193 protein-coding genes, 7 tRNA genes, 2 other RNA genes, 1 pseudogene, 1 CRISPR repeat array and 1 riboswitch (1 of these 205 cut by a window edge) are annotated in these 230,686 nt (G+C 35.6%); of the genes and pseudogenes, 92 read left to right on the top strand and 111 right to left on the bottom strand.

All coding sequences use genetic code 11. The features are described 5' to 3' along the window. Positions 1-3,185, bottom strand: partial view of an efflux RND transporter permease subunit gene (locus J3U59_RS03420; protein WP_267333425.1) — the 5' portion only. It extends 34 nt beyond the left edge of the window; only the first 3,185 of its 3,219 coding nucleotides appear in the window; its start codon is at positions 3,183-3,185; the stop codon falls past the left edge of the window. Positions 3,186-3,204: 19 nt separating this feature from the next. Then, positions 3,205-4,401, bottom strand: coding sequence for an efflux RND transporter periplasmic adaptor subunit (locus tag J3U59_RS03415; protein WP_267333424.1), 1,197 nt, complete (start codon positions 4,399-4,401; stop codon positions 3,205-3,207). Between the two features lie 418 nt (positions 4,402-4,819). Here J3U59_RS03415 and zipA point away from each other — a divergent pair, with 418 nt between their 5' ends. The 4 genes from zipA to J3U59_RS03395 all read left to right on the top strand — a co-directional run bounded on the left by zipA (position 4,820) and on the right by J3U59_RS03395 (position 8,796). Further along, complete coding sequence (gene zipA, locus J3U59_RS03410; protein WP_416379577.1) at positions 4,820-5,743, top strand: cell division protein ZipA; 924 nt, start codon at positions 4,820-4,822, stop codon at positions 5,741-5,743. A 188-nt stretch (positions 5,744-5,931) separates the two neighbouring features. Further along, positions 5,932-8,010 (top strand): NAD-dependent DNA ligase LigA, encoded by a 2,079-nt coding sequence (gene ligA, locus J3U59_RS03405; protein WP_267333422.1) that lies wholly within the window; start codon positions 5,932-5,934, stop codon positions 8,008-8,010. A 72-nt stretch (positions 8,011-8,082) separates the two neighbouring features. Continuing rightward, the gene (gene luxS, locus J3U59_RS03400) at positions 8,083-8,598 is read left to right on the top strand and encodes an S-ribosylhomocysteine lyase (RefSeq protein WP_267333421.1); all 516 of its coding nucleotides are present in this window, start codon (positions 8,083-8,085) and stop codon (positions 8,596-8,598) included. Positions 8,599-8,607: 9 nt separating this feature from the next. Further along, entirely contained in the window at positions 8,608-8,796 is a 189-nt protein-coding gene (locus J3U59_RS03395; protein WP_065634899.1) for a 2-hydroxymuconate tautomerase, read from the top strand. Between the two features lie 169 nt (positions 8,797-8,965). Here J3U59_RS03395 and ribA read toward each other — a convergent pair whose 3' ends face one another. Continuing rightward, positions 8,966-9,568: a GTP cyclohydrolase II gene (gene ribA, locus J3U59_RS03390; protein WP_267333465.1), complete on the bottom strand. Its 603-nt coding sequence runs from the start codon at positions 9,566-9,568 to the stop codon at positions 8,966-8,968. A gap of 346 nt (positions 9,569-9,914) precedes the next feature. Here ribA and J3U59_RS03385 point away from each other — a divergent pair, with 346 nt between their 5' ends. The 6 genes from J3U59_RS03385 to J3U59_RS03360 all read left to right on the top strand — a co-directional run bounded on the left by J3U59_RS03385 (position 9,915) and on the right by J3U59_RS03360 (position 15,394). Further along, positions 9,915-10,385, top strand: coding sequence for a phosphatase PAP2 family protein (locus tag J3U59_RS03385; RefSeq protein ID WP_267333420.1), 471 nt, complete (start codon positions 9,915-9,917; stop codon positions 10,383-10,385). 83 nt (positions 10,386-10,468) lie between these two features. Further along, complete coding sequence (locus J3U59_RS03380) at positions 10,469-10,780, top strand: LapA family protein (protein WP_267333419.1); 312 nt, start codon at positions 10,469-10,471, stop codon at positions 10,778-10,780. A 6-nt stretch (positions 10,781-10,786) separates the two neighbouring features. Then, positions 10,787-11,965 carry a lipopolysaccharide assembly protein LapB gene (gene lapB, locus J3U59_RS03375; protein ID WP_267333418.1) on the top strand — a complete coding sequence of 393 codons (1,179 nt, stop codon included), beginning with the start codon at positions 10,787-10,789 and terminating at the stop codon, positions 11,963-11,965. A gap of 10 nt (positions 11,966-11,975) precedes the next feature. Next, entirely contained in the window at positions 11,976-12,761 is a 786-nt protein-coding gene (locus tag J3U59_RS03370) for a YchF/TatD family DNA exonuclease (RefSeq protein ID WP_267333417.1), read from the top strand. Then, positions 12,751-13,863: a cupin domain-containing protein gene (locus tag J3U59_RS03365; protein ID WP_267333416.1), complete on the top strand. Its 1,113-nt coding sequence runs from the start codon at positions 12,751-12,753 to the stop codon at positions 13,861-13,863. The genes J3U59_RS03370 and J3U59_RS03365 overlap by 11 nt, the downstream gene beginning before the upstream one ends. A 289-nt stretch (positions 13,864-14,152) precedes the next feature. Continuing rightward, positions 14,153-15,394 (top strand): MFS transporter, encoded by a 1,242-nt coding sequence (locus J3U59_RS03360; protein WP_267333415.1) that lies wholly within the window; start codon positions 14,153-14,155, stop codon positions 15,392-15,394. Between the two features lie 59 nt (positions 15,395-15,453). Here the strand turns inward: J3U59_RS03360 and J3U59_RS03355 are convergent, their stop codons facing one another. The 4 genes from J3U59_RS03355 to J3U59_RS03340 form a co-directional block, all read right to left on the bottom strand. Continuing rightward, positions 15,454-15,876, bottom strand: a complete 423-nt coding sequence (locus tag J3U59_RS03355; protein WP_267333414.1) for a hypothetical protein — start codon at positions 15,874-15,876, stop codon at positions 15,454-15,456. 401 nt (positions 15,877-16,277) lie between these two features. Next, positions 16,278-16,805 (bottom strand): hypothetical protein, encoded by a 528-nt coding sequence (locus J3U59_RS03350; protein ID WP_267333413.1) that lies wholly within the window; start codon positions 16,803-16,805, stop codon positions 16,278-16,280. 151 nt (positions 16,806-16,956) lie between these two features. Continuing rightward, complete coding sequence (locus J3U59_RS03345) at positions 16,957-17,844, bottom strand: SDR family oxidoreductase (RefSeq protein ID WP_267333412.1); 888 nt, start codon at positions 17,842-17,844, stop codon at positions 16,957-16,959. A gap of 424 nt (positions 17,845-18,268) precedes the next feature. After that, positions 18,269-18,718, bottom strand: a complete 450-nt coding sequence (locus J3U59_RS03340; RefSeq protein ID WP_267333411.1) for a hypothetical protein — start codon at positions 18,716-18,718, stop codon at positions 18,269-18,271. A 715-nt stretch (positions 18,719-19,433) separates the two neighbouring features. On the opposite strand from J3U59_RS03340, the gene ilvG reads away from it, so the two are divergent. The 8 genes from ilvG (at position 19,434) to J3U59_RS03300 (ending at position 30,494) form a co-directional block, all read left to right on the top strand. Next, positions 19,434-21,113, top strand: coding sequence for an acetolactate synthase 2 catalytic subunit (gene ilvG, locus J3U59_RS03335; RefSeq protein ID WP_267333410.1), 1,680 nt, complete (start codon positions 19,434-19,436; stop codon positions 21,111-21,113). Continuing rightward, a complete protein-coding gene (ilvM, locus tag J3U59_RS03330) occupies positions 21,110-21,346 on the top strand; it encodes an acetolactate synthase 2 small subunit (protein WP_267333409.1) in 237 nt (78 codons plus the stop codon). The genes ilvG and ilvM overlap by 4 nt, the downstream gene beginning before the upstream one ends. Before the next feature lie 160 nt (positions 21,347-21,506). Next, entirely contained in the window at positions 21,507-22,436 is a 930-nt protein-coding gene (locus J3U59_RS03325) for a branched-chain amino acid transaminase (protein WP_267333408.1), read from the top strand. 114 nt (positions 22,437-22,550) lie between these two features. Beyond that, complete coding sequence (ilvD, locus tag J3U59_RS03320) at positions 22,551-24,401, top strand: dihydroxy-acid dehydratase (protein ID WP_267333407.1); 1,851 nt, start codon at positions 22,551-22,553, stop codon at positions 24,399-24,401. 1 nt (position 24,402) lies between these two features. Beyond that, a complete protein-coding gene (gene ilvA / locus J3U59_RS03315) occupies positions 24,403-25,944 on the top strand; it encodes a threonine ammonia-lyase, biosynthetic (RefSeq protein WP_267333406.1) in 1,542 nt (513 codons plus the stop codon). A 389-nt stretch (positions 25,945-26,333) separates the two neighbouring features. Beyond that, a complete protein-coding gene (locus J3U59_RS03310) occupies positions 26,334-28,703 on the top strand; it encodes a membrane-bound PQQ-dependent dehydrogenase, glucose/quinate/shikimate family (protein WP_267333405.1) in 2,370 nt (789 codons plus the stop codon). 415 nt (positions 28,704-29,118) lie between these two features. Further along, the gene (locus tag J3U59_RS03305; RefSeq protein WP_267333404.1) at positions 29,119-29,991 is read left to right on the top strand and encodes a hypothetical protein; all 873 of its coding nucleotides are present in this window, start codon (positions 29,119-29,121) and stop codon (positions 29,989-29,991) included. A 2-nt stretch (positions 29,992-29,993) separates the two neighbouring features. Beyond that, entirely contained in the window at positions 29,994-30,494 is a 501-nt protein-coding gene (locus tag J3U59_RS03300; protein ID WP_267333403.1) for a CbrC family protein, read from the top strand. Between the two features lie 170 nt (positions 30,495-30,664). Here J3U59_RS03300 and J3U59_RS03295 read toward each other — a convergent pair whose 3' ends face one another. Further along, entirely contained in the window at positions 30,665-31,585 is a 921-nt protein-coding gene (locus J3U59_RS03295) for an L-lactate dehydrogenase (RefSeq protein ID WP_267333402.1), read from the bottom strand. A 190-nt stretch (positions 31,586-31,775) separates the two neighbouring features. Between J3U59_RS03295 and J3U59_RS03290 the strand changes: the two genes are divergently transcribed. The 6 genes from J3U59_RS03290 (at position 31,776) to J3U59_RS03265 (ending at position 40,285) form a co-directional block, all read left to right on the top strand. After that, on the top strand, positions 31,776-33,851 hold the full coding sequence (locus J3U59_RS03290) for an autotransporter outer membrane beta-barrel domain-containing protein (RefSeq protein WP_267333401.1): 2,076 nt from the start codon (positions 31,776-31,778) through the stop codon (positions 33,849-33,851). Between the two features lie 345 nt (positions 33,852-34,196). Continuing rightward, a complete protein-coding gene (locus tag J3U59_RS03285; protein ID WP_267333400.1) occupies positions 34,197-36,386 on the top strand; it encodes an autotransporter outer membrane beta-barrel domain-containing protein in 2,190 nt (729 codons plus the stop codon). Positions 36,387-36,765: 379 nt separating this feature from the next. Further along, on the top strand, positions 36,766-37,689 hold the full coding sequence (locus J3U59_RS03280) for a metal ABC transporter substrate-binding protein (RefSeq protein ID WP_267333399.1): 924 nt from the start codon (positions 36,766-36,768) through the stop codon (positions 37,687-37,689). Further along, a complete protein-coding gene (locus tag J3U59_RS03275; RefSeq protein ID WP_267333398.1) occupies positions 37,689-38,585 on the top strand; it encodes a manganese/iron ABC transporter ATP-binding protein in 897 nt (298 codons plus the stop codon). The genes J3U59_RS03280 and J3U59_RS03275 overlap by 1 nt, the downstream gene beginning before the upstream one ends. Continuing rightward, complete coding sequence (locus tag J3U59_RS03270) at positions 38,586-39,452, top strand: metal ABC transporter permease (protein WP_267333397.1); 867 nt, start codon at positions 38,586-38,588, stop codon at positions 39,450-39,452. Then, entirely contained in the window at positions 39,449-40,285 is an 837-nt protein-coding gene (locus tag J3U59_RS03265; RefSeq protein ID WP_267333396.1) for a metal ABC transporter permease, read from the top strand. The genes J3U59_RS03270 and J3U59_RS03265 overlap by 4 nt, the downstream gene beginning before the upstream one ends. A 63-nt stretch (positions 40,286-40,348) precedes the next feature. Here J3U59_RS03265 and dnaB read toward each other — a convergent pair whose 3' ends face one another. From dnaB to J3U59_RS03215, 10 genes are all read right to left on the bottom strand, one after another. Then, on the bottom strand, positions 40,349-41,773 hold the full coding sequence (dnaB, locus tag J3U59_RS03260; RefSeq protein WP_267333395.1) for a replicative DNA helicase: 1,425 nt from the start codon (positions 41,771-41,773) through the stop codon (positions 40,349-40,351). 47 nt (positions 41,774-41,820) lie between these two features. After that, a complete protein-coding gene (gene truA / locus J3U59_RS03255; RefSeq protein ID WP_267333394.1) occupies positions 41,821-42,612 on the bottom strand; it encodes a tRNA pseudouridine(38-40) synthase TruA in 792 nt (263 codons plus the stop codon). Next, complete coding sequence (locus J3U59_RS03250; RefSeq protein ID WP_267333393.1) at positions 42,599-43,621, bottom strand: aspartate-semialdehyde dehydrogenase; 1,023 nt, start codon at positions 43,619-43,621, stop codon at positions 42,599-42,601. The genes truA and J3U59_RS03250 overlap by 14 nt, the downstream gene beginning before the upstream one ends. Positions 43,622-44,050: 429 nt before the next feature. Further along, positions 44,051-44,641: a putative type VI secretion system effector gene (locus J3U59_RS03245; protein WP_323849492.1), complete on the bottom strand. Its 591-nt coding sequence runs from the start codon at positions 44,639-44,641 to the stop codon at positions 44,051-44,053. After that, the gene (locus J3U59_RS03240) at positions 44,599-45,012 is read right to left on the bottom strand and encodes a hypothetical protein (RefSeq protein ID WP_267333391.1); all 414 of its coding nucleotides are present in this window, start codon (positions 45,010-45,012) and stop codon (positions 44,599-44,601) included. Before J3U59_RS03240 ends, J3U59_RS03245 begins: the two co-directional genes overlap by 43 nt. 63 nt (positions 45,013-45,075) lie before the next feature. Beyond that, the gene (locus tag J3U59_RS03235) at positions 45,076-46,038 is read right to left on the bottom strand and encodes a putative type VI secretion system effector (protein ID WP_267333390.1); all 963 of its coding nucleotides are present in this window, start codon (positions 46,036-46,038) and stop codon (positions 45,076-45,078) included. Between the two features lie 63 nt (positions 46,039-46,101). Then, positions 46,102-47,064 (bottom strand): putative type VI secretion system effector, encoded by a 963-nt coding sequence (locus J3U59_RS03230; RefSeq protein ID WP_267333389.1) that lies wholly within the window; start codon positions 47,062-47,064, stop codon positions 46,102-46,104. Between the two features lie 63 nt (positions 47,065-47,127). Then, a complete protein-coding gene (locus J3U59_RS03225; RefSeq protein ID WP_267333388.1) occupies positions 47,128-48,090 on the bottom strand; it encodes a putative type VI secretion system effector in 963 nt (320 codons plus the stop codon). Positions 48,091-48,153: 63 nt separating this feature from the next. Next, positions 48,154-49,116, bottom strand: coding sequence for a putative type VI secretion system effector (locus tag J3U59_RS03220; protein WP_267333387.1), 963 nt, complete (start codon positions 49,114-49,116; stop codon positions 48,154-48,156). A 63-nt stretch (positions 49,117-49,179) separates the two neighbouring features. Continuing rightward, positions 49,180-50,142 carry a putative type VI secretion system effector gene (locus tag J3U59_RS03215; protein WP_267333386.1) on the bottom strand — a complete coding sequence of 321 codons (963 nt, stop codon included), beginning with the start codon at positions 50,140-50,142 and terminating at the stop codon, positions 49,180-49,182. A gap of 302 nt (positions 50,143-50,444) precedes the next feature. Here J3U59_RS03215 and J3U59_RS03210 point away from each other — a divergent pair, with 302 nt between their 5' ends. After that, positions 50,445-51,491 (top strand): LacI family DNA-binding transcriptional regulator, encoded by a 1,047-nt coding sequence (locus J3U59_RS03210; RefSeq protein WP_267333385.1) that lies wholly within the window; start codon positions 50,445-50,447, stop codon positions 51,489-51,491. Between the two features lie 79 nt (positions 51,492-51,570). On the opposite strand, the gene truB is transcribed toward J3U59_RS03210, so the two are convergent. The 12 genes from truB to J3U59_RS03150 all read right to left on the bottom strand — a co-directional run bounded on the left by truB (position 51,571) and on the right by J3U59_RS03150 (position 67,482). After that, the gene (truB, locus tag J3U59_RS03205; RefSeq protein WP_416379568.1) at positions 51,571-52,470 is read right to left on the bottom strand and encodes a tRNA pseudouridine(55) synthase TruB; all 900 of its coding nucleotides are present in this window, start codon (positions 52,468-52,470) and stop codon (positions 51,571-51,573) included. Between the two features lie 68 nt (positions 52,471-52,538). Further along, a complete protein-coding gene (rbfA, locus tag J3U59_RS03200) occupies positions 52,539-52,916 on the bottom strand; it encodes a 30S ribosome-binding factor RbfA (RefSeq protein ID WP_065798776.1) in 378 nt (125 codons plus the stop codon). A gap of 65 nt (positions 52,917-52,981) precedes the next feature. Beyond that, the gene (infB, locus tag J3U59_RS03195; protein ID WP_267333383.1) at positions 52,982-55,663 is read right to left on the bottom strand and encodes a translation initiation factor IF-2; all 2,682 of its coding nucleotides are present in this window, start codon (positions 55,661-55,663) and stop codon (positions 52,982-52,984) included. A 17-nt stretch (positions 55,664-55,680) separates the two neighbouring features. Then, a complete protein-coding gene (gene nusA / locus J3U59_RS03190; RefSeq protein WP_065798778.1) occupies positions 55,681-57,156 on the bottom strand; it encodes a transcription termination factor NusA in 1,476 nt (491 codons plus the stop codon). 16 nt (positions 57,157-57,172) lie between these two features. After that, positions 57,173-57,634, bottom strand: coding sequence for a ribosome maturation factor RimP (rimP, locus tag J3U59_RS03185; protein WP_065633366.1), 462 nt, complete (start codon positions 57,632-57,634; stop codon positions 57,173-57,175). A 191-nt stretch (positions 57,635-57,825) separates the two neighbouring features. Next, positions 57,826-57,902, bottom strand: a tRNA-Met gene (locus tag J3U59_RS03180). A gap of 207 nt (positions 57,903-58,109) precedes the next feature. After that, on the bottom strand, positions 58,110-58,916 hold the full coding sequence (gene trpA, locus J3U59_RS03175; protein WP_267333382.1) for a tryptophan synthase subunit alpha: 807 nt from the start codon (positions 58,914-58,916) through the stop codon (positions 58,110-58,112). Beyond that, positions 58,913-60,106, bottom strand: coding sequence for a tryptophan synthase subunit beta (trpB, locus tag J3U59_RS03170; protein ID WP_065633364.1), 1,194 nt, complete (start codon positions 60,104-60,106; stop codon positions 58,913-58,915). Before trpB ends, trpA begins: the two co-directional genes overlap by 4 nt. 21 nt (positions 60,107-60,127) lie before the next feature. After that, positions 60,128-61,510 carry a bifunctional indole-3-glycerol-phosphate synthase TrpC/phosphoribosylanthranilate isomerase TrpF gene (trpCF, locus tag J3U59_RS03165; protein WP_323849489.1) on the bottom strand — a complete coding sequence of 461 codons (1,383 nt, stop codon included), beginning with the start codon at positions 61,508-61,510 and terminating at the stop codon, positions 60,128-60,130. Between the two features lie 14 nt (positions 61,511-61,524). Continuing rightward, positions 61,525-63,156, bottom strand: coding sequence for a bifunctional anthranilate synthase glutamate amidotransferase component TrpG/anthranilate phosphoribosyltransferase TrpD (gene trpD / locus J3U59_RS03160; protein WP_267333381.1), 1,632 nt, complete (start codon positions 63,154-63,156; stop codon positions 61,525-61,527). Then, a complete protein-coding gene (locus tag J3U59_RS03155) occupies positions 63,156-64,718 on the bottom strand; it encodes an anthranilate synthase component 1 (protein WP_267333380.1) in 1,563 nt (520 codons plus the stop codon). The genes trpD and J3U59_RS03155 overlap by 1 nt, the downstream gene beginning before the upstream one ends. 343 nt (positions 64,719-65,061) lie before the next feature. Beyond that, complete coding sequence (locus tag J3U59_RS03150) at positions 65,062-67,482, bottom strand: tetratricopeptide repeat protein (RefSeq protein ID WP_267346676.1); 2,421 nt, start codon at positions 67,480-67,482, stop codon at positions 65,062-65,064. A 321-nt stretch (positions 67,483-67,803) separates the two neighbouring features. On the opposite strand from J3U59_RS03150, the gene J3U59_RS03145 reads away from it, so the two are divergent. Together J3U59_RS03145 and J3U59_RS03140 are read left to right on the top strand one after the other, a co-directional pair. Next, positions 67,804-68,712 carry an SPFH domain-containing protein gene (locus tag J3U59_RS03145; protein WP_267333377.1) on the top strand — a complete coding sequence of 303 codons (909 nt, stop codon included), beginning with the start codon at positions 67,804-67,806 and terminating at the stop codon, positions 68,710-68,712. Between the two features lie 120 nt (positions 68,713-68,832). Then, positions 68,833-69,297 (top strand): NfeD family protein, encoded by a 465-nt coding sequence (locus tag J3U59_RS03140; RefSeq protein WP_267333376.1) that lies wholly within the window; start codon positions 68,833-68,835, stop codon positions 69,295-69,297. Positions 69,298-69,347: 50 nt separating this feature from the next. Here the strand turns inward: J3U59_RS03140 and yqfB are convergent, their stop codons facing one another. The 8 genes from yqfB to dapD form a co-directional block, all read right to left on the bottom strand. Beyond that, positions 69,348-69,662 carry a N(4)-acetylcytidine aminohydrolase gene (gene yqfB / locus J3U59_RS03135; protein WP_323849488.1) on the bottom strand — a complete coding sequence of 105 codons (315 nt, stop codon included), beginning with the start codon at positions 69,660-69,662 and terminating at the stop codon, positions 69,348-69,350. Between the two features lie 29 nt (positions 69,663-69,691). Continuing rightward, a complete protein-coding gene (locus tag J3U59_RS03130; RefSeq protein ID WP_267333374.1) occupies positions 69,692-71,359 on the bottom strand; it encodes a bifunctional metallophosphatase/5'-nucleotidase in 1,668 nt (555 codons plus the stop codon). A 222-nt stretch (positions 71,360-71,581) separates the two neighbouring features. Further along, on the bottom strand, positions 71,582-73,729 hold the full coding sequence (locus tag J3U59_RS03125; RefSeq protein WP_065633355.1) for a carbon starvation CstA family protein: 2,148 nt from the start codon (positions 73,727-73,729) through the stop codon (positions 71,582-71,584). A 292-nt stretch (positions 73,730-74,021) separates the two neighbouring features. Beyond that, entirely contained in the window at positions 74,022-74,741 is a 720-nt protein-coding gene (gene btsR / locus J3U59_RS03120; RefSeq protein ID WP_267333373.1) for a two-component system response regulator BtsR, read from the bottom strand. Continuing rightward, a complete protein-coding gene (locus J3U59_RS03115) occupies positions 74,735-76,435 on the bottom strand; it encodes a sensor histidine kinase (protein ID WP_267333372.1) in 1,701 nt (566 codons plus the stop codon). The genes btsR and J3U59_RS03115 overlap by 7 nt, the downstream gene beginning before the upstream one ends. Before the next feature lie 55 nt (positions 76,436-76,490). Further along, positions 76,491-78,764, bottom strand: a complete 2,274-nt coding sequence (bglX, locus tag J3U59_RS03110; RefSeq protein ID WP_267346677.1) for a beta-glucosidase BglX — start codon at positions 78,762-78,764, stop codon at positions 76,491-76,493. A gap of 233 nt (positions 78,765-78,997) precedes the next feature. Continuing rightward, positions 78,998-79,489 carry a YajQ family cyclic di-GMP-binding protein gene (locus J3U59_RS03105; RefSeq protein ID WP_267333370.1) on the bottom strand — a complete coding sequence of 164 codons (492 nt, stop codon included), beginning with the start codon at positions 79,487-79,489 and terminating at the stop codon, positions 78,998-79,000. A 119-nt stretch (positions 79,490-79,608) separates the two neighbouring features. Continuing rightward, positions 79,609-80,433, bottom strand: a complete 825-nt coding sequence (dapD, locus tag J3U59_RS03100) for a 2,3,4,5-tetrahydropyridine-2,6-dicarboxylate N-succinyltransferase (RefSeq protein WP_065563367.1) — start codon at positions 80,431-80,433, stop codon at positions 79,609-79,611. Between the two features lie 223 nt (positions 80,434-80,656). Here dapD and J3U59_RS03095 point away from each other — a divergent pair, with 223 nt between their 5' ends. From J3U59_RS03095 to J3U59_RS03080, 4 genes are read left to right on the top strand one after another with little or no spacing between them, the layout of a single operon-like run. After that, entirely contained in the window at positions 80,657-81,133 is a 477-nt protein-coding gene (locus tag J3U59_RS03095) for a prepilin-type N-terminal cleavage/methylation domain-containing protein (RefSeq protein WP_267333369.1), read from the top strand. After that, positions 81,127-81,705, top strand: coding sequence for a prepilin peptidase-dependent protein (locus J3U59_RS03090; RefSeq protein ID WP_267333368.1), 579 nt, complete (start codon positions 81,127-81,129; stop codon positions 81,703-81,705). The genes J3U59_RS03095 and J3U59_RS03090 overlap by 7 nt, the downstream gene beginning before the upstream one ends. Further along, entirely contained in the window at positions 81,674-82,108 is a 435-nt protein-coding gene (locus J3U59_RS03085) for a DUF2509 family protein (RefSeq protein ID WP_267333367.1), read from the top strand. Before J3U59_RS03090 ends, J3U59_RS03085 begins: the two co-directional genes overlap by 32 nt. Further along, the gene (locus J3U59_RS03080; protein WP_267333366.1) at positions 82,101-82,436 is read left to right on the top strand and encodes a type IV pilus modification PilV family protein; all 336 of its coding nucleotides are present in this window, start codon (positions 82,101-82,103) and stop codon (positions 82,434-82,436) included. Before J3U59_RS03085 ends, J3U59_RS03080 begins: the two co-directional genes overlap by 8 nt. Before the next feature lie 25 nt (positions 82,437-82,461). Here J3U59_RS03080 and J3U59_RS03075 read toward each other — a convergent pair whose 3' ends face one another. Next, positions 82,462-83,205 carry an alpha/beta fold hydrolase gene (locus tag J3U59_RS03075; RefSeq protein ID WP_267333365.1) on the bottom strand — a complete coding sequence of 248 codons (744 nt, stop codon included), beginning with the start codon at positions 83,203-83,205 and terminating at the stop codon, positions 82,462-82,464. Positions 83,206-83,341: 136 nt separating this feature from the next. Between J3U59_RS03075 and J3U59_RS03070 the strand changes: the two genes are divergently transcribed. From J3U59_RS03070 to J3U59_RS03005, 14 genes are all read left to right on the top strand, one after another. Next, positions 83,342-85,282 (top strand): exoribonuclease II, encoded by a 1,941-nt coding sequence (locus tag J3U59_RS03070; RefSeq protein ID WP_267333364.1) that lies wholly within the window; start codon positions 83,342-83,344, stop codon positions 85,280-85,282. Positions 85,283-85,472: 190 nt separating this feature from the next. Further along, positions 85,473-85,709, top strand: coding sequence for a YecH family metal-binding protein (locus tag J3U59_RS03065; RefSeq protein ID WP_267333363.1), 237 nt, complete (start codon positions 85,473-85,475; stop codon positions 85,707-85,709). A gap of 149 nt (positions 85,710-85,858) precedes the next feature. Further along, complete coding sequence (locus J3U59_RS03060) at positions 85,859-86,524, top strand: hypothetical protein (protein WP_267333362.1); 666 nt, start codon at positions 85,859-85,861, stop codon at positions 86,522-86,524. A gap of 69 nt (positions 86,525-86,593) precedes the next feature. Then, a complete protein-coding gene (locus tag J3U59_RS03055) occupies positions 86,594-88,105 on the top strand; it encodes a glucan biosynthesis protein G (RefSeq protein ID WP_416379576.1) in 1,512 nt (503 codons plus the stop codon). A 23-nt stretch (positions 88,106-88,128) separates the two neighbouring features. Continuing rightward, a complete protein-coding gene (gene mdoH / locus J3U59_RS03050; protein ID WP_267333360.1) occupies positions 88,129-90,486 on the top strand; it encodes a glucans biosynthesis glucosyltransferase MdoH in 2,358 nt (785 codons plus the stop codon). 67 nt (positions 90,487-90,553) lie between these two features. Continuing rightward, complete coding sequence (gene epmA / locus J3U59_RS03045; protein WP_267333359.1) at positions 90,554-91,528, top strand: elongation factor P--(R)-beta-lysine ligase; 975 nt, start codon at positions 90,554-90,556, stop codon at positions 91,526-91,528. Positions 91,529-91,573: 45 nt separating this feature from the next. Next, positions 91,574-92,881, top strand: a complete 1,308-nt coding sequence (rmuC, locus tag J3U59_RS03040; RefSeq protein ID WP_416379575.1) for a DNA recombination protein RmuC — start codon at positions 91,574-91,576, stop codon at positions 92,879-92,881. Between the two features lie 151 nt (positions 92,882-93,032). After that, a complete protein-coding gene (gene xseB / locus J3U59_RS03035) occupies positions 93,033-93,278 on the top strand; it encodes an exodeoxyribonuclease VII small subunit (protein ID WP_267333357.1) in 246 nt (81 codons plus the stop codon). Further along, positions 93,268-94,140, top strand: a complete 873-nt coding sequence (gene ispA, locus J3U59_RS03030) for a (2E,6E)-farnesyl diphosphate synthase (RefSeq protein ID WP_267333356.1) — start codon at positions 93,268-93,270, stop codon at positions 94,138-94,140. The genes xseB and ispA overlap by 11 nt, the downstream gene beginning before the upstream one ends. Positions 94,141-94,154: 14 nt before the next feature. Continuing rightward, positions 94,155-96,017, top strand: a complete 1,863-nt coding sequence (gene dxs, locus J3U59_RS03025; protein ID WP_416379574.1) for a 1-deoxy-D-xylulose-5-phosphate synthase — start codon at positions 94,155-94,157, stop codon at positions 96,015-96,017. 7 nt (positions 96,018-96,024) lie between these two features. Continuing rightward, complete coding sequence (gene zapA, locus J3U59_RS03020) at positions 96,025-96,309, top strand: cell division protein ZapA (RefSeq protein ID WP_267333354.1); 285 nt, start codon at positions 96,025-96,027, stop codon at positions 96,307-96,309. A 65-nt stretch (positions 96,310-96,374) separates the two neighbouring features. Then, a non-coding RNA gene (ssrS, locus tag J3U59_RS03015) (6S RNA) lies at positions 96,375-96,555 on the top strand. 31 nt (positions 96,556-96,586) lie between these two features. After that, entirely contained in the window at positions 96,587-97,132 is a 546-nt protein-coding gene (locus J3U59_RS03010; protein WP_267333353.1) for a 5-formyltetrahydrofolate cyclo-ligase, read from the top strand. 234 nt (positions 97,133-97,366) lie between these two features. Then, positions 97,367-98,827, top strand: a complete 1,461-nt coding sequence (locus J3U59_RS03005; protein WP_267333352.1) for a catalase — start codon at positions 97,367-97,369, stop codon at positions 98,825-98,827. A gap of 124 nt (positions 98,828-98,951) precedes the next feature. On the opposite strand, the gene J3U59_RS03000 is transcribed toward J3U59_RS03005, so the two are convergent. The 5 genes from J3U59_RS03000 to purH form a co-directional block, all read right to left on the bottom strand. After that, the gene (locus J3U59_RS03000) at positions 98,952-99,575 is read right to left on the bottom strand and encodes a hypothetical protein (RefSeq protein ID WP_267333351.1); all 624 of its coding nucleotides are present in this window, start codon (positions 99,573-99,575) and stop codon (positions 98,952-98,954) included. 4 nt (positions 99,576-99,579) lie between these two features. Next, positions 99,580-100,335 carry a 23S rRNA (guanosine(2251)-2'-O)-methyltransferase RlmB gene (gene rlmB / locus J3U59_RS02995; protein WP_267333350.1) on the bottom strand — a complete coding sequence of 252 codons (756 nt, stop codon included), beginning with the start codon at positions 100,333-100,335 and terminating at the stop codon, positions 99,580-99,582. Next, complete coding sequence (gene rnr, locus J3U59_RS02990; protein WP_267333349.1) at positions 100,336-102,726, bottom strand: ribonuclease R; 2,391 nt, start codon at positions 102,724-102,726, stop codon at positions 100,336-100,338. It lies immediately after the preceding gene. A 242-nt stretch (positions 102,727-102,968) separates the two neighbouring features. Then, on the bottom strand, positions 102,969-104,261 hold the full coding sequence (gene purD / locus J3U59_RS02985; RefSeq protein WP_267333348.1) for a phosphoribosylamine--glycine ligase: 1,293 nt from the start codon (positions 104,259-104,261) through the stop codon (positions 102,969-102,971). 112 nt (positions 104,262-104,373) lie between these two features. Beyond that, positions 104,374-105,966, bottom strand: coding sequence for a bifunctional phosphoribosylaminoimidazolecarboxamide formyltransferase/IMP cyclohydrolase (gene purH / locus J3U59_RS02980; protein WP_267333347.1), 1,593 nt, complete (start codon positions 105,964-105,966; stop codon positions 104,374-104,376). Between the two features lie 249 nt (positions 105,967-106,215). On the opposite strand from purH, the gene idnO reads away from it, so the two are divergent. From idnO to idnR, 3 genes are all read left to right on the top strand, one after another. Then, positions 106,216-106,980: a gluconate 5-dehydrogenase gene (idnO, locus tag J3U59_RS02975; RefSeq protein ID WP_267333346.1), complete on the top strand. Its 765-nt coding sequence runs from the start codon at positions 106,216-106,218 to the stop codon at positions 106,978-106,980. Positions 106,981-107,100: 120 nt separating this feature from the next. Continuing rightward, positions 107,101-108,351 (top strand): MFS transporter, encoded by a 1,251-nt coding sequence (locus J3U59_RS02970; protein ID WP_267333345.1) that lies wholly within the window; start codon positions 107,101-107,103, stop codon positions 108,349-108,351. Between the two features lie 144 nt (positions 108,352-108,495). Next, positions 108,496-109,488, top strand: a complete 993-nt coding sequence (gene idnR, locus J3U59_RS02965; RefSeq protein ID WP_267333344.1) for a DNA-binding transcriptional regulator IdnR — start codon at positions 108,496-108,498, stop codon at positions 109,486-109,488. Between the two features lie 70 nt (positions 109,489-109,558). Here the strand turns inward: idnR and era are convergent, their stop codons facing one another. The 8 genes from era to J3U59_RS02925 form a co-directional block, all read right to left on the bottom strand. After that, positions 109,559-110,464 (bottom strand): GTPase Era, encoded by a 906-nt coding sequence (gene era / locus J3U59_RS02960; RefSeq protein ID WP_065633327.1) that lies wholly within the window; start codon positions 110,462-110,464, stop codon positions 109,559-109,561. Further along, complete coding sequence (gene rnc, locus J3U59_RS02955) at positions 110,461-111,138, bottom strand: ribonuclease III (protein ID WP_416379573.1); 678 nt, start codon at positions 111,136-111,138, stop codon at positions 110,461-110,463. Before rnc ends, era begins: the two co-directional genes overlap by 4 nt. Positions 111,139-111,146: 8 nt before the next feature. Then, entirely contained in the window at positions 111,147-112,148 is a 1,002-nt protein-coding gene (gene lepB / locus J3U59_RS02950) for a signal peptidase I (protein WP_267333342.1), read from the bottom strand. Between the two features lie 20 nt (positions 112,149-112,168). Then, positions 112,169-113,965: a translation elongation factor 4 gene (gene lepA / locus J3U59_RS02945; RefSeq protein ID WP_065633325.1), complete on the bottom strand. Its 1,797-nt coding sequence runs from the start codon at positions 113,963-113,965 to the stop codon at positions 112,169-112,171. Between the two features lie 156 nt (positions 113,966-114,121). Next, positions 114,122-115,057 carry a MucB/RseB C-terminal domain-containing protein gene (locus J3U59_RS02940; protein WP_267333341.1) on the bottom strand — a complete coding sequence of 312 codons (936 nt, stop codon included), beginning with the start codon at positions 115,055-115,057 and terminating at the stop codon, positions 114,122-114,124. A gap of 54 nt (positions 115,058-115,111) precedes the next feature. Beyond that, the gene (locus tag J3U59_RS02935; protein WP_267333340.1) at positions 115,112-115,672 is read right to left on the bottom strand and encodes an RseA family anti-sigma factor; all 561 of its coding nucleotides are present in this window, start codon (positions 115,670-115,672) and stop codon (positions 115,112-115,114) included. 42 nt (positions 115,673-115,714) lie between these two features. Further along, positions 115,715-116,290: an RNA polymerase sigma factor RpoE gene (gene rpoE, locus J3U59_RS02930; protein ID WP_267333339.1), complete on the bottom strand. Its 576-nt coding sequence runs from the start codon at positions 116,288-116,290 to the stop codon at positions 115,715-115,717. A 208-nt stretch (positions 116,291-116,498) separates the two neighbouring features. Further along, a complete protein-coding gene (locus tag J3U59_RS02925; protein WP_267333338.1) occupies positions 116,499-118,991 on the bottom strand; it encodes a class I adenylate cyclase in 2,493 nt (830 codons plus the stop codon). Between the two features lie 146 nt (positions 118,992-119,137). On the opposite strand from J3U59_RS02925, the gene J3U59_RS02920 reads away from it, so the two are divergent. The 4 genes from J3U59_RS02920 (at position 119,138) to J3U59_RS02905 (ending at position 122,613) form a co-directional block, all read left to right on the top strand. Next, positions 119,138-119,698, top strand: a complete 561-nt coding sequence (locus J3U59_RS02920) for an NUDIX hydrolase (RefSeq protein WP_267333337.1) — start codon at positions 119,138-119,140, stop codon at positions 119,696-119,698. 352 nt (positions 119,699-120,050) lie between these two features. Further along, positions 120,051-120,851: a YdgH/BhsA/McbA-like domain containing protein gene (locus J3U59_RS02915; protein WP_267333336.1), complete on the top strand. Its 801-nt coding sequence runs from the start codon at positions 120,051-120,053 to the stop codon at positions 120,849-120,851. A gap of 1,308 nt (positions 120,852-122,159) precedes the next feature. Continuing rightward, positions 122,160-122,429, top strand: coding sequence for a hypothetical protein (locus J3U59_RS02910; RefSeq protein WP_267333335.1), 270 nt, complete (start codon positions 122,160-122,162; stop codon positions 122,427-122,429). Continuing rightward, complete coding sequence (locus J3U59_RS02905; protein ID WP_267333334.1) at positions 122,422-122,613, top strand: hypothetical protein; 192 nt, start codon at positions 122,422-122,424, stop codon at positions 122,611-122,613. The genes J3U59_RS02910 and J3U59_RS02905 overlap by 8 nt, the downstream gene beginning before the upstream one ends. Before the next feature lie 430 nt (positions 122,614-123,043). Here the strand turns inward: J3U59_RS02905 and J3U59_RS02900 are convergent. The 7 genes from J3U59_RS02900 to J3U59_RS02870 form a co-directional block, all read right to left on the bottom strand. Continuing rightward, positions 123,044-123,118 (bottom strand) — tRNA-Gln (locus tag J3U59_RS02900). A gap of 21 nt (positions 123,119-123,139) precedes the next feature. Then, positions 123,140-123,224: transfer RNA gene (locus tag J3U59_RS02895), tRNA-Leu, on the bottom strand. A 77-nt stretch (positions 123,225-123,301) separates the two neighbouring features. Beyond that, a tRNA-Gln gene (locus tag J3U59_RS02890) sits at positions 123,302-123,376 on the bottom strand. Positions 123,377-123,402: 26 nt separating this feature from the next. Then, positions 123,403-123,487: transfer RNA gene (locus tag J3U59_RS02885), tRNA-Leu, on the bottom strand. A 37-nt stretch (positions 123,488-123,524) separates the two neighbouring features. Then, positions 123,525-123,601, bottom strand: a tRNA-Met gene (locus J3U59_RS02880). 117 nt (positions 123,602-123,718) lie between these two features. Further along, positions 123,719-124,816, bottom strand: coding sequence for a multifunctional CCA tRNA nucleotidyl transferase/2'3'-cyclic phosphodiesterase/2'nucleotidase/phosphatase (locus J3U59_RS02875; RefSeq protein WP_267333333.1), 1,098 nt, complete (start codon positions 124,814-124,816; stop codon positions 123,719-123,721). Next, on the bottom strand, positions 124,817-125,428 hold the full coding sequence (locus J3U59_RS02870) for a TIGR04211 family SH3 domain-containing protein (protein ID WP_267333332.1): 612 nt from the start codon (positions 125,426-125,428) through the stop codon (positions 124,817-124,819). A 228-nt stretch (positions 125,429-125,656) separates the two neighbouring features. Between J3U59_RS02870 and J3U59_RS02865 the strand changes: the two genes are divergently transcribed. Next, positions 125,657-127,774 carry an alpha-galactosidase gene (locus tag J3U59_RS02865; protein ID WP_267333331.1) on the top strand — a complete coding sequence of 706 codons (2,118 nt, stop codon included), beginning with the start codon at positions 125,657-125,659 and terminating at the stop codon, positions 127,772-127,774. A gap of 331 nt (positions 127,775-128,105) precedes the next feature. After that, positions 128,106-129,110: a substrate-binding domain-containing protein gene (locus tag J3U59_RS02860; RefSeq protein ID WP_267333330.1), complete on the top strand. Its 1,005-nt coding sequence runs from the start codon at positions 128,106-128,108 to the stop codon at positions 129,108-129,110. 154 nt (positions 129,111-129,264) lie between these two features. Here the strand turns inward: J3U59_RS02860 and J3U59_RS02855 are convergent, their stop codons facing one another. Beyond that, positions 129,265-131,004, bottom strand: a complete 1,740-nt coding sequence (locus tag J3U59_RS02855; RefSeq protein ID WP_267333329.1) for a carbohydrate porin — start codon at positions 131,002-131,004, stop codon at positions 129,265-129,267. Positions 131,005-131,440: 436 nt separating this feature from the next. On the opposite strand from J3U59_RS02855, the gene J3U59_RS02850 reads away from it, so the two are divergent. After that, on the top strand, positions 131,441-134,530 hold the full coding sequence (locus J3U59_RS02850; RefSeq protein ID WP_267333328.1) for a beta-galactosidase: 3,090 nt from the start codon (positions 131,441-131,443) through the stop codon (positions 134,528-134,530). Positions 134,531-134,679: 149 nt separating this feature from the next. On the opposite strand, the gene recB is transcribed toward J3U59_RS02850, so the two are convergent. The 3 genes from recB to J3U59_RS02835 are packed head-to-tail and all read right to left on the bottom strand — an operon-like array spanning position 134,680 to position 138,893. Next, the gene (recB, locus tag J3U59_RS02845; RefSeq protein WP_267333327.1) at positions 134,680-138,150 is read right to left on the bottom strand and encodes an exodeoxyribonuclease V subunit beta; all 3,471 of its coding nucleotides are present in this window, start codon (positions 138,148-138,150) and stop codon (positions 134,680-134,682) included. Further along, the gene (gene sixA / locus J3U59_RS02840; RefSeq protein WP_267333326.1) at positions 138,129-138,572 is read right to left on the bottom strand and encodes a phosphohistidine phosphatase SixA; all 444 of its coding nucleotides are present in this window, start codon (positions 138,570-138,572) and stop codon (positions 138,129-138,131) included. The genes recB and sixA overlap by 22 nt, the downstream gene beginning before the upstream one ends. A gap of 24 nt (positions 138,573-138,596) precedes the next feature. After that, a complete protein-coding gene (locus J3U59_RS02835; protein WP_267333325.1) occupies positions 138,597-138,893 on the bottom strand; it encodes a YfcZ/YiiS family protein in 297 nt (98 codons plus the stop codon). 247 nt (positions 138,894-139,140) lie between these two features. On the opposite strand from J3U59_RS02835, the gene J3U59_RS02830 reads away from it, so the two are divergent. Continuing rightward, positions 139,141-140,535: an MFS transporter gene (locus J3U59_RS02830; RefSeq protein ID WP_267333324.1), complete on the top strand. Its 1,395-nt coding sequence runs from the start codon at positions 139,141-139,143 to the stop codon at positions 140,533-140,535. 39 nt (positions 140,536-140,574) lie between these two features. On the opposite strand, the gene J3U59_RS02825 is transcribed toward J3U59_RS02830, so the two are convergent. From J3U59_RS02825 to J3U59_RS02765, 14 genes are all read right to left on the bottom strand, one after another. Continuing rightward, complete coding sequence (locus J3U59_RS02825) at positions 140,575-142,344, bottom strand: DEAD/DEAH family ATP-dependent RNA helicase (protein ID WP_267333323.1); 1,770 nt, start codon at positions 142,342-142,344, stop codon at positions 140,575-140,577. A 344-nt stretch (positions 142,345-142,688) separates the two neighbouring features. Next, positions 142,689-143,546: a lipoprotein NlpI gene (nlpI, locus tag J3U59_RS02820; protein WP_267333322.1), complete on the bottom strand. Its 858-nt coding sequence runs from the start codon at positions 143,544-143,546 to the stop codon at positions 142,689-142,691. A gap of 23 nt (positions 143,547-143,569) precedes the next feature. Continuing rightward, positions 143,570-145,684 carry a polyribonucleotide nucleotidyltransferase gene (gene pnp / locus J3U59_RS02815; protein ID WP_416379567.1) on the bottom strand — a complete coding sequence of 705 codons (2,115 nt, stop codon included), beginning with the start codon at positions 145,682-145,684 and terminating at the stop codon, positions 143,570-143,572. A 275-nt stretch (positions 145,685-145,959) separates the two neighbouring features. Next, entirely contained in the window at positions 145,960-146,229 is a 270-nt protein-coding gene (gene rpsO, locus J3U59_RS02810) for a 30S ribosomal protein S15 (protein WP_065634359.1), read from the bottom strand. A 149-nt stretch (positions 146,230-146,378) separates the two neighbouring features. Beyond that, a complete protein-coding gene (locus J3U59_RS02805; protein WP_267333321.1) occupies positions 146,379-147,302 on the bottom strand; it encodes a LysR family transcriptional regulator in 924 nt (307 codons plus the stop codon). A 326-nt stretch (positions 147,303-147,628) separates the two neighbouring features. Then, the gene (locus tag J3U59_RS02800) at positions 147,629-148,366 is read right to left on the bottom strand and encodes an MBL fold metallo-hydrolase (RefSeq protein WP_267333320.1); all 738 of its coding nucleotides are present in this window, start codon (positions 148,364-148,366) and stop codon (positions 147,629-147,631) included. A 607-nt stretch (positions 148,367-148,973) separates the two neighbouring features. Further along, positions 148,974-149,301: direct repeats of the CRISPR family, unit length 28 nt; unit sequence TTTCTAAACTACCTACACGGTATTGAGC. 614 nt (positions 149,302-149,915) lie between these two features. Continuing rightward, positions 149,916-150,668 carry a TSUP family transporter gene (locus J3U59_RS02795; protein ID WP_267333319.1) on the bottom strand — a complete coding sequence of 251 codons (753 nt, stop codon included), beginning with the start codon at positions 150,666-150,668 and terminating at the stop codon, positions 149,916-149,918. Next, positions 150,665-151,738 carry a chorismate synthase gene (gene aroC / locus J3U59_RS02790; RefSeq protein ID WP_267333318.1) on the bottom strand — a complete coding sequence of 358 codons (1,074 nt, stop codon included), beginning with the start codon at positions 151,736-151,738 and terminating at the stop codon, positions 150,665-150,667. The genes J3U59_RS02795 and aroC overlap by 4 nt, the downstream gene beginning before the upstream one ends. 29 nt (positions 151,739-151,767) lie before the next feature. Beyond that, entirely contained in the window at positions 151,768-152,661 is an 894-nt protein-coding gene (gene prmB / locus J3U59_RS02785) for a 50S ribosomal protein L3 N(5)-glutamine methyltransferase (protein WP_267333317.1), read from the bottom strand. A 154-nt stretch (positions 152,662-152,815) separates the two neighbouring features. Beyond that, a tRNA-Ser gene (locus J3U59_RS02780) sits at positions 152,816-152,903 on the bottom strand. A 70-nt stretch (positions 152,904-152,973) separates the two neighbouring features. Continuing rightward, positions 152,974-153,063 (bottom strand): YnhF family membrane protein, encoded by a 90-nt coding sequence (locus J3U59_RS12020; RefSeq protein WP_416379566.1) that lies wholly within the window; start codon positions 153,061-153,063, stop codon positions 152,974-152,976. Between the two features lie 34 nt (positions 153,064-153,097). Beyond that, positions 153,098-155,170 (bottom strand): carboxy terminal-processing peptidase, encoded by a 2,073-nt coding sequence (gene prc / locus J3U59_RS02775; RefSeq protein WP_267333316.1) that lies wholly within the window; start codon positions 155,168-155,170, stop codon positions 153,098-153,100. 9 nt (positions 155,171-155,179) lie between these two features. Beyond that, positions 155,180-155,716: an RNA chaperone ProQ gene (proQ, locus tag J3U59_RS02770; protein WP_267333315.1), complete on the bottom strand. Its 537-nt coding sequence runs from the start codon at positions 155,714-155,716 to the stop codon at positions 155,180-155,182. Positions 155,717-155,785: 69 nt separating this feature from the next. Then, entirely contained in the window at positions 155,786-156,142 is a 357-nt protein-coding gene (locus tag J3U59_RS02765; RefSeq protein ID WP_065634351.1) for a DNA-binding protein, read from the bottom strand. A gap of 177 nt (positions 156,143-156,319) precedes the next feature. On the opposite strand from J3U59_RS02765, the gene J3U59_RS02760 reads away from it, so the two are divergent. The 3 genes from J3U59_RS02760 to rnpB all read left to right on the top strand — a co-directional run bounded on the left by J3U59_RS02760 (position 156,320) and on the right by rnpB (position 157,755). After that, a complete protein-coding gene (locus J3U59_RS02760) occupies positions 156,320-156,583 on the top strand; it encodes a helix-turn-helix domain-containing protein (RefSeq protein ID WP_065634350.1) in 264 nt (87 codons plus the stop codon). A gap of 215 nt (positions 156,584-156,798) precedes the next feature. Beyond that, the gene (bamE, locus tag J3U59_RS02755) at positions 156,799-157,161 is read left to right on the top strand and encodes an outer membrane protein assembly factor BamE domain-containing protein (RefSeq protein ID WP_267333314.1); all 363 of its coding nucleotides are present in this window, start codon (positions 156,799-156,801) and stop codon (positions 157,159-157,161) included. 206 nt (positions 157,162-157,367) lie between these two features. Further along, positions 157,368-157,755, top strand: an RNA gene (rnpB, locus tag J3U59_RS02750) — RNase P RNA component class A. 2 nt (positions 157,756-157,757) lie between these two features. Here rnpB and J3U59_RS02745 read toward each other — a convergent pair. The 6 genes from J3U59_RS02745 to J3U59_RS02720 form a co-directional block, all read right to left on the bottom strand. After that, positions 157,758-158,444 carry a DedA family protein gene (locus tag J3U59_RS02745; RefSeq protein ID WP_267333313.1) on the bottom strand — a complete coding sequence of 229 codons (687 nt, stop codon included), beginning with the start codon at positions 158,442-158,444 and terminating at the stop codon, positions 157,758-157,760. 31 nt (positions 158,445-158,475) lie between these two features. Continuing rightward, positions 158,476-159,930 carry a metalloprotease TldD gene (tldD, locus tag J3U59_RS02740; protein WP_267333312.1) on the bottom strand — a complete coding sequence of 485 codons (1,455 nt, stop codon included), beginning with the start codon at positions 159,928-159,930 and terminating at the stop codon, positions 158,476-158,478. Positions 159,931-160,078: 148 nt separating this feature from the next. Continuing rightward, a complete protein-coding gene (rng, locus tag J3U59_RS02735; RefSeq protein WP_267333311.1) occupies positions 160,079-161,554 on the bottom strand; it encodes a ribonuclease G in 1,476 nt (491 codons plus the stop codon). A gap of 14 nt (positions 161,555-161,568) precedes the next feature. Then, complete coding sequence (gene mreD / locus J3U59_RS02730) at positions 161,569-162,054, bottom strand: rod shape-determining protein MreD (RefSeq protein ID WP_065634345.1); 486 nt, start codon at positions 162,052-162,054, stop codon at positions 161,569-161,571. Next, a complete protein-coding gene (gene mreC, locus J3U59_RS02725) occupies positions 162,041-162,883 on the bottom strand; it encodes a rod shape-determining protein MreC (protein WP_267333310.1) in 843 nt (280 codons plus the stop codon). Before mreC ends, mreD begins: the two co-directional genes overlap by 14 nt. Before the next feature lie 138 nt (positions 162,884-163,021). Beyond that, complete coding sequence (locus J3U59_RS02720) at positions 163,022-164,068, bottom strand: rod shape-determining protein (RefSeq protein WP_065634343.1); 1,047 nt, start codon at positions 164,066-164,068, stop codon at positions 163,022-163,024. Positions 164,069-164,436: 368 nt separating this feature from the next. Between J3U59_RS02720 and accB the strand changes: the two genes are divergently transcribed. From accB to J3U59_RS02705, 3 genes are all read left to right on the top strand, one after another. Then, positions 164,437-164,901, top strand: a complete 465-nt coding sequence (gene accB / locus J3U59_RS02715) for an acetyl-CoA carboxylase biotin carboxyl carrier protein (protein ID WP_267333309.1) — start codon at positions 164,437-164,439, stop codon at positions 164,899-164,901. Positions 164,902-164,930: 29 nt separating this feature from the next. After that, the gene (gene accC / locus J3U59_RS02710; protein WP_267333308.1) at positions 164,931-166,277 is read left to right on the top strand and encodes an acetyl-CoA carboxylase biotin carboxylase subunit; all 1,347 of its coding nucleotides are present in this window, start codon (positions 164,931-164,933) and stop codon (positions 166,275-166,277) included. Between the two features lie 69 nt (positions 166,278-166,346). Next, positions 166,347-166,985, top strand: a complete 639-nt coding sequence (locus J3U59_RS02705) for a bifunctional 4-hydroxy-2-oxoglutarate aldolase/2-dehydro-3-deoxy-phosphogluconate aldolase (RefSeq protein ID WP_267333307.1) — start codon at positions 166,347-166,349, stop codon at positions 166,983-166,985. 51 nt (positions 166,986-167,036) lie between these two features. Here the strand turns inward: J3U59_RS02705 and J3U59_RS02700 are convergent, their stop codons facing one another. Beyond that, positions 167,037-167,807: an ABC transporter permease gene (locus tag J3U59_RS02700; RefSeq protein WP_267333306.1), complete on the bottom strand. Its 771-nt coding sequence runs from the start codon at positions 167,805-167,807 to the stop codon at positions 167,037-167,039. 11 nt (positions 167,808-167,818) lie between these two features. Next, positions 167,819-168,745 (bottom strand): ABC transporter ATP-binding protein, encoded by a 927-nt coding sequence (locus tag J3U59_RS02695; RefSeq protein ID WP_267333305.1) that lies wholly within the window; start codon positions 168,743-168,745, stop codon positions 167,819-167,821. 206 nt (positions 168,746-168,951) lie between these two features. On the opposite strand from J3U59_RS02695, the gene mog reads away from it, so the two are divergent. The 5 genes from mog to cysS all read left to right on the top strand — a co-directional run bounded on the left by mog (position 168,952) and on the right by cysS (position 174,133). Next, the gene (mog, locus tag J3U59_RS02690; protein WP_267333304.1) at positions 168,952-169,530 is read left to right on the top strand and encodes a molybdopterin adenylyltransferase; all 579 of its coding nucleotides are present in this window, start codon (positions 168,952-168,954) and stop codon (positions 169,528-169,530) included. Between the two features lie 201 nt (positions 169,531-169,731). Beyond that, positions 169,732-170,190, top strand: a complete 459-nt coding sequence (argR, locus tag J3U59_RS02685; RefSeq protein ID WP_065634336.1) for a transcriptional regulator ArgR — start codon at positions 169,732-169,734, stop codon at positions 170,188-170,190. Between the two features lie 103 nt (positions 170,191-170,293). Then, positions 170,294-170,468: riboswitch (Lysine riboswitch) on the top strand. An 81-nt stretch (positions 170,469-170,549) separates the two neighbouring features. Next, positions 170,550-171,911, top strand: coding sequence for a lysine-sensitive aspartokinase 3 (gene lysC / locus J3U59_RS02680; RefSeq protein WP_267333303.1), 1,362 nt, complete (start codon positions 170,550-170,552; stop codon positions 171,909-171,911). A 350-nt stretch (positions 171,912-172,261) separates the two neighbouring features. Continuing rightward, complete coding sequence (locus J3U59_RS02675) at positions 172,262-172,504, top strand: GlsB/YeaQ/YmgE family stress response membrane protein (RefSeq protein WP_065634334.1); 243 nt, start codon at positions 172,262-172,264, stop codon at positions 172,502-172,504. A 234-nt stretch (positions 172,505-172,738) separates the two neighbouring features. After that, complete coding sequence (gene cysS, locus J3U59_RS02670; RefSeq protein ID WP_267333302.1) at positions 172,739-174,133, top strand: cysteine--tRNA ligase; 1,395 nt, start codon at positions 172,739-172,741, stop codon at positions 174,131-174,133. Positions 174,134-174,188: 55 nt separating this feature from the next. On the opposite strand, the gene trmJ is transcribed toward cysS, so the two are convergent. Continuing rightward, positions 174,189-174,914 carry a tRNA (cytosine(32)/uridine(32)-2'-O)-methyltransferase TrmJ gene (gene trmJ / locus J3U59_RS02665; RefSeq protein ID WP_416379572.1) on the bottom strand — a complete coding sequence of 242 codons (726 nt, stop codon included), beginning with the start codon at positions 174,912-174,914 and terminating at the stop codon, positions 174,189-174,191. Positions 174,915-175,169: 255 nt separating this feature from the next. On the opposite strand from trmJ, the gene raiA reads away from it, so the two are divergent. From raiA to J3U59_RS02640, 5 genes are all read left to right on the top strand, one after another. Next, positions 175,170-175,499 carry a ribosome-associated translation inhibitor RaiA gene (gene raiA / locus J3U59_RS02660; RefSeq protein WP_267333300.1) on the top strand — a complete coding sequence of 110 codons (330 nt, stop codon included), beginning with the start codon at positions 175,170-175,172 and terminating at the stop codon, positions 175,497-175,499. A gap of 102 nt (positions 175,500-175,601) precedes the next feature. Then, entirely contained in the window at positions 175,602-176,753 is a 1,152-nt protein-coding gene (gene pheA, locus J3U59_RS02655) for a bifunctional chorismate mutase/prephenate dehydratase (protein WP_267333299.1), read from the top strand. A gap of 3 nt (positions 176,754-176,756) precedes the next feature. Further along, complete coding sequence (mutY, locus tag J3U59_RS02650) at positions 176,757-177,800, top strand: A/G-specific adenine glycosylase (protein ID WP_267333298.1); 1,044 nt, start codon at positions 176,757-176,759, stop codon at positions 177,798-177,800. Positions 177,801-177,869: 69 nt separating this feature from the next. Further along, positions 177,870-179,045 (top strand): MFS transporter, encoded by a 1,176-nt coding sequence (locus J3U59_RS02645; protein WP_267333297.1) that lies wholly within the window; start codon positions 177,870-177,872, stop codon positions 179,043-179,045. 538 nt (positions 179,046-179,583) lie between these two features. After that, positions 179,584-180,624 carry an NADH:flavin oxidoreductase/NADH oxidase gene (locus J3U59_RS02640; protein ID WP_267333296.1) on the top strand — a complete coding sequence of 347 codons (1,041 nt, stop codon included), beginning with the start codon at positions 179,584-179,586 and terminating at the stop codon, positions 180,622-180,624. 63 nt (positions 180,625-180,687) lie between these two features. Here J3U59_RS02640 and J3U59_RS02635 read toward each other — a convergent pair whose 3' ends face one another. Both J3U59_RS02635 and J3U59_RS02630 read right to left on the bottom strand, forming a co-directional pair. Next, the gene (locus tag J3U59_RS02635; protein ID WP_267333295.1) at positions 180,688-181,872 is read right to left on the bottom strand and encodes an FAD-dependent oxidoreductase; all 1,185 of its coding nucleotides are present in this window, start codon (positions 181,870-181,872) and stop codon (positions 180,688-180,690) included. 14 nt (positions 181,873-181,886) lie between these two features. Beyond that, positions 181,887-182,063 carry a Sec-independent protein translocase subunit TatA gene (locus tag J3U59_RS02630; protein WP_065634325.1) on the bottom strand — a complete coding sequence of 59 codons (177 nt, stop codon included), beginning with the start codon at positions 182,061-182,063 and terminating at the stop codon, positions 181,887-181,889. Positions 182,064-182,708: 645 nt separating this feature from the next. On the opposite strand from J3U59_RS02630, the gene J3U59_RS02625 reads away from it, so the two are divergent. Together J3U59_RS02625 and J3U59_RS02620 are read left to right on the top strand one after the other, a co-directional pair. Next, the gene (locus J3U59_RS02625; protein WP_065634324.1) at positions 182,709-183,395 is read left to right on the top strand and encodes a LexA family transcriptional regulator; all 687 of its coding nucleotides are present in this window, start codon (positions 182,709-182,711) and stop codon (positions 183,393-183,395) included. Between the two features lie 254 nt (positions 183,396-183,649). Beyond that, on the top strand, positions 183,650-185,485 hold the full coding sequence (locus tag J3U59_RS02620; RefSeq protein ID WP_267333294.1) for an ABC transporter ATP-binding protein: 1,836 nt from the start codon (positions 183,650-183,652) through the stop codon (positions 185,483-185,485). 60 nt (positions 185,486-185,545) lie between these two features. Here the strand turns inward: J3U59_RS02620 and dacB are convergent, their stop codons facing one another. Continuing rightward, a complete protein-coding gene (dacB, locus tag J3U59_RS02615; protein WP_267333293.1) occupies positions 185,546-186,979 on the bottom strand; it encodes a serine-type D-Ala-D-Ala carboxypeptidase in 1,434 nt (477 codons plus the stop codon). Between the two features lie 175 nt (positions 186,980-187,154). On the opposite strand from dacB, the gene J3U59_RS02610 reads away from it, so the two are divergent. Further along, positions 187,155-188,189 (top strand): TerC/Alx family metal homeostasis membrane protein, encoded by a 1,035-nt coding sequence (locus tag J3U59_RS02610; protein WP_267333292.1) that lies wholly within the window; start codon positions 187,155-187,157, stop codon positions 188,187-188,189. Between the two features lie 38 nt (positions 188,190-188,227). Here J3U59_RS02610 and cycA read toward each other — a convergent pair whose 3' ends face one another. Continuing rightward, positions 188,228-189,601, bottom strand: coding sequence for a D-serine/D-alanine/glycine transporter (gene cycA / locus J3U59_RS02605; protein WP_267333291.1), 1,374 nt, complete (start codon positions 189,599-189,601; stop codon positions 188,228-188,230). 199 nt (positions 189,602-189,800) lie between these two features. On the opposite strand from cycA, the gene mltA reads away from it, so the two are divergent. The 3 genes from mltA to asmA all read left to right on the top strand — a co-directional run bounded on the left by mltA (position 189,801) and on the right by asmA (position 193,467). Then, a complete protein-coding gene (gene mltA, locus J3U59_RS02600) occupies positions 189,801-190,889 on the top strand; it encodes a murein transglycosylase A (RefSeq protein WP_267333290.1) in 1,089 nt (362 codons plus the stop codon). 70 nt (positions 190,890-190,959) lie between these two features. After that, positions 190,960-191,541: a dCTP deaminase gene (gene dcd / locus J3U59_RS02595; RefSeq protein WP_065634318.1), complete on the top strand. Its 582-nt coding sequence runs from the start codon at positions 190,960-190,962 to the stop codon at positions 191,539-191,541. Positions 191,542-191,577: 36 nt separating this feature from the next. Beyond that, complete coding sequence (gene asmA, locus J3U59_RS02590) at positions 191,578-193,467, top strand: outer membrane assembly protein AsmA (RefSeq protein WP_267333289.1); 1,890 nt, start codon at positions 191,578-191,580, stop codon at positions 193,465-193,467. A gap of 72 nt (positions 193,468-193,539) precedes the next feature. Here asmA and hslU read toward each other — a convergent pair whose 3' ends face one another. The 11 genes from hslU to sucC all read right to left on the bottom strand — a co-directional run bounded on the left by hslU (position 193,540) and on the right by sucC (position 203,525). Beyond that, positions 193,540-194,868, bottom strand: coding sequence for an HslU--HslV peptidase ATPase subunit (gene hslU, locus J3U59_RS02585; RefSeq protein WP_267333288.1), 1,329 nt, complete (start codon positions 194,866-194,868; stop codon positions 193,540-193,542). Positions 194,869-194,894: 26 nt separating this feature from the next. After that, entirely contained in the window at positions 194,895-195,422 is a 528-nt protein-coding gene (gene hslV, locus J3U59_RS02580; protein WP_065556332.1) for an ATP-dependent protease subunit HslV, read from the bottom strand. Positions 195,423-195,561: 139 nt separating this feature from the next. After that, positions 195,562-196,791, bottom strand: a complete 1,230-nt coding sequence (tolA, locus tag J3U59_RS02575) for a cell envelope integrity protein TolA (RefSeq protein WP_267333287.1) — start codon at positions 196,789-196,791, stop codon at positions 195,562-195,564. A gap of 32 nt (positions 196,792-196,823) precedes the next feature. Then, positions 196,824-197,243, bottom strand: a complete 420-nt coding sequence (tolR, locus tag J3U59_RS02570) for a colicin uptake protein TolR (RefSeq protein ID WP_065634314.1) — start codon at positions 197,241-197,243, stop codon at positions 196,824-196,826. Positions 197,244-197,249: 6 nt separating this feature from the next. Next, positions 197,250-197,930: a protein TolQ gene (gene tolQ / locus J3U59_RS02565; RefSeq protein WP_267333286.1), complete on the bottom strand. Its 681-nt coding sequence runs from the start codon at positions 197,928-197,930 to the stop codon at positions 197,250-197,252. Further along, the gene (gene ybgC, locus J3U59_RS02560) at positions 197,931-198,326 is read right to left on the bottom strand and encodes a tol-pal system-associated acyl-CoA thioesterase (protein ID WP_267333285.1); all 396 of its coding nucleotides are present in this window, start codon (positions 198,324-198,326) and stop codon (positions 197,931-197,933) included. 184 nt (positions 198,327-198,510) lie between these two features. Beyond that, positions 198,511-198,621: a cytochrome bd oxidase small subunit, CydX/CbdX family gene (locus J3U59_RS02555; RefSeq protein ID WP_267333284.1), complete on the bottom strand. Its 111-nt coding sequence runs from the start codon at positions 198,619-198,621 to the stop codon at positions 198,511-198,513. Between the two features lie 9 nt (positions 198,622-198,630). Beyond that, entirely contained in the window at positions 198,631-199,767 is a 1,137-nt protein-coding gene (gene cydB / locus J3U59_RS02550; protein ID WP_267333283.1) for a cytochrome d ubiquinol oxidase subunit II, read from the bottom strand. Positions 199,768-199,786: 19 nt separating this feature from the next. After that, the gene (locus tag J3U59_RS02545; protein WP_065634310.1) at positions 199,787-201,358 is read right to left on the bottom strand and encodes a cytochrome ubiquinol oxidase subunit I; all 1,572 of its coding nucleotides are present in this window, start codon (positions 201,356-201,358) and stop codon (positions 199,787-199,789) included. A gap of 99 nt (positions 201,359-201,457) precedes the next feature. Further along, a complete protein-coding gene (gene sucD, locus J3U59_RS02540; RefSeq protein WP_267333282.1) occupies positions 201,458-202,330 on the bottom strand; it encodes a succinate--CoA ligase subunit alpha in 873 nt (290 codons plus the stop codon). A 25-nt stretch (positions 202,331-202,355) separates the two neighbouring features. Then, positions 202,356-203,525 (bottom strand): ADP-forming succinate--CoA ligase subunit beta, encoded by a 1,170-nt coding sequence (gene sucC / locus J3U59_RS02535; protein ID WP_267333281.1) that lies wholly within the window; start codon positions 203,523-203,525, stop codon positions 202,356-202,358. Between the two features lie 178 nt (positions 203,526-203,703). Between sucC and fldA the strand changes: the two genes are divergently transcribed. The 5 genes from fldA (at position 203,704) to cls (ending at position 207,320) form a co-directional block, all read left to right on the top strand. Then, a complete protein-coding gene (fldA, locus tag J3U59_RS02530; protein ID WP_267333280.1) occupies positions 203,704-204,216 on the top strand; it encodes a flavodoxin FldA in 513 nt (170 codons plus the stop codon). A 78-nt stretch (positions 204,217-204,294) separates the two neighbouring features. Then, positions 204,295-204,753: a ferric iron uptake transcriptional regulator gene (fur, locus tag J3U59_RS02525; protein WP_267333279.1), complete on the top strand. Its 459-nt coding sequence runs from the start codon at positions 204,295-204,297 to the stop codon at positions 204,751-204,753. Between the two features lie 72 nt (positions 204,754-204,825). Then, entirely contained in the window at positions 204,826-205,368 is a 543-nt protein-coding gene (locus J3U59_RS02520; protein WP_267333278.1) for an inner membrane-spanning protein YciB, read from the top strand. Positions 205,369-205,392: 24 nt separating this feature from the next. After that, positions 205,393-205,851, top strand: a complete 459-nt coding sequence (gene yciA, locus J3U59_RS02515; protein ID WP_065634304.1) for an acyl-CoA thioester hydrolase YciA — start codon at positions 205,393-205,395, stop codon at positions 205,849-205,851. 5 nt (positions 205,852-205,856) lie between these two features. Beyond that, a complete protein-coding gene (cls, locus tag J3U59_RS02510; protein ID WP_267333277.1) occupies positions 205,857-207,320 on the top strand; it encodes a cardiolipin synthase in 1,464 nt (487 codons plus the stop codon). A gap of 23 nt (positions 207,321-207,343) precedes the next feature. Here the strand turns inward: cls and cpdA are convergent, their stop codons facing one another. Together cpdA and nudF are read right to left on the bottom strand one after the other, a co-directional pair. Continuing rightward, positions 207,344-208,174: a 3',5'-cyclic-AMP phosphodiesterase gene (gene cpdA, locus J3U59_RS02505; RefSeq protein ID WP_267333276.1), complete on the bottom strand. Its 831-nt coding sequence runs from the start codon at positions 208,172-208,174 to the stop codon at positions 207,344-207,346. A 168-nt stretch (positions 208,175-208,342) separates the two neighbouring features. After that, positions 208,343-208,972, bottom strand: a complete 630-nt coding sequence (nudF, locus tag J3U59_RS02500) for an ADP-ribose diphosphatase (protein ID WP_267333275.1) — start codon at positions 208,970-208,972, stop codon at positions 208,343-208,345. Positions 208,973-209,111: 139 nt separating this feature from the next. Here nudF and tolC point away from each other — a divergent pair, with 139 nt between their 5' ends. Continuing rightward, entirely contained in the window at positions 209,112-210,467 is a 1,356-nt protein-coding gene (gene tolC, locus J3U59_RS02495) for an outer membrane channel protein TolC (protein ID WP_267333274.1), read from the top strand. Between the two features lie 147 nt (positions 210,468-210,614). On the opposite strand, the gene J3U59_RS02490 is transcribed toward tolC, so the two are convergent. Next, a complete protein-coding gene (locus tag J3U59_RS02490; RefSeq protein WP_267333273.1) occupies positions 210,615-211,505 on the bottom strand; it encodes a LysR family transcriptional regulator in 891 nt (296 codons plus the stop codon). A 103-nt stretch (positions 211,506-211,608) separates the two neighbouring features. Here J3U59_RS02490 and J3U59_RS02485 point away from each other — a divergent pair, with 103 nt between their 5' ends. Together J3U59_RS02485 and J3U59_RS02480 are read left to right on the top strand one after the other, a co-directional pair. Beyond that, positions 211,609-212,271 (top strand): NADPH-dependent F420 reductase, encoded by a 663-nt coding sequence (locus J3U59_RS02485; RefSeq protein ID WP_267333272.1) that lies wholly within the window; start codon positions 211,609-211,611, stop codon positions 212,269-212,271. Positions 212,272-212,394: 123 nt separating this feature from the next. Then, positions 212,395-213,174, top strand: coding sequence for an SDR family NAD(P)-dependent oxidoreductase (locus tag J3U59_RS02480; protein WP_416379571.1), 780 nt, complete (start codon positions 212,395-212,397; stop codon positions 213,172-213,174). A gap of 140 nt (positions 213,175-213,314) precedes the next feature. On the opposite strand, the gene J3U59_RS02475 is transcribed toward J3U59_RS02480, so the two are convergent. Beyond that, positions 213,315-213,617, bottom strand: coding sequence for a MerR family transcriptional regulator (locus J3U59_RS02475; protein WP_267333270.1), 303 nt, complete (start codon positions 213,615-213,617; stop codon positions 213,315-213,317). A 147-nt stretch (positions 213,618-213,764) separates the two neighbouring features. Here J3U59_RS02475 and J3U59_RS02470 point away from each other — a divergent pair, with 147 nt between their 5' ends. Together J3U59_RS02470 and J3U59_RS02465 are read left to right on the top strand one after the other, a co-directional pair. After that, positions 213,765-214,928 (top strand): MFS transporter, encoded by a 1,164-nt coding sequence (locus tag J3U59_RS02470; protein ID WP_267333269.1) that lies wholly within the window; start codon positions 213,765-213,767, stop codon positions 214,926-214,928. 3 nt (positions 214,929-214,931) lie between these two features. After that, positions 214,932-215,600, top strand: coding sequence for a YcdB/YcdC domain-containing protein (locus J3U59_RS02465; RefSeq protein ID WP_267333268.1), 669 nt, complete (start codon positions 214,932-214,934; stop codon positions 215,598-215,600). A gap of 106 nt (positions 215,601-215,706) precedes the next feature. Here J3U59_RS02465 and metG read toward each other — a convergent pair whose 3' ends face one another. Continuing rightward, positions 215,707-217,734: a methionine--tRNA ligase gene (metG, locus tag J3U59_RS02460; RefSeq protein ID WP_267333267.1), complete on the bottom strand. Its 2,028-nt coding sequence runs from the start codon at positions 217,732-217,734 to the stop codon at positions 215,707-215,709. A gap of 257 nt (positions 217,735-217,991) precedes the next feature. Between metG and apbC the strand changes: the two genes are divergently transcribed. Continuing rightward, positions 217,992-219,059: an iron-sulfur cluster carrier protein ApbC gene (gene apbC / locus J3U59_RS02455; protein ID WP_267333266.1), complete on the top strand. Its 1,068-nt coding sequence runs from the start codon at positions 217,992-217,994 to the stop codon at positions 219,057-219,059. An 88-nt stretch (positions 219,060-219,147) separates the two neighbouring features. Here apbC and J3U59_RS02450 read toward each other — a convergent pair whose 3' ends face one another. Further along, the gene (locus tag J3U59_RS02450) at positions 219,148-219,894 is read right to left on the bottom strand and encodes an acid phosphatase (protein ID WP_267333265.1); all 747 of its coding nucleotides are present in this window, start codon (positions 219,892-219,894) and stop codon (positions 219,148-219,150) included. Between the two features lie 233 nt (positions 219,895-220,127). Next, the gene (locus J3U59_RS02445) at positions 220,128-220,481 is read right to left on the bottom strand and encodes a DMT family protein (protein WP_267333264.1); all 354 of its coding nucleotides are present in this window, start codon (positions 220,479-220,481) and stop codon (positions 220,128-220,130) included. Positions 220,482-220,745: 264 nt separating this feature from the next. On the opposite strand from J3U59_RS02445, the gene tpx reads away from it, so the two are divergent. Both tpx and J3U59_RS02435 read left to right on the top strand, forming a co-directional pair. Further along, positions 220,746-221,261 (top strand): thiol peroxidase, encoded by a 516-nt coding sequence (tpx, locus tag J3U59_RS02440; protein WP_267333263.1) that lies wholly within the window; start codon positions 220,746-220,748, stop codon positions 221,259-221,261. A gap of 143 nt (positions 221,262-221,404) precedes the next feature. Beyond that, positions 221,405-222,580, top strand: a complete 1,176-nt coding sequence (locus J3U59_RS02435; protein WP_267333262.1) for a sugar transporter — start codon at positions 221,405-221,407, stop codon at positions 222,578-222,580. A 15-nt stretch (positions 222,581-222,595) separates the two neighbouring features. Here J3U59_RS02435 and J3U59_RS02430 read toward each other — a convergent pair whose 3' ends face one another. Then, positions 222,596-224,521: an ABC transporter ATP-binding protein gene (locus tag J3U59_RS02430; RefSeq protein ID WP_267333261.1), complete on the bottom strand. Its 1,926-nt coding sequence runs from the start codon at positions 224,519-224,521 to the stop codon at positions 222,596-222,598. 195 nt (positions 224,522-224,716) lie between these two features. Between J3U59_RS02430 and J3U59_RS02425 the strand changes: the two genes are divergently transcribed. Beyond that, positions 224,717-226,888, top strand: coding sequence for a phage holin family protein (locus J3U59_RS02425; RefSeq protein ID WP_267333260.1), 2,172 nt, complete (start codon positions 224,717-224,719; stop codon positions 226,886-226,888). A gap of 69 nt (positions 226,889-226,957) precedes the next feature. Here J3U59_RS02425 and glyA read toward each other — a convergent pair whose 3' ends face one another. Continuing rightward, a complete protein-coding gene (glyA, locus tag J3U59_RS02420; protein WP_267333259.1) occupies positions 226,958-228,214 on the bottom strand; it encodes a serine hydroxymethyltransferase in 1,257 nt (418 codons plus the stop codon). Between the two features lie 1,051 nt (positions 228,215-229,265). Continuing rightward, a pseudogene (locus J3U59_RS02415) lies at positions 229,266-230,686 on the bottom strand (hypothetical protein); the annotation flags it as partial.

Here is a 230,686-nt window from a genome sequence, read left to right as displayed (position 1 = left end):
AATAAAACAGGTTTATTCTTATGTTTTGTAAACAATTTTGTCACAAACAAGAAGAATAACGGCACATAAAATATGGCTAAAAATGTTGCGGTTAACATACCACCAATTACCCCTGTACCTACTGCATTTTGGCTTGCAGAACCGGCACCACTATTGAGCGCTAGTGGTAAAACACCTAAAATGAACGCAAATGATGTCATTAAAATCGGACGTAAACGTAATCGACATGCTTCAAGTGTTGCATCAATTAATGATTTACCTTCTTTTTCAAGTGCATCTTTGGCAAATTCTACGATCAAAATAGCATTCTTAGCTGATAAGCCCATTGTGGTTAATAAACCAACGATAAAGTAAATATCGTTATCAAGCCCCCTAAACATAGTTGCATAAACTGTACCTAATATACCAAGCGGTATAACAAATAGGATGGATATTGGCACTGTCCAGCTTTCATATAGTGCAGCCAATGATAAGAACACAACAATTATTGAGATAATATAAAGTGTAGTTGTTTGTGAACCAGTTTGGCGTTCTTGATAAGAAATATCTGTCCAGTCAAAAGTATAACCATTAGGTAATATCTCGTTAGATATTTGCTCCATAATAGCCATTGCTTGACCAGAACTTAAACCTGGCGCCGCAGAACCACTGATCCCCATTGCTGCAACTCCATCGTATCGAACAAGCGATGGCGAACCATAACTTTTTGAAGTGGTGGCAAAAGCATCGTAAGGTACCATTTCACCTTTTTGATTTTTCACATGCCAATAACTAAAGTCATCAGGTAGCATTCGATATGGTGCATCAGATTGCAAATACACTTTTTTAACTCGGTTATTGTAGACAAAGTCATCAATATAAGCCGAACCTAGAGCCGTTGATAATACGGTATTTACACTACTGACTGATACCCCTAAAGCTTGAGCTGTTTCAAAATCAACATTAATTTTGTATTGTGGTACATCTAACATACTACCAGGTCGAACTTGTTGCAAACTAGGGTTGTGGCTAGCAGCACCTAACACTTTGAAGAATGTTGCCATTAATGCTTCATGTCCTAGACCAGCTGAATCTTTAAGCATATAAGAGAAACCATTTGCCATACCGAGTGAAGGTACCGCTGGTAAATTTGTAATAATAACTCGACCATCAGTAACGGTAGATGCAAATCCATAACCACTTGCAACAAGTGCATCGACTTTTTGATCGGAACGTTTACGTTCGTCCCAATCTTTTAATCGAATAAAACCAAGCCCCATATTTTGACCACGACCGATCATACTAAAGCCGGCAACGGTAAATACCTCTTTAACAGAGTCTGCTTTTTTTGTCGTATAAAATTTAGTCGTTTTATCTAATACTGCCATGGTTTGCTCTAATGTCGCACCGGGTGGCAATTCTACCATAACAATAAGCACACCTTGGTCTTCGTTAGGCAAGAACCCTGTTGGTAAGCGCTGGAAACCAAAAATAAGGCCAATAACAATCAGAATGTAACAAACAAAGCTGATTAAAGGGTAACGAATAAATTTAATTACGCCTTTTTCGTATAGATGTAAACTTTTATTATAAAAGTTGTTAAACCAACCAAAAAAGCGTTGAGTGAATTCGCTTAACCAAGTAAATGGAGGAATAGTGGCTAATTTTGCCGCGATTGTTTGTTTGACTACAACACCGTCTTTGGCTGGCGCTTTTAAAATTTGAGCACAAAGAGCAGGTGTTAATACGATCGCCATTAAAACCGAGAGTGACATCGCCGTAACAATAGTGATGGAGAACTGACGATAAATACCACCCGCAGCACCACCATAGAATGCCATTGGCACAAATACTGCCGAAAGTACTACGGCAATCCCCACTAATGCTGAGGTTATTTGTTCCATCGACTTGACTGTTGCTTGATAAGGCGACAACCCTTCGTCATGCATAATACGCTCAACATTTTCAATAACCACAATAGCATCGTCGACCAATAGACCGATTGCCAATACCATCGCGAACATTGATAAAGTATTGATAGTAAAGCCACATATATATAACACCGCAAAGGTACCCAATAATACAACCGGTACGGTGATTGTCGGAATTAGAGTTGAACGAAGGTTTTGCAAAAACACATACATTACGATAACAACTAAGATAATTGCTTCAATTAATGTATGAACCACATTACTAATCGACAATTTAACAAATGGTGTTGTATCGTAAGGATAAGCAAATTTAATATCTTCGGGAAAAATTTTAGATAATTCCTGAATTTTTTTATCAACTTGTTCTGAAGTATTTAATTGGTTAGCACCCGTTGCTAAATAGATCCCCAGACCTGCTGATGCATTACCATTGTAACGAGAAATAAAATTATAATCGGCCGCACCGATTTCAACATTGGCAATATCTTTTAATAAGACATTTGAACCATCGGTATTTACGCGAACCAAGATATTCTGAAATTGCTCAGGCGTTTTTAAACGAGATTGTGCTGTAATTGTAGCGTTAAGTTCTTGGCCTTCAGTCGAAGGTAAAGCACCTAATTGACCTGCGGTAACCTGAGCATTTTGTGCTTGAATTGCGGCAGTAACTTCTTCAATTGATAAATTAAAATAATTTAATTTATTTGGATCTAGCCAAATACGCATAGCATATTCAGAACCAAATAGCTGTGTATCCCCTACCCCTTGAACACGACGAATAGGATCTTGTACGGTAGAATAAACAAAGTCAGCAATATCTGCTTGTGTTTTCTGTGGGTTTGTCGAATAAAAGCCAATAACCTTTAAAAAGTTAGTGTTATTTTTAGCAACTGACACCCCATTTTTTTGCACACTGTCAGGTAAGCGTGATTTAATACTTTCTACTTTGTTTAATACTTGTACTTGCGCAAAATCAGGATTTGTTCCAGGTGCAAAGGTTAATGTAGTTTGAACCACACCTTGTGCACTACTGGTTGATTTCATATAAATCAAGTTATCTAAACCTGTTAAATTTTGTTCAATCAACTGCGTTACTGTATTTTCAATTGTTTGCGCATCAGCACCTGGATAAGTTGCCGTTACGGTAACAGCAGGCGGGGCAATATCCGGATATTGTTCGACAGCTAGCAACTTTATACATAAAGCACCGCCTAACATCATCATGATAGCAATAACCCATGCAAAAACAGGTCTATCAATAAAAAACTTAGCCATAATTAAATCTACCCCTGTTTTATTTCACACTGTTTTTGATGATATTGTCTAACTGATCTTGTGATAAAGTAGCTGGGTCACCCACGATTTGTCCTTTCATTGGTTGTCCCATTTCAACAGCGGTTAAGTTAAGTAAGCCTGTTGTAATAACTTGTTCTCCAACATTAATGCCTTTAGTTACCACCCAATAACCACTTACACCCGTGTAAATTTGGATACCTTGACGATACTCAATTGAATTATCGGGTTTTAAAATTTTAGCGGTATATTCACCTTTAACATTACTGGTAATACCTTGTTGTGGAACAAGTACAGCATTTTTAATATAACCAAGAGTCAATTGCGGTTTAACAAACATACCAGGTAAAATTTTGCCTTCAGTATTGGCAAATTGAGATCGCAATGTAACCGTTCCAGTCGTTTCATTAACAGTCATATCAGAAAACTTGATATTGCCAGGTAACGCATATTTAGACCCATCATTAAAGTATAATTCTACATTATCCCCTTTTGCTGGTTCATAAATAACGTTTTCTTCTTGAAGATATTTATTATATCGGGTTGCAGCTTCGGTCATATCAACATAAATCGGATCAAGCTGTTGAACTAATGCTAGCGGGTTTGCTTGTCCAGCTGACACTAACGCGCCTTCGGTTACACTTGATTTACCAATGTAACCATCAATAGGCGAATACACTTTCGTATAATCTAAATTAACTTTGGCTGTATGTTCTGCTGCTTGAGCAACTAATACACTTGCTTCCGCCTGTTTTGCATCAGCGGCAGCCTTATCATAATCTTGTTGGCTGATCGATTTGGTTGTCAATAATCCTGCATAACGTTTTAAAGTCAGTTGCGCAATATTGGCATTCGCTTTGGCACTGGCAACACTAGCAACGGCACTATCATAATTAGCCTGATAAATTGCTGGATCAATTTGATAAAGTGATTGGCCTGCTTTGACATTCGAACTTTCTTCAAATTCGCGTTTTAGCACAATACCGCCAACCTGAGGTCTAATTTCAGCAATTTGAGACGCAACCACGCGACCAGGTAAACTGATTTTTAAGGTGAAGTCCAAAGGTTCAACTTTAAAAACGGTTACTTTTGGTATTTGATTATTACCGCCCTGTGATTTGCTATTATCACAACTAGTTAATAAAAGTAGACTGCTTAATGCTACTGGTACGGTTAATAATAGTTTGTTAAATCTCATATCAAAATGACCTCAGTAAACTTAATAATTATTTTTTTTAATAACATTGAATGTAATTCAAAAGTAACCGAGGATTTTACAAAAAATATGCATAAATTGTAAGTATCTTTACAGCTTAATAGCACAGAGTTCTAAAAAATGCCAAACTAAGTGATGATAGTAAAAAAATGATATTGGTTATTATGCTTTTTTAAAGAAATAAAGTACTATGTGTTAATTGATTTTTTGTGCTATAAAATAGTTTAGATAAAATGTTATACTAATAAGTAAAACGGTAAACCTAGCTTTTCAAGTGATATTAATTTGTATTTACTAAGAATAACTAAAAAATTTACAGGTGTTATACTCCGTAATCATTTTTATTCAAAAATAGTTTTGAATAATTTGAGTCTATATTTAATTTAATTCTGAGATGGTTATTATGGATAATTTACGTATTGTTCTAATTGTTGTTGCGTCCTTGGTCATTATTGCATTATTGATTCATGGATTTTGGATCAATAAAAAGGAACGCTCTTCTTTATTTAATTCTGATAAAAGGAAGAAAAACCAGCAAAATGCTCAACAGTATGAAAATAGCTATATCGATGATATAGAAGAAGATGATGTGATATTAATCACACCTAAAAACAAAAAAAATAGTGAAAGTGTAGATAAAAACACACCGGATGAACTCGTTCAAGAAACCATGCCTAAGCAAGAGGATCTATTTGTTAACAATCATCATCAAGAACCAACAACACAAGATCCAGCTCCAAAAGAGCCAAACATAAGCATGAACCATGATCTATTTGACGATGAACCCTTAAAAACTGAAACTAATGTATCGATAGAAAAAGCTGATGCTAAACGTGACGATAAAATTCAACCGGCTACCCAAAAAACAAAACCAGAAAAACTTAACATCAATAAAAATGATGAAGATAAAACCGAAATTATTATCTTAAACATTAAAGGCATCAACGGTAAGTTATTACAAGGCGATGTATTATTAGGCAGTATTATGCAATCAGGGTTTCAATTTGGTGATATGCGAATTTTCCATCGGCATGTTGACCCTGCCGGTAATGGCCCAATACTTTTTAGTTTGGCAAATATGGTTAATCCTGGCTATCTCGATCCTGAAACCATGCACGAATTTACAACGCCGGGCGTTTCAATTTTTATGGTTGCACCGACTCAAGGTAACAATCAACAAAACTTTAAACTGATGTTACAAACTGCCCAACGTATTGCTGATGATGTTAATGGTGTTGTGTTAGATGATGAACATCATATGCTGACACCACAAAAAATTGATAGTTACAAAGAACGCATCAAAAAAGCGTGTAACGAAATTTAACCCCAACGTCTTTTCAGTAATCATTCTTCACTACCACCGTCAATGTAATTTGATGGTGGTAATTAAAACTTCGAACAGCTTATAAAATTGGCTGTTTGGAAATAATAATTATCTTGTCTGACAAAATCAGAGTACTAGGAATGTGATAATCTTTTAACGCTCATGTATTAATTTAAGAGTCGAACACTATGCCATTATCAAATAAACCCGAAAATACTGCACACCAAACTATACCGAATGAAGACATCAAACAACAAATAGTATCATTACGTGCTTTAATTAGACATCACGAATACTGCTACTATGTTCTTGATACTCCTGAAGTCCCTGATGTGGAGTATGATAAATTATTCAAACAACTTCAGTCATTGGAACAGCAATATCCTTCGCTGATTACGCCTGACTCGCCTACCCAGCGAGTAGGCGGTAGTCCGTTAGCACAATTCTCAACAATTAGGCATCAAATACCAATGTTATCATTAGATAATGTATTTGATGAATCGAGTTTTCTTGCCTTCAATAAACGAATTAAAGATCGATTGAATTTACCAGAAAACCAGTCTGTTGAATATTGCTGTGAATTAAAACTTGATGGATTAGCAGTAAGTTTACTCTATGAAAAGGGTAAATTTGTACAAGCGGCAACACGCGGTGATGGTACTACAGGAGAAGATATCACAGCTAATGTTAAAACAATTAAAACGATTCCTTTAGTGTTAATTGGTGACAATATCCCTGAACGTTTAGAAGTTCGAGGTGAAGTGTTTATGACACATAAAGGATTTGAAAAACTCAATGCAGATTCGCAAAAACAGAATGAAAAACTATTTGCAAATCCTCGTAATGCCGCAGCTGGATCACTGCGACAATTAGATCCTAAAATTACCGCTAAAAGACCTTTAACCTTTTTTTGTTATGGAGTTGGTATTGTTGAAGGCGCGAGTTTACCCGATACCCATTATCAACGTTTGATGCAATTTAAGGCATGGGGATTACCGGTTAGTAATAAAGTTAAAATTCGCCAAGGTGCACAAGCCGCGCTAAATTATTTTAATCAAGTTGGTCAAGAAAGAATGTCACTTGGGTTTGACATCGATGGCGTTGTGATTAAGGTTAATAGTATTTCATTACAAAATGAGCTTGGCTTTGTAGCTAGAGCACCGCGTTGGGCAACAGCATTTAAGTTTCCGGCACAAGAAGAAGTGACGCAATTAAAAAAAGTTGACTTCCAAGTTGGAAGAACTGGTGCGATAACGCCAGTTGCAAGACTTGAACCAGTCTCGGTTGCCGGCGTTATTGTCAGTAATGCTACCCTTCACAACAACGATGAAATAATCAGATTAGACATTCGTGAAGGCGATTATGTTACAGTACGTAGAGCCGGAGATGTTATTCCCAAAATTGTCTCGGTAATACTAGATCGTAGACCAGCTGATAGTAAAGCAATTACCTTTCCAACCCATTGCCCAATTTGTGGCTCGTTAATTGTTCGAGATGAAGGACAAGCGATATCACGCTGTGCGGGTGGATTAATTTGTCCAGCTCAACGAAAAGAAGCGCTTAAACATTTTGTTTCACGCCGAGCGATGAACGTTGATGGTATGGGCGATCGACTCATTGAACAGCTTGTCGATAAAGATTATGTTAAAACACCTGTTGATCTCTATAAATTAACACTGCCAATGTTATGCTCTTTAGATAAAGTAGGCGAAAAATTGGCTAATAACTTATTAAATGCATTAGCCACATCTAAAAATACGACATTAAACCGTTTTATTTTTGCATTGGGCATTCCTAATGTGGGTGAAGTAACAGCTGAAAATTTAGTTAATCAATTAGGTGATTTAAAAGCGATTGAAAGTGCTTCACTCGAACAATTACAAACCGTCAATGATATTGGTGCAGTGATTGCCGAAAGTATTATTGATTTCTTTCAAGAACCGCATAATCGTGATGTAATAACGCAATTAACGAGCGATGAAATCGATATTCATTGGCCTGCGGTTTCCCCACAATCTCCAATTAGTAACATCAATTCACCGTTTTTAGGTAAAACTGTGGTGCTAACAGGTACATTATCGAGTTTAACCCGTGATGAAGCAAAAGATAGATTAAAACAATTAGGCGCTAAAGTGGCAGGTAGCGTCTCTAAAAATACCGATATGGTTGTTGCTGGTGAATCTGCCGGTTCAAAATTAGACAAAGCCCAACAGCTGGGTATAACAATCATTGATGAGCAAGAGTTTATCCATTTACTTAATGAATAAATAACAAATATACTGGCATCTATTTCACTATTTATTGAAAATAGTGAAATAGCGAAAACTAAGGAGAATGTCATGCCATTATTAGATAGTTTTAAAGTCGATCATACTAAAATGAACGCACCTTTTGTCCGTATTGCTAAAACAATGAAAACCCCTAAAGGTGATGATATTAGTGTATTTGATCTTCGTTTTACTGTTCCCAATAAAGAGTTATTGCCAGAAAAAGGCATTCATACATTAGAACATCTATTTGCAGGATTTATGCGCGATCATCTTAATAGTGATAAAGTCGAAATTATTGATATCTCGCCAATGGGATGTCGAACCGGATTTTACATGAGCCTGATAGGTAAACCTGAAGAATCACGAGTGGTAGATGCATGGCTACAATCTATGCAAGATGTATTAAATGTTGAATCACAAAAACAGATTCCCGAATTGAATGAATATCAGTGTGGGACTTACAAAATGCACTCACTAGATGAAGCAAAAGCAATTGCACGTAAAATTATTCAGTCAGGAATTGGAATTTGCAATAATCATGATATTGCATTAACTGAAGAACAACTCGTAACAATCAATCAATAAGGAAATAATATGCCAAACGTTGTTATTGACTTTTTAGAAGGTCGCACTATAGAACAAAAAAGAGAAATGGCAAAACGTGTAACCAATGCTATCGCCGAAACACTAAATTGTAAGCCTGAAGCAGTACAAATTATTATGCACGAAATTTCAAAAGACCAAATTGCGAATGGTGGTGTTTTGCGGTGTGATAAAGATTAATTAAACTCAAGACTCAATTTATACTCAATCAAAAAATAAAAAGCGTTTGTCATAATTTATGGCATATCATGCACATTTCATTTAAAACCTTAAAAATCATTCTGTTTTTAAGGTTTATCTATTTTAAATCTTGGGCAACGTTTGTAATATTGAACATGATATAAAATACTTAGTGATTGCAATGAAGGTGAAGTAAATGCCCCATTTTACTGACTTTGGTTGCCAAATAGTGCTCATTATTAGGATTTTCACCCACTTCTAACGGCACCCTTTCAGTAATTTTTATGCCTGCTTGTTCAAGCACTCTTATTTTTTCTGGATTATTGGTTAATAGTCTAATATCAGATACACCAAGTAATGTTAGCATGTCTGCGCAGAGCGTAAAGTCACGTTCGTCAGCAGCAAACCCCAGCTGCTCATTCGCTTCTACTGTATCTAGTCCTTGATCTTGCAGAGCGTAAGCGCGAATTTTATTAAGCAAACCAATATTGCGACCTTCTTGACGATGATAAAGTAAAATTCCCCGTCCTGCTTGTGCTATCTGTTTTAAAGCCGCCTCTAGCTGAAAACCACAATCACAACGTAAACTAAATAGCGCATCGCCAGTTAGGCACTCTGAATGAATTCTTGTTAATACCGGCTCTTTATTTGCAATATCACCCAAAACTAACGCCACATGATCCTTACCAGTTGCAATTTCTTCAAATCCCACAATAGTGAAACATTCCCATGGGGTTGGCAGTTTTGCTTGTGCAACAAGTTTTAATTGCATCATTATCTCCGTATTGAATAAAACTTAAATAGAATTTTTTAAAAAACTCTCTTCCATGCTAAAATATATAGCAATTTGTGCTTAATTGAGTTTTTAAATGGGGTTAATAATAAAAAAAACAATAGCCACGCTGGCTATTTTCTTAGTTATACCTTTAGTAATTATAGCTATAAATTGGCATTGGCAACCAGAATCATTAAATAATACATCCAAATTTTTTTTCGTCATAACAGAAACGGCAAGTTTTCCTTGGGCAATAATAACATCATTCGTTTTGTTTATCCTGTTTTGCTTATTATTAAACATTAAAACGACAAAAAAAATAGTATTAATAGGAATACTTCTTGTGGGTGCAATACTAACGGGGCAAATGATTAAAGCTGTTATCAAATCTCAAACGGCAGAATCTCGACCCTATGTATTATGGATGAATAAACAATATCAATTGAGTGATGATAAATTTTATTCGTTGACTAAATTAGAAAAAAAACAACTCATTGATCAGTTATTGACTAATTCCAACATGATCCCAACTTGGTTACGTGAACATTGGCAAAACGAAACAGGTTATTCATTTCCATCAGGACATACTTTATTTGCAGTAACATGGGCTTTTTTAGCAGTAACATTATTAGGCTTTAAACGCCATTATATTGTGGTCTATATGTTGATTATTTGGGCATTATTAATTGAAATTAGTCGATTATGTTTGGGTATGCACAGCCCAGTTGATCTGTTGTGTGGTGTTTTAGTTGCTTGGATCATTTCATTAATTTGCTATTTTTATGCACAAAAATATCATATAGTAGATAACTGATAATTAGCGTAAACCGTGTTGAAATAATATTTGAGAATAACGCTCATTTTAAATAACGTTAAAATAATAAAAAGGTTATTATTATGAAATTTATTATATCCATTCTATTGATAATTATTATTTTTGCCCTATCTATTTCGGTAGGCGCATTCAATGATGAAGTGGTAACATTTAACTATTTATTTGCTAAAACCGAATTAAGATTATCAGTTCTATTGGCGCTATTTTTTGGCTCTGGCTTTATTATTGGAATGATATTAACAGGAATTTTCTTTATTAAATTAAAACTACAACATTCTTCAACAAAACGTAAATTAAATAAATTACAAAAAAAATATGATGATAGTATAGCTGATCATCAAAAAGATAATTTAATTAAACCTCATCAAGAATAAAATATTATGTTTGAATTGTTATTTCTATTATTACCTATTGCTGCCGCTTACGGTTGGTATATGGGCGATAGAAATGCTAAACAAAAATATACAAATCAATCAAATCGACTATCTCGAGAATATGTAGATGGTCTTAACTTTCTTTTATCTAACCAAAAAGATAAAGCTGTCGATCTGTTCCTTGATATGCTTAAAGAAGATGAAGGCACGTTAGAAGCACATCTGACTTTAGGCAATTTATTTCGTTCTCGTGGCGAAGTAGATAGAGCGATACGAATCCATCAAGCATTAATGGAAAGTTCATCCCTCTCTTTTGAACAACGATTATTAGCCATTCAACAACTTGGACGTGATTATATGGTTGCAGGTCTTTATGACCGCGCTGAAGAGATGTTTTTACAACTCATTGATGAAGAAGATTTTCAACAACATGCGTTACAACAACTTATTTTTATTTATCAATCAACCAGTGAATGGATTAATGCAATTAATACTGCCACCAAGTTGGTTAAACTCGGCAATACAAAATACAAAACAGATATAGCTCAATTTTATTGTGAGTTAGCTTCGCTTGCTATCGCCAATGAAGACCTTGAAAAAGCGTATAGTTTATTACAAAAATCGGCAGCAGCCGATGCTAAGTGTGCTCGAACCTCACTGATGTTAGGACGCGTATTGATTGTGCAAAATAAAATTGAACAAGCAATTGAATCATTCAAACAGATACTTGAACAAGATAAAGCCTTTATCGGTGAAGCTTTACCTTTATTAAAAGAGTGTTATCTTAAATTAAATAAAGAAGACGAATTTCAGCAGTTTTTACAATTATGTGTTGATCAAGATTCAGGCAATGTCGCTGAACTCATGCTTGCCGATATCATTGAAAAAAAGAGAGGTCTTGATGCAGCCCAGAACTATATGTATCGAGAGTTATTAAAACACCCTAATTTAAAAGGGTTTTATCGTTTAATGGATTACCATGTTGCCGATGCCGAACAAGGTCGAGCAAAAGAGAGCCTATTATTGTTACGTAATATGGTAGGTGAACAAATAAAAATAGTACCAAATTACCGTTGTCAAAAATGTGGATTTACGGTTAATTCAATTTACTGGTTATGCCCTGGTTGTCGTTCATGGTCTACAATTAAACCTGTTCGTGATTTTGAACAGCATTCTGAAAAATAAAGAGTTTTTTATGTTTTTAATCGATTCGCACTGTCATTTAGATAGTTTAGACTTTAATACTAAGTCAATTGAGCAAGTACTACAAAAAGCAACTGAAAATGATGTTAAACACTGCTTAAGCGTAGCAACAACCTTATCTGGTTATGAATCAATGAAGCGCTTACTGACACCTTACACTAATCAATGTTCTTTTTCGTGTGGTATTCATCCCCTTAATCTTGATGACGAACCTTATGATGCTGACCGCTTCGAAAATTTGGCTAAAGAAGAGAATGTTGTCGCTTTAGGTGAAACAGGACTTGATTACTATTATCAGCAAGATAATCTAGAGCTTCAACAGCATAATTTTATTGAACATATACGTCTTGGAAGAAAGCTTAGCAAGCCAATCATCGTCCATACACGAAATGCCAGACAAGATACATTAACAATCTTAAAAGAACAGCACGTCCATTCAGGTGTGTTACATTGTTTCACCGAAGATATTGATACGGCAAAAAAACTATTAGACTTAGGTTTTTATATCTCTTTTTCAGGCATTATTACCTTCAAAAATGCCGAAGCGTTAAGAGAAGTGGCAAAATTTGTGCCATTAGATCGTATTTTAATCGAAACTGATTCACCCTATTTAGCTCCAGTACCTTATCGTGGTAAAGAAAACCAACCTGCTTATGTGCGGGAAGTTGCGCAATATTTATCGGTTCTCAAAGGTATTTCTTTAGCGCAACTAGCACAGCAAACCACTTATAATTTTTGTCAATTATTCAATCTTCGAGGAAAGTTAAATGAAGTATAAATTAGCTATTGATTGGGACCATTTTCTAGCAAATTATTGGCAAAAAAAACCCGTTATTTTACGAAAAGCCTTTGCGGAGTTTGTCGATCCAATCACACCCGATGAACTTGCAGGACTCGCGATGGAAGAAGAGCTTGATAGCCGAATTGTGACGAATAAAAATGGAAAATGGGATGCTAAATTTGGTCCTTTTACGCATTACGATGATCTGGGTGAGGATCACTGGAGTTTATTAGTGCAAGCGGTAGATCATTGGCATGAACAGGCAGCAACGTTAGTTGAACCGTTTAAGTGTATTCCTCATTGGCAATTTGAAGATCTTATGATTTCTTATGCAACAAAAGGGGCTGGTGTTGGACCGCATATTGACAACTATGATGTTTTTATCATTCAAGGTATGGGATGTCGACGTTGGCAAGTTGGCGATCGTAATCCTAATTACAAACAGTTTAGTGCTCACAAAGCGCTATTACATGTAGAAGCTTATCAGCCGATTATTGATGAAGAAATCACCGCCGGTGATATTTTATATATTCCAATTGGCTTTCCACATAATGGTGTATCAATTGGCGAATCACTAAGTTATTCAGTTGGCTTTAGAACGCAAACTTCACAAGAATTATTAAGTGGTTTTGCTGATTATGTGATTGATAACTTACCAAATGGGATTTTTTATCAAGATCCAGACTTAAAATTACCAAGCGATCCTTATCGTATCGAGCCCTATGAGCTAGAAAAACTACAAGGGCAAATGATCGACCTCATCAAAAACCCAGACTTATTCAATGACTGGTTTGGTAAACACATCACAATACCTATGCATGATCTTAACATCATCCCAGCAGATCCCGCCTATGAGCTAGATGAATTTGAAGAAATTCTAAAATCTGGTGCCGAACTACATCGTGTACCGAGTATACGTATTGTAAAAATAGAGGATACGGCTTATATAAATGGTGAAAAAATACCCTTACCGATGGAAACCATCGACCTATTATGTGAAACCGATGTACTTTACTACGAACAATTACAAGATGAACAAACCCTAAATGTCATGTTAAAATTGGTCAATCTTGGTTACTGGTATTTTGACGAAGAGTAAATTTTGTTCAAAAACTATTGGCTAAAAAAAGCTACCCGAAAAAACTGCAAAATGGCGAAATTATCGGCTAATTTGTCTAAAAAATTAGATAGTTATAAAATTTAACCAAATAATTTCGCCTCAATAAAAATAAACAAAATAAAACCGACTAATTTCGGCTTTTCATTTGGATTTTTATTACTTTTAAGTATATACTTGCCCCGCTTTAAAATACCCGCCTGTTTAATGATGAATTACATCATAAATGCTTTTTATTAGTGAACGATCTTTTTAACAACTAGAGGTACACATGAATAATGAAACAATCCTAGTCAAGCAAGCCGAAAGTGAAAACCAGAAAATTACCCCATATCAAAAAAAGACGCTTTTCGCATCTACAGTTGGTTATGCTCTAGATGGTCTAGACATGATGATTTTAGGTGTTTGTTTTAGTCTCATCGCTGCGACCTATAATCTGACAAAAGCAGATCTGGGTACTTTAACCTCGGTCACGCTTTTAGGTGCGGTAATCGGTGGTATTTTATTCGGTATACTTGCTGACAAATATGGTCGGGTAAGGGTTTTTTCTTGGACTATTTTAATTTTCTCTTTATTTACTGGACTTTGTGCGCTCTCCCCTAATTACGAATGCTTTTTAATTTTTCGATTTCTAAGTGGGCTCGGTTTAGGTGGCGAATTTGGCATTGGCATGACACTTGTTTCAGAAAGTTGGCCTAAAAGCAAGCGCTCAAGAGCAACTTCTATTGTCGCATTAGGCTTTCAATTAGGTATTATTTTAGCAGCACTAACAGTTAACTTTATTGGTGAAGTTTATGGTTGGCGCTGGGCTTTTGCGATGGGAGTATTGCCTGCTTTATTTGTTGCTTGGACACGTAAAGGACTAAAAGAACCCGAAATTTGGCAAAATTTAAAAGATCAAAATAAAAATAAAATCGCAATTAACAAGTTATTTAAAACACCAAAAACGACAGCCACTACTATTGGTTTAACCATAGCCTGCGCGGTACAGAATTTTGGCTTTTATGGACTGATGGTTTGGATGCCAAACATGATTGCAACTGAATTAAAATTACCGTTCAAAAACACTATGTTTTGGACCATCTCAACAACGATTGGGATGTCATTAGGGATTTTAATCTTTGGTTGGTTATGTGACAAATTTGGTCGGCGCCCTTCTTATATTGTTTTTTTACTGGTTTCTGCTATATCGATTTGGTTTTACTTTCACCAAACAGATATGGTGATTCTTATTATATTTGGTTCTGTAATTGGCTTTTTTGTCAATGGAATGATGGGCGGTTATGGCGCATTGCTTGCTGAACACTACCCAACAGATGCAAGATCAAGTGCCGAAAACATTATTTTCAATGTTGGACGGGGAATTGCTGGCATATCGCAAGTTTTGATTGCTTATTTAGCCACTGTTTATTCCATCAGTTATGCCTTAGCCTTACTTTCGACCGCTTATTTACTGTCTGCGGCTGCATTTATCTTTTTAATTCCCGAAACAAAAGGTAAGACATTAGAATAATACAAAAAAACAGGGCTACTGCCCTGTTTAAATAACTTAGCCGATTAATCAAAAAAATATTAATTAGTGTTACATGAAGCAGGGGTTAATGTTACGCTAAATATCTTTTCATCATTAATATAATAGCTATGAACGGCACCATTAGGAAATGCACCTCTAAACTCTTTAATTTGTTGATTATCCGAACAGTAAACCTTTTTCAAACTTTCAGTTGTCATTTTTTCGGTTTCAGGGATTTGCAATGAATCCTTAGATACATTAATGATATAGCGATAATTAATTACATCATTATCTTTAAAGATATCAACTAAGCTAGTTTTTGAATCAACTTTAGCTGGGAGTACTTTTTTTGCCTCGCTAATAATTAAATCTTGTAATTTAGTGAGATCAGCTTTATCAGGCGCCTTTACCTTATTACTATTATCACAACCGAACAAAACAACACACATTAAAGCTATTGAAGTGATTTTTAAGAATTTCATATAATATATTCCTTAGTTATTATTTCGTTGATTATAAATTAGATAGTTTTACAAACGTATATAGCGCATTTTTTATATTATTACCACATAAATTTATGTACAGACAATAAAGTTATAGAATATTCTTCGCCAACACATAAAACTTGTAACACATTAATTGAAAAAAGCGACAAAGAAGGCTAAAACGCTAACAAGCTTTTACTCGTGATAGTTACCCCATCGATTCATCCATAAAAAATATAACTAATTTTTTGCTCATAGCCATTTTTTTAAAAATTAAAGCGTATTTTGTGCTTTTAAGCGATTTCTTCAATTCACTATTTAAATAAAAAGGGCTTTAATTCGCCCTTTTAACATAAAATTACCCATAATTTTACAATGGTTGCACCCCATTGAAAGCATTATTTATTATCGCAATCGCTTGGTTTTAACGTTAACGTTAATGCTTTATCGTTATTGATGTAATAATTATGAGTCTCCCCTTGAGTAAAAGCAGTTCTTATTGCGCTAATGCCAATATCTTTACCGCAATAGAAAGTTTTTAATTTAGCTAACATTGCGTTTTGATTAGTCTGAGCTTGTAATGCATCTTTAGTGAGGTTGTTTACCGAATATTTATAACTAATCATATTATCGTCTTTCGCAACATCGACTAAAGTGACATTTTGATCAATACCTGAAGGTAATTTTTGTTTTACTGCTTTAATAATAAGATCTTGAGCAAGATTATAATTACCGTCCTTTATTTGATTGAGAATATTTTCTGTTTCTAACTTCGTTTTATCGTATAAATCTTGGGCTTTGTCACCTACGGCAGAACTTGTGTCTACCACTTGTTGTTTAATATCATCCATTTTAGATTTTGAATCATCACAATTGACTAAAAATAACCCCATTATTGATAGAACGATTACTTTGTATGTTTTCATTGTAAAACCCTTTTAAATGTGGAGAATTGTTGAATATTTCTAATGCCTGAAAATAGCGGCATCTAAATAATTTAATGTATATAAAACTCATTGATTAAACATCAATTTTTAATGGTTGATAAATCAATCTGCTTATCATGGCAGTTATGGATTAATTAGTGTGATAACCACCTGTTACGCCATAAGTTTCGGCTGTAGTATAACTGGACTCTTCACTTGCTAAATGTACATACACGCCACACAGTTCAACAGGTTGACCAGCGCGTTGTAAAGGTGTTTGTTTACCAAATTCTGGAATCGCTTCACTTGGCTGCCCACCACAAATTTGTAATGGTGTCCAAACAGGGCCTGGGGCTACACAATTCACACGAATGCCTTTACTTGCCAATTGTTTAGCTAGTCCACGAGAAAAGGCAATAATAGCAGACTTGGTTGAAGCATAATCAAGAAGATTTCCACTCGGTTGGAATGCTTGAACTGATGATGTAGTAATGATTGTTGAGCCTGGTTTTAAATAATTTAACGCCGCTTTAACTACCCAAAATAATGAAAATACATTTATTTCAAAGGTTTTTACAATTTGCTCAGTGGTCAATTTCGCAATATCTTCGACTGCAGTTTGTTTGCCAGCAACCAATGTTAAGTTATCTAATCCACCAAGCTTATCATGCGCTTGTTTAACCAGTTTTTTACAAAAAGATTCATCACTTAAATCACCTGGAATCAATACCGCTTTGCGGCCAACAGATTCAATTACTTTAGCAACATCCTCAGCATCCTTTTGTTCAAACGGAAGATAGTTTATTGCTACATCAGCGCCCTCTTTAGCATAAGCGATTGCCGCAGCACGACCTATGCCAGAATCCCCACCGGTTACTAACATTTTTCGACCAGCTAAACGTTGGTGCCCTTGGTAACTTTTTTCACCGCAATCAGGAATGGGTTTCATATCACATTGTAGCGCGGGCGCGGTTTGTTTTTGCTTTTGAAATTTTGTATGGTGATATTTTGTTGTTGGATTATAAATTTGTTCACTCATCGTTTTTTCTCCTAAGTTAAATACGTTTTTTACAAATCAAAATAACTTTAATAAAATCATTAAGATAAAACAAAATACTATTTCGAAAAATTATGCAGTAAATAAATTAAATATATGTGATGGTAAAACTTACTATTTGTTTTTATATCATCACCCTCATGTAGGAATGGAATATTGGGTGAATTGTTATAGATAGCTATCCTTGGCAGGTTAATAGGACCGTGAATAATATTAAACGTTGAATTATTTATTGGTGAAATATTATTCTTTTTTAGTCTAGCAAATAAATTGATATTAAGCCAGATATAACCAATTACATTAGCTTGTTATTATTTGAATTCGTCAGTTTGTTAAAACTAAAAATGTTGTCTATAAGCATAAATATACTATCTCTCTTTCTGTGTAGAAATTAGACGTGACCGATTTAATCTTCGTCACAGTCATCAGGTTGTAATTCAACGATGATTATTTCTTGATCATCAATATAATAATGATAATTTGCACCGTTTGGAAAAAAATGTTTTAGCTGTTTCACTTCGTCATTATCACTACAATAAGTTCTAAGCAATTTATCCCGAATCGTATCTTGAGTCGTTGGTAATAAGAGAGCATATTTAGACATATCTTTTACTTCGTATTTATAATTAATAACGTCATCTTCTTTGTAAATATCAACCAAAGTGGTAAGTGCATCAACAAATATGGGTAATTTTTTTTTAACAGGATTAATGACTAAATCATCAACCGTGTTATTTTCCTTTGGTGATGAACTAGCATTATTATTCTTATTTGAAGGTGAATTTTTTTTCTTGTTATCACAATTAATTAACAAAAAACACATTAATAGCAAAGGAATTATCTTAAAATTCGTCATAGTTGTCTTTCCCTTTAAATTACTGAATAACCGATACTTTTGTATATAAATTTTATGCAGTCTTCTTTGAAAAGATAATGAAGAACGTTAGAAAATATTGTTAATAAAACAGCAATGAAACATCGCTAAAATGGCGTATTAATATGATTAAAAAATAATTATTAGAATTACTTAGTTTTGATTCTGAAATAATGTTTAATTAAAAATAACGTTTAACACGCTATCGTTAATCGATAAAATCACTGCTTTATAATTTGTGACTAAGCTAAAAGTTAACTATAAACGACTATTATTGATGTGTGACAAAAAATTTTTTACTGTTTAAGCTAATCTTATATTAATCTATTTTTATTTCATTGAATAGAGACAATAATTCAATTAATTGATCGTACTAGCTGACGTTATTGTTACCACGTTTGAGCAGAATTTTTCATAAGCTATACGCATTGATTAAAAAAAAGTTGCACTTTTTTTAAAAACGAGTATTTTGTTAAAAATAACTTTTTGAAAATGACATAATTTTAATATATAAGCTTATGAACTTTTTACGTAAAAACGTCCTCATTAATATCCTAGTCAGCGTGGTCATTATTCCTGCGCGGGGGCGTTTTTCGATGTAAAAATATGTTCATACATAGAATTAAAACCCCCGCCCCCAAAAGCGGGGGTTTTTTTATGAATAATAAACGAGCAGAATAGAATAAGTGAGGAAGAAATGTTAGGAACACAGTGGATAGTAAAAACCTTAAAAGAAAAAGGCGTAACTACCGTTTTTGGATATCCTGGTGGACAAATTATGCCTCTTTATGACGCGCTTTATGATGGTGGTATTGAACATGTTTTATGCCGCCATGAACAAGGCGCTGCTATGGCAGCCATAGGCTATGCCAGGGCCACAGGTAAAATTGGCGTTTGTATTGCAACATCAGGACCAGGGGCAACCAATATCATTACTGGACTTGCTGATGCGTTGATTGATTCGGTACCGATTGTTGCGATAACAGGACAAGTTCCAAATAAACTAATAGGTACCGATGCATTTCAAGAAGTGGATGTTTTAGGATTATCATTAGCTTGTACTAAACACAGTTATTTAATTGATCAAGCAGAAAACTTACCCAATATTTTAGAAGAGGCTTTTTATTTAGCCAATTCAGGCAGGCCAGGACCAATACTTATTGATGTTCCTAAAGATATTCAGCTTGCAGATCTTAATTATCAAAAATATTTATCGCCAATCACAACTCATCCTAATCTTAATAATACTTCAAAATCCAATATCTCTCCTGCTGACATTGAACTCGCTAAAACCATGATATCCCAAGCTAAAAAACCTATGCTATATATTGGGGGTGGAGTTGGTTTATCTGGCGCGATTGACGAGCTTAGACAGTTTATGAATTTTACTCAAATACCGAGTGTATCAACACTTAAAGGTTTGGGCGCGGCTGATATCAATAATCCTTATTATTTAGGGTTAATTGGTATGCATGGTTCAAAAGCAGCTAATTTAGCTGTGCAAGAGTGTGATCTATTAATTGCTTTAGGCGTAAGATTTGATGACCGGGTCACGGGCAATTTAAATGAATTTGCTCGGCATGCCAAAGTGATTCATATTGATATTGATCAAGCTGAAATTAATAAATTAAAACAAACCCACTTAGGGTTACAAGGTGATATAAAAAGCGTTCTACCATCAATTCATCAAGCTGTTGCAATAGGTGACTGGCATAACAAAATCCAAGAATTGAAAAACCTATATCCCACTCGCTATGATCATCCAGGCGATCCAATTTATGCACCAGCATTATTAAAAACGCTATCTGAGCGAAAGTCGCCAACTACAATTGTAACAACTGATGTCGGTCAACACCAAATGTGGACAGCACAACATATGCAGTTTAATGATCCCAAAAATTTTATTACTTCAAGTGGACTCGGTACCATGGGATTTGGATTACCTGCGGCAATTGGCGCTCAACTCGCCAGACCTAATGACAGTGTAATATGTATTTCTGGTGATGGTTCTATCATGATGAATATTCAAGAACTCACTACAATTAAACGCAAAAAGTTACCGATAAAAATTGTTTTAATTGATAATCAACGTTTAGGTATGGTAAGGCAATGGCAAGAGTTATTTTTTAACCAACGCTATAGTGAGACTAATTTATCTGATAATCCCGATTTTTTAATGTTAGCCAAAGCATTTGATATAACTGGTGAAAAAATAACAAAAAAATCTGAAATTGAACCAGCAATAACTAACATGCTAAATTCGCCTAATGCTTATTTATTACATGTTTGCATTGATGAATTAGAAAACGTTTGGCCATTAGTACCACCTGGTGCATCTAATGAAAATATGTTAGATAAAAAGGGAAACAATAAATGATGAGTGAAAGAACGAAACAGCAGCTATGCATTAAAGCTTATGACAATTTAGGGGCACTAGAGCGTATTTTACGTGTCATACGTCATCGTGGTGCGCATATTGAAAACTTAACAATGCAAATTGAAGATCAACATATTTTTGCCTTAGTGTTGACATGCACCACCGAACGCAGCGTTGCAGCTTTATGCAATCAAATTAACAAATTAGTGGATGTTATTTCAGTTGAAATATGAATTTGTTTCATCGATAACTGTCGATGAAATAATAATTAAAAATAATATAGATATATTTAGAAAGTTAAACAAAGTTAATAGTATAATGCTTGACCTTTAAAAGAATAAAGATAAAGCAACATACTTGCTTAACAAAAAGTAAAATTGAGAGGAAAACAAAATGGGTACTACAGCGAAATCTGATTATATTTGGTTGAATGGTGAAATGGTTCCATGGGCTGATGCAAAAATACATGTCATGTCTCATGCTTTGCATTATGGTACCTCTGTTTTTGAAGGTGTGCGTTGCTATAACACACATAAAGGCCCAGTTATCTTTCGTCATAAAGAACATGCTCAACGATTATTAAATTCAGCCAAGATTTATCGTTTTCCTGTCCCTTATACGCTAGAAGAGATCATGGAAGCAACTCGCCAAGTCATCAAAAAAAATAATCTTGAAAGTGCATACATCCGCCCTTTAGTCTTTATTGGTGATGTTGGCATGGGCGTTATTCCACCAGCCGGCTACAAAACCGACGTGATGATCGCGGCGTTTCCATGGGGCGCTTATCTTGGTGAAGATGCCTTAGAACAAGGTATTGATGCAATGGTATCATCATGGAATCGTTTTGCACCAAATACCATCCCAGCAGCGGCTAAAGCGGGGGGTAACTACCTATCATCACTACTTATCGGATCAGAAGCTCGAGCTAATGGCTTCCAAGAAGGGATCGCGTTAGACGTAAACGGCCAGCTTTCTGAAGGCTCAGGCGAAAACTTATTTATCGTCAAAGACGGCATACTATTTACCCCATTACTATCATCATCCGCCCTACCAGGGATCACTCGTGATGCTATCATCAAACTTGCACATGATCTAGGAATTGAAGTACGTGAACAAACACTTTCACGTGAATCACTATACCTTGCTGACGAAGTATTTATGACAGGTACCGCGGCCGAAATCACACCAGTACGTAGTGTTGATCGAATCCAAGTTGGTATTGGTCGTTGTGGCCCAATCACAAAACAAATCCAACAAACTTTCTTTGGTTTATTTAACGGTAAAACCGAAGATAAATATGGTTGGTTAGATCCAGTTAAATAAACGTCATTTTCTAATCCACTAATTCATTTTAGTGGATTGGCTTTTTAAAGTTACGATACAAAATTATCAACCGATAGGAATCGGTCGCTTACATAAAAAAATTGGGAGCAAGAAATGCCTAAATATCGTTCAGCCACCTCTATAGAAGGTCGCAACATGGCGGGTGCCCGTGCCTTATGGCGTGCAACAGGCGTAAAAAATGAAGACTTTGGTAAACCTATTATTGCGGTGGTCAACTCATTCACACAATTTGTACCGGGGCATGTTCATTTAAAAGATATAGGTCAACTGGTAGCAAAAGAAATTGAAGCATGTGGTGGCATTGCTAAAGAATTTAACACAATTGCTGTCGATGACGGTATCGCCATGGGTCATGGTGGGATGCTTTACTCACTGCCATCACGAGAATTAATTGCTGACTCTGTAGAATACATGGTTAATGCCCATTGTGCTGACGCCATGATCTGTATTTCAAACTGTGACAAAATCACACCAGGCATGTTAATGGCATCACTTCGTTTAAATATTCCAACGGTGTTTGTGTCTGGTGGTCCAATGGAAGCAGGAAAAACTAAACTTTCAGATCAAATTATTAAGTTAGATTTAGTTGATGCCATGATTCAAAGCGCAAATCCAAATGTCAGTGATGCTGATAGTAAAGCCATTGAGGAGTCTGCCTGTCCAACTTGTGGTTCATGCTCGGGCATGTTCACCGCAAATTCTATGAACTGCTTAACTGAAGCTTTAGGACTTTCATTACCGGGTAATGGATCGTTAGTTGCAACGCATAAACAGCGCGAACAGCTATTTTTAAAAGCAGCTAAACGCATAGTTGAAATCACGAAACGTTATTATGAACATGATGATGAATCTTACCTTCCGCGTTCTATTGCAACCAAATCGGCTTATGAAAATGCCATGTCTCTTGATATCGCTATGGGGGGTTCAACCAACACGGTGTTACACTTACTTGCCACCGCGCAAGAAGGTGAAATCGACTTTACTATGTCGGATATTGATAGATTATCTCGTAAAGTCCCGCATTTATGTAAGGTTGCGCCAAGTACAGCGCTGTATCATATGGAAGATGTACATAGAGCCGGTGGTGTTGTCTCTATCTTGTCTGAACTTGATAAAGCTGGATTACTTAATCGTGATGTTCACAATGTATTAGGACTCTCTTTACACGAAACCTTTGCACAATATGATATCACCCAAACCAAAGACGAATCAGTGAAAAAAATGTATCGAAGCGGCCCTGCCGGTATTCGTACAACGAAAGCATTTTCACAAGATTGCTATTGGGATAGTTTAGATGATGACCGTGTAAATGGCTGTATTCGCGACAAAGAACACGCTTATAGCCAAGATGGAGGTCTTGCCACACTTTATGGTAACCTTGCAGAAGATGGCGCAATTGTTAAAACAGCTGGCGTTGCGGCTGAAAACTTAGTATTCCGCGGCCCTGCTAAAGTTTACGAAAGCCAAGAAGATGCGGTTGATGCAATCTTGGGAGGGCGAGTTGTTGAAGGTGATGTAGTTGTAATCATCTATGAAGGACCAAAAGGTGGACCTGGCATGCAAGAAATGCTTTATCCGACCAGCTATTTAAAATCAATGGGATTAGGCAAAAAATGTGCACTTATTACTGATGGTCGATTTTCTGGCGGTTCTTCTGGCCTATCCATTGGTCATATTTCACCTGAAGCGGCTAATGGTGGGTTAATAGGATTAGTACGTGATGGAGACATTATCGATATTGATATTCCAAACCGTAAATTAGTGTTAGATGTTCCTGTATCTGAACTTGAAAGACGCCGAGTGGCTGAAATGGAACGTGGCGATAAAGCCTTTACGCCTCATGATCGCGATCGCTATGTATCATTTGCCCTTAAAGCCTATGCGAGTTTAGCAACAAGTGCCGACAAAGGTGCGGTTCGTGATAAAAGTAAATTAGGTGGCTAATGTGAAAAAAGAAGAGAATAAGCTCACTGGTGCAGATTATCTAAAAGCGACACTTTGTTCAGCAGTCTATGATGTTGCACAAGTGACCCCGCTTGAAAAAATGGAAAAGATTTCTTTAAGGTTACATAACCAAATTTTTGTTAAACGGGAAGATCGCCAATTAGTCCACAGTTTCAAAATTCGTGGTGCTCAAGCTATGATAGCAAGCCTGACCGAAGAACAACGTAAACGAGGTGTAATTGCAGCATCTGCTGGTAATCATGCACAAGGCGTTGCGCTATCGGCCAGTAAATTAGGGATAAATTCCCTAATTGTGATGCCATTAACTACCGCTGACATTAAGGTAGAAGCGGTAAAAGGTTTTGGTGGTGAGGTATTACTTTATGGGGCCAATTTTGATGAAGCAAAAGCCAAAGCAATAGAACTGGTTGAAGAACAAAATCGCGTCTTTATCCCGCCTTTTGATCATCCCTTAGTGATTGCCGGACAAGGAAGTATTGCTATGGAGTTACTACAGCAAAATGCTAAACTCGATCGCATATTTGTCCCTGTTGGAGGCGGTGGACTTGCTGCGGGCATTGCAGTATTAATTAAGCAAATTATGCCTTCAATCAAAGTGATTGCGGTTGAACCAGAAGATGCCGCATGTTTAAAAGCGGCTCTTGATGCAGGTAAACCTGTTGATTTAAATCGAGTAGGCTTATTTGCTGAAGGGGTTGCCGTTAAACGAATAGGCGATGAAACATTTAGACTTTGTCAACAGTACATTGATGATATTATCACTGTCGATAGTGACGAAATTTGTGCAGCGGTAAAAGATTTATTTGACGATGTACGCGCCATTGCCGAACCGTCAGGTGCTGTGGCGCTAGCGGGATTGAAAAAGTATGTTGCCAAGCACAATATTTGTGGCGAAAACCTAGCTCATATTTTATCTGGAGCTAATTTGAACTTTCATAGTTTGCGTTATGTATCAGAGCGCTGTGAACTAGGTGAAAAACGTGAAGTCCTTCTCGCTGTGACGATTCCAGAAAAGAAAGGTAGTTTTTTGAAATTTTGCCAACTGTTAGGTGGACGTTCAGTCACTGAATTTAATTACCGTTATCATGATGAACAATCAGCATGCGTTTTTGTCGGTGTTAAAATTACCAAAAGTGACGAAAAAGATGAAATTATGCAGGAATTAATTTCTGCTGGTTATGCCGTAGTTGACTTAACCGATGATGAAATGGCTAAATTACATGTTCGATATATGATTGGCGGCAAACCATGTAAACATATTGAAGAACAAGTATACAGTTTCGAATTTCCTGAATCACAAGGCGCACTTCTTAAATTCTTGCAAACATTGGGCACAAATTGGAATATTTCAATGTTCCATTATCGCAGTCATGGCACCGATTATGGAAGAGTGCTTGCCGCTTTTGAAATCGATGAAAGTAGCTATAATCAGTTTAATCAACATTTAACCGAATTGGGTTACGATTTTCATAATGAAACGCACAACCCATCACTCAAACTTTTCCTCACAAATCAATCGTAATTTTTACTAAAAATAAGGATTACCCAAAAATTATTGGGTAATCCTATTAAGATAACATTAAAGTATATTTGCTTAAATATAACTTATTTTAACAGTAACAAATAAAAAATTTAGCCAAATTTTAATTGTCTATTTTAAAGTAAAAATATCATCTGTTGCCTATTGATTCCCCTAATTATTCAGTGCATATTAGTAGAATGTTTATACAACAATTTTTCAAGTCTAGTTGGAATGTGAATAGGGATATTTATCTTCTAATTCATTAATATTAATCAATAGGATATAACTCAATTTTGTTAATTATCATAGATGAAAATAGTTATTTTCATCTAATGTTTATGCAAAAAGATGAGTTAAAAAAGTAACACTTAACAACATAAGGATAATTCATGATAAAAATTGCAGGTGCCCGTAAATTTTATTTATGGCTAGTTGCCATTATTTTATTAGCGAGCGGTTTATTTTGTACAATTTATGGATTTAAATTGATCGCACTAGGCGGTAGCTGGTATTTTGCGATTATGGGATTAGTACAAATAATCACTTCGCTTTTATTATTTAGACAAAGTACCAAAGGGGCTTGGCTATATGGTTTAGCTTACGCATTAACCTTAATTTGGGCTTTATATGAGGTTGGCTTACAATTCTGGCCGCTTTTCTCGCGCTTAATGGTATTTACAGGTTTTGCAATGCTTATTGCATTTGCCTATCCAATGCTTGAGAAAAAAGAAACTGGCGATACGACTGCTGGTAATGGCGGTTATAAATTGGGGATATTTATTTTAGTCTTAATGGGCATTGCGCTTGGCTTTATGTTCAAAGAACACAATGTTATTACAAATCCCGTCCCTTTAGCCAATAATAAACTCGATCCGAGTGATGCGCCTATAGATTGGAAGCAATATGCTAATACGACTAAAGGCACGCGTTTTTCAGGTGCAGATCAAATCACTAAACAAAATGTTAAAGATCTCCAAGTTGCTTGGACTTATCACACAGGTTATATTCCTTCTAATAGTGGATCAGGTCCAGAAGACCAAGAGACACCTTTACAAATTGGCGATAATGTCTATTTATGTACACCAACAAATGTTGTTATCGCATTAGATGCTGATAGTGGCGAACAAAAATGGCGTTATGATCCTAAAGCGACTTCACCTAACTGGCAACGTTGCCGTGGATTAGCCTACTATGAAGACCAAAAAACGTTAGACGATGCCAGTAATAATACAAAAGCGTGTTCGGCACGTATTATCATGAACACAATTGATGCTAGGTTGATGGCGATTGATGCAAATACCGGTAAATTGTGTGAAGATTTTGGTGAACAAGGCGTTGTTGATCTGAAAAAAGATATGGGCGATATTCCTCCGGGTTATTATGAGCCAACAGCGGCCCCTTTAGTAGCGAAAGATGTGATTGTTGTTGGTGGCCGCGTTGCTGATAACTTCTCAGTTAATGAGCCAGGTGGCGTTGTTCGTGCTTTTGATGTCCATTCAGGCAAATTAGTTTGGGCATGGGATCCAGGCAATCCAAATATTACTGATGTTCCGCCAGCTAATGAAACCTATACACGCGGCACAGTAAACGTCTGGGCGACGACAGCTTATGATCCAGAACTTGATCTTGTTTATGCACCAACAGGGAATGCAACACCTGACTTCTTCGGTGGCTATAGAACAAAATACGATGATGAATATAACTCATCAATTGTTGCGCTAGACCGTAAAACGGGACAAATTCGCTGGAAATTTAGAACAGCACATCATGATTTATGGGACTATGACTTACCATCACAACCTTTACTCTACGATATTCCTGATGGAAAAGGTGGCGTTACAAAAGTTATTGTCCAAACAACAAAATCAGGTCAGATCTTCATGTTAGATCGTCAGACCGGTAAACCTGTTGCTGAAGTTCAAGAAAAACCTGTAGCAAAAGGTGATGTAGCAGGTGAATATTACTCCCCTACTCAGCCATTCTCAGTAGGTATGCCATCAATTGGTAACGAAACCTTGACTGAATTTGATATGTGGGGTGCGACACCTTATGATCAATTACTCTGCCGAATTGACTTTGCCGGTTCTGTCTATCATGGTTTATTTACACCACCGAATATGACCAAAACGCTGCAATATCCAGGATCTTTAGGTGGCATGAACTGGGGCAGTGTCGCGGTTGATCCACAAACCAACTTAATGTTTGTTAATGATATGCGAATTGGTTTAACTAACTGGATGATCCCTCAAGATAATATCCCTAAAAATGCTAGCGGTATTGAAATGGGTATTGTGCCACAAAAAGGAACGCCATTTGGTGCGATGCGTTTAAGATTTACCTCTGCCTTAGGTGTTCCATGCCAAAAACCACCTTACGGAACCATGACAGCCATCGATCTTAAATCTCGACAAATTGTATGGCAAAAACCTTTAGGTACAGTCATGGATACAGGTATTTTAGGCATCCCAATGCATTTACCTGCGCCAATTGGCATGCCAACCATCGGTGGACCAATGGCAACTAAATCGGGTCTATTATTCTTTGCTGCAACGCAAGACTTCTATCTTCGAGCATTTGATTCTGTGACCGGTGAAGAAATTTGGAAAGAACGTTTACCCGTCGGTAGCCAAGGTACACCAATGACCTATGTATCACCTAAAACAGGTAAACAATATATTGTCATCTCAGCAAGTGGAGCAAGACAATCACCAGTTCGTGGCGATTATGTTATTGCTTATGCTTTACCTGATAAAAAATAGTTGTTAGCTAAAATAGTTTTAGCCTCATAATAACTGCCATTATATCGTATAGTTTTATCGATATAATGGCAGATAAAATAAACTATCAGCGAATTTATTAAATCTAAACAGTTTAATTCAACTATGGTATTTAACTAAAACACAGACCTTTTTTAAACTGATTGGCGAAATAGCCGCTATCACAAAATCTATTTTCGATTATTTCTATAATTTTAAACAATTCTCCTATTGCTAACTACTTCAGTATTGATCAATAAAATAAATATGAATTTTTTTTTAAAAGTCATGTCCTAATTTGAATGAATAGTAATTCGAATAAATCATTGCAGAAATGATAAACTTATCACCTTATAATGACACAGTCTTTACTGCACAAATTGTGAATCTTTAGTGATAAAAATGGATTTTATAGGAAATGAAAAAAATAGTTTCAAGCTTATGTATAGCGGTATTTTGTTGTTTTACTCTGTGTAATACGCATATGGTGTTTGCCAATAATAACGCTTTAAATTATAACCAACGTGAGCATTTTGATTCCTTTGCTGACTTCTATCAAAGTTTACCGATATTATCCATGCCTATTGATAGCAAAAATATCAGCACCGGAAAATATGTTGATAGTAAATTTTTTCATTTCGATGATGATGATTATCGCTATTATGATAAACCAACTGTTCAAACCGACAATTATTTTACGCTAACAGATCTAAAAGCGATTGGTCGCTTTGAAATGGATGATATCAAATTTATACTCTATGATTTAACTTTTGATAGTATAGGCGAAGGTATCAACGAAGATATCAAATTAATTAATGCTTTTGACAAAAATGGAAAATTTCTAGATGAATTAATGATAGCGGGAAAAACTGGACATGAAGATCATTTGTTTTTCTTTTCATCTACGATTAAAGATCAACTATTTCATATTAAACTAGACGCAGTTTATGAACTTGGTTATGTAGCAGAAGTTAAAGACAATATCTACCAATATAAACAAACGATTAATTTAACTTATCAAGTTCATGACAATCAATTTTACTTACTAGCCCCTCCTGTTAACTGTCAAACTAAAAATTTAAAGCAATATTTGAATAAACTTACCAAACAACAGTTTGCCGATGTTGCTGATATCGTGGCTTTTAGCAACTATATTGATTGTTATCCGGTATCCGAAAATTTGCAAACATATAAACAAATAGCTAATTATATTAAAAATTCTATTCATTATTTTCTAAGTTCTGCTGAATTGAAAACATTACAAAAAAGAATTGGTATTATTGAGGATTAAGTATGTGTTTACCTACTTTTAAATATCATCCCAACGCTTATCAGCTAGATATTTTTAGTCAAAAAGATGGGATTTGCTCGGTTTGTCATAAAATTCGTTCAATAAAATATGACTTACCGCTTTACAGCCAAGAAGAACCTGAATATATCTGTCCATGGTGTATTGCTGACGGTTCTGCGGCAAAAAAATATCACGGTCAATTCAATGATGATAACAGTATAGATGAGCTGCCGCCTGAAAAGCTTGACGAGCTCATATTAAAAACACCCAGTTATTCATCATGGCAGCAAGAAGTATGGTTAACGCATTGTAATGAGCCTTGTGCATTTATCGGTTATGTCGGATTTGCAGAAATTATTCCCTATTTTGATGAGATTAAAGATGATATTGATTACCCAGAGGAGTTATTAAGAACGTCATTATCCAAAGATGGCTCACTGACTGGTTATCTATTTGAGTGTGTTCAATGTGGTAAGAAAAGATTGCATATTGATTGCAACTAAATAGCTATACACCATTTTCATGAAGTTAATTTACCCAATCATCAAAAATCAAATTGTACAAAACGATGAAGCCGATTTAACAATCGGCTTAAAATAGAATCAGACAACACGCTTATTGATATCGCTCTGTTGCTGATAAAGGTATGGCATAAAATAGAAACCTAATAAGATTAATTAATATGTCGAATATAACCTTTCACAATATTAATGCTTTTATCAAACAGCTGTTTCTCGGTTTCGTTAAAGTCAAGTTGAATCACTTTTTTAATCCCATGTTGATCCAAAATTGCCGGTACCCCTATAGCAACATCTTTATAGCCATACTCCCCATCTAAAACACAGCTAAGCGCTAAGGCTCGATGGCTATTAGTAAAAATATGCTGACAAATTTCAGTAATGGTACTAGCGATACCATATTCAGTACAATGCTTATATTTAACGATTTCAAAACCTTTATTTTTTGCTTTAGTCCCAATATCAACAAAATCAATTTTATTTTTTTCAAGTTGATTAAGATTGATACCATAAACCGAAGAATGCGACCAAACCGGAAACTGCGAATCACCATGCTCACCAACTATAAAGGCATCGATGCTTTGTGGTCCTATATCCATTTGCTCACCTAGTAAGCGACGTAATCGCACGGTATCAAGCCAAACTCCTGTACCAATAACTCGATGACGAGGTAAACCTGATAGTTTCCAGACTTGATAAGTAATTGCATCACAAGGATTGGTTGCTATCAAAAAAATACCCTTGAAGCCATTTTTCATCATATTCGGCACAATACTTTCCACAATTTTAGATGTGCCTGCAAGCTCCTCATCACGGCTTTTTTGTGCTAATCCTGAAGTTACTGTAATAATCGCAATATCAATATCAGCACAATCGGTCGATTCACGCAAACTCACTTTGATCATATTTTGCCGATAAGCTGCTGCATCCAAAAGATCTTGAGCATGACCATAGGCTAAATCTTTATTAAGATCGACCAGCGCTATCTCTTCACATATACCACGATTAACAAAAGTATAAGCGGTTGTTGAACCCACATTGCCAACACCAATAATCATCACTTTACGAAGTTTCATCTTTAACCTACCTAATTTTAGTTTAAAAATTTCACAATTAGATTTAGTTATACTCCTGTTTTTTTAAGATTCAAGATGTTAGAAGTAAGATTTAATGTTAGTTGATTGTAAAAATAAACGATGACTAATTCTTGAACAACTTTTTTTTCATTGCTAAAATCATCGACAATCTTAAAAGGAAGGAAAAACAATGAAAAAAAAAATCATTATAGGATTTGGTGTTAGTTTAGTTACACCTTTAACCGCAATGGCAATAAATTTATCAGGTAATCAAACTTTTACTGAAGAAGTCAATATACCATCAACTCATAATTATAATGAACTTGAAGGTGAACTTAATTCAGGCATTGATATATTGAAAAATAGTCAAACTATTTTTGAGAAAAACGTTAACATCAATTTACAACGGAATAATGATTCAAACTCAGATTCCAATATTTCCGGTATTTCAACCAGCTTTGATGGTAATTCCACAACAGTATTTAATGGTGATTTAAACATAGATGTAAAAGGTTTTAAATTTGATGCAATAAGTATATTCAATAATTCAGTTATTGAAGTTAATGGAAAAACAACATTAAATATAGATCACAAAGACAATTCAAATGCAATTTCAATGATTGATGGGATTTTAACACTAAATGGAGAATCAATAATAAATGGTGATCTTAACGTTCAAGAATCAGGAAAATTAATCATTAAAAATAAATCGCAAATAATTGGTCAAGTAGAGGCTTATGATGGTGGAATAGTCGAATTATATTTAGCTGATGGTTCTAAATTTTTAGGATCCGCATATAGTAACGCTGAGATTGATCCAATTGATGGCGTTGATTCTCTAGCTGGTAAGATTATCATTGATCTTGCTAAAAATGCAAATTGGGAAATTGATGAGGATGGTTCCTATATCACGCAATTATCAGGTGCGGGGTCGGTTACATTTGATCACAATACTCAAACTCGATCGCTTTCTTTCAAAAATTTAACTGTTGAAAATCTAAAAGGTGCATTAAATTTCACAATGAGTACCGATATCGCTGCTGAAAAAAGTGATAAACTCATTATCACAAACTCAGCTGAAGGCCATCACACTCTTAATTTGATTAATAATGGCGCAGCAAATACTAATGGTAAAGAAAAATTAACTTTAGTAGAAATAGCTGAAAATGCAATCAGTAATGCCGAATTTAAAACGACTCATGCCATTGAATTGGGTGGATATGTCTATAATATAAATAAAGATGGGAATAATTGGGTCTTAGCGAGTAATAGTAACACGGTTACTAATCCTAATCCTAACCCTAACCCTAACCCTAATCCAGATGATAATAAAAAACCGGATAATAACACAAGCTCAAAACCACAAATTACAACAACAGCAAATGCCAGTGCTGGATTCCTTAATGCCAACTATTTAATGAGTTATGTTGAAACACAAACATTACTGAAACGTTTAGGTGATATGCGGAATAGTGGTACGTTTGGCGATGTTTGGTTAAGGGGCTTTTCTGGAAAATTAGATTCATTTTCGAGCGGTAAATTAAGTAAATTTGACATGAATTATCATGGATTCCAGTTCGGTGCCGATAAACAGTTATCAGAAAACACGCCGTTTGTAATAGGTGCTTTTGTTGGTCAAACTTATGGTGATCCTGACTACCGTAAAGGCGATGGCTCTTTAAGATCATTTAATACAGGGCTTTATACAACGTATTTAGATGAAAGTGGTTTCTACCTAGATGGTGTAGCGAAATATGCACGTCAAAAAAATCATTTCAAAGTGAAAGATACTGCTGATAATCGCGTTCAGGGCACCGGTCATACCAATGGACTTGGCGTATCATTAGAGCTAGGTAAAAAATATCAAATCAACGATTTTTATATTGAACCACAAACGCAAATCGCTTATAGCCACCAAAATGGTACATCAATTAATGCAACCAACGGGCTTAACGTCAAATTAGGTAACTATAACTCATTAATTGGTCGTGCTTCTGCATTGTTTGGTTATCAAGTCAATACTGAAAATAGCAACATTAATCTTTATGCTAAAACAGGCATTGTTCGGGAATTTGATGGCGACACTTATTACAAACTAAATGGAAATAAAGAGAGCCATTCATTTGAAGGAAACTGGTGGAATAACAGCATAGGTGTAAGTGCTCAAGTTAATAAAGCACATACTATTTACCTTGATGTTGAAAGCTCTACGGGTAATCGATTTGATTTACTGCAAGTGAATGGTGGTTACCGTTATTCTTTTTAATCTAACCAGACCATAAAGCCACATTATAATATGAAAACTAAAAATCACATTCTAAATCATATGGGTGTGATTTTTTTTATTATTTTTCTAAATAATTATAAGTTGCTTAACATGGATAAACAGAAAATTGATGTTATAAAACATACTAAATCCTTTCATAGGATTTAGTATGCCTAATTATTGAAATCGATAAATCAGTTTTTATTCTTCATATTACCCCTATCTTTTGTAAAGAAAAGTAAAGCACAAAATGTTTTTATAAACTTGAATAATCGTGTATTATTTGACGCGTTTGAGTAAATTTTCACCACTTGATTCTGTATTATGATTATAAGGAATAGAACAATGAATTTAAGACAAAACATAAAAATAGCGTTAGGTTTAGGATTGTTTACGCCATTGACCACATGGGGTTTAGATGTAAATGGAAATCAAGTTATTACCGAAGAAATAAATGTTCCAAAAACTCACTCAGTAAGTAAACATGGAGCTGGCCTATACAGCGATTCGTTTTTTGGGATTGCAATTTCAGAAGGAAGCAATGTTACTTTTGACAACAAAGTAACGGTAAATCTTTCTGAAAAGGATATTAATAATGTAAATCACTCTGATTTCACTGGTATTAAAGTAGGGCTATCTGATACCAGAGAACCTCAACAACCTACGTTAACTATATTTAATAATGATGTTACTGTTAATTTAGAAAGTACACATTATGATGACGCTGTAGTTGCACTAAATTCTAGTACAGTTATATTCAATGGTACAACAAGATTAAGTATGACCAACAGCCAAGATCCAGATGATAGAGGTTCTGCTATTTTTAGTCATGGAGGATCAGTAATAGTTAATGGAGAATCTCATATTATTGGTGATCTTGAAGCCAATGGTTCAGGAACAATAACCATCAAAAATAGATCAATGATCAAAGGAGATATTGAATCTGATGAAAATAGTTTAATAGACCTTGATCTAATATCAGGTTCTAGAATTGAAGGTAATTTGAATGCATTTAGCAATGCAACCATCAATTTGAAATTAGCAGAAAATTCTCAATTTATTGGTACAGCAGACAGTAGTGATCAATTTTTAGACTCAGATACGGATGACGGAAAAGCCCATCCCGGATTTATCAATATTGATCTAAGTAAAGGTGCCCTTTGGAATATACTCGATAGAGATGATGAAGAAGAGGAAGACGAAGATTTTAATTCCTATATCACGCAATTATCAGGTGCCGGGTCGGTTACATTTGATCACAATACTCAAACTCGATCGCCTTCTTTCAAAAATTTAACTGTTGAAAACCTAAAAGGTGCATTAAATTTCACAATGAGTACCGATATCGCTGCTGAAAAAAGTGATAAACTCATTATCAAAAACTCAGCTGAAGGCCATCACACTCTTAATTTGATTAATAATGGCTCTTCAAAAACCACAGGACAAGAAAAATTAACATTGGTAGACATTGATGAAAATGCAACCAGCACCGCTGAATTTAAAACCGATCATCAAGTTGAGTTAGGTGGATACAAATACCATTTAACTAAAGATGGAAATAATTGGGTATTAGTGAGTAATGGCACTGTTACTAATACAGATAAAAATGATAATAACACAAGCTCAAAACCACAAATTACAACAACAGCAAATGCCAGTGCTGGATTCCTTAATGCCAACTATTTAATGAGTTATGTTGAAACACAAACATTACTGAAACGTTTAGGTGATATGCGGAATAGTGGTACGTTTGGCGATGTTTGGTTAAGGGGCTTTTCTGGAAAATTAGATTCATTTTCGAGCGGAAAATTAAGTAAGTTTGACATGAATTATCATGGATTCCAGTTCGGTGCCGATAAACAGTTATCAGAAAACACGCCGTTTGTAATAGGTGCTTTTGTTGGTCAAACTTATGGTGATCCTGACTACCGTAAAGGCGACGGCTCTTTAAGATCATTTAATACAGGGCTTTATACAACGTATTTAGATGAAAGTGGTTTTTACCTAGATGGTGTAGCAAAATATGCACGTCAAAAAAATCATTTCAAAGTGAAAGATACTGCTGATAATCGCGTTCAGGGTACCGGTCATACCAATGGACTTGGCGTATCATTAGAGCTAGGTAAAAAATATCAAATTAACGATTTTTATATTGAACCACAAACGCAAATCGCTTATAGCCACCAAAATGGTACATCAATTAATGCAACCAACGGGCTTAACGTCAAATTAGGTAACTATAACTCATTAATTGGTCGTGCTTCTGCATTGTTTGGTTATCAAGTCAATACCGAAAATAGCAACATTAACCTTTATGCTAAAACAGGCATTGTTCGGGAATTTGATGGCGATACTTACTACAAACTAAATGGAAATAAAGAGAGCCATTCATTTGAAGGAAACTGGTGGAATAACAGCATAGGTGTAAGTGCTCAAGTTAATAAAGCACATACTATTTACCTTGATGTCGAAAGCTCTACGGGTAATCGATTTGATTTACTACAAGTGAATGGTGGTTACCGTTATTCTTTTTAATCTAACCAGACCATAAAGCCGCATTATAATATGAAAACTAAAAATCACATTCTAAATCATATGAATGTGATTTTTATCTCAATAAATCAGCACGTTTCTTACCGTATCATCTATTGCTCAAATAGAGAACATAGTCTGCTATTTTACAACGTTTTTATTTAGAATGAATTCATATAGATAAATGGGGAAATATTTATTCCCGCTAAGTAAAAATAATTTGACATTTATTATTTAAATGATAATAATTCTCATTAACATTTAAATAATAATATTTATGTAAAAAAAGATAACTATTTCTAATGATTATATCAGATATAACAACTCACGACTTTGTTACTATTTAATTGATTTCTAGTATGTTATACAACAGGAGCTGATAATGGAATTTAATTTATTCAATAACAATAATAAAACAGTATTTAGGACGATACTGTCATCGTTAATTATAATTGCTGGACTATTTTGTTCAGCCCAAGCAGCCGAAAAAAAATTTAAAGTCGTGACAACTTTTACCGTGATCCAAGATATGGCCCAAAACGTCGCCGGTGATGCCGCTGATGTTGAATCGATCACTAAAGTGGGGGCCGAAATCCACGAATACGATCCGACACCACAAGATATTACTAAAGCCCTTTCTGCTGATTTAGTATTATGGAATGGTCTTAACTTAGAATTATGGTTTAAACGTTTTTTTGAAGATATTAAAGATGTGCCCTCTGTTGTAGTTACTGAAGGTATTGAACCGATGCCAATTCAAGAAGGTAGTTATAAAGGTAACCCAAATCCTCATGCTTGGATGTCTCCGACACTTGCTTTAACTTATATAGAAAATATTCGCGCAGCGTTTGTTAAATATGATCCTAAACATGCTGATATTTATAACCAAAATGCAGCTGACTATATTGCCAAGATAAAAGCGCTTGATGCCCCACTACGTGAACGTTTAACTAAAATTCCTGATGCTCAACGTTGGTTAGTAACCAGTGAAGGGGCTTTTAGCTATCTAGCTCGAGATTATAATTTAAAAGAAGCTTACTTATGGCCCATTAATGCAGAACAACAAGGAACACCAAAACAAGTTAAAAATCTTATCGACTTAGTCAAAGCAAAAAACATTCCTGTATTATTTAGCGAAAGTACCATTTCAGATAAACCAGCAAAACAAGTAAGCAAGGAAACCGGTGCCAAATATGGAGGCGTTTTATACGTCGATTCTTTATCAACAAAAGATGGGCCGGTACCTACATATATTGATTTATTAAAAGTTACTGTTGAAACAATAGCTAAAGGATTTGAAAAATAATGACTCAAATTTGCCTAAATGTTGATGATATTACCGTGACTTATAATAATGGTCATACCGCAATTCATGATGCCAGTTTTAAGCTCAATGGCGGCACTATATGTGCCCTTGTTGGCGTAAATGGAAGCGGTAAATCGACTTTGTTTAAAAGTATTATGGGAATGATCAAACCAACTCAAGGACACGTAACATTTAATAATATTCCAGTAAGGCAGGCATTAAAGCAAAATATCATTGCTTACGTTCCACAGACTGAAGAAGTTGATTGGGACTTCCCAGTTTTAGTTTCTGATGTTGTGATGATGGGACGATACGGGCATATGTCTTTTTTTCGTATTCCGAGTCAGGAAGATAAAAAACAAGTTGATATTGCACTTGAACGCGTCAATATGCTTGATTTTAAACATCGACAGATTGGTGAACTTTCAGGTGGGCAAAAAAAACGTGTTTTTTTAGCTCGAGCATTGGCTCAGCAAGGAAAAGTATTGCTATTAGATGAACCCTTTACCGGTGTTGATGTTAAAACAGAAAATGCAATCATTGATTTGCTTAAAGCGCTACGTAAAGAAGGGCATTTAATTTTAGTATCAACCCATAATTTAGGCAGTGTGCCTGAATTTTGTGATCAGGTGGTGTTGATTAATCAAACTGTTCTGGCATTTGGTCCAACTAAAACCACATTTACTCCTCAGAATTTAATGACAACCTTTGGTGGTGCATTACGTTATTTAAGTCTATCTGGTGCTCAATTACATGAAGACGAAGATCCGCGTAAAGTATCGATACTAACCGATGACGAACGTGCAGCGATTTTTTATGGTGAAGGTAAGGATGATTCACCTCATCAAAATTTACTTGTTGAACAGCAAGGTAATGAACCAAAAGGACAACAATAAATGGAATTCCTACTTGAACCTTTTACTTATAGCTTTATGTTTAAAGCCATTTGGGTAAGTAGCATTGTAGGGGCCGCCTGTGCGTTTTTATCGGCTTTTTTAATGCTAAAAGGCTGGTCACTAATGGGGGATGCACTTTCCCACTCAGTAGTACCAGGTGTTGCCGGTGCCTATGCGCTTGGGCTACCCTATTCTGTCGGCGCTTTTTTTACAGGATTACTTGCCGCACTGGCCATTATTATTGTGCGCACCATTACTCGATTAAAAGAAGATGCAATTATTGGTTTTATCTTTTCTACTTTTTTTGCTGTCGGCCTGTTAATTATTTCACTCAATCCAACTTCCGTTAATGTGCAAACTATCATTTTTGGTAATATTCTTGGCATTGACGATAGTGATATGTGGCAAGTACAAATTATTATTTTAGTGTCATTTATACTATTACTGTTGTTTTGGAAAGATTTGTTAGTTGTTTTCTTTGATGAAACTCATGCCAGATCAATTGGTTTAAAACCCTTACAATTAAAAATTCTTTTTTTCACTATTTTAAGTGCTTGCACAGTAGCCGCTTTGCAAACGGTGGGCGCAATTTTAGTTATCGCAATGGTCGTCACCCCTGGTGCAACGGCTTACCTATTAACGAATCGTTTTTCACATCTATTAATTATTTCGGTCGTGATTGGTGCATCAACCAGTGCAATAGGTGCTTGGATTAGCTATTTTCTCAATGGTGAAACCGGTGGTGTAATTGTTACACTACAAACCTTAGTTTTTATGACTGCATTTTTATTTGCACCTAGACAAGGCTTAATTTCTAATAAGCGAAAAATAAAACAATCAAAGTTAAAGAAAGGGGCAAATGTATGACAGAATTATGGGATTTTATCTATTATCCATTAACCTTGCCCTTTATCCAACGTGCTATTTTAGCCGCCATGGCAACAGGTATAGTTTGTGCACTACTTTCTTGCTTTTTGGTTTTAAAAGGTTGGTCATTAATGGGCGATGCCATCTCGCATGCTGTATTACCTGGGATTGTGTTAGCTTATTTAGCAGGCATTCCAATTATCATTGGTGCATTTGTTTCTGGCTTATGTTGCTCTGTGGCAACTGGCTACATTAAAGAACATAGCCGAATTAAAGAAGATACGGTAATGGGCATTGTCTTTTCAGGCATGTTTGCTTTTGGCTTAGTGCTTTTTTCAAAAGTCGACACATCACAACATCTAAATCATATTTTATTTGGCAGTGTGCTTGGGACAAGTTACGATGAATTAAAACAAATCATCTTAATTGCTGCCACAGTTTCAATTTTAATCATTATAAAACGTCGAGATCTTATGCTATATTGCTTTGATGCAATACAGGCTCAAGTGATCGGATTACCCGTTCGCTTATTACATTATGGTTTGCTCAGTGTTCTTGCTTTAACCATAGTCGGTTCACTCAAAGCTGCTGGGGTGATTTTAGTGATTGCCATGTTAATTTCCCCTGGCATTACTGCATTTTTACTCACTAAACGTTTTGATATGATGTTGATTATTGCTGTTATCGTTTCGGTATTTTCAACATTGACAGGCACATTGATTAGCTACTATTCAGACGCATCCACCAGTGCCTGCATTGTTATTTTACAAGCAATTATTTTTGTTATAGCACAGGTTTATCAATATGTCGTTTATAAAAGAACACAAAACTAACTGAACTTGCGCAAATGTTTAAAATCAACCATTTGCGCATCTATATCAGCAATATAAAAGTAATTACTCGTCATCCAAATATTTACTTGAATCGGCGTAATTATCAAAGCGCGAAAACTGGCCTTGGAACTTTAATCTGACTTTACCAATAGGACCATTACGTTGCTTACCTAAAATAATTTCGGCAATACCTTTATGTTCTGAAGTCTCATTATAAACTTCATCACGATAGATAAACATAATCACATCGGCATCTTGTTCAATGGAACCTGACTCACGTAAGTCCGAGTTAACCGGTCTTTTGTCTGCTCGCTGTTCCAAACTACGATTAAGTTGTGATAAAGCAACAACAGGAATCTGTAATTCTTTCGCTAATGCTTTTAAAGAACGTGAAATTTCAGCGATTTCTAAGGTTCGATTTTCAGACATATTAGGAACACGCATAAGCTGTAAATAGTCGACCATAATCATACTCAAACCTTTATGTTCACGATAAATACGTCTTGCTCTTGAGCGTAATTCCATAGGGGTAAGTCCCGATGAATCATCAATATAGATATTTTTTTTCTCTAAAAGCAATCCCATCGTACTCGATATTCTGGCCCAATCATCATCTTTCAGCTGACCTGTTCGAATACGTGTTTGATCAACCCGAGAGAGCGATGCCAACATACGCATCATAATCTGTTCTGAGGGCATTTCTAAACTGAAAATCAGCACAGGCTTTTCTTGCATCATTGCTGCATTTTCACACAAATTCATAGCAAAAGTCGTTTTACCCATCGATGGTCTTGCTGCAATAATAATAAGATCTGAACGTTGTAAACCAGCTGTTTTCTTATCTAAATCAATAAATCCGGTTGAAACACCTGTCACTCCGTCGTGTGGACGCTGAAAGAGTTCTTCAATTTTGGCAACCGTTGCCTCGAGTACATCGGTAATACTCTTCGGTCCTTCACCCTGTTTTGTTCGGCTTTCCGCTATTTGGAATATTTTACTTTCGGCTAAATCTAAAATTTCGCTACTATCTCGCCCTTCAGTTGCATAACAGTTATCAGCAATATCATTTGATGCGCTAATCAGTTCACGTAAAATCGCTTGCTGACGAATAATATCACTGTAAGCAACGACATTAATTGCACTTGGGGTATTTTTTGAAAGTTCAGCCAAATAGGCAAATCCGCCAACATCAGCAAGAATATCCTTACTTTCTAAACTTTCCGATAGTGTAATTAAATCAATTGGCGTACCTTTACCGACCAAAGTATGCATTTCTGAAAAAATTAATTGATGATGACGAGAATAAAAATCGCGCTCAGTAATCATTTCAGCCACAACATCCCATCGTTGATTATCAAGCATTAAACTGCCAAGCACGGCTTGTTCTGCTTCAATAGAGTGTGGTGGCAATTTGATATTATGCAGTTTTGATTTTTTTGTTTCTTTATTTTTATCATCTTTACTGGAATTGATATCATCAGTATTCATTGCATTCATCTTTTTAGTTAAATTGGATTAGTTATAAGCAATTATGCTTAATGTAAAAATAATGGACCTAAAAAAGAATTGGGGATCTGATATTTCGATGGATAGTCCACTTGAACCAAATACAACCCTTCCGGTTTTGCTGTTGCAGCAGCGAGTGTTCGATCTTTAGCTTTGAGCAAATCAAGAATCCATTGTGGCTGCTGATTGCCTGCACCGACCTCGATTAAACTGCCTACAATATTACGTACCATATGATGCACAAAAGCATTCGCTTTGATATCCACAATAATATATTCAGCTTGCCTTGTCACTTCAATATGATGAATATTACGCCAAGGGGTTAATGACTGACACTGAGCCGCTCTAAATGATGTAAAATCATTTTCACCTAATAAATATTGCGCAGCTTGATGCATTAATGTTTCATTCAATGGCAAATAATAATGAGAAACACCTTTAGCTAAAATTGCCGGTCGATAACGATGATTATAAATCACATAACGATACCGCCTTGCCGTTGCACTAAATCGCGCATGAAAACTATCATCGACTGAGTGTGACCACCGCACAGCAATATTAGTTGGTAAATGCGAATTCACCCCCATCGTCCAGGCACCGTGTGAACGTTGGGCTTGGGTTTCAAAATGAACCACCTGCCCTGTAGCATGCACACCGGCATCGGTTCTGCCCGCGCAAAAAACGGTAATGGGTTCATTAGCGACAATCGATAAGGCCGTTTCTAACCTTTCTTGAACAGAGTCGTGCGACTGCTGCTTTTGCCAACCAAAATAGTCACTACCATCGTACTCAATACCCAGTGCAATTTTACAGATAGTCATTAATGAGTATCTCGAGGGTCTCTATCAGCATCAAAGCGCCTAAATAACGAATATTATCTGCAACTGACCAATATTGAATTTGCTCATAATTACCATAGCTGTGCCTTAGATTAGCTAATTTTATGGTTAATTTATCTTCAGATTCAGTATTGACCTCGGTAACAGGGGTAGGTAAATCATCATGTCGCACTTCGACGTCATAGTCATTAAAACGTGTCATGTCTAATTCAATGGGTAAACTACTTGACACATTGACTGATTGCGCAAGCCCATAAAAAACTGGAACAATGATCGATTCAATTGATACCGGCAATTGATAATTATTCATTACTTTGCGAATTTGATTTACTTGTGATTTTTCGCTGAGTGTCAAATGCTCAGTTTGATGAGAAATCGGTAACAAATTAAAGGCTAATTGATTATCAAATATGGCATTTTCAACTGGCATACCATTTAACAACCGAGCACTCTGCCCCGCTAATTCATCAACCCCTGATTTACCATATAAAGAGGATGGAATAAAATTAGTAACATGCAAATTGGTAAGTAATTCAATATCTGTCAAAGGTGTAATACAACGCAATAATTGGCAGACTGTCGCACTAGCAACAGCAATGATATTTTCATTACGATACTCAGTTAATACATTATTATTTACCTTAGGAACGACTAAAGGTATATGATCTTCATCGACAAAATAACCACTTGCATCAATCACAATACAGCCCGATTGTGCTGCTATCTGCGCATACGTTTCACTGGTTTTAACACCCGCAACAAAAAAAGCAAAATGGCATTGTCCCCAATCCATTTGATTACTATCAACAACCGTTAAATTTTTACCCGAAAAACGTACAATTTCGCCTTCACTATTATCACTGCCAACTAAATAAAGATTTTCAATTTCGAATCGATTAGCTTGTGCTAAGTTATCTTGTTGTAACAATTCAACTAATGCAGAACCAACTTGCCCTGTCGCACCAACAATCGCAATATTCCATGCAGACATATCTTAAACCTAATTAAAAAAAGTATAGGCTATTATACCATTATCTTATCTAAGATAGCGCAAAAGATCATAACAAACATGATGTAGTATTTCTAACCCATTTATGTTTAACCAAATAGTCTATATAAACTATAGGGTAATGTAATTATCATTCGCCAACATTGATTAAAATTAATAGTTTTTAATTCTATAATAGAATTTTAGAATTGATTATTTTTTTTATTACTATTACCTTATTTTTATAAATTATTCGGAAAAACTCCTATTAGTAAACGTCATATATCTTTTTAAAAAAGTTAAAACTTTTTATGTTTTCAAAATTGATAGGAAATCATTAATTGTTACCCTATTTTTTGCATAGAGCATATTAGTCCTTCTTCCTTATTACTCTTTCAACACCCTAAAAACAACCGACTCATTTTTAAACCATTATTGACCATCTTCATGTTGTGTCTTTTTATTATCCTCGGATAAAGGGTTACCTTCTTCCTTACAAAGCACTTCAGGATCATAATAAAAAAAGAACCATCCACAGCCATCTTTAGATGGCCTAATACACCAATCAACATCGAAATTCCAATCAGTTAAATATTTTCCCTGAACAATTAATTTGGTTATATAGTTTTTACTTATTTTGTCTAAATTAATATTATTAACGTTCTTCCATTTCAGAAGAGTAAAAATTCTTTCTGCAAGCTTTATATGGGTAGCTATAGAGTTTTTTCTTACGATTAAACAAGCCGATCCAATTAGTAAACCAAGCGAACTAAAACCGATGAAAAGATTTTCCAAAGAAAAGTCTAAAACAAGATAATTCATTAATAATACACAAAAAATATAAAATATTAACGCAGGCCAAAAACAAACTTTTAAAGCTTGGTTACGCCCAGCATAGCATGGTGGGATAAGAGAAATAATTTGCTCACTGGGTTTCAACATGGCATAAACCTCGTAATAATCATCACGTTTTTCAGCAATTACTTCAACTTGATCACCCTTATTAAATTTATAAAAACCCAGCCAACCTTTAAGGGTAATATCATTATCAAGTTGGCAGTAATATATTGTGCTTTAACATAATTACTAAGATCACCGCCATTAGCATGACCCAAAGCCGCGAGCCCTGCTGCGGTATTACCGTTTAATGTAGCAAGTAAAGCGCCTCTTTGTAATTTAGCTTTTTGTTTTTCTCTTTGTTCTTCACTTAAATAAGCGCCATCAGCAAGTGGAGCATAACAAAAGAGCCCTTTAAAATCAGTTAGTGTACCTGTTAATTTTATTAAGTCTTTAGGTGGCAATGTTGGATCTTCTATTTTGAGTCCTGTTTTTTTTAACACCTGATCTTTATCTTTATAAGTGATATCTTTGCCGTCATATTTTGCATAGCACATATTCGGTCTTATTCCTTATTGCTATTTCAACACCCTAAAAACCACCGACTCATTTTTAAACCATTATTGACCATCTTCATGTTGTGTCTTTTTATTATCCTCTGATAAAGGGTTACCTTCTTCCTTACAAAGCACTTCAGGATCATAATAAAAAAAGTACCACCCATTACCACTTAGGGAAGGTTTTATATATGGATCTGTATCTTGCTGCCAATCAGTTAAAACTTTCCCTTGAGTAATTGATTTATCGATATATTGTTTACTTACAGTAATTAAATTAATATTTTTGACATTTTTCCATCCTAAAAGAGTGAAAATTCTTTCCGCAAGTTTTATATGAGTAGCAATTGAATTTCTCTTAACAATTACTGAAGCCGGTCCGATGAGTAAACCAAGCGAACTAAATCCGATTAAAAGATTTTCGAAAGAAAAGTCTAAAACAAAATAATTCATTAATAATACACAAATGATATAACATATAAATACTATCCAAAACCAAGCTTTAAAAGCTTGATTGCGACCAGCATAACAGAGGGGGATAATAGAAATAATTTGCTCGCTGGGTTTTAACATGGCATAGACTTCATAATAATCATCACGTTTCTCGGCTATCACTTCAACTTGATCACCCTCATTAAATTTATAATAACCCAGCCAACCTTTGAGGGTAATATTATTATTAAGTTGGGCAGTAATGTATTGTGCTCGAAAATAATTACTGCGGTCGCCACCATTAGCACGCCCCAATGCTGCAAGTCCCGCTGCGGTATTGCCATTTAACGTAGCAAGTAAAGCACCTTTTTGAAGTTTGGCTTTCTGTCTTTCTTTTTGTGCTTCACTTAAATAAGCGCCATCACCAAGTTGAGCATAACAAAAAAGTCCTTTAAAATCAGATAGTGTACCTGTTAATTTTATTAAGTCTTTAGGTGGCAACGTTGGATCTTCTATTTTAAGCCCTGTTTTTTTTAACACCTGTTCTTTATCTTTATAAGTGATATCTTTGCCATCATATTTTGCGTAGCACATATTCGGTCTTATTCCTTATTGCTATTTTAACACTCTAAAAACAACCGACTCATTTTTAAACCATTATTGATCATCTTCATGTTGTGTCTTTTTATTATCCTCTGCTAAAGATTTGCTTTCTTCCTTACAAAGGATTTCTGGATCGTAATAATAAAAACTCCAACCTGCGCCTGATTTAGGCGGTCTAATATATGGATCTGTATTATAATTATATGCACTTGAGTATTTACCTAGCATCGTTAATTTAACAACATATTGTTTACTTATTTTAGTTAAATTTATATTTGCAATATCTTTCCAACCTAATAATTTAAAAATTCTTTCGGCAAGTTTTATATGAGTGGCGATTGAGTTTTTGTTTACAAGTAAACAAGCCGATCCAAATAATAAACCAGTAACAGTAAAACCAATGAAAAGATTCTCAAAAGAAAAGCCTAAAATAAGGTAAGTCATCAATAAAGTTAACACAATGTAAAAAATAAACATTGGCCAAAAATACATTTTTAAAGCTTGATTGCGACCTGCAAAACATAATGGAATAAGTGAAATAATTTGCTCGCTGGGTTTTAACATGGCATAAACCTCGTAATAATCATCACGTTTTTCAGCAATTACTTCAACTTGATCACCCTCATTAAATTTATAAAAACCCAGCCAACCTTTAAGGGTAATTTCATTATTAAGTTTGGCAGTAATGTATTGTGCTCGAAAATAATTACTTCGGTCACCGCCATTAGCATGGCCCAATGCGGCTAAACCTAAAGCTGTATTGCCATTTAACGTAGCCAGTAATGCCCGCTTCTGTAATTTAATTTTTTGTTTTTCTTTTTGTTCTTCACTTAAATAAGCGCCATCACCAACTGGAGCATAACAAAAAAGTCCTTTAAAATCAGATAGTGTGCCTGTTAATTTTACTAAGTCTTTAGGTGGCAACGTTGGATCTTCTATTTTAAGCCCTGTTTTTTTTAACACATGATCTTTATCTTTATAAGTGATATCTTTGCCGTCATATTTTGCATAGCACATATTCGGTCCTATTCCTTATTACTATTTCAACAGCCTAAATACAACCGACTCATTTTTAAACCATTATTGACCATCTTCATGTTGTGTCTTTTTATTATTATCTGATAGAGGTTTACCTTCTTCCTTACAAAGCACTTCAGGATCGTAATAAAAAAAATAAAGTCCTTCACCAGATTTAGTTGGTTTAATGTATTGATCAATAAGATCGTTGTACACATATGAATATTTACCACTAGCTATTAATTTCTTAACATATTGTCTACTTATGGAGATTAAGTTTATATTAGCGACATTTTGCCACCCTAAAACTGTAAAAATTTGTTCTGAAAGTAAAGCAAAAGTTGATATTGATTTTTTGTATAATAAAAAGTAAGCAGGACCAAAAAGAATTCCGGAGCCGATGTATGCACTAACAATATCGTCTAAATTAAAACTACCGAAAAAATATAAAATAATTGCGGTAAAAATCACATAGAATAAAAAAAGAGGTAATTTAAAGTATTTAAACAATTGTTTTCGACCACCTAAACAAAGTGGAATTATTGAAATAATATGCTCACTGGGTTTTAACATAGCATACACTTCATAATAATCATCATGTTTTTCAGCGACTACTTCAACTTGATCACCCTCATTAAATTTATAAAAACCCAGCCAACCTTTAAGGGTAATATCATTATTAAGTTTGGCGGTAATATACTGCGCAGGAAACAAGTTACTACGATCACCACCTTCAGCATGTCCCAAAGCCGCGAGCCCTGCTGCAGTATTACCATTCAAAGTAGCAAGTAAAGCACCTTTTTGAAGTTTGGCTTTCTGTTTTTCTCTTTGTTCTTCACTTAAATAAGCGCCATCACCAAGTTGAGCAAAACAAAAAATCCCCTTAAAATCAGATAATGTACCTGTTAATTTTACTAAATTTTTAGGTGGCAACGTTGGATCTTCTATTTTGAGTCCTGTTTTTATTAACACCTGATCTTTATCTTTATAAGTGATATCTTTGCCGTCATATTTTGCATAGCACATATTCGGTCTTATTCCTTATTGCTATTTTAACACCCTAAAAAAAATCGACTCACTTTTAAATCATTATTGATCATCTTCATGTTGTGTCTTTTTATTATCCTCTGCTAAAGGTTTGCTTTCTTCCTTACAAAGGATTTCTGGATCGTAATAATAAAAACTCCAACCAACACCAGATTTAGGCGGTCTAAAATACGGATCTATTTTATTATTATAATCATTTGAATATTTACCTAAAGCCATCAATTTAACAATATATTGTTTACTTATTTTGGGTAAATTAATATTAATGACATCTTGCCAACCTAATAAATTAAAAATTTTTTCAGCAAGAGTAATATGGGTTGCAATGCAATTTTTACATACAATTAAGACAGCCAATCCAAACATTATACCTAAAGTCCCGAAACCTATGAAAATATTCTCCAAACTAAAATCTAAGAAAAAATAGTTCATCAATACTCCACAGAAAATATAAAATATAAGCGTTGGGAAAAAATAATGTTTTAAAGCCTGATTACGTCCGCCCACACAAGGAGGAATGATCGAAATAATTTGCTCACTAGGTTTTAACATGGCATAGACTTCATAATAATCCTCATGTTTTTCAGCAATTACTTCAACTTGATCACCATCATTAAATTTATAAAATCCCAGCCAACCTTTAAGGGTAATTTCATTATTAAGTTTGGCGGTAATATATTGCGCAGGAAACAAGTTACTACGATCACCCCCATTAGCATGTCCCAATGCGGCTAAACCTAAAGCTGTATTGCCATTTAACGTAGCCAGTAATGCCCGCTTCTGTAATTTAATTTTTTGTTTTTCTTTTTGTTCTTCACTTAAATAAGCGCCATCACCAACTTGAGCAAAACAAAAAATCCCCTTAAAATCAGATAATGTACCTGTTAATTTTACTAAATTTTTAGGTGGCAACGTTGGATCTTCTATTTTGAGTCCTGTTTTTATTAACACCTGATCTTTATCTTTATAAGTGATATCTTTGCCGTCATATTTTGCATAGCACATATTCGGTCTTATTCCTTATTACTATTTCAACACCCGAAAAACAACCGACTCATTTTTAAACCATTATTGACCATCTTCATGTTGTGTCTTTTTATTATCCTCTGATAAAGGGTTACCTTCTTCCTTACAAAGCACTTCAGGATCGTAATAAAAAAAATAAAATCCATCACCATTTTTTGTAGGTCTTGAATAAGCATCTGTATTTTTGCGAGGTTCTAAAGAATACTTATTTTGAGCAATCAATTTAGCAATGTATTGTCTGCTCACTTTTAATAAATTAATATTACTTACGTCTTTCCATCCCAAAAGGGTAAAAATTCTTTCTGCAAGTTTTATATGGGTAGCGATAGAGTTTTTATTTACGATTAAGCACCCCGATCCAAATAAAAAACCAGTAACAGTAAAACCAATGAAAAGATTCTCAAAAGAAAAGCCTAAAATAAGGTAAGTCATCAATAAAGTTAACACAATGTAAAAAATAAACATTGGCCAAAAATACATTTTTAAGGCTTGATTGCGACCTGCAAAACATAACGGAATAAGTGAAATAATTTGCTCGCTAGGTTTTAACATGGCATACACTTCATAATAATCATCATGTTTTTCAGCGACTACTTCAACTTGATCACCCTCATTAAATTTATAATAACCCAGCCAACCTTTAAGGGTAATATCATTATTAAGTTTTGCGGTAATATATTGCGCAGGAAACATGTTACTACGATCCCCCCCATTAGCATGACCCAATGCGGCTAAACCTAAAGCTGTATTGCCATTTAACGTAGCCAGTAATGCCCGCTTCTGTAATTTAATTTTTTGTTTTTCTTTTTGTGCTTCACTTATGTAAGCACCATCTGCAAGTGGGGTATAACAAAAAAGCCCTTTAAAATCAGATAGTGTACCTGTTAATTTTATTAAGTCTTTAGGTGGTAACGTTGGATCTTCTATTTTGAGTCCTGTTTTTTTTAACACCTGATCTTTATCTTTATAAGTGATATCTTTGCCGTCATATTTTGCGTAGCACATATTCGGTCTTATTCCTTATTGCTATAAATATTCATGCATCCACAGGAATATAACAATATGATAAAATTTATTTTTTAGCTAGCTGAATTGCTAAAAAAAGAACAGATCTTTTTACTACTTTAATCAAACTAGTTTTACCTAACCGAAAAACACATTATCTAAATAATATAAATTGAGTTAACAAAATTACTACATAGTCAAAATTATTTGGAAGGCAGATCGCTAAATTCGCTCAAAATCAATTACAGAACTTAGTAACTTGATTAATGTAATTATAATTTTAATAGGCTACTTTAATTATTATGAAAAAAACTACACTGTCTGTGATTGCCAAACAGGCAAATTTATCGATTGCGTCGGTATCTAGGGTGCTTAAAAAACCTCATTTAACCTCTGTTACAACGCAATCTAAAGTTTACCGAGCGATTGAAGAGTTAAAGATTGATATAAGTTGTAATTTAAAGCCTCATAGCCATTTTGATAAATCTAATCGCATTTTAGTTTTGGATAATCAATTTACACCATATACATTAATTAACTATGGACTGGAGCAGACGTTAAGACAAGCAGGTTTTACAGTATTTTATTTTCGCTTTCCATGCCAATCTAAAACTGATATTCATCATTTAATTCAATTTATTAACCAAAACACCTTTGCCGGAATTTTAGTGATTAATGATGCACCTTACTTAAGTGAGCTTGAACAATTTAAAAAAGCATTGCCACCAATTGTTTTAATAAATCATTTTTCGCGTAATTTTACCTGTGTTTATTTTGATCATTTGATGATCGGTTACCAAATAACGCAATATTTATTAGAAAACGCACATCAAAAAATCGCAATTTTGATGAATGATAACAATAAAATTTGTTCCACACTTTTTTTGCAAGGGTATCAACAAGCGTTACTCAGAGCAAATATAGAATTTAATCCTCACTATCTTGTTGAGCGTTGCATTAGTTATGAACATGGCAGAGCTGCCGTAAAAAAACTAATCAATAGCAATAATCCACCTTCAGCGATTATTTGTGGTGATAATAGTAGTTTGAGCTATCCAGAAAAGAATTATCATAATTTGCAATGTCATCTTTCCGATTATCATGTTGTTTTAGGTGCATTACATCAAGCTCATGAAAGTCAAGCTCAGCTAGTTCGTCCGCTTACTATAACCTATGTGGGCCATGCAAGTGCAAGGCAATATAACGAATTAGATAAATTAAGTCGAATAAATAAACCATTGTATAAAATGGGCCAAGATTCCGCTAATTTGCTTTGTCAACATATTGATAATGCTATAAAAAACGTTAAAAGCTATCACATTATAGAAGCAGAACCTCGTTTTTATTAATGATTAACATCAACTTTAACTTTACCCGATATTACGAGCAATAAATAGCATAAATTATCTAGGCAACGATGTTCTATAATCAAACTGATATCAGGCGTTTTGGTGATAGTTGATTAAATTTTTGTATACCAATACCGATAAACTGTTGTTCTTGATAAATTCGAACTAATGTTTCGCTCGATACTGATGTATCAAGTACAATATTTCGGCCTAACAATATGTCTTTTCCTTGAATATCAGTTAAAGTAATTTTTGGATAATCTTGCACAGGACTATCCACTGGCATAAGTAAAGCTTGTTTATCGGTAATGTGTTGTAATTCATCCAAGCTGATCATTTTATCAATCGGATAATTTGATACTTGCAAACGTCTTAAATAAATAACATGCGCGCCACAGCCAAGTAGTTCGCCCAAATCATCAATAATGGTTCGAATATAAGTGCCCTTCGAGCAATGTATTTCTAATGTTAATTGGTTATTATCTGGATTAAATTGAATAAATTGATTTTGGTAGACAGTAATAGGCCTTGCTTCACGTTCAATCACAATACCTTGACGTGCGTACTCATATAGGGGTTTACCTTGATATTTTAATGCTGAAAACATGGTCGGTACTTGTAAAATATCGCCACGAAAATGCGTTAATGCTTCATCAATTTGTGATTGAGAAATATTAACAACTTTAGAACAAATAATTTGACCATCTGCATCTGAAGTATCAGTTCGTTCGCCTAACTGGGCAACCACGCGATAGCGTTTGTCTGAATCTAACAGGTATTGCGAAAATTTGGTCGCCTCACCAAAACAAATTGGTAACATGCCTGTTGCTAAAGGATCAAGTGCACCTGTGTGCCCTGCTTTTTTTGCATTGAACAGCCTTTTTACTTTTTGAAGTGCATCATTAGAAGTCATACCTTGCGGTTTATCTAACAATAAAACGCCGTGAATGTCACGGCGAATTTTTTTTGTATTCATCATTGGTGCTTTATATTCAAGGTTTAAGTTTTTTTAATAATTATTTGCTAAGTATAATTTTAACTTTTTAGTTAATCTTTATGCCGTTCATTGTCTTGTCTAATCACATCAGACACTAAATTAGACATTTGCATTCCTTTAACCAGTGACTCATCATAAAAGAATTTGATTTCAGGAATAATGCGTAAACGCATCGCTTTACCAATTAAGGTTCGGATATATCCTTTTGCATCATTAAGCACAGTTAGTCCCTGCTCAATAACTTGTGGATCATCATCATTAAGAAAAGTTACAAATACTTTGGCATAGGAAAGATCGCGCGAAATATCTACGCCAGAAACAGTGACCATTCCTAATCGTGGATCTTTGATTTCTCGTTGTAAGATGATCGCAATCTCTTTTTGCAATTCATGCCCAACTCGTGATGAGCGGCTAAATGTTTTTGCCATATCTATTTTCCTTAAAATATGAATAAGCAAGGCTTAAACCTTGCTTATAACATGTTTGGTAATGATTAAATGGTACGCTTGATTTCGATAGTTTCGAACACTTCGATGCTGTCACCAACACGAACATCATTGTAGTTACGTACACCAATACCACATTCCATACCATTACGTACTTCATTAACATCATCTTTGAAGCGTCGTAGGGATTCAAGTTCACCTTCATAGATAACAACGTTATCACGAAGTACCCGAATTGGATTATGGCGTTTGACCACACCTTCTGTCACCATACAACCAGCAATCGCACCAAATTTTGGTGATTTAAATACATCACGCACTTCAGCAAGACCAATAATTTCTTGTTTGTATTCTGGTGCAAGCATACCGCTCATGGCTTGTTTAACTTCGTCAATTAAGTCATAAATAACAGAATAGTAACGAAGATCTAAGTTTTCAGACTCAATAACCTTACGTGCCGATGCATCAGCACGAACATTAAAGCCTAAAATTATCGCATTTGAAGCCGCTGCTAATGAAGCATCAGTTTCGGTAATTCCACCAACACCTGAACCAATAATTTTCACTTTCACTTCATCAGTTGAAAGTTTAAGCAATGAATCACAGATCGCCTCAACCGAACCTTGAACGTCAGCTTTTAACACGATGTTAAGTTCAGATACATCACCCTCAGTCATGTTGGTAAACATGTTTTCAAGTTTCGCTTTTTGTTGACGCGCAAGTTTCACATCACGGAATTTACCTTGTCGATAGAGCGCAACTTCACGCGCTTTCTTTTCATCACGAACAACAGTGGCTTCATCACCTGCTGACGGTACGCCAGAAAGACCTAAAATTTCAACCGGAATTGAAGGGCCCGCTTCGGTAACTTCTTTACCTAATTCGTTGCGCATTGCACGAATACGGCCATATTCAAAACCACACAGAACGATATCGCCTTTTCGTAAAGTACCTGATTGAACTAGCACTGTTGCAACTGAACCACGACCTTTATCTAAGAATGATTCAATTACCACTCCGCTCGCCATACCAGATTCATACGCAGTAAGCTCAAGGACTTCGGCTTGTAATAAGATTGCTTCAAGTAATTGGTCGATGCCGGTACCTGCTTTAGCCGAAACATGAACAAATTGAGTATCACCACCCCAATCTTCTGACATAACGCCATATTGGGCCAGTTCACCTTTTACGCGCTCAGGATCGGCTTCTGGTTTGTCGATTTTATTCACTGCAACAACGATTGGTACATTTGCCGCTTTCGCATGTTGAATAGCTTCAATAGTTTGTGGCATCACACCATCATCAGCCGCTACAACTAATACCACGATATCGGTTGCTTTAGCACCACGAGCACGCATTGACGTAAATGCAGCATGGCCTGGTGTATCTAAAAAGGTGATTTCGCCATTTGGTGTTTTTACATGGTAGGCACCGATGTGCTGCGTAATACCACCGGCTTCACCCGATGCCACTTTCGCTTTACGGATGTAGTCAAGTAATGAAGTTTTACCATGATCAACATGTCCCATGATAGTGACGACAGGCGCTCGAGCAACTTTTTCAGCACCGGTATCACGGTCGCTCATGAGCGATTCTTCAAGTTCGTTTTCACGACGAAGTACCACTTTGTGTCCCATTTCTTCGGCAACAAGTTGTGCCGTTTCCTGATCGATAACCTGATTAATGGTTGCCATCGCCCCCATCTTCATCATAGTTTTGATAACTTCAGAACCTTTAACAGCCATTTTATTAGCAAGTTCAGCAACAGTTATCGTTTCACCAATGACTACATCACGGTTAACGGCTTGAACAGGTTTAGTAAAGCTTTGTTGCAATGCACTTTTACCTTTCTTTTTGTGACCACTACGCGTAACGGCACGGGCTTCTTCTCGTTCAGCTTTACCTTCAGATAATTTACTAGCTTTTTTCTGTTTAGTTTGTTTACCGCCACGACCTCGGCCTCGACCACCTTCGACTTCTCGGTCGGTATCATCTTCAGCAGCGCGTGCATATTTAGATGTGGTGACATGATAATCATCATCTTCACTATTGTCGTTATCATCAGTATCACTATATTGCTCGGCTAGTTTGCGAGCTTCTTCGGCCATACGTTTAGCATCTTCTTCTAATTTTCGACGATTTTCTTCTTCAGCTTTACGTTTTATTTCGTTGGCCTCTGCTTCTAAACGCGCTTTTTCTTCTTGTGCTTTTTTTACTTTAGGATCCGTTGTCGGCTCTTGCACAGGTTTAGCGGCTTGCTGTTTAGCTTTCTCTTCTTGAGCACGTTTTTTAGCCTCTTCTTCACGTTTTTTAGCTTCTTGCTCTGCGGCTAACTTCGCTTTCTCTTCAGCTTCTTTACGCGCTTGTAATTCTGCTAATTCTGCTTCTTGTTTAGCTTTTTCAGCTTCTAGACGTGCTTTTTCTTGCTCGGCAGCAATTTCAGCCGGATCGCGTTTTACAAAAGTACGTTTTTTACGGACTTCGACTTTAATTTCTTTGCTTTTGCCACCCGCACTTGACACATTCAACGTTGAATGAGTTTTACGTTGTAGTGTTAATTTTGTTGGACCTTGCTGAGGATTTAAATGCGCAAGCAAAGCTTCTTTTTCCTTTTGTGTAACAGTGTCAGACGCGGTTTTTTTCATCCCAGCATCGGCAAACTGTTGCAAAAGTGTTTGCACTGGAGTATTTATCTCTTGAGCCAGTGTTTCGATTGATACTTTGGTCATGTATTACTTTCCCTCAATTATTCATTTGCAAACCAACAAATATTACGTGCAGCCATAATAAAATCGCCAGCTTGTTTACTTGTTAAACCTTCAATATCCACGAGATCATCGGTACCTTGTTCTGCTAAATCTTCCAAAGTAATAACGTCATGTTGGGCTAATTGGTAGGCTAATTCTTGTGTCATACCCGGTAAATCTAATAAATCTTGCGCCGGTCTTTTATCGCCACTATGAGCAAGCGCTAAGGTTGTTAAAGCATCTTTTGCGCGATTTCTTAATGCTTCAACCAGTTCTTCATCAAGTTCTTCAATTTCAAGTAATTCATCAACCGGTACATAAGCAAGTTCTTCTAGCGAAGTAAAACCTTCTTCAACTAATAGTTGTGCCAGATCTTCTTCAATGTCTAAATGCTTCATTAAGTTACTGATTGCAGCAAATGATTCGGCATGATGTTTTTCTTGTAAATCTTCGGTACTCATTACATTTAACGTCCAACCCGTAAGTTGTGATGCTAAACGGATATTTTGACCATTACGACCAATAGCCTGTGGTAAAGTATCAGCATTAACAGCCACATCCATTGTATGTTTATCTTCATCAACAACAATTGACACAACATCAGCAGGTGCCATAGCATTAATCACGTACTGTGCAGGGTTATCATCCCACAATACGATATCAATACGTTCACCACCAAATTCATTCGAAACAGCTTGGACTCGAGCGCCTCGCATACCAACACATGCACCAACTGGATCGATACGACGGTCGTTACTGCTAACAGCAATTTTAGCGCGAGAACCCGGATCACGAGCAACACCTTTAATGTCGATCATCTCTTCACCAATTTCAGGGACTTCAATACGGAATAGCTCTTCCATCATCTCTGGGTTAGACCGGCTAATGCATAACTGCGCTGGTTTATTATCTTGTTCAACCAAATATAAAATACCGCGTACACGATCGCCAATACGGAAGTTTTCGCGTGGCAGCATATCATGACGTGACATCATTGCATCGGCATTATTACCTAAATCTAAAATCACGCTATCGCGATTGGTTTTTTTGACGATACCCGTTACGATTTCACCAATTCGGTTTCTAAACATGTCAATGACCATTGCACGCTCAGCTTCGCGTACTTTTTGTACAATAACTTGTTTCGCCGTTTGTGTTGTAATTCGGTCAAAAGCAACAGATTCAATTTGTTCTTGAACATAGTCACCAATTTTTAATGTTGGATCTTCATATTGCGCTGCTTCTAGGGTTATTTCTTTAGTTGGTTGTGTAACTTCATTGACCACCAACCAACGGCGAAATGTATCATAATCGCCAGTTTTATGATCAATTTTTACCACAACATCAATATCAACATTATGTTTCTTTTTAGTGGCTGTTGCTAATGCGGTTTCTAACGCTTCAAAAATTTTGTCACGCGTTAGTGCTTTTTCATTTGATACTGCTTCAACAACAGCTAAAATTTCTTTATTCATCCTTTACACCCGTACTCTATTTAAGGTTAAAATTAGGTACTATATTTGCTTTTTGAATATTGCTAAAAGCAAACACTTCATCGTTATTATCCACCGTTAGTGTAATCATCTCATTATCAATGGATTTTATCTGTCCTTTCCATTTGCGACGATTAGCAACAGGAATACGCAGACTAATTGTGACCTCTTCACCAACAAAACGTTGATAGTGTTCTAACGTAAACAGTGGTCTGTCCATACCTGGTGATGAAACTTCAAGGTTATAAGCATCTTTGATAGGATCTTCCACATCAAGCACAGCGCTAATTTGTCGGCTAACATCAGCACAATCATCAACAGTTATACCGTTTTCACTATCTATATAAACTCGTAACACTGGGTAACGGCCACGAATGTATTCAACGCCAACTAACTCAAAACCAAGGGCATTCACAGGTTCTTGTATGATATCCGTCAATTGCTGTTCTATATTAGCCAAACAAACCTCCACTGCAAAAAATAAAAAAAGGGCATATAGCCCAACATTCCTTTTAAACTTACGCTTAAATCAAAACACGAAAAAAAACCTCGACATGCGAGGCTACATTTAAAACTAACTATAATGAAGCCACTTGATTCGAACTTTCACGCAATAAAAAGGGTAAATTGATTTATGAATGAAAATCTAAGTGGTTGCGGGGGCTGGATTTGAACCAACGACCTTCGGGTTATGAGCCCGACGAGCTACCAAGCTGCTCCACCCCGCGATAGATGGTTGAAGATTATACCTTATTTTAAATAAAGTGCAACGTGTAATAATGTTAATTTTAGCAAATATAGCTGAAGTAATTGATTAATCTAACAGAATAAATTTCAGTCTTTTTTACAAAACAAATGTAAAATAAGTAAGCAAAATGGCATAACCAAATCTATAAAAAAATAAAATATTCCGCTGAATTCTCAGCGGAAAAAAATTATTTAGACGTCGCTAATCTCATCTTTTTAACAAACTCGGTCATTTCATTGAGCATTTTTTCAGGTTCATCTAAATTTTTCTCGATAATTTTGACTGTCGCAGATCCGGCGATCGCACCAGCTGTACCTGATTTAATTGCTTCACTCACTTGTGAGGGTTCTGAGATACCAAATCCTTGAATCGCTGGCGGCGCGCCGTACTGAGTCAATTTTTGGATTAAATGCGTTAAAGGTTTATTGGCGCGATTTTCAGTACCGGTTACGCCAGCACGTGACACAAGATAGGTGTAACCTTTACCCAATTCAGCTATTTTTTTAATAACTTCGTCATCAGCATTTGGTGGGCAAATAAAGATTGGCGCAATCTTATATTTTTCTGCATGTTTGGTAAATTCTTGTGCATACTCAACCGGTAAATCAGCAATTAATACTGAATCTACGCCTGCTTTTGCACATTTCGCATAGAAGTTATCAATACCATTTTTAAAAACTAAATTAGCATAGATGAGTAAGCCAATAGGAATATCAGTATGATAGCTTCTGATTTGAGTTAATATTTCAAAACATTTTTCAACACTAATACCACCTTTAAAAGCGCGAATATTCGCATTTTGAATGGTTGGTCCATCGGCCATAGGGTCAGAAAACGGAATACCCAGCTCTAATGCATCCGCACCAGCATCAATTAAAGTTTGTATTATTTGTAAAGAGAGTTCTGGATTAGGATCCCCAACAGGAACAAAAGGAACAAATGCGCCCCGCTTTTCTTGATTTAATTTATCAAATAATTTTTGATAACGGTTCATTCAATTTCTCCTTTTGCTTTTAAAATATCATAAACAGTAAAGATATCTTTATCTCCGCGGCCCGATAGATTGACAATCAACAGCTGTTCTTTATTAGGATTTTCTTTGATCATCTTTAGTGCATAAGCTAAAGCATGCGATGATTCTAACGCAGGAATAATACCCTCATGACGCGACAACGCTTTAAAGGCATCTAACGCTTCATCATCGGTAATCGAAACATATTGCGCACGGCCGATACTATCTAAATAAGCATGTTGAGGTCCAACCGATGGAAAATCAAGGCCCGCTGATATCGAATACGACTCTTCAATTTGTCCTTCATCAGTTTGCATCATTGGCGATTTCATACCAAAGTAGATACCCAATTTACCATGTTTTAATGATGCACCATGTTCACCGCTTTCAATGCCGTGTCCACCCGGTTCAACACCAATTAAGCGTACTGATTTTTCTTCAATAAAATTTGCAAACATACCAATTGCATTAGATCCACCGCCAACACAAGCAATCACGGCATCAGGCAAACGTCCTTCTTTTTCTAATATTTGCTGTTTGGCTTCGCGGCTAATCATCTGCTGAAATTCACGTACAATAGTCGGGAAAGGATGTGGACCTGCTGCGGTACCAAGCATATAGTGAGCTTTTTCATAACTTCCTGACCAGTCACGCAATGCTTCGTTACAAGCATCTTTTAAAGTAGCTGAACCTGTTTCAACCGGAATCACAGTCGCTCCCATTAAACGCATTCTAAACACATTAGGCGCTTGCCGTTTAACATCTTTTGCGCCCATATAAATACGGCATTTTAAGCCAAGTAACGCACAGGCCAGTGCTGATGCAACGCCATGCTGCCCTGCACCGGTTTCGGCAATAATTTCGGTTTTGCCCATACGTTTGGCAAGTAACGCTTGCCCTAATACTTGATTGGTCTTGTGCGCACCGCCATGTACAAGATCTTCACGTTTTAAATAGAGTTTAGTTTTAGTGCCTGCAGTTAAGTTTTTACATAAAGTAAGCGCAGTTGGTCGACCGGCATAATTGACTAATAAATCATTAAACTCTTTTTGAAAACTTGGATCATGAATCGCTGATAAAAAAGCATCCTCAAGTTGCTCAAGCACAGGCATCAATATTTGAGGGACATACTGCCCACCAAACTCACCAAAATAAGGATTTAATTTTGACATAACTATTCCTTTTAACATTAATTAAATTTGTTCAAATACAGCTTGAATTTTGTGTTTATCTTTAATACCCGGCGAAATTTCGATACCAGAATTTAAATCCACCCCAATCACATTTGTAGCTAAAGCATTTTTTATATTTTGCGGATTAATGCCGCCGGCTAAAATCACATTAGTTAAATCTTGCCCTGCTAGTAGTGACCAATCAAAGCTTTTACCCGTTCCCCCGGCGCCATGATCAAATATATAACGACTGACTAACGGATTATTGTGTTCGGGGATGGTATTGCTGATACTTAATGCTTTCCAAATCTGACAATTTTTAGGTAATTTTTCACGTAATAATTGGATATATTGGTTATCTTCATCACCATGCAATTGAACAGCATAAAGTGAAAGTTGTTCAGCTATTTGACAAACTTGATCTATCGTTTCATTTTTAAACACACCTACCCAATTTAGCGGCGCAGCTGAAATGACTATTCGGGCATTTATTGGCGAGATATAACGAGGTGATTTTGGTGCAAATATCAATCCACCATATACCGCACCGGCTTGGTAAGCTGCTATCGCATCTTCAGCGCGAGTTAAACCACAAACTTTATTTTCACCCAGCATGACTTTACGAATCGCTAAGGTTAAATTAGGTTCTGACATCAGCGCGCTACCAATTAAAAAACCATTAGCAAACTGACTTAATTCTTTAACTTGATTATGTGTGTAAATCCCCGATTCGCTGATAATAATGCGATCATCAGGAATCGTTTTCGATAGATTTTTAACGCGATTTAAATCGACACTCAAATCACGCAAATTACGATTATTAATGCCTATCACTTTAGCACCAAGTGCAATTGCTCGTTCCACTTCGGCTTGCGTGCTTGCTTCGGTTAATATGCCCATATTGAGTTGATGAGCGATACGGCTTAAGTGACGATACTCATCGTCATTGACGACTGATAGCATTAATAAAATGGCATCGGCCTGATAATAACGCGCTAAGTAAATTTGATATTCATCAATAATAAAGTCTTTGCAAAGAACAGGCTGAGTTACCTCATTACGTACGATAGGCAAAAACTCAAAACGTCCTTGAAAGTATTTTTCGTCGGTCAACACCGAAATAGCCGAAGCATAATCTTTATACACTTTGGCAATAGTTGCAGGATCAAAATCATCCCGAATTAACCCTTTTGACGGTGAGGCTTTTTTGCATTCTAAAATAAATGCTGTTTTAGTTTGATTCAATGATTGATAAAAATCACGATCACTAGGCTTCACATCCATTTTAAATGTTTCAAGCGGTTTTGATGCTTGCTGTGAGACTAACCAACTTTGTTTATCTTCGATGATTTTTTTCAATACGGTTGCCATTTCAACATTTTCCGTTAATGCTGCAATTGCCATATTTTTCTCCACTGTTATCTTGCCGCTAATTGCTGTAATAGTTGATAAGCTTTACCACTACGCATCATTTCAATCGCTTGTTTAGCATTTTGTTTTAAATCGGACTGACCAAACAAACTCATTAACATCGCAACGTTAGCGGCGATCGCTGCTTCATGAGCCGGTTTGCCATGTCCTTGTAAAATCGCAATTAACATATCACGATTCATCTCTGGCGTGCCACCTTCAATATCTTTTAATGTATATTGCTGTAAGCCGAAATCTTGCGGTGTTAATGTAAAGTAACGAATTTTGCCATTATGCACTTCAGCCACTTGCGTTTCACCATGAATCGCAACTTCATCCATTCCTGAACCATGTACCACATAGGCATGGGTATAACCTAACATAGTTAACGTTTCAGCAATCGGTTTAATTAAATCTGGGTGATATACCCCTAATAAAATTCGTTTAGGACGAGACGGATTAATGAGCGGCCCTAGTACATTAAAAATCGTTCGAGTCTTCAATTGCTGACGAACCGGCGCGGCATGACGAAAACCTGAATGATATTGCTGAGCAAATAAAAAACATACACCAAGCTCATCTAACGCCTTACGCGAATCTTCGGCCGGCATATTTAATTTAATGCCTAAAGCAGACAACACGTCTGATGAACCTGATTTACTCGACACCCCACGGTTACCATGTTTAGCCACCTTATAACCTAACGCAGCAGCCACAAAGGCACTGGCGGTTGAAATATTAATACTGTTGGTACCATCACCACCTGTTCCGACAATGTCGGTAAACGCATAATCTGGAATAGCAAAACTATCGGCATTTTCAAGCAACGCTTGCGCAGCTCCTGCGATTTCATCTGGCTTTTCACCGCGAACTTTCATACTAATTATTGCTGTTGCCAATACCGTCGGTTCGATTTTACCTTGAATAATTAAATTGAACAGTATTTTACTTTCTTGTTGGCTTAATACCTGTCCTAAATATAACTTATTGAGAATAGGTTGAATATTATACTCTTGCTTATCAATAATGGCTTCTTGTTTTGGTTGCGCTGTTTTTTGTGATGGATTAAGCGCCCACTCAATGGTTTGCTCAAGCAGTTTTACGCCTTGAATAGTTAAAATTGATTCGGGATGAAACTGAAAACCACACACCCGATCCTCATCATTACGCACCGCCATCACAATATTGTTACACAAGGCATTAATGGTTAGAGTTTTAGGAATATTTTCGCCTTTTAATGAATGATACCGCGCGACCGGTAATGGATTAGGTAAGCCTTTAAACATGGCTTGTTCATCGTGTTCAATAAGTGAAGCTTTGCCATGTAAAATATCACCCGCCGGTACAATGCTTCCACCATAAGACTCAACAATCGCCTGATGACCAAGGCAGATACCTATAATCGGTAATTTACCTTTTAGGCGTTTAAGTAATTCTGGCATACAACCTGCTTCACTTGGTGCGCCGGGTCCTGGCGATAACATCAAAATAGGATTTTGCATTTGTGAGAGTTTTTCAACTATCACATCAGCCGGGATCGTATTACGGTAAATCGTCACATGATGTTGGCTATTACGTAGTTGATCGACGAGGTTATAAGTAAAAGAATCAATATTATCAATAAATAAAATATTAGCCATTAGAATACACCTTCTACATTATGTGCTGCCATAATTGCTCTAACCACAGCGCGGGCTTTATTACGTGATTCGTCGGATTCAAATTGTGGTTCAGAATCTAAAACCACGCCACCGCCAGCTTGAACAGTCGCTATGCCGTTTTCAACATAAGCACTACGAATCACAATACACGTATCAAGGTCACCATTGGCAGTAAAATACCCTACTGCCCCACCATAGCTACCCCGTTTAACTTTTTCTGATTCGGCAATCAATTGCATTGCACGAATTTTGGGCGCACCGGTTAATGTCCCCATATTCATGGTAGCTTGATAAGCATGAAGTGCATCTAAATCTTCACGTAATTGACCAATGACTTTTGACACCAAATGCATCACAAACGAATAGCGATCAACTTTGAGTAAATCTTTAGTATATCGTGTACCCGGCTGACAAATACGTGCTAAATCATTACGAGCTAAATCGACTAACATTAAATGTTCTGCTAGTTCTTTCTTGTCGGTACGCATATCTAACTCTAAACGACTATCTAAATCATAATCAATGTCGCCATTAGCGGTTAAGCCTCGAGGACGCGTTCCGGCAATAGGATAGATTTCAACTTGATTGGTGGCTTTACTATATTTAAGTGCGCTTTCTGGTGAAGCACCAAATAACACAAAATCCTTATCTTGCATATAAAACATATAAGGGCTTGGATTATTAGTTTTAAGAAGTTGATAGGCAGACAAAGGCTTAGGACAAGGCAGTGTAAATCGACGAGATGGCACTGCTTGAAATATTTCGCCTTGTTGAATCGCATCTTGCATCTTTTTAACTATGGTATTAAAGTCATCATCACTTTTATTACAATCAACAATAATATTGGCAAGGGATTGAGTAGGAATTGGCTTTATCGGTTGGTTTAACAAAGTTTGCAGCTCATCAATACGTTTAGTTAAACGTTCCACTTCGTTGGGATCAGCCGTGAAAGCGGTCGCTTTTAATATTGAAACGTGATTTTGATGATTAATTTCTAATAACGTTTCGGCTAAATAAAAACAAAAATCTTGGCAGCGCATATCAGTAGGGAGTTTAGGTAAATTTTCAAAACCAGCCACCAAATCATAACTAAATAGCCCGCCAACAAAAATCGCATCATGGCTTGCTTGTTTCGAATAATTCACAAGACTAAGTAGCGTTCTTAACGCATCAAAAACGGATAGCGATTTTAATCGAGAATCCTCATCTTGCATGGCATCAACTTGAGGAAACACCAATGTCAACTTTGACGTTTCAGCTTCAACTTTCACAGTACTTGCTGAAAATGCATCGGCAAGTAAAGGTAACAGCGTTTGCCCATTTGAAGTTAAAGCTTCAAATATCACCTGCTGATCGATTGCCGAAATGCGTAACGCACTATCCACAATCATCACACTTTTTATGCCTTGCTTGTTATCGATTTCGGCTGATTCAAGCAGCAATGTAGCTGGCCTGTCATGACATAATTGATAAAATACCTGAGTCGGATCTTGATAATAACCAATGGTTTTGGTTATCTGCGTTAATGTTGGCTTATTCATTGTTGACTCTCTATTTTTAAATTTTTATTTAAACTATGCATTTAATTATGAAAAACTAAAAACCCGCGCTAAGCGGGTTTTATAAACAAAGACAATGCTTTATCAAATCACCCGCCCAAAGTGATACGCCACCAACCAAAATTAGCGAATTTGCAAGCAATCAAATAACAGTATTGTGATTTCATGATTATTATTAATGTAAAATGAATGTTGTACTATTAAACTAGTTCATTGATGCAATGTCAAGTGAATATTTTGTGTGCAGAAATAAAATTTATTTTAGTATATCAATAGCAAGTTTAACCAAAGGATGCTATTTGTTATAAAGCATCCTTTGTAAAAATTAGCGCAATGGCATTTCGGATTGAATCACTTTAACCAACTTAGATCTTGGTTTTGACGAAATACGAAAGTGGTTAGTAATCCATAATTTATGATGTGCTTCACATTGCGGACCTAAATAAATCTTCTCAATATAATCTTCCACTGTTTTGTAATTAATAAATAAACTGCTGGCTTGAACATAATCTGTCGGCGCTTGAATTTTTTCATCGGCAATATTTGTGATATAAATCATTCGACATTCATCTTCATCTTCATCTTCAAATGCAGCATGCTTGATTAAGCACGAGATAGGCATGACGGCTAAGGTAATTAATTGATCGAGAATAGAAAGATTTTTTATCTTTTCGTTCGCCTTTAATTTTTTTATTTTTTGTTTTATTTGATTTAATATCTTTCTAATTGTTTTAATTTTATGCTCTTCATCTAATTGGGTTAGGTAGTCATTCCATTTTTCTTCAATCTCAGCTGCAGAACTTTCTCGGTGCTCCAGATAAAAAGAAAATTTATTACGTTTGGCAAGACTAATATATTCATTATTTGGATCAAAATACAAACAACGGAACAAAGATAAATCATGAAAAGAGGATTGTGTTAACGGTTCGTTCTTCTCATTAGCATCAGTTTTATTATCAATAAAATCTTGTTTTGGTATTTTAACTGATGTGAATTTATTTAAATGATTAATACCATCAGGATTGATGCTTTGCTGAACATCGTCGCCAAAAAAATTTTGATTAAATACGACACTGACACTGGAGCCGACAATATTGTTTTCATTGCCATATAAACGAAATTGATTTAACGAATTATGATTAAATGAAAAACTGGCTAAAAAGCTTTTTATTTCACTATCCCTATCGGTTTTAATATTAAGCCAACTAGTGAGCACCTGATTTTCAGTAGGATCGTTCATAAAATCAACCACATTTAAACGAAAATCGCTAGTCTCATTTTTTAAAAGACTAAATAACACGCCCGGTTTGGTATAATGCGCAACCTGCCGTTCATATTGTTTGTTTTGACTTTTTAACTTTTTATTTAATTTAAATGTAACCAGTAACTGCTTCTGAATATTTTCTGCTAATGTTCTGATATCACAAATGTAGTGAGTAACGGATTGCTCGCGTTTATTGGCATCGGCAAATAATGTAGAAGCTTCATTATTATTATCAATGACTGATAACATGATTTGAGCAATAGTATAAAGCATAAATAAATCATTGGAATAAGATACATTCAGATAATATTCTTCTGCTTTTTTTAAACTACCTTTTGTTTGATTAAAATAGATATTATCCCCTAAATAAATATTTGCCATATTTGAAATTTTAAGATCAGAGCTCTTATAACATTGTAAGAAACATTGACTGGCTTTGTTATAAAGCTGTTTTTCAATTTGATAGATAAGACCTAAATTCCATTGAGCCCTAACATAAACATCGGCATTATCCTGCTTTTTCACCCGTAAATAATGACGTTCTGCCTTTTCGATATCCTGTTTTTTAAATTGGTAAATAAATGCTAAATTCCATTGAGCCCTAGCATAAGCTTCGCCATTATCCTCCCTTTTCACCCGTAAATAATGGCGTTCTGCCTGCTCAATATTTTGTTTTTCTTCTTCGTAAATACCCGCTAAATTCAATTGTGCCCTAGCATAAGCTTTGGCATTATCCTGCCTTTGAACCTGTAAATAATGGCGTTCTGCCTGCTCGATATTCTGTTTTTTAGATTGGTAAATAAGTGCTAAATTAAATTGTGCTCTAGCATAAGCTTCGGCATTATCCTGCCTTTTCACCCGTAAATAATGGCGTTCTGCCTGCTCAATATCCTGTTTTTCTTCTTCGTAAATATCCGCTAAATTACATTGTGCCTCGGCATAAGCTTCGGCATTATCCTCCCGTTGAACCTGTAAATAATGGTATTCTGCCTGCTTGATATCCTGTTTTTTAAATTGGTAAATAAGGGCTAAATTACATTGTGCCCTAGCATAAGCTTCAGCATTATCCTGCTTTTCCACTCGTAAATAATAGCGTTCTGCCTGCTCGATATCCTGTTTTTTAAATTGGTAAATAAGCGCTAAACAATATTGAGCCCTAGCATAAGCATCGGCATTATCCTGCCTTTTCACCTGTAAATAATGGCGTTCTGCTTGCGCTATGTTATTTTCATCTTGATATATCAGGGCTAATTTGAACTGAGCTGTAGCATATAATGTCGAATTACCTAGCTTTTCAACCTTTAATAAATGTTTGATTGCGGCTTCACTATTTTTTTTATCCAAAAAATAAATTTTGGCTAACTCTAATTGAGCCTCTGAATATGCCTCATCGTCATCGTTTTTGGTGATTTTTTTTAAATCTGCAATTCTCTGCTCGATCGTTTGTTGTTTAATATTTTGTTCAACTGTTTGCTCTTCCATTATTATTCCTATTCTGTTTTTCTTGTCATATTTAATCGTAGTAAACAATTAAACGACAGCCAGTATGTATTTGGTTGGAATGATTCTTGTTGGTTAATATTAGCGCGTCGTTTAAATTAATAGACACAGTTTAGCGTTAAGTTAAAAAATCATCAAAAAATTCAACAAGAGATGGAGCAAAAATATGACTAAAAATAAATTAGCTTCATAAAATCAATAATAAATAACATAAAGATTATTTATTAATAACTGGTCAAAAAATCTCATAGCCATTAGAATGCTTATACCGCTTAAATTCATATTACTAAGAGAAATTAATCTATGCCTATATTTTATATTTTTATCGGTATCATCGTGTTACTCGCACTAATCACCGTTTTAAAATGTATTACCATTGTTCCGCAAGGTTATCAATATACCATTGAGCGTTTTGGTAAATACACCCACACACTTGAACCGGGATTGAATATCATTATTCCTTTTATGGATGGGATTGGTCGTAAAATTAATATGATGGAACAAGTGCTTGATATTCCATCACAAGAAGTTATATCAAAAGATAATGCCAACGTACAAATTGATGCCGTTTGCTTTATTCAAGTGCAAGACGCAGCTAGAGCCGCTTATCAAGTCAATCAACTTGAACGTGCTGTGATTAATTTAATGATGACCAATATTCGTACGGTACTCGGCAGCATGGAACTTGATGAAATGCTATCACAACGTGATCATATCAACTCAAAATTACTTAGCATTGTTGATGATGCAACAAACCCTTGGGGCATTAAAATCACCCGTATTGAAATTCGAGATGTTCGCCCGCCGGCAGAACTTATTGCCGCGATGAATGCACAAATGAAAGCAGAACGTAATAAACGTGCGGAAATTCTGGAAGCTGAAGGTGTTCGTCAGGCAGCAATACTACGTTCAGAGGGTGAAAAACAGTCCGAAATATTAAAGGCCGAAGGTGAGCGACAAGCTGCATTTTTACAAGCCGAAGCCCGTGAACGTGCGGCCGAAGCCGAAGCAAAAGCCACACAAATGGTGTCTGATGCAATTGCAGCAGGTAATATCAATGCAGTTAATTACTTTGTTGCACAAAAATATACTGAAGCGCTACAACAAATCGGATCGGCAGATAACAGTAAAGTCATTATGATGCCTTTAGATGCATCAAGTTTAATGGGCAGTATTGGTGGCATTGCGGAGCTCATTAAAAACTCTAAATGATGTCACAAGGTAGTTTCCGAACTGGTTGTATATATTTTCCAAGGTACTTTAAGTACAAGTTATTTTGGAATTAAATAAATACTTTTGCAATTTCAATTATGTAATTAGGTAAATTAAACGATGACTGATATTTTAACCGTTATTTATAATTCCCCTCATTGGGTATTTTTTATTTTAGGGGGAACATTATTAATTGCAGAATTGCTTGGTACTGGTGGCTACTCACTTTGGAGCGGCATCGCTGCAATTGTTGTTGGTCTTATTGCTTGGATTTTGCCTCTGTCTTGGCCTGTTTTATGGATTTTATTTGCTATATTTACCTTGGTTTCAGCATATTTATGGTGGCTATGGCTTAAAAAGTCTGGGCAAAGCAAACCGAATAGCAACGAAATTAATCAACCACAACAAGATTTAATTGGTATTAAAACCCTTGTTACCGACGCCATTATCAATGGCTCAGGCCGAGTCAAAATCAAAGACGGCACTTGGCCAGCACAATGTAATATTAATTTACCGGTTGGTCATGCTGTTGAAGTTATCGCGGTTAATGGTCTAGTTTTAACGGTACAACCAATAAAAAACTAGTCACATTTTGCTTTTTACCAGTAAAAAAACGCGCCTAAGGCGCGTTTTTTTTAGATTGATAATAGTTGAAAAGCAATAATAAAAAACTGTTGTTCGTTAGGGTAAATATCACTAATGATTTTTTTCAGTTCAGTTAAGCTCATATTTTCTTGCTTAGCCTGTTCTTCAGTCAATTGATTGAGTGTTACAGGCGTCACATTAGTAATTTTTATACTACAAAAATATGCATCCGTTTCAAAAACGCCCACTCGCAACGTATCACCAACCTTAAAATGTGATTCACTTTTATCACGAATAGTAATAGTTTTTAAACCTGCCAAAATATCCGATTTAAAACGTTGGTAAAACGTTATATCATTTTTCACAACGATCATCCTTTTTATTAAACGAGCGGTTAAGGTTCGATGCCGATCACTTGCCAGTTATGGTTAGATTCATCAGTAATTTTACCTTTTTTGACGTCTGTAATATATTTTATCGTCATATTACGGATAGTGCCTTGTTCATCACCGAAAGCGGTTCGCGAGTCCCAAGTTGGTTCAACACGTCTTCCTTCTAATGGCCCACCTTTTTTGACTAACATTTCGTAACGATAAGCGTTCATACCTAATTTCAGCTTCATATCCGCAGTGATAGCCTGACCATTAAGCAATGTTAAATTTTTAATTCGCTCACCAACCGGTTGAGTTAAATCAATAGTATATTTGACCCCACCAAACATATCGTAAGTCATATATTTTGACGCGCCACGAATGGGATCATATTGATAATTTTTATCACCCGGTTGTACTTGGGCAAAATAAGCAGCAGACCATTCCATATAGTCTTTAAGGTCTTGACCGGTAACTTCGAATATACTGGTTTCACCAGCGGTATATTGATAATTATTGGCGATATCTTTACGCGTAATTGGACCTTTATTCAGGATTGCTTTTTTATTATCAACCAACACAGAAGTCACATCCGCACCGCTATAATATAATTGAACAGCGTTGAGTAAATGGGTTAGCCCTGTTTCTTCGAGGTAAATCGCAGGAATACCATGAATCATTTGCTGGGGGACCAAATCACGATCGGTTTCACCAATAACCTGATTGGCTATTTCTCTTAATTGTTGATGATAAGGCGCATAAATTTTTTCAATTGCCGGATCGGCAGCATACGATTTAACTGGCTGTGTTTCGGCTTTTTTATTAACTAAAGAGGTTTTGTTTTTTTCAAGATCAAAGGTTAAATCAACCACCGAAACCACGGTACCATAACGATGCGGTTCAGTAATCAAAACATTATTGATCACTTTTTCACTTATATTTTGATGATTATGCCCGGCTATAATCACATCGATATCGGGCACTTGGTTAGCCACATCAGCAACGCCGGTTCCTGGTTTATTGTTTTCATTATCCACCCCCATATGGGTAACTAAAACAATAGCATCAACATGTTGTTGTTTTAACTTTTCAACTTGTTTTTGTATTTCTGGAATTGGCATAGTGAATTCCATTTGTTTTACATAACCTGTTTTATCTTCATATTCAGGTACAAATGGTGTCGTTGCCCCAATAAAACCAATTTTTACGCCATCTTTTTCAATAATGGATGTAGCGGGTAAATAGGCTTTACCTGAGTCTTTATAAAAGATGTTCGCTGCTAATGTTTTACCTTTAAATTCAGCAACGATTTTATCAACAACTGGCATGCCAAAATTAAATTCATGGTTACCTAATACCATAATGTCATATTTCATAGTATTAAGAGCCTCAATAGCTGGATGATTTTTCACATCGTGAAAACGTTCAATTTGGTTATCTTGAATAATATCACCCGCATCAACCAAAATGACATTAGGGTGATGCTCACGAAACTGATTAACAAAGGTAGATATTTGTGCGTAAGAACCGGATAAATCAGCCTTATCTGTACCATAATCCCAAGGTAACATTCGTCCATGAACATCGGAAGTTGCTAAAATAGCGACATTTACCTGTTTAGCCAACAGTGGCAAGGGACTGGATAAAGCCACAATGGTGAATAATGATAACAATCTTTTATTGAGTAACATTTTAAGCTCCTTTAAAACTCGACAAACAAATAATCTTCCCTATACGAAAATAAAATAACTAATACGTTAAAAGCATCGTTCATTTATAATCACAACTCGCAATAAGATAATATTAAATGATATAAAAATACCCAACAATATAACAATATTATTGGGTATGAGATAGACAACCATCAATATTTTTTGACAACTTGATAATGTAACGTCATCAATAATACAGACTTAATGTGACATTGAAGTTTTTACACCGCCTTCAGGAATTGGCACATAAGCTGTCTCTTTATCTGTTCTTTGTTTATTATTACGTACTTTTAATGCAGTTTTAATACCAAAGAAAATAATACTGTAAACAACCACTAAAAATAGAATACTTAAACCCGCATTAGTATAATTGTTAATAACGATATGGTGCATATTATCAATTTGTTGTGCGGTTAATTCACTACCTTCAGCAATACGACGTTTATACTCATTGGCTAAATAGAAGAAACCTTCTAATTGCGGATCATTACTGAATAATTTCAATGCTAATGCCCATGTTGTACAAATGAGTAACCATATTGCTGGAATAATTGTCACCCAAATATATTGAGCACGTTTCATTTTAATTAACACAACTGTCGCTAACACTAACGCTACAGCCGCTAACATTTGATTTGAGATACCGAATAATGGCCATAAGCTCTTAACACCACCTAATGGATCAACAACGCCTTGATAGAGTAAGTAGCCCCACAAACCAACACAACCCACTGTACCAATAAAACCAGCAATGAGTGAATCGGTTTTTTTCAAGAATGGGACAAAGTTACCTAAAAGGTCTTGTAGCATAAAACGACCAGAACGGGTACCAGCATCAAGTGCAGTTAAGATAAATAACGCTTCAAATAAAATACCAAAGTGATACCAAAAGCCCATATTGGCACCAGGAATAATTTGATGGAACACGTGTGCAATACCTACCGCTAGCGTTGGCGCACCACCGGCACGATTAAGCACTGACGGTTCACCAATATCTTTGGCTGTTTGTAAAATTTCGTCAGGTGAAATGACAAATCCCCACGAACTAACCGTTGCAGCAGCATGGGCTGTCACATCTTTAAGTTGCTCCATTATCATTGGCGCTTGATCAGTACCTAATTTATGCAAATCAGGCATAGTAATCCCTAAAGCTGCCGGTGGAGTATTCATAGCGAAATAAAGACCTGGCTCAATAATTGAAGCAGCGACTAATGCCATCATGGCAACGAATGACTCCATTAACATTGCACCATAACCGATGAAGCGAGCATCCGTTTCGTTAGCAAGTAATTTTGGCGTTGTACCTGATGAAATTAATGCATGGAAGCCAGAAACAGCACCACAAGCAATCGTGATAAATAAGAATGGGAAAAGTGAACCTTTCCAAACTGGACCGGTACCATCAACATATTGGGTCACATCTGGCATTTTTAAATCAGGATTTAAGATAACAATACCAATAGCTAAACCAACAATTACCCCGATTTTTAAAAATGTTGCTAAATAATCACGAGGTGCTAGGATTAACCAAACAGGTAACATTGCTGAAACTAAAGCATAGCCCACTAATACATAAGTAATAGTCGTTGCTTTGAAAGTTAAAGCTGGTCCCCAATATGCATCATGCGCAATTACGCCACCAAACCATATTGATAACACTAATAACACAATACCAATAACAGATACTTCTAATACCCGTCCTGGTCTTAAAAATCGCATATAAATACCCATAAATAAGGCAATAGGTACTGTTGAACAAACAGTAAATACCCCCCAAGGGCTTTCAGCTAGCGCTTTAACCACAATCAATGCTAAAACCGCAAGTATTATAAGCATGATAAGGAAGCAACCAAATAGCGCTATGGTACCAGGAATCGCCCCCATCTCTTCTTTAATCATTTCGCCCAAAGATGAGCCATTACGTCTAGAAGATAAAAATAGAACCATAAAGTCTTGTACCGCACCGGCAAACACGACACCTGCAAGTAACCAAAGTGTACCTGGTAAGTACCCTACTTGAGCGGCAAGTACCGGCCCAACCAACGGCCCTGCACCGGCAATGGCAGCAAAATGGTGACCAAATAATACATATTTATTAGTCGGTACAAAGTTTAAACCATCATTATTAATGACAGCAGGGGTTGCACGCGTCGGGTCTAATTGCATGACCTTTTTGGCGATATACAAACTGTAATATCGGTATGCGACAAGATAAATTGAAACAGCAGCAGCAACAATCCATAGTGCGCTGACATGCTCACCTCGCCGTAATGCAATTACGGCTAAACAACATGCACCAATAAAGGCTAAGATCAGCCATGGAATATGCTTAAAGACTTTATTATTCATAATAACTCTCTTCATGGGTTTTAAATTTAATTAGTTCGAAATTTAACACCATTTAAAACAGATATAGACTTACTATGTTTTGATATTAAAAAAACCATTATTTTTAATTTCATTAAAATAGCTTGTCTGTATTGTTATAGCCTAAAATAACGACTAAAAGTTCCTTTACATCCAAGCCTATAGTAATTTTTTAATGGTTATAGAGGTATCGATATTTAAGTTATAGGTTAAATAGAAAAGATGAGTGGTTAAATTTAGCGGATGAGTGGTTTTTGCGGATAACGACAAAAAACTATAATCCCAACATCTCTTTGAGCTGTTTTAAATAACGACGGCTAACTGGAACTGATATATCATTATTTAAAATAATATCAACGCCATTTGTATCATTGAAACGAATTTCTTTAAGCTTTTTTAAATTAACCAAATATTGACGATGACAGCGGATCAATGGAGTTTTATCTTCTAGAGTCTTTAAGGTCAATTCGGTAAAGTATTCTTGATTGGCTTGATTAAAAACATAAATGCCGCTAATTTTAGACGACACATAATAGACATCCTCAATATTCAACAGATAAATACGATTATGCCCAACACAGGGAATATACTCAAAATCCTGTTTGATTCCTTTTAATTGGCAAATATCACAAGGAATACAATGATGATGCAATCGATTTAGTGTTTTATGTAAGCGCTCTGATTCAACAGGTTTCAATAAGTAATCAAAAGCTTGCTCTTCAAAGGCTTTGACTGCAAACTCACTATAAGCAGTTAAAAACACAATATGTGGCATGGTTTTAGGATCTAACATAGATAACATTTCAATACCATTGATTTTCGGCATTTGAATATCTAAAAAAACCACATCAGGTTGCAAACGATGAATTTCACGAATCGCCTCCATTGCATTATTACATTCAGCAACAATATTAATTTCAAGATCACTTTCAAGCAAGCAACGTAAATTTTCACGGGCAAGCAGTTCATCATCTACAATAATTACATCTAACATTGAATACAGCTTTCCTTTTGTAAAGGCAATGTTAATACTACTTTAGTATAAGTATCAGGTTCACATTCTATTTTTATTCCGTATTGCTCACCATAACGAATATTAATTCGTTTATCAACCAAATTTAGACCTAATCCTTTTGTGTCTTTTTTATTTTCGCAGTAGTTACCAGCGTTATCCATAACCTCTAAAACTAATGTTTGATTTTGTTCATAGGCATAAATCGCCACTTTTCCTTTACCAATTAATTGCGAAGTGCCATGTTTAATCGCATTTTCCACTATCGGTTGTAGTGAAAAAGCCGGTAACTGAGCCGATTCTAAGTGTGGGGGAATAGCTATTTCGACGGTCAATTGTTCCATAAAGCGCATTTTTTCAATTTGTAAATAAGCATTAACATGCTCAATTTCGTCTTTCAGCGTAACAATTTCATCTGTTCGCTTAAGATTTTTGCGAAAAAAAGTCGAAAGATTCTGCACTAATTGTGATGCTTGTTGTTTATCTCGACGAATAACGGCCAATAGCGTATTGAGCGCATTAAATAAAAAATGAGGATTAACTTGAGCGTGCAATAATTTAATCTCAGTTTTAGATAATAATTGTTTGTAGTGCTCATTTTGCCCAGCTAAAATTTGTGCGGACAGTAAACTGGCAATGCCTTCACCAAGCGTACGATTGATCGAACTAAATAATGTATTTTTAGCTTCATACAATTTAATTGTACCAACAACAGTATTGTTTTCACCTCTCAGCGGAATAACTAATGTTGAACCTAAGCGGCAATATTTATTAATTGAACATTGATAAGGTTGATGAACGCCATCAAGATATTTAACATCATTTTGTTCAATTGCTTCTAAAGTAATATTAGAGGTAATTGGTGTGCCGGGTAGATGATGATCATCACCAACACCAATAAATGCTAAGATCTTTTCTCTATCAGTAATCGAAACTGCACCAATATCTAACTCTTGATAAATAATTTGTGCAACTTTAGTACTATTACTTTGATTAAAACCATCACGAAGTAAACCTTCGGTACTTGCGGCAATCTTAAGTGCCTTTGCGGAAAAGGCTGACGTATATCGTTCAAAAATAGCGCGCCTATCGAGTAAAATTCGCATAAACATAGCTGCGCCAATGCTATTAGCCACGATCATTGGCGCAGCAATACTTTTAACTGCATGTAAAACCACGTCAAAAGGGCGTGAAATTAGTAACACCATTATCATTTCAAGCGATTCAACTAATAAGCCTAAAACCCCGACTAACAACGGATTATAGATAAGATCAACTCGACCTTTTTTCATTAAGCCATAATGCAATAGACCACTAATCAATCCTGTTAAAATAGTCGAAAGCATACAACTTTCAGCGGTAATTCCACCTAACGTATAACGATGAATTCCTCCAGTTATCCCTACTAATAGCCCGACCATGGGACCGCCAAGCAAGCCGCCTAAAATAGCGCCAATGGCTCGGGTGTTGGCTATTGTGTCTTCAATGTGTAAACCAAAATAACTGCCCATAATACAAAATAGAGAAAAGATACAATAGCAGACTAACTTATGAGGTAAATGCACAGTCACTTGCATTAATGGAATAACAATAGGTGTTTTACTTAGTAGATAAGCGATAACTAAATAAATACACATTTGTTGAAGAAGTTGTAAAACAAGATCAAATTCAAACATAATTTTGACCACATAATAAAACCGTCGACAGATGTCGACGGTTAATATAATTAATTTATTTATCTAATAAGGTAAAGGTCTGTTTATCTTGCGTTGTCGAATCAGAGCCAACGTAGATATTGAATTTACCTGGTTCTGCAACATATTGCATTTTGTCATTCCAGAATTTTAGCATATCTGGTTTGATCACTAATTTCACCTCACCTTTTTCATGAGGTTTTAAAGTAATATTTTCAAAACCTATCAACTGTTTAACGGGTCGACTGACCGAAGCTGTGATATCTTGAAGGTAAAACTGTACCGTTTGGCTACCTTCTTTCTCGCCAATATTCTCAACATTTGCAGTCACCACAATTTCACCATTTTGCGGCATCTCAGTACTTGATAAGGCAAAATCTATCGTAAAATGGGTATAACTTAAACCAAATCCAAACGGGAATAGCGGTTCATTAGGACTATCAAAGTACGATGTTGTATATTTCCCCATATTTTCAGTACCATGAGGCCGACCAGTGTTTAAATGACTGTAATAGACGGGAATTTGCCCAACATTATCAGGAAATGACATTGGTAATTTAGCCGATGGGTTATAATCACCAAATAAAACATCAGCGATAGCATTGCCCCCTTCTGTGCCTAAAAACCAAGTTTCGAGCATAGCATCAGCTTGTTCATACTCTTCTTTTACAGTTAATGGACGACCATTCATTAATGCTATAACTAAAGGTTTGCCTGTTGCCTTTAAAGCTTTGATTAACCGTTTTTGGCTTGCTTGCAATGAAAGATCGGTGCGACTAGATGACTCATGCGCCATTCCCTCAGCTTCCCCTACAAACAACACAACAACATCGGCTTTTTTAGCTTTAGCAACTGCTTCGGCAATCATTTTATCAGCAGGACGAGGATCAAATTTGGTGGTTTCTTCATATAAATTTAAAAATTTATATAAATTAGAATCATCGGAAAGATTAGCACCAAATGCGTAACTAATTGTTTTAGGATCTTTTACTGCATTTTTGATTCCTTCTAAAGGTGTGACAGCTAGATTAGCGCGTCCGGCACCTGACCAACTACCTAAAATATCGCGCTTAGAATCGGCAAGTGGTCCAATCACGGCTATTTTCTTGTTTTTGGCTAAAGGTAAAATGCTATTTTTATTTTTCAACAACACAATACTTCGACGCGCTACATCTCTGGCTTCTTCTCGATGTAGACGGTTGTCGGCAAACATCGTATCGATATCTAATTTAGGATCTAAATTACGATGAGGGTCATTAAACAGCCCCATGTCATATTTGAGTTCTAATACATGTCGACAAGCTTTGTTAATATCCTCTTCTGTGAGGACACCTTCATTAACAAGTTCAGGTAAAAATTGAAGAAAATATTCATCATTCATACTGATATCAATACCTGCTTTTATCGCCACGCGAACAGCATCTTTAGCATCGCTTGCCACACCATGATTAATCAATTCACGAATCGCACCATGATCACTCACAACCACACCATTAAAATGCCATTGGTCACGTAATACTTCAGTCAGTAGCCAATGATTAGCTGTCGCTGGAATACCGTTAACACTGACTAAAGACACCATTACAGCACGACTACCGGCATCAATGGCTGCTTTATAAGGTACAAGATACTCTTGGAACATTTTACGTTCACTCATATCGGTGCTGTTATATTCGCGACCCGCTTCGACCGCACCATATAGCGCAAAATGCTTAACGGTTGTCACTAACGATTTTTTATCATCAAGAGACTGTTTTTGCATTTTTTCGACAAAAATACGTCCTGCTTCAGATGTTAAATAGGGATCTTCACCAAAGCCTTCAGAAACGCGTCCCCATCTAGGATCTCGGGTAATATCAACCATTGGAGCCCAAGTAATATTTAATCCATCTGAGGTCGCTTCGTCGGCAGACACTTCAGCAACTTTACCTATAACATTACGATCCCAACTCGATGCAACACCTAAATTAATTGGGAATACCGTACGATGGCCATGAATAATATCAAATCCAAAAAATAGAGGAATTTTATTCGGGGACTTTAAAGCGCGGTCTTGCATATTTGTCAAATCTGGCTCAACAACAGTATTAAAAATACCGCCAATCTCTCCAGCCTCGATTTGGTCTAATACTTTTGGTAAAGTGAGATCGCCACCTACACTAATTAATCTTAACTGACCCACTTTTTCTTTTATGGTCATTTTTGATAATAAGTTATCAATAAAAGCTTTTTTTTCTTCGCTATTCGAATCTTGTGCGAACAAAGAGCCTGAAAACAGAAAAAAAACCAAAACAACTATTAATTTTTTCATCATGATAAATATTGTTATAATTTAAAGGATAGACATGAAGATAGCATAACTTATTCGCGCATAAAAATCTCGTTATTTACATTGTTTTCATTTATGTTTAAAACAAGATCGCATTTATTATATAAAAAAATTGACGTTAATATTATTTAACCTCAAACTTTTTTACATAATAAATGCGGGCTAATCGTTTAGCGTGAGTGATTGCCAGACGACGTTCACGAAGGTTACATTAATTAGTCTCTAAAATTAGTAAATTGAAACGGTTGTCCTAATTCTCCGTTTTTAACTAATGCCATCGTTGCTTGTAAATCATCACGTGATTTACCCGTAACGCGAACTTGTTCCCCTTGTACTTGGGCTTGCACTTTAAGTTTACTGTCTTTAATCAACTTAACTATTTTTTTAGCTAACTCTTTATCAATACCTTGTTTTAGTTTTACTGTAATACTGTATAGTTTTCCACTATGTTCCATCTCTTCCGGAATTTCAAGTGCCCCACCATCAATACCACGTTTGGCTAACTTATCACGTAAAATATCCAATAGCTGTTGTACTTGGAAGTCAGATTGGCTGGTCGCTTTGATCGTTTCATTTTTTTCATTAAGCTCAAATGAGGCTTCCACATTTTTAAAATCCCAACGCGTAGTTAGTTCACGGGTCGCGTTTTCAACACCATTTTTCACTTCTGGCATTTGAATTTCAGAAACAATATCAAAAGAAGGCATAAATTCTCCTTTGCGAATAATTAAAAATAAAATTAACTTGATGAATGTTATGAGAATATATTGACTGTCCCTATATCAAAAGCAAAGACAGTCAATTAATTTATGGTAATTGATTGCGATTAATCGATGGTACGAAGTAATTCGTTAATTCCTACTTTACCTAACGTTTTAGCATCGACTTTTTTTACAATTACTGCACAATAAAGGCTATATTTGCCATCTTTAGTTGGTAAGTTACCTGATACCACAACTGAACCGGCTGGCACGCGACCGTAATGGACTTCACCTGTTGCGCGATCATAAATTTTAGTACTTTGACCGATGAAAACACCCATTGAGATCACACTGCCTTCTTCAACAATCACACCTTCAACGATTTCACTACGTGCACCAATAAAGCAGTTATCTTCAATAATCGTTGGATTTGCTTGCAACGGTTCTAATACGCCACCGATACCAACACCACCTGATAAATGAACATTTTTACCAATTTGCGCACAAGAACCAACAGTTACCCAAGTGTCAACCATTGTACCTTCATCAACATAAGCACCAATATTTACATAAGATGGCATTAATACGGTATTACGAGCCACATACGCACCTTTACGTGCAATTGCTGATGGAACGACACGGAAGCCTTCTTGTTGGAAGCGTGCTTCATCATAATCAGCAAATTTTAATGGCACTTTATCATAATAATTTGTTGCGCCACCATCAATAAGTTGGTTCTCATTAATACGGAAAGAGAGCAACACTGCTTTTTTTAACCATTGATGAGTCACCCAATCGCCATTAATCTTTTCCGCGACACGCATTTTACCGCTGTCTAATAGAGCGATACATTGATTAATTGCATCACGCGTTACTGTATCAACATTTGAAGGCGTGATTTCAGCACGACGTTCAAATGCTGCCTCAATAATAGTTTGTAATTGTTGCATTTCTCGTTTCCTTTAACTTTAAGTCCGTTAGCAAATTTAAATAGATGCACAGTATAATATAATATGTTACGCTTTTTAAGCGGTTTGTCGTATCAAACTAGCTTTCTTAGTAATAAACAACATTTATTTGGAATTAAGTTCACAAATACCCCACACACATAAATTACCAAAACCAAACTTTTCTATACTTATCGATATTGAAAGTTTACTAGACAAAAGATAAATGCAAAATTTTGGATTTTCATTGTTAGAATTATTGATTGTTATTTGCATAAGTGCAATTTGCGCCGCTATTGGCATGCAACAATGGAAAGAGATACAGCTCCGTAACGAATTAGTCTCAACAACACACCAATTAGCCTATTTTTTAAATGAAGTCCAAGTTAAAGCTAATACTGAAAATGAAAATTATAATCTTCATCTATTTTTATCCCCTTGGTGTTTAACTATTACATCCGGTGAGCCGCCAATAAGTTGTCAAACTGGCCTATTACAGTTTATCAAACCTAACAATTCGGTTGACATTAAATTATTAAACGAACAAAAAATCATTACATTTTGGGGAAGACGAAATATGGCTCAAACAGGCTCATTTGAACTCAGCAACACAATTGGTACAACCAGAGTGTTAATATCATTTCGTGGGCGAATTCGATTTTGTCGCATCAACAGTTATTTGCCAAGTTTACCCGCATGTTAAAACAATCAGGATTTTCACTACTTGAAATGTTGTTATCAATAACACTTTCAAGTTTAATTTTTATTGCAGTGACAGAATATTACTTTCAGATACAAGCACATACTTTACAATATTATCGAGCCATTCATCTGCAACAAACTGTTCAACAAGCACTATTTGGCATAGCCAAAGATATAAAGCGCGCAGGGTTTATTGCTAACGATCCGAGTAAACCAAATAAAACTGCATTAGCCATTATTAACGAAAAAAATTGCATTATTATTCGTTACGATAGTCAAATCCGACATGATTGGATCGATGATGCTTCAGCCATGAATAACGCAGATAGTTTTGTCTATCGCTTTATCAACAATAATATTGAATATAAAACGGGTGCGACTGCTTGCAATGAACCCAAGTGGGAAAAATTATTTGATCCAGCTGAGATTAAAGTGACAACCTTCCATCTGAAGCAACAGGCTAATAGTATCGAAATAGTATTAGCAGCTGAACTCAAACAACATCAACAAGTAAAATATCAAATAAGCAAAATAGTGAGAAATGAAAATTTTTATCCATCAAAACAACCATGAACAAGGTTTTAGTACGATTATCATGGTTATTATTTTAACCATTATTGGTGCTATATTATTAACAAGTGCTCACTTATTAATGATCTCATGGCATAAAACACTCGCCAGAGAAAGTCAATATTATCACCGTTTTAATCAAGCAAATTCCGCATTAAATTGGGCACTAACCCAAAATTGGCAAAGGCCAACAGATAATTGGCAATGTTTATTTGAAACAAAATATCAATGGAAAGTGTGTATCAAAAATTCATTATTACAAATCGACAACTACGTACTGATACGCGGTGAATCAGAAGGTTTATTTGTTTATAGTTTGGCGCATCATCAAGGTGGTAAACTCATCGTACAAAAAGGTCATTGGCTTGATTATTGCCCAGAAAAAAGGAGAGCTTATTGTGAATAACAATGCTATGACAGGATTTAGTATAATTGAAGTGATGATAGCCTGTTTGATATTTGCCATTGTTATTATCAGTTTTAGCAATTATCAACACACATTAACCTATTTTTATCATTATCTTTCAAATCAACAAAAGGCACAGCAAATTGCGTTTTCATTACTTGATAGTTACCCTAATATAGCGAGGCACATTGTACCTAACAATTGGCAATATAATATACGCAGTGAGTCTTACACAAGCCAGTGCCAACTCGTATCGGTCACAATAACAACCAAGCCTAACAAGCAAATTAATCAGCAACGATTATTTTGTCATGTAATAAATGAGTAGCGTATTGGCCAATGGATAAGTTATCTTAAAGCCACTGTTTTAAAAGTTGCAAAACTTGCTGAGTTTTTTCTGCATGAACATTGTGCCCTGCTCCTTCAATTGTTTCTATCACAGCATTGGGAAATTGACGCAATATTGCTTCATAATATTGTTGCATTACATAATTGGAATTGCTACCGCGCACGAAAAACGTTGGCTTATGCCAAGGAGAAATAGGTTGCCAATCACGTAAATGACTATATTGACTCACAATCACATTAGCATTAAATAACCAATGTCCATTTTTAAAAGATTTGAGCAAAAATTGGATTGTTCCATCTGATAGTCCTTGACTTTGCATAAGGTCAATAATCTGTTTTTTATCGGTCAGATTTTCAGCAAGGCAAGTACTTAACGACTCTAAAACCTGCGCATTATCCGTAGTCGGGTATTTAACTGGCGCAATATCAAGGGCGACAATTTTTTTGATTTTTTCAGAAATAATTTGGGTTAGTCGCAACGCAACCTTGCCCCCCATTGAATGACCAATTAAGATGATTTGATCTAATTGCAAATGATGACAAAGCGCCGCAATATCTTCTGCCATAACATTTAAATTCATCTCATTTGACCATGGCGATTGACCGTGATTACGCAAATCAACTTGAATGGTTTGATAATCAGATACAAAGTGCTTAGCTAACATATTTGAATTATCCAAACTGCCAAACACACCATGTAAAAAAATTATTGGTTGTCCTTCACCTTGTAATTTATAGTGTAAATTCATTTTTACATAATCCTTCATATCAAAACTTGTCTATTATAAGCCTAATTTCATTAAGATGATTAATTAATTCAATAACAAAAATTGCAATAACTATGATAAAATCCCAGACTAATTTTTTCAAATAATGTTAAGACATATGTTCCAAAATAACCCACTATTAGCCCAATTAAAACAAGAACTTCATCAACAAACACCCCGCGTTGAAGGTGTTGTAAGAGCCCACGAAAAAGGATTTGGGTTTTTAGATGTTGATAATAAAACAAGTTATTTTATTCCTGTTGCTAAAATGAAAACGGTGTGTCATGGCGATAAAGTATCAGGAACCATCATCGCCAATAATGATAAAGAGTCTTTTGATCCAGAAATATTAATAGAAAGTGCGTTACAAAAATTCATCGGAAAAATTGGTTTTCAAGATAACGCAATGATTATCCATGCTGAAAATATGCCAGAAAATCTTGTTATTCGCTGTAAAGTCAATAAACACGTTACCGAAAAAATCAAAGAAGGTGATTGGGTAACTGCAACACTGATTGCCCATCCACTACAAGAAGATAAAAACAGCTTTTTTGCCGAAGTTACCCATTTTATTGCTGAAGATAACTCTAAATACCTTCCTTGGTTAAAAACATTAGCCCGCTATAATTTAGATGATAAAGCGCCAACAGCTAACACATTGGCAATAACAGAAAATGAGCTAACCGATCGTCAAGATTTAACCTATATCGATTTTTTTACGATCGATAGTGAAGATACTGAAGATATGGATGATGCCATATCGATTGAAAAAGATGCACACGGTAATTATTTACTCAAAGTAGCTATTGCCGACCCTACCGCTTATGTAAGCGAAAATAGTGAACTTGATGATATCGCTAAACAAAGAAGCTTTACAACGTACTTGCCTGATTTCAATATCCCAATGCTGCCAAAAGAGCTTGCTGATGAGCTTTGCTCACTAAAAGCCAATCAAAAAAGGCCAGCTATGGTATGTGAAGTAAAAATCGATGCTAATGGTAATATTGATGACAATGCAATTGCATTTATTCCTGCATTTATCGAATCGAAAGCAAAACTTTGTTACCATAATGTTTCTGATTTTTTAGAAAACGGCAGTTTACTATCATCTGATAATTTAACGATACCGGAGCAACTAAATTGGTTAGCTAGTCTAGCAACACTAAGGACAGCGTGGCGACAAAGTCATGCTTTGGTATTTAAAGATATGACTGACTATCGTTTTATGCTCGATGAGAACCGACAAGTAAAATCAATTATTAAAGAAACACGCGGTATTGCTAACCAAATCGTTGAAGAAGTGATGATAATAGCCAATCAAGCTTTAACCATGCACTTAACTGACAAAATTGGTTTTGGTATTTTTAATGTCCATGCGGGTTTTGACCCTAAATTTATGGAGCAAATTTTAAAGATCTTAAATGAACATGGCTTAACGCAATTTGATAAAGATGCTTTATTATCGTTTGAGGGGTATATCCAGCTGCGCCGTATCATCAATAACGATACCTTTTTAGCCTCGCGCCTGCGAAAATTTCAAAGTCCTGCCGATTTTTCCCTTGAGCCAAGACCACATTTTGGACTCGGATTTAACGCTTATGCAACATGGACTTCGCCAATTCGAAAATATGGCGATATGATAAACCATCGTTTAATTAAAGCTTACCTACGCCAGCTTCCATTAACGTCACCTAACATAGAGCTACTTAAAATAATGAGTGAAAAGCGTAAAACATTACGCCTCGCCGAGCGTGATATGGCTGAAAATCTTTATGCACAATATTTATCGGATAAAATTAGCCATTGTTTTACCGCTGAAATTATTGATATTAATCGCGGCGGTGCTCGGGTACGCTTAACGGATATTGGCGCTTTTGCATTTTTACCGCTGTCAATGATTCATCCTGTACGTGAGCAAATTTGCTCCCTTCCGGAAGAAGGCGTTATCAAAATTAAAGACGAAATTTGCTATAAACTAACCGATACTATTTCGGTTGTTATCCATCAAGTTAAAAAAGAAAATCAATCGATTATAGTGAAATTAGCGGATAGTCACTAATGCACATTTTTTTATCATGATAAGCGGTATTAATTTCTCATTTTTCCCCTGAAATCAATCAGGGGAATACTGACTAATAATTAATGATATTTTAACGCTTAACCTCTTTTTTTTCTTGATAATATCTGATATCTTTCTTCACTCATTAAAATAATTATTATAATTAAATAGGCAAGATGCAGAGGGTACTATGTTATCAATTCATGGGCATGAAGTCTTACATATGATGGCTGGCAATAGCTATACAGAATCATCTCTAAAGGAAGCTATCGAAAAACAGTTTGGAAAACATGCTAAATTTCACACTTGCTCTCAAACTGATATGGATTCAACACAACTTATCTGCTTTTTAAAATTAAAAGGTAAATTTAAACCCGTTACTGATGTTGAATTTACGGTCAATGAAACAAAGATTTGTCATCATTAAGTTTCAAAATATGTTTAAGTGTTTTGAGACTGTTATAAATTTAAATTAATCGTATAGTGTATTTAATAGAATATGAGTATATAATTTCGGGCAAAGACTAATAGCCAGCCCTCAAATTACAACTCTAAAATATATTCATGGAATTTAATATGAAAATTAGTAACATTTTAATCTGCGCAATTGTTCCTATTCTTGTCGCCAGTTGTGTACATAGATCGGCTGCACCGGTGAAAAAAATAGAACAGCCGATTGAAACAGATGAGTTAACATTAATCAAACAACAAACCGAATTAAACAATCCATATGTTGTTAATGCAAAAACACAATTACAGCAACTTATTGGCACAAAAAACTTCGATAATTACATTAAAAAAACCGGCATATTAAGTTGCCAAAATGATGAAAACCAATCATCTTGCGTGCTGAATTTTTACCTGACTGAATATTACAAATTAAAATATAATCAACAGATTAAGAAAGTTCTTGAAGAAAACCTGACCGAACATAAAATTGAATTGAGCAAAATAAAAGCAACACCTGCTAATATAAAAAATTATTGTGACCTCTCAGCAGATTTTCTTGCTGCTGTTTATACCAATGACAATCAGAAAGTTTCTAACTACTTCCAACCTTTATTCAAAATGTCAGAAGAAGATATGTCATCATTACATGCTAAAATCATCAAAGATAATTATTCACACTTCTTAATTGATGAAAATCCAAGTATTTTGCAAGAAATGAAAAGTGAGTTTCTTGAAAAATGTTTAGACGATCCAAAAGACAACATTATTAATTATATAAATATTTTTAGATAATCCTAACGCGAGTTTTTTATGCACAATTTATTACCAATTAGTCAGTTTAGTAAAACATTCACTGGCAAGATGCTTTGCGTAGTGTCGGCTTCTTGTATCAGTTTTTCTTCATGGGCTTTTTCGTTTAATGATGTGGTGACGCAAGCTGAAAATTTATCAAAACAAGCTTATGTACAACCAACTAAAAATATTCCAAACGAACTATCATCGTTACAATTCGCTGATTATCAGAAAATTCAATTTAATCACCAAAAAGCTTACTGGAGTGATCGAAAAAGCCGTTTTAAACTTGAGTTTTATCATGAAGGTATGTATTTTGATACGCCTGTAAAAATCAATGAAATTGTTAATAACCAAGTTAACGAGATTAAATTTGATCCAAGTTACTTCGATTTAAGCAAAATTAATCTCGATAAGTTAGACACAAAACATCTTGGTTTTGCTGGATTTAAAGTCCATTATCCAATTAATAATCCGACTAAAACAGATGACGAAATTTTCACTGCACTGGGTGGTAGTTATTTTAGAGCGGTAGGTAAAGATCAACGTTATGGACTTTCAGCAAGAGGGTTAGCCATCGATACGGGTGAAATGTCTGGTGAAGAGTTTCCTCGATTCAAAGAGTTTTGGATTGAAAGGCCGCTGCCTAATCAAAAACATTTAGTGATTTATGCACTTCTTGACTCTCCACGTGTAGCTGGTGCATATAAACTTACTTTGGTACCGAGTGTCGATACAACAATTACCGTTGAAGCTAAAGTATTCTTCCGAGATGGCGTGAAAAAACTCGGTGTCGCACCATTAACCAGCATGTATTTATATGGACCAAATCAACCTTCCCCATTACTTAATTATCGTCCTGCAATGCATGATTCAAATGGATTATCAATTTTGTCAAATAATAACGAATGGATTTGGCGACCACTCAATAATCCAAAACGTTTATCTTTCTCATCATATAGTTTAGATAATCCTAAAGGATTTGGGTTAATTCAGCGAGATAAAGGTTTTGATGATTATCAAGATCTTGATGATCACTATGAACAACGTCCGAGTGTTTGGACAGAAATTTTGGACGACTGGCACAAAGGACGAGTTGAATTAGTTGAAATCCCGACCGCAGACGAAACCAACGATAATATTGTCTCTTATTGGGTTCCAGAAAAACAATACAAAGCCGGTGACACTCTTAGTTTTAAATATCGCCTACATTATACATTGGATGAACAACGACGTTATCCAGATAATATAGCAAGAGCGATTAGTACTCGATTATCACTCGGTGATATTAAACAGGCTAACTTAATTCGTAAGCTTGATGGGTCTAATGCATATGTTATTGATTTTGCAGGACCTCAACTATCAGAACAAATTCCGGTGAAAGTCATATCAAGCATCAATAATGGTTCTATTGTCAGTAGTGATGTCCAGTACAATCCGGTTATTAAAGGTTGGCGAGTGCTGGTTCGATTTAATGTTGAAGATAATAAAAAACCAACGGATATCCGCATCCAATTAGCATCAGAAAAAACGAATGAAGTTTTATCTGAAACATGGAGCGGTCAATATCCTGGACAATAAAATTATAACAATAAGCCAATAATATGAAAAACAATTACTTTTCAACTCTTTCTGGCGCAGATAGCTGGCGCCAGAATTTAAAAAACAATGATATTCCTTCAGATGATAGTGAGTTTTTAAAATATCGCTTAAACCAAATTGGTGATACCTCAACTTATATCGATGAAAGAAAGCAGCAACCAAGTTACCCAGAAGTTGAACGGGTCTCGATTCAACCGCAAATATGGAATAAGCGTTATCACGCCAAAATGAAGCCAGGATTGAATATTTTAGCGTTGATACGCCGATTAATCATGTTTGCGCTTATTGTGGTTCAAACCTATTTTGGTACCAGCTATCTATCAACACTATTACCCTATCAAAGCTGGCAAAAAATTAATTTTATGGCCAACTGGGCAATTAATCCTGAATTGGCAATATATAGTATCATTCCTTATATTATACAATGGTTTATTATCGCTCTGTTTGCAATTTTATTTGCCTGGATCTCAATTGGATTTTGGACCAGTATTATGGGGCTTATTTTAGCTATTATGGGGAAAGATCGTTATACCATTGAAATCCCAAAAGATGCTGCAGCACATATTGATGCCAAACATCGTACAGCCCTTGTTATGCCAATTTGTAATGAAGATGTCGCACGTGTGTTTGCTGGGTTACAAGCAACTTATCAATCATTAGTGGAGACCGGAAACGCAGCTTGCTGTGATTTTTATATTTTGAGTGATACCAATGATCCCGATCTTTATGTCAACGAACTAAAAGCTTGGGCTGATTTTAATGCCCAAAAACAGAATAATGGTTGTAATGTTTTTTACCGCCATCGTAAACGTCGCGTTAAACGTAAAAGTGGCAATATTGATGATTTTTGCCGACGTTGGGGACATTTATATGAATATATGCTAATTCTTGATGCTGATAGCATTATGACAGGTGATTGCATACTGAATATGATTGCAATGATGGAGATGACACCTAAAGCAGGTATTTTACAATCTCCTCCAAAATCAGTCAGAATGAAAACCCTTTACGGACGAATTCAGCAATTTGCTAATCAAATTTATAGTGATATTTTCTGTTCTGGAACCCACTTTTGGCAACTCAGTGAAGCCCAATATTGGGGACATAATGCGATGATTCGCTTAAAACCATTTATTGAGCACTGTATTTTATCGCCACTACAAAAACGTAAGGGCTCTATTCATATTTTATCACATGACTTAGTCGAAGCTTCATTAATGCGCCGTGCAGGTTATGGTGTTTGGATTGCATATAACATGAATGGTAGCTATGAAGAGTTACCTGGAAATATGATTGAAGATCTTAAACGAGATAATCGATGGTGTATGGGGAATTTAATCAATTTACGCTTAATTTTTAAAAGTGGTATTACACTAACCCACCGTGTTATGTTTTTAACCAGTGGTATGGCATATATCTCATCTTTGTTATGGTTAATATTTTTGATCTTCTCAACATTACTGCTATTAGTTTTTAATTTGTCAGATCAGCAATATTTTTTCCAGCCAAATCAATTTTATCCTACCTGGCCCAAATGGGATGAAAATTTAGCAATCCAACTATTATCTACCACTATGGTATTATTATTTGCGCCAAAATTTTTCAGTTACGGCATTATTATTGCTAAAACAGGCGCTAAAGAGGTAGGTGGAATCTTTAAATTGACCCTATCTATATTTATTGAAATGATATGGTCAATGATTTTAGCGCCGATACGGATGATCTTTCACAGTAAATTTGTAATAAAAGCCTGGTTAGGGAGTAAAGTACAATGGAAATCACCTTCCAGAAACGATGATACCTTAACTTGGGGGGAATCGTTCTATTTTTGTTGGCCTCTTTCATTATTAGGCATAGTTTGGTTATGTATTATTATCTGGTTAAATCCGCAATTTACATTATGGTATATCGCCATACTTATCCCGTTAACCATTTCACCACTGGTCATTAGGGTATCGGGCTTATCAAGTATTGGTATCAAAGCGCAAAAAGCAGGTTTGTTTTTAACCCCTGAAGAAACACACCCAGCAAGAGCGGTAACACTTACAGGTGAGTATTTGGTTAAAACTGAAGCAAATATTGTTGAACATGGTTTTATAATGGCATTAGTTGATCCTTTGTATAATGCATTAGCTTGTGCATTATCCACATCGCGCCATTTATCTAATGTAAAAAATCAGCAAAAACGTAGTGAACTGATTGAACAATTTGAACAGGTTGATTTAGCAAAAATCAATAAAGAACAACAATTAGCAATTTTAGAAGACCCAATTATTCTTTCTGCACTTCATCGTCATATTTGGCAACAGCAAGAAAAATACGACAATTTATTCACTTTGTGGCAAAATGAACGCCAGTAATAAAAAATAGGGCATTAGCCCTATTTTCTTTTTTTAGTAACTAATCAAAATCCATGGATATTTTTTTATGACTTGGCAACCTTCCTCATCTATCAATAATTTACTTAAGCGCGCGAAAATTATTTCACAAGTACGACAATTTTTTGCTGATCGCTGTATATTAGAAGTCGAAACGCCGACATTGAGCCAATATGCTGTTACAGATGTACATTTAAGTTCATTTTCTACAACATTTTTTAAACCAGGTGAATTTGACGAACAACTTGGACGAAAGATGTCTTTAATCACCAGCCCTGAATATCATATGAAACGTCTACTTGCCGCTGGTAGTGGTCCAATCTTTCAAATATGCAAATGCTTTCGTAATCATGAAGAAGTTGGTCGTTTTCATAATCCAGAGTTTACCATGCTCGAATGGTATCGTATACAGTATGATATGATGCAAATGATTAACGAAGTCGATGACCTATTACAAACTATTTTAGACTGTGAGCCGGCTGAACGAGTCTCGTACCAAAAGGCGTTTCAACGTCATTTAAATATTGATCCACTAGAAGCCGATCACGCGACATTAGTAAAAGCCATTAACCAACTTGATATTGGTATTAATGTTGATGATTATGACAAAGATGGGCTATTACAATGCTTATTCACTTTTGGTGTAGAACCCCATATTGGACTTGAAAAACCGATTGCAGTGTATCACTTTCCCGCATCCCAAGCCGCATTAGCTGCAATTAGTAGTGAAGATCATCGTGTAGCTGGCCGTTTCGAGTTTTATTATAAAGGGGTTGAGCTTGCCAATGGTTTTAAAGAGTTAACTAATTCACAAGAGCAAAGACAACGTTTTGAGCAAAATAATTTAGATCGCTCTAAACAAAATCTACCTCAACAAAATATCGATATTGAATTACTTGCCGCCATGGAGTCAGGTTTACCGGATTGTGCAGGCGTTGCTATAGGCTTAGATCGTTTAATCATGTTAGCCCTCAATTCAACGACCTTAGATGACGTTATATCGTTCACTTTTGATAGGGCTTAAACCATGCTCGGAACTTTAGGTTTAACTCAATGGGTTGCTATCATCATGACTGTGATAGCATTGATATTATTAATTGTAGTGATTAAATCTAAACTCACTATAAATAATATAAATCAATTATTTGAATTGCAACTGTCGCAAAAAAATCATGAAAGTCAATCTTTGACTGAAAAGTTACAACAATTAGAAAATGAACTCAATCAATATCGTCTACAATATGTGACACAAAATGCAACTATTACTGAGCTAAAAACCCGTTTGGAAGAAACGAAAAGCTCAGCTTATGAAAAGCAATCAATTCTTGAGCAAAGTGAGCAGCGGCTAACAACTCAGTTTGAGAATTTAGCTAATCGAATTTTTGAGCAAAGTGGTAAAAGAATAGAACAACAAAATAAGCAAAGCCTTGATTATTTACTTTCTCCGCTAAAAGAGCAATTAGAAGGATTTAAAAAGCAGGTACAAGATAGCTTTGGTCAAGAGGCAAAAGAACGCCATACCTTGACGCATGAAATCCGTAATTTGCAACAACTTAATGAGCAGATGACAAAAGAGGCCAACAACCTAACTAACGCTTTGAAAGGTAATAATAAAACCCAAGGTAATTGGGGCGAATTTATTTTAAGTCAAATACTTGATAATTCAGGGCTAAGAGAAGGTTATGAATATGATACACAAGTTAATTTGACCAATGAAAACAATCTGCGATTGCAACCAGATGTTATCGTTCACTTACCACAAGGTGGAGATGTGGTCATTGACTCGAAAGTAACACTTGTTGCTTATGAACGTTATTTCAATAGCGATGATGATATGATTAAAAGTAAATCAATGGCTGAACATTTAGCCGCTGTACGTAATCACCTAAAACAACTAAGCCAAAAAGATTACCATAAACTTAATGGAATTAATTCGTTAGATTATATTTTAATGTTTATTCCTGTTGAGCCAGCGTTTTTATCGGCCATTGATCATGATCCTGCGTTGATTAACGATGCTTTAAAAAATAATATTATGATAGTCAGTCCAACCACATTATTAGTTGCTTTACGTACGATTCATAACTTATGGCGCTATGAATACCAAAACCGCAATGCTGAATTAATTGCCGACAAAGCAAGTAAATTATATGATAAAGTTCGTGGTTTTATTGAAGATATGGAAAACTTAGGAAATTGCCTTGATAAAGCTCAGCAAACTTATCAAAATTCGTTAAATAAACTATCCAAAGGACGTGGTAATATAATTGGACAAATTGAACGTTTTCGTGAAATGGGCATCGAAGTTAAAAAACCGATCAATCCTGATCTAGCTTTAATATCGAAAGATGAAGTAGATAGTGAAAACGAAGATTAACTGTTATTGTCAAATAATCTTAAATTGTGAATACCATGAGTTATTATGTTATTAAATTTTCAGAGGAAACACATATTTCAGCATAAAAATAACCTTATTTATCCTTATTGAAATTATGTGTACACTCATTTACGCAAAAAAGGAAGCGCATATGGCAAAAAAACCAGTGACAGAACCAAGTTTTGAACAAACACTTAAGCAACTTGAAGCGATTGTTTCACAACTGGAAAATGGTGATTTACCATTAGATGAAGCATTAAATGAGTTTGAAAAAGGGGTTAAATTAGCCCGAACGGGGCAAAAACAATTACAACAAGCAGAGCAACGTATTCAGATATTATTAGCTGAAAATAGTGATGCGCAGTTGTCTGAATTCTCAATTAATCATGATGAATAATCTTAATGTATTACAAGAACGGATTAATTCGTTTTTAGCAGCCTACATTTCGCAGTTTCCTTGTTCCGAATTACAACAAGCAATGCGTTATAGCTTGTTAGCAGGGGGTAAGCGAATTAGGCCTATTCTAGTTTATTTAACAGGACAGATGTTTAGTTGTTCACTCGCTAAACTTGATGATGCGGCGGCAGCCATTGAAGCAATACATACCTATTCGTTAATCCATGACGATTTACCCGCTATGGATAATGATGATTTACGTCGAGGCAAACCAACTTGTCACATAAAATTTGGGCAAGCGCAGGCAATATTAGCCGGCGATGCCTTACAAACGTTAGCATTCACTATACTCTCTGAAAGCCAACACATTAATGACCAAACTAAAATTTCAATGATTGCTGAACTAGCCAAAGCTAGCGGATTAAATGGCATGTGCATTGGACAGTCACTGGATTTACAAGCTGAACATCAAACGGTAACACTTGAGCATTTACAACAAATACACAATTATAAAACTGGTGCACTAATCAAAGCAGCCGTCCGACTTGGTGCGTTGGCATGTGGAGAAGACAGTAAACCTTACTATGCCATGTTAGACAGTTATGCTCAAGCAATTGGGTTAGCGTTTCAAATTCAGGATGATATTTTAGATATAATCGGTGAACAAGCAATTATGGGCAAACCTCAAGGTTCAGATATCGCGCAAGAAAAGAGCACGTATCCCGCTTTAATTGGACTACAATCAGCAATAAAAATGACCCAAACGTTGTATGACCAAGCTATCGATAGTCTTAACCAAATACCTTATGATAGCCAACCATTACAAAAACTGGCTGATTTTATTATTAATCGTAAAAGTTAAACAATAGCTCAATGATGACAATGAATTTGGATAATTATCCGTTACTAAAAACCATCAACTCGCCAGAAGATTTAAGACGATATCCTTTATCTCAATTACCCGAAATTTGTTGCGAGTTAAGACAATTTTTACTTGATAGCGTTAGCAAATCGAGCGGTCATCTTGCATCCGGATTAGGTGTTATTGAGTTAACTGTTGCATTACATTATGTATATTATACGCCCTTTGATAAGGTTATATGGGATGTTGGGCATCAAGCTTATCCACATAAAATTTTAACTGGTCGCCGTGATAAGATGCTCACGATTCGACAAAAAGATGGATTACATCCATTTCCTCATCGTGAGGAGAGTCTATATGACGTATTAACAACCGGTCACTCATCTACATCGATTAGTGTTGCGCTTGGAATAGCTATTAGCGAGCAAAAAAAACAATCAGGGCAAAAAGTTGCTGCAGTTATTGGTGATGGAGCATTAACTGCAGGCATGGCGTTTGAAGCCATGAACCATGCCGGGCATATTAAGCCAGATATGTTAGTGATTGTTAATGATAATGACATGTCAATTTCTGAAAATACAGGTGCGCTTAATCAACATCTAACCCAAATTTTATCAAGTAAAGCTTATGCCTCTTTTCGTGAAAGTGGTAAGCGAGTACTTGCCAATATTCCACCACTTAAAGAGTTATTTAAAAAAACGGAAGAACATTTAAAAGGATTAGTCACGCCAGCTATTTTATTTGAAGAACTTGGCTTTAATTATATAGGCCCCGTTGATGGGCATGATGTTGAAAATTTAGTTCTCACATTGCAAAAAGTGCGTCAACTAAAAGGACCACAACTACTTCATATTATTACCAAAAAAGGCAAAGGATATGCGCCAGCAGAACAAGATCCAACATTATGGCATGGCGTCCCTAAATTTAACCCAGTTGACGGAACGTTGCCTAAAACCAACAACGTTGCCCCAACTTATTCACAAGTCTTTGGCGATTGGTTATGTGAAATGGCAAAGCATGATAAACAGCTAGTTGCAATAACGCCAGCTATGGGTGAAGGATCAGGCATGACAAAATTTGCTGATCAATACCCTGATCAGTTTTTTGATGTCGCCATTGCAGAACAACATGCTGTCACGCTGGCAACAGGATTTGCAATTAGCGGTTTTAAACCTGTAGTTGCCATATACTCAACATTCTTACAACGCGCTTATGATCAAGTTATTCATGATGTTGCCATTCAAAATTTACCCGTACTATTTGCTATTGATCGAGCTGGGATTGTTGGCGCTGATGGTGAAACACATCAAGGTGCATTTGATCTAAGCTTTTTACGCTGTATACCCAATTTTGTTATTATGACACCAAGCGATGAAAACGAATGTCGGCAAATGCTCTATACCGGTTATTTACATCATGGCCCTGTTGCTGTGCGTTATCCTCGTGGTGAAGGTATTGGTGCTTTATTAAAACCGTTACAAACAATACCGTTAGGTCAGTCAAAATTGTGCCGTGAAGGGCAAAACATAGCTTTACTCAATTTTGGCACATTACTGCCTGAAGTTTTACAGGCAGCCAACCAAATTAATGCTACAGTCATAGATATGCGCTTTGTAAAGCCATTGGATGAAAAAGTCCTTTTGCACATTAGCCAAACACATAATATACTGGTCACCGTTGAAGAAAACAGTATCAAAGGCGGAGCTGGTAGTGGCGTCTGTGAATTTTTATTATCGAAAAAAATAAAATGTGATATTTTAAATATTGGGTTACCTGATAAGTTTATTGCGCAAGGATCACAAACTGAGGTTCGCAATGAACTGGGTTTAAACTGTGAACATATTATCAAAAAAATTAATAATTTTATAAAACAATAGGTTAAATATGGAAACTAAAGCTGTCACTATTCAAATTTTTGGACGTACTTTAAAATTTAATTGTCCGGTTGATGAAGTTGACGCACTCGCTAATGCCGCAAAAGACTTAGATGCGCGCTTAAATAATTTACGTGAAAAGTCATCACAAATAAGTAGTGAACAACTCATTATGACCGCAGCACTGAATATTTCTTACGAACTAACAAAAGAAAAAGAAAAAAGTAATGAATTCAGTGATAGATTAAAAATGTTACAACAATTACTTGATTCAGCTTTAAATGGCAATAATTAACGGTTTTAATTGTAAATTTAATCAAAACGATCTTGTATCATTTGTTAATTTTAGTAATATTATACCCATCTCTGAGATGTTCGCGATATGGGTTAGTCCCCTGAGCCGATATTCTTTACTTTAGAACGGTGTGATTTTCAATTGGTGTGTATGCCTTATTGATAAGGAAACCTAAAAATTGGAACATGCTGTTCACCTTGAACCTTGGGTTCAAGGGTTACGACCCTAACGACATCTTGGAGTGCCTTTCATTGTTTTGACTTTGTAGTGGTAATTGATGAACATTAGACAGATTATCCGTCAAAAAAGACGGCAATTATCCCACCATGAACGCCAAGTTGCCCAGCAAAATATTTATCATAAAATTACCCATCATGCCGATGTTAATTCAGCTCAAAATATAGCGATATTTCTACCATTTGATGGAGAAATCGATACGCTACCAATAATCGAATACCTCTGGCAACAAAATAAATCTGTTTATTTACCCATTATTCATCCATTTGTGAAAACACATTTATTGTTTTTACACTACACCCCAAATACGCCTTTATTAAAAAATCGGTTTGGTATTTTACAACCGGCTTTAAACGTTTCAACTATCATACCGTATCAAAAACTTGATATTATCTTTACGCCATTGGTTGCATTTGATGAACGAGGATACCGAATGGGAATGGGCGGTGGCTATTATGATAGGCTACTTGAAAACTATCCAATATACAATATTAAACCTATTGGACTCGCTTTTGCTTGTCAAAAAGTCGAAAAAATCAATAATCAACCTTGGGATGTTCGATTGCCAGAAATTATTTATGCTTAACTGATAACCAAGCCCAAAGGATAAATACGAATCATTCGCATTATTACCCCAAAAAACATCAATTTATTTTATTTATCTATGATAAAAACCAAATTTAGCTATATAATAATTTAGCGTTAACTTTTTATCATGCACTACCGCCCTATTCTTTTGTCTTTTGAGCCAATATTTAATTCCAAATGGAGATAAATATTCTTGAAAGCACGTTATAAATATTTAAAAAGGAGTATTGCAATGTCAGAAAATAAAGTATTAACCACCAACAACGGCGCACCAATTGCCGATAATCAAAATTCTCGCACTGCTGGTCCTCGAGGCCCTGTATTACTCGATGATTACCAACTTATCGAAAAACTAGCCCAATTCAATCGCGAAAATATTCCTGAGCGTCGAGTCCACGCCAAAGGATCGGGAGCACACGGTACTTTTACAGTAACAAATGATATAACAAAATATTCATTTGCCAGTATATTTGCTAATGTTGGAAAACAAACACCTGTTTTTGTGCGATTTTCAACCGTAGGCGGTGAACGTGGTTCTTCTGATACAGCCCGCGATCCACGTGGTTTTTCAGTAAAATTTTACACAGATCAGGGTAACTGGGATATTGTTGGCAACAATACACCAGTATTTTTTATTCGTGATGCAATTAAATTCCCGGATTTTATTCATACCCAAAAACGTGATCCCAAAACAAACCTAAAAGATCCGCAAATGATGTGGGATTTTTGGTCCTTATCACCAGAATCACTTCATCAAGTGACCATTTTATTTTCTGATAGAGGAATTCCTGATGGTTACCGCCATATGCATGGGTATGGTAGTCATACTTATAGCCTTATCAATAAAGATGGGGTAAGAACTTGGGTGAAGTGGCATTTCAGAACTGAACAAGGAATTAAAAATATTGATCCTAAAAAAGCCTCAGAAATGGACGGAACTAATCCTGATTCAGCTCAAGAAGATCTATTCAAGGCGATTGAAAATGGCGACTATCCAAAATGGCGGCTTTATATGCAAGTGATGACTGAAGAACAAGCCGATCAACATCCAGAAAACCCTTTTGATGTGACTAAAGTTTGGTCACAAAAACAGTATCCATTAATCGAAGTCGGTGTAATGGAACTGAATCGAAACCCTGAAAATTATTTTGCTGAAGTCGAACAAGCCGCTTTTGAACCAAGTAATATAGTACCAGGAATAGGTTTATCTCCAGATAAAATGTTACAAGGTCGAGTTTTTGCTTATGCCGATGCTCACCGTTATCGAATTGGTACGAATTATCAACAATTACCTATAAATGCACCAAAATGTCCGGTACATAATTATCAGCGTGATGGCGCAATGCGTTTTCACAGCCCAGATAATGCGCCTAACTATGAACCGAATAGCGTTGATAGTGCACCTAAAGAGCAACCACAATATGCCTACCCGCCTATGCATGTCCCGGCAGGCACAATGGATAAGCATGATCATCGTGTTGATGGTGATTATTATTCACAACCAAGAGCATTATTCAATTTAATGAAACCAGATCAAAAACAGTTATTAATTGATAATATTGTTGGGTCGATGAAAAATGTTGATCGCAATATACAAATTCGTCAATTAAAACATTTTTATAAAGTTCATCCCGACTATGGGCAAGGTGTCGCTAAAGGTCTCGGTATTGATGTTAATTTAATCAAAGATTAACTTCATAAACAAGAAAAGCCGACGTAATAACGTCGGCTTTTTTATTTTTCAGATAACATGAACATTATTGAATAGTAAACGTTGTTACAAATATCTATAAAAAAATGAATTAACTTGATTAAAATTATTTAGCTTTATTTTTTTTAGTTAATTTTTTTAAGATAATCGACATTAATGGTCGATGGCATTTATATATCATATCAGGTGAAACCATAATCAATTCGGCAAGTGGTACTGTCCAATCGGGTTTGTCGGTATTGTCTAAATGTTTATCATCGATTGGAATCTCAATAGTATAACGCTGCGTATTGGCAAATAGCTGTTGTTTTTTAGCAATATCATTATCATCTTCATCACTCAGCATTTTACAATTATCAAGGATTTGCTGGGCGAAAATATCTGGCCAATTTTCTACGACATTTTTCATTTGCACATAATCAGAAATGTGTCTTAGCATGTCACGAAACAGTAGCAAATAGACCATTTGGACATTACGCCCCGATAAACTTGCTATCTGCTCGTCAGTTAGCGCTTTATTGATAACACTTGGACCCCATTTAAAAAACAGCGTATCTTTGTACATGTTTACAATCGGTTTTATTCGACGGTACTGTGTTTTAACTAGCTTATCAATTTCATGTGAAATTTGCAGAGTTGGGTAACCAACTCTGTTACGTCCATTAAGATCCCGCTCAGACAGCGATTTTTGCTGTTTTTTGGGCAAGAGTTTTTTTAACAATCCTAACATATTGTCATCCTTGTGATTGTTCTTTTTGCCGAACAATTTCGAACAGACAAACGCCAGTAGCGACCGATACATTTAGCGATGAGACAATTCCTGCCATCGGTATACTCACAAGTTCGTCACAATGTTCTTTCGTCAATCGACGCATGCCTTCTCCTTCTGCGCCCATGACTAAAGCAAGAGAGGTGGGTTTAGTAAAAAAATTGGTTTGATAAAGTGTTTTATCTGCTTCACCAGCAGTACCCACAATCCAAACTTGATATTCATCTTGCAACATACGCATTGTACGCGCTAAATTGGTCACCCTAACCACCGGCACACTTTCAGCCGCACCACAAGCAACTTTTTGTGATGTAGAGTTTAGCGAAGCGGAGCGATCTTTAGGCACAATAATAAAATTAACACCAGCAGCATCAGCCGTTCGTATACAGGCACCTAAATTATGCGGATCAGTGACACCATCTAAAATCAATATAACAGGATTCAATTCTTGTTCCATCAACAATGGAATATCGTTTTCTTGATAACTTCGACAAGGTTTTACCATAGCTAAAATACCTTGATGGACACCGTTCTTAGATTTTTCATCAAGCCATTGACGGTTAGTTATTTTCACCGGTAAAGCTAACTGTTCAAGCTGATGAACCAGTGAAATAAGGCGTTTATCTTCTCGACCTTTAATAATAAATACTTCAATAATTCTTTCCGGCGCACGGGTAAGCAGTGCTTCAATGGCATGAATGCCATAAACTGTTTCACTCATCTATTTGCTACTCTTTTTTCGTTTATTACTGGTTTTTGACTTTGCTCGTTTACTGTTTTTATTTTTAGGTTTACTTTCAATTTTACTTTGAGATTTTTCACTATTTTTACTGGTGGATTTTGTACTTTTGCGCTTAACAGGTCGATCAATTTTTGGCTTTTTCTGTTCTTGTTTCGATTTAGTCTTCGCTGTTTTACCTTGACGCATTGGTTTATTATTGCTGCCTACCAATGAAAAATCAATTTTACGCTCTTCTGGATTGACATTATCGACTTTAACTTGAACTTTATCGCCCAGACGATAACTGTAACGAGTATTTTCACCAATTAAACGATTACGTGATGGATCAAAAATATAATAATCGTTTTCTAGCGAGGATACATGAACCAAACCATCAATAAACAGATCATCTAAACGGACAAAAAATCCAAAATTAACCACACTTGAAATCGTGCCATTAAATACTTCACCAACATGATCTTGCATATAATCGCATTTAAGCCAATCAACAACATCGCGTACTGCTTCATCAGCTCGCCGTTCAGTCATGGAGCAATGTTCACCAAAATAGAGCATTTCATTCATAGTATAACGGTGCCCACCAGTTTTACTGGTTTTATCAAGCTCATTGGCTAAAATCCATTTAATCGTGCGGTGCAATAATAAATCAGGATAGCGACGAATTGGCGAAGTAAAATGCGCATATTCATCTAACGCTAAACCAAAATGACCTCGATTTTCGGGATCATAGATAGCCTGCTTCATGGAACGAAGTATCACCGTTTGTAGCATTTCATGATCAGGACGTTCTTCAATTGCTAACATCAATTGGGCAATATCTTTAGATTTAGGATTGGTTCCGCCACCCAGTGATACGCCTAATTCGCTTAAAATACTTCGCAAATTATTCATGCGATCTTCATCGGGTTTATCATGGACGCGAAACAGTGAAGGCACGTTTGCCTTAATAACCAATTTGGCTGCTGCTACATTAGCTAAAATCATGCACTCTTCAATAATTTTATGGGCAACATTGCGCTGCACGAGCTCAATACTTTCAATACGTTTATCGGCATTAAAAATAAATTTTGGCTCTTCTGACTCAAAACCTATCGCACCACGTAAGACTCTTGAATTATCGAGCACATTATATAATCCGTAAAGATTTTCCAGATGAGGAACTAAATCATGATAATGTTCTTGTAACTCGCGATCACCTTCTAAAATTTTAGCCACTTTAGTATAGGTTAGCCGAGCATGCGAATTCATCACCGCTTCATAAAATTGATAACTTGTTAATCGACCTTTGTTCGATACCGTCATTTCACAAACTAAACATAACCGATCAACTTGTGGATTAAGTGAGCAAAGTCCGTTAGATAACGCTTCAGGTAACATTGGCACAACACGTGACGGAAAATAAACCGAGGTACCACGTAAACACGCTTCTTTATCAAGTGGTTTACCGGGACGAACATAGTAACTAACATCTGCAATGGCGACCCATAATCGATAGCCTCCACCTCGATTTTTTTGACAATATACCGCATCGTCAAAATCACGAGCATCTTCACCATCGATAGTCACTAAAGGAAGCTCTCGTAAGTCTTTTCGACCTTTTTTCGCACTTTCAGGAACGTGATCGCTAAATTTGCTCACTTCTTTTTCGACAGGTTTTGGTAATTCATAAGGAATTTCATGATTACGTAGTGCGATGTCGATAGCCAGATTGGTCCCCATGATTTCACCAAGAACCTCTTTAATAATACCGACTGCTTTTTGGCGGCGTTCAGGGCGTTTTTGCAACTCAACCACCACCACTGCGCCCATACGCACAGTGAGATTAGGTTTGCCTGCAATTAAAATATCGAAGTTTAAACGGCTATCATCCGGTACTACAAACCCAACACCTTGTTCAATAAAATAACGTCCGACAATTTGGTTACTACGAGGTTCTAAAATACGAACAACACGCGCTTCTGTTTTTCCACGATATTGATTACCCATAGGTTGAGCTAAAATAACATCACCTTGCAGTACCTTTTTCATCTGATCCGGCGATAAAAAATAATCCTCAGGCTGACCTTCTACACGCAAAAAACCAAACCCATCACGATGCGCAATGACACTGCCTTTAACCATCGCAAATTTTTCTGGCAAGGCGTAGCATTTACGGCGCGTAAAGACAACTTGTCCATCACGCTCCATTGCGCGCAAACGACGATGTAACGCGACTTTTTGCTCTTCGTTTTTAATTGCAACAGCCTGCGCAATTTTCTCTAAACTTGCGGGTTTGGCTTCTTTAGTTAAATAATCTAAAATAAGTTCGCGGCTCGCTATGGGAGATTCATATTTTTCTGCTTCTCGATCAAAGAAGGGATCTTTTATCATAAGGGATATCCGGTGATCTAATATTGCTGTTAGCATAACATAGAGTGGTATAACTTAAAATGAACATTATTGATCAGGCAAGAATAATCTTTACCTACCTCACTGAATAAAAATAGAAGTGTTTCTATTGATTTTATTTGATTTTTTTAAAGTTATTACTATGATTTTTTTAGTATGTTTTTTTATTTTGCCTACATTAAAAATATGGCGCTGTTATTAGCGCCATCATTGTATAGTGTCATTTATTGGTTAAGCTTTTCTCGTTCAATTGCCCGATAACCAATATCTTTACGATAAAAACAACCATGCCAATAAATATCTTTAATTTGTTCATAAGCGCGCTTCTGCGCTTCAAGCACAGTATTACCTAAAGCTGTTACGCAAAGCACTCGACCACCATTGGTATAAACTCGTCCTTTTTCTAAACTGGTACCAGCGTGAAATATTTTACAATCTTGAGTTGATTCTGTCGGTAAACCAAGAATGACATCTTGGGTATTATATTCACCAGGATAACCACCGGCGGCTAATACTACCCCCAATGCTGGTCTTGGATCCCATTTCGATTTGACGGTATCTAATTTACCCTCGACAGCTGCAAGGCAAAGTTTCACTAAATCAGATTGCAGTCGCATCATAATAGGTTGCGTTTCAGGATCGCCAAATCGACAATTAAATTCAATGACTTTAGGGTTGCCTTCTTTGTCAATCATTAACCCAGCATATAAAAAGCCAACATAAACATTACCTTCCTCAGCCATACCATTGATTGTCGGGTAAATAATTTGATCCATCACTCGGCTGAAAACTTCATCAGTAACAACAGGGGCAGGCGAATAAGCGCCCATACCACCAGTATTTAAACCAACATCACCATCCCCAACACGTTTATGATCTTGGCTCGTTGCCATAGGTTCAACATTTTTACCATCAACCATGACAATAAAGCTGGCCTCTTCACCTTCTAAAAACTCTTCAATGACAACTCGGTGCCCAGCATCACCAAAGGCATTTCCCGCTAGCATATCGCGCACCGCATCTTCAGCTTCTTTTATTGTCATTGCAACAATCACCCCTTTACCTGCCGCAAGGCCATCGGCTTTAATAACAATTGGCGCGCCTTTTTGACGAATATATTCAATGGCCGGAGTAACTTCGGTAAAATTTTGATACTCTGCAGTAGGTATATGATGTCTGGCTAGAAAATCTTTAGTAAATGCTTTAGATCCTTCTAATTGTGCGGCAGATTTTGTTGGACCAAAAATTTTTAATCCTGCTTTTTGAAAGCTATCTACCACACCTATCACTAATGGGGCTTCAGGTCCGACAATGGTTAAATCGATGTGTTCTTGCTGTGCAAAATTTAACAATCCCCCAACGTCCGTTGCTTTAATGTTAATATTTTCTAAATTCGGTTCAAGCGCAGTGCCTGCATTGCCGGGTGCAACAAAGACTTTTGAAACTAATGGTGATTGTGCTACTTTCCAAGCTAGAGCATGTTCACGCCCACCATTACCAATGACTAAAACTTTCATAAAAGATCCTTTAAAAACTTTAAGCTAAAAAGCGAGGTGAAATTTGAGTTTTTGCAAACTGAGTTTAGCACGCTCTTTTCTCGTGACATTGTATTGTCTTGTTATTCAATTATTAGTGTCTAAAATGACGCATATGGGTAAAAATCATTGCAATATTATGTTCATCTGCTGCCTGTATGACTTCGTCGTCACGAATCGATCCACCCGGCTGAATCACACAGGTGACGCCCACCGCTGCGGCTGCATCAACGCCATCTCGAAATGGGAAAAAAGCATCAGAGGCAACAACGGAACCTGCAACTTGTAAGTTTTCATCTTGCGCTTTAATTCCTGCAATTTTTGCTGAGTATACTCGACTCATTTGCCCCGCACCAATACCAATTGTCATATTATCCTTGGCATAAACAATTGCATTTGATTTAACAAATTTAGCCACTTTCCAACAAAATATTGCATCTGAAAGTTCTTTAGCTGTTGGTTTTCGTTTAGTTACTACAGTCAATTGAGTTTCATCAACTGTGCCTAAATCACGCTCTTGCACCAAAAGTCCACCGTTTACTCGTTTAAAATCTAAGCTGGCTTTCGATGATGTTGATAATTTTCCGGATTCTAATACACGCACATTTTTCTTAGTTTGTGTAATCGCTAACGCCTCTTGCGTCACTGATGGCGCAATAATGACTTCAACAAATTGTTTATCAACAATAGTTTGTGCTGTTTTAGCATCTAACGTTCGATTAAAAGCGATAATGCCACCAAATGCCGACGTCGGATCAGTTTTAAATGCATTTAAATACGCGGTTAAAATATTATCACTCACCGCAACACCGCAAGGATTAGCGTGTTTTACAATCACACAAGCTGGTTCAGCAAATGATTTTACACATTCAAGTGCTGCATCTGTATCTGCAATATTGTTATACGAAAGTGCTTTACCTTGTAGTTGTTTAGCGGTTGCAATTGAAGACTCTTGGATATCTTCTTCAATGTAAAAAGCCGCTTTTTGATGAGCATTTTCGCCATAACGCATGTCTTGTTTCTTAATAAATTGCAGATTGAGTGTTCGAGAAAATTCACCAGAAGGTTTATCGGTTTCACCATAATAAGGTGGCACCAGTCTTCCAAAATAATTAGCAATCATGCCATCATATTTAGCGGTATGTTCAAAAGCTTTAATCGCCAAATTAAACCGGTATTCGAAAGTCAGTGAATTTTGCTGTTTATCGAGCATATTAATAATTGTCGCATAATCACCACAATCAACAACAATAGCCACATCTTTGTGATTTTTAGCAGCAGATCGCACCATAGTTGGTCCACCAATATCAATATTTTCAACCGCATCTTGCAAGGTACAATCGGCTTTAGCCACGGTTTGAGCAAAAGGATATAAGTTAACCACAACCATATCGATAGGTTCGATGTGATGATTTTGCATTATTTGATCATCTATGCCACGTCGACCTAAAATTCCGCCATGAATTTTTGGGTGTAACGTTTTAACTCGTCCATCCATCATTTCAGGAAAACCCGTATAGTCAGATACTTCCGTTACCGGTATTTGATTTTCGATTAGCAATTTAGCGGTACCACCAGTGGAAAGGAGTTCTATTTTTCTAGCTGATAATGATTTGGCAAATTCAATGATTCCGGTTTTGTCAGAAACGCTTAATAAAGCGCGACGGATAGGACGATACTGCTGCATGAAAGGCTCCGAAGTTGATATTCTACATCCAAGTCAGTGAAGTGGTTATTATATATAAAACAAGGGTAGATGTTTAGTACTAAGTTTCTAAAAAGCCATCAAAAATTTTTAACCATAATATTTGAACTTGATCACATAACTGAGATTTTCCTGTCAATTGCGGCTTTGCTCACTTTATTTTTTTTATTTTTAGTAATAATGTTATGCGTAACTGTTATGCATAACATTATTATGAAAAGGGAGAAAAATATGCAATCTTTATTCGATTTAAAAGGCAAACGCGCTTTAATTACTGGTTCGGCTCAAGGTATTGGCAATTTATTAGCTAAAGGGTTGGGACAATATGGTGCCAGTATCATCATCAATGATATTACCGATGAAAGAGCAAAAAATGCTGCAACACAATTAGTCCAACAAGGTATTGATGCAGTCGGTATTGGTTTTGATGTGACGAACTCAAGTTCAGTTAAACAAGCAATTGATGATATTGAACAAAACATCGGACCTATCGATATCTTAATCAATAATGCGGGTATTCAACGACGTCATCCATTTACAGAATTTCCTGAAGCGGATTGGGACGCCATTATTAATGTTAATCAAAAAGCGGTGTTTTTAGTATCACAGCAAGTTGCCAAACATATGATTGCTCGCAAGCAAGGCAAAATTATTCATATTTGTTCAATGCAAAGCGAATTAGGGCGCGACACAATTACGCCTTATGCCGCATCAAAAGGTGCGGTAAAAATGCTGGTTAAAGGTATGTGTGTTGAGCTTGCTCGTTACAACATTCAAGTTAATGGTATTGGTCCGGGTTACTTTGATACTGAAATGTGTAAAGCATTAGTTGAAAATGCAGAATTCACCAAATGGCTATGCCAACGAACACCTGCTGCCCGCTGGGGAAAACCTGAAGAGCTTATTGGTTCAGCAGTATTTTTATCGTCAGCAGCATCGAACTTTGTCAACGGACATATTCTTTATGTGGATGGCGGTATGTTATCTGCGGTGTGATGTTTTTTACGGTGAGATCGTTATCAAATCACTTTTTTATCAATTTAATGCGTGTATTTGGTTTCGATATCTCCTTACCGACTGAACAATTTTCTTTATTATTAAATCACGAGAACTAATATGAATATCACTAATAAACTAGCCCCCTCTCGTTGGTGGCGATTGATGCCTATTATTTTTATTACCTATAGTTTAGCTTACTTAGATCGAGCCAATTATGGTTTTGCCGCAGCCGCCGGTATTAATAATGATCTTGGTATTACTAAAAGTACCTCTTCACTAATTGGCGCCCTCTTTTTTTTAGGTTATTTTTTCTTTCAAGTCCCTGGATCAATTTACGCAGTTAAACGTAGTGTACGAAAATTGATTTTTATTTGCCTAATTTTATGGGGAGGTTGTGCTGCATTAACCGGTATGGTTACTAATATTGCATCTTTAATGATCATCCGATTTGTTTTAGGTATTGTTGAAGCTGCCGTTATGCCTTCTATGTTAATCTACATTAGTACTTGGTTTACTAAAGCTGAGCGTTCAAAAGCCAATACGTTTTTAATTTTAGGTAATCCGGTTACTGTGCTTTGGATGTCAATTGTATCAGCTCACTTAATCGATCTTTATGGTTGGCGTGAAATGTTTATTATTGAAGGGCTGCCTGCCGTCCTTTGGGCGCTAATTTGGTGGATTGTAGTCCGAGATAAACCTTCACAAGTAAACTGGTTAACCGATAAAGAAAAAGCAGATTTTAAAGCGGTAATGGACAAAGAACAGCAAAATATTAAGCCTATGCGCAATTATGGCGAGGCTTTACGTTCAGGAAATGTCATTAAACTTTGTGCAGTTCATGCGCTATGGAGCATTGGTGTTTACGGTTTTATGATGTGGATGCCATCAATTATTAAATCTGCTGGTAATGTCGATATTGTCTCTGTTGGTTGGCTTTCAGCCATTCCGTATCTTGTTGCAATTACAATGATGTTAATTGTCTCTTATTATTCAGATAAATTGCAAAACCGAAAACTTTTTGTTTGGCCTTTATTATTAATTGCAACGATCGCTTTTTTTACCGCTTATGTATTAGGAAGTGAGCAATTTTGGATCTGCTTTATATTATTATCGATTGCTGCTGGGTGTATGTATGCACCTTATGGTCCTTTTTTTGCATTAATCCCTGAATTATTACCAAGTAATGTGTCAGGGGTTTCTATAGGTTTAATTAATAGTTTTGGCGCACTTGGTGCATTTATTGGCGCTTGGCTTGTTGGCGTGATAAACGCAGCAACTGGCAGTGCTGGAGCCTCATATGTTTTTATGGGAGCGGCATTGATTTTATCAGTAATATTAATGGCGAGTGTGAAAGCACCTAAACAGTAGTTATCCATTAAAAAAATAGGAAGATAATAGTAACGATTATCTTCTTATTTAGTACAGCAATAATGGGATTTATTTTTTATTTTTATTTTTACTGGTAAAATGACTAAATTCAACTGGCTTGTTTACCTATAAAAATAAAGGGTTATGAAAGATAAACGCATTAGTTTACAAGATATCGCAGATTTGACCGGCGTGACCAAAATGACTATTAGTCGCTATTTGAGAAATCCAGAACAAGTCTCTGAAAAAAATAAAGAAAAAATAGCAAAAGTTTTAAAAGAAATTAATTACATTCCTAATCTTGCACCGCAAATCATGTTAGGCTCACGCAGTAGGTGTATTGGTATTGTTATTCCTTCATTTAAAAATCACATATTTTTAGAAGTGTTGGCAGGAATTGAGTCAGTTACCTCGAAGCACCATTATCAAACCATTATTACCAATTATAATTATGATAAAAAAATTGAAGAAGAAAAAATTATCAATTTGCTATCCTATAATATTGATGCCTTGGTTCTAATGGAAAAAAACCATACTAAAACAACTTTGCAGTACTTAAAAACGGCCAATATTCCTGTTGTTGAATTGATGGATGTGACTCAGCAATTTTTTGATATCCAAGTTGGGTTTGATAACGAACAAGCCGCCTTTGATATGACAATGCAAATGTTAGCTTCAGGCAAAAAAAATATTATCTACTTTAATTCTATCGCAAGTGCCCGTGATAGCCAACGCTACAATGGTTATCAACGCGCCATGAAACAATCAGGATTGATGGCAAAGCAGATTATTCCTGATGCAATATCCTCAATTAATTTAGGTAAAAGCTTATTTAACCAAGCTATCGAACAATATCCCGACCTTGATGGAATATTTTGTACTAATGATGATATGGCAATTGGCGTGTTACTCGAATGCCAAAAATATAATATTGCAGTACCTGAACAAATTGCTATTGCAGGCTTTCATGGTTTAGAAATCGGTCGCGCTAATCAACAAAAAATAGCAACGGTTATCACACCCCGTTTTGAAATTGGAAAAGTTGCAATTGAGCTTTTATTAAAAAGGCTAGATGGAGAACAAGTCAAAAACAGTGTTTGTTTAGCGTATAAAATAGAAAAAGGACAAACAATATAAAAATCAGTCAAATCAATTAAGTAATCAAACAACAAAAATAGTTTAATTACTTAATTTGAAGTGATGATAATTAATCATCACTATAACCTAAACTTCGCAGTGCCCGTTCATCATCAGCCCAACCCGCTTTGACTTTTACCCACAGCTCTAAATGAACTTTGTTATCAAAGAAGGACTGCATATCTTTGCGCGCTTCAATACCAATTTTTTTAATTTTTTCGCCCTTATTACCAATAACCATTTTCTTTTGACCATCTCGTTCCACTAAAATTAAGCCATTGATACGATACATGCCGTTGCGTTCATCAACTTTAAATTGTTCAATTTCAACAGTAACTGAGTAAGGTAACTCATCACCTAAAAATCGCATTAGTTTTTCACGAATAATTTCTGATGCCATAAATCGTTGAGAACGATCGGTAATATAGTCTTCAGGAAAATGGTGTTCACCTTCGGGTAGGTGTTTTTTGACAATACTTTTAATAATGTCAATACCTTCCCCTTTTTCAGCACTAATAGGCACCACATCGAGAAAATCAAGTTTTTGACTGATTGCTTGAATATGGGGTAAAAGTTGCGTTTTATCCATAACATTGTCAATTTTATTAATGACAAGTAAAACCGGACATTTACATCCTTTCAACTTGTTAGCAACCATCTCATCGTCATCATTCCAATGCGTACCTTCAACGACAAAAATAACTAGTTCAACATCACCTATTGAGCTACTCGCTGCGCGATTCATTAAGCGATTAATTGCGCGTTTTTCTTCAATGTGTAGTCCTGGCGTATCAATGTAAATAACTTGATCATTGCCTTGTGTATCAATACCAATAATTCGATGGCGTGTAGTTTGAGCTTTACGCGAAGTAATTGAGACTTTTTGGCCAAGTAATTGATTTAATAAGGTTGATTTACCTACATTTGGTCGGCCAACAATGGCAACAAAACCACAATGTGCTATCGTTTCTGTCATTTTATACCTAATTGATTGAGTGCTTGTTGTGCTGCGGATTGTTCCGCCTTACGGCGACTTAAACCGCGCCCTAAATATTGATTATCATCGTTTTCAATTTTACACTGAATTAAAAACTCTTGTTCATGATTGTCACCAGTCACTTCAAGAATTAAATAACATGGCCTTTCATGATGAATACCTTGTAAATATTCTTGCAAACGCGTTTTAGCATCTTTTTGTTTAATGCCGGGTTTAATTTCAGTTAAGCGAGTTTGGTACCAAGCTAAAATTAATTGACGTATATTTTCAATATCACTATCTAAGTAAATTGCACCAATTATGGCTTCTACAGCATCAGAAATGATGGATTCACGACGAAATCCACCGCTTTTTAATTCACCTTGTCCTAAAATAAGATGATCACCTAACTTAAAGTCTTTACCAATTTCCGCTAAAGTTTGACCACAGACTAAGCTTGCTCGCATTTGACTTAAATCACCTTCGTCTTGTTTGATAAATCGGTGATAAAGCTCATCGGCAATAACAAAACTTAAAATAGAATCACCAAGAAACTCTAAACGTTCATTATGTAATTTATTAGCACTACGATGAGTAAGTGCTAATTCAAGTAAAGATAAATCGTTAAATTGGTAACCAATTGATTGTTGTATTTGACTAAATTTTTTCATCATCATTGTTATTAATGTATACCACCAATACGGCTGAATCTTATACCGGTAGGCCATTCATTAGGTTGTTTTTCAAAACTAATCCAAATTGCGGTTGCTCGTCCAACAAAGTTTTCTTCGGGTACAAAACCAAAGTAACGGCTATCACCACTGTTATCACGGTTATCCCCCATCATAAAATAGTGCCCTTGTGGGACAACCCATGTCGCAATAGGTTGACCTTCTTGATGGTAAAAATAATTTGGATCTTCTTGTGAACCTTGAGTGGTTAAAATATCGTGAGGTTGCTCGCCCAACGTTTCTTGTTGTATTTTCATATCAAGCGATACCACAGATCGTGAATTGACAATATCTTGCTTTGCATATTGTTCTAGCGTATAAAAATTCGGGTTGGCTTTCATTTCTCTGTGCACTTCTTTCCAATCACTAGGTTTGGGTTCAGTGTAATGTAAATCTAACGGCTGAGCTTTTTGTCCAACACAATTGAGATCACTTGTTTGACAAGCAGGGTAAATAAATATCTTTTTATCATTGACTGAATAGACAATTTTATCACCAGGCAACCCCACAACACGTTTAATTAAATCCATTTGTGGAACATTTGGATGTTTAAATACCGCTACATCACCTCGCTTTGGGTGGCCAGTTGGAATCAATACTGTATTTGTGATGGGATCTCTAAGTCCATAGGAGTACTTTTGGACGGCAATAAAATCGCCGACCAGTAAAGTTTGCATCATTGAACCAGACGGTATTTGGAAAGGTTCAAATAAAAATGAACGAATCACAAATACAATAAATAAAACTGGAAAAAATGAGGATAACGTCTCTATCCAGCCATTTGGTTTTCCAACTTCAGCAAGTATTTTGCCATCAACTTCACCATTGCATTGTTGGCGAACTTCTTCAACTTTTCTTTGTCTTGCTGGTTTCCATTTAAATTTTTCTAAAAACCAAAAGATTCCAGTTATAAATGTTGCTAACGTTAATATGATGGCAAATATTCCAGCCATTTTTTTACCTCTTCAACTAATTAATCTTTTCCTACATGCAAAATAGCTAAAAATGCTTCTTGCGGTAGTTCTACGTTACCTACCTGCTTCATGCGTTTTTTACCTTCTTTTTGCTTCTGTAAAAGTTTCTTCTTACGGCTTACATCACCGCCATAACATTTGGCTAATACGTTTTTGCGTAACTGTTTGACTGTTGATCGAGCAATAACATGATTACCTATAGCTGCCTGAATAGCAATATCAAATTGCTGACGAGGAATAAGATCTTTCATCTTTTCAACTAATTCACGCCCACGATAAGGTGCATTATCTTTATGTGTAATTAGAGCTAACGCATCAACTCGCTCACCATTAATCAGTACATCTAGTCTGACCATATCAGCAACCTGAAAACGTTTAAAACTATAATCTAATGATGCATATCCACGCGAAGTTGATTTCAATTTATCAAAGAAATCTAATACAACTTCAGTCATTGGGATTTCATAAGTCAGTGCGACTTGATTACCATGGTAAACCATATTAGTTTGTACACCACGTTTTTCTACACATAAGGTAATAACATTTCCTAAGTAAGTTTGCGGCACTAAAATATTACATTCAGCAATCGGTTCACGAAGTTCTTGAATATTATTTACAGCTGGTAGCTTAGCTGGGCTATCAACATAGACAATTTCATTTGATGTGGTTAAAACTTCATAAACAACAGTTGGCGCAGTTGTAATTAAATCAAGGTTATACTCGCGCTCTAATCGTTCTTGAATGATTTCCATGTGTAATAACCCAAGGAAACCACAACGAAAACCAAATCCTAAGGCACCTGAATTTTCTGGTTCATAAAATAATGACGCATCATTTAAGCTTAATTTACCGAGTGCATCACGAAATGCTTCGTAATCGTCAGAACTTGTCGGGAATAAACCAGCATAAACTTGTGGTTTTACTTTTTTAAACCCGGGTAATGGTTTATCCGCTGGAGCTCTGGCGGAGGTTAAGGTATCACCAACTGGTGCACCTAAAATATCTTTGATTGCACAAACAACCCAGCCAACCTCGCCACAGTTTAGCGAATCTTTATCAACTTGTTTTGGTGTAAAAATACCAAGGCGATCGACATTATATGTCATGCCAGTACTCATTACTTTGATTTTATCACCTTTGTGCAGTTCGCCATTTTTAATCCGAATTAACGACACGACACCTAAATAGTTATCAAACCATGAGTCAATAATCAATGCTTGCAATGGTGCATTAGAATCACCTTCAGGAGGGGGAATATCTTTTACTAATTGTTCAAGTACATCAACAACACCTACCCCGGTTTTGGCTGAACATCGAACAGCATTACTTGCATCAATACCAACAATGTCTTCAATTTCAGCGGCAACGCGCTCTGGTTCTGCTGCTGGCAAATCAATTTTATTCAGTACCGGGACAACTTCCAGATTCATGTCTAAAGCAGTATAACAATTAGCAAGGGTTTGTGCTTCTACCCCTTGACCAGCATCGACAACCAATAAGGCACCTTCGCAGGCGGCTAGCGAACGAGAAACCTCATACGAAAAATCAACATGTCCGGGCGTATCGATAAAATTAAGCTGATAGGTTTGACCATCTTTAGCATGATAATCTAATGTCACGCTTTGTGCTTTAATTGTGATACCTCGTTCACGCTCAAGATCCATCGAATCCAGAACTTGGGCTGCCATTTCGCGATCAGAAAGACCACCACAAATTTGAATAATACGATCTGAAAGTGTCGATTTACCATGATCAATATGAGCAATAATTGAAAAATTGCGGATATTTTTATTCATATCAATAAATTATAGTTTATATTTTAGTTATATACTGTTGATTATCCAATAATGGTTTTGACAAATAATAGAGCAATTAGATAATCACGGAAAATAGAAAAGCAACATTCTACACATTAATAGCCACTAAGCATAGTCTTATCGAAAGGTTTGCAGCTATTTCTCAACAATATTTTGAGCAATTCGCTCAATGGTAGTTTTAGGCAAGTTACCAATAATAATAATATTTTTGTTACCAATATTTGTTGAAAAAATTGTACGTCCACCTTGTTGTATAAGCTGGTTTGATTGATTTGATGAATCAGAAGAAACATTTACTGTGAACGAAAATACGCCATCCGAAAAAAGTTTGGTTGCAATATCAGAATTGTAAAAATTGACATTATAAGCAGCAACTTCTTTAAATCCTTTTGGTAACCAAGCTAATCGCCATGCATCTAACATATTGTTCTGTTTTTCAATAGATAATAAGATAGGGTAAGTACGGCTATCGATATAATCTTTCATTTTTTTCTGATCAAAGTCTTCATCGATATCTACTACTTTGAATTGATTGATAATCTCACCATCTTGATCAAGTAAATCGATTCGTATCGGTAAAAAATTCTTGTCATCTATCCAAATAATATAGCTATAGCGATCTTTATCTTTAGCTATCATTTTTATTAGCTGTACACTGCGATTGGCCGTTCTAGTTTTACCTAACTTCACAAATTCGTATACATCAGTAAGTTTAGTAAAATCATTATAAATGACATCAGGGAAGGCTTCGGTTATACGAGGGCTGGTAATAGAAAAAGATGCACTATCAGGTTGAAAATAACTGGTAATATTATTGTGTAAAATAATCTCTTTTGCAGGACCTTCAAGATAAAGCAATTGCGCTTTGACCTCCTCTTTTTGTAAAGCCCCTAAATGGCTATATTCAAAGGTAGTGACATACTGATCTTTATCTTGTGAAAGGAAATGGATTTGATAACTATTTGTTTGGACAGATTTGCTCATTTTATTTAACAAATTTACCGCTTTATCGGTATCAGCAGCAAAAACAGATAATGCAAACAACATAAAAAACAGAGTAACAATAATCATTATACTCTGTTTGATTTTGCACTTAGTTAAATAAAATGAAAAATTCATATAAAATTAGTACGCATTGAGCCTTTTTTGCAATTCATAATCTTGGACCAACAGTCGAATTTTATCATACTGTCTTTTTTCAATTAGTTGTTGATCATTGTGCTGTTGTATACCACCAACTGGCGCGACATTTACCCCAATGGGTACAGTATTTAAGACTGGCGAACCGTTGGAATCATCGGATTGCCCTTGGTGATATTGAACGCCTGCAATAATCGCTAAAGTCACACAGGCTGCTAGTCCAACCTGACTTACTTTACCTAAGCAATCTTTAATTCGAAGCCAAATAAGATTTTGTGCTTTGGGAATATCAACGTTATTTTGATCAGGTTGATTTGGTAGAGGTAAATATAAATTATCAGCAGCGATTGCTTTTGCGACTTGATTTGAAATATCTAACGTCAATGAACTATCGTGCAATTCACCACGCATTGCAGATCTTACAATGTGATAACGATGCCAACATGCTTGTAAACTTTCATCTTTTGATACAGCATCAATGAAGTGATCGTCGTTTAACTCGTCATCCATGAGTAATGAAAGTTGCTCTTTTTGTTCTATTTGCATAATAGATACCTTAAATTTATCACTGCTTATTATTAATTCATTTCAACCATTTATTAATGGTTTAATCTTTTCATCAATAATATCACGCGCTCTAAAAATACGTGATCTCACTGTTCCAACTGGTGTATCCATAATTTCAGCAATTTCCTCATAACTTAAACCGTCTATTTCCCGTAAAGTAATAGCCGTTCTTAAATCATCAGGCAAAGCTTCAATAGCGTCAAATACAACTTTTTCAACCTCTTTTGACAGGACTAAACTTTCTGGATTGTCCAAATCTCTTAACGAATCTGCACCTTCATATCCTTCAGCCTCAGTTGCATCGATATCTGAAGATGGAGGACGTCGTCCTTGAGAAATTAAATAATTTTTTGCTGTATTAACTGCTATTCGATACAACCACGTATAAAATATACTTTCACCTTTAAATAGACTTAACGATCGATAAGCCTTAATAAAAGTTTCTTGCACAACATCAGGTATTTCTGAAGCTAAAACATAGCGAGAAACCAAATGAGCGAGTTTATTTTGATAACGTAGTACAAGCAAATTGAACGCATTTTTATCTCCGTTTAATACACGATCAACTAATACTTGGTCTGTTACTTTCTCCCCCATTACAGGCCATTCCTCATTATGTTAATAACTGCTATGTGGCCCAAAATTGCGCTTACAAACAGTTAGATTCTTAAATTTAAAAAAAGTTCCCACATTTTAATAGAAATTTTAAAAATTTACCTATTAAAATTACTTTTTTACTCTTTTTTATACTAAAACGTAATGTGTTTCTCAAATTTTTTTACATTAATTTTTTAATTGAGATCGATTAATTTAATAAAAAGATCTCACGATCCCCATTATCACTGTAGGTAATTTGATAGAATTGCGGAAGATTAAAATTAACAGAGCTGCTTGTAGTAAAAGTAAAGCGATCATCAGACAAAACATAAAAATCGTTGATTGCTTTGACCATATTTTCTTTATTACCATTACAATTGCGATAGATCTCGATCTGATTATGTTCATTTAAAATATACAGATCAAAACCTGTTTGGGTATCTTCAAAAAAGAATTGTATGATGCCTTGATAAGCTACACTGTCAATTTCTTTTGGGAGTTCATTGGTTTCATCTAAAATGTTTAAAGGCCTACCTTGAACTTTGTTATTCGATACCGCACCATAAAAGTCGATAGCATTTTCAAATTGATGGAATGAAACACCTAAACGTTCAAAAAATAAATACCAAGATGCTCCATCAATTCTTAATGGTTTAACTTGAGTCGAATTATTGATAGTAGTAGTTAAACGTAATTCGACACAATCATCCATTAATTTTTTAATCTGTTTTTTAATTTCAACACTAAAATATTTACTGTAACAAAAAATTTCCATTGAATTGGGTAAATCCGCATCTTTATGCATTCGGTTTAGTAATGCTTTTATGGCTTCAAGGACACATAATGTACCACTAAAGTGCAAAACGCGAATTTCATTCCATGAGTTGCGATAAAGCAAATCAACCGATCCCACTAAACTTAACTCTTTTTTACCATAATTTAATATATTAGTATTAATTTCATGGTCTAATTCACATTGAGTAGTTGGATCATTTTCTAAATTCAAGATGATCGCTAAATGTCGGATTTCACATGGGCCATACAATTGCTCTTCGGTTGCTGCTGGCACATCAATAGGAAAATATTCTTTTAGGTCATCAATAAATTTGGTTATTTTTGCTTTATCCCGATCCTCGCCATCGTGATAATAAAATTCAGTAGAGTCCGAGATTAAACGATTAAAGTAACACCAACTTACCAGCTTAACTAAATACTTACTATATTCTAAATATTGGTGACCAATAATTTGATCCAATATTGGTTTTTGTTTATAAACATACCAACCAGCTCGATTTATTCTATCTTCTTTAACATGAATAAAGGTTAACGCCTCTTCTTGTAAATTATGAGAAATGTTAAGCTTTAATGTGGTTATTTTACCCGGTAATACTTCAAATGAAGCATACAATTTACGTGTTAATATTGCTAAGTCTTGGGGACTAATTAAAGAATCCAAATTATTACGGCGACCAAAATTAAGTAAGTTACGATACCCCGTCATCATAGTTTGCAGTAAAACTTCATGTATTTCACGAACTTGTTCTATTTTCCAAGTATCGCTGGTATCGAGTTTAGCAAAACATGATTTATCCCATTTCCATTGCTTTACCAAATCTTCAAGTACTTTACGACGCCACGATAGCGTAAAATTTGCAATAGATAATTTTTCATTAACTTTTAGGTAAAAACACGTTCTTACTAATTTTAATCTCGAGAAATCTTTAATTTCAATTAGATAGTTACTGATTCGTTGCAATAGCATATAGTAAGAATCAAGATAACACCCTTCATCGCTTTTAAATGTTTGTATCAAATCGCGCATTTGATAAGCAATAGGTTTGTTTTCTGGATATATCCACGAATAGGCTTCAAGTAATAATGTCTTTAATACCGCTTTGAAAGGTGAATCAATACTTTTATAAAGTTGCCACAGGCTGGCGCCAAAATATTCTTCTGCCGATAGCCCAGTTAAAGGTCCAAAATCGATCCATTGATCACGTTCAATTATTTTTTGTTCAACTAACGCTTCAATACATTTTTCATAGCTAGGATAGGTTGTATTATTCACGGTTAAATTTGCGGGCACAGCAAACCACAATAATAGTTTGCCTGCAAGTAAATTAGCTGATCGATAAAACTCTTCCAATAATAAAATATGTTGAGCAGAACCACAGTTTTCGCCCATTAAACATTCATGATGTTGATTAATAAAACGATCTACATCAACAACAAATAATGTTAATTTTATTCCAAGCTCTTTTGCCCATTGTTCAATCAATCGGCATTTTTTTTGTAATGACGATTTTCTAACTGCCGATAAATTATTTTCAATACAAATCCAAATATCAAGATCTGACGTTACTGACTGGCCGATAGAGCAAGTACTGCCCATTGAATATAATGCGGAAATATCTGCCTTATTAAATGCTTGTGGAAGATTAAAATTAAATTCATTTTTTAACTGAGCAAAAACTTCATCAGAAGCTTGATAACAAGCAATGCCCATCGGGGTATCTTCGTTTAAATAGCCAGGCAAAGCCGGATGATGAAAATGAAAAAGCGCAGGCAACAATGTAAAAACACGTTGGAACTCTAAGGACATACCATCGAGTGCTCTTTTATGTTTTAGTAAAGCAAGATCTTTAAGTTCTTTTTTTATGTTGTTAATATAATATTGCATGACATTATCAAGGTGAACCACGTGTACTACTAACAAACAACTTCAATCTACCATGTTCATATTATAACGTAAATACAGCGTAAATTTAAAAACAAAACTAAATAAATATTATGATCACAACAGAACAGATAGCTAACTTATTGAAAACAGATAAGATAGCAAACGAAATGAATCAAAAAGCAGCAGTTTTAATACCGCTTGTTAAGGTCAATAATCAATTGCATTTACTGTTTCAAGTCCGCTCGAAAACATTGAAATGGCAACCTGGTGATATTTGCTTTCCAGGTGGGCGAGTAGAGGTAGACGATAGTAATCCAGAATATACAGCCAAACGTGAAACTTGCGAAGAATTAGGTATTTTACCCACACAAATAACTATTTTAGGACAATTACCTAAATTTATCGCAAATTTTGCTATGACTATTTACCCTTTTGTCGGTGAAATCAAATCTATAGATAACTTTATCCTTAATCCTGATGAAGTTGAAGAAGTTTTTACCGTACCGCTTAATTGGTTTATCAACAACAGTCCTAGCCAAGCTACCGTCGAAGTTGGCCATAAACTTGGCAAAGACTTTCCTTTTCATTTATTGCCTAATCGCCCTCAAAAATGGCAGAAAAGATCAGAACATTTAGTTTACTTTTACCAATATAATAATTATATTATTTGGGGATTAACAGCTCAAATATTGAATAACTTTATTCATCAAATTCAGGTAGTTGTTTAAATTTCAAAAATAACCAAGTAATTCAAAAAGTTGTTGTATCGTTTTAAATTAACTATTGTTAGCAATTTGTTGCATTTTTAGCAAAAAGTGCTATGAAGTTTTATTTTCCACTATAAATATCTTGAGAATTATCTTAAAATTCATACATATATAGGAAAGAAAAAAGCTATTTTATAATTATTCAGTGAAAAAGCTTTATGTCTAAACGCATTTAGTAATAAGTAGATTAAGGCATTATACCGTAGAGTACGTGATATTCCATTTGCTCTATAAGTGATGTCATGAATTTGCAAATTAAAAAAAGCGTTAAATTTAATTCTAATTTCAATAAATAAAAATGAAGGAAATTATCATGAAACGTTTAAAAAAATCATCTGTTGCATTAGCACTATTGTTATCACTACCAGTTGCAAGCTTGTATGCAGCAGAACCACTAACAGCCAAAGAAAGCAGTAATTTAATCCCACTTAAAGAAATCTCAGTAACAGGTAAATATTTACAAGCAGATAATGCGGCAAGTGATATTTCTCGTGCAGCTGATGAAGCAGGCGCTAAATACTATCATATTAAATCAATTGAAAGTGCAACAACTAGTGATTCAGCTGATCAAGCAATCGTTTATGCTGATATTTATCAATCAAAAGAACCTGTTGCAGTTAAAAAAGAAGAAGTGACTCAAAATGGTGTTGTTGTTTATCCTCGTGCGAAAGCACTTTACTACTTACCATTTGAAGTGATTAAATTTAAAGGTAATTACAACAACACTTCAGATATTATGAATGCAGCAAGTAAATTAGCAGCAGAAAAAAATGCATATGCTTTCTATGTGTATTCAATTGCACCTGCTGATGTAAAAAATCAAGCACAAGATATTGATGTTGCATTATACAAAAAAGATGCTGTAGCAAGAGATTTCATCGTGACTAAAGCAATTGAAGGTGAAGACGCTTACGAAATCAGCAGCGATGCATTCAAAAAAATGAAACCATATGACACTATTAGTTTCCATGGTTCATTCAACAATACAGCTGAAATCAGTGCTGCTGCTCAAAAACAAGCAATTGCTAATGGTGCACATTTCTATTATGTGAAAGAAGTATCTGCAAATACAAAAGGCACTTCACAAACTGTATATGTAAACTTATATAAATAATACGTTATAGTTTATACGTATTCCACATGCTATATAAATTATGCATGTGGAATACATCTAATGATAAAAATAACTATCAAAATATCAATATCTTTATATTCTAACAAATCGAAAACTTATTTTTTATTAACAGATTTTATTCCCTCTTTATTACACAATCCAAACACTTAATTGATTTGAGCCTATTTCACAATCTCTTATTTAGCTTTTTAAATTAAAGATAAGACAATACAGTTCACTTTATAAGTTAATTTATGTATTGTTTAATATCACTTCAACTTTAGATGTCCAAACAAACCATTTATTTAACGAGATATGCCCTACTTTTGCCGCTCTTGAACCACGCTAATTCAATACAGCACTCAACCATAATAAAAGAAACTTTATTTATTTTGATACACTATGATAATGAACCAATATTATCAATTATTAAAATTCAATCGAAAGAATAACTCAGTTAATTTTGTTTGTACCTCATTCAACCGTTTATCTTAACAAACAATTGATAATTGAAATTTCACTGTAACTTATCCAAGTGATACTCCAGCAATTTGCTTGAAAAAACTCTAATTCGACAGAAAATTGTTGCCGGCAACCATATGAACTTGAATGGATGACCCATTTATTATTGATTAACCTTACCGAGTAACCAATCAAGCTTGCAACAGTTAGCCGATAAATAGCATTCTTAAGAATTACACAAGATAGAAAATAAAATCCAGACATTTAAATATCAAGCTCTATAGCCCAATATTAACGATGCTATTACCAATTTATAAAAGTGGTGCCCAGGCTCACTACAACTTATTAAGTTACACAGTTAACTTTCGGCTTAAACTGATAATTCGCACATACTGCGCTTTGCGCTGGGGAATAATAAAAAAGATTTTTTTGTTCGAAATAATCATTTATTTATTCATCAAACGAAAGGGCGTAAATATGTGACTACTACATATGGCGAAAAAAAATTGATCAAACACGGAGCAAAAATTGCGTTACCGCCGAATTTAACTTTAAATGTAGTTAATATGTGCATTGAAGATGCGATTTTGAATTGTGGCGGCAATGAATGCTTTATCGAAGTAAATGGTAAGCCGGTCCAATACTGGCGGCTTAATCGTAATTTGTGTAAATTATGTGATACAATTTTCCCCGCAAAATATTGGGAAGACTATGACCCGCCAATTTTTTTGAAATACGCTCACTAGCAGAACGATTATACCGAGATCAGGGAGTTAATATACAAGTATTGCTGGGGCACAAATATCGTAGCACAACAGATACATACAATGATTTAAGGGGCAGAGGATGGCATCACCTGAGAATTTAAAAACATATAGAATTTATGTGATAAAACAACGAAAAGGGGGCAGTGAAATACTCCTTCACACTCGTACAAATACGACTAATTTTGATGTTGCAAAAATGGCATTTTGGCAATTATACAATCAAGATTTTGATAATAAACATTTGCTACTAATGACATGTAATAGTAAAAAAATTAATGTATATCGCTTTCAATCAAAAGTGGGGGACGATTGCTATATCAATATAGATTCGGAGTTAAATTATGAATAGAGAAAGACAACGCAAAAATGAGCAAGCATATAGAGACAGGAATGCGGGGCGTCCTCGACTGGCTGGTACATATTTAACAGAAGATGAGAGCTCACTATTAAAAGAGTTGGCGGCAATTTGTGGTACCCAGAAAGCGGCAATATTTGAAGGTCTAAAACTTTTAAAAGAAAAATTAAAAAATTAAAATAATTGCTGACTAATAACCTCCCCATTATATTATATATCCAGAGTTAAGAAACAACTCGGCAGATTCTGGGGTGTAAAAAGGTAAACAATTAAAAAAAATTTAAATTTTCACATTACATTTCAAGAATGGCTCTTAACGGTATTTTAATCGCGGTATATTGTAATAAAGATGAATCAATTCATAAGCTAGTTGCGGAAAAAGATGGTATGAAAATTGCCGTGCATTCCCGATAAAGGTATTATTCGTTTTTTACGTGCGGCTTCAATGTGTGGAATTGACTTTCTTTAAAAGCTAATAAACAAGGCCGGTTATTCCGGTCTTTTTTCTGACCAAGAAAGCCCACCGTCATTTTACCGCCATAAGCTATAGTTGCTATAATTAACCATGCAATTATATACGTTTAACTCATTGTTTTATAAAAATTTAGTGGCTGGGGTACAAGGATTCGAACCTTGGAATGGCGGAATCAGAATCCGCTGCCTTACCGCTTGGCTATACCCCACTATAGTGTGAAAATGATATCTGGTACGGGTAGTGAGATTTGAACTCGCACACCTTTCGGAACTAGAACCTGAATCTAGCGCGTCTACCAATTCCGCCATACCCGCATATGAATAATTTAGAAATCGATATGATTAACAATAAAATACAAAAGAGTGAGATATCAAAAATATGCAGATTGGAATGGCTGGGGTACCAGGATTCGAACCTGGGAGTGGCGGGATCAAAACCCGCTGCCTTACCGCTTGGCTATACCCCAATAAAGGATAGATACTAAGATTAAAATGGTGCGGGTGGAGAGACTTGAACTCACACACCTTGCGGCGCCAGAACCTAAATCTGGTGCGTCTACCAATTTCGCCACACCCGCACTGTATACTTCCGGTAAAAGTATTACTTAACCTTAATGGTGGCTACGACGGGATTCGAACCTGTGACCCCATCATTATGAGTGATGTGCTCTAACCAACTGAGCTACGTAGCCATCTCATTCGCAACGTCATAACCAACACTGCGAGGCGCATTATGCTTGTCTTAAGCCAAATCGTCAACCCTTTTTTTTAGATATTTTGAAAAAAAATGACGATTGATTAAGATGCAATCAAATCCAGTTTAATAACGCTTCAATTCGCCTTTTTTGTAATTCATTATAAATAGCTTTACCAACAAAACCATCTGCAATAATATTTTGCACGTTAACACTATTGGCAACATTATAAGCTTCATTTAAGTATTGAGCTTGCAAAAATGGTTCTTGTTTACAATATGCATGGCTTGCAATAATTAATTGTTCAAGGTGTTGGGGATTACGCCAAACGTCAATACTATTTAGTAAATGGATAATCTGCTCTGCCGTCAACTGCTTTATATCTTCAACAGCTTTACCATATTGCTGAACCATAACAGCTATCTTCAAAAAACTTGTAGGTGATTTTATTTTTTGACATAACAATTCAACACTTCGCTTAGTCGGCATCTGGGCACATAATATTGCAAAACGAACCGTTAATAGCGCAGTTAACTCAACAGATCTAGCTAACGCATCAACAACATTTTGTGACAATATTAATTGCGGAAATAACACAGCAAGCGCACCACATTGGTTGAGTACTTGAAAATAAATGTGTGGATGCTGAGTCGATAATGCTTTTTCTGTCTCTTTCCAAATGCGTTCAGGCGTTAAATATGACACCTCGCCAGCATCAACCATTTCTTTCATCAAAATTAACGTTTCTGGCGCTATTTTAAATCCCAAATGGTGATAGCGAGCAGCAAAGCGAGCAATGCGTAATATCCTTAAAGGATCTTCCCGAAAAGCCAAAGATACATGACGTAGTATTTTATTATGGAGATCACTTACACCATTATAAGGATCGACAATATGCCCTTGCTCATCCATCGCTATCGCATTAATTGTTAAGTCGCGACGAATAAGATCTTGCTCTAACGTGATATTTGACCCAAAATCACAAATAAAACCAGTATAACCGTTACCTGACTTTCGTTCAGTACGCGCTAGTGCATATTCTTCTTTAGTAGTAGGATGTAAAAATACAGGAAAATCTTTACCAACTTGTTGGTAACCTAAAGCAAGGAGCTGATCGGGTGTTGCACCAACAACAACCCAATCATGATCGACTACAGGTAATCCTAATAATCTATCCCGAACACTGCCGCCGACAAGATAGATCTTTGACATTTAACGCATCCAACGATCTTTTCTACGGCGTGGCATAATTAATGGTAAAATTAAACCTAAAATTAAGCCTCCACCAGCAACGAGTCCGCCATAGGTGAACCAAGTGATAATTAGATCACGGCGTTTATCATCCACTTGATTGAGCATTGACTCAAGTTGACTATTTTGCTGCTTAAGTTTGTTTTCAAGCTCAGTATTTTTATTTTGTAAAGACTCAATTAAAGTGTTTGCATCTTGCAATTTTTGCACATATTGATTAGCCACATCTTGTTGGGACTGATCGGCATTATCAGCTTTACTTTTGTACTGGACAAGTTCAGATTCGAGAGATGGCAGTCGCTCTTTGCAACTCGGTTGATCGTTAAGTTTACTTGTTTCAATCCATGCAACACTACCATTATTGACTTGAATTTTGGTATATTTACCATCACTATTTTTTTCAAGTTCAATGACTTTTTCGCCCGCTTTTGCTGAATTTGAATAAGCATATTGTGCCCCCGGACCTCGACGCAAGTAAACATCAACATCATCGGTGATATATTTATCTACACCATAAGCGTTAAAAGCACAACTTAAAAAAGAAACGACAGCAATAATATTATGTTTTTTCATGATATTTAATCTATTCACCCAACATTGGTTCATAATAGCATAAAAAATGAATTTTTCGCATAATCATTTCATAATATATCTTACTTGAATGAAGTTAATAACCCTAAAAAATGAAAACGATTACATTTTATGAGATCTTAATCACAAAACAAAAAATTAATAATATCCTTCTAATTAAATTATCATTACTGTATAAGAATTGTTTTAGTAATCAATTTTGGAGAAAACATGAATTACCATCTTGGCAATAATAACTTAGATATAATTTTACGCACGCAACCTTATGCTGAAATCTGTTATTTTGGAAAACGATTACAAAATTTAAATATCAATTCTATCGATATGCTTAACCCTGCCATACCTAATTCACGCCTAGATATTGATGTTCCATTCACACTTTGTCCTGAAGAAGGGTTAGGTAACTTTAGTACACCCGGGCTTGAAGGACATCGGAATGGCAAAGATTGGTCTCCAGTATTTATCACTAAAGAAGTCAAAAAAAACAATAACAATATTACTATTATTAGTGAAGATGATATTGCCAAGCTTCGTTTAACTAGCCAACTCATTTTAGATGAAAGTGGTGTTTTGCAATGTCAAAATAGCCTAACCAATTTAGCAGAGCAGCCTTATCAAGTGAATCGTTTGTCAGTAACCTTACCTATACCTGAACGGGCGCAGGAATTAATGGCATTTAATGGTCGTTGGATTAAAGAATTTTTTCCACATCGCACTAAAATTGAACATTGCGGATACTTACAAGAGAATCGCCGAGGAAGAACTTCACATGAATATTTTCCTGGCATGATTGTCGGTACAAGTGGTTTTAAGGAACAAACAGGAGAAGTATGGGGTATCCATTTAGGTTGGAGCGGAAACCACCGCATACAGGTAGCCGTCAAAAGCAATGGAAAACGTTTTATTCAAGCCGAAGCACTTTACCTGGCGGGCGAAATATCTTTAGCTAAAGGAGAAACAGTAAGTACACCATGGTTATATGCAACCTATAGTGATCAAGGTTTAAATAAAATGAGTCAGCACTTTCATCAATTCTTACGAACCAATATTATTAAGTTTTCTGCTCATAAACCACGCCCTGTTCATCTTAATACTTGGGAAGGCATCTTTTTTGATCATAATCCCGATTATATTATGAAAATGGCAACACAAGCAGCTCAAATAGGTGTTGAACGTTTCATTATTGATGATGGCTGGTTTGGTCATCGCGATGATGACTATCAAGGCTTGGGCGATTGGTATCTTGATGAGCGCAAATATCCAAATGGTTTAGAACCAGTCATTAAACATGTTAAAGACCTTGGTATGGAATTTGGTATCTGGGTTGAACCTGAAATGATTAACAAAAACTCTAATCTATATCGTGCCCATCCTGACTGGCTATTAGAACTTCAAGGTTATCAACAACCTGAAGGTCGTCATCAATATGTACTAGACTTACAAAATCCAAATGTTTTTGACTATTTGCTCGAAAGATTAACCTGGTTACTTGGAAGTTACGACATAGACTACATAAAATGGGATATGAATAGAGAAATCGTACAAGCGGGTCATAATGGTCATCCGGCTATAGTTGGCCAAACTAAAGCTGTTTATCGGTTACTTGATATTTTGCAAAAAAAATTCCCGAATGTCGAAATTGAATCTTGCTCATCTGGCGGTGGTCGCATTGATTATGAAATATTAAAACGTACTCAACGTTTTTGGGCATCGGATTCCAACGATGCATTAGATAGACAAATAATTCAACGGGGCATGAGTTATTTTTTCCCACCAGAAGTAATAGGAGCCCATATTGGTGGAGCGCTATGTCATACCACATATAGGCAAATTGATATGAATTTACGTGGTTTAACTGCACTATTTGGCCATATGGGGGTAGAACTCGATCCTGTAAAAGAATCACAACAAGAAAAACTATCATTTGCTAATTATATAAAATTACATAAACAATTACGTTCATTGCTCCATTCAGGCAATTTTATTCGGTTAGATGTTGATGATAATCAAGCCATGCAAAGTTATGGTGTGGTTAGCCAAGACCAAACCGAGGCCGCTTTTATAATTGCACAACTTATTTTACCGACTTATGCTTTGAGTGGTAATTTACGTTTAGCGGGTTTATTACCAGATAAAGATTATCACATTGAGATTCTTGACATGCCTAATAATATTGATCCTAAAGTGAATGGACATGTCATGAAAGCCCTACCTAATTGGATGGTAAAAAGCACAACGTTATCGGGCGATTGGTTAATGAATATTGGTTTACCCCTACCAGTACTAGATCCTGCAACTGCAATGCTAATCAAGATCACATCGGTATAAATTGTTTAGCAAAGAGGCTTAATTTTTTAGCAATTCAAGAGGGATTTCAACAGCACAAATCCCTCTTAATTAATATATTTAAACTGAATCGATTCGACAAACCAGAGAGCAATTGGCAAAAGCAAAATTTTCTCGTATTATAATGCGTTGGCTCATATATTCAGAGTATTACATACTGAATTCACTTAAAGATTTTAAGTACAGGATTTCTCCCAAACTGCGAGCCCTTTTGCTTGAATCATTGGTAATCTTACGAAACTCTATATGGACAAACATAAAGTATCAAATATGGATATAAATAATTAGTAGTAATCAATTAAAAGGTAGTTTTATGGCGACAATAAAAGATGTTGCACGATTAGCCAAAGTTTCAGTGGCAACAGTATCTCGTGTTATTAATAATGCAAACAATGTTAGCGAAAATACACGTGAAATTGTAAAAAAAACTATGGAAAAATTAAATTACTATCCTGATGCCAATGCTCGCGCGTTATCCCAACAAAATTCAAATACCATAGGCATTGTTGTTGCCGATGTTTCCGACCCTTTTTTTGGTGAGATGGTAAGTACCGTTGACAAAGTAGCTCATCGAACAGGTAATTTTTTATTAATTGGAAATGGCTATCATCAACATGATCAAGAATATAATGCAATAACGCAACTTATCGAACATCGCTGTTCATCATTAGTTGTTCATGCTAAGGTTTTGCCCGACAGTATATTAAAAAAATTAATGCAGCAAGTGCCAGGAATGGTATTAATCAATCGGGTAGTGAGCGGCTTTGAAAAACGGTGTATTGCACTCGACGATCGTTATGGTTCTTATTTAGCGGTGAAGCATTTAATTCAACATGGCCATCTTAAAATTGGTTATTTATGTTCAAACCATGATATCTCGGATGCATCTGACCGTTTGCAAGGCTATAAAGATGCTTTAGCTGAATATAATATAGAGCTTGATGAAAAACTTATAGCTTTTGCCTCACCTAACGAAGTCGGTGGCGAACAAGCTATGATGACATTACTCGAACGCAATCGTCAAATTACCGCTATAGCTTGTTATAATGACTCTATGGCCGCTGGTGCAATGTCAGTGTTGTATGATAATGATATAAAAATTCCAACCGAGATTTCTATTATAGGTTTTGATGATTTACTTCTTGCTCGCTACTTGCACCCTAAATTAACAACTATCCGTTATCCATTACAAACGATGGCAGAACAAGCGGCTGAATTAGCATTAAAACTTGCTAAAGGTGAAGCGCCACCCGCTAATTTAGTTAATATATTTATACCTACGCTAACTAAACGTTATTCTGTCAATTTGATCAAATAACATGATTATTAACAACCAATAACATCTTAGTTTATCAACACTATCAAAAATAGAGGATAATCACCACTTATCTGAGCTTACTTAATGATTTTTGATGCATACTATTAGCTCAGATAATCGTATTGTATTATCCCTCTCGATTAAAAGATATTAGCTAAAACCAAACCTCTGTTTGTACCCCAAAACTAATTTGGTGATGCTTACCATTAAAATCAAACTTACTAATATCATTTTGCAATGATTCAATATATGAAACATAAAAACGAATATCAGGTCTAGAAGATAAAATACTTTGTCCGACTTTGAAAGAATGATAAAGCGTTGTTTTATAGCCTTCCTCAACGTAAGTTTGACTATTAGCTTTATTTTTCTGTCTAAAATAGCCAAGCTCAACACCACTCTGGTTATAGGTATCCCATATATATGCAGGTCTTACCGCTGATTTAAAACTAGAAAAATTGGTATGAGCACGATGGAGATCATAAGAATAAACATCATTACCCGTAGTTAGTGCCAATGCATGGGCAACAATAACATTATCGGCTAAATAAGCTTCACCTTCAGAAACCAAGCGATAAGCTTTACCACCAGTATGTTCACCAATATAATCATTATCAGCATTAGCTGCAAACTCTGGATTATTAGTATTGATGTTGGCTAATTGTGAAGCAACCGAATTTGTCGCTGCTTGTAGTGTAAACTGATTGAATCCAGCAAAAAATTCATTCTGACGTAATACAAAACTACCAAGCCATGCATTTTTGACTTCTACATTGCCTTGAATTTTGGATTTATTCGGTGCTGAATAACGTGCATTTATGCCAAACAGCGCATCTTTCCACAATGGAATGTTATGATAACGTAATTCGATTTCATTAAGATCAACGTCCTCTTTTTTATGCCTAGTAATCTGATTGCCATTTTCATCAATACCAACCACATCAGCTTTTTTACTTTTTACATTCACATCAGCTCGAACTAAAGCTAAATCAAGTACACCAATACCAACGGCAAGATTTTCAATCCCTACCCCACCACCAGCAGGTGTTTTTTGCGTTTTCCAGTCAAGCATCTGAATTTCGTTGTAAGGTAAAGAGTGCTTACCAATCCATAATGTTGCATCAGGGAAACGAGGCACAAATCCTTTAGTAGCTAAATAAATATCAGAGAATTGCATAATATTATCATCTTGGGTATTAAATAAACCCGCTGCCTTATTGGTTGCCACATTCCCATCAATCATGACAATAGCATCGACTCTACGCCCATCTTGATCATAAACTTTTTGTTTAAAAATAAGATCATACCAACCGCCATATTCATTACCGAATCGACCTAACGCACCTTCAGCATAGTTTTTAGGTTTACCATTATTCGATGTTGACCATCCACCACGGAAATAACCGTTATAAGAAAATCCAATTTCATCTTTAATATAATCTTTAAATTCAGATAGAGTAAAAGATTTTTTTGCAGAACCATCTTCGTCTGATGCAGAAGAAGTTTTAACATCATTAACTAACACAATTTGATTATCACTTACGCTATTATTGACATTAATTTGTGGTGAACGAGCCGATTTTTTAGAATTGGTGAGTGATGCTGTCTGATTTTTTAATTGTTTTTGTTGATTGTTAATAACGACTTGTTGTTTTTGAATATTATTATTTAATTGAGCAATTTGCTTTTTTGACTCAACAAGTTGCTTTTTTAAATCCGCTGAGTCTTTACTGATCTCTAGTAACTTCTGTTCTAAAATTGTTATCCTTGCTTCTAACTCTTCTGACGTTGCAGCCATAACATTTGGCAAATAGCATAAACTTAACATCGTAATTAACGCAATTTGTTTTAGTTTGGCTATGACTTTTACAACCTTATTTGTTAAATATTTCATATTTACCTACTCATTATTTTATAAAACATAATGAAGCCTCGTAAATTCGAGGCAAAAAAAAACCTAAAGAATAGCTATTTATGGCTATTCTTTAGGTTTTGCCCGTTACACAGCGGTAACAATCCTTTGAAGAATAATTATCGTTTTTTAATATAACAAATAAAAATAGTGATAAATAAATTAAATGTCTAAGCTGTGACCTATATCACAGTAATAGTTATCTATTTATATACAAAAAGGGATGTAATCGAAAATCACAAATAAAAAAAATAAACCAATCTAGCCATTTAGAAAAAAGATGTATTCGGTTACATAAATGTTATCTAGATCACTGTTTTAAATTACCCGTTACTTATAATTTATAACAATTAATGCTCATGTCATTAACTACAATAAATAAAAAATAGTGGTTAACGGAACAGTAAATGGAGAGTATATGACCCCTTCTTTCAATGAAATAATTAACCGCCATGATTGGAATAACTTATCTGTGTTAAGTCTGAATAGACTCGATACACATGCTAAATTTCACAGTTGGCGAGATAAACAGAGCGCTAAAAACAATCTGAATTCAGACACCACTATGTCACTAAATGGCGATTGGTTTTTTAGCTATTACAATAGCCCAAATCAAGTACCAGAATCATGGTTAAAAAAAGAGTTAGACAAAACAACTATTCCTGTTCCGTCTAATTGGCAATTGCAGGGTTATGATAAACCGGTTTATACCAATATACGTTATCCTTTTCCTTATAATCCACCTTTTTTACCGGAACAAAATCCCACAGGCTGTTATTCTCGCTATGTCAATATCACTCAACAATGGCTGGCACAAGGAAATACCAGAATTATATTCGATGGTGTCAGCTCAGCGTTTCATCTTTGGTGTAATGGTCAATGGGTTGGCTACTCTCAAGATAGTCGTATTGCGGCAGAATTTGATTTAACACCTTTTTTAAAGGTCGGTGAAAATCGCATTGCGGTATTAGTATTAAAGTGGTGCGATGGTAGTTATCTTGAAGATCAAGATATGTGGCGATTAAGTGGTATTTTTCGCCAAGTCTGGTTATTAAATAAACCGAAATCACATTTACGAGACATAAAAATTCACACCCAACTCGATGCACTTTATCAAAATGCCACGCTTTCACTACAGATTGATGTCAATCTTGATGACAACAAAGATTTATTCAATGTTGATATTGAATTATGGCAACAAAATAAATTAATAACTAAGCATTCTCAAAGCATTGGTACTGATGCTGTTGACGAAAAAGGCGGATATCACGATCGCTTAGACTGCCATATACCAGTCACCAGCCCCAAATTATGGAGCGCGGAAACGCCGAATCTTTATCGTGTGGTTATCAGTTTATACCATAAACAAACAGGGTTGATAGAATCAGAAGCCTACAATGTCGGTTTTCGGACAGTTGAAATCAAACATGGTCAGCTTTGCTTAAATGGTAAAGCTCTACTCATAAAAGGGACAAACCGACATGAATTCTATCCAGATATGGGGTATGCCGTCACTGAACAAGCGATGTTGCATGATATAAAACTCATCAAACAACACAATTTTAATGCAGTTAGATGTAGTCATTATCCTAATGATCCAAGATGGTATGAACTTTGTGACCAATATGGGCTGTATTTAGTGGATGAAGCCAATATTGAGTCGCATGGTATGTTTCCTATGTCCCGTTTATCGGATGATCCTCGTTGGTTTGCAGCATATAGCGAACGCGTCACGCGCATGGTACAACGTGATCGAAATCATCCCTCAATTATAATCTGGTCATTAGGAAATGAATCTGGTCATGGTGCTAATCACGATGCACTTTATGCTTGGATTAAAAGCAATGATCCAACGCGACCTGTACAATACGAAGGGGGTGGTGCGAATACAGCTGCTACCGATATCATTTGCCCAATGTATGCACGTGTTGAGCAAGATCAACCGCATCCAACGGTACCTAAATGGGCAATAACAAAATGGATTTCAATGCCTGATGAACACAGGCCTCTTATTTTATGTGAATATGCGCATGCCATGGGTAATAGTTTAGGTGCGTTTTATAAGTATTGGCAAGCATTTAGGCAATACCCTCGTTTACAAGGCGGATTTATTTGGGAATGGGCAGATCATGGTATTCGCTGTCAAACTCAAACGGGGGAAAGTTATTGGGCCTATGGCGGGGATTTTGGTGAAGCATATCACGATAGACAATTTTGCTTAGATGGATTAGTGTTCCCCGACCGCAATGCTCATCCTAGTTTAATCGAAGCTAAGAAATTACAGCAACCTTATCAATTTAAGCTAATAAGTCAAAAACCATTAGTAATTGAGATAACCAGCGAGTATTTATTTTATCATACCAATCATGAGGTTTTACAATGGGAGTTATTAGTCGAGGGTAAAAAACAAAAATACAGCAAAACCAAACTGGACATTAAAGCCAATAGCACAATAAAAATGGTTTTGTGTGATGATGTCGGTAATGATTTTAACTGTGAAGATTTGCATTTATCAGTCAAAATTATTCAAAGCAAAACCACGCCATGGTCTGCTGCTGGGCACCTAGTCGCATGGGAACAGTGGAAGTTAACCAACACTTTTATTCCATTACTGACTATTAATCAAGATAAAAGTTCGCTTAAGTTAACCGAAAATCAGGATAATTATGTCATAAATTATAAAAATCAACGTTGGCAATTGAATAAAGCATCGGGTCAATTAGAACAATGGTTTAAAGGAAACAAACCGTTATTAGCTTCAGCTTTTACCGATCAATTTATTCGTGCACCAATTGATAATGATATAGGTATCAGTGGTGATTTTGATAGCAATAATAATCCTTTTGCTTGGGTTGAGCAGTGGAAAGCGGCGGGTTATTATGACCTAAAACACCAATGTTTTGGGATAAAAGTGGCCGAATCTTCTGATAAAATTATTATCGAAGTGCTTCATGGATATGTTGTAAAAAATAAAAAAGCCATTCAAAGTAAATGGTTATACCAATTTGATCAGCAAGGACAACTAACCTTATCTGTACAAATTGATATTGCGAATAATATGCCACCACCTGCACGTATAGGGTTAACATTTCAATTAAAACAGGTACCAAAACAGGTAAAATGGTTAGGATTAGGTCCACACGAAAATTATCCAGATCGTAAAACATCGGCAATCTTTAGTGACTGGTGTTTACCTTTTTCCCAACTCTACACGCCTTATATTTTTCCTTGTGAAAATGGTTTACGTTGCGATGTAAAAAAATTACAACTCAATCAATTAACCATTACGGGTCATCAATTTAAATTTAATATTAATCAATATGGTACAAAACAGTTAATGGAAACATCACATCGACATCTATTGCAACCACAAGACAGCGCTTATGTCAGTATTGATGCATTTCATATGGGAATTGGTGGCGATGATTCTTGGACACCTAATGTCCATAAAGAATTTTTATTAACCGAAAAGTATTACAGTTATCAATTGGTTTTTAAATGCTCATAAAATTAAACGGTTACCTACCAATAATTAATACAGAAGGTAGTAGTCGATACCTTCTGTATTTCGGTTTAGATAACAACATGCCAACAAAAAAATCTGCAAAATTTAACGCCAAAAAATAGCTCAAACCATCAAGTGCTAAGATTAACGGATTAAATATTGTACTTATTATCCCCGTCAAATAACTGATCAAGTTGCTCTATGAACTGTTTTGCTGGTTGGCAATAAAAAATCCCGTATTCGGGCATACCCCGTAAGAAAAGATAATACACCCCACCAAAATGGTCTTGATATTGATAATTGACTAAACGACTTTTTAAAAATCGATGTAATGCTAAACAATAGAGTTGATATTGTAATTCATAACGATGTTCACACATTACCTGCTCTAATGCGGGCTTTTGATAATAAGCAGCAGAATCACCTAACCAATTCGATTTATAATCAACAATATAATATTTACCTTCAAATTCAAACACTAAATCAATAAACCCTTTCAACATACCTTGTACTGTTTCAAAATCTAATTCTGGGCATTGTTTAGATAAAGGGTCATATTGTTTACACAAAGAGTCCAATTGCAAGCTAGACACGGCTTGACGAATAGGTAAATAAAATTGAAGCTCGTGAATACATTTTCCACTTAATATTTGCGCTAATGTAAGCCCTTGCTGATTAATTTTTGTGCTAAGCACCTGTTGCATCCAATCACTTACAACATCGATCCAGATTGCGTCTAAATTGAGTTTTTTTACCATTTCATCGCATAATTGAGCAACATTATTCCCTGCAACATTTTCCATCATTGTATGCATAAGCGTACCAACATAAGCTCCTTTTGGAAAATGATGAATATCATATAATTGCACTAACTGTTGCGCTTGATTATCTGATTGAGATTCATCCCAATCATCGAAGATAGCATAATTCAATATTGAACTACCATTATGCTTTTGAAGTTCAGTATAACTTGTCACACGCCAACAACTCGAAAGCTTTCGCTTAAATACACTTGCAAACAAGGTGCTATTTGATGTTTTTGGTGAAATATACTGTTCACCGACTATAGGTAATTCAACCTCAATTAAATTTGAAAATTTGGCTATCGATTTTAAATCATCATTTAAAAGATAATTAATCGCTGATTGATTTTTTTTCAAAGAAGCTAAACCAATACTACAATGATAAACAGAGCGAGTCATTGCCACGTACAGCAATCGTAAATCTTCTGCCAGATGTTCATCTTCAATTTGTTGTTTAATTTCATCAGTTAACGACCACGCATAGCTTGGCTGATAATCATTATGTTTATCGTGATAAAATTGGCTATTAGCAGGGCGATATTTAGCCGCAAATGGCAACCAAACTATTGGAAACTCTAACCCTTTAGATTTATGTATCGTGATAATTTTGACCAAATTTTCATCACTTTCTAAACGTTGTTCATGATTGTCTAAATTCAAATCGGGATTGACTATTTGTTTAGTCAACCAACGAACTAAAGCCGGTAAACTATCTAACTCATCCGCGGCGGCTTGTAATAATTCCCCTAAATGCATGAAGTTAGTCAATATTCGTTCGCCATTCTGGCAAGCTAAAAGATTTTCGGCTAAGTGTCGCCGTTTCATCAAACGACGTAACATCACTAATACCCCATAGTGTTGCCAAATAATCTGATATTGTTTAAATTCCTCTACTAAATTTTCCCACTGATCTTGATCATCAATCAATTGCTCAAGTTCTGCCATGGTTTGACCTAATAACCTAGTCATTAGCGCTAAACGTAATGCTGCTTCATTTTCTGGCATGAGTACGGCTTGCAATACAGAAAGCACATCCTGTGCTTCGGTTGACGAAAAGACGCTATTTCGATTGGATAAATAAACGCTTTTAACCCCATAAATCGCCAGTTTTTGTTGAATTATTTCAGCCTCTTGTCCGGTGCGCACTAAAATTGCAATATCGCTAGTTGCCACAGGGCGTTTGCCATCTTTATCACAGATGAATATTGAACTATCCGTTAACCATGAAACAATTTCTTTAGCACAACAAATCGCCATATGTTCTTGATAATCTGTAATAGTTGTTATAGTTTCAGGTAATAAATAAGCCGTTAAGGCATTTGCCTCTTGATCATTGATTATCAACGTTTTTTGATTATTTCTTGTTGCACTTTCCATAGGTAAAAAGGGAATGCGATCAAAAATAAAAGGATGGTGACGATTAGCGAATAACTGATTTACAGCCTTTACCATTTCAGAAGAAGATCGGTGATTAACATACATGGTAAAATTATTTTCGCCTGCCGACTGTTTTGCTTTTAAATACGTAAATATATCAGCGCCACGAAAGCTATAAATTGCTTGTTTGGGATCACCAATAAACAATAAACCTGTATCTACTCGCTGCTTATTATAAATAAGATCAAATATTTGATATTGTGCGGGATCGGTATCTTGAAATTCATCGATTAAAGCAACACAATATTTTTTTGCAATACTTTGTGCTAATCGATGACCATTTTTGGCCTGCAAGGCCCGATTAAGTTGCCAAATTAGATCGTTAAAACTCATCTCGGCACGTTTAATCTTCTGATAATAAATGCCTTTTTGTATAATTTTAACAATATGCATCAAAATTTCGTTGCGTAAATCAAGTTGGCTTGTATAAAGTTGTGCTATTTGCTCAAAAACTAAATGTCGTGGAGCCGTCTTATCGGTTTTCGTTTTTTCAATTAATACCGCTTGACTAAACTTTTCCAGTTCAGCGGGTAACTTAAACGTCGTTGTCGGTGTTTGGCACCAAGCCGAAACTTTGGCAATCCAATTAGGTAAATAACGATTACTATAAGATTGTTTACTGACGCCTGACTGAATAATGATATCGGTTAATTCATTTACTGATTCTAACCAAGCCTGTTTTAACATTTCGATTTTGTAAAAATTACGCTGATAAAAATCATTAATAATATTCACAAGATCGATATTGTCATCTGTGTTTTGGCTAAAATCAAAACTCAAATAAGGTTTAATACTTGCTAATAAGGCATCTGGATCTTGCCAAGTTGCAAAAACTATCTGAGCAAGTGGTTTATTTAAGGGAATAAAATAATGACGCCAAAAATCTTGGGTAACTTGTAAGTGTAATTGCTGCTCATCAGTAATTAATTTTTGTTCAAAAAGTACACCCGATTCAAATGCATGACTAGTCAATATTCGCTGACAAAAACTATGGATGGTATAAATAGCCGCATCATCCATTGATTGTTGGGCTTCAGTGAGTTTTTGAATCGCAGCTTGACGGTCATCAATTAATTCAATCAATTGTTGATATATCGGATCTGAATGGTTACCTTGCAGTAATCCTGTTCTTAGTTCTTGTATAGTTGCTCTAATGCGTGAACGCAGCTCTTGCGTTGCCGCTTTAGTAAAGGTGACAACTAAAATTTGATTAATACTCAGTGGGTTAGGATAACTGTTTTTGCCTATGCCTAATAACAATCGCAAATAGATAAAGGCAAGTGAATAGGTTTTACCTGTTCCGGCCGAGGCTTCAATTAAGGTACGTCCGGTTAACGGTAAATCAAAAAGATTAAGTTTTTTTACTCCGCTTGATGAAACCATTCAAGATTTCCTGCGGTGCCAATTGAGTAGTTAATACATGCAATTGCAGCTGTTGGAAACATCGGTGGCGAAATATGAGGGCAAAGCTCATTGACTAAATAGCCGACTAATGGAAGGTGTGAAACTATAATCACTTGCTTAACATCTTGGGGTATAAGGGTCATTAAAAAATCAGCAATTGAAGCAGCACTTCCACCTGGAACCAAAAGCTTTTCTGTTTTTACTTTTGAAATAGGAATATAAGAGGATAGTTGAGCAAACGTTTGCTCTGCTCGTAAATATGGACTCACTAAACCTAAGTCAAATTTAAAATGTTGCTGTTGAAGCCATTGACCGGCTTGATTCGCTTGTTCAATGCCATAAGCAGTAAGTGGTCGACTTGCATCAGATGAAGCAGAAAATCCTGCTTCACCATGTCTCATAATACAAATTTTCATTAATGACAATTAACGTAATTTTAATTGAAAAATTAAGCACTCAGCGCCACAACAAAAAGTAAACTTAGCAGTTAATTTAAAACCATCTGCAACTTTGTCGATACTGCTATTAATTTCACAGGGTTCAGTTGCAGCATCTTTTGCAGCTTGTGTTAATGATACTAATTTAGCTTGAGCTTCTGATTCTGACGCAAAAACGTGTTCGTATTCTGCTGTGCAATCCTCATTATCGATAATTGTTCCAACATCAACACAACAACATGCTGGTGTTTCATTTGCTTTACATTTATTTAGTGAATCTGTCATCCTGTACCTCTATTAATCATTTAGTTTTGACATAGTATACTCTCAATCAAACTTAAGGGCAAAGTTCTAACATTTTTTTAACAACCTAATAACTGACATAAAAAAACGTTTTTTATCAATCAAAAATAGAAGTTTTTTAAAAATAACCTTTGTAAGTCACGGTTATTTCTCAAAAATAATTATTGTCTTAGCGTTTTCTTTTTGTAGTATATAATATTTGCAGTATTTATTTGTATTGGTGTTTTTTATGCAACAACGTAGTAACGTCCAGAAAATGGCAATTTTAGTCGCCGCAACATTTTTTATGGAAAATTTAGACGCGACAGTTATTACTACCGCTATTCCTAATATCGCAAAATCATTTTCAGTTAATCCTCAAGATATCTCAGTTGGAATTAGTGCCTATATGTTAGCCCTTACCATAGGTTTACCTGCAAGTGGTTGGCTGGCTAATCGTTTTACTGCACATCGAATTTTTTCAATCTCGATTGTTTTGTTTATGTTAGCATCTTTACTCTGTGCACTCTCAACTAATCTAACCATGTTTACGCTGGCAAGATTATGCCAAGGATTGGCAGGATCGTTAATGGTCCCTGTTGGCCGCACGGTGGTACTTAGCCGGACTGAAAAACAAAATTTAGTCAATACTATATCAATACTGGTCTGGCCAGGATTAATCGCTCCGGTCATGGGACCTGTGATTGGTGGATTTTTCGCGCAATATCTAACATGGCATTGGATTTTCGTTTTAAATATTCCACTTGGATTTATTGCCCTTTTTTATGCATTCAAACTTCTACCAAAAGAACTACCGCAAATACGCGCATTTGATGGCATTGGTTTTATTTTGTGTGGATCAGGTTTATTGCTCTTTGTTTATGGACTTGAAATGATTTCACATTCACAAAAGAGTATAGGAATAAGCCTTTCAATCGTTTTACTTGGCTGCATAATGTTAACAATGGCACGTTATCACTTAACTCACAGCACACATCCACTGATTAGCTTACAGGCGTTTTCTAAACGTACATTTAGAACCATGTTTTTTGGGGGATCCTTAATCCGAATCGCCTTAAGCAGTGCCCCATTTCTTTTACCTTTGATGTTTCAAGTTGGATTTGGATACTCACCATTAACAGCAGGCGCTTTATTGCTGGTGCTATTTGTTGGTAATATTCTTTTTAAATTGATCAATACACCGTTAATTGAACGATTCGGTTTTCGAAATATACTGATTATTAACGGAATAGTGTTATCAGCGAGTTTTATTTTATGTGCATTTTTTACAGAACAAACCTCGATTATTACTATGATTATCGTTCTTTTTCTATCAGGAGGAGCACGATCAATCCAATTTACTACCTTAAATACGCTAGGTTTTTCTGAAATCGAAAAAAGTGAAGTTCAAAGTGCCAATATTTTATCTACTTTAGCACAGCAACTTAATAATGTTCTTGGCATTGTACTAGGGGCATTATTCTTATTTATTGCATCTTGCTACCATAATCATAATAAAACAATGTTAAGTGTTGAAGACTTTCAATTTGCTTTATTGATGGTTGCAGGGCTGACAATCATTGCTATGATTGATTTTATTACACTACCTAAAAATGCTGGTGATAATGTGCGAGGAATAAAATAACGAAGAAAAGCCTCTGCCTTAAGGCAGAGGTTAAATTAATTAAAATTTTGGTGCTGACGAGCGACCTCGTTTTTTCGAAAATCCTTTATCATTCGACTCAGATTTACTACTTCTACGTCCACCACGTCTATTATCAGATGAAGCATTACTCACTAAGCTCATTTTCATCGGTTGATTAAGCACTCTTACCTTTTCGAAGTGTTTAAGAATGTCTTGAGGCATACCTTTAGGTAATTCAACAGTTGAATAAGTTTCGTAAAGTTTGATATTACCAATATAACGACTACTTATATCAGCTTCATTAGCAATGGCACCAACAATATGTCGAACTTCAACACCATTCTCTTTACCAATCTCGATTCGATACATATCCATATCGCCAACATCACGACGTTCTCGACGTTTTGGTGTTTCACGATTATCACCACGCAAACGGCGCTCACCACTGCGATTATCACGATCGCGACTATCACGAGATGGTTTCATCACTGGATCTGGTGGTAATATTAACGGGCGCTCGCCCTGAGCCATTTTTAAAATCGCAGTAGCGATCGTTTCTAAATCTGTATCACAGCTTGCTTGAATTTGTGATAAGAGTGCTTGATATTGATTAAGATCAGCACTTTCTAACTGTTTTTGTACTTGCTCAGTAAATTTTGCTAAACGACGTTTTTCAATCAATTCTTTTGAAGGTAATGCGACTTCTGGTATTGATTTTTTAATCGTTTGTTCAATGTTTTTAAGCAAACGGCGCTCACGGCTATCGACAAATAAAATCGCGCGTCCAGCTCGACCTGCGCGACCGGTTCGCCCTATTCGATGAACATAAGATTCAGAATCAAGTGTAATATCATAGTTGATGACTAAGCTAATACGTTCAACATCTAAACCACGTGCTGCAACATCGGTTGCAATTAAAATATCTAATCGACCATTACGTAAACGATCAAGAGTTTGCTCTCGTAATTGCTGCGTCATGTCACCATTTAATGCTGCGCAGCTATAACCATGTTTTTCAAGAACGTCGGCAACATCTAACGTGGCGCTTTTGGTTCTAACAAAGATAATCGCAGCATCAAAATCTTCAGCTTCTAAAAAACGAATAATTGCTTCGTTTTTACGCATACCTCTGACTAACCAATAACTCTGATCAATATCAGGTGCGGTTTGATTGGTTCCTTTAATTTGCACTTCTTTAGGGTTTTGCATAAACCGTTTAGTAATGCGACGAATAGGTGCTGGCATTGTTGCTGAAAATAGTGCTGTTTGATGATTTTCAGGAATCGTTGCCATGATACTTTCAACATCATCAATAAAGCCCATTCTTAACATTTCGTCAGCTTCATCAAGAACTAAACCTTTAAGATTAGACAGATCTAATGTTTTACGGTTTAAGTGATCCAGTAATCGCCCCGGTGTTCCGACTACAATTTGCGGACCTTGTTTTAAAGCGCGTAATTGTACATCGTAACGTTGTCCACCATATAATGCTAAAACTTTTATGCCTTTCATATATTTTGCATATTCAGCACATGCATCGGCAACTTGAATAGCTAACTCTCGTGTTGGTGCTAAAACCAACAGTTGTGGTGCTTTTAAATTAGCATCTATATTCATTAAAAATGGGATAGAAAAAGCAGCAGTTTTACCACTGCCAGTTTGTGCCATTCCTAATACATCGTTACCTGCTAACAATAAAGGAATACATTCAGCTTGAATCGGTGATGGTTTGCTAAAACCAAGATCATTTAATGCATTAAGGATATCCTCGGATAAACCAAGGTCAATAAAAGAAACTTCTTTTGTCATGTAAACTCGCTTATAAATTTTATTATATCTAAACAGGTTATTTGCACTGTTAATAATATTAAGCACAACTTAATATCGGCAATGTGCCATGGCTAATTTAATAAAACCAAGAATAGATAAATTTATGCCAGCTCACTAAATTGAAAATTTACAACTCACCCCAATAACTAACTGCCAATATTAATACTATCGATAATTACTCAGCAAAATTTAACGATGATTAGCGTTTTATCATAAAATAGATAAAGCAAAATAATCAAATCATTAAAATTCAGGAGTATATTATTGGCAAATCAGAACTACGCTATAACAATATTTTCACTTTTAAACTGGCATGACCCTTGTTACTTTTCTTTTTCTTCAAGTAACTTCATTTCGTAGAGTGCCTGTTGATGTTCAACAAAGTTATAAATATTATTAGCTAAAGCATATTTAAATAACATTTTGGCACGCTCATTATCACCTTTACTTTGATAATATTTACCTAAGTAAAAGTAGGCTTCACATAGGCGCTCAGCTAATTGCCGATTACTTTCTACACCTTGTTGAAGATTTTGCATCAATTTAGATTCATTAATTTTACCTAAATAAAATGCAACAATATCGCTACTATAAATCGTTTTATCATTAAGCAGATCATAACGTTTTTGTAGCTCATGCTGTGCAACTTTATTATCGATTTCTTTTTCGATCAGATAAAGCCACAAAATTCGAATGGGTTCATTCACATCATATTGATAAAATTGCAACGCATCACGATCTGCTGATTGATAATGCCCAGTACGGTACAACGTAATTGCACGATTTAAGTAGGCATACGCATAAGCAGGATCAAGCTCTAAGGTAGTATTAAACGATGCTAAAGCCGAATCGAAGTCACCATCGCGAAGTGCATAATTACCTAAAAAATTATACAAATCTGGAATTTCAGGATTAAAGCTTAGCAAATGTGTAAAATCACTGTATGCAAAAGCTTTAAAACCTAATGAATCGTAGACAATACCTCGCTCAAAAATGAGCTGCATACGTGTAATGGTATCAATATCATTTTGTGATAACTGCTGACTGAGCTGAGCAATTTTCAATTCATCCTCGTAAGAAACTTGCTCAGGAACAGCCAGTACAGGTAAAGAGTTAGAACAACCTGATAAAAGAATAACAGCTAGCAAAAAGCAGATAATTCTCAGGTTGAATAGTCTCATTTTAACTCCTAGTGAATGACATTTTATTCAGTAATTGGTGCGACATCAGCAGCAGGCTCAACAGCATCTTTCATGCTTAAACGAATTCTACCCTGCCGATCTATTTCTAATACTTTAACATTCACTTCTTGTCCAACTTTCAAGTAATCAGAAACTTTCTCAACGCGATGATCAGCAATTTGAGAAACATGCACAAGACCTTCTTTACCACCAATGATTGATACAAAAGCACCAAAATCAACAATTCGTGTCACTTTACCGGTATAAATTTTACCCAACTCAACATCAGCAACTAAATTATTGATACGATTCATTGCATCTTTAGCTTTATTACCATCAGATGCCGCAATTTTTACTGTACCATCATCAGTGATTTCAATCGTAGTACCCGTTTCTTCCGTTAAGGCTCGAATCGTTGCCCCACCTTTACCAATAATATCGCGAATTTTATCTGGATTGACATTCATGGTATAAATGCGAGGCGCAAATTCAGAGATCTCTTGACGAGGTTTATTAATTGCTTGCTCCATCACACCTAAGATATGTAAACGTGCACCTTTAGCTTGATTAAGGGCAATTTGCATAATTTCTTTAGTAATACCCTCAATTTTGATATCCATTTGCAGCGCACTTACACCTTCACGTGTACCGGCTACTTTAAAATCCATATCGCCAAGGTGATCTTCATCACCCAAAATATCAGATAGAACAACAAAATTATCGCCTTCTTTCACAAGTCCCATCGCAATACCAGCAACAGAAGATTTAATTGGCACACCAGCATCCATTAATGCAAGTGAAGCACCGCACACAGAAGCCATTGAAGATGAACCATTAGATTCAGTAATTTCAGACACTACGCGCACAGTATATGGAAACTCTTCTTTGCTTGGCATTACAGCTGCAACACCACGCTTAGCTAAGCGCCCATGACCAATTTCACGACGTTTTGGTGAACCGACCATACCTGTTTCACCAACTGAATATGGTGGAAAGTTGTAATGAAGTAAGAAACGCTCTGTATATTCACCTGTTAACTCATCAATAATTTGTGCATCGCGCTCTGTTCCTAGTGTTGCAGTAACCAGTGCTTGCGTTTCACCACGCGTAAACAATGCACTACCATGCGTTCTTGGTAACACATTAGTACGAATATCTAGCGCACGGATCATATCTTTTTCACGACCATCAATACGCGGTTCACCAGCAATAACGCGTTGGCGAACAATTTGACTTTCTAATTCAACAATAATGTTAATAACTTGATTTTCATCGAGTTCTTCATCTTGTGCTTTTAACGTTGCTAACACATCGTCTTTAATAAGATCAATTTGTGCATAACGTGCTTGCTTTTCAGTAATTCGATAAGCTTCACCTAAACGATCTTTGGCCAATTCGGCAACAGCATTATATAAAGCTTCGTTCTTAGCTGGCGCAACCCAATCCCATTTTTCACAATTTGCTTTAGCAACAAATTCATTAATATTATCAATGACAACTTGTTGTTGATCATGGCCAAATACCACAGCTGCTAGCATCTGATCTTCTGAAAGCAGATCCGCCTCAGACTCAACCATTAATACTGCACTTTTTGTCCCAGCTACTACTAAGTCTAAACGGCTATGTGCCAGTTCTTTAACTGATGGATTAAGAACAAACTCATCATTAATAAAACCAACTCGAGCGGCGCCAATAGGACCATGAAACGGTACGCCAGATAAACAAAGGGCAGCTGAAGCACCAATCATCGCAACTAAATCAGGACTCACGTCAGGATTCACAGAAACAACTGTTGCGATAATTTGAATTTCGTTAACAAATCCTTCTGGAAAAAGTGGACGAAGTGGTCGGTCAATTAAACGAGCAATTAACGTTTCGCCTTCGCTAGGACGACCTTCACGTTTAAAAAAGCCTCCAGGAATACGACCGGCTGCATAACTACGTTCTTGATAATTTACGGTTAAAGGAAAAAAGTCTTGACCTTCTTTCACTTTTTTATCAGCAACAACGGTGACAAAAACAGCCGTATCATCCATATTAACCATTACCGCAGCTGTTGCTTGGCGAGCCATTATACCCGTTTCTAAAGTTACGGTATGACGACCATATTGAAATTTTTGATGTGTCGGATTAAACAAAACAATTTCCTCTTGTATTTTGTGTGTTGAAGTTTGAATTTGAACAAAAAGTAACATAACACGAATTAGGCTACTCACTTCAACAGTGTGGGGATATCAAACAAAAGATTATTTCACTGTCACGACTAATGACAAATCTATAAACTATAGAGCTCTCATTAGTCGCGCGAAACATGAGATACAATCTTTTATTTTTCCGAGCTCGATATTATATCAGAGTCCTAATTTTTCACAACGAAAAAGAGGCCTAAGCCTCTTTCCAAGTAGATAAGTTATTAGCGACGTAAGCCTAATTTTTGAATTAGTTGGTTGTAACGTTCGATATCTTTACGACGTAAATAATCTAATAATTTACGACGGCTAGAAACCATACGTAATAAACCACGACGGCTATGGTGATCTTTTTTATGCGCTGAAAAATGACCTTGTAAGTCATTAATACGTGCAGTTAAAAGAGCAACTTGAACTTCAGTTGAACCTGTGTCATTAGTACCACGACCATATTCGGCAACAATTTTCGCTTTCGCTTCTACAGTTAGAGACATAATAAACCTCTTAAAATTAATATTAATGATGGAATGTCCGATCTCTAATTCAGACATACCTCGATATTCATATAAACATTATATGAATTGTGCGCAATTATACTCAAATTTATTAAAATAGCAATTTGAATTATGGTCATTATTGCCTGCTACTTAAGCTTAAAACCATATTCTTCTTGTATCAGTTTTTTTAGTGCTTCTATATAGTTTTGTGCCGACATACTCAATTGCACTTTTTGAGAGGTAATCCAACCGATTAATATTTTTTCATTAACACTCAGTGGAATTGATAAAATATCAGAACCATTCAAATCGGTACTTAAAACCCCAGTGCTAATTGTGTAACCATTTAATCCATGTAATAAATTAAATAACGTTGCCCTATCACTCACATGAATGCTTTTTTTATGATAGACCGTACTTAAAATCTCTTCAGAAAAATAAAACGAATTATATTCACCTTGCTCAAATGATAAATACGGATAATCTTCCAGATCATGTAAGGTTAACGATTTCATCGCAGCTAAAGGATGATGGGTACTAATAAACACATGTGGATCGGCTTCAAACAAAGGATTAAATGTTAAACGATGCTCTTTAAGTAACCGCAATATGACTTTTTGATTAAAATCAGTTAAATAGAGTATACCCACTTCACTACGTAAATTAGCCACATCGGTAATAATGTCGTAGGTTCGCGTTTCACGTAAGGTAAATTCATATTCGTCAGTATGATTCTTCTTGATTAAATTAACAAAGGCATTCACAGCAAACGCATAGTGCTGGGTCGAAATGCTACATAGTTGCTTTGAGGGCGCCTTTTTAGCATAGTGCTGTTCTAATAACTCAGCTTGATCCAATACTTGTTTGGCATACCCCAAAAACTCTACTCCATCGGTTGATAAAGATACTCCCTTTGAAGTGCGTACAAAAATTTCAATGCCAAATTCGGCCTCTAACTCTTTAACCGCTGTCGACAAGCTGGGTTGGGTAATATATAAATTTTTAGCCGCTTCATTGATGGAGCCTGATCGAGCTATTTCTAAAATATAGCGTAATTGTTGTAATTTCATAACGTGAATTGATAAAGTTTTTTCAGCAAATCATTTGCCTTGATATAATTAAGAATATAACAGATATTAATGATTATAAGATAGACAAACTTAAAAAAAGTTAAATCAGATAATAATTAGTCCATTTTTATCTAAAACATTTTTTAAACATTATCCAACTAATGAAAAACACGCAATAAATTACCTATCATTAATTTTTCATCCACATAATGCACATAGCAGACTTTTGCAACTCATCATTCACTTTTTAATTAAAAAAGTATTAGCTAACACCGCGTATTTTATATTAAGAATATCGGTATCAATAGTAAACATTATGCTTGTGTTTATGGATTTTCGATTAAATCATTGTCTAAATTCAGTCTATCTTGCCAGTTACCTTTATAACTGCCGCCATGATAACAAATCATCTCATCAATATCATAATTCATCAGATTTTTTATAGAACTTTGGGCTTGAGCCAAATCATAAGCAAACTCTGGAAAAGGTATAACTAATTTATCATTAACCAAAACGAGTGCATCACCCGCTATCAGGGTTTTATTTTCCTTGATATATAACGATATGTGACCTTGGGTATGCCCAGGCGTAAAAATAACCTCTACCCCTTCACCAATAGGTAAAACTTGATGGTTGAGCAAAATATCATCTACCTTAACACCTTCTATATTTTCTAAAATTTTATGAAAAATCAGTGCTTGTTGCTTATCATTATCCGACAAGAAAGGATATCTTTTTTCTGCTTGCTCTAAACGCAATGGTTTTTTATGCTTTTCTATATAGGCTTTTTCTATACTTGATGACAATATTTGAATATGAGGAAATCTTTTCTTAAATTCTGCTAACGAACCAATATGATCGAAATCATGATGCGTAATGATAATATGAGATAACTTATTTAAATCAAGATCACTCTTTTTTGCTGCTGCTTCAAATAACTCAAACTGACAAGGATACCCCGCATCAATTAAGATCATATGACTATCATCTTGTATAATGACAGGATTAATTATCTGCTCAATACCGTTATATTCAAATTTTATAGCAAGTACAATTATTTTCATTTTATGCTCACCTTATTCGATACTTATATCCGTAAGTTAATTAGCCTGTATTGGTATTATTGAACCACGCTATGTATCACTATCCCTTACTGACAATATAACATATGGTTAATCAATTAACTGTTGATTTTTATCATTAATATACCTTCTACATTTTAGCAATACTTAACAAACAGACAAAAATTTTACCTTCATTGTTAATAAAGCTTAATCTTTCTTGTTTTTATAAATTGTAAAAATAAGCTGTGGTAAAGGTATTCAATAATCAGTCTAAACAGATTTTTTGAGCAGAAATTTTGCTATATGGAGTTTAACAAGATTGAGTTGTCTGAATACAAAAAAAGACTATATGCCTCGAATGTTAAAGGCCTATGTATTAATTGTGTGTTGCTTAAAGCACATCAAAATATCTATTTATGTGTGGTTATTAGCTGAAACAAGCTTGGTGATAGTTGATATAAAGTTGGAATAAAGGCACATAATGACAATTTCATAGTTAACTCATTTATCTTAATGAAATACGTTAAGGCATTTTTATAGCTTTAACTAAAGACTTCCTGAGGATAGGCTATTAAAATGTAAAAATCTACCTCGCCAAATTTTTGCTTTCTTTAACTACCTACACGGTATTGAGCAAAATGGGTAAAACCACATTTGAAATTAACATTTTCTAAACTACCTACACGGTATTGAGCCTATGCAAATTGAAACTAAACCTGTCTTTGGCTTTCTAAACTACCTACACGGTATTGAGCGGACCCCGCTCTCAACCTATATTTATTCCATTTTTCTAAACTACCTACACGGTATTGAGCTTATTATAGATAGTGCGCCGACTCTCGGTGTCTTTCTAAACTACCTACACGGTATTGAGCATGTTGATTCACTGGATGTTTCAGATCGCAACTTTCTAAACTACCTACACGGTATTGAGCTAGAACAACGCATACTATAATCGCCTTTGGCATAAAGGTAAATATTGTTTTATTACTTAAAAACCCTTTTTTTTAACTGTTTTGTAATACTTTGATTTTATTGATCTTTAAATTCAGCGAAAAAAAAGGGTAAAAACGATGGTGTAATTATTGATAATGTTTCAATGATATTGACTTGAAACAGTCTGTTTGAAATCTAATGCGATCAAATTATAATTGATAATTACTCTGCTCGATAATTTATTTAATAATGTTAAAAATACCTCAATTACTTTTTATTTAAAACAGTAACAACAATCGTTGATAAACGAACCTATACTTTAAATCGTAACGTTAAGGAAGTGTGTCAAATATTCTTGTTAGCTTTGGGGCGATAACCATGGCAGCATATTATTACCATTACATTGAAACAGTGCATTAAGTATATTTAGATCGTTTACTGCAAAAGTATTGAAAATGTAAAAATCGTTCTATTAGTTTAGCTTAAATATATCTATGTTATTACGATTAAAAATTCTGAATCTTTTGTGTCCCACGTTTTATTAGCTAAATATATTAAAACAAAATTTATCATCAATGACGGTTAGCTAACAATCAAAATCAAAATCTAATCATCAGAAGAAGTTCTCATAAATCAACTTAATACTCATAACTGTAGAAACAATAATCAACATTGGTCTTATTAATTTTCTTCCTTTCGCAATGACCATTTTAGCGCCTAATCTTGCGCCGATGAATTGTCCGACTAACATGACTAAACCTATCGACCAGACCACTTGTCCGCCCATAATAAAAAATAACAATCCCGCTAAGTTTGAGGTAAAGTTTAGGACTTTGGTATGAGCAGTTGCTTTTGTCAGATTAAATCCGGCAAGGGTAATATAGGCTAGAGCATAGAAAGAACCGGCACCGGGTCCAAAAAAGCCGTCATAAAAACCAATTGCTAACGCCGGAATAAGGGCAAATTGTAGGGTGGTCAGGCGGCTTTTGCGGTCTTGTTCTCCGATTGTTGGTGAGAGTAGGAAATATAACCCTACACTGATCGTTAATATCGGTAATAATAGTCTTAGAAAATCTGCTTGTATATGCATCACCGAAACAGTACCAACTGCGGAGCCGATAAAGGCGAAGATAATTGCGATTTTTTGTTCTCTAAGACTAACCATGCGCTCACGGATAAAGTAGAGACTAGCCGAGAATGATCCACCACAACTTTGTAACTTATTAGTCGCTAAGGCACTAGCCGGCGGTAAACCGACTGCCAATAGTGCCGGCACGGTAAGTAACCCTCCTCCACCGGCAATTGAGTCGATAAATCCCGCTAAAACTGCTATGGCAAATAGCAGAATAAGAAGTTCGTAATTCATCGCGGATTCACATCACTGCATTGAGCACGATAACGAAGGTAGTGATCCATTAAAACAATAGCAACCATTGCTTCAGCGATGGGAACTGCTCTTATACCCACGCATGGATCATGCCGACCATGCGTCGATACTTCAACGGCTTCACCTTGTACATTAATCGATCGACCTGCAATTTCAATGCTTGGGGTAGGTTTTAAGGCAATGTTGGCTAAAATGGTTTGTCCTGAGCTGATACCGCCTAAGATGCCACCAGCGTGGTTGGATAAAAAACCTTCTGGACTAATCTCGTCGCGATTTTCGCTACCACGTTTAGTAATAACAGCAAAGCCATCACCTATTTCGACCCCTTTAACTGCATTGATACTCATTAATGCATGAGCCAATTCAGCATCTAACTTATCAAAAACCGGCTCGCCAAGCCCAACAGGTACATTTTCAGCGACAACAGTGACTTTAGCACCAATTGAGTCGCCGTCTTTTTTTAATTTTCTTAATAATTCATCAAGTTGCTCAAGTTTACTTTCATCAGCACAAAAAAAGGAATTTTGTTCAACTTGTTGCCAATCTCTTAATTGACATTCAATATCACCCATTTGAGCTAAATAACCACGAATAGTAATGCCGAGTTTTTCGTTTAAATATTTTTTAGCTATAGCACCTGCCGCAACACGCATTGCTGTTTCGCGCGCCGATGATCGACCGCCACCTCGGTAATCACGTATGCCATATTTTTTTTGGTAGGTGTAGTCAGCATGACTAGGGCGAAAGATATCTTTAATTTTGCTATAATCTTGTGAACGTTGATCGGTATTTTCAATCATCAAACCGATACTGGTGCCGGTTGTGACACCATCAAAAACACCTGATAATATTTTAACTTGATCTGCTTCGCGGCGCTGCGTAGTATAACGAGAAGAACCAGGACGGCGTCGATCGAGATCGTGCTGCATATCGGATTCAGTTAAAGCAAGTCCCGGTGGTACACCATCTACAACACATCCTAATGCTATGCCATGTGATTCGCCAAAAGTGGTGACTTTAAATAACTTACCGATCGAGTTTCCAGACATAAATTTTATTTCCAATGATTAATAACACATTATTTAAAATAGTGGTGAAATTCTATTAAGGTTTGACACGATATTGAAAATACACCAAGTCCACCATGTTCAAACGTTATCCAATTGAATGGAATATCAGGATATTGTTCTTGCAAACTGATCCAACTATTTCCTACTTCACATATTAAAACACCATTTGGTGTTAGATAATTGACGGAATCACGTAAAATTCTTTTCACAAGATCTAAGCCATCAACGCCCGCTTCTAATGCCAATTTAGGTTCATATAAAAACTCATCAGGGAGATCACGCATGTCTTCGTCATCAACATAAGGAGGATTTGAGACAATAACATCATATTTTTTAACCGGCAGATTATCGAATAAATCCGATAATATCGGCGTTACTTGAAATTGCATTTCATGTAATTCAATATTCGTTTGCGCAACATCTAACGCCTCTAATGATATGTCAGAAATATCAACTTGCGCATCAGGAAATGCATATGCACAGGCAATACCAATACAACCGCTACCTGTACACATATCTAATATTGAATTAGGCTCAGTTGTTAACAAGTTGGAAAAGTGATTATCAATTAATTCACCAATTGGTGAGCGCGGTATTAACACCCGTTCATCAACATAAAATTGGTGACCACAAAACCAAGCTTGATTGGTTAAATAAGGCGTTGGAACCCGATCTTCAATGCGTTTTTGAATCAGATCCAGTAACTGTTGTTTTTCAGACTCAGTAAGACTGCTGGCATAAAATTCTGGCGGAATAAATAATGATAAACCTAATGTTGTTAAAATAAGCTGCTTGGCTTCATCAATCGGGTTATCAGTTCCATGACCTAAATAGATATCAGACTGGCTAAATTGGGAGGTTGTCCAGCGTATAAAGTCCTGAACAGTGCGTAAGTTTTCCATAATGGCTCCAAATATTCTAGGAGGAGGAAGGTTCTACTCGTCACTACCGGTCTTGTTAACGTGAATGCATATTGTCAAAGTAACATTGAAAGTCACTCCTGACAGTTAAAACCTGACGGCTTTTATCCTTCAATGACTAAATAATAAAAATTTATGGCGGTGAGGAAGGGATTCGAACCCTTGATACGTTGCCGTATACACACTTTCCAGGCGTGCTCCTTCAACCACTCGGACACCTCACCAAAATTTCTCAACCCGCTAATTAAAGCAGGTTGCATACTATAATGATCACAAGCTAATTAATCAAGCTTTTTAATTCATTACAACAATAGTACCAAATGCGGCTAAAACAACTAGTATAGCGACAACAGTTACTAAAGCAAATTTCAAATTTGTACACATGTTTATTATCTCCAATTATTTGTTGAACCCAGCTTTATTTAATTGATTGATCTAATGAAATAAATCCACTTACGGGTTGACTAACATCAATTTTTGGATAGTTAGGCGCTAAATCTAATAGAATTTCAATCGCTTCATTTAAATAAGCATCGGGTATTTTATAGTCCTTAGGTAAATCGTCTAATTTAGCGATGGCTGGTTTTCCTTCACGAGCCAAGCGTTCATTCATTCTTTTTAGATCACGATCATCATAAGTTTTTCGCTCTGCTTCACGCGATTTTTTGTTCAACGAAACAATATACTGACGATCCTTCTTGTTATTAAAATCACTGATATCTTGTTCAAGATAGATAAATTCAGGATTTTTAGCTATTCGCGTTAAATGCTTAGCCGTTAAATCAGGTAGAAGCGGTTTAACATTAGCAACAGTCAAATATTCAGACGAAGGAATTTTATCCCATGGCATAGCATTATCTAAGAACCGCTCTCCCGTTTCGTCCATATATTTAGTTTTACTCATTTCAATGTCAGGCTCAACCCCTTTCAGTTGGGTACTGCCACCGTTTATACGGTAAAATTTTTGTACAGTATATTGCACACCGCCAAGTTCAGGCCAATTGGGATGTAATCTTGAATCAGAAGGATAGGCAATATTACGAGAAGTTTGTACCGTGCCTTTACCATAAGTTGTTTCACCAACAATAACAGCGCGTCCATAATCTTGCATGGCTGCGGCGAAAATTTCAGAAGCCGAAGCGCTATATCGATTGACCATTACAACAATAGGGCCTGCATAGTCGGCACCTTTATTTTTATCGTCGTAAACGACAACTTTTTGTAAATTATCGCGAACTTGTACTACTGGTCCATTGTCAATAAATAATCCCGTTAGGGTAATAACTTCAGCTAAAGAACCACCGCCATTATCACGTAAATCAATAACTAACCCTTGCAATTGTTCATTTTTTGCTTGCAATAATAGATCGTGGACTTTATCTGTTAAACCCATATAAAAACTTGGAATCTCAATAACACCCACTTTCCCACGTTCATTATTGATAATTTTTAATTTGGCTTCACGATCTTCAAAATGAATCTTATCTCGCGTTAGTTCAATAATTTTAGATTTACTATTATTACCTGCTGGTAAAATTTCTAATCTAACTACTGTACCTTTTGGACCACGAATTTTATCGACAATATCGTCTAAACGCCAACCGATAACATCTTCAATAGCTGAGTTTTTTTGACCAACACCGATAATTTTATCGCCAACAGCTAGCAACTTACTTTTTTCAGCCGGCCCACCAGTGACAAAAGACATGATGACAGTATAATCATCTTGTTGGCTGAGCGTTGCGCCAATACCTTCAAACGATAAACTCATTTCAGAATCAAAATCACGTTTTGAACGCGGTGCTAAATAACTGGTATGCGGATCAATTTCACGTGCAAAAGCATTCATAAACACTTTGAATGCATCTTCATTATTGGATTGTAAAATGGTTTTTATAACACGATTATATCGTTTGGTTAGTGCTTCACGAATTTGTGCTTCATTTTTACCAGATAAAGACAAACTGAGCTCGTCATATTTAACACGTTTATCCCAATAGGCATCGAGTTCTTTTTCAGAAGTTGGCCAAGCAATATCTTCACGTTTAAAATCAATTTCGTCATTATTGGTGAAGTCCATTGGGCGCTTCAAAACCTCAAGAGCATACTTATAACGATCATAACGCTTTTGTAAGGCGAGATTATAAATATCGTATGCAGTTTTCAAATTACCATCTAATAATTCTTGTCCAAGCGAATCTTGCCTATTTCGAAAACTATCCACATCACTTTGAATAAATATTGCTTTGCTACCATCAAGCATTTTGAAATAACGATCAAAAATTTTAGCCGAAAAAGCACCATCTAAAGCAAAATTACGATAATGTGCTTGAGTAAAATAGTTAGTAACTCTTCTCGCCACAACTTGGTGTATATCATCTTGTTTAAGAACAGGTATTTGCTCGTTATTAACTTGCTTAGCCTGCGTACTTTGGCTAACAATACATAAAACAAGGCTTAATTTGATAACAACTTTGAGTAATTTATTCATGCAAATTCTCTATTTGGTAATAATATGCTCAGGTTTAACAGTTAATTCCATGCCAGAGCCGACATTCACCTTAATATGTTCTTTTTCAATATTAATGATTTGAACTCTTAATGGTTTATTGCCTAATAATACTTTAACAAAGTCACCCACTTTTAAAGCCTTCGGTTTTTTGACTGGTGGGCGAGAATTTTTACGTTTTTCTTTCGCTCTTTCTTTGGCTTTTTGTTTACTTTCTTTTAACTGTTGTTGGGCGTATTGTTCTTGTTCTTCATTAATAATATCATCAGGATTTCCATCTAAATCAACTCGATTAGCACCCGCTTTAATACTATATAAATAACGCCAACTCATCGTATAAGCACGCAATGCAACACGAAGTTTAGTTTTACTCAGAACTTCACTTTCGCTCAAACGAGAAAGGATATCTTGAAATATCCCTATTTTGAGGGGTTTAGCTTCGCCTTCAAGCGTAAAACAATTAGGAAATTGTTCGACTAAATATGCAATAATCTCTTTACTATTTGTTAATTGAAACTGACTTTCCATTGGTAATTCCATTAGCAACTAAATTGAATTTTACTAGCGTTAAAGTATATCTCAGCTTAAACAATAACACTAATTATCTTTTTTCTGTTTATTAATAAAAGTAATAAAATCTTTAATACCATTACGCATTAACCAAGATGCAACGATAGATTTTTCATCATCCGATAATTGTTCAAATGCAATCATCCATAGTTGAAAAGGTTCGATAGGTGATACGACGTAGCTTGCACTTTCTTCTTCTGCATACAGTGCTTTTTTGACAACTAACGGTAAACTGGCAATATGATACTCTAGCGCTTTACCACGAACACCCGTTCTTTTTCGTGAAGTCCATTTTTCGGCTCTAGCTTTTCGATTGACGCCTTGTATCGTTGATGGCATCCCTGCAATGCTTGATAGCTCTTTTGACGAGAACCATTCTTTCATTTTCACTATCCTATTTTAGCACAATAAGAAAAAATTACAGAAATTAAAGAAACTTTGATACAATAAATTAAGAAACATAATTATTAATAACTAAAGTTCAATTGTAAACTTACTTGTTTTAGTAACATCAAAGCATAACATAGATGCACAAGGTTATAAACTAAGAGGAAATAAAAAATGAAAATAAAGTCTAGTGATTGGCACCCTGCAGACATTATTGCCGCCTTAAAAAAACAAGGAACGACCCTGGCAAATCTATCCCGACAATCGGGTTTGAGTTCATCAACATTGAGTAATGCGTTAGTTAGACCCTGGACTAAAGGCGAAGTTATTATAGCTCAAGCTCTCAATTTACAACCTCATGAGATCTGGCCTAGTCGTTATATCAATTCAAATACAAACCAACCAATAAAACGCGTCCTAAGACAAAATAAAGACTAAAAATAAAAATTATTGTACATTAATAACAAATACGCGGAAAATATGGAAACAGTAAAACACATATAGTTTCCATATTTACATAAAATCGACCAATTTCTTTGATTAATGATAATTTGATTTTTTCAAAATTAAAAAATGCGCTCATCTTGAACGTTGACGAGCATGTGTTATTATTGACACTTCAAAAATTATGTTAGTTGTCAGGTAACAATACCATGAAAAATATAAGTAAATTCATTATCGCACTATTTTCAATTATTATCCTTTCAAGCTGTAGTCAAAAGAATTTTGTCGAACAAGGTACTCCATTAAGTCAAGAAAAAGTCAGTCACATCGTCGAAGGTGCAACCACCGAATCACAGATAATTTCTTTATTTGGCGAACCCACTAGTAGAAAGGTCATTAATGCTAACGAGGCTCAGTGGACATATAAATATACTAAAAAAAGCTCTACCAGTCATATGATCATTGGCGAAACTCAATATAATATTGTTGAAGGCACACTTGATGTGCTAATTTCAAACGGTGTTGTAACTTGGTTTAATTATGACGAAAATGAAAGACAGAAAAAATGGTAATTGATTTATCTTAATACAAAAGCTAGCGCATCTTTTTGATGTGCTAGTAATTAAAATAGTTCACAGACTACCCCCTATTGATTAGCGCCTTGTTATTAGGCATATTTCATCATTATTGATTTTTAAATGCCTAAACATTACACATCTATTTGATCAAATCCAAGACAGAGCTGGACAAAATTATGCATTAGGCTATACTCATGGGCGAAATTAACCAGACAATCGCTGCTTTGTTGTAGTCCTTTTTTAAAGGAGACAAACAGAGGGGAGGAAAGTCCGGGCTCCATAGGGCAGAGTGCCAGGTAACGCCTGGGGGGTGTTGGCGAGAGCGAACATTCACGACTAGTGCAACAGAGAGTATACCGCCGATGGCTTAGCAATAAGATCAGGTAAGGGTGAAAGGGTGTGGTAAGAGCACACCGCGCAACTGGTAACAGTTGTGGCACGGTAAACTCCACTCGGAGCAAGGTCAAATAGGGATTCATTGGCGCGGCCCGCGTTGAATCCGGGTAGACTGCTTGAGCTAATGCGTGAGTATTAGCCTAGAGGAATGATTGTCCACGACAGAACCCGGCTTATCGGTTAATTTCAACTTTTTATTCTTTACTGTTTTGCTTTGCTTGTTTTTTATTATTTAACCAACGTTTTACTGCTAACCAAATCGAAAAGAGTAAACCTAGCACCAATAAAAATACCGGTATTAACATTAATAAAGACATGATCTGTTTTTCATAGGTTTTAAAAATTGGTGATAATCCAAATAGATAACCTAATGTGACAATCAAAAATATCCATAATGTTGCACTAACCCAATTGTAGATATGGAATTTACGGCTATGTAAACCCGATAAACCAGCCATCATGGGTAATAGTGTTCGAACAAAAGCAATAAATCGACCGATAAATAAAGCTTGTAAGCCATATTTATGGAATAGTACTTCTGATTTATGGTGATATTTTTCTGGCAAATGCGCCATCCAATTTTGCACAATTTTGGTATTTCCCAACCAACGTCCTTGTGCATAACCAAGCCATGTGCCAAAAGCGGCGCCGGCAATCAAAATTAAATTTATAAGACCAAAATGAAAAACATCAAGACTTATCAATACACCGGTTAAAAACAGTAAACTGTCACCGGGTAGAAATGCCGCGGGTAACACACCGTTTTCTAATAAAATGATGACAAACAGCATGCCATATAATATCCATAACACATTGGGATTTGAAAGTGTTGCAATATCCATATGAACAAATGCTTGATAAAGTGTAATGATTGTTTCCATCTATTTTTATATCTCACTTATTTAGTTATGACTAATTTATAGTACCACCAACCGTTAAATTATCCACTTTTAAAGTGGGTTGTCCAACACCGACAGGTACGCTTTGCCCGGCTTTACCGCAAACACCTACACCGGAATCGAGTGATAAATCATTCCCTACCATTGAAATTTGTTGCATAGTTTCAATGCCCGATCCTATTAATGTCGCGCCTTTAACTGGATGGGTAATTTTGCCTTTTTCAATGAGGTATGCTTCTGATGCAGAAAATACAAATTTGCCGGATGTAATATCAACCTGTCCGCCAGCAAAGTTAGGTGCGTATAGCCCATAATCTACACTACTAATGATTTCATCAAATGTTGAATTACCCGCTAGCATGTAAGTATTGGTCATTCTTGGCATAGGTAAGCAAGCATAATTTTCACGGCGACCATTACCGGTAGAATGGCATCCCATTAACTTAGCATTTAGCTTATCAAACATATAACCTTTCAAAACACCATTCTCAATTAAAACCGTTTTTTGAGTTGGTGTACCTTCATCATCAATCGAAAGTGAACCACGTCGATTTTCGATGGTACCATCATCAACAATCGTACAAAGTTCTGAAGTGACCTGCTCGCCTATCTTACCAGAAAACACGGAGCTATTTTTACGATTAAAGTCACCTTCTAAACCATGACCTACCGCTTCATGTAGCAACACACCAGGCCAACCGGCACCTAAAATAACAGGCATTGTGCCGGCTGGCGCAGCTTTTGCCGATAGCGATACTAACGCAAGTCTTACCGCTTCGCGAGTATAGCTATCGGCAATACTTTCACCGGTTTGAGGATTGGTGGTTAAAAAATATTCATAACCAAAACGCCCACCACCACCACTACTGCCATGCTCTCGTTTACCATCTTTTTCAACTATTACTGAAACAGATAAACGCACTAACGGCCGAACATCAGCGCACAACGATCCATCTGTTGCTGCAATTAAAATATCTTCATAACTACCAATTAAACTGGCCGAAACTTCAATGACTCTTGGATCGATTGAACGTGCTAATGCATCAATTTGCTTTAATAGTGCTATTTTTTGTTCTTGTGAAAAAGAGTTAATTGGATTAATAGCTGGGTAAATAGCAACAGCTTCTGTTTGTTTAAACGGCGTTACAACAATTGGGGTTTGTTGTTTAGTGATTGAATTAGCGGCTAAAGCACTTTGCTCTAAACGGTTTAAAGAGAGTTGATCTGTATAAGCAAATCCAGTTTTTTCACCTACGATTGCACGAACGCCTACGCCCTGATCACGATGAAAAGAAGCATTTTTAATAATTCGATCTTCAAGCGACCAACTTTCATAGTAACCAGACAAAAAATATAAATCACCAAAATCAATTTGTCTTGAACTTAATATATCAAGCAAATTCAAAAGGTCTTGGTGGCTTAGGTTATTGGGATTGAGTAACCGTTCACTCACTTGAGTAATTATCATAAATTCCTTTATCTGTACTTTATCACATTCGTTATTTAGCTAATTGTTTTTCATCTTTGTTTATAATGGGGTTATTATTACACATTTCAAATCGTTATAATAAAACACAAGCATGATGACCGGGAGTATTGTGATGAAATAGCAATTATCACATCAATACCACATCATACTGCTCTTGAATATAAAGCGGTTCAACTTTAACTTCCACTCGCTTACCGACAAATATTTCGACTTCGGCTAGAGCATGTGATTCATCTGTAGTTAAAGCATTCGCGACAGCCGATGATGCATAAACCAAAAAGTATTCAGAACGATGAGCTTTATAGACACGGACAATTTCACGTAAAATTTCATTACAAACTGTTTCAACGGACTTGACCATACCTCTGCCTTTACATGCTGGACACTCCTCGCATAAAATGTGACCGATGCTTTCACGCGTCCTTTTGCGTGTCATCTCAACCAAACCCAATGCCGAAAACGAATTAATTGTTGTTCTTGCCCTATCTTTCGATAAAAAATCTTGTAAAGATTGCAATACTCGCTCACGGTGCAAGTCTTCTTGCATATCAATAAAATCAATGATAATAATTCCGCCTAAATTACGTAAGCGTAACTGTCGAGCTATGGCAATAGTTGCTTCAATATTAGTATTAAAAATCGTTTCTTCTAAATTTCGATGACCAACAAAAGCACCTGTATTGATATCAATGGTTGTCATGGCTTCAGTTTGGTCAATAATTAAATAACCACCCGATTTTAATTTAACTTTGCGATCCAATGCCCGTTGAATTTCGTTTTCAGTATCATAAAGATCGAAAATCGGAATACTGCCACGGTAGTGCGATAATTTACTTGTTACTTCAGGCATAAATTCTTGAGTGAACTCAATAAGTAGATCATAGGTTTGCTTTGAATCGACCAATATTCGCTCTATCGGATCACCCACAAAATCACGCAATACCCGTTGTGATAGTTCAAGTTCACCATACACTAAATTTTTACTAATCGGGCGAGCCATTCGTTCTTGAATTTTTTTCCACAACCGTTTTAGAAAATTAGCATCTTGTTCAAGTTCATGTGCGTTAGCACCTTCAGCTGCTGTGCGAACAATAAAGCCACCTTCTGGCGTAACATATTGTTCTACAATATGTTTAAGTCTTTCTCGCTCTGTTTCACTTTCAATACGCTGTGAAGTGGCGACATGCGCTGAATTTTGCCCCGGCATTAATACCAAATAGCGCGAAGGTAAGGTAATATCAGTTGTGAGTCTTGCCCCTTTTGTACCTAAGGGATCTTTGACTACTTGTACCATTAAGTCTTGACCCTGGCGAACCAGTTCAGAAATATCCTTAACTTGAAATTGTTCTTGCTCAGAATAAGAAACGCATTCAGTATGCGGCATAATATCTGAAGCGTGTAAAAAAGCCGCTTTTTCTAAACCAATATCAACAAATGCAGCTTGCATACCTGGCAAAATTCGAATGACTTTACCTTTATATATATTACCGACAATACCACGACGTGATTCACGATCGACATGAATTTCTTGCAAAACACCATCTTCAATATAAGCTACACGAGTTTCTGACGGTGTCACATTCATTAATAATTCAACAGACATAAAGAGCGTTTCCTTTAATTAATTGCAAAGTTCCGTGCTATTCGTCGTAAGAGTAGATATATCCATATCCATAAAAAGCCATCCACACAACTTGATAATAAGATATAAGGTGACATCGAAATTATATGATAAATACTAACTTGAAATATAAACACTAATCCATTATAGCAAACAGAAACCGCAATTATTATAAAAGATTGTTGCCACAATGCTAAATTACGAAGTAACTGATATTTAAAAACAAGCAAATAAGCAATAAATGAATAAATAAACGCGTGTACACCTAAAAAAGTACCCGAACATAAATCTATCATTAGACCAAATAAAAAAGCGGTGCCAATACCGACTTGGTAAGGTTGTGCAATTAACCAATAGGCTAAAATTAACATAAACCAATGAGGTTTGAACATGTTGTAAGCTGGTGGCCATGGTATAATTTGTAAACATAATCCAATAAATAATGTTAGCCAAATAAATAATATGCCATTATGACCCCTCATGTTTTACTCCTTGATCTCCCCATAATAATAGTAGATAACGTAATCGTTTTAAATCCGCTGTCGGTGTTGCCGAAATAATTGGCGTTGAATCATTAATATCGAGTTTAACTGAACTCACCACAGCCACGGGATATCCCTCAGGAAAGCGACCATCAAGTCCTGAAGTGACAAGTACATCGCCAACTTTAATATCAACATTGTTAGGTAAAAAATCAAGCGTTAGATCATTGCTACAACCATTCCCTACCGCCACCATTGATATATCGTTTCTTAATACTTGTACCGGAATGGCATGTTGATAATCACACACTAAAATCGCTCGGCTAGTTGTCTGTGCGGTTTGATAAATTTGCCCAACAATCCCTTTTTCATCAACTACCGGTTGACCAACATAAACCCCATCATTTTGACCTTTATTTACAACGACTTGATAAACATACGGATCTGTGTCTGCTAATAAAACTTGTGCCGCCATTTTATGTTCATCATGTCTGAGCGGAGATCCCAGTAATTCTCTTAACCGATTATTTTCATGTCTGAGATGATCAAGTAATAATAAATCTGCTTTTTTTTCAAGCAACAAATTATTCAGTTTTGCATTTTCTGTTTCTAATGTTTCTCGTGTTTTTGACATTTCATAAAACCCATCAAGCGTGGCTTGGGGAGCATTTGAAATGTAATATAAAGGGGAAATAATCGTATCTAAATAATAACGAACTTCTTTAAAAGGACGATAATTTATATCTAATGCAATTAAAGCTAACGACATAGCCAAAGACATAAATAATTGTACACTAAGAGGCGAACGTTTAGAAAAAAGCAATTTCATTGTTCAGTACTTACCTGTAATAGACTCAAGATCTAATTATTTTAAGATATGACTCCGCCGACAATGTCGGCGGAAAAATGAGAGGTATATTTACTAATCATTTCATTAATTAAGAGTTAGTTAACATTGTTTGAACTTTTACTCTTCACTAAATAGATCACCACCATGCATATCAACCATATCTAATGCTTTGCCACCACCTCGCGCAACGCATGTTAGTGGGTCTTCAGCCACAACAACATGAATACCGGTTTCAGCTGACAATAGTTTATCGATATTACGTAATAATGCACCACCACCGGTTAATACCATACCATGCTCTGAAATATCAGACGCTAGTTCTGGTGGACATTGCTCTAAGGCAACTTTAACCGCACTTACAATACCACTTAATGGCTCTTGTAGTGCTTCTAAAATCTCATTAGAATTTAATGTAAAGCTACGCGGCACCCCTTCAGCAAGATTACGACCACGAACTTCAATTTCAAGCACTTCATCACCAGGATAAGCACTACCAATCACATGTTTAATACGTTCAGCAGTTGCTTCACCAATTAGTGCACCATAATTACGTCGAACATAATTAATGATTGCTTCATCAAAGCGGTCACCGCCAATTCGTGCAGATGCAGAATAAACTACACCATTTAATGAAATAACCGCAACTTCAGTCGTACCACCACCAATATCGACCACCATTGAACCGGTTGGTGCAGAAACCGGTAAATCGGCACCTATTGCTGCTGCCATTGGCTCTTCTATTAAATAGACTTCACGCGCACCTGCGCCTAAGGCTGATTCACGAATAGCACGACGTTCAACTTGCGTTGCGCCAACTGGTACACAAACAAGCACACGCGGGCTTGGTCTTAAAAAACTATGGCTATGCACTTGGCGAATGAAATACTGTAACATTTTTTCGGTAACAGAAAAGTCTGCAATCACGCCATCTTTCATTGGTCTAATCGCTGCTATATTGCCAGGCGTACGTCCTAACATTTGTTTCGCAGCATGCCCAACAGCAGCAACACTTTTAGGTGTGCCAGTACGATGATCTTGGCGAATAGCAACAACTGAAGGTTCGTTTAGTACAATACCTTGACCTTTTACATATATAAGAGTATTAGCTGTACCTAAATCGATCGATAGATCATTTGAAAACATGCCGCGAACTTTTTTGAACATAATGAAAACTCTTCCTAGAATTAATCGTGTTTAAATGTTAGTGAGTATTTGAAGCAACGCATTGTATAAATTATATACTTTTAAAGCAATATTAGGCTAAATAATATACTATTTGATGCTTTTAAAACACCACCAGCTTCAATAATAATTAAGTGCTACTATTGTATCGCAATTATAAAATAATACCTAGAAAATAGTATAACAACAGATCGTAAAGGAGATATATAATGACAAAATCGGTTTTACAGTGTATGCTTCCGCGTTAATGTTGAGTTACTGCCTTATTATCGACTTAAAAGATCTCTTTTAAGATATTAAGGATGCATTAAAATAATTGTTACTTATATCAAATAAACACGGTGTAATTCATGGATATACGCAAAATTAAAAAATTAATTGAATTAGTTGAAGAATCAGGTATTTCAGAGCTTGAAATTTCTGAAGGTGAAGAGTCAGTACGAATTAGTCGTTCTGTTCCCGCTACAAACTATTCTGCGCCAATACAAAATATTCAAATTCCTCAAGCATCCCCAGTTGTCGTTGCACCTAGTGCAGCAGCCGATGTTGTTGTTACTGAAGCTGATCCGATTACGCCTACTGGCACGACTATAAAATCGCCAATGGTAGGCACTTTTTATCGCACACCAAGTCCAGAGTCAAAAGCGTTTGTTGAAGTGGGTCAAACTGTAAATGTTGGTGACGTACTTTGTATTGTTGAAGCGATGAAAATGATGAACCAAATTGAATCAGAAAAAGCAGGCACAATTAAAGCTATTTTAGTTGAAAACGGTCAACCAGTTGAATTTGATCAGCCACTATTCATCATTGAATAATATTCATTTAAAAAATTAAGAGATTGAATATGCTTGATAAAATTCTTATAGCTAATCGTGGCGAAATCGCTCTACGTATCTTGAGAGCCTGTAAAGAACTTGGTATTAAAACTGTTGCAGTTCACTCATCGGCAGATAAAGATTTAAAACATGTTTTGCTTGCAGACGAAACCGTCTGCATTGGTCCAGCAGCTTCTGCTAAAAGCTATCTTAACATTCCAGCATTGATTTCTGCTGCTGAAGTAACGGGTGCGGCAGCTATCCATCCTGGATATGGTTTTTTATCAGAAAATGCGGACTTTGCTGAACAAGTTGAGCGTTCAGGCTTTATTTTTATAGGCCCTAAAGCTGATACCATTCGTTTAATGGGTGATAAAGTGTCGGCAATTCATGCCATGAAAAAAGCAGGTGTACCTTGTGTGCCAGGGTCTGATGGGCCATTAGGCAATGATATGAATACCAATAAACAAATCGCTAAAAAAATTGGTTATCCTGTCATTATTAAAGCATCAGGTGGCGGCGGTGGTCGTGGTATGCGCATTGTTAGAGAAGAAAAAGATCTTGAACAATCGATTAAAATGACAAAATTAGAAGCAAAAACAGCTTTTAATAATGATATGGTTTATATGGAAAAATTCCTTGAAAATCCACGCCATATTGAAATACAAGTACTATCTGATGGTCAAGGTAACGCGGTTTACTTGGGTGAACGAGATTGTTCAATGCAAAGACGTCATCAAAAAGTTGTTGAAGAAGCGCCAGCTGTAGGTATTACACCTAAAATGCGTAAATTCATTGGTGAACGTTGCGTTAATGCCTGCATTGAAATCGGCTATCGTGGTGCGGGTACATTTGAGTTTTTATTTGAAAATGGTGAATTCTATTTCATCGAAATGAACACCCGTATTCAAGTTGAACATCCTGTTACCGAAATGGTTACGGGTGTAGATTTGATTAAAGAGCAAATTTCAATTGCAGCAGGTCAGCCGCTATCATTAAAACAGAGTGATATTCATATTACTGGTCATGCCATTGAATGCCGTATTAATGCTGAAGATCCAAAAACCTTTATGCCTTCACCAGGTAAAATTACCCGTTTTCATGCGCCTGGTGGTTTTGGTATTCGTTGGGAGTCTCATATTTACGCTGGCTACACTGTTCCACCTTATTATGACTCAATGATCGGTAAATTAATTGCTTATGGTGAAACGCGTGAGGTTGCAATTGCACGTATGAAAAATGCCTTAGCTGAATTAGTCATTGATGGGATAAAAACCAACATTGATTTGCATATCGAAATTATGAATGATAAAGGCTTCTTAAAAGGTGGTACGAATATTCATTATTTAGAGAAAAAATTAGGTATTTATGAGTAGTAAACACTAATCGCTACGTTATTAGCGATTAGTGTCATATTTAATATTGATAAAGAATTGGTGAAGCAAATGAAAAACTGGAAAAAAAGCGCTGAAGATATTTTAACACTCGGCCCGGTTGTACCGGTTATTGTTATCGAGCGCTTAGAAGATGCGGTACCACTAGCCAAAGCATTAATCGCAGGTGGAGTAAAAGTGCTTGAGGTTACATTAAGAACGGCTTGTGCTCTTGATGCGATTAAGAAAATTATCAAAGAAGTACCCGAAGCGGTCGTTGGTGCAGGTACTGTGACCACTGTTGAACAACTCAAACAAGTGACTGATGCTGGTGTTGAGTTCGTCATAACTCCTGGTATTACCGACGCTATTTTAAAAGCCGCAGTCGAGGGACCAATTCCAGTTATTCCAGGTATTGCAACCATTTCTGAACTACTAACTGCTCAAGAGTATGGGTTAACGGCATTGAAGTTTTTCCCAGCTGAGATCAATGGCGGTGTGGCTGCATTAAAAGCTTTTGCTGGCCCTTGTGGATATATGAAGTTTTGTCCAACCGGTGGCGTTAATCCAAAAAATTACCGCGATTATTTAGCCCTTGAAAATGTACTTTGTGTTGGTGGAACATGGTTTATTCCAACCGATGCAATAGCAAAAGGTGAATTTGCTAAAATTACTGAAATGGCACAACAAGCTGTTGCTGGTGCACAATAAGATACTAATACGCCGACATTTGTCGGCGGTTAATTGATAAAAACGATCAAACTAACTCCGTAATCCTTTTCCTTTTTCAATCAAATTCCATACCATGATATAAAGTGCTATTACAAATAAAATTAGCATTGAAAAAGTGATCCACAATGATACATCTGTCACCCCTAAAAACCCATAGCGAAAACCATTAATCATATAAACAATAGGATTTAGTTTCGATACCCATTGCCAAAAAGTAGGTAGCATGCTAATTGAATAAAATACGCCACCAAGATAAGTTAATGGAGTTAACACAAAAGTAGGGATAATACTAATATCATCGAAGGTTTTTGCGTACACTGCATTTAATAGTCCTGCAAGTGAAAATAAAATTGACGTTAACAGCAGCGTACATACAACAAAAAGCCAAGAATGAACTTGATAGCGAACAAAAAATAACGATACGATTGTCACTAATATACCAGTTAAAATCCCACGCATAACGCCCCCACCAACATATCCCCAAATTAAAATATGGGTAGGCACAGGGGCAACTAATAACTCTTCAATATTTCGTTGAAATTTGGCACTAAAAAATGACGAGCAGACATTAGTATATGAGTTAGTAATGACAGACATCATAATAAGTCCCGGCACAATAAATGCCATATAATTAAATCCGCCCATATCACCAACACGCGATCCAATTAAGTTACCAAAAATAATAAAATAAAGCGACATTGTAATAACTGGCGGAATCAAAGTTTGCACCCATATTCTTAAAAACCGAGTGACTTCTTTACGCCAAATACTTTTTAATGCAATCCAATATAAATGATTCATTTAACGTTCCCCTATCCCTGCTCACTATGATGCAAAAGATCGACAAATAACTCTTCTAATCGATTTGCTTTATTTCGCACACTTATCACCTTGATTTGTTGTTGATTAAGCTGTTCAAATAATTGATTTAAACCAAGCTGTTTATTAACTTTTACCTCTAACATGCCTGATTCAATATTTGAAAATTGATAACCCTCTAAGGTAATTGGTTCCTTGGTTGGAATATAATCAATAATAATGGTTTCAGATTGACTATTAGCGAGCAAATCACGCATAGAAGAGTTGGCAATTAATTGGCCATGTTGAATAATACCGATATGCCGACATAGCATTTCCGCTTCTTCCAGGTAGTGAGTAGTCAAAATAATTGTAATGCCTTGGCGATTAATCTCGCGTAAAAAATCCCACATTGAACGTCTTAATTCAATATCAACGCCCGCGGTGGGTTCATCTAGAATTAAAAGTTTAGGTTCATGCACTAATGCTCTAGCTATCATTAACCGCCTTTTCATTCCGCCTGATAACATACAAGCGCGGCTATGGCGTTTATCCCACAAATCTAAAATCCGTAAATATTTTTCAGCACGCTCTAAAGCCAATTTACGTGGCAATCCATAATAACCACCTTGGTTAGTTATTATTTGTAGCACTTCTTCAAATTGATTAAAATTAAACTCTTGCGGGACTAGCCCTAATTGTCTTTTTGCATTAACGATATCATTATCTAAGTCATAACCAAATATTTTAACCTGGCCCGATGTCTTAGTGACCAGTGAGCTAATGATGCCTATCGTGGTTGACTTACCCGCACCATTAGGACCGAGTAATGCATAAAAATCACCGGCTTGTACTGTCAAATTAATGCCTTTTAACGCTTGCACACCATTTTTGTAAATTTTTTTAAGCTCAATTAACTCTAGTGCAGGTATTGATGACATGAAAATATCCTAAATAAATAGATTATTATTTACATTATGCTATTGCATTTATTAGAAGGGAAATATTGACAATATAATCTTTAGTTGTAAAGGTCTTTTTAGTATTATTTAGGATATCACAAAGAACAAATGACACCAGATCTAACGCAAGTTGCTAAAATACTAAGATTTGATAGGTAAGTTTTAAATTTGAAGGAATAAAAAATATGATTAAAATTGGACTGGTTTCAGTATCAGATCGGGCATCGCAAGGTATTTATGCAGATGAAGGAATACCGGCTTTGTTATTATGGCTCAAAACCGCATTGATAACCCCGTTTGAAACCGAAAATCGCGTTATTCCTGATGAACAACCTTTGATTGAAAGCACATTATGTGACTTAGTTGATAATTTTCACTGTCACTTAATTTTAACCACTGGCGGTACCGGTCCGGCTTTGAGGGATGTCACGCCAGATGCCACATTAGCTATTGCCGATCGCATCATGCCGGGCTTTGGCGAACAAATGCGTCAAATTAGCTTGCATTTTGTGCCAACAGCGATTTTATCAAGGCAAGTCGGCGTTATTCGCAAAAAATGTTTAATATTAAATCTGCCCGGTAGACCAAAATCTATCCAAGAAACACTACAAGGTGTTAAAGATAGTGAGGGCAATAGCCTAGTTGATGGAATTTTTGCCAGTGTTCCTTATTGTATAGATCTTCTTGAAGGGCCTTATATTGAAACGCATGAACACATCGTCAAATCGTTTAGACCCAAAAGCAGCATAAAATCAGATAATTGATTTTATGCAAATATTATGCATAATTATGAACCATATGCATTACACTCATTGAATATGAGGTGCTGAAACAACCTTTGATATAACGGTTTTCAACATATTTACCAATAAGTTTATGTGAATATTGTTAAGATAAAAGCAGCACAAAAACATTACCGTTAATTCAATGAAACAACCGTCATAAATGAATTCCTAAGGAAAATTATGAAACAAGACGATCTGACTAAAACGTTTAAAGAAATGCTGCTGCAAGAAAAATTTAGTTCTCAAATTAGTATTGTGCAAGCGTTACAAGAACAAGGATTTGATAATATTAACCAATCCAAAGTTTCCAGAATGTTAACCAAATTTGGCGCAGTTAGAACTCGTAATGCCAAATCAGAAATGGTTTATTGTCTACCTGCTGAAATGAGCGTTCCAACAACGAGTAGCCCTTTAAAAAATTTAGTTGTAGATATTGATTATAACAGTTCGATGGTTGTGATTCGTACCAGCCCTGGCGCCGCTCAGCTTATTGCCAGATTGCTTGATTCCATAGGCAAGTCAGAAGGCATTTTAGGATCAATAGCCGGTGATGACACTATCTTTAGTACACCAACTAAATCTTGTTCTGTTAAACATTTATACCAAACTATCATTCAACTATTTGAACAAGAATTATAATCAATGATTGAACATTACGGCATTAATATTTCGTACTTAACCTATTGACAGATTTGACAGAATCGTTAATTCTATATAGCGACACTATTGTAACTTAAGTTACATATAAAGAAGAGGCGCATTACTCAGGTAAATTATTTTAGGTTCTGGTACTTGTTATAAATAATTGAGGGGAGGTAATGCCGAGGTTTGGTTAAACTTCCAGAAATTAACCAGATCGACTACAAGGGCTGAATCCCTTGGGTTGTCACCTAAGCAGGTGGAGCGCTTCCCGGTCTGTACTTTTTCAACGAGAATGTAAATAGCACATACCCTCGCTCTATCTCTGTTAAAAATTAAATTTTTAATATGAGGAATCCATGGAAACATCATTTGTCATTGCCAAGTTTGGTGGTACTAGTGTTGCTGATTATTCAGCAATGGTAAATAGCGCTAACATTGTTATTGCTAACCCTAACGTCAAAGTTGTTGTGTTATCGGCATCAGCCGGAATTACAAATTTACTGGTCGCTTTAGCCGAAGGCCGTGATGCAGAAGTTAGAGCACAGCACATTGCGAAAATCCAATCTATCCAATATAACATCCTAGAAAATCTACCCGAAAACCAAACCTTAAGAGCTGAAATAGATCAAATCATCGCAAATATTGCCTCTTTATCAGAAGCAGCCAGCCTTGCAACATCAGCGGCTTTAACCGACGAACTAGTCAGTCATGGCGAAATTATGTCGTCAAAATTATTTGTCGAAATATTACGAGAAAAACAAAAAAATGCCATGTGGTTTGATGTCCGCAAAGTTATGCGCACTGATGATAATTTTGGTAAAGCTCAACCTAAAATTGACGAAATTAAACAACTTTGTTGCGCTCATCTTAAATCCTTAAATGGTAATGCGTTGGTTGTCACTCAAGGTTTTATTGGTAGTGAAACTAGCGGTAAAACAACAACATTAGGACGAGGGGGAAGTGATTATACAGCAGCGTTACTTGGTGAAGCATTAAATGCGAGTCAAATTGATATTTGGACAGATGTTGCCGGCATTTATACAACTGATCCACGGATTACGCCAACAGCTAAACGTATTGATGAAATATCATTCGCTGAAGCCGCTGAAATGGCAACCTTTGGTGCCAAAGTTTTGCACCCAGCAACGTTGGTACCAGCAGTTCGAAGTAATATTCCAGTATTTGTTGGTTCAAGTAAAGCGCCACAAGATGGGGGAACCATTGTTTATAATACTCACAGTATTCAATCAACCGTACCGACCTTTAGAGCATTAGCACTGCGTCGAAAACAAACCCTTGTTACATTAACAAGTTTAAATATGTTACATGCTCAAGGCTTTTTGGCTAATGTCTTTACTATATTGGCTAAACACAATATTTCGGTTGATTTAGTCACAACATCTGAAGTGAGTATTGCCTTAACAATTGATACTACCGGCACCAACACCAACGGTGGTAGTTTATTAACTAAAGAATTGTTTGATGAGCTCTCTGGTTTATGTCATGTAGAAGTTGAAGAAGATTTAGCGCTTATTGCCATTATCGGTAATCAATTAACATCAACCAAAGGGATAGCTAAAGAAGTCTTTGGGGCGTTAGATGACTATATTATTAGACTGTGTTGTTATGGTGCAAGTACACATAATTTATGCCTTTTAGCTAGAAGTCACGATGCTGAATCCATCATAAAAATTTTACATAAAACAATATTTGAATAAATACCACTAGCAAGAGAAGGTTAATAGCCTTCTCTGTTTCTATTAACCTGTTTCTCACTTACCCCATCAATAAATTAGCTCATAAAATTAACGGTATAAAAAGCCTAGTATCTAACTAAAAATAATTGTAAACTATATCATAAATGATTAGATGAATATCTTACTTCGATATCACGACTTATTTAATCATTTGTTACTAATATATCTACTTGCTATTTCTTTTATCTACATATTTTTATTCTTAATAAGAAGTTAAGTTCAATCAATTAAATTATAAACATTATTTATTAATTTTTTTATACGCTGATAGTCATCATACATTTAAACTTAATCAAACAAAGGAAATCATTATGGGTCTATTAAGTTGGATTATTTTAGGATTACTTGCTGGTTGGATTGCCAAGTTTTTTATGCCACTGGGTAAAGTGGGTGTCATTAAAACAATTATTCTGGGTATTGCAGGCGCGCTAGTTGGCGGGTACATCAGTACTTTCTTCGGCTTAGGAAGTGTCAATGGTTTTAACTTCTATAGTCTGTTAATTTCAGTATTAGGGGCAATATTACTTATTTATATTTATCGTTTACTTAAATAATATCCCTGTTTAGATCTAAATTGGCGGGTTAACCCCGCCGATGATTTGCTATTTTAAGTGCCATTCAACGCATTACTCAACAAATAAAGTGCTCATAAGTAATCAAAGCTACCTATAGTAATTCGGTTAGTCAGAACTATTTTGATTAGAAACATTGTAATAAATAATTTCGTGATAGTTAGATTTTTGTTATATTACCTGACAACATTCACTAAATTAAACGTAAAAATTATAATGTTAAAAATATTCAATACATTAACCCGTGAAAAAGAAATTTTTAAATCCATTCATGCCAATAAAGTTGGATTATATGTCTGCGGCGTAACCATTTATGATCTTTGCCATATTGGTCATGGTCGTACTTTTGTCGCGTTTGATGTGGTAACCCGTTATTTACGTTTTTTAGGTTATGATTTAACTTATGTTCGTAACATTACCGACGTTGATGATAAAATTATAAAACGAGCACTCGAAAATGGTGAAACCTGTGATCAGCTAACTGAACGAATGTTGAAAGAAATGTACGCCGATTTTGATGCACTTAATATTAAACGTCCTGATGTTGAACCTCGCGCTACTCATCATATGCCACAAATCATCGATTTAGTGCAAGAGCTGATTAAAAAAGATCATGCTTATATTGCTGATAATGGTGATGTTATGTTCTCGGTCGAAAGTGATGCTAATTATGGTATTTTATCACGTCAAAATCTTGAACAATTACAAGCTGGCGCTCGAGTAGATGTTGTTGATGTCAAACGAAACCCAATGGATTTTGTACTTTGGAAAATGTCCAAACCCAACGAGCCTAGTTGGGATTCACCTTGGGGTAAAGGCCGCCCAGGTTGGCACATTGAATGTTCAGCAATGAATAGTTATCAATTAGGTCATCATTTTGATATCCATGGTGGCGGTTCTGATTTAATGTTCCCACACCATGAAAATGAGATTGCGCAATCAACTTGCGCGCATAATGGTCAGTATGTTAATTACTGGATGCATTCAGGCATGGTGATGATCGACCAAGAAAAAATGTCAAAATCACTTAATAACTTCTTTACCATTCGCGATGTATTAAAGCATTATGATCCTGAAACTGTACGTTATTTTCTACTTTCTGGCCACTATCGTAGCCAGCTTAACTATAGCGAAGAAAATTTAAAACAAGCAAGAATGGCTTTAGAGCGATTATATACAGCTTTACGCGATACTGATAGCAATTATCCTTATACATTATCAACAGATAGCCAATATTATCGTCAATTTTGCGATGCCATGAATGATGATTTTAATACACCAGAAGCTTATTCAACTTTATTTGATTTAGCTCGCGAAATTAATAAAGCTAAGGCTGAAAATGATATGACATTAGCTAATCAATTAGCAGCTCAATTGCGTTATTTAGCCAAAGTTCTTGGTTTGTTAGAACAAGATCCAATAAAATTTTTACAAGGCGATAATCAAGACGCAGTAGATGTTGAATTAATTGAATCGTTAATTAAGCAACGTAATGAAGCTCGTGCCACTAAAAATTGGGCTCTAGCCGACGAAGCCCGAGATAAGCTAAATGCTATGAATATTGTGCTTGAAGATGGCGCCACAGGAACCACTTGGCGTAAAAAGAGTTAAATAATGTAGTTCATCTAAAGATACCCCATATCCTTGTATGAGGTATCTTTATACCTTATAACTTTTTATCAATGGAAGTTAAAATTCCCCTCAAAATATTTAACTCTGATTGCTCAATTCGCGCACGCGTAAATAATCGACGCAAACGCCCCATAATTTGCCCAGGATGATTTGCATTAATAAAACCTGTTTGTAATAAAGTTTGTTCTAAGTGCTGATAAAACCGTTCAATATCTTCATCCTTTGGAAATTGAATAGCTGAATCACATTGACTGGTTAAAACTGTTTGACGATTTAATAGTGACATTCGAATCTCATAACATAACACTTGCACTGACATTGCTAGATTTAATGAACTGTAATCGGGATTGGCAGGAATACCAACATGATAATGACATTTTTGCAGTTCGTCATTGGTCAATCCAACACGCTCACGGCCGAAAACTAACGCCACATCTGCATTCTCGGTTGCTTCTTGAATTATTTTATCGCCACACTCTTTAGGCGTTAAATTGGGCCACTGCAAGCTACGTGGGCGTGCACTCGTACCAATGACTAAACGGCAATCAGCTATCGCTTGCTCAAGTGATGTAAAAATTTGCGCGTTTTTTATAATATCGCTAGCACCAGCCGCTAACGAAATAGATTGCGAATCGGGTTTTATCACCGGATTGACTAAACAAAGATTCGATAGCCCCATGGTTTTCATTGCTCTAGCCGCTGATCCCATATTACCGGTATGAGAAGTTTCGACTAATACAATTTTTACTTTATCTAAAATGTTCACATCATCCTCGTAAAAAATAAAACTATTGTTAGATCATATTAACAATTAGTATATAGTAAAAATGTTACAAAATGCAGTTTGACTATGGTTTGATTTAATACAACTATAGGATTTTTCTGGACAATAATCACAAAGATTTGTTTGAGTACAAATAACCTATTGACGAAATACAAATAATTTGCCAATGTAGATAAATAAACACACATTAGTGTTTGCTCAATTTGTAAGTAAACAAAGTGGAGGTCAATTATGACTTTAAGTATTACCAGTAAGCAAATGGACATTACTCCAGCAATTCGTAGCTATCTCGAAGATAAGTTTTCGAAACTAGATAAATGGAGAGCACTGTTAATCAACCCTCATTTTATTTTATCTAAAGAACCCGATGGATTTATAATTGATGCAACTATTGCAACTAAAGGTTCCCCCTTAGTTGCTTCGGCAAAACATAGCGATATGTATGCAGCAATCAATGCTTTGATTGAAAAACTTGAAAAACAACTTAATAAAATTCAACACAAAAGTGAATCTAGACGTGCATTTGATAGTATAAAAAGCGCTGTTATTGAAGAAGAATAGTAATTAATTATTTATTGAAATAGAAGAAAAAGGCACTTTGATAGTGCCTTTATTTTTTTGCTTGTTATAATATCACTAACTTTTTTTATATAATGAATAGATATGACTGTAAATCCTTTGTTGCCTTTACGTGACCAAATTAACGAAATTGATCGAAACCTTCTTGAACTCATAGCTAAACGACGCGAACTTTCAACCAAAGTTATTCAGACTAAAATTGCAGCAAATATTCCTGTACGTGATTTAGAGCGTGAACGATCACTAGTAAAAGCGTTGATCAATCAAGGAAAAAACCATAGCCTTGATGACTTGCTGATCAGACGTTTATATCAAATCATTATTGAAGATTCAGTTTTACTGCAACAAAAAATCTTACAAGAGAATCTAAACCAAAATTGTGTTACTAGCGCAAAAGTGGCTTTTTTGGGGCCTAAAGGTTCCTATTCGCATTCCGCTGCTCGCCGTTATGCTAGTGCTAATTTAGAGCAGATGGTTGAATCAAGTTGCTCAACGTTTAAAGATGTCTTTGAACAAATTGAACATAATTTGGTGGATTATGGCATACTACCGATTGAAAACTCGAGTTCAGGATCAATAAATGAAGTTTATGATCTACTGCAAAAAACACATTTACATATTATTGCAGAACTGTCATTACCTATAGATCACTGCATCCTTGCTATACCAAATACTGAGCTTGATAAAATTGATACCATTTACAGCCATCCACAACCTTTTCAACAATGTAGTAATTTTCTAGAAAATTATCCGCATTGGAAAATTGTTTACTGTGATAGTACCTCATCAGCAATGGAAACCGTTGCTAAATTAAATAAGCCTAATGTTGCAGCAATAGGCAATAAAGATGGGGGAGAGTTATATGGACTTAAAATGCTTGAACATAATTTTGCCAACCAAAAGCAAAATATCACTCGCTTTATTGTACTTGCGCGAGAACCGATAGCCGTATCAGATCAAATTCCAGCTAAAACAACAATTTTAATGAAAACCGGTCAACAGGCAGGGGCGTTAGTTGATGCACTGTTAGTGCTACGTAATCATAATATTGTGATGACTAAACTTGAGTCACGACCTATTCATGGTACCCCATGGGAAGAGATGTTTTACATCGATTTACAAGGCAACATCCATTCAGATGAAATGCAAACAGCATTGAAAGAGTTGGCATCCATAACGCTCTATACTAAAGTATTAGGTTGCTACCCAAGTGACTCGCTTGCGGCGATAGTCTAACTAATGAAAATGATGCAACATTTTTCTCAAGCGGTCATTTGCTGGTATGAGCAGTTTGGTAGAAAGACGCTACCATGGCAAATAGAAAAAAGCCCTTATCATGTCTGGTTGTCGGAAGTTATGTTGCAACAAACCCAAGTTGCCACAGTTATTCCCTACTTTAAGCGATTTATTGCGCATTTTCCTAAGATCTCTGATCTTGCCAACGCGCCTATTGACGATGTTCTACACCTTTGGACTGGACTGGGTTATTATGCTCGTGCGCGTAATTTGCATAAAGCCGCACAAATTGTCAATGACAAATTTAAAGGTATATTTCCGACTCGTTTTGATGATGTTGTTGCATTACCAGGAGTCGGACGCTCTACTGCCGGTGCTATTTTATCACTATCACAAAATCAACATTTTGCTATTTTAGATGGTAATGTTAAACGAGTACTGACTCGTTATTTTGCCGTAGAAGGCTGGCCAGGCAACAAAACTATCGAAAATAAGCTATGGCAGTTGAGTGAACAAGTTACGCCAAAACACGATGTCGCAAAATTTAATCAAGCGATGATGGATATAGGCGCGACAGTTTGTACGCGTTCTAAACCTAAGTGTAACTTATGCCCACTCAATGTTGAGTGTATAGCTTACAAAACCGAAAGTTGGCAACAATTTCCAACTAAAAAACCTAAATCAACGCTTCCTGAAAAAACCGCTTATTTTTTGATACTAGAATATCAACACGCAATATGGTTAGAAAAAAGACCGCCATCAGGAATTTGGGGAGGCTTATATTGCTTACCCGAATTTGCAAATCAACAAGCATTAGAAGATTGGTTAATCCAAAGGGGAATTAAAACCACGCCGCCAGAACAATTAATTTCGTTTCGACACACTTTTAGCCATTTTCACTTAGATATTATACCGATCAAGTGTATTATCACTAATTATAAAAAGTGTTTAGATGAGACCAATGGTTATTGGTATAATTTGAAAACTGAGAATGCAAAAATTGGCTTGGCAACACCAATTTATAACTTACTAAAACAATTCGTTTAATATCAAGCCAAGTTTTTCTACCCATATTTTTTGTATATAATTGCCGATTATTTTTATTTAAAATAGCTAATGAACAATACACAAAATCAAGCTTTGTCGAAATGGTTAATCTTTTTAATGGCATTTGCAATAGGTATTACTATTGCCAGTAATTACTATGCACAACCTCTGTTACACTCTATTACCAATGATTTAAACATTGCAGTTGAACACTCTGGCGCGATCATTATGACTGCACAGTTTAGTTATGCTGTCGGCTTATTATTTATTACGCCGCTGGGTGATAAACTCGAACGTAAAAAATTGATACTGATTTTAATGATCTTATCAACATGTGGTCTTATTATTAGCGCTTTATCGATCAATTTATGGATGCTAATACTAGGAACGGCCTTGACCGGACTTTTTTCAACTGTCGCCCAGGTATTAATTCCATTCGCTGCGACCTTATCAAAACCTGAACATCGAGGAAAGGTAGTTGGTACATTAATGAGCGGTATGTTATTAGGTATATTATTAGGTCGAACCTTTGCAGGGGCTATTTCGTCAAATGCTGACTGGCATTATGTCTATTGGATTGCGGCAACTATTATGGTCACTGTCACTGCGTTACTTGGTTTTTGTTTACCTACCTATCGTAATACCATTAATATTAATTATTTTAAACTGTTATTATCAATCGCCACACTCTATAAGCAAGAACCAATATTGAGAATTCGTTCGCTACTGGCAATTATTTCTTTTGCCTTATTTTCACTATTATGGACGCCACTTGCGTTTTTATTGACTGACGCGCCCTACCATTATTCTGATTTTATTATTGGCCTGTTTGGTTTAGCGGGAGCGGCTGGTGCTCTTGGCTCACCGATTGTCGGAAAATTATCTGATATAGGTAAAGGCACACTAGCGACAACCATTGGTTTATGTTTATTACTACTATCTTGGCTACCACTTTCACTAGCACAGTATTCAATCATAGCGCTAATTTTAGGCGTAATATTGCTCGATTTTTCGGTACAAGTTACCCATGTTTCTAATATGAGTGCTATTTATCAAATTAGACCCGATGCCCGCAGTCGAATGAACACAGGTTATATGGTTTGCTATTTTATTGGAGGCATGCTGGGCTCGGTTACTTCAACCTACTTATTTAGCCACTATGGTTGGCTATCGATAGCCATTTCCGGAACGCTATTGGGGTTACTTGGTATCGTCAGTTGGTATATTTACAATACTAAAAAATAGTACAATCATTGAATTTAAATTGATATCACAAACAACTCAACCCTATTTTTTAATAAAAATATTTGAGCTTTAGTTAATATAGTTTAACACATTGTTTATAATCTTATTTTTTCTTCTGCTTAAACAAACCGAATTGTTGATTGTTTAAGATGATCGATTAAATAATCACAATTAACTTCTGATTTTATTATAGATTAGCTTAATTAAAATTCCTGGCACAAAAATTAATCCGAATTGAAAATAATAAAAATGGATAGCATCAAATAGACTAAAAACTAACACAATACCCCTTGTACATAACAAGAAGAAACGGAATAATCCTCTTCTTGCTTAGAATAAGATTATTTATAATACAATATGCTAAATAGCAGTTAATATTGATAAGTACATCGTTGTTCTATAAATTAAAGCAACCATTATGGTGGTAATCATCGCTAAAATGTTTTCAGTAATAGTTAATAATCATAAAGCTACCATCAATATTTTTAAATTAAAAACGGTTTAATGGTCCAATTACTCAATACTTAAGGAGTCATTTATGGCAAAAATTTCATATCTTAATACGCCATTTACTGTAAAAAAATTAACACTCAAAAATCGTATTGTGATGCCGCCAATGTGTCAATATCAAGCAACGGATGGCGTGCCTAATGATTGGCACTTTGTTCACTATGTGTCGCGTGCGGTTGGCGGTGTTGGATTAATTATTGTAGAAATGACTAATATCGCGCCAAATGGTCGAATCTCGCCAAATTGTCTGGGTTTATGGAATGATGAGCAAAAAGATCAATTCAAACGAATTGTTGATGCTGTACATGCACAAAATGGCAAAATCGCCATCCAAATTGCCCATGCCGGACGCAAAGCATTAGGTACATCTGATGTCGTGTCGTGCTCACCAATTAAATATGATGGCGCTAACGAAGCCATGGAAAAATGGCAATACCAAACGCCTCGGGAATTATCCAAAGATGAAATCATCGAGATCATTGAAAAATTCAAACAATCAACCCAAAGAGCAATTGCTGCTGGGTTTGATGCGATTGAAATACATGCGGCACATGGCTATTTGATCCATCAATTTTGCTCACCAAAAAGTAATCACCGAACTGATGAATACGGGCAAGATAAATTATTATTTGCTGAGCAAGTTATCGAAGCCGTCAAATCAGTCATGCCATCGGATATGCCTTTAATAGTGCGTTTTTCAGCCCAAGAATATGGAAAGGACGGCTATGATGTTGAGTACGGGCGTAAACTGGCCAAATGCTTTGCTGATGCTGGCGCTGACGTATTAGATGTCAGTGGAGGGGGGGACGGACAGTTAGATCCAGCACATACCCCTGAATTTCATGCTGGCTATCAAGTATATTTAGCGCAAAGCATTCGCAAAATAACAAATTTGCCGATTATCACCGTCGGTATGCTCGAAGATCCATATGTAGCTGATTATGTATTAAGCACTAAAGATGCTGATCTTATTGGCATTGGACGAGGGTTATTACGCGATCCATATTGGGCTTTACATATCCCATCCTCACCATTTATACCAAGCTCTTATGCTACAGCGTTTAAATAACTCAGTTTTATACTTCATTATCCATCAAGCCATGCTTAAGGGTAATGAAGTCATAAATTTAACTTAAATATGCATAGCATATTTAATTAACTGTTTTTTGATAGGAGAGCAATGATCGATAGTATTCATACCAACTGTTCTTATTAATTTTTTAACAAGACTATCACCGTTAAACATATCTTGTATGGTTCGCATAGCGGTTAACATCACTAAGGTATCTTTTCGACGCATAAATTGAAACAATTTTAAATTATCAACTAATCCAAAATCTTTTTGTTGATCAATTAATTTTTTAATTGTTGTAACCAATAATGCTGAATCTTGAAATCCAAGATTGACACCTTGCCCAGCTAAAGGGTGAATGGTATGAGCAGCATCACCAATTAACACTAAACGATGTTTAATAAATTGTCTTGCTAAACGCGCTTTCAACGGGAAAACCATTCTTGGATTGATTAACTGACATTGACCGACTTTATCACCCGTTAAATGAAATAATTCATTGCAGAAATCTGATTCTGACATTGAAGATAACATTGCCGCATTATCAGGCTTTGTTGACCAAACCAAACAACTTTTATTTTGTTGCCAAAGCGGCAAAAAAGCGACAATACCGTTCGGATAAAAAATCTGTCTTGCACAAGATTGATGTGGGTAACTGGTTTCAACTGTCGTTATTACAGCATGATGAATATAATTACGCTCAAAAACAGAAATGTTTTCTTGCTTTCGAATCCAAGAGTGAGCACCATCGGCACCAATAACTAATTTAGCATATAATACAGTTTCATTAGATAATGTTAGACAAGCGTAATCTTGGCTAAACTCACTATTAATTGCTTGATCAGGATAAATGGTGATGTTAGTACGTGATAATGCGTATTGATAAAGATAGTGAGATATTACATCATTTTCAATGATATAACCAAGATTAGCATAGCCATAATCTTTGGCATGAGCAGCTAAATGTGCTTGACCATTTTTTTCCCAAACACCTATTTCAGAAAAATCTTGTACTCGTTTACTTGCTAATAAATCATCCCATATCCCAATTTGCGCAAAATAACGCTGACTAGCATTATTTATTGCAGACGCTCGAATACCTATCTCATCATGAAATAATTGTTGATGCTGATGAATGTTAGCATCGACAAGCGCAATGTTTAAACCATGTTGACTAAGTGCGCAAGCAGTTGCTAAACCAACTAATCCACCACCAACAATAGCAATATCAAAATTTTTATTCATACCAACAAATATCGCTACTTATTATCAAGTTTGTTATCGTTTTTGACTTCAGTGTCATCATCATTCATCGCTTTTTTAAACCCTTTTAAAGCTGAACCTAAATCAGACCCTAAATTACGTAGTTTTTTTGTGCCAAATAATAAAATGACTACAGCAAGAAACACTAAAAGGTGTGGAATGCTAAATGACATATAAAAATCCTCTTTTAAAAAGTATTACTGCTATGCTTGATCCAAAACAACAACACAGCACTTAAAGTATTAGCTTAATTATACGCTTTTTATTAAGGGATTTCACAACAAGTTATTTTAGGATAAAAAAAAGACCTGTATATAAATATACAGGCCAACATGAAATATAAGGAATATAAGGAAAGAAAACAATGAAAAATCCTTACCCTGCTTATTATCCATTTTTTTTCGTTTTAGTCAACGTTTTTATTTGCTTTCGTATTTATTTAAAGAAAGGTAGCAAAATTAAAAATAAAATAAATAAAATCATAAAGATAAAATAAAAAACCCTTTAATTATTACATTTTCAATATTTTAATTTAAATCAAAATTGATCAAAAAAAACATATTAAATTATAAAAATATTTTATTTTTCGTATAAAATAACTTTTTTAAAACAGAAAAACACACGTCATCATTTTTTTAAAACTCTAATTTTAAAACGTAAGATCAAACAGAAAGCAGAATATAAAACGAATAATTTAACCGAAATTAAGAAAAAACATTTTTAAATACAAACTATTCTGATAATCATATATATAAAACTAAAAAAATATGTTTTATAATTAGTAAACGGATGAAAATAAAAAGTAGACAGAAATAAATATGATTAAAAATAAAAATGTTAAAACATTTAAAGATAGATTATACAGCTCTATGCAAGGTTTATCTGTTTCTGCCTTTGCTAAAAAATGTGATATGTCAGAAACTGTTATCAGAGACTACTTATCAGGTAAAACATATCCATCTCTTACCCGTTTAGAAGTCATTGCGGAAAAATGTAATGTATCTTTCAACTGGCTTGCTACCGGTTATAAATTAGAAGTTTTCGATCCTAAAGACGAAGATGATGGTATTTATAACGAAAATATTTATCGAATTCCTGTTTATAAAAAACAATTACCCACTAAAGAAGAAGCGCAAACTCAGCGTTATGTTCGTGAAACCCCACCTGTGATGAATTATCCTATCGTTGAAGGTTGGGCTGCTCATCGAGGCCTCGATATCCGAAAACTAATAATTTATTGGGCTAAAGGCGATCTAATGGCACCAGACATTGAAAATAATAATGGCGTGATTATCAACACACAAGAAAGTGAACTTATTGATGGTGCCATTTATTTAATCGAATATGAAAATTTTACCTTGCTTAGGAAAATAAGATTAACACTGGGCAGTTGGATCTTAATTTGTAACAATAACCAATATCCAACTATTGAGGTTCCTAAAGCTCATTTCGAAAAATACAATATTGTAGGTCGTGCAGTACAAATCATTAAAGATGTTTTTTAATACCATAAGTAGCAATCCAAATTAGTTCAGGCTATAATTTAAACACGAGGAAATCTACAACCTGTAATTTCCTCGTTATTTTACTAATAGGTATAATTTTCCTACATCAGGTAGAAAGCTAAATAATGTTCATCTAAAAATATCACACAACAATTTAGTGTTTAGATAATTTATATCTATAACTATTACCCGCATATTTCTTTTGATCATTGATAAAAAATCAATGGCTAACCTTACTAATTATTGGGTCAATTATGTATCGATTTTTTGAAAAATTGGTGTCAGCTTATCCTAAAGATGACGCACAACCTACCGCTAAAAACTTTTTTAAATTTATTTGGCAATCCACAAAAGGCATTCGCATCTTTATATTATCACTCATTATACTTAGTGGTTTAAGTGGCGCTTTTGAAGCTTTCTTATTTGCGGCTTTAGGTAAAGTAGTTGATTGGCTGGCTGTCATTGAGCCAAGTAAATTTTGGCAACAAGAAAAAAGTACATTAATTTTATTTACCTTAATCATTTTAGCAAGTACGTTGATTATTGGCTTACAAACCATTATTAAGCATCAGTCACTTGCTGGTAATTTTCCGATGAGAATACGTTGGAATTTACATCGTTTAGTCCTAAATCAAAGTATGCGATTTTTTCAAGACGAATTTGCAGGCAGAATATCAGCAAAAGTCATGCAAACAGCCCTTGCCGTTCGAGATACCTGTTTTTTGGTAGCAGATATTTTAGTTTATGTGCTTATCTCGTTTATCACCATGGCAGCAATTATTGGACAACTCGATCCTTGGTTCTTATTACCCTTTTTTGGCTGGTGTGTCCTTTTTGGCATTGCTATGTACTATTTCATTCCACGCTTAAGTAAAGTGGCGAGTATGCAGGCAGACGCCAGATCAACCATGACAGGACGCGTGACAGATGCCTATACCAATATTATGACAGTAAAACTTTTTTCACATGCTGGCAATGAAGCTAAATATGCCCAAGAGTCCATGGATGAATTTTTAATTACAGTCAATAAACAAATGCGCCTAGTGAGCAGTTTTGAAATTGTAAACCATTTGCTTTCTATTTCACTGATTTTAAGTACGACAGCGATTTCACTCTGGCTATGGAGCCAACAATTAGTCGGAGTGGGTGCGATTGCCACAACAACCGCAGTTGCACTACGATTAAATGGTTTTTCACATTGGATCATGTGGGAAATAGCGTCCTTATTTGAAAACATTGGTGTTGTTAAAGATGGAATAAAAACATTTTCAGCCACTCAAGCTGTCACAGATAAACCCGATGCAACTGAGCTTAAAGTCAATCAAGGTAAAATTGAATTTAAGCATATAGATTTTAATTATGATAAAAAACGGTTAAATGCGGTAATCGAGAATTTAGATCTTACCATCAATCCTGGTGAAAAAATTGGATTAGTCGGTCGTTCTGGTGCTGGTAAATCGACACTAATTAACTTGCTGTTACGTTTTTACGATTTACAGAGTGGTAAAATCATTATTGATGGTCAAGATATTACCAATGTTACCCAAGAAAGTTTACGTGCCAAAATTGGTATGGTCACCCAAGATACCTCGCTACTGCATCGTTCAGTAAAAGAAAATTTACTTTATGGTAATAATCAAGCCAGTGAGCAAGAGATGATCATAGCGGCTAAAAAAGCCCATGCTGATGACTTTATTCAAACATTAGTCGATGCTAAAGGTAGAACAGGTTATAACGCCTATGTAGGCGAACGAGGTATAAAATTATCGGGAGGGCAAAGACAACGAATCGCAATTGCTAGAGTCATTTTAAAAAATGCCCCTATTTTACTTTTGGATGAGGCAACAAGTGCACTTGATTCTGAAATAGAGCAAGCCATTCAAGAAAGTTTATATACCTTAATGGAAGGAAAAACCGTTATTGCGATAGCCCATCGTTTATCGACCATTGCAGCAATGGATAGATTAGTCGTGCTCGATCAAGGTAAAATCATTGAGCAAGGTACACACCAACAGCTATTAAATAAAAATGGCTTATATGCACAACTTTGGAAACATCAAAGTGGCGGCTTTTTGGGCGATAACCTTTAGCGAATTATCGATTAAAAAAGGAAGAATATACACGCAAGTATAATCTTCCTGTAATTCACATTAGTTAACAAAATTCTTATAAAATTCAGATTCAAATTTCATAATTGCACTTTTAGGCTCATTTTGGCTTTCAGCTTGATAGCCTGACAGTAACTGAACAAAAGCAATATAATGACCATCAGATTTTTGAATAAATCCAGCTAAATTATAACTACCTTGTATATAACCTGTTTTCGCAATAATAGCCTCTTTAAACGGTGGTTGGCTAAAACTTTTACGATATTGCAAAGTGCCATCTATTCCAGCTATGGGCAGTTTTTCAATAATTCCTAAGCGTGCATTATTAGCTGCAATGTATTGTAATACTTCCATTAATTTATCGGCACTAACTAAATTTAATCTCGACAATCCTGAACCATCCGCAATGACAAGATTCTCTAAATTAATTCCTGCTTTTTTGCGTAAAATTTGTTTTACCGCATCACTTCCATTACGCCAGGTACCTGAGATATTAAAATAGTGAGCACCCAGTGTTCTAAATATAGCATCAGCATACAAGTTATTAGACTTTTTCAACATCACAGTTAATAAATCAGACAAAGGAGCAGACTGACTTGCGGTTAACAAAGTAAGTTGTGAGTTAGTTTTTTTGTTTTTTTCTATTATGCCACCGGTATAACTTATTTTTTGTGCTTTTAGTTCATTCTTTAAAATCGTTGAAAAATATTCAATACTATCAACAACAGCAAACTTTAATGGCATTTTATCGGCACTAGCTGAGATACACCCAGACAAATAATATCGATTTTTATCTGAATAACTCACATCAAGTTCGCAATATTTATCATTTAAATCTTTACTGTTTGCAGCAACAGTTCGAACATCACTGGTAATTATCACAGGATTGCTAGCGGCAACAGATGCAGATGCAATAGCACCAACTTTATTCGGTGTAATTGTTGCGTAAAAACAGTTATCATCAATTGTTGCGGCTGATGAAGGTGCGCTATAGCAAGCCGTTAAGTTATTCCATGACCAGCCTGGTGCTTTATCATGACTGGTAAAAATCGAGGTATCTAAAATTATATTACCTGCAATCTTTTCAATCCCTTTTTGGCGTAAAGCAATAAGCATACTGCGTAATTTTTCACGCGAAAACGTTGGATCACCACTTAATTGGATAATTAAATCACCATTTAATTGTTTATTACTTATTGTGCCATTAGTTTGCATTCGTGTAATAAACCGAAAATCGCTGCCTAACTCAAGTTCGGCTGCTAAAGCAGTAATCACTTTTTGTGTACTGGCCGGTTGCTTGAATTGATCACTTTTATATTTAGCTAAAAGTTTAGGATTATTTTCAACCGTCTGTACTAAAATTGATATATCACTGCCTTTGGGTAGAGTAGAAATATAAGGTTCAACAGATTGTGCTTGGAGTAGACTGGAAAAAATTGCGATAATAAATAAGATAAATAGCCGAAAATTTAGCATGGAAGTTTGCTCGAAAGTTTAATAAACAAAGACAGTTTAAACAATTTGATAAATATATCTTTTTTTGGTTTTGCTATCAATATATACTCAATCATTTTTATGAAGATGTTTGATATAACTTAGAACAATACTTACATTACGTCATAAATCAATCTGAAAATTAGGTAATGTCACTATGATTCACAACTCATTAGGTTTCCCTATAGAAACCATTTTAGTTTTTATTATACTAGCAATTGTAGCAATAAGTATTGATTTATATGCTCATCATAATGATAAGCCTATTACTTTAACTAATGCTATAACCTGGTCTATTTTTTGGATTGTTATTGCATTATGTTTTGCGCTATTTTTATATATTCATCACGGCGCTGAAATAGCAAGCTTATTTTTAACAGGTTATGTGCTTGAAAAGGCGCTTTCAATCGATAATTTATTTGTCATTATGGCACTGTTTTCGTGGTTCAGCATTCCTGAAAATTATCGTCATCGATTACTTTACTTAGGCGTGATAGGCGCGATTATTTTCCGGGCTATTTTTGTCATCATTGGTACCGAATTATTAGCCCTAGGTCCTTGGATGGAATTGGTTTTCTCAGTCGCCGTTGCCTACAGTGGCGTAATGATGTTAAAAAACCAAAATCATGACCAAGCTATCAAAGATTACTCACACCATATTGCTTACCGAATTGCTAACCGTCTGTTTCCAACCTATCCCAAACTGGTTGGTCATCACTTTTTTTTGTCACGAAAACAAGTGCAAAATGAATTGACTAAACCAGAAAATAAAAATTTAAGCAATATCAATACTCACAAAGCGTTATATGCAACACCGCTTTTTTTATGTATTGTCGTTATTGAGCTGAGTGATGTCATGTTTGCTTTTGATTCCGTGCCAGCAGTTATCGCGGTGAGCCAAGAACCTTTAATTGTCTATAGTGCAATGATATTTGCTATTTTAGGTTTAAGAACACTGTACTTTGTATTAGAAGCGATGCAACAATATCTCGTGCATTTAGGTAAAGCTGTTATTTGCTTATTATTTTTTATCGCTATCAAATTGGCTCTGAATGCTAGCAACCATTTGTTCGGATACGGAATCGACATAACCCCAACAATGAGTTTATATATTGTGTTAGGTCTATTAGCTTTAGGGATTATTGCCAGTTTTATCTGGCCTAAAAAGAATAAACCCGCAAACAATTCATAATATTAGGCAGGTAAAAAAACCTGCCTAACTATTAGATTTTACTGTCTTTTTAAACCACGAACACAATAACTTACCGCTAAAATAACAAACCAAATTGGTGTTGCTATAAGCGCTTGGCGGGTATCTGTCTCAAACGTCAATAATACAATTACGAAAGCAAAAAATGCCAAGCATACATAACACATTAAAACGCCACCAGGCATTTTAAATTTAGATTGCTGATGTAAATCCGCTTTTTTTCGATAATAAGCGATATAAGAAACCAGAATCATCGACCAAATAAACATAAATAAAATAGCGGAAATGGTAGTAACAATGGTAAAAGCTGCCATTACGTCCGGTACTAAATAAATTAAAACTACACCACCAAATAAACAGGTACATGAAAACAGTAAACCATTGGCAGGGACAGATCTGCGCGATAATTTCCCAAAAGGTTCTGGAGCATCTTGTTTTTTGGCTAACCCAAATAACATTCGGCTGGTAGAGTAAATTCCACTATTGGCAGAAGATGCAGCTGAAGTTAAAACTACAAAATTAATAACACTGGCGGCGGCGGGTAAACCAATTAAGGTAAATAACTCAACAAACGGGCTTTTATTTGGCGAAATCAAAATCCAAGGTGTGACACTCATAATAATAATTAACGCAAAAACGTAAAAGAAAATAATACGAGCGGGTACCGAATTAATTGCTCGAGGTAGATTTTTATTTGGATCAACAGTTTCAGCGGCTGTAGTACCCACCAATTCAATACCCACAAAAGCAAAGATTGCAATTTGAAAACCAGCAAAAAAGCCCATTGAACCATGAGGGAAAAACCCACCATAACTCCATAAATTGGCAAAAGAAGCGGTAGTATTGGTCTGCTCTGAGTGAAAAGCAGTCAAAATCAAAACAAGTCCAACAACAATCAATGCTAAAATTGCAACAATTTTAATCATTGAAAACCAGAATTCGGTTTCACCAAACATTTTCACTGTTAATAAATTCAACGTCAATAACACAATTACCGTCAAGAGCATTGGGATCCATGCATGTAATTGAGGGAACCAATGCTGCGCATAACCAGCAATAGCAACAACATCAGCTATTCCAGTGATTACCCAGCAAAACCAATAAGTCCATCCTGTAAAAAACCCAGCCCAAGGGCCTAACAGATCATTGGCAAAATCACTAAAGGATTTATATTTTAAGTTAGACAAAAGGATTTCACCCATGGCTCGCATAACAAAAAATAAGATAAAGCCAATTATCATATACACAAAAATAATCGATGGTCCTGCAAGACTGATCGTTTTACCTGACCCCATAAATAAGCCGGTACCAATAGCACCACTGATTGCGATTAGTTGAATATGTCGATTGGAAAGATTTCGTTTAAGATCACTGTTTGGAGATGTATCGCTCATCGCATTGATTACCTTTAAGTTTCAAAATTTCACACTACTATCCGTAGTGTAGGACTATAAAGTTTATGCCGTCAAACCGCAAGCTTAATTGTTATGAAAACTTTTTATGGCAACATCACATTTAGTGGTAGTTTCTTATAATAGAATTGTGTAGCATAACCACCTATAATTTTATAACGTATTATAATGATTAACTAAGATGAAAGAATATAACCGCCATTATCGAATATATATTGTGTGCATTTTATTTGTACTAACCGTTTTAACTGGATGTCAAAGTAATGCAAAACGTCAATTTAAACAAGGACAACTGTACAAAGATGGTAAACTTAGTTCGCCACTCAATGTTAGTCATCCTGATCTGGGGATTCCAGTCAATATTACCGATTATGTGCTTCAAGTTAACAAAATTAAATCTACATCCCCATCTTTATATCGAAAAAATGAACATATTTATAAAGCAATAGATAACTGGATTAACCGGTCGTTAGGGGCAGATGAATTTAACAAAGTGGGGCTAAATAGTTATGAAATGGCAGGCCAAGATGGTTATGGTAATGTCCATTTAACGGGGTACTACACCCCTGTCATCAAAGCAAGACACCAACCAAATGCAGAGTTCAAATACCCTATTTATAAAATGCCTGCAAAAACTAGTGGGCGATTACCGAATCGCGAACAAATTTATAATGGAGCCCTAGCCGGAAAGGGTCTTGAAATTGCTTACAGTAATTCCTTGATGGATAATTTTATTATGGAAGTACAAGGAAGTGCTTATATTGATTTTGAAGATGGAACCCCTTTAGTTTTCTTCTGTTATGGTGGTAAAAATGGTCATGGTTACTCAAGCATAGGTCGCTTATTAGTCGAACAAGGTGAAATCGATAAAGACAAAATGTCAATTCAAGCCATTAAAGATTGGGCTAAAAACAAAAGTGAAAAACAAGTCAAAGCATTATTAATTCAAAACCGTTCATTTGTTTTTTTTAAACCTCAACCTAATGCTGAGGTAAAAGGTGCAGCAGCGGTACCACTGGTTGCCAATGCATCGGTGGCATCAGATAAATCACTTATTCCAATTGGTTCAGTTGTGTTAGTGGATGTACCCTTACTTGATGACGATGGTCAATATCGAGGTCGTCGGGAAACGCGGTTGATGGTAGCGTTAGATGTTGGTGGCGCAATTAAAGGGCAACATTTTGATCTTTATTTAGGAATCGGTGATAAACCAGGAAAATTAGCCGGATACTATAATCATTATGGTCGTGCATGGGTTATCAAACCCTAAATTATCAACATCGACGGCATCGTTAGAACCTGTTAGAATAAGCAAATAACAGTATATTTAAGGATAACTCATGAGATTATGCGATCGAGATATCGAAGCGTATTTACAAAGTGGTAAACTAAAAATTACACCGCAACCAACAACTCATTGTATCAATGGCGCAACCGTCGATGTTAGATTGGGTAATAAATTTCGTACCTTTCGGGAACATACTACACCTTATATAGACTTGAGTGGTCCTAAAGAACAAGTATCAGCGGTTCTTGAACGTGTGATGAGTGAAGAAATGGTCCTTGCAGAAGGCGATGCTTTTTATCTTCATCCCGGTGAGTTAGCTTTAGCCGTCACGTTAGAATCTGTTACTATTCCTGACGACTTAGTTGGCTGGCTAGATGGTCGCTCATCACTGGCCAGATTAGGATTGATGGTACATGTGACCGCTCACCGTATCGATCCTGGTTGGCAAGGACAAATTGTATTAGAATTTTACAATTCGGGAAAAATCCCATTAGCGCTCAGACCAGGAATGACCATTGGCGCATTAAGTTTTGAAACATTAACTGGGAAAGCAGCAAGACCTTACAACAGCAGAAAAGATGCAAAATATAAAGATCAACAAGGTGCAGTTGCCAGTCGTATTGATAAAGACTAGCACGCTTAGTAGCTTATATTCTAAAGGAACATTAATATGATCAAAAAAATATTGGTTACGCTTTTAATTTTAATCCTCATTATTTCAATCGGTATTGTCTCATTAATCGTTTTTGTTGACCCCAATAATTTTCGAGGATTTATAACTGATACCGTCAAAGATAAAACAGGCTATGAATTAACTATCGAGGGAAATTTACGTTGGCACATTTGGCCACAAGTCAGTATCTTGACTGATTCGGTTAAGCTTTCTGATCAGGATGCAAAAAAACCTATCCTAACAGCAGATAATATGCGTTTAGATGTGGAATTATTCCCACTGTTTTCTAAAAAATTGACTGTCAAAAATGTATTTATAAAATCGGCTATTATTAATATTACCGATGAAAGTGAAGGATTGGTTTTTGAGAACAAAGAAGCTAACAAGCCAAACACTTCTAACGGTGAAATATCACAAACTAAACAAGCTGCAAAACCATCGAGCTGGGCGTTTACATTAAACAAACTTGAAGTCACTGATAGTACTGTTGTCATTCAACACAAAGATGATTTGATTAACTTTCGCAATATTAACTTAGCGATCGAGCAAAAATCAGATAAAAAAATGACAATTGATGTAAAAGGCAATGTTGATCGTAATCAACAAGATCTTTATTATGCTGCTAATGCTGATGTAGATTTAACCCAATATCCTAATAGCGCAATTATTGATTTGAAGAAATTTGAATATTCTTATAAAGGCATTACCTCATCGTTTAAAGCTCTAAAAGGCAATATCAATGGATTATTTAATTATCAACAAACGAATCCAATGCAATTAAGTAGTAAAAATTTATCTTTTTCAATCAATGAAAACAATTTTAATGGTGCATTTACTGCTAATTTAGACAACAAACCTGATATTGATCTGCAACTTAGCTCGGATAAATTGAACCTATCGACATTTTTAACCAATGATAAAAAAGTAAACGACAATATCACTATACAACAAACACCTCCTGTGGTATCAAACGTTGAAAAAATTGAGAACGAACTCAATTTTCTTAATAGCTTCAATGCTAAACTTAAACTCAATTTAAAACAATTAGATGCTAATAACATTATATTGAATAATATCAATGTAAATATGGTCAATAATGATGGTGTAGCCACCTTTCATGATATCAATTTTGACTTTGCTAAAGGCCATGTAATGGCAACAGGTATCGCAAATGGTAAGCAAAAAAATACGCTGATTAAATTGAGTCCTAAAATTAGTAATGTTGATCTTAATACGTTCTTTACCCAAATAGAAACACCTAATGATTTGCAAGGATCATTTAATGCAAATGGTGATTTAGAAGCGAATACATTAATAGGTAATCGACTCTTAGAAAGTATAAAGGGTAACGTAGCAATCAATGTGACCAATGCCAGATTAAATAATATTAATATCAATAATATTATTCAAACTGCAGCAGCAAAATATACCAAAGATATATCTAATCCAGAAAATCAAAAAAACTATACTGAATTTTCTAATATCACAGCTAATGGATATTTAAGCAATGGTAATTTAGAGCTAACAACGTTAGGAGCCAATTCTCAAACACTCGATGTCACCTCTGGCTCAGGCAGAGTTGGTATGACTCAAAAAGATTTAGATGTGAATTTAAACATTAAACTTTTAGGTGGCTGGAATGGTAAAAACGATACCATTGCAAAACTACAAAAGCTAACTATACCGTTACATATTTATGGGCAATTTGCTAATCTTCATTACCAAATTGATTTAGAACAAGTCATTAAGGATTTATTTAGTGATAAGTTGCAAGACAAGTTAGATAAATTACGCAATAAACTTGAAGGACGTAATTCAAAAGATGACTCTAAATCAAATTCTAAACAAAAAGCAGTAGATCTTTTAGAAGGTTTACTAACTAAATAAAAATAAGACAAATGAATAATAAAAAAGGTGAGTAATATACTCACCTTTTTTGTTTACCAGTTAAAAATAAAACTACAAAATAAACTTGCTTAGATCTTCATCTGCAACGAGTTTATCTAAATGCTCACCAACATACTTAGCATCAATTGTAACTGTTTGCCCATTAAGTTCACTCGCTTCAAACGAAACTTCTTCCATTAAACGTTCAAGCACGGTATGTAATCGACGAGCACCAATATTTTCATTTTGCTCATTTACTTGCCAAGCAGACTCCGCTATTTTACGTATCCCATCTGTGGTAAAATCAATATTCACACCTTCTGTTGCCATGAGTGCTTTATATTGTACAGTGAGTGATGCATTTGGCTCAGTTAAAATACGCTCAAAATCTTCACTGGTTAATGCCTGTAATTCAACTCGAATTGGTAAACGCCCTTGAAGTTCCGGTATTAAATCTGATGGGCTTGCTGTTTGGAATGCACCAGAAGCGATAAATAAAATATGATCAGTTTTTACTGAACCATGCTTAGTTGATACCGTGCATCCTTCAACTAAAGGTAATAAATCACGTTGCACCCCTTCACGAGACACATCAGGACCAGAAGAATTACCACGCTTACAAACTTTATCAATTTCGTCAATAAACACAATACCATTTTGTTCAACAGCTTCAATGGCTTGATGTTTAAGTTCTTCAGGATTTACAAGTTTAGCAGCTTCTTCTTCAATTAACTGTTTAAATGCATCTTTAATTTTCATTTTACGTGGTTTTGTTTTTTGACCACCTAAATTTTGAAACATCGATTGTAATTGATTCGTCATTTCTTCCATACCCGGAGGTGCCATGATTTCGACACCAATATTAACGCCGGCTACTTCAATTTCAATCTCTTTATCATCAAGTGCACCTTCACGGAGTTTTTTTCGAAAAGCTTGTCTAGCTGTTGAATCGTTATTATTTTCAACCTGTCCCCATCCATCTTTCGCTGGTGGAACCAGTACATCTAAAATACGTTCTTCAGCTAACTCTTGTGCACGATTGCGATTTTTTTCTATTGCTTCTTGACGAATCATTTTGACAGCGGAATCGGTTAAATCTCGAATAATAGAGTCAACCTCTTTACCAACATAACCGACTTCTGTAAATTTTGTTGCTTCGACTTTGATAAATGGAGCACGTGCTAATTTCGCTAATCTTCTGGCGATTTCGGTTTTACCTACCCCTGTTGGTCCAATCATTAATATATTTTTGGGTGTTACTTCATGGCGTAACGCTTCATCAAGCTGCATACGACGCCAACGATTACGCAATGCAATAGCAACAGAACGTTTTGCTTTATCTTGACCAATGATATGTTGGTTTAATTCGCTTACTATTTCGCGAGGAGTCATTTCAGACATAATAATTTTCTCTTAAATCGGTTTAATTAATAATTGAGTTCTTCAATTGTTTGGAAGTTATTGGTATATACACAAATATCTCCCGCTATTGATAATGACTTTTGCACAATATCATGTGCAGATAATGAAGTATTATCCAGTAGCGCACGTGCTGCCGCTTGTGCATATGGTCCTCCCGAACCAATAGCAATCAAATCGTCTTCTGGTTGAATAACATCACCTGTACCAGTAATAATTAATGAGGCACTTTCATCGGCAACAGCAAGCAATGCTTCTAATTTACGTAACATCCTATCGGTACGCCAATCTTTCGCTAACTCAACTGCAGACTTGGTTAAATGACCTTGATGCATTTCAAGTTTTCGTTCGAATAATTCAAAAAGCGTAAAGGCATCAGCTGTGCCGCCTGCAAATCCTGCAATTACTTTGTTATTATATAATCGACGAACTTTACGGGCATTGCCTTTCATAATTATACGTTCACCAAGTGTCACTTGCCCATCACCACCAATAACCACTTGCCCTTCACGGCGAACACTGACTATTGTTGTCATATTCTGCTCCTTCTCTTACTTACAATAACTAAATTTGGAATGAATAGAAAATATATTGGGACGTTTAAATCATTTTCAACATCTTTGACTGAAAGATGTTGAAAATTTATTTTATGAAGATCAAAATTTGAACATTAAGCTATTTTGGTTGGAATTCAAGAGTCATATTTTTTACTTCATTATACAGATTATTGGCAGGTCTTGGTATCACCGCAAGTTTGGTAGCGGCAAGCGCTTCTCGGCATAAAGCATCATCCCCACCTTTTGAAATGACATTAAGTAATAATCCATCGGGCGCAATTTGAATCTGCAAAACACAGTGTTGCCCACTATAAACATTAGGAGGATTAATAAATTTATTACTTATTGCATTTTGTACTAATGACTTATATTTGTCTAATTCACCATCCGACACACCTTTACGGCTAGCCGTTGCTCCTTGAGCATTTGAAGTACTTGGCGCACCTGATGAGGTTAATCCACCTAACAGATCATTTAATGCTTTATCATTTTTAGCTTGTTTAGCTTTCTCTGCCGCAGCTTTTTGGGCGGCGGCTTTCTCGGCTGCGGCTTTCTCTGCCGCAGCCTTTTCAGCGGCGGCCTTTTCAGCGGCAGCTTTTTCTGCGGCGGCCTTTTGAGCGGCAGCTTTCTCGGCTGCAGCCTTTTCAGCGGCGGCTTTCTCGGCTGCGGCCTTCTCAGCAGCAGCTTTTTCTGCTGCAGCCTTTTCAGCGGCAGCTTTTTCTGCGGCGGCCTTTTGAGCAGCAGCTTTCTCGGCAGCGGCCTTCTCAGCAGCAGCTTTTTCTGCGGCGGCCTTCTCTGCAGCGGCTTTTTCTGCTGCAGCCTTTTCAGCGGCAGCTTTTTCTGCTGCGGCCTTATCAGCAGCGGCTTTTTCTGCTGCAGCCTTTTCAGCGGCAGCTTTCTCGGCTGCGGCCTTATCAGCAGCGGCTTTTTCTGCTGCAGCCTTTTCAGCGGCAGCTTTCTCGGCTGCGGCCTTTTCAGCAGCGGCTTTTTCTGCCTCTTGCTGTTTTTGTTGTTCAGCAATTTTTAAACGCTCTTTTTCAAGATCTTTTAACCGTTGCTGTTCAGCTAATTGCTTCTCTTGTAACTCTTTAGCCTGGTTTTCTAATTGTTGTTGTTTTTGTTTATCCGCCTTTTGTTGACTGGTTTGAGCTTGTAATTGCCTTTGATATTGTTCAGTCATAACCGAGGGATCAACCATAATCGCATCGATAGATTGACCATTAATACTACCATAGTTAGCATTATCATCTTGTATAGCTCTATAGCCAAGAATGATAATTAATATTAAATGCAATAAAATAGATATTACAATTGGTACGCTTAATTTAGAATTTGGCTTATAAGACATTGCTGACATTTTTAACGTATTATTATGTTTAATTAAATTGGTTGAGTCATCAATCCAACAGATTTAACGCCTGCAGATTGTAATAAATTCAACGCCTTTATAATTTCTTCGTAAGGAACATTTTTAGCACCACCAACTAAAAAAACAGCTTTTTCGTTAAGTGAAATTTGATGCTTAACCTCGGCAACAATTTGCTCTTGCGGTAAATTTGATTGACGATCTTGATCAATGATCAATGCGTAAACGCCAACATCAGATACTTCAATAATGATTGGTTTATTATCTGAAGGTGAAACTGTTTTTGATTCCGACGCTTCAGGTAAATCAACTTCAACACTTTGACTGATAATGGGTGCAGTTGCCATAAAAATCAATACCAATACCAATAGTACATCCAATAATGGAACTATATTGATTTCAGATTTTGTGGAATAACGTGAACGTCTGCTCATAATTAATTACTTCCTAACCGCAACAGCTTGACGTTGTAAAATAGCTGAAAATTCATCAATAAAGTTTAAATAGCTTTGCTCTATTCTACTGACGCTTAATGATAAACGATTATATGCCAACACTGCTGGAATAGCAGCAAATAGCCCTATAGCGGTTGCAATCAATGCTTCTGCAATACCAGGTGCAACCATTTGAAGTGTTGCTTGTTTAACTGCACCTAATGAAATAAATGCGTGCATTATCCCCCAAACAGTACCAAATAAACCAATATATGGACTGATAGAACCAACTGTTCCTAAAAAAGGAATATGTAATTCTAAATTATCAAGTTCACGATTCATGGCTAATCGCATCGAGCGAGATGCGCCATCTAATGCCGCTTCTGACATATTTGGATTAATTTGATATAGTCGAGAAAACTCTTTAAAACCCGAATAAAAAATATGTTCTGTACCACTGATATCTTCTTTATTGAATTTTGCTTTATCAAATAAAACATTTAATTCATCAGATGCCCAAAAACTATTTTCAAATTGATCAACTTGTTTTTTAGCTTTTCCTAAAATTTTACTACGTTGAAAAATAATAGCCCAAGACATAACAGAAAAGCTCAGTAACAATATCATCACACATTGTACTAATAAACCTGCTTGTAAAAACAAATCAATAATATTAAGATTTTCCACTTATATAAACTCCGAAACTAATAACTTAGGAAGCCCACATGGCTTCATTTTAGTCATATCTACACACGCAATAATCACATCAGCAGAACTGATAGCTTGCTTGTTTTGATTAAAAATAGTCTGTTTAAAGATAATAGACGCCTTGCGAACTTGCTCAATGCTACTGCTAATTGTCAGCATATCATCTAAACGAGCTGGAAAGAGGTAGCTAATATCCATCTTTTTTACAACAAAAGCAATACCTTCTTGTAATAACTTTTGTTGACTAATATCGAGTTGTCTTAGCATTTCGGTTCTAGCTCGTTCGAAAAAAGCAAGATACCGAGCATGATAGACAACTCCACCTGCATCGGTATCTTCATAATAAACCCTTGCATTCCAATTAAATTGTTTCATATTCAAATATCACGTAAAAAAAAATTTGTTGTTATTATATCTAAATATAAAATTCGCCGCACTATGATATAAAATTACTTAAATGAAAACAATTATCATTTGTGACTAATTCGATTATAGTGACTATGTTTAATTAAAAAAGGTGACGATAAGCCACCTTTTTAATTAACGCTATACTAATAAATTAGTGATTATTTGACTCTTTATCACTACTAATATGTTCTACCCATAATCCAGTAACAGCAGATAACATACAAGCTGCAATAATGCCTACAAACCATAATACATAATACATATCTGTTCCTTAATAAAGAGAATGTTTATTATTTTCAATATGATTTTTATCAAGTCGTCCAAACATTTTAATATATGACCAGATAGTATATAAAAGCACTATTGGTAAGAAGATTAATACCACTACAAACATAATATTAAGTGTTAATTGACTTGATGTTGCATCCCATATAGTTAGACTTGCATTTGGCATAATGCTTGATGGCATAATAAATGGGAATGTTGCGATAGCATAAGTAAATAATACACAAGCAATTGTTAATGACGATAAAATAAAAACTAATGCGTTTTTATTTAAACCAGAACAAAGAATAGTTAACAATGGCAAAACGACACCTAAAACAGGCACTAACCATAAAATTGGATAATTCATATAATTTGTTAACCATGATGTATCGGTCGATACAGTCTTCGCTAATGGATTAGAGGCAGCATTGTGATCAATAACACTTGTCACTTCATATCCATGAATACCAAAAGCTACCCAAACTCCAGCTAAAACAAAAGCAATGACTAAAATCAAACTTGCCACTTGAGTTGCTTTCCTTGCGCGCAAATAAAGCTCACCAGAGGTTTTCATTTGCAACCATGCTCCACCATGAGCAACTATTAACATTAAACTAACGACACCTGTTAATAGAGCAAATGGGTTAAGCAAACCGAAAAAGTTACCATCATAAAATACACGATAAGTATTGTCGTATCTAAACGGAACACCTTCTAGTAAGTTTCCAAATGCAACGCCAAATACCAATGCAGGAACAAAACTCCCAACAAAGATACCGCCATCCCATAAGTTACGCCATTTTGAATTTTCTAATTTACTACGATAATCAAAACCAATTGGTCTAAAAAATAGCGCACATAACACTAATATCATCGCAATATAAAAACCTGAAAATGAAGCAGCATAAGCCATTGGCCAAGCTGCAAATATACCTGCTCCACCAGTAATTAACCATACTTGGTTACCATCCCAATGAGGGGCAATGGCATTTATCATAATACGACGTTCTGTATCAGTTTTTCCGATAAATGGTAGTAAAATACCTACTCCCATATCGAATCCATCTGTGACAACAAAACCGATTAAAACAACGCTAATCAGCACCCACCAGATGACGCGTACAATTTCGTAATCAATCATTGTGTATACTCCCTATGCCCTATTCTGTTACCGGTTGTGTTTTTTCATAATGATAGTTGCCTGTACCTAAAGAACTCGGTCCCAAACGTGCAAATTTAAACATTAAAAACATTTCAGCAACTAAAAATAAGGTATAAAGACCACAAATCAATATCATTGTAAATAATACTTCACCTGGAGTTAATGACGAATTTGCTACACCTGTTGGTAAAATATCTTGAATAGCCCAAGGTTGACGACCGTATTCAGCAACAAACCAACCACACTCACAAGCAAGCCATGGGAATGGTAAAAACAACATTAATAAACGATGTAACCAGCGTCTTTCTGTAATTTTATTTTTATAAGTGGTCCACAAAGCAAAACCCGTACCAAGAATCATTAATAATCCTAGACCAACCATACCACGGAATGCCCAAAATAGCGGCCAAACGGTAGGAATAGAATCTTCAGCAGCAGCTTTAATATGTTGTTCTGTTGCTTCAGGAATAGTTAAATTATCACGATCAGTAAAGCGTTTAACCAAATAACCATAACCTAAATCAGCTTTATTATCTTCAAAAGCTTTTAATACGGCAGGATCTTGATCACCTTTTTGAATTTTTTCCAAGTTTGTATAAGCCAAAACACCATTACGAATCTTGGTTTCATTGGTATTTAAGATGTCTTTCAAACCAATAACTTGAGTATCTAATGAACGTGTTGTCATAATACCCATAACATATGGAATCTCAATAGCAAATAAATTTTCTTTATTTTTTTGAGAAGGAAAAGCTATAACATTAAATGATGCTGGAGCAGGTTGAGTTTCCCACTCACCTTCAATCGCAGCGAGTTTAGTTGGTTGAACAGTGGTCATTTCGTGACCAGCTTCATCGCCCATAAACGCAACTAAAATCGACATAATAAAACCAAACATTGCAGCTACAGCAAAAGAACGTTTGGCAAAAGCAACATCACGTTTTCTAAGTAGATAGTATGAACTAATACTTAAAACAAAAATAGCACCAGTTAAATAACCTGCTGCAACAGTATGCACGAATTTATATTGCGCAACAGAATTGGTAATTAACTCAAAAAAGTTCGCCATTTCCATTCTAGCATTGATAGGATTAAATTCAGATCCAACAGGGAATTGCATCCAACCATTAGCCACTAATATCCACAATGCAGAAAGATTTGAACCGAATGCAACACACCAAGTAACCAATAAGTGCTTACCTCGACTTAATCTATCCCAACCAAAAAAGAATAGACCAACCATTGTCGATTCTAAGAAAAATGCCATTAGCCCTTCGATAGCTAGTGGTGCACCAAAAATATCTCCCACATAGTGTGAGTAATATGACCAGTTCGTGCCGAACTGAAATTCCATTGTCAAACCTGTGGCAACACCAACGGCAAAATTAATACCGAAGAGTTTTCCCCAGAATTTGGTCATATCTTTCCAAACTTGCTTACCACTTACAACGTATACTGTTTCCATAATTGCTAACAAAAACGCTAAACCAAGCGTTAATGGTACAAAGATGAAATGATACATTGCAGTGAGTGCAAATTGGAGGCGTGATAGTTCAACTATATCAAACATATTTGCTCCCTACTACATAAATGCTCACTAAATTAATATCGTTATTGACCGATATTGTACATCAATATTTTAAAATATAATTTGACGGATATCAAAAAACTACATATTAAATTGTTTTTTTACAACATCACCGATATCAGCCAAACTACTAACAACAGTTATACCTGCAGCTTGTAGTGTTCTGGTTTTTTCTTCAGCAGTGCCTTTATTACCCGAAATAATTGCGCCAGCATGCCCCATACGTTTACCTGATGGTGCAGATACCCCTGCAATATAACCAATAACAGGTTTAGAGACATGTTTTTTAATATACTCAGCGGCTTCCTCTTCCGCACTACCTCCAATTTCACCAATCATAACAATGGCTTCTGTTTTAGGGTCCTGCTCAAGTAATTTTAAAATTGAAATAAAATCACTACCTGGAATAGGATCACCGCCAATCCCGATGCAAACTGATTGACCTAACCCTATGTCGGTAGTTTGCTTAACTGCTTCATAGGTTAAAGTACCAGAACGGGAAACAATGCCTATTTTACCGGCTAAATGAATGTGCCCCGGCATAATACCTATTTTACATTCATCAGGAACAATAATTCCCGGGCAGTTAGGTCCAATCATGACAGTATCGGTTTGTTTTAGTTTTTCTTTAACTATTAACATGTCTAAGGTTGGAATACCTTCTGTAATACAGACAATCAATTTAATGCCGGCATCAATTGCTTCTAAAATTGAATCTTTACCAAATGCGGCTGGTACATAAATAACACTTGCAGTCGCCCCCGTAGTTGCTACTGCTTCCTTTACGGTATTAAAAACGGGTAAACCTAAATGCTGAGTTCCACCTTTGCCTGGTGTTACACCACCAACTAATTTAGTGCCATAGGCTAATGCTTGCTGTGAATGAAAGGTTCCTTGACTGCCAGTAAATCCTTGGCAAATAACTTTGGTATCTTTATTAACTAAAATTGACATAATTTCCGTTCTCCACTCTTTCTTATTATGCAACAGCAACTATTTTTTGTGCAGCATCAATTAAACTTTTTGCAGTAATAATATTTAACTGACTTTCAGCTAATATCTCTCGAGCAATCTCAGCATTATTACCTTCAAGGCGGACAACAACAGGAACCGCAAGACCTATTTCTTTTATTGCGTTAATAATTCCATCAGCAATTAAATCACATCGAACAATACCACCGAAGATATTGACTAAAATTGCTTTAACATTTTTATCAGATAAAATTAATTTAAATGCTTCAGATACACGTTCTTTGGTCGTGCCGCCACCAACATCTAAAAAGTTAGCCGGTTCACCGCCATATAATTTGATAATATCCATCGTAGCCATGGCAAGACCTGCGCCATTAACCATACAACCAATATTACCTTCTAAAGATACATAGCTAATTCCCTGTTTGGCGGCAATTGATTCGCGTTCATCTTCTTGTGTGGTATCTCTTAGCACATTTAAATTTGGATGTCTAAAAAGCGCATTATCATCAATAACAACTTTCGCATCCAAACAAATCAACTCTTGAGCATCGGTAATCACTAAAGGGTTCACCTCAGCTAAAGACACATCGTTTTCTAAAAAAAGCGTAGCTAAATTGACAAATAATTTAGCAAATTGATTAATTAGTTTACCGGATAAACCCAATTTAAATGCGAGTTCACGTCCTTGATACGCACAAGGTCCCGTTAAAGGATCGAGTGAAATTTTATGAATTAGATGGGGTGATTTTTCAGCGACACTTTCAATATCCACCCCACCTTCTGTAGAGGCCATAATAACTACGCGTTTAGAACTTCTATCAATTACTGCACCTAAATACAGTTCTTTATCTATATTAGACGCTTTTTCAATGAGAATTTGATTAACCGGTTGACCTTTAGATGTGGTTTGATAAGTCACTAAATGCTTACCCAGCCACTTTTCTGCAAACTGTTTGATTTCATTAAAATCGTGTGTACAAATCACGCCGCCTGCTTTACCACGACCACCAGCATGAACCTGACACTTTGCCACCCAAGCGTGAATATCTGCTTGAGACGCCAATTTAGCTAAGGTATCTTGTACTTCATCAATTGAGTTACAAACATAACCTTCTGGAACAGGTAAATTATATTGTTTAAAAAGATATTTTGATTGATACTCGTGCAGGTTCATAAATAAATTCCAAAACTTATGTTATTATTAAATTTTCAACAATTCTAATCCAAGATCAATCAATTGTGTAGCAAATAATATGGTATGATGATGGTAATTGAGAATTATTGCTGATAACAGGTGACAATGATATACTCAAAAAATATTTTTTATATTGTAAAACAGTGAAGGTACAAATATGGCAAACGTCGGTATTTTTTTTGGTAGTGATACAGGTAATACAGAGAATGTAGCTAAACAAATCCAACTTATTTTAGGAAGTGAACAAGCAGATCTTTTTGATATTGCTAAAACCACCAAAGAACATATAGAAAAATATGATTATCTTTTTTTCGGCATTCCGACTTGGTATTATGGTGAATCACAAGCAGATTGGGATGATTTTTTTCCTAATCTAGAGCAAATTGATTTTAATGGTAAAACGGTTGCTATTTTCGGTTGTGGTGATCAAGAAGATTATGCCGAATATTTTTGTGATGCAATGGGAACTATACGCGATATTATTGAACCGAAAGGTGCAAAAATTGTTGGGCATTGGTCAACTGATGGATACAACTTTGAAGCATCTAAAAGTTTAGTTGACGATAACCATTTTATTGGATTAGCAATTGATGAAGATCGCCAACCAGAATTGACAGAACAACGCATCGCTACGTGGGTAAATCAAGTCAAAAGCGAAATGAATATTTAATCTATCAAAGTGATTTATTTTATTTTCCGTACATAGTCTTATAATATAACTGATTAATTAACTAAACTGGAATGCAATATGACAAATCATGATAACGATAATAACGCTGCACTAAAAAGCGCAGGTTTGAAAGTTACTTTACCAAGATTAAAAATTTTAGAGTTATTGCGCGATCCTTCATGTCAACATATCACAGTCGAAGATCTTTATAAAAAGTTACTTGATATGGGGGAAGAAATTGGACTTGCCACAGTTTACCGTGTTTTAAATCAATTTGATGATGCGGGTATTGTTACACGTCATAATTTTGAAGGTGGACGAGCGGTTTTTGAGCTATCAACTCAAAAACACCATGATCATTTAATATGTTTAGATTGTGGCGAAGTATTTGAATTTCGTGATGAAATTATTAATACCAGACAAAAAGAAATTGCCGAACAATATGGCGTTAAGTTAACGTTCCATAGTTTGTATCTTTACGGTCATTGCCAATCAGGAAATTGTAAAGCACATCCCGAACTTCATACCAAAAAATAAGGCCTATTATTAATAGGCTTTTTTTCTTATTTAACTCTTAATAAGTATCTCATCTATCAGGTTAATAATTACATGAAACAACTTTTGAATTTTATTCCACTGATTTTCTTTTTTGTCTTTTTAACAATGTATGATATTTTTGCTGGCGTTCAAGCACTCATGATCTCAGCAACCATTGCTTTTCTTATTATTCTCGTTATTTATCGAAAAATAGATAAAGTAGAGTTGTTATCCTACCTAATGATCATGATTTTTGGTGGTTTTACATTATATACTCGTGAACCCAATATCATTAAATGGAAAGTGACAATCATTAATTTTATCTTTGCTTCTGCTTTATTAATTAGTCAATTTATTTTTAAAAAAAATCTTTTACAGAAAATGCTTGGTAAAGAGTTACAATTAAACTTAGCTGTCTGGAACAGACTAAATTTGTTATGGATAATATTTTTCATTTCGTGTGGAGTCATCAGTTTAATCACAACTTATTATGCTCCTGATGAATTTTTTTGGATTTTCAAAGTATTTATTTTACCCGGTGCCTCTTTACTATTATCATTAATATCTGGTATCTATATTTATCGAAATTTAAATAAACACGCTAGTACCGAGTAAAATGTTATAACTAAGGCTTTCATCATGAAACAAGACACAACTAATCCTAAAGGACAATTGGTATTAAGAACACTTGCGATGCCTGCTGACACAAACCCACATGGCCATATTTTTGGTGGTTGGATTATGTCACAAATGGATCTAGCTGGCGGAATTTTATCAAAAGAGATCGCCAGAAACCGTGTAGTAACAGTCAATGCAAGTAGTATCACATTTTATAAACCGGCAATGGTTGGCGATGTTGTCTGTTGTTATGCTCATTGTATTAAAACAGGTAAAACCTCAATCACGATTGGCATTGAGGTTTGGGTAAAAAAAGTACTCGACACATCAGACACCCCTCAACGTTTTTGTATTACTGACGCAGTATTTACTTATGTATCAGTTGATAAACATAACAATCCTAAGCCATTACCTGAAATTTTTCAGCATTATGATTGTAGCAAAGATCCCATTAGTCAATTAAACTTAAGCAATAGTTAACTAATATGCAATATACTTCATTTCATGCCTTAATTAGTTCATTAATCTTCTTCGTTTATTGGTTGATAATCGTTGCAGTAACTTTACGGATAGTGTTTAAGCGTAGACCAACAACTTATGTCATTGCTTGGATGTTGGTCATTTACATCTTACCTATCGTTGGGATTATTCTTTATTTTTCACTTGGTGAAGCACATTTAGGTCAACAACGCGTTAAACGTGCGCAAAAAATGCGGCCAATCATTGCTAATTTTATCAATCGAATTAGTGTATTTTCTGATATTTTTACCACCAAAGTTAGCCAAGTCAGTAAACCCATTTTCCAACTTTGTAAACACCAGACCGGACTGGATGGTATAAACGGTAACCATATCGAGCTGCTTAGTGACACCGATACCATATTTGATAAACTCATTGAAGACATTAATCAAGCCACGTCTAATATTGAAATGGTTTTTTATATTTGGAACGAAGGCGGTCGAGCAGATGATGTTGAAAGCGCACTGATTTCGGCCACCAAAAGAGGGGTAACATGTCGGTTAATGGTTGATTCAGCAGGTAGTCGCCATTTTCTTAAAACTAACGCAAGCAAAAGAATGCGAGCAGCTGGTATTATAATTGTTGAAGCGCTTAAAGTTAATTTATTGCGCTTTATGTTTAGACGGCTCGATCTGCGCCAACATCGTAAAGTGGCTATTATTGACAATTATATTTCATATACAGGTAGTATGAATATCGTCGATCCACGCTTTTTTAAACAAAATAAGCATGTTGGTGAATGGGTCGATGTTATGGTAAGAATGCGTGGACCTGTCACCACCTTAATGGGTGCAATTTATGCTAGTGATTGGGAATTAGAAACCGGTACCGATTTAGCCTTACCGCAAATTACTGACTTTGCAGAACCACCAGAAGAGAAAAAGCATATCATGCAACTTATTGCTTCTGGTCCTGGTTATATGGAAAACATGATCCATCAGGTGTTACTCACTGCTATTTATTCAGCACAAGAGCAAATTATTTTCACCACACCCTATTTAGTACCAAGCGATGATATTTTACATGCAGTTTGTACCGCTGCGCAAAGAGGGGTTGAAGTAATTATTATTGTTCCTAAAAAGAATGATTCATTAATGGTCAAATGGGCAAGCCGAGCTTTCTTTTCGGAACTGCTCGATGGTGGTGTAAAGCTATATCAGTTTAATGATAACTTATTGCACACAAAAAGTGTGTTAATTGATAACCAGTTAAGCTTAGTTGGTACTGTAAATTTAGATATGCGCAGTTTATGGTTAAATTTTGAAATTACCACCGTCATTGATGATGCTGAATTTGCCCAATCGTTATCTAGCCTTTTACAAAAATATTTAGCGCAATCAGACGAAGTCAATATCGAAACTTGGAAACAACGACCCATTTGGCAGCACGTCGTTGAACGGCTCTTTTACTTTTTTGCTCCATTACTGTAATTGGTGATATTTAATTACAGTAATTAATAGCCATTTTGTGATAAATCCGGTACAAATCGATTATCACAAATTCGAAAAACAGACGTGTCAATTGAACCATTATCATTTAATTTAATTTCGCGCCAACCTGGCGCATCTTTATCTGCTAACTGAAAATCATAGCTATTTGGTTTAAATTGAACACAAGTTGATGGCGTTGAAAACGCTAAGCAGTGATGCCATAAATGATCTTGCTCTTGATGAATATGTCCCCATCCCACCCCTTTTATTTGTTGGTGACCTTGGACAATTTGCTCCAATTGACAACTATTTTTTAAAATATGTTGATCAAGCCAATGACAACTGGAGGATATAGGGTGATGATGCAGAAAAACTAATGCATTCTTATCTGGATATTTGGCTAAAGTATGTTGTAAAAATTCAAGCTCTATATTGCTTAAAAAGCCGTAAGCTTGCCCTTCAACTTGGCTATTAAGAAGAATGATTATCCATTTATCGCCAAGTAATACCACCTTATTATCAGCTAAATCATAATGGGCAAAAACAGACTGCATATAGCTATAGTTATCATGATTGCCAGCTAACCACACACAAGGCGTTTTTAAACTTATAATTTGCTCTGCAAAACGTTGATAAGCATGTTTGGATCCATCTTGTACAAAATCGCCAGTTGCCACAATTAAATCATACTTTCTTTTGGCGCTTTTTATTTCATCTAACACTGCTAAAAAACTTGCATTTGAATTTACACCAAGTAATACACTGCTGTCATCGGCAAAAAGATGCATATCGGTAATTTGTAATATTTTGGCGTGTTGTTTATTTTGTGTTGGAAGCTGTAAAAGTGATTCCAAAATTCACCTCAATTATTCATTAATACATTACAGTTAATGACGGAAATAGCAAAATCTAGGGGTGTAGCAAGTGATATAATTTTTATTATAAATCCAAGCGTTATATTAAAGTGTAAAATAGATCACATTTTAATGGAAGAAATAATTAAATGTGATCGGCAATACTCATTACATCCACTCATTTTTTAATCGATGATGATTAAGTTGTAACCACTGTAGGGCAATAATTGAAGCTGCATTATTAATTAAACCGTCTTCGACCCATTGGTAAGCTTGTTCTCTACTCACTACATGCACTTTGATATCTTCGTTTTCTTCAGCTAATCCATGAACACCTTTTGCTGTCGTTGAATCAACCTCACCAACCAAAATATGCAATTTTTCAGTTAGACCACCAGGTGAAGCCAGATAACTTGTAATTGGCATACAACGACCAACTTTGATCCCTGCTTCTTCCATAGCTTCGCGTCTTGCAACATCTTCACAAGATTCATTTTCATGATCCATCATGCCGGCAATCAGCTCTAACATCCATGGAGTATCTTGAGTTTCAATAGCGGCGATACGAATTTGTTCAATTAAAACCACTTCGTCACGTTTAGCATCATAAGCTAATAACACAACAGCGTGCCCACGTTCTAAAATTTCTCTAGTGACAAATTCACTAACTGAACCATCGAATTTACGGTATTGAAAACGATATTCAAGTAATGAAAAAAACCCTTTATACAAAACTCGTTTGGTTAGATTGAACACATCGTTTTTGTTAAAATGGACAGGATTATTGATAATTTTCATATTGTTTCTCAATTTTAAGCTAAATTTTAATAAAAAGTGCGAATGTTACATAAACTATGCTTACTATATGCTAATTATCTGTTAAAATCACTTAAATCAACGTACTATTATATTTTAATGTTTCTTAAAGAGATAATTGATGAAAAAAACGCTAACTTTTCTAATCGGCTTAACATTAAGCCAAGCAGTTTTTGCTGAAAATTTGGTTCAGGTATATGAACAAGCCAAAGAAACGAACCCAGATCTACGAAGTTCATTAGCCGATAAAGACAAAGCTTATTCAGCAATTTCAGGCTCTCGAGCAAGTTTATTACCACAAGTTGGGTTAAGTGCTTCTTATGGTGTAACACATGGTCGTCGTGATACTAGTGGACAAAAAAGCAAAAGTGGTAATTTATATCAAGTCACTTTATCACAAAGTCTATTCAATTTTGCTAATTGGAAAAATTTAGATATCACAAAAAAACAAGCAAGTATTGCTGATATCACTTACCAATATCAAGGGCAAACATTAATTTTAAATACTTCAGTTGCTTATTTTAATGTGCTAAAAGCGCTTGATGCATTGAGCTTTATCGAAGCTCAGAAAAAAGCCATTGGTCGTCAATTAGAACAAACCCAGCAACAACATCAAGTGGGTTTAGTGGCTATTACAGATGTACAAAATGCCAAAGCTAATTATGATTTAACCGTTGCACAACAAGTTAATGCATTAAATGATTTAAATAACGCCATTGAAGATTTACGGCAAGTCAGCGGTCGTTTTTATTCCCAATTAGCAAGTATTAATACCAATACGTTCAAAACTGAAATGCCAACTCAAATCGGTGCTTTGTTAAAACAATCAGAAACATCAAATCTGAATTTATTAACAATGAAATTAAATCAAGATATCGCACGCGATCAAATCAAGTTAGCACAATCTGGTTATATGCCAACAGCAAGTGTTGATGCATCGACAAATCTTAATAAAACCGACCGATATGGTAATTACAGTTCTGCTGGCACACCTGCTGCCCGTAATGGTAAAAGTTATTCAGGCAGTAACTATGTTGGCGTGAGTGTTAGTATGCCAATCTTCTCGGGCGGTGCAACCATGTCTCAAGTTGAACAAGCGCAACACAACTTTGTCAGTTTTAGTGAAAAACTTGAAAGCACCAATCGTAGCGTGATTAATCAAGTTCGTTCTTCTTACAACAATATTTCGTCATCTATCAGTGCAATCAAAGCTTACCAACAAGCGGTTGTCTCTGCGGAAAGTTCATTAGAAGCAACCACATCGGGATATCAAGTTGGAACACGTACTATTGTTGATGTATTAAATGCCACAACTCAGCTATATAGCTCTAAGCGCAACTTATCTGATGCTAAATATACTTATTTAACGAGTTTATTACAGCTGAAGTATGCAGTTGGAACATTAACTGCTGATGACTTAGTTTACCTTAACAATATGTTAGGAAAAGAGTTAAGCACAACAGTAACAATTAAATAAATAGTAGTTTAAATGGATTTAAACTATTAACTAAAAAGGCGACTCAGTCGCCTTTTTAGTTATCGATACTTTAGCTAGTTATTATATTATCTCACTTACACTCAGGCATATTGACCAATATGCTTACAGTAAACAGCATCAAATAAGCTAAGCCATCTTATCTACTATAAATTCAATAAACATCTTTAATTTCAACAGCTGGCGTTTATCCGCTGTATAAAGTAGATGAACTTCTCTAGGTGGTGGTAAATACTCCTGTAGAATGGGTAATAATTTTTGTTGTTTAATTGCTTCACTTAGCATTGACTCAGGTAACATCGTTACTCCCAATCCTTGAATGGCGGCTTGTGCTAAGGCGAAGGTATCATTACTTTGTAACATTCCGGATATAGGAAGATTAATCACTTGACCATTAACTTTAAAAGACCAAAGATGATCTTTTCTTGTTGGATTAACATATTGATAAATCAAACATTGGTGTTTTTTTATATCATTGGGCACTGATGGTATTCCATATTTAGCCAAATAACTTGGTGCAGCAGCAAAAATAAGTTGAAAAGATTTGAGTTTACGAGCAATTAGGCTTGAATCATCTAATACCCCAATACGAAACACCGCATCAAAATCATCCTGAACCAAATCAACATAACGATCACTTAATTGAAGATCAATATTTACCTTGGGATAACGCTTCATAAAACAGCTAATAACTGGAATTAAATTGAAATGACCAAAGCTGACTGGCGCACTGATTCTTAATCGACCATTAGGCTCTTCACTAAATTGCTGGGCAAGATTTTTTGTTGCTTTAACTTCATCAAGGATAAACAAACACCGCTCATAATATTGTTTGCCAAATTCAGTTAAATGCTGTGAACGTGTTGTTCGATTAAGTAGCTTTAAACCAATGTATTTTTCTAGATAAGAAATATATTTAGTGACCATTTGAGGTGAAGTATTTAATGAAACAGATGTAGCAACAAAAGATCCTGTTTTTACTGTCACAACAAACGCTTCCATGCACTTTAATAAATCCAAATTATCAACTCCTAGTTGTTAATAAATCAATTATTATCGTATTTATTATCTATTATTTTATAAAGATAATACAACAACTTTATTTATTTAATGGAAATACAAAATGAAAAAAATATCGATTATTGGCGCTGGCTTTATTGGTCAAGCTTGTGCAAAATTATTTATAGAATCTGGGTATCAAGTTATGCTAAGTAACTCAAGAGGAAAAAACACACTTTACAGCGTGGCAAGCGCGATAGGTTGTCAAATCGGCAGTCAACAAGAAGCCATAGAATTTAGTGATATCATCGTAACTGCAATACCATTTGCTAACTATAAACAGTTACCAACAGATTTACTAAGTAACAAAATTATTATTGATACCATGAACTACTATCCTGACAGGGATGGTCATTTTGAGTTATTGGATAATCATCAAATAACAACCAGCGAACTTGTCGCTCAACACCTTAATCAATCAAAAGTAGTCAAAGCATTCAATGCTATTCTTGCAAAAGATATCGTTAAAGATGCGAAACCAAATGATAAAGTTAACAGAAGAGCGCTGCCTGTCGCTGGTAATGATATGCCGAGCAAACAGATAGTTTGTCAGTTACTTGACCAAATTGGCTATGATTATATTGATGTTGGCAATTTATCAGAAAGCTGGCGATTCGAACGAGCTAAACCAGCTTATTGCATTTCACTTAATCGTGAACAATTAAAAGAAGCTTTAGCAAAAGCGACCAAAGAAGATGAATTACCACATAATTCATGGAAATCTTAAATTAAGAAATACAATTCAATTATCTCTAATGCTTTAATATTAAAAAAATGACAATTAGCCGTTTTATTTAATTACTAGACAAATTAAATTTAATAATCGTTTTAATGGAAATAAAATATGAATATGACAGATAAAAGATACACAGCTATAACAGGTGCGAGCTCTGGTATAGGTTATGCAACAGCACTTGAATTTGCTAAACGCAACAAATCCCTTATTCTTATTGCAAGAAGGGAAGAACAATTAATTGATCTTAAAAACAAAATTGCAGAGATCAACCCAGCGGTCGATGTCATTATAAAATTATGTGATTTATCAGTAGCCAGTAATGTACATTCACTTTTTCAAGATCTTGATCAATATTTTATCGAGACTTGGATTAACAATGCAGGTTTTGGCAATTATGGAAGTGTTAAAGAGCAGGACTTAAATAAAATAGAATCAATGCTACATTTAAATATCGAAGCATTAACAATTCTATCAACGCTGTATGTGCGTAAATATCAAGATCAAGCAAATACTCAAATAATTAATCTTTCATCAAGAGGCGGATACACAATAGTACCAAATGCGGTCACATACTGTGCAACTAAATTTTATGTTAGTGCATTCACTGAAGGTTTAGCTCACGAATTAAAACAAGCTAAAGCGCCATTACAAGCTAAAGTGCTGGCGCCTGCGGCAACCAAAACAGAGTTTGGACAAAAAGCTAACAATGTCACAGATTATGACTACAATAAAAGCTTTGCTAAATATCATTCAGCCGAACAAATGGCACAATTTTTGTTAGCGTTATACGATAGTGATAAAGTCGTTGGTGAAATTAGCACTAAAGACTTTTCATTCTCACTTAAAGATGGCCTATTCCCTTATTCAGGCAATCCAGCTGAAAATCAAAAATAGTAAGATGATGCCATATTACTATTGAATGATATTTGAATAAAAACTAACTCAAAACCATAACATTGTTATCGTTTTGAGTTTTTTTAAACCTAATTTAAATAAATGGTAGCTTAACAGCTAGTGTCTAAAAAAACCTATTGTTACATCTGAATTAAACTCATCAATGAGCCAATTTTAGCAAACCTTTCTTCTACTTTCTTCGCTGCGCCATCTAATGAATATCCATCATCAATCAATTCTTGAATAAGAATTATCTTTTTAATATTGGCTAAATCAAATTGGCGAGATTTAGATTGTGGGTCAACTGTTTTGATGATGCCTTTTTCTTCCCAATAACGTAATTTTCTCACTGGAATTTTAGTCATTTCAGAAACTTCCCCAATACCAACAATCACTGTTGATAAAAAGTCATCATACGTATTTTTTAATGAATTATCACCCATGCCGAAAACCTGTTTATAGTCAAAATAAGCACTTATTATAAGGCACAATATCTTTAAACAACAAATAATGTTGTATTTAAGATAAAAATGACTCTATAATTCAATAATTGCACTTTAACTACAATTATTGAACATTTAGAGCTTAACATGAAATATAAATTAATTATAGGTACCTTTTACATTCCTCTTATTGCACTGGCCGTTGTGAGTCAACTTTATATATTAATGCCTGTCTCAAGCAATCTATTACTTTTTGTGACTCACGCAAGTGCCGATAATATTGGATTATTAACCACCTTTTTTGGCATTTTCTACGCTATCGGACTGATTGTCTGGGGAAGTTTATCAGACAAAATCGGCAAGGATCTCACTTTAATCATTGGTCTGCTATTACTTGCCTGCGTTAGTTTTATCTTACCACTGCTAGCAAACTACTATTTACTACTGCTTGCTCGTTCAGCTCAGGGATTTTGCGCCGCCTCGTTTCCGCCTGTTGCTTTAGCGTGGATTTCGATTAACCTACCTGACAGCGCAAAATCTAAAGCGATATCAATAATTAGTTGTGCATTTTTACTTGCAGCAACAATTGGGCAATGGTTAGGGTCGTTATTGATTTCAAACTCACTGCTTTATGCAATGTGGTTTTTAGGCGGTATTTATGCGAGTGGTGCCACTATTTTTTACGTCTATCACTTAAAAAGCGAAAAAAATAATCTGGCCGTACCAAGTACAACGCTTATTACAATATTGTCTAAGTTACCAACTATACTGATCAATAAAAAATTGTTTCCAGTATATCTCTGCTCATTATTCGTTTTACTCGGTTTTGTTGCACTTTATTCCGTATTATATCGTAGCTCGCTTATCAGCCATATTCCAACTTTAAGAAGCATTGGCATTGTTGCTATGTTATTTAGTTTAACCGCAAGTTATCTATTTAAAGTGATCAAACCCGCATATGTGCTAGCAATAGCGCTTTGCGTAATGGCATTAACATTATTGATACAGGCATTTTTTATAAATGATCAAATTAACACATTAATTATCCTCTATCTCTCTCATTTCATATTCATCATTGGTCTTGCCTATGCTATTCCTTCTATGATTGTATATGTAGCAACACAATCAGAGATCAAAGATAGAGGTATTGCAACATCACTATATACTTGTATTTTGTTTATTGGTGTAAGTCTTGGAGCATTTTTACCGTCTTTAATTAACCCTTTTGTACTAATAACCGCGCTTTCTCTTTTACTTTTACTCTGCGCAATCCAACTCATCATCAATTTAACCCTCATCATAAGGAATTGATTTATGATAGAACGATTAATCAAACTGACACTAATATTAAGTTTTTGTTATTCAACATGCTATGCTCAACAATTGCACCAAACAAAGGAAAATACGATGGCCTTAATAGAGTTAACAAACATCAGTACCCAAGCTGCACCCAATTTACAACAACTATTAGATAATAATGAACTTAATTTTAAGTTAGTTTTAACTATTGAAGTAATGCACAATCAACAACCAGTGACACTATATCGTTTTGAACCGCAAGAAACCATGCAACTTCATAACCAGCATATCTCATTTTTATTGGATAATAATACCGGGAAATTAGAAGGATTTGTTAGATTATTGCCGAAATATCAATCATCTAAAGCGCAAGTTGATAAAGATAAAGCCTTATCCATTACACTTAAATTTCTAGAAACTTATGCACCCGATTTATTAAACAACTTTAACAATAATTGGATAGATACGCATGATGAACAAATCATTGTTGACGGAAAAAAAGTGACGTTGACAGGTATGAAGGTAAAATGCCGTGATTTAAATACAGGTCTTTACTTTTGGACAATTATTGCACCCGACGAAACAGTAATGGTTTTTGAAAGGGATGTTGAATGGGACTTTATTCGTGCAGGTCGCCAAACACAAAAATGGTTGCACGATAGTTGGTTAAGTAAAAATTTATAATTCAACTAACCATAGTAGTGAGGTGCAATTTCATTTAAATATCTACTTAAAAACATCTTAACAAGCTTTAATGTTTAACTTGTTAAGATGTGAATAATATAAACAGTTACGAAATTCGCATACCCGGTTTTGCTCCGCTATCTGGCGATAATAAGTAAACACCTTCGCTATCGTCTTTACCACTTGCACATAGTACCATCCCTTCTGAAATACCAAAGCGCATCTTACGTGGAGCCAAGTTGGCAATCATAATGGTTAATCTACCAACTAAAACCGCTGGATCTGGATAGAACTGTTTAATGCCCGAAAATACGTTGCGAGTTTCGTCACCAATAGCAAGTGTTAACTGCAATAACTTATCAGAGCCGTCAACAACAGTTGCATTTTTAATTAAGGCAACGCGCATATCCACTTTGGCAAAATCATCAAAATTGATCGTGTCAGCAATAGGTTCGGCGACGTTTTCTTTAGCTGGTGTCGCTAATGCAGCTTGTTGTTTTGTTTCGTCAATCATAGCAGTAATTTTATACATATCGATACGGTTAAATAGGGCTTTAAATCGGTTAATAGTGTGTCCAATTAAAGGTTGATTAATCGAATCCCACGCTAATTGGCTACCTAAAAATTCTTCGGTGCGCTGTGCTAATGACGGCACGATTGGTTTTAAATAAGTCATCAAAATACGGAATAGATGAATACCCATTGAGCAAATATCTTGTAGAGTTTGCTCCTGCCCCTCTTGTTTAGCCACTACCCATGGCGCTTTTTCATCAATATAGCGATTAGCTTCATCAGCCAGTGCCATGATTTCACGTATTGCTTTCCCTGATTCACGTTGTTCAAAGTAGTCAGCAATCACGATTGATTTTTCGACAAATAACGCATAAAGCTCGGGTTCAGCAAGATTATCAGATAATTTACCGTCAAACCGTTTACTAATAAAGCCTGCCGAACGCGAGGCAATATTCACCACTTTGTTAACTAAATCACTATTTACACGTTGAACAAAATCTTCCAAATTGAGATCAATATCATCAATATGTGGTGATAATTTCGCGGCATAATAGTAACGCAAACAGTCAGGATCTAAATGTTTTAAATAGGTACTTGCTTGGATAAAGGTACCGCGTGATTTTGACATTTTAGCGCCATCGACTGTCACATAACCATGCACAAAAATATTGGAAGGTTTACGATGTTCGCTACCGTCTAACATTGCCGGCCAAAACAAGCTATGGAAGTAAACAATATCTTTACCGATAAAATGGTAAAGTTCAGTTGTTGAGTCTTTGTTCCAAAACTCATCAAAAATCGGTTTATTATGTTTATTGCAGTAATTGAGGAAAGAGCCCATATAACCGATTGGCGCATCTAACCAAACATAAAAATATTTACCTGGTGCGTCTGGAATTTCAAAGCCAAAATAAGGCGCATCACGGCTAATGTCCCATGGTTGTAATCCTGCTTCAAACCACTCCTGCATTTTATTAGCCACTTGATCTTGTAGTGTGCCTGAACGAATCCACGCTTGTAACATATCGGAAAACGCAGGCAAGTCAAAAAAGAAGTGCTCAGAATCTTTCATAATCGGCGTTGCACCAGATACCACCGATTGCGGATTGATTAAATCAATCGGATTATAGGTTGCACCACAAACTTCACAATTATCGCCATATTGGTCTGGTGATTTACAACGAGGGCAAGTCCCTTTCACAAAACGATCAGGTAAAAACATCTGTTTTTCGGGATCGAATAATTGTGAAATAACTTTAGTTTTAATATAGCCATTAGCTTTTAGCTTTTTATAAATTTGCTCTGATATTTCACGATTTTCAGGACTATGCGTTGAGTGGTAATTATCGTAACTAATATTAAAACCAGCAAAATCTCGTTGGTGCTCGATGTTAACGTCTGCAATCATTTGCTCTGGTGTCATACCTAATTGCTGAGCTTTAAGCATGATTGGCGTACCATGCGCATCGTCAGCACAAATAAAATAGATCTCATTACCACGCATACGTTGATAACGTACCCAAACATCAGCTTGAATATGCTCAAGCATATGCCCTAAGTGAATTGAACCATTTGCGTAAGGAAGCGCACAAGTCACCAATATTTTGCGTTTTGTTGTCATGTCGATTAATTACCTTTTATTACATAATGGCGGAAATAGTACATCAATCGTGGGATTATCGCTAGATTTATGCCATAATTTAATAACATTTCTCTCAAATTCAACATGAATTCAAAGTGTAATAGGCATAATTAATCATATAAAATGGCAATACTTAATTTATCGATTAGATAACTGTTTGTCATCGTACTTGAAATACTAATAATTTAAAACAATATAAGTAGAAATCTGGTACACAAAATTTAAGGTCAAAAAACATGGAAGCAAAACAGATTCTTGAAACATTTACCCATCCTACTTTACAAAAAAATTTAGTTGCACTTGGTGCGGTTAAGCGGTGTGAATATGTTGATGAGTCACTTTCAATTCATTTAACCATGCCATTTGCTTGGGGACTTGCTTTTGAAGAGTTAAAAGCTAAGTTAACGCCTGAGTTACTTAAGTTAGATAATGTTAACCATGTGAATTGGCAGCTTGACTATAACATAGCCACTTTAAAACGTGCCAATAGCCAACATGCAGTTAAAAATATTAAAAACATTATTGCTGTTAGCTCAGGAAAAGGCGGAGTTGGTAAATCGTCAACAGCAATTAATCTTGCCCTTGCGTTACAAGCACAAGGCGCTAAAGTTGGCATTTTAGATGCTGATATCTATGGTCCTTCTATTCCAACAATGTTAGGCACAGAAAAACAACAACCATTAACCCCTGATAATAAACATATGAGCCCTATTATGGCATATGGATTAGCGAGTAACTCTATTGGTTATTTAGTTGATGCTGATGGTGCTATGGTATGGCGAGGACCAATGGCAAGTAAAGCATTGCTACAAATTTTACAAGATACACTTTGGCCCGAACTCGATTATTTAGTTATCGATATGCCGCCAGGCACTGGCGATATACAATTAACTCTTGCACAAAGTATTCCTGTGACAGCCGCGGTTATTGTTACAACGCCACAAGATATTGCTTTAATTGACGCTAAAAAAGGCATTACCATGTTCAATAAAGTCAACATTCCAACGCTGGGAATTGTTGAAAATATGAGTTATCACATCTGTGAAAATTGTGGTCATCATGAAGCTATTTTTGGAGAAGGTGGCGCTAAACATTTAGCCGAGCAATATCACACTAAATTATTGGGCCAAATCCCCCTACATAAAATGTTAAGACAAGATCTCGATTCTGGCAAACCAACTGTAATTAGTCACCCTGAAAGTGACTTTACACAACTTTATTGTCAAATAGCCAGCTTAATTGCCAGTGAACTTTATTGGCAAGGTGAAACTATTTTGCCAGATATATCATTTAAAGCAGTATAAGGGTTAATTAATTGGCTTTTTATAATTAAAAGCCAATTTCATTGCGAATTATTCATCACAACTTAATAACGCTAAGTTAAATTTTAGATCAATGTTTTTTTAAATGACTAAATTCTGTTTTAGCTTTAGCTAATTGCTGATTAAATGCAGGATTAGTATGTAATTGCGCGACAACTGCTGCTGCCATCACTTTAGCGGCATCCACATCACTCTGCCAGTGATAGCCACAAATTACCCGACTTTCACCAATCTCATAACCACGTTTTAAAATTTCATTTTGACGCTCAGGATTTATCTCAGCCAACACTAGCGAAATAGCAAACCCCATTGTGGTGTGACCTGACGGATATGAACCATTAGTGGATAAAGTTTTTTCGTCTTCAGGGCGACAAGTTGGTTCATTAAAAAAAGAGAAGGGCCTGACTCGGTTATAATGGTTTTTCGCTGAACGTGTGGCGAGATCCCCCGCATCTTCTTTCATTGTGGTAATTAGTTTATAAATCTCAGGAGTTGTTGTGATTGATATTTCGTGACCAAAAGATGGCGAAAACTGCTTAGTAACATTATCTTTACTGGAATCGGCATCTAAATAGGCTTGATGACCGCGCTCAGTATTACGCATAGATTTTCCCCAATCATATTGAGCTTTATCTCTCAAAAAATCAATACTATTATAAGATGGTGGAGGCGGTAACAATAATAGACTATCAGGTGCTTGATCTTCTTTAAGATAAAAATCTTGCGGATCGGTAGTGACATCTTTAACGCCTACCGCAAAAGTATTTGCACAAAATAAACAACCAATGATAATACTTTTGACAAAAAGTTGTTTCATATACATCTCCTTACTAAACTTGGCATTACACTATCAATATAGTCTATGAAACAAATTGCCTTGTTAGTTTCTTCAAGTAATAAAAAATTTCGATAATACGTTGTTAAAACGCTATTTAATCAGATTGACCACTTCGCAGTCAGCCAATCTTAAATTGAATTATTTTAGGAATAAACAGTCGGATTTTTATTATGTGATAAGTGTCACATATTGATTCAGGTTGTGAAAGTCTATTAAGCCAAGATCTTATCTCGAAACATAAAAAATACAGCGCCAAGCAAACATAAACCGGCCCAAATATAATCCGTTTTGAATGGTTCTTTTAAAATGTAAATTGAAAATGGAATAAACACAGACAAACTAATCACTTCTTGAATAATTTTTAACTGACCCGCTGTCGCGACTTGAAAACCAATTCGATTAGCAGGGACTTGTAATAAATATTCAAATAATGCAATACCCCAACTTATAAAAACAGCAACTATCCAAGCTTGATTATGTAAAAAACGTAAATGTCCATACCAAGCAAAAGTCATAAAAATATTACTAAAAGTAAGTAAACACACAGTGATAAGAAGTTGGCTCATAATAATCAATAAAGTAGTAGAAAGGGAAATAACATTATATACCTACACCTAATAAAGCTGCAAAATGGATAAATAACCATTGCGTTTACATCGCAATGTTTTTAGCAATTTTATTAATTGGGTAAATCATCATTATTCACCTTGTCATACTATTGATGATTTTTTAATCTAGCTTTATAGTAAAGAGAGTTTTTCTATCCTCACCTTTCCATCTTATTTCTACCACTATTAAGTTAATGTGACACTAAAAATTAGGAGACAGCTATGCAAAAACGAGTTAATGAAGTCACGATGAAAGGAACGCCTGTTACTTTGCTAGGACCAAAAATAACAATTGGTGATACTGCACCAGATTTTACTGTTGAAAATAGTAAAATGGAGCCGATAAAATTATCCGATTTTAAAGGCAAGGTTAGAATAATTAATTCAGTGCCATCAATTGATACTTCTGTATGCAGTGCGCAAGTTCACCGTTTTAATGTTGAAGCTGCAAAATTAAAAGATGTCGTAATATTCTCTGTCAGTGTCGATCTGCCATTTGCATTAAATCGATACTGCGCGGCCGAAGGAATTGATGCAGTAAAAGTGACATCAGATCACAAAGATCTGGATTTTGGTTTAAAATATGGTGTTGTTATTGAAGAAAAACGATTACTTACAAGGGCTGTGTTTGTCGTTGATAAACATGATAAAATCGCTTATGTTGAATATGTTAAAGAAACGTCGGACGAACCTAATTACGATAAAGTGTTAGCCGCAGTCACAGCGTTAACAAACTAATTTTACCCATTATGAAAGCTATGTCATCTAAAGATTATAGATGGCATAGCTAAGCAAGATTTATGCTACCTATCCGTTTAATAACTAACAATATTCAGTTATAATTATTGAAAATCAATTTATCCCTTCAATAAAGTTATATCATGAATAATGCCAATAAACGGTCTCGAATTTGGTCGTCGATACTTTGTCTGGCTTTTGCTGGATTCATTTTCAACACCACTGAATTTGTGCCCGTTGGATTACTACCAAACATTGCTGAAAGTTTTTCGATGGATGTTGCTCATGCCGGGCTTTTATTAACCATTTATGCTTGGGCGGTATCGTTATTGTCTTTGCCATTGACAGTATTGACTTCAAAAATGGAAAGACGAAAATTATTAGCAGGACTTTTTTGTTTGTTTATTTGTAGTCACATTTTAGCGGGTTTTGCTTGGAATTTTTATAGTTTAATGGTGGCGAGAATTGGTATTGCTTGTGCGCATGCCGTTTTTTGGGCTATCACTACGCCATTAGCAGTTCGATTAGCGCCAAATGGCAAACGGGCACAAGCAATGAGTTTTATTGTTGTGGGCACATCAATGGCTACCGTATTAGGTATTCCAATTGGTACAATGATAGGACAACTCGTGGGATGGCGAGCAACCTTTTTATGCATCAGTATCATTGCATTTTCAATTATGGTGTTATTACTCTACTTATTGCCTCAAGTGCCGAGCTTAAATGTCATTTCACTGAAAGACATTCCAAAAGTGTTAAAACGCCCTGTTCTTTTGAATATCTATTTATTGACGGCGATAATTATCACCGGTCATTTTACTGCTTACACGTATATCACACCATTTATGATGAAAGTGGGCGGTTTTAGTCAACATGTTATTGTCATTATATTATTAGCTGTTGGATTTTCAGGCATGATAGGTAGCATACTATTTGCTCGCTATGCTGACAAATACCCTATTGCGATTCTCGTCTTACCGATGATAGGGCTAATAATTTGTTTATTGTCTTTATATGTTTGTGCTTTAAGCCTTTATACTGCCATTATGCAAAGTATGTTATGGGGGCTTTCGATAACTATTATTGGTATGGTAATGCAAAGCAAAGTGATTGACGCTGCGCCTGATGCCGCAGATATTGCCACCTCGGTCTATTCAGGTATTTACAATATCGGAATTGGTGGCGGTGCTTTTGTCGGTAGCCAAGTTTTAGTCGTACTTTCAACCCATTACATTGGCTTTATTGGTTCAATTTTTGTTGTTCTTGCATTACTTTTATTCTTCTTATTATCCAAACGAATTTGGTTATTAGCAAAATAAGCGCTAAACAAGCGCTTATTGGCTTAACGATTCAAGTTGTTCCCAGCGTGTAAATACAGTTTCTAACTCAGCTTCTTTATCGGCCAAATCTTGTAATATTTTGCTGGTAACGTCATGAGGTTGGTTAAAAAAGTCACTATGACCTATTTGTGTTTGTAAATCACTAATAGCCACCTCGAGTTGCTCAATCTTAATTGGTAATTGGGTCAATTCACGTTGCTCATTATAACTCAGTTTGACTCTCTTTTTAGTGGTTTGATCTTTATTATCAACAACTATATTAGCTTCGTTGTTAGTTGATTTACTCGACTGATTAAGGGTTATTTGTGCTTTAACGGGATTGGCTTGTTGCTGTTGTTGTAAAGCATCACTGTAACCACCTGCATAAATACCAATATGACCATGATCTTCAAAAAACCAGCATTGTGTGACAACATTATCCACAAATTGCCTATCGTGACTAACAAGTAAAACCGTTCCTTGATAATCATTAACAAGTTCTTCTAATAATTCTAACGTCTCAATATCAAGATCATTGGTTGGTTCATCAAGTACTAATAAATTACTTGGTTTTAAAAAGAGTTTTGCTAATAACAGACGATTACGCTCACCACCGGATAATGCTCTTACTGGTGTACGTGCTCGTTTGGGTGGAAATAGAAAATCCTGTAAATAACCTAAAACATGCCTTGAGCGCCCATTTACCATCACTTCTTGCTTACCTTCAGCAAGATTATCCATTACGTTTTTTTCGGGATCGAGTTCTAATCGATACTGGTCAAAGTACGCAACTTCTAACTTGGTTCCACAATGAACATGACCGGATGTTGGGACTAAATCACCTAACATTAATTTAAGTAATGTCGTTTTACCCACTCCATTAGGTCCAATTAACGCGATCTTATCACCTCTTAAGACTTGCACGGTAAAATCGTTGATTAATTGTTTATTTTCAATTTGATAACTGACATTATCAAGTTCAAAAACAATTTTACCTGATCTTAATGCTTCTTCGATTTGCATCTTAGCACTGCCCATCACTTGACGGCGCTCCCGATGCTCTTGCCGCATTGCTTTTAAGGCGCGTACTCTACCTTCGTTACGTGTGCGACGTGCTTTAATGCCTTGACGAATCCAAACCTCTTCTTGAGCTAATTTTTTATCAAATTCGGCATTTTGTAGTTCTTCAACGCGTAATGCTTCTTCTTTGCCAATTAAATAACTATCATAATCACAACCCCATGATGCAACCTTACCGCGATCCAAATCAATAATACGCGTCGCCATTTGTCGAATAAAAGATCGGTCATGAGAAATAAAAACAATACTGCCATTAAAACTTTTTAAAAACTCTTCTAACCATTTAATCGTTTCAATATCCAAATGATTGGTAGGCTCATCAAGTAATAAAACCGTTGGTTGACAAACTAACGCTTTGGCTAAAGCGGCTTTACGTAACCATCCGCCCGACAATGATGACAATAATGCATCACCATCTAAAGAAAGTGATGAAATCACATTACGAATACGATTATCAAGTTGCCAACCATTTTGATGATCAAGTTGCTCTTGAATTTTTGCCAACTTAGTTAAATTACTTTCTGTTGGATTTTGCTCAATTTGATGAGATAAATCATAATAATCTCGTAATAATTGCGCCTGATCTTTTAATCCTTCTGCCACAAAATCAAATACATTACCTTGAATATCTCGAGGAGGATCTTGTTGAAGGCGTGAAACAATAACATTATTTTCATAAATAATTTGCCCTTCATCTAAAGGCACTTCTTTATTAAGGACTTTAAGTAACGTCGATTTACCTGCTCCATTACGTCCAACAAGACAAACTCGTTCATTTACTTCAATCGACAGATCAATATGATCAAGCAGGGGCGCATCACTAAATGAAAGATAAGCATTTGTAAGGTTAATTAATGACATATTTTTGGTTTTATTTGGATATTAAATAATAAAGCGTTATTCTATCATAAAGTTGTAATAGGCAACTAAATTCAATTTTCAAAGTTGTAGTTAAAGGCTTCACTATGGTGAGCATTCAATGCTCTTCTTTTAAAAAATAAATACTGCGATATTTTTACTATTTATCACTATCAATGATATTTCATTATGGAGGTTATGATGAGCCATATGTGGACATTTCAACGTGTGGGTGGATTAGATCAAGTCGTTTTTAAAAGTGCTGACGATATTATTGATTTACCACAATTAGATCCCAAATTATGGGTGGCATTAAGTTGCCCTACAACAGGGTTAGATTTTGACGAAAGAACGCTTGCTTTATTAGATGATGATAAAGATGGGCGGATTCGTATTCCTGACATTCTAAATGCAATTAATTGGATAAAAGACAAACTAGTATCTTTTGATAATATTTTAACAAGCCGCCCAACCTTACCTTTATCAGAGATCAACACATCGACCGAACAAGGTAAAAAATTATTAATAACCGCTCGTAGTATCTTAGCCAATCTAGGCAAAAATCAAGCAGAGTCTTTGACTCAAGATGATGTACAACAATCGTTTAAAATAAATGCAAGTAAACTCTATAATGGCGATTTAATTTTTCCTGCATCGGCTCAATTACCAACTCAAATGCAATCTTTTATTGAATTTGCCATTAAAACTGTTGGTGCAGAAAAAGATATGAGTGGGCAAGATGGTATAACGCTCGACATCGCTAAGGCTTTTGCAAGCAATATCAAGATATGGCAACAATGGCAAACAGATATTAGTAATACCCAAACACCTTTTGGTGCAAATAGTGCAGAAATATGGAAATTAATCCAATTACTTAAACCTAAAATTGATGATTATTTTTTACGTGTTGAACTGGCGCAATATGCGCCCCAAGCACAATCATCACTCAATGTTGATGAGAAGTATATTGTGCCAAATCAAAATGGACTGTTATCAAATGAAGCACTCGCTCAATTACCTCTATCTAAAATTGATAACAGCCTTACGCTTGACTTAGTCAATGGTCTTAATCCGCTTTGGAAAGATAAAATTAGCCGATTTAAAACATTAGTTGCAACTTCATTGACTAATCCAAATCAACTCAGTCAATCAGAGTGGAAAGCGATACAACATAGTTTAGAAGGTTACGCTACATTGATTAATTCTAAACCGGAAATGGTGAAATTAAATGTCACAACCAACCCAACGGAAAGTATAGAGGATATACCAAATCAACTTTTCAATGGTACGACGATAGATGATTTATTGCTTGAATTTGAAAAAATGATTGAACAAGACAGTAAAACACCAATTTCAGCATCAGATGTATTAGTGTTAGAAAAACTGGTGCTTTTTCAAAAACACCTTTATCGTTTATTAGTTAACTTTGCTTCATTTGCTGATTTCTTTTCACTTGAAAAAAGAGCCGCATTTCAATTAGGAAAACTTTATATTGACGGTCGTTGTGCCACATTGTGTGTTGCAGTAGAAAATATAGCTAAACACTCAACGATGGCCAATTACTCCGAGTTATGTCTACTTTATTGTGAATGTACCAGACTAGGCGAAAAACAGACTATTGCAGCAGCAATCACAGCGGGCCAAGGTGATCTATTAATAGAGGGGCGTAATGGTGTATTTATCGACAACGATGGCAATGACTGGGATGCCAATGTAGTTAAAATGATTACTAAACCGATTAGTATTCAACAAGCAATATGGGCACCTTATCAACGTATAGGGCGTTTAATTACGGAACAAATTAACAAATGGGCAACAAGCAAAGATGCTGATATCGAAAAATCCAGTGAAAAAGTCATCCAACAGCCAGAAACAAAATTTGATATTGGTAAAAGTGTCGGAATTTTTGCTGCGATAGGCTTAGCTGTTGGTGCCATAGGTACTGCACTAGCCACACTATTTCAAGCTATTTTTTCACTTACTTGGTGGCAATTTCCACTGGTTTTTATCGGTCTGTTTTTAATTATTTCAGGTCCTTCTGTTGTTTTAGCTTGGTTAAAATTAAGGCGTAGAACACTTGGTCCTTTACTTGAAGCTTCCGGCTGGGCAATTAACGGGCAAGTAAAAATCAATCTATTATTAGGAAGATTACTTACCAGCAAAGCAGAACTACCGGAAAACGCTAAACGAAATTTACGCGATCCATTAAAAAGAAGAAATAAAAAATTAACTATAGCGTTTTGGTTAGCCATTGTAATTGGCATAGCTATAAGTGGAGGATGGCTTTGGTATAAAGGGTATTTCAATCAATATTTAGAACCGGAAAAGTCTTCAGTTCAAAAAAATACCACAACAACTTCAGAAAAATAAAAACATGAATAAAATATATTTATGATGATTAATTTCGCCGACTTAGCGGCCGGCGAATATCATTCAAAATTAATGTTGATAAACCGGTAGTCGCTTACAAATAGTTAACACTTTTTCTTTTACTGCTTGAATTGTTTGCTCATCATCAATATTATCGAGCACATCACACATCCAATTCGCGAGTTCTCGTGATTCGGCTTCTTTAAAACCACGTCGGGTAATTGCCGGCGTACCAATACGCACACCAGAGGTAACAAATGGGCTTTGTGGATCTTTAGGAACACTATTTTTATTCACTGTAATATTTGCACTACCTAAAGCAGCATCCGCTTCTTTACCTGTGATATTTTTATCAACCAAATCAATTAAAAATAGGTGGTTTTTAGTTTCGCCAGAAACTACTTTATAACCACGTTTTAAAATAACTTCAACCATAGCCTGTGCATTTTTTACGACTTGTTGTTGGTAAATTTTATATTCTGGCTCCATCGCTTCTTTCAGTGCAACTGCTTTTGCTGCAATAACATGCATTAAAGGGCCACCTTGCGCGCCAGGAAAGACCGATGAGTTTAATTTTTTATAAAGATCTTCACTACCATTTTTAGCTAAAATTAATCCACCACGTGGACCGCCAAGCGTTTTGTGTGTCGTTGTTGTTACAACGTGCGCATAAGGCACTGGATTTGGGTAAACACCTGCGGCAACTAAACCTGCAACATGGGCCATATCAACAAAAAAGTATGCCCCTACGCTATCAGCTATTTCACGCATACGTTTCCAATCAACAATACCTGAATAAGCTGAAAAACCACCAATAATCATTTTAGGTTGCGACTCTTTAGCGATTTTAGCTAATTGCTCATAATCGATATGACCGGTAGCATCAACACCGTAGGCAACAATATTATAAAGTTTACCTGAAAAACTAACAGGTGCGCCGTGCGTCAAGTGACCGCCTTCAGATAAATTCATGCCTAAAACAGTATCGCCGGGCTGTAAAAGTGCGGTATAAACAGCAAAGTTAGCTTGTGACCCAGAATGGGGCTGTACATTGGCATAATCGGCACCAAATAATGCTTTAGCACGATCTATGGCTAATTGCTCAACAATATCAACATATTCACAACCGCCATAATATCGTTTACCGGGATAACCTTCCGCATATTTATTGGTCAGTTGAGAGCCTTGAGCCTGCATCACACGTGGGCTGGTGTAATTTTCTGATGCGATAAGTTCGAGATGATCTTCTTGTCGTTGTTCTTCACCTTTAATCGCATCCCACAAATCCTTATCATAATCGGCAATTGTCATTTCTTTACTAAACATGTTGGCTCCTTGTTGTCAATCACATTGACCTTGCGGCTAATTGTTGTATTAATATGTTCAAAAAAAATCGTGTTCGATTATCGTTACTTAATTAACCAGCAATTTCAATCTTTTTTTAATCATTATAAGTAATATTTATATGAAAAATGCTGAAAAAGAGATTTGCTATTTTGGTCTACAGTTTTAATTAATCACTTACTAAAGGAATTGATAGGTCAGTTTCGCTTAGGTATTAACTCGTTGATAAAATAATAAGTAAAAATGTGAATAAATAGTGATTGGTTGAGTGAAATCGTTAATTAACTAGCGGATTGTTTTCATGCTTAGCCGATTTGATATCGGCTATTTCATTATTGTGTGAATAACTTTCTCTCAAAAAAAGTGTGTTGAGATTTTACATTATTTTAAAAAATAAAAATGCATGTTTTTTATACTAAAAATTTTATCTCAGACGGCTTCGCCCCTGTGATAAAATTTTTTCCTTCAAACCTCAGATAAAACCCGATTCTATTGATGATGGATATTTATCCTGTCGCCAATTCATTAAAAAATAATACTCTTGCTCGCTGAGTGTTAGCTGCCTGCTGGCTGCTAACTCTCTGCTCAAAGCCGATACTTCTAGGTTTTTTTCAGCCTCTACTAGCTCTGTTTCATTTTTTTGCTTGAGATACCAACTGTTATAATCTGCTAAATCCTCTATCTCATGTGTTAACTTTATTTCATAACCATAATTTTCTCTAATTTATCAATTATATCCATACTACATTTCACCTTTATCTAATCAATAGTGATTATGAATTTTAATCAAATCAGTAATGCTCATTTTGTATTCTGCTAGTAAAAAATTCATCCATCCATAAAGTTACTTGATATATTTATTCACTAAATAATACGCACATGTGTATGCCATAACATAAGCCTTATTTCAATGAAAACACTATTGTTCATTAAACAGACATTATAAAAAAACGGTGTTATCATCCTAAATTTTATTGCTTTTTTAAACCCAAATTTTTAAAAATCCAAAACACATGCTTGACATAAATGATTGCTAAGGAGCTACACATACTGAATAGACAAAACTACTTTTACCAAAAGGGAAGATACCTCCATCGTCGAAGTAAACACGATAATAAATATCACTTTGTCCAAGATCTCTTGTCCAGTATAGAGGTGTTTCGCTATTATTAAAATCTGCATTTGGATAATTTCCCATTTTGCCCCACTCAGCTAAAAAACTTGCCCCAATGTAACGCTGATAAAGTGAGTAATCCGATGTTGGTACAGCTGGTTGACAAGTTGGATCATCTAGAAATGGACAATTGGCGTTAGTAAGATCTTTTACTGTTGGAAGCTGATAACCTATGCTATCACACCAAGTTTCTGCGTTATCGTACCTAACTTTATTTTGTCCCCTATTAACAAACCACTGCTTTAACACAAACCCATATTTTATTACTTCTTTACCTTGATTATCTTTACCCACTAATTCAAATGTTGCAGGTAAGTTCGGTTTTGGAATAATACCAGGGGTAAGTGCTTGCTTTTGAGCCTCACTTGCAACAGGTCCAGTCAGTGTCACTCGCACACTGGTACCACTACTATTTGGAATCATTGTGGCTGTGATCCCCCCATGTGTTACTACAGGCCAATTTAATGCTCCTGTCCCGCTTATATCAAGATCAAAATATAAATTGTCAGCACCCGTAGTCGGAAAGTTAATGCCATATGACTCGGGCGTGATAGATTGAACAAGAAAACCATGGTCTGGATTCCAAATATTAGGTGGACCAGCAATCTCTCCACCTAGACCCTCATCATTGAAATGACGACCATATGCAAGGCTTGGTTTAACATAACATACTTTAGGCGTACTTGGGTAAAGATAATAACTATGGCTGCCCCCCGTAAAGCTTCCTATTGAAGGGATCCCATAATTTGTTGCTAACGAACCTGCATCTGCACTGAGTGTCAATTTATAAGGCGATTTACAGGTGTCTAACTCGCTATTTGGATTTGACTTGACATAATTGGTGACATCTTCTCCTGCCGCATTTTCCCACTTTATTTGCATATTACCTGTTATCGTAAATAATTTATCACCATCCGGATCGTGCCAATAATTATTTGTCACGACCACATTGGCTAAGGTCGTTGATGGATAATTTGCAAACGGCATATTTGTCACAATATCACTAAATGTCGATGACACCTTATCTATCATAATAGGATCTGTCGCACTTGAATTGTCTTCCAATGCCGAAATCACCTTATTTTTTGGTAAGGTGATTGATAACAACGGTAGTATTGTCGATGAAGCACTCTTACCATTGTCAAAACTTAAATACGGACTACTACCATTAATCGACTTTGCTGTTTGTGAACTCAATCCATAAACGGGCATACTAAACAGCACCGGACATAACAAAAACACTAACAATAAACGTCGTTTTATAAATAATTTTAATAAGT

The sequence above is a fragment of the Gilliamella sp. B3783 genome (assembly GCF_026536125.1).
GTDB lineage: Bacteria > Pseudomonadota > Gammaproteobacteria > Enterobacterales > Orbaceae > Gilliamella.
Note: the sequence above shows the minus strand (reverse complement) of the source record. Positions and strands in the feature narration are given on the sequence as shown.

Bases quoted from the DNA above. Each gene is read 5' to 3' on its own strand.
- J3U59_RS03095 (WP_267333369.1), top strand. From the start codon at position 80,657: ATGCAAAATTTTGGATTTTCATTGTTAGAATTATTGATTGTTATTTGC.
- J3U59_RS03300 (WP_267333403.1), top strand. From the start codon at position 29,994: ATGTGTTTACCTACTTTTAAATATCATCCCAACGCTTATCAGCTAGAT.
- J3U59_RS02915 (WP_267333336.1), top strand. From the start codon at position 120,051: ATGAAACGTTTAAAAAAATCATCTGTTGCATTAGCACTATTGTTATCA.
- apbC (WP_267333266.1), top strand. From the start codon at position 217,992: ATGGAAGCAAAACAGATTCTTGAAACATTTACCCATCCTACTTTACAA.
- epmA (WP_267333359.1), top strand. From the start codon at position 90,554: ATGACTTGGCAACCTTCCTCATCTATCAATAATTTACTTAAGCGCGCG.
- J3U59_RS03415 (WP_267333424.1), bottom strand. From the start codon at position 4,401: ATGAGATTTAACAAACTATTATTAACCGTACCAGTAGCATTAAGCAGT.
- J3U59_RS03285 (WP_267333400.1), top strand. From the start codon at position 34,197: ATGAATTTAAGACAAAACATAAAAATAGCGTTAGGTTTAGGATTGTTT.
- nlpI (WP_267333322.1), bottom strand. From the start codon at position 143,546: ATGAGACTATTCAACCTGAGAATTATCTGCTTTTTGCTAGCTGTTATT.
- lapB (WP_267333418.1), top strand. From the start codon at position 10,787: ATGTTTGAATTGTTATTTCTATTATTACCTATTGCTGCCGCTTACGGT.
- J3U59_RS02625 (WP_065634324.1), top strand. From the start codon at position 182,709: ATGATTAAAAATAAAAATGTTAAAACATTTAAAGATAGATTATACAGC.
- J3U59_RS02675 (WP_065634334.1), top strand. From the start codon at position 172,262: ATGGGTCTATTAAGTTGGATTATTTTAGGATTACTTGCTGGTTGGATT.
- J3U59_RS02800 (WP_267333320.1), bottom strand. From the start codon at position 148,366: ATGAAAATAATTGTACTTGCTATAAAATTTGAATATAACGGTATTGAG.
- J3U59_RS02835 (WP_267333325.1), bottom strand. From the start codon at position 138,893: ATGACAGATTCACTAAATAAATGTAAAGCAAATGAAACACCAGCATGT.
- sucD (WP_267333282.1), bottom strand. From the start codon at position 202,330: ATGTCAATTTTAGTTAATAAAGATACCAAAGTTATTTGCCAAGGATTT.
- accC (WP_267333308.1), top strand. From the start codon at position 164,931: ATGCTTGATAAAATTCTTATAGCTAATCGTGGCGAAATCGCTCTACGT.
- J3U59_RS03055 (WP_416379576.1), top strand. From the start codon at position 86,594: ATGCTTTGCGTAGTGTCGGCTTCTTGTATCAGTTTTTCTTCATGGGCT.
- btsR (WP_267333373.1), bottom strand. From the start codon at position 74,741: ATGTTAGATGTAATTATTGTAGATGATGAACTGCTTGCCCGTGAAAAT.
- J3U59_RS03130 (WP_267333374.1), bottom strand. From the start codon at position 71,359: ATGTTACTCAATAAAAGATTGTTATCATTATTCACCATTGTGGCTTTA.
- J3U59_RS02430 (WP_267333261.1), bottom strand. From the start codon at position 224,521: ATGTCATTAATTAACCTTACAAATGCTTATCTTTCATTTAGTGATGCG.
- J3U59_RS02970 (WP_267333345.1), top strand. From the start codon at position 107,101: ATGAATATCACTAATAAACTAGCCCCCTCTCGTTGGTGGCGATTGATG.
- J3U59_RS02445 (WP_267333264.1), bottom strand. From the start codon at position 220,481: ATGAGCCAACTTCTTATCACTGTGTGTTTACTTACTTTTAGTAATATT.
- nusA (WP_065798778.1), bottom strand. From the start codon at position 57,156: ATGAATAAAGAAATTTTAGCTGTTGTTGAAGCAGTATCAAATGAAAAA.
- dacB (WP_267333293.1), bottom strand. From the start codon at position 186,979: ATGCTAAATTTTCGGCTATTTATCTTATTTATTATCGCAATTTTTTCC.
- cydB (WP_267333283.1), bottom strand. From the start codon at position 199,767: ATGATTGATTACGAAATTGTACGCGTCATCTGGTGGGTGCTGATTAGC.
- dapD (WP_065563367.1), bottom strand. From the start codon at position 80,433: ATGCAACAATTACAAACTATTATTGAGGCAGCATTTGAACGTCGTGCT.
- J3U59_RS03210 (WP_267333385.1), top strand. From the start codon at position 50,445: ATGAAAAAAACTACACTGTCTGTGATTGCCAAACAGGCAAATTTATCG.
- J3U59_RS02465 (WP_267333268.1), top strand. From the start codon at position 214,932: ATGATAGAACGATTAATCAAACTGACACTAATATTAAGTTTTTGTTAT.
- J3U59_RS02695 (WP_267333305.1), bottom strand. From the start codon at position 168,745: ATGTCATCAATACCTGCACTAGAGTTAATTGAGCTTAAAAAAATTTAC.
- ligA (WP_267333422.1), top strand. From the start codon at position 5,932: ATGCCATTATCAAATAAACCCGAAAATACTGCACACCAAACTATACCG.
- rnc (WP_416379573.1), bottom strand. From the start codon at position 111,138: ATGATGAAAAAATTTAGTCAAATACAACAATCAATTGGTTACCAATTT.
- cls (WP_267333277.1), top strand. From the start codon at position 205,857: ATGCAATATACTTCATTTCATGCCTTAATTAGTTCATTAATCTTCTTC.
- J3U59_RS02545 (WP_065634310.1), bottom strand. From the start codon at position 201,358: ATGTTTGATATAGTTGAACTATCACGCCTCCAATTTGCACTCACTGCA.
- rlmB (WP_267333350.1), bottom strand. From the start codon at position 100,335: ATGAGTGAAACAGTTTATGGCATTCATGCCATTGAAGCACTGCTTACC.
- J3U59_RS03090 (WP_267333368.1), top strand. From the start codon at position 81,127: ATGTTAAAACAATCAGGATTTTCACTACTTGAAATGTTGTTATCAATA.
- lysC (WP_267333303.1), top strand. From the start codon at position 170,550: ATGGAAACATCATTTGTCATTGCCAAGTTTGGTGGTACTAGTGTTGCT.
- J3U59_RS03250 (WP_267333393.1), bottom strand. From the start codon at position 43,621: ATGTCTGCATGGAATATTGCGATTGTTGGTGCGACAGGGCAAGTTGGT.
- J3U59_RS03000 (WP_267333351.1), bottom strand. From the start codon at position 99,575: ATGTTAGGATTGTTAAAAAAACTCTTGCCCAAAAAACAGCAAAAATCG.
- J3U59_RS03345 (WP_267333412.1), bottom strand. From the start codon at position 17,844: ATGAGTGAACAAATTTATAATCCAACAACAAAATATCACCATACAAAA.
- J3U59_RS02700 (WP_267333306.1), bottom strand. From the start codon at position 167,807: ATGAATCATTTATATTGGATTGCATTAAAAAGTATTTGGCGTAAAGAA.
- ilvD (WP_267333407.1), top strand. From the start codon at position 22,551: ATGCCTAAATATCGTTCAGCCACCTCTATAGAAGGTCGCAACATGGCG.
- J3U59_RS02610 (WP_267333292.1), top strand. From the start codon at position 187,155: ATGATTCACAACTCATTAGGTTTCCCTATAGAAACCATTTTAGTTTTT.
- lepB (WP_267333342.1), bottom strand. From the start codon at position 112,148: ATGGCTGGAATATTTGCCATCATATTAACGTTAGCAACATTTATAACT.
- J3U59_RS03370 (WP_267333417.1), top strand. From the start codon at position 11,976: ATGTTTTTAATCGATTCGCACTGTCATTTAGATAGTTTAGACTTTAAT.
- J3U59_RS03325 (WP_267333408.1), top strand. From the start codon at position 21,507: ATGGGTACTACAGCGAAATCTGATTATATTTGGTTGAATGGTGAAATG.
- J3U59_RS02920 (WP_267333337.1), top strand. From the start codon at position 119,138: ATGAATCAAAAAGCAGCAGTTTTAATACCGCTTGTTAAGGTCAATAAT.
- J3U59_RS03340 (WP_267333411.1), bottom strand. From the start codon at position 18,718: ATGACGAATTTTAAGATAATTCCTTTGCTATTAATGTGTTTTTTGTTA.
- bamE (WP_267333314.1), top strand. From the start codon at position 156,799: ATGAAAAATATAAGTAAATTCATTATCGCACTATTTTCAATTATTATC.
- J3U59_RS03365 (WP_267333416.1), top strand. From the start codon at position 12,751: ATGAAGTATAAATTAGCTATTGATTGGGACCATTTTCTAGCAAATTAT.
- J3U59_RS03125 (WP_065633355.1), bottom strand. From the start codon at position 73,729: ATGAATAATAAAGTCTTTAAGCATATTCCATGGCTGATCTTAGCCTTT.
- dnaB (WP_267333395.1), bottom strand. From the start codon at position 41,773: ATGAATACTGATGATATCAATTCCAGTAAAGATGATAAAAATAAAGAA.
- fur (WP_267333279.1), top strand. From the start codon at position 204,295: ATGACAAATCATGATAACGATAATAACGCTGCACTAAAAAGCGCAGGT.
- J3U59_RS03105 (WP_267333370.1), bottom strand. From the start codon at position 79,489: ATGCCTTCTTTTGATATTGTTTCTGAAATTCAAATGCCAGAAGTGAAA.
- idnO (WP_267333346.1), top strand. From the start codon at position 106,216: ATGCAATCTTTATTCGATTTAAAAGGCAAACGCGCTTTAATTACTGGT.
- J3U59_RS03305 (WP_267333404.1), top strand. From the start codon at position 29,119: ATGAAAAAAATAGTTTCAAGCTTATGTATAGCGGTATTTTGTTGTTTT.
- J3U59_RS03065 (WP_267333363.1), top strand. From the start codon at position 85,473: ATGTTATCAATTCATGGGCATGAAGTCTTACATATGATGGCTGGCAAT.
- J3U59_RS03225 (WP_267333388.1), bottom strand. From the start codon at position 48,090: ATGTGCTATGCAAAATATGACGGCAAAGATATCACTTATAAAGATAAA.
- hslU (WP_267333288.1), bottom strand. From the start codon at position 194,868: ATGTCTGAAATGACTCCTCGCGAAATAGTAAGCGAATTAAACCAACAT.
- ribA (WP_267333465.1), bottom strand. From the start codon at position 9,568: ATGCAATTAAAACTTGTTGCACAAGCAAAACTGCCAACCCCATGGGAA.
- J3U59_RS03140 (WP_267333376.1), top strand. From the start codon at position 68,833: ATGACTGATATTTTAACCGTTATTTATAATTCCCCTCATTGGGTATTT.
- J3U59_RS12020 (WP_416379566.1), bottom strand. From the start codon at position 153,063: ATGTGTACAAATTTGAAATTTGCTTTAGTAACTGTTGTCGCTATACTA.
- J3U59_RS03060 (WP_267333362.1), top strand. From the start codon at position 85,859: ATGAAAATTAGTAACATTTTAATCTGCGCAATTGTTCCTATTCTTGTC.
- rnr (WP_267333349.1), bottom strand. From the start codon at position 102,726: ATGATAAAAGATCCCTTCTTTGATCGAGAAGCAGAAAAATATGAATCT.
- rmuC (WP_416379575.1), top strand. From the start codon at position 91,574: ATGACTGTGATAGCATTGATATTATTAATTGTAGTGATTAAATCTAAA.
- J3U59_RS03275 (WP_267333398.1), top strand. From the start codon at position 37,689: ATGACTCAAATTTGCCTAAATGTTGATGATATTACCGTGACTTATAAT.
- nudF (WP_267333275.1), bottom strand. From the start codon at position 208,972: ATGAAAATTATCAATAATCCTGTCCATTTTAACAAAAACGATGTGTTC.
- J3U59_RS02865 (WP_267333331.1), top strand. From the start codon at position 125,657: ATGAATTACCATCTTGGCAATAATAACTTAGATATAATTTTACGCACG.
- J3U59_RS02635 (WP_267333295.1), bottom strand. From the start codon at position 181,872: ATGAATAAAAATTTTGATATTGCTATTGTTGGTGGTGGATTAGTTGGT.
- truB (WP_416379568.1), bottom strand. From the start codon at position 52,470: ATGATGAATACAAAAAAAATTCGCCGTGACATTCACGGCGTTTTATTG.
- J3U59_RS02910 (WP_267333335.1), top strand. From the start codon at position 122,160: ATGGCATCACCTGAGAATTTAAAAACATATAGAATTTATGTGATAAAA.
- rng (WP_267333311.1), bottom strand. From the start codon at position 161,554: ATGTCTGTTGAATTATTAATGAATGTGACACCGTCAGAAACTCGTGTA.
- mreC (WP_267333310.1), bottom strand. From the start codon at position 162,883: ATGAAATTGCTTTTTTCTAAACGTTCGCCTCTTAGTGTACAATTATTT.
- J3U59_RS03005 (WP_267333352.1), top strand. From the start codon at position 97,367: ATGTCAGAAAATAAAGTATTAACCACCAACAACGGCGCACCAATTGCC.
- J3U59_RS02860 (WP_267333330.1), top strand. From the start codon at position 128,106: ATGGCGACAATAAAAGATGTTGCACGATTAGCCAAAGTTTCAGTGGCA.
- J3U59_RS03265 (WP_267333396.1), top strand. From the start codon at position 39,449: ATGACAGAATTATGGGATTTTATCTATTATCCATTAACCTTGCCCTTT.
- pheA (WP_267333299.1), top strand. From the start codon at position 175,602: ATGACTGTAAATCCTTTGTTGCCTTTACGTGACCAAATTAACGAAATT.
- J3U59_RS02875 (WP_267333333.1), bottom strand. From the start codon at position 124,816: ATGTCAAAGATCTATCTTGTCGGCGGCAGTGTTCGGGATAGATTATTA.
- fldA (WP_267333280.1), top strand. From the start codon at position 203,704: ATGGCAAACGTCGGTATTTTTTTTGGTAGTGATACAGGTAATACAGAG.
- J3U59_RS02720 (WP_065634343.1), bottom strand. From the start codon at position 164,068: ATGTTCAAAAAAGTTCGCGGCATGTTTTCAAATGATCTATCGATCGAT.
- trpCF (WP_323849489.1), bottom strand. From the start codon at position 61,510: ATGGCAATTGCAGCATTAACGGAAAATGTTGAAATGGCAACCGTATTG.
- J3U59_RS02805 (WP_267333321.1), bottom strand. From the start codon at position 147,302: ATGAAATTACAACAATTACGCTATATTTTAGAAATAGCTCGATCAGGC.
- tpx (WP_267333263.1), top strand. From the start codon at position 220,746: ATGCAAAAACGAGTTAATGAAGTCACGATGAAAGGAACGCCTGTTACT.
- aroC (WP_267333318.1), bottom strand. From the start codon at position 151,738: ATGTCTGGAAACTCGATCGGTAAGTTATTTAAAGTCACCACTTTTGGC.
- prmB (WP_267333317.1), bottom strand. From the start codon at position 152,661: ATGGAAAACTTACGCACTGTTCAGGACTTTATACGCTGGACAACCTCC.
- mutY (WP_267333298.1), top strand. From the start codon at position 176,757: ATGAAAATGATGCAACATTTTTCTCAAGCGGTCATTTGCTGGTATGAG.
- J3U59_RS03145 (WP_267333377.1), top strand. From the start codon at position 67,804: ATGCCTATATTTTATATTTTTATCGGTATCATCGTGTTACTCGCACTA.
- J3U59_RS02470 (WP_267333269.1), top strand. From the start codon at position 213,765: ATGAAATATAAATTAATTATAGGTACCTTTTACATTCCTCTTATTGCA.
- J3U59_RS02870 (WP_267333332.1), bottom strand. From the start codon at position 125,428: ATGAAAAAACATAATATTATTGCTGTCGTTTCTTTTTTAAGTTGTGCT.
- J3U59_RS03350 (WP_267333413.1), bottom strand. From the start codon at position 16,805: ATGAAAACATACAAAGTAATCGTTCTATCAATAATGGGGTTATTTTTA.
- J3U59_RS03115 (WP_267333372.1), bottom strand. From the start codon at position 76,435: ATGTTTGAATTTGATCTTGTTTTACAACTTCTTCAACAAATGTGTATT.
- J3U59_RS03220 (WP_267333387.1), bottom strand. From the start codon at position 49,116: ATGTGCTATGCAAAATATGACGGCAAAGATATCACTTATAAAGATAAA.
- hslV (WP_065556332.1), bottom strand. From the start codon at position 195,422: ATGACAACAATAGTCAGTGTTCGCCGTGAAGGGCAAGTGGTTATTGGT.
- truA (WP_267333394.1), bottom strand. From the start codon at position 42,612: ATGACTATCTGTAAAATTGCACTGGGTATTGAGTACGATGGTAGTGAC.
- J3U59_RS03270 (WP_267333397.1), top strand. From the start codon at position 38,586: ATGGAATTCCTACTTGAACCTTTTACTTATAGCTTTATGTTTAAAGCC.
- zapA (WP_267333354.1), top strand. From the start codon at position 96,025: ATGGAAACTAAAGCTGTCACTATTCAAATTTTTGGACGTACTTTAAAA.
- J3U59_RS02830 (WP_267333324.1), top strand. From the start codon at position 139,141: ATGCAACAACGTAGTAACGTCCAGAAAATGGCAATTTTAGTCGCCGCA.
- J3U59_RS03240 (WP_267333391.1), bottom strand. From the start codon at position 45,012: ATGTGCTATGCAAAATATGACGGCAAAGATATCACTTATAAAGATAAA.
- recB (WP_267333327.1), bottom strand. From the start codon at position 138,150: ATGGTTTCATCAAGCGGAGTAAAAAAACTTAATCTTTTTGATTTACCG.
- idnR (WP_267333344.1), top strand. From the start codon at position 108,496: ATGAAAGATAAACGCATTAGTTTACAAGATATCGCAGATTTGACCGGC.
- asmA (WP_267333289.1), top strand. From the start codon at position 191,578: ATGATCAAAAAAATATTGGTTACGCTTTTAATTTTAATCCTCATTATT.
- mltA (WP_267333290.1), top strand. From the start codon at position 189,801: ATGAAAGAATATAACCGCCATTATCGAATATATATTGTGTGCATTTTA.
- tldD (WP_267333312.1), bottom strand. From the start codon at position 159,930: ATGATAATTACTCAAGTGAGTGAACGGTTACTCAATCCCAATAACCTA.
- J3U59_RS03280 (WP_267333399.1), top strand. From the start codon at position 36,766: ATGGAATTTAATTTATTCAATAACAATAATAAAACAGTATTTAGGACG.
- trpD (WP_267333381.1), bottom strand. From the start codon at position 63,156: ATGGCTAATATTTTATTTATTGATAATATTGATTCTTTTACTTATAAC.
- tolC (WP_267333274.1), top strand. From the start codon at position 209,112: ATGAAAAAAACGCTAACTTTTCTAATCGGCTTAACATTAAGCCAAGCA.
- ilvM (WP_267333409.1), top strand. From the start codon at position 21,110: ATGATGAGTGAAAGAACGAAACAGCAGCTATGCATTAAAGCTTATGAC.
- mreD (WP_065634345.1), bottom strand. From the start codon at position 162,054: ATGAGGGGTCATAATGGCATATTATTTATTTGGCTAACATTATTTATT.
- J3U59_RS02905 (WP_267333334.1), top strand. From the start codon at position 122,422: ATGAATAGAGAAAGACAACGCAAAAATGAGCAAGCATATAGAGACAGG.
- rpsO (WP_065634359.1), bottom strand. From the start codon at position 146,229: ATGTCTCTAACTGTAGAAGCGAAAGCGAAAATTGTTGCCGAATATGGT.
- J3U59_RS02850 (WP_267333328.1), top strand. From the start codon at position 131,441: ATGACCCCTTCTTTCAATGAAATAATTAACCGCCATGATTGGAATAAC.
- J3U59_RS02520 (WP_267333278.1), top strand. From the start codon at position 204,826: ATGAAACAACTTTTGAATTTTATTCCACTGATTTTCTTTTTTGTCTTT.
- mog (WP_267333304.1), top strand. From the start codon at position 168,952: ATGATTAAAATTGGACTGGTTTCAGTATCAGATCGGGCATCGCAAGGT.
- dcd (WP_065634318.1), top strand. From the start codon at position 190,960: ATGAGATTATGCGATCGAGATATCGAAGCGTATTTACAAAGTGGTAAA.
- J3U59_RS02825 (WP_267333323.1), bottom strand. From the start codon at position 142,344: ATGACAAAAGAAGTTTCTTTTATTGACCTTGGTTTATCCGAGGATATC.
- J3U59_RS02480 (WP_416379571.1), top strand. From the start codon at position 212,395: ATGACAGATAAAAGATACACAGCTATAACAGGTGCGAGCTCTGGTATA.
- J3U59_RS03215 (WP_267333386.1), bottom strand. From the start codon at position 50,142: ATGTGCTACGCAAAATATGACGGCAAAGATATCACTTATAAAGATAAA.
- J3U59_RS03085 (WP_267333367.1), top strand. From the start codon at position 81,674: ATGAAAATTTTTATCCATCAAAACAACCATGAACAAGGTTTTAGTACG.
- metG (WP_267333267.1), bottom strand. From the start codon at position 217,734: ATGACAACAAAACGCAAAATATTGGTGACTTGTGCGCTTCCTTACGCA.
- J3U59_RS03010 (WP_267333353.1), top strand. From the start codon at position 96,587: ATGAACATTAGACAGATTATCCGTCAAAAAAGACGGCAATTATCCCAC.
- J3U59_RS02425 (WP_267333260.1), top strand. From the start codon at position 224,717: ATGATGAGCCATATGTGGACATTTCAACGTGTGGGTGGATTAGATCAA.
- purH (WP_267333347.1), bottom strand. From the start codon at position 105,966: ATGCAGCAGTATCGTCCTATCCGTCGCGCTTTATTAAGCGTTTCTGAC.
- J3U59_RS03235 (WP_267333390.1), bottom strand. From the start codon at position 46,038: ATGTGCTACGCAAAATATGATGGCAAAGATATCACTTATAAAGATAAA.
- J3U59_RS02940 (WP_267333341.1), bottom strand. From the start codon at position 115,057: ATGATTATTGTTACTCTGTTTTTTATGTTGTTTGCATTATCTGTTTTT.
- bglX (WP_267346677.1), bottom strand. From the start codon at position 78,764: ATGAAAAAATTAATAGTTGTTTTGGTTTTTTTTCTGTTTTCAGGCTCT.
- J3U59_RS03075 (WP_267333365.1), bottom strand. From the start codon at position 83,205: ATGAATTTACACTATAAATTACAAGGTGAAGGACAACCAATAATTTTT.
- ybgC (WP_267333285.1), bottom strand. From the start codon at position 198,326: ATGAAACAATTTAATTGGAATGCAAGGGTTTATTATGAAGATACCGAT.
- J3U59_RS02645 (WP_267333297.1), top strand. From the start codon at position 177,870: ATGAACAATACACAAAATCAAGCTTTGTCGAAATGGTTAATCTTTTTA.
- tolA (WP_267333287.1), bottom strand. From the start codon at position 196,791: ATGTCTTATAAGCCAAATTCTAAATTAAGCGTACCAATTGTAATATCT.
- proQ (WP_267333315.1), bottom strand. From the start codon at position 155,716: ATGGAAAGTCAGTTTCAATTAACAAATAGTAAAGAGATTATTGCATAT.
- argR (WP_065634336.1), top strand. From the start codon at position 169,732: ATGAAACAAGACGATCTGACTAAAACGTTTAAAGAAATGCTGCTGCAA.
- J3U59_RS03290 (WP_267333401.1), top strand. From the start codon at position 31,776: ATGAAAAAAAAAATCATTATAGGATTTGGTGTTAGTTTAGTTACACCT.
- J3U59_RS02855 (WP_267333329.1), bottom strand. From the start codon at position 131,004: ATGAAATATTTAACAAATAAGGTTGTAAAAGTCATAGCCAAACTAAAA.
- lepA (WP_065633325.1), bottom strand. From the start codon at position 113,965: ATGAATAAAAATATCCGCAATTTTTCAATTATTGCTCATATTGATCAT.
- ispA (WP_267333356.1), top strand. From the start codon at position 93,268: ATGATGAATAATCTTAATGTATTACAAGAACGGATTAATTCGTTTTTA.
- J3U59_RS03360 (WP_267333415.1), top strand. From the start codon at position 14,153: ATGAATAATGAAACAATCCTAGTCAAGCAAGCCGAAAGTGAAAACCAG.
- J3U59_RS02935 (WP_267333340.1), bottom strand. From the start codon at position 115,672: ATGCAAATAGAACAAAAAGAGCAACTTTCATTACTCATGGATGACGAG.
- purD (WP_267333348.1), bottom strand. From the start codon at position 104,261: ATGAAAGTTTTAGTCATTGGTAATGGTGGGCGTGAACATGCTCTAGCT.
- J3U59_RS02450 (WP_267333265.1), bottom strand. From the start codon at position 219,894: ATGAAACAACTTTTTGTCAAAAGTATTATCATTGGTTGTTTATTTTGT.
- J3U59_RS02475 (WP_267333270.1), bottom strand. From the start codon at position 213,617: ATGGGTGATAATTCATTAAAAAATACGTATGATGACTTTTTATCAACA.
- J3U59_RS03150 (WP_267346676.1), bottom strand. From the start codon at position 67,482: ATGGAAGAGCAAACAGTTGAACAAAATATTAAACAACAAACGATCGAG.
- J3U59_RS02745 (WP_267333313.1), bottom strand. From the start codon at position 158,444: ATGGAAACAATCATTACACTTTATCAAGCATTTGTTCATATGGATATT.
- cycA (WP_267333291.1), bottom strand. From the start codon at position 189,601: ATGAGCGATACATCTCCAAACAGTGATCTTAAACGAAATCTTTCCAAT.
- rbfA (WP_065798776.1), bottom strand. From the start codon at position 52,916: ATGGCAAAAACATTTAGCCGCTCATCACGAGTTGGGCATGAATTGCAA.
- J3U59_RS02765 (WP_065634351.1), bottom strand. From the start codon at position 156,142: ATGAAAGAATGGTTCTCGTCAAAAGAGCTATCAAGCATTGCAGGGATG.
- mdoH (WP_267333360.1), top strand. From the start codon at position 88,129: ATGAAAAACAATTACTTTTCAACTCTTTCTGGCGCAGATAGCTGGCGC.
- J3U59_RS03310 (WP_267333405.1), top strand. From the start codon at position 26,334: ATGATAAAAATTGCAGGTGCCCGTAAATTTTATTTATGGCTAGTTGCC.
- J3U59_RS03070 (WP_267333364.1), top strand. From the start codon at position 83,342: ATGTTCCAAAATAACCCACTATTAGCCCAATTAAAACAAGAACTTCAT.
- J3U59_RS02555 (WP_267333284.1), bottom strand. From the start codon at position 198,621: ATGTATTATGTATTATGGTTTGTAGGCATTATTGCAGCTTGTATGTTA.
- J3U59_RS02630 (WP_065634325.1), bottom strand. From the start codon at position 182,063: ATGTCATTTAGCATTCCACACCTTTTAGTGTTTCTTGCTGTAGTCATT.
- J3U59_RS02435 (WP_267333262.1), top strand. From the start codon at position 221,405: ATGAATAATGCCAATAAACGGTCTCGAATTTGGTCGTCGATACTTTGT.
- dxs (WP_416379574.1), top strand. From the start codon at position 94,155: ATGACAATGAATTTGGATAATTATCCGTTACTAAAAACCATCAACTCG.
- xseB (WP_267333357.1), top strand. From the start codon at position 93,033: ATGGCAAAAAAACCAGTGACAGAACCAAGTTTTGAACAAACACTTAAG.
- sixA (WP_267333326.1), bottom strand. From the start codon at position 138,572: ATGAGACATGGTGAAGCAGGATTTTCTGCTTCATCTGATGCAAGTCGA.
- trpA (WP_267333382.1), bottom strand. From the start codon at position 58,916: ATGAACCGTTATCAAAAATTATTTGATAAATTAAATCAAGAAAAGCGG.
- prc (WP_267333316.1), bottom strand. From the start codon at position 155,170: ATGAATAAATTACTCAAAGTTGTTATCAAATTAAGCCTTGTTTTATGT.
- ilvG (WP_267333410.1), top strand. From the start codon at position 19,434: ATGTTAGGAACACAGTGGATAGTAAAAACCTTAAAAGAAAAAGGCGTA.
- cysS (WP_267333302.1), top strand. From the start codon at position 172,739: ATGTTAAAAATATTCAATACATTAACCCGTGAAAAAGAAATTTTTAAA.
- J3U59_RS02760 (WP_065634350.1), top strand. From the start codon at position 156,320: ATGAAAATAAAGTCTAGTGATTGGCACCCTGCAGACATTATTGCCGCC.
- luxS (WP_267333421.1), top strand. From the start codon at position 8,083: ATGCCATTATTAGATAGTTTTAAAGTCGATCATACTAAAATGAACGCA.
- yciA (WP_065634304.1), top strand. From the start codon at position 205,393: ATGAAACAAGACACAACTAATCCTAAAGGACAATTGGTATTAAGAACA.
- J3U59_RS02620 (WP_267333294.1), top strand. From the start codon at position 183,650: ATGTATCGATTTTTTGAAAAATTGGTGTCAGCTTATCCTAAAGATGAC.
- J3U59_RS03380 (WP_267333419.1), top strand. From the start codon at position 10,469: ATGAAATTTATTATATCCATTCTATTGATAATTATTATTTTTGCCCTA.
- accB (WP_267333309.1), top strand. From the start codon at position 164,437: ATGGATATACGCAAAATTAAAAAATTAATTGAATTAGTTGAAGAATCA.
- J3U59_RS03230 (WP_267333389.1), bottom strand. From the start codon at position 47,064: ATGTGCTATGCAAAATATGACGGCAAAGATATCACTTATAAAGATAAA.
- trpB (WP_065633364.1), bottom strand. From the start codon at position 60,106: ATGTCAAAATTAAATCCTTATTTTGGTGAGTTTGGTGGGCAGTATGTC.
- J3U59_RS02640 (WP_267333296.1), top strand. From the start codon at position 179,584: ATGGCAAAAATTTCATATCTTAATACGCCATTTACTGTAAAAAAATTA.
- rpoE (WP_267333339.1), bottom strand. From the start codon at position 116,290: ATGGGGGAGAAAGTAACAGACCAAGTATTAGTTGATCGTGTATTAAAC.
- J3U59_RS02705 (WP_267333307.1), top strand. From the start codon at position 166,347: ATGAAAAACTGGAAAAAAAGCGCTGAAGATATTTTAACACTCGGCCCG.
- era (WP_065633327.1), bottom strand. From the start codon at position 110,464: ATGACAGAAACGATAGCACATTGTGGTTTTGTTGCCATTGTTGGCCGA.
- J3U59_RS03155 (WP_267333380.1), bottom strand. From the start codon at position 64,718: ATGAATAAGCCAACATTAACGCAGATAACCAAAACCATTGGTTATTAT.
- glyA (WP_267333259.1), bottom strand. From the start codon at position 228,214: ATGTTTAGTAAAGAAATGACAATTGCCGATTATGATAAGGATTTGTGG.
- tolR (WP_065634314.1), bottom strand. From the start codon at position 197,243: ATGAGCAGACGTTCACGTTATTCCACAAAATCTGAAATCAATATAGTT.
- infB (WP_267333383.1), bottom strand. From the start codon at position 55,663: ATGACCAAAGTATCAATCGAAACACTGGCTCAAGAGATAAATACTCCA.
- J3U59_RS03295 (WP_267333402.1), bottom strand. From the start codon at position 31,585: ATGAAACTTCGTAAAGTGATGATTATTGGTGTTGGCAATGTGGGTTCA.
- J3U59_RS03355 (WP_267333414.1), bottom strand. From the start codon at position 15,876: ATGAAATTCTTAAAAATCACTTCAATAGCTTTAATGTGTGTTGTTTTG.
- J3U59_RS02795 (WP_267333319.1), bottom strand. From the start codon at position 150,668: ATGAATTACGAACTTCTTATTCTGCTATTTGCCATAGCAGTTTTAGCG.
- J3U59_RS02485 (WP_267333272.1), top strand. From the start codon at position 211,609: ATGAAAAAAATATCGATTATTGGCGCTGGCTTTATTGGTCAAGCTTGT.
- sucC (WP_267333281.1), bottom strand. From the start codon at position 203,525: ATGAACCTGCACGAGTATCAATCAAAATATCTTTTTAAACAATATAAT.
- raiA (WP_267333300.1), top strand. From the start codon at position 175,170: ATGACTTTAAGTATTACCAGTAAGCAAATGGACATTACTCCAGCAATT.
- J3U59_RS03395 (WP_065634899.1), top strand. From the start codon at position 8,608: ATGCCAAACGTTGTTATTGACTTTTTAGAAGGTCGCACTATAGAACAA.